This window comes from Alistipes onderdonkii (assembly GCF_025145285.1).
Lineage (GTDB): Bacteria > Bacteroidota > Bacteroidia > Bacteroidales > Rikenellaceae > Alistipes > Alistipes onderdonkii.
Genome location: NZ_CP102251.1, coordinates 3,337,274 through 3,567,959, shown reverse-complemented (window position 1 = coordinate 3,567,959; position 230,686 = coordinate 3,337,274). Strand labels below are relative to the sequence as shown.

188 protein-coding genes, 4 tRNA genes, 1 other RNA gene and 3 pseudogenes (2 of these 196 cut by a window edge) are annotated in these 230,686 nt (G+C 55.2%); 101 read left to right on the top strand and 95 right to left on the bottom strand.

Annotated features, from left to right (window positions below):
• Window positions 1-738, top strand: the 3' portion of a protein-coding gene (locus NQ559_RS14765; RefSeq protein WP_018696038.1) for a phosphoethanolamine transferase family protein. It extends 975 nt beyond the left edge of the window; only the last 738 of its 1,713 coding nucleotides appear in the window; its start codon lies beyond the left edge, outside the window; its stop codon occupies window positions 736-738.
• Between the two features lie 108 nt (window positions 739-846).
• Here NQ559_RS14765 and NQ559_RS14760 read toward each other — a convergent pair whose 3' ends face one another.
• The gene (locus tag NQ559_RS14760) at window positions 847-1,020 is read right to left on the bottom strand and encodes a BF3379 family histone-like protein (RefSeq protein ID WP_018696039.1); all 174 of its coding nucleotides are present in this window, start codon (window positions 1,018-1,020) and stop codon (window positions 847-849) included.
• Between the two features lie 174 nt (window positions 1,021-1,194).
• On the opposite strand from NQ559_RS14760, the gene NQ559_RS14755 reads away from it, so the two are divergent.
• The 9 genes from NQ559_RS14755 to NQ559_RS14715 all read left to right on the top strand — a co-directional run bounded on the left by NQ559_RS14755 (window position 1,195) and on the right by NQ559_RS14715 (window position 15,392).
• Window positions 1,195-2,304 carry an efflux RND transporter periplasmic adaptor subunit gene (locus NQ559_RS14755; RefSeq protein WP_018696040.1) on the top strand — a complete coding sequence of 370 codons (1,110 nt, stop codon included), beginning with the start codon at window positions 1,195-1,197 and terminating at the stop codon, window positions 2,302-2,304.
• A gap of 4 nt (window positions 2,305-2,308) precedes the next feature.
• Window positions 2,309-5,446 carry an efflux RND transporter permease subunit gene (locus NQ559_RS14750; protein WP_018696041.1) on the top strand — a complete coding sequence of 1,046 codons (3,138 nt, stop codon included), beginning with the start codon at window positions 2,309-2,311 and terminating at the stop codon, window positions 5,444-5,446.
• Window positions 5,443-6,807: an efflux transporter outer membrane subunit gene (locus tag NQ559_RS14745; RefSeq protein WP_018696042.1), complete on the top strand. Its 1,365-nt coding sequence runs from the start codon at window positions 5,443-5,445 to the stop codon at window positions 6,805-6,807. The genes NQ559_RS14750 and NQ559_RS14745 overlap by 4 nt, the downstream gene beginning before the upstream one ends.
• A gap of 170 nt (window positions 6,808-6,977) precedes the next feature.
• On the top strand, window positions 6,978-9,611 hold the full coding sequence (gene feoB, locus NQ559_RS14740; protein ID WP_018696043.1) for a ferrous iron transport protein B: 2,634 nt from the start codon (window positions 6,978-6,980) through the stop codon (window positions 9,609-9,611).
• Window positions 9,612-10,096: 485 nt separating this feature from the next.
• Window positions 10,097-10,489, top strand: a complete 393-nt coding sequence (locus tag NQ559_RS14735) for a CidA/LrgA family protein (protein ID WP_018696044.1) — start codon at window positions 10,097-10,099, stop codon at window positions 10,487-10,489.
• A complete protein-coding gene (locus tag NQ559_RS14730; RefSeq protein ID WP_018696045.1) occupies window positions 10,482-11,180 on the top strand; it encodes an LrgB family protein in 699 nt (232 codons plus the stop codon). The genes NQ559_RS14735 and NQ559_RS14730 overlap by 8 nt, the downstream gene beginning before the upstream one ends.
• A 127-nt stretch (window positions 11,181-11,307) precedes the next feature.
• Window positions 11,308-12,972 carry a putative transporter gene (locus NQ559_RS14725; RefSeq protein ID WP_022333169.1) on the top strand — a complete coding sequence of 555 codons (1,665 nt, stop codon included), beginning with the start codon at window positions 11,308-11,310 and terminating at the stop codon, window positions 12,970-12,972.
• A 184-nt stretch (window positions 12,973-13,156) separates the two neighbouring features.
• Window positions 13,157-14,344, top strand: coding sequence for a pyridoxal phosphate-dependent aminotransferase (locus NQ559_RS14720; RefSeq protein WP_018696047.1), 1,188 nt, complete (start codon window positions 13,157-13,159; stop codon window positions 14,342-14,344).
• Between the two features lie 196 nt (window positions 14,345-14,540).
• A complete protein-coding gene (locus NQ559_RS14715; protein WP_018696048.1) occupies window positions 14,541-15,392 on the top strand; it encodes a GNAT family N-acetyltransferase in 852 nt (283 codons plus the stop codon).
• 67 nt (window positions 15,393-15,459) lie between these two features.
• On the opposite strand, the gene NQ559_RS14710 is transcribed toward NQ559_RS14715, so the two are convergent.
• Window positions 15,460-15,900, bottom strand: a complete 441-nt coding sequence (locus tag NQ559_RS14710; RefSeq protein ID WP_018696049.1) for a peptidylprolyl isomerase — start codon at window positions 15,898-15,900, stop codon at window positions 15,460-15,462.
• A 14-nt stretch (window positions 15,901-15,914) separates the two neighbouring features.
• Complete coding sequence (gene purT / locus NQ559_RS14705; RefSeq protein WP_018696050.1) at window positions 15,915-17,093, bottom strand: formate-dependent phosphoribosylglycinamide formyltransferase; 1,179 nt, start codon at window positions 17,091-17,093, stop codon at window positions 15,915-15,917.
• Window positions 17,094-17,177: 84 nt separating this feature from the next.
• On the opposite strand from purT, the gene NQ559_RS14700 reads away from it, so the two are divergent.
• On the top strand, window positions 17,178-19,097 hold the full coding sequence (locus tag NQ559_RS14700) for a BamB-related PQQ repeat family beta-propellar protein (RefSeq protein WP_018696051.1): 1,920 nt from the start codon (window positions 17,178-17,180) through the stop codon (window positions 19,095-19,097).
• 215 nt (window positions 19,098-19,312) lie between these two features.
• On the opposite strand, the gene ssrA is transcribed toward NQ559_RS14700, so the two are convergent.
• Window positions 19,313-19,715: a transfer-messenger RNA gene (gene ssrA / locus NQ559_RS14695) on the bottom strand.
• Window positions 19,716-20,206: 491 nt separating this feature from the next.
• Window positions 20,207-23,392, bottom strand: coding sequence for an ATP-binding protein (locus NQ559_RS14690; RefSeq protein WP_018696052.1), 3,186 nt, complete (start codon window positions 23,390-23,392; stop codon window positions 20,207-20,209).
• A 251-nt stretch (window positions 23,393-23,643) separates the two neighbouring features.
• On the opposite strand from NQ559_RS14690, the gene NQ559_RS14685 reads away from it, so the two are divergent.
• The 3 genes from NQ559_RS14685 (at window position 23,644) to udk (ending at window position 27,221) form a co-directional block, all read left to right on the top strand.
• Window positions 23,644-24,381: a cell division ATP-binding protein FtsE gene (locus tag NQ559_RS14685; protein ID WP_018696053.1), complete on the top strand. Its 738-nt coding sequence runs from the start codon at window positions 23,644-23,646 to the stop codon at window positions 24,379-24,381.
• Window positions 24,382-24,564: 183 nt separating this feature from the next.
• Entirely contained in the window at window positions 24,565-26,523 is a 1,959-nt protein-coding gene (gyrB, locus tag NQ559_RS14680; protein WP_018696054.1) for a DNA topoisomerase (ATP-hydrolyzing) subunit B, read from the top strand.
• A gap of 74 nt (window positions 26,524-26,597) precedes the next feature.
• Window positions 26,598-27,221, top strand: a complete 624-nt coding sequence (gene udk, locus NQ559_RS14675; protein ID WP_018696055.1) for a uridine kinase — start codon at window positions 26,598-26,600, stop codon at window positions 27,219-27,221.
• Window positions 27,222-27,360: 139 nt separating this feature from the next.
• On the opposite strand, the gene NQ559_RS14670 is transcribed toward udk, so the two are convergent.
• The 4 genes from NQ559_RS14670 to NQ559_RS14655 form a co-directional block, all read right to left on the bottom strand.
• The gene (locus tag NQ559_RS14670; protein WP_259803031.1) at window positions 27,361-28,542 is read right to left on the bottom strand and encodes a C13 family peptidase; all 1,182 of its coding nucleotides are present in this window, start codon (window positions 28,540-28,542) and stop codon (window positions 27,361-27,363) included.
• A 39-nt stretch (window positions 28,543-28,581) separates the two neighbouring features.
• Window positions 28,582-31,212 (bottom strand): DNA mismatch repair protein MutS, encoded by a 2,631-nt coding sequence (gene mutS, locus NQ559_RS14665; protein ID WP_193759084.1) that lies wholly within the window; start codon window positions 31,210-31,212, stop codon window positions 28,582-28,584.
• A 158-nt stretch (window positions 31,213-31,370) separates the two neighbouring features.
• Complete coding sequence (locus tag NQ559_RS14660; protein WP_018696058.1) at window positions 31,371-31,946, bottom strand: uracil-DNA glycosylase family protein; 576 nt, start codon at window positions 31,944-31,946, stop codon at window positions 31,371-31,373.
• Window positions 31,939-33,354, bottom strand: coding sequence for an ATP-dependent DNA helicase (locus NQ559_RS14655; RefSeq protein WP_026318397.1), 1,416 nt, complete (start codon window positions 33,352-33,354; stop codon window positions 31,939-31,941). Before NQ559_RS14655 ends, NQ559_RS14660 begins: the two co-directional genes overlap by 8 nt.
• A 54-nt stretch (window positions 33,355-33,408) precedes the next feature.
• Here NQ559_RS14655 and NQ559_RS14650 point away from each other — a divergent pair, with 54 nt between their 5' ends.
• The 7 genes from NQ559_RS14650 to NQ559_RS14620 all read left to right on the top strand — a co-directional run bounded on the left by NQ559_RS14650 (window position 33,409) and on the right by NQ559_RS14620 (window position 37,702).
• Entirely contained in the window at window positions 33,409-34,044 is a 636-nt protein-coding gene (locus NQ559_RS14650; protein ID WP_022333157.1) for a hypothetical protein, read from the top strand.
• 22 nt (window positions 34,045-34,066) lie between these two features.
• On the top strand, window positions 34,067-34,633 hold the full coding sequence (locus NQ559_RS14645; protein ID WP_244062042.1) for a hypothetical protein: 567 nt from the start codon (window positions 34,067-34,069) through the stop codon (window positions 34,631-34,633).
• Complete coding sequence (locus NQ559_RS14640; protein ID WP_018696062.1) at window positions 34,624-35,160, top strand: RsmD family RNA methyltransferase; 537 nt, start codon at window positions 34,624-34,626, stop codon at window positions 35,158-35,160. The genes NQ559_RS14645 and NQ559_RS14640 overlap by 10 nt, the downstream gene beginning before the upstream one ends.
• 55 nt (window positions 35,161-35,215) lie before the next feature.
• Window positions 35,216-35,292, top strand: a tRNA-Asp gene (locus NQ559_RS14635).
• A gap of 494 nt (window positions 35,293-35,786) precedes the next feature.
• A tRNA-Asp gene (locus tag NQ559_RS14630) sits at window positions 35,787-35,863 on the top strand.
• A gap of 260 nt (window positions 35,864-36,123) precedes the next feature.
• Window positions 36,124-37,284, top strand: coding sequence for a MalY/PatB family protein (locus NQ559_RS14625; RefSeq protein ID WP_018696063.1), 1,161 nt, complete (start codon window positions 36,124-36,126; stop codon window positions 37,282-37,284).
• A 103-nt stretch (window positions 37,285-37,387) separates the two neighbouring features.
• A complete protein-coding gene (locus tag NQ559_RS14620; RefSeq protein WP_018696064.1) occupies window positions 37,388-37,702 on the top strand; it encodes a hypothetical protein in 315 nt (104 codons plus the stop codon).
• Here NQ559_RS14620 and NQ559_RS14615 read toward each other — a convergent pair.
• Window positions 37,699-38,634 (bottom strand): DUF1848 domain-containing protein, encoded by a 936-nt coding sequence (locus tag NQ559_RS14615; RefSeq protein ID WP_018696065.1) that lies wholly within the window; start codon window positions 38,632-38,634, stop codon window positions 37,699-37,701. The two genes, NQ559_RS14620 and NQ559_RS14615, sit on opposite strands and share 4 nt — an antisense overlap.
• Before the next feature lie 146 nt (window positions 38,635-38,780).
• Entirely contained in the window at window positions 38,781-39,665 is an 885-nt protein-coding gene (locus NQ559_RS14610; RefSeq protein ID WP_018696066.1) for a DMT family transporter, read from the bottom strand.
• Between the two features lie 76 nt (window positions 39,666-39,741).
• Between NQ559_RS14610 and NQ559_RS14605 the strand changes: the two genes are divergently transcribed.
• From NQ559_RS14605 to NQ559_RS14595, 3 genes are all read left to right on the top strand, one after another.
• The gene (locus NQ559_RS14605) at window positions 39,742-40,194 is read left to right on the top strand and encodes a LexA family protein (RefSeq protein WP_018696067.1); all 453 of its coding nucleotides are present in this window, start codon (window positions 39,742-39,744) and stop codon (window positions 40,192-40,194) included.
• Between the two features lie 105 nt (window positions 40,195-40,299).
• Entirely contained in the window at window positions 40,300-41,562 is a 1,263-nt protein-coding gene (locus NQ559_RS14600) for a Y-family DNA polymerase (RefSeq protein ID WP_018696068.1), read from the top strand.
• An 11-nt stretch (window positions 41,563-41,573) separates the two neighbouring features.
• A complete protein-coding gene (locus NQ559_RS14595) occupies window positions 41,574-42,200 on the top strand; it encodes a CatB-related O-acetyltransferase (RefSeq protein WP_018696069.1) in 627 nt (208 codons plus the stop codon).
• A 390-nt stretch (window positions 42,201-42,590) separates the two neighbouring features.
• On the opposite strand, the gene NQ559_RS14590 is transcribed toward NQ559_RS14595, so the two are convergent.
• The 10 genes from NQ559_RS14590 to NQ559_RS14545 form a co-directional block, all read right to left on the bottom strand.
• Window positions 42,591-43,634, bottom strand: a complete 1,044-nt coding sequence (locus tag NQ559_RS14590; RefSeq protein WP_018696070.1) for a bifunctional methionine sulfoxide reductase B/A protein — start codon at window positions 43,632-43,634, stop codon at window positions 42,591-42,593.
• An 80-nt stretch (window positions 43,635-43,714) separates the two neighbouring features.
• On the bottom strand, window positions 43,715-44,956 hold the full coding sequence (hutI, locus tag NQ559_RS14585) for an imidazolonepropionase (protein ID WP_018696071.1): 1,242 nt from the start codon (window positions 44,954-44,956) through the stop codon (window positions 43,715-43,717).
• Entirely contained in the window at window positions 44,953-46,434 is a 1,482-nt protein-coding gene (gene hutH / locus NQ559_RS14580) for a histidine ammonia-lyase (protein ID WP_018696072.1), read from the bottom strand. Before hutH ends, hutI begins: the two co-directional genes overlap by 4 nt.
• A gap of 16 nt (window positions 46,435-46,450) precedes the next feature.
• On the bottom strand, window positions 46,451-48,472 hold the full coding sequence (hutU, locus tag NQ559_RS14575; RefSeq protein WP_018696073.1) for a urocanate hydratase: 2,022 nt from the start codon (window positions 48,470-48,472) through the stop codon (window positions 46,451-46,453).
• 5 nt (window positions 48,473-48,477) lie between these two features.
• On the bottom strand, window positions 48,478-50,175 hold the full coding sequence (gene ftcD / locus NQ559_RS14570; RefSeq protein ID WP_018696074.1) for a glutamate formimidoyltransferase: 1,698 nt from the start codon (window positions 50,173-50,175) through the stop codon (window positions 48,478-48,480).
• A gap of 705 nt (window positions 50,176-50,880) precedes the next feature.
• Window positions 50,881-52,863, bottom strand: coding sequence for a TonB-dependent receptor (locus tag NQ559_RS14565; protein ID WP_018696076.1), 1,983 nt, complete (start codon window positions 52,861-52,863; stop codon window positions 50,881-50,883).
• Window positions 52,864-53,330: 467 nt separating this feature from the next.
• Window positions 53,331-54,623, bottom strand: a complete 1,293-nt coding sequence (locus NQ559_RS14560; RefSeq protein ID WP_018696077.1) for a cysteate synthase — start codon at window positions 54,621-54,623, stop codon at window positions 53,331-53,333.
• A gap of 19 nt (window positions 54,624-54,642) precedes the next feature.
• Window positions 54,643-55,773, bottom strand: a complete 1,131-nt coding sequence (nspC, locus tag NQ559_RS14555; protein WP_018696078.1) for a carboxynorspermidine decarboxylase — start codon at window positions 55,771-55,773, stop codon at window positions 54,643-54,645.
• 630 nt (window positions 55,774-56,403) lie between these two features.
• On the bottom strand, window positions 56,404-57,522 hold the full coding sequence (locus NQ559_RS14550; protein ID WP_026318398.1) for an OmpA family protein: 1,119 nt from the start codon (window positions 57,520-57,522) through the stop codon (window positions 56,404-56,406).
• 168 nt (window positions 57,523-57,690) lie between these two features.
• Window positions 57,691-58,881, bottom strand: coding sequence for a saccharopine dehydrogenase family protein (locus tag NQ559_RS14545; RefSeq protein ID WP_022333137.1), 1,191 nt, complete (start codon window positions 58,879-58,881; stop codon window positions 57,691-57,693).
• A 131-nt stretch (window positions 58,882-59,012) separates the two neighbouring features.
• Between NQ559_RS14545 and NQ559_RS14540 the strand changes: the two genes are divergently transcribed.
• The 22 genes and pseudogenes from NQ559_RS14540 (at window position 59,013) to NQ559_RS14430 (ending at window position 81,966) form a co-directional block, all read left to right on the top strand.
• Window positions 59,013-59,085: transfer RNA gene (locus NQ559_RS14540), tRNA-Lys, on the top strand.
• Between the two features lie 124 nt (window positions 59,086-59,209).
• Window positions 59,210-60,283 (top strand): nucleotidyltransferase domain-containing protein, encoded by a 1,074-nt coding sequence (locus NQ559_RS14535; RefSeq protein WP_026318399.1) that lies wholly within the window; start codon window positions 59,210-59,212, stop codon window positions 60,281-60,283.
• A 448-nt stretch (window positions 60,284-60,731) separates the two neighbouring features.
• Window positions 60,732-61,310, top strand: coding sequence for a UpxY family transcription antiterminator (locus tag NQ559_RS14530; RefSeq protein ID WP_033395228.1), 579 nt, complete (start codon window positions 60,732-60,734; stop codon window positions 61,308-61,310).
• Between the two features lie 31 nt (window positions 61,311-61,341).
• Window positions 61,342-62,736 carry an undecaprenyl-phosphate glucose phosphotransferase gene (locus NQ559_RS14525; protein WP_018696083.1) on the top strand — a complete coding sequence of 465 codons (1,395 nt, stop codon included), beginning with the start codon at window positions 61,342-61,344 and terminating at the stop codon, window positions 62,734-62,736.
• Window positions 62,737-62,748: 12 nt separating this feature from the next.
• Window positions 62,749-63,633, top strand: a complete 885-nt coding sequence (gene rfbA / locus NQ559_RS14520) for a glucose-1-phosphate thymidylyltransferase RfbA (RefSeq protein ID WP_018696084.1) — start codon at window positions 62,749-62,751, stop codon at window positions 63,631-63,633.
• Between the two features lie 4 nt (window positions 63,634-63,637).
• Window positions 63,638-64,210: a dTDP-4-dehydrorhamnose 3,5-epimerase gene (gene rfbC, locus NQ559_RS14515; protein WP_018695456.1), complete on the top strand. Its 573-nt coding sequence runs from the start codon at window positions 63,638-63,640 to the stop codon at window positions 64,208-64,210.
• Window positions 64,203-65,075, top strand: a complete 873-nt coding sequence (gene rfbD / locus NQ559_RS14510) for a dTDP-4-dehydrorhamnose reductase (RefSeq protein WP_018695455.1) — start codon at window positions 64,203-64,205, stop codon at window positions 65,073-65,075. Before rfbC ends, rfbD begins: the two co-directional genes overlap by 8 nt.
• Window positions 65,072-66,181 carry a dTDP-glucose 4,6-dehydratase gene (gene rfbB / locus NQ559_RS14505; protein ID WP_018697450.1) on the top strand — a complete coding sequence of 370 codons (1,110 nt, stop codon included), beginning with the start codon at window positions 65,072-65,074 and terminating at the stop codon, window positions 66,179-66,181. The genes rfbD and rfbB overlap by 4 nt, the downstream gene beginning before the upstream one ends.
• Before the next feature lie 34 nt (window positions 66,182-66,215).
• Window positions 66,216-67,754, top strand: coding sequence for an MATE family efflux transporter (locus NQ559_RS14500; protein ID WP_018697449.1), 1,539 nt, complete (start codon window positions 66,216-66,218; stop codon window positions 67,752-67,754).
• Window positions 67,751-68,948 (top strand): annotated as a pseudogene (locus NQ559_RS14495) (Coenzyme F420 hydrogenase/dehydrogenase, beta subunit C-terminal domain). The gene NQ559_RS14500 and the pseudogene NQ559_RS14495 overlap by 4 nt, the downstream one beginning before the upstream one ends.
• Complete coding sequence (locus NQ559_RS14485) at window positions 68,902-70,044, top strand: polysaccharide pyruvyl transferase family protein (RefSeq protein ID WP_026318667.1); 1,143 nt, start codon at window positions 68,902-68,904, stop codon at window positions 70,042-70,044. Before NQ559_RS14495 ends, NQ559_RS14485 begins: the two are co-directional and overlap by 47 nt.
• Before the next feature lie 10 nt (window positions 70,045-70,054).
• Window positions 70,055-71,236: a glycosyltransferase gene (locus NQ559_RS14480; RefSeq protein WP_018697445.1), complete on the top strand. Its 1,182-nt coding sequence runs from the start codon at window positions 70,055-70,057 to the stop codon at window positions 71,234-71,236.
• 107 nt (window positions 71,237-71,343) lie between these two features.
• Entirely contained in the window at window positions 71,344-72,444 is a 1,101-nt protein-coding gene (locus tag NQ559_RS14475; protein ID WP_211210448.1) for a hypothetical protein, read from the top strand.
• Window positions 72,383-72,949 carry an acyltransferase gene (locus NQ559_RS14470; RefSeq protein WP_033395448.1) on the top strand — a complete coding sequence of 189 codons (567 nt, stop codon included), beginning with the start codon at window positions 72,383-72,385 and terminating at the stop codon, window positions 72,947-72,949. The genes NQ559_RS14475 and NQ559_RS14470 overlap by 62 nt, the downstream gene beginning before the upstream one ends.
• Window positions 72,946-73,926: a DUF6625 family protein gene (locus tag NQ559_RS14465; protein WP_018697442.1), complete on the top strand. Its 981-nt coding sequence runs from the start codon at window positions 72,946-72,948 to the stop codon at window positions 73,924-73,926. The genes NQ559_RS14470 and NQ559_RS14465 overlap by 4 nt, the downstream gene beginning before the upstream one ends.
• Window positions 73,927-73,951: 25 nt before the next feature.
• Complete coding sequence (locus NQ559_RS14460; protein WP_018697441.1) at window positions 73,952-75,061, top strand: glycosyltransferase family 4 protein; 1,110 nt, start codon at window positions 73,952-73,954, stop codon at window positions 75,059-75,061.
• 4 nt (window positions 75,062-75,065) lie between these two features.
• Window positions 75,066-76,175 (top strand): glycosyltransferase family 4 protein, encoded by a 1,110-nt coding sequence (locus NQ559_RS14455; RefSeq protein ID WP_018697440.1) that lies wholly within the window; start codon window positions 75,066-75,068, stop codon window positions 76,173-76,175.
• Window positions 76,176-76,447: 272 nt separating this feature from the next.
• Window positions 76,448-77,626 carry an MBOAT family O-acyltransferase gene (locus NQ559_RS14450; protein WP_229065198.1) on the top strand — a complete coding sequence of 393 codons (1,179 nt, stop codon included), beginning with the start codon at window positions 76,448-76,450 and terminating at the stop codon, window positions 77,624-77,626.
• A gap of 3 nt (window positions 77,627-77,629) precedes the next feature.
• Window positions 77,630-78,568: a hypothetical protein gene (locus tag NQ559_RS14445; protein WP_018697438.1), complete on the top strand. Its 939-nt coding sequence runs from the start codon at window positions 77,630-77,632 to the stop codon at window positions 78,566-78,568.
• Window positions 78,546-79,721 carry a glycosyltransferase gene (locus tag NQ559_RS14440; protein WP_018697437.1) on the top strand — a complete coding sequence of 392 codons (1,176 nt, stop codon included), beginning with the start codon at window positions 78,546-78,548 and terminating at the stop codon, window positions 79,719-79,721. The genes NQ559_RS14445 and NQ559_RS14440 overlap by 23 nt, the downstream gene beginning before the upstream one ends.
• Window positions 79,722-79,760: 39 nt before the next feature.
• The gene (locus NQ559_RS14435; RefSeq protein WP_018697436.1) at window positions 79,761-80,831 is read left to right on the top strand and encodes a radical SAM protein; all 1,071 of its coding nucleotides are present in this window, start codon (window positions 79,761-79,763) and stop codon (window positions 80,829-80,831) included.
• Between the two features lie 40 nt (window positions 80,832-80,871).
• Complete coding sequence (locus NQ559_RS14430; protein WP_026318666.1) at window positions 80,872-81,966, top strand: glycosyltransferase family 4 protein; 1,095 nt, start codon at window positions 80,872-80,874, stop codon at window positions 81,964-81,966.
• A gap of 8 nt (window positions 81,967-81,974) precedes the next feature.
• Here NQ559_RS14430 and ybaK read toward each other — a convergent pair whose 3' ends face one another.
• Complete coding sequence (gene ybaK / locus NQ559_RS14425) at window positions 81,975-82,466, bottom strand: Cys-tRNA(Pro) deacylase (RefSeq protein ID WP_018697434.1); 492 nt, start codon at window positions 82,464-82,466, stop codon at window positions 81,975-81,977.
• Between the two features lie 89 nt (window positions 82,467-82,555).
• On the opposite strand from ybaK, the gene NQ559_RS14420 reads away from it, so the two are divergent.
• The 3 genes from NQ559_RS14420 to NQ559_RS14410 all read left to right on the top strand — a co-directional run bounded on the left by NQ559_RS14420 (window position 82,556) and on the right by NQ559_RS14410 (window position 86,462).
• Window positions 82,556-85,069, top strand: a complete 2,514-nt coding sequence (locus NQ559_RS14420) for a DUF5686 and carboxypeptidase-like regulatory domain-containing protein (RefSeq protein ID WP_026318665.1) — start codon at window positions 82,556-82,558, stop codon at window positions 85,067-85,069.
• Window positions 85,070-85,131: 62 nt separating this feature from the next.
• Window positions 85,132-85,788, top strand: a complete 657-nt coding sequence (locus tag NQ559_RS14415) for an HAD family hydrolase (RefSeq protein ID WP_018697432.1) — start codon at window positions 85,132-85,134, stop codon at window positions 85,786-85,788.
• A 308-nt stretch (window positions 85,789-86,096) separates the two neighbouring features.
• Entirely contained in the window at window positions 86,097-86,462 is a 366-nt protein-coding gene (locus NQ559_RS14410; RefSeq protein ID WP_026318664.1) for a DMT family protein, read from the top strand.
• A gap of 259 nt (window positions 86,463-86,721) precedes the next feature.
• On the opposite strand, the gene NQ559_RS14405 is transcribed toward NQ559_RS14410, so the two are convergent.
• The 10 genes from NQ559_RS14405 to NQ559_RS14360 all read right to left on the bottom strand — a co-directional run bounded on the left by NQ559_RS14405 (window position 86,722) and on the right by NQ559_RS14360 (window position 100,405).
• Window positions 86,722-87,768 (bottom strand): STAS-like domain-containing protein, encoded by a 1,047-nt coding sequence (locus tag NQ559_RS14405; RefSeq protein ID WP_083923903.1) that lies wholly within the window; start codon window positions 87,766-87,768, stop codon window positions 86,722-86,724.
• A gap of 235 nt (window positions 87,769-88,003) precedes the next feature.
• Window positions 88,004-89,044, bottom strand: coding sequence for an ATP-dependent nuclease (locus NQ559_RS14400; RefSeq protein WP_259805249.1), 1,041 nt, complete (start codon window positions 89,042-89,044; stop codon window positions 88,004-88,006).
• Between the two features lie 264 nt (window positions 89,045-89,308).
• Complete coding sequence (locus NQ559_RS14395; RefSeq protein ID WP_117678478.1) at window positions 89,309-90,118, bottom strand: hypothetical protein; 810 nt, start codon at window positions 90,116-90,118, stop codon at window positions 89,309-89,311.
• A gap of 1 nt (window position 90,119) precedes the next feature.
• On the bottom strand, window positions 90,120-91,280 hold the full coding sequence (locus NQ559_RS14390) for a hypothetical protein (protein ID WP_018697426.1): 1,161 nt from the start codon (window positions 91,278-91,280) through the stop codon (window positions 90,120-90,122).
• Window positions 91,281-91,302: 22 nt separating this feature from the next.
• Window positions 91,303-94,188: a putative endonuclease domain-containing protein gene (locus NQ559_RS14385; protein WP_117678479.1), complete on the bottom strand. Its 2,886-nt coding sequence runs from the start codon at window positions 94,186-94,188 to the stop codon at window positions 91,303-91,305.
• 284 nt (window positions 94,189-94,472) lie between these two features.
• Window positions 94,473-95,780 carry a MobV family relaxase gene (gene mobV, locus NQ559_RS14380; protein WP_018697421.1) on the bottom strand — a complete coding sequence of 436 codons (1,308 nt, stop codon included), beginning with the start codon at window positions 95,778-95,780 and terminating at the stop codon, window positions 94,473-94,475.
• 266 nt (window positions 95,781-96,046) lie between these two features.
• Window positions 96,047-97,018 carry a DUF8464 domain-containing protein gene (locus NQ559_RS14375; RefSeq protein ID WP_018697420.1) on the bottom strand — a complete coding sequence of 324 codons (972 nt, stop codon included), beginning with the start codon at window positions 97,016-97,018 and terminating at the stop codon, window positions 96,047-96,049.
• 251 nt (window positions 97,019-97,269) lie between these two features.
• Window positions 97,270-98,511 (bottom strand): primase-helicase family protein, encoded by a 1,242-nt coding sequence (locus tag NQ559_RS14370; protein WP_026318661.1) that lies wholly within the window; start codon window positions 98,509-98,511, stop codon window positions 97,270-97,272.
• A 277-nt stretch (window positions 98,512-98,788) separates the two neighbouring features.
• Window positions 98,789-99,172 (bottom strand): hypothetical protein, encoded by a 384-nt coding sequence (locus NQ559_RS14365; protein WP_018697418.1) that lies wholly within the window; start codon window positions 99,170-99,172, stop codon window positions 98,789-98,791.
• A 12-nt stretch (window positions 99,173-99,184) separates the two neighbouring features.
• Window positions 99,185-100,405, bottom strand: a complete 1,221-nt coding sequence (locus NQ559_RS14360; RefSeq protein ID WP_018697417.1) for a site-specific integrase — start codon at window positions 100,403-100,405, stop codon at window positions 99,185-99,187.
• A gap of 634 nt (window positions 100,406-101,039) precedes the next feature.
• Here NQ559_RS14360 and NQ559_RS14355 point away from each other — a divergent pair.
• The 5 genes from NQ559_RS14355 to NQ559_RS14335 all read left to right on the top strand — a co-directional run bounded on the left by NQ559_RS14355 (window position 101,040) and on the right by NQ559_RS14335 (window position 111,708).
• Window positions 101,040-102,263, top strand: a complete 1,224-nt coding sequence (locus tag NQ559_RS14355; protein ID WP_026318660.1) for a site-specific integrase — start codon at window positions 101,040-101,042, stop codon at window positions 102,261-102,263.
• A 379-nt stretch (window positions 102,264-102,642) separates the two neighbouring features.
• Window positions 102,643-104,082 (top strand): MobV family relaxase, encoded by a 1,440-nt coding sequence (mobV, locus tag NQ559_RS14350; RefSeq protein WP_018697416.1) that lies wholly within the window; start codon window positions 102,643-102,645, stop codon window positions 104,080-104,082.
• Between the two features lie 1,625 nt (window positions 104,083-105,707).
• Window positions 105,708-106,448 (top strand): hypothetical protein, encoded by a 741-nt coding sequence (locus NQ559_RS14345; RefSeq protein ID WP_009599008.1) that lies wholly within the window; start codon window positions 105,708-105,710, stop codon window positions 106,446-106,448.
• Between the two features lie 459 nt (window positions 106,449-106,907).
• Window positions 106,908-109,940, top strand: a complete 3,033-nt coding sequence (locus NQ559_RS14340) for a SusC/RagA family TonB-linked outer membrane protein (RefSeq protein WP_018697414.1) — start codon at window positions 106,908-106,910, stop codon at window positions 109,938-109,940.
• 19 nt (window positions 109,941-109,959) lie between these two features.
• Window positions 109,960-111,708: a SusD/RagB family nutrient-binding outer membrane lipoprotein gene (locus NQ559_RS14335; protein ID WP_026318659.1), complete on the top strand. Its 1,749-nt coding sequence runs from the start codon at window positions 109,960-109,962 to the stop codon at window positions 111,706-111,708.
• 485 nt (window positions 111,709-112,193) lie between these two features.
• Here NQ559_RS14335 and NQ559_RS14330 read toward each other — a convergent pair whose 3' ends face one another.
• The gene (locus NQ559_RS14330; RefSeq protein WP_051087709.1) at window positions 112,194-113,018 is read right to left on the bottom strand and encodes an AAA family ATPase; all 825 of its coding nucleotides are present in this window, start codon (window positions 113,016-113,018) and stop codon (window positions 112,194-112,196) included.
• 486 nt (window positions 113,019-113,504) lie between these two features.
• Between NQ559_RS14330 and NQ559_RS14325 the strand changes: the two genes are divergently transcribed.
• A complete protein-coding gene (locus tag NQ559_RS14325) occupies window positions 113,505-114,479 on the top strand; it encodes a hypothetical protein (RefSeq protein ID WP_018697412.1) in 975 nt (324 codons plus the stop codon).
• Window positions 114,480-114,543: 64 nt separating this feature from the next.
• Here NQ559_RS14325 and mobV (NQ559_RS14320) read toward each other — a convergent pair whose 3' ends face one another.
• The 12 genes from mobV (NQ559_RS14320) to NQ559_RS14265 form a co-directional block, all read right to left on the bottom strand.
• A complete protein-coding gene (mobV, locus tag NQ559_RS14320; protein WP_018697411.1) occupies window positions 114,544-115,941 on the bottom strand; it encodes a MobV family relaxase in 1,398 nt (465 codons plus the stop codon).
• Window positions 115,942-116,191: 250 nt separating this feature from the next.
• Entirely contained in the window at window positions 116,192-116,947 is a 756-nt protein-coding gene (locus tag NQ559_RS14315) for a DUF8464 domain-containing protein (RefSeq protein ID WP_244062033.1), read from the bottom strand.
• Window positions 116,948-117,191: 244 nt separating this feature from the next.
• On the bottom strand, window positions 117,192-118,238 hold the full coding sequence (locus NQ559_RS14310) for an AAA family ATPase (protein WP_018697409.1): 1,047 nt from the start codon (window positions 118,236-118,238) through the stop codon (window positions 117,192-117,194).
• A 2-nt stretch (window positions 118,239-118,240) separates the two neighbouring features.
• Window positions 118,241-118,528 (bottom strand): helix-turn-helix domain-containing protein, encoded by a 288-nt coding sequence (locus NQ559_RS14305; RefSeq protein ID WP_026318657.1) that lies wholly within the window; start codon window positions 118,526-118,528, stop codon window positions 118,241-118,243.
• Window positions 118,529-118,656: 128 nt separating this feature from the next.
• Window positions 118,657-119,553 (bottom strand): hypothetical protein, encoded by an 897-nt coding sequence (locus tag NQ559_RS14300; RefSeq protein ID WP_018697407.1) that lies wholly within the window; start codon window positions 119,551-119,553, stop codon window positions 118,657-118,659.
• 73 nt (window positions 119,554-119,626) lie between these two features.
• On the bottom strand, window positions 119,627-121,225 hold the full coding sequence (locus NQ559_RS14295) for a DUF4435 domain-containing protein (protein ID WP_051087708.1): 1,599 nt from the start codon (window positions 121,223-121,225) through the stop codon (window positions 119,627-119,629).
• A 152-nt stretch (window positions 121,226-121,377) separates the two neighbouring features.
• Window positions 121,378-122,490 (bottom strand): site-specific integrase, encoded by a 1,113-nt coding sequence (locus NQ559_RS14290; protein WP_309295499.1) that lies wholly within the window; start codon window positions 122,488-122,490, stop codon window positions 121,378-121,380.
• A 259-nt stretch (window positions 122,491-122,749) separates the two neighbouring features.
• Window positions 122,750-123,667, bottom strand: coding sequence for a bile acid:sodium symporter family protein (locus NQ559_RS14285; RefSeq protein ID WP_018697403.1), 918 nt, complete (start codon window positions 123,665-123,667; stop codon window positions 122,750-122,752).
• Window positions 123,667-124,821, bottom strand: coding sequence for a retropepsin-like aspartic protease (locus NQ559_RS14280; protein WP_018697402.1), 1,155 nt, complete (start codon window positions 124,819-124,821; stop codon window positions 123,667-123,669). The genes NQ559_RS14285 and NQ559_RS14280 overlap by 1 nt, the downstream gene beginning before the upstream one ends.
• 13 nt (window positions 124,822-124,834) lie before the next feature.
• On the bottom strand, window positions 124,835-125,284 hold the full coding sequence (locus tag NQ559_RS14275; protein ID WP_018697401.1) for a GatB/YqeY domain-containing protein: 450 nt from the start codon (window positions 125,282-125,284) through the stop codon (window positions 124,835-124,837).
• A 139-nt stretch (window positions 125,285-125,423) separates the two neighbouring features.
• Window positions 125,424-128,417, bottom strand: a complete 2,994-nt coding sequence (locus NQ559_RS14270) for a golvesin C-terminal-like domain-containing protein (RefSeq protein ID WP_018697400.1) — start codon at window positions 128,415-128,417, stop codon at window positions 125,424-125,426.
• On the bottom strand, window positions 128,407-129,858 hold the full coding sequence (locus tag NQ559_RS14265) for a sodium:solute symporter (RefSeq protein WP_018697399.1): 1,452 nt from the start codon (window positions 129,856-129,858) through the stop codon (window positions 128,407-128,409). Before NQ559_RS14265 ends, NQ559_RS14270 begins: the two co-directional genes overlap by 11 nt.
• A 421-nt stretch (window positions 129,859-130,279) precedes the next feature.
• Here NQ559_RS14265 and NQ559_RS14260 point away from each other — a divergent pair, with 421 nt between their 5' ends.
• From NQ559_RS14260 to NQ559_RS14250, 3 genes are read left to right on the top strand one after another with little or no spacing between them, the layout of a single operon-like run.
• On the top strand, window positions 130,280-131,503 hold the full coding sequence (locus NQ559_RS14260) for a site-specific integrase (RefSeq protein ID WP_004303751.1): 1,224 nt from the start codon (window positions 130,280-130,282) through the stop codon (window positions 131,501-131,503).
• A gap of 31 nt (window positions 131,504-131,534) precedes the next feature.
• Entirely contained in the window at window positions 131,535-132,824 is a 1,290-nt protein-coding gene (locus tag NQ559_RS14255) for a site-specific integrase (RefSeq protein WP_004295428.1), read from the top strand.
• 28 nt (window positions 132,825-132,852) lie between these two features.
• On the top strand, window positions 132,853-133,218 hold the full coding sequence (locus NQ559_RS14250) for a virulence RhuM family protein (RefSeq protein ID WP_004289443.1): 366 nt from the start codon (window positions 132,853-132,855) through the stop codon (window positions 133,216-133,218).
• Window positions 133,219-133,254: 36 nt separating this feature from the next.
• On the opposite strand, the gene NQ559_RS14245 is transcribed toward NQ559_RS14250, so the two are convergent.
• A complete protein-coding gene (locus NQ559_RS14245) occupies window positions 133,255-133,566 on the bottom strand; it encodes a helix-turn-helix domain-containing protein (protein WP_004295430.1) in 312 nt (103 codons plus the stop codon).
• Entirely contained in the window at window positions 133,563-133,856 is a 294-nt protein-coding gene (locus tag NQ559_RS14240) for a helix-turn-helix domain-containing protein (RefSeq protein ID WP_004319131.1), read from the bottom strand. The genes NQ559_RS14245 and NQ559_RS14240 overlap by 4 nt, the downstream gene beginning before the upstream one ends.
• 543 nt (window positions 133,857-134,399) lie before the next feature.
• Between NQ559_RS14240 and NQ559_RS14235 the strand changes: the two genes are divergently transcribed.
• Genes NQ559_RS14235 through NQ559_RS14195 form a run of 9 tightly spaced genes read left to right on the top strand, consistent with a single transcriptional unit; the run spans window position 134,400 to window position 138,808 of the window.
• On the top strand, window positions 134,400-134,651 hold the full coding sequence (locus NQ559_RS14235; protein ID WP_004303766.1) for a hypothetical protein: 252 nt from the start codon (window positions 134,400-134,402) through the stop codon (window positions 134,649-134,651).
• Between the two features lie 12 nt (window positions 134,652-134,663).
• A complete protein-coding gene (locus NQ559_RS14230) occupies window positions 134,664-135,656 on the top strand; it encodes a hypothetical protein (protein WP_004295433.1) in 993 nt (330 codons plus the stop codon).
• A 45-nt stretch (window positions 135,657-135,701) separates the two neighbouring features.
• Window positions 135,702-136,112: a PcfK-like family protein gene (locus NQ559_RS14225; protein ID WP_009132163.1), complete on the top strand. Its 411-nt coding sequence runs from the start codon at window positions 135,702-135,704 to the stop codon at window positions 136,110-136,112.
• A 2-nt stretch (window positions 136,113-136,114) separates the two neighbouring features.
• Window positions 136,115-137,398 (top strand): PcfJ domain-containing protein, encoded by a 1,284-nt coding sequence (locus tag NQ559_RS14220; RefSeq protein ID WP_004303775.1) that lies wholly within the window; start codon window positions 136,115-136,117, stop codon window positions 137,396-137,398.
• Window positions 137,399-137,438: 40 nt separating this feature from the next.
• Window positions 137,439-137,765 carry a hypothetical protein gene (locus NQ559_RS14215; RefSeq protein WP_004295437.1) on the top strand — a complete coding sequence of 109 codons (327 nt, stop codon included), beginning with the start codon at window positions 137,439-137,441 and terminating at the stop codon, window positions 137,763-137,765.
• Window positions 137,766-137,806: 41 nt separating this feature from the next.
• Window positions 137,807-138,124, top strand: coding sequence for a hypothetical protein (locus NQ559_RS14210; RefSeq protein ID WP_018697395.1), 318 nt, complete (start codon window positions 137,807-137,809; stop codon window positions 138,122-138,124).
• A 46-nt stretch (window positions 138,125-138,170) separates the two neighbouring features.
• Window positions 138,171-138,437 (top strand): DUF6956 domain-containing protein, encoded by a 267-nt coding sequence (locus NQ559_RS14205; protein ID WP_018697394.1) that lies wholly within the window; start codon window positions 138,171-138,173, stop codon window positions 138,435-138,437.
• A gap of 4 nt (window positions 138,438-138,441) precedes the next feature.
• Complete coding sequence (locus tag NQ559_RS14200) at window positions 138,442-138,621, top strand: hypothetical protein (protein ID WP_004295439.1); 180 nt, start codon at window positions 138,442-138,444, stop codon at window positions 138,619-138,621.
• Window positions 138,605-138,808 carry a hypothetical protein gene (locus NQ559_RS14195; RefSeq protein WP_004295440.1) on the top strand — a complete coding sequence of 68 codons (204 nt, stop codon included), beginning with the start codon at window positions 138,605-138,607 and terminating at the stop codon, window positions 138,806-138,808. Before NQ559_RS14200 ends, NQ559_RS14195 begins: the two co-directional genes overlap by 17 nt.
• Window positions 138,809-138,864: 56 nt before the next feature.
• On the opposite strand, the gene NQ559_RS14190 is transcribed toward NQ559_RS14195, so the two are convergent.
• From NQ559_RS14190 to NQ559_RS14090, 21 genes and pseudogenes are all read right to left on the bottom strand, one after another.
• Entirely contained in the window at window positions 138,865-139,251 is a 387-nt protein-coding gene (locus tag NQ559_RS14190) for a hypothetical protein (protein ID WP_018697393.1), read from the bottom strand.
• Between the two features lie 361 nt (window positions 139,252-139,612).
• A complete protein-coding gene (locus NQ559_RS14185; protein ID WP_004303786.1) occupies window positions 139,613-141,565 on the bottom strand; it encodes a DUF4116 domain-containing protein in 1,953 nt (650 codons plus the stop codon).
• Between the two features lie 63 nt (window positions 141,566-141,628).
• Window positions 141,629-142,072 (bottom strand): DUF3872 domain-containing protein, encoded by a 444-nt coding sequence (locus NQ559_RS14180; protein WP_004295445.1) that lies wholly within the window; start codon window positions 142,070-142,072, stop codon window positions 141,629-141,631.
• A 13-nt stretch (window positions 142,073-142,085) separates the two neighbouring features.
• Window positions 142,086-142,670 carry a conjugal transfer protein TraO gene (locus tag NQ559_RS14175; protein WP_004295446.1) on the bottom strand — a complete coding sequence of 195 codons (585 nt, stop codon included), beginning with the start codon at window positions 142,668-142,670 and terminating at the stop codon, window positions 142,086-142,088.
• Between the two features lies 1 nt (window position 142,671).
• On the bottom strand, window positions 142,672-143,592 hold the full coding sequence (gene traN / locus NQ559_RS14170) for a conjugative transposon protein TraN (protein ID WP_004303795.1): 921 nt from the start codon (window positions 143,590-143,592) through the stop codon (window positions 142,672-142,674).
• 72 nt (window positions 143,593-143,664) lie between these two features.
• Window positions 143,665-144,945 (bottom strand): conjugative transposon protein TraM, encoded by a 1,281-nt coding sequence (traM, locus tag NQ559_RS14165; protein ID WP_004295448.1) that lies wholly within the window; start codon window positions 144,943-144,945, stop codon window positions 143,665-143,667.
• Window positions 144,920-145,219 (bottom strand): TraL conjugative transposon family protein, encoded by a 300-nt coding sequence (locus NQ559_RS14160; protein WP_004295449.1) that lies wholly within the window; start codon window positions 145,217-145,219, stop codon window positions 144,920-144,922. Before NQ559_RS14160 ends, traM begins: the two co-directional genes overlap by 26 nt.
• Before the next feature lie 4 nt (window positions 145,220-145,223).
• Window positions 145,224-145,847, bottom strand: coding sequence for a conjugative transposon protein TraK (gene traK, locus NQ559_RS14155; RefSeq protein WP_004295450.1), 624 nt, complete (start codon window positions 145,845-145,847; stop codon window positions 145,224-145,226).
• Window positions 145,848-145,858: 11 nt separating this feature from the next.
• Window positions 145,859-146,938 carry a conjugative transposon protein TraJ gene (gene traJ / locus NQ559_RS14150; RefSeq protein WP_007851775.1) on the bottom strand — a complete coding sequence of 360 codons (1,080 nt, stop codon included), beginning with the start codon at window positions 146,936-146,938 and terminating at the stop codon, window positions 145,859-145,861.
• Between the two features lie 19 nt (window positions 146,939-146,957).
• Window positions 146,958-147,578: a DUF4141 domain-containing protein gene (locus NQ559_RS14145; RefSeq protein ID WP_004295452.1), complete on the bottom strand. Its 621-nt coding sequence runs from the start codon at window positions 147,576-147,578 to the stop codon at window positions 146,958-146,960.
• Window positions 147,579-147,613: 35 nt separating this feature from the next.
• A complete protein-coding gene (locus NQ559_RS14140) occupies window positions 147,614-147,928 on the bottom strand; it encodes a DUF3876 domain-containing protein (RefSeq protein ID WP_018697391.1) in 315 nt (104 codons plus the stop codon).
• Window positions 147,929-147,942: 14 nt separating this feature from the next.
• Window positions 147,943-149,520 (bottom strand): annotated as a pseudogene (locus NQ559_RS14135) (TraG family conjugative transposon ATPase); the annotation flags it as partial.
• A gap of 113 nt (window positions 149,521-149,633) precedes the next feature.
• Entirely contained in the window at window positions 149,634-151,295 is a 1,662-nt protein-coding gene (ltrA, locus tag NQ559_RS14130) for a group II intron reverse transcriptase/maturase (protein ID WP_004319152.1), read from the bottom strand.
• 601 nt (window positions 151,296-151,896) lie between these two features.
• Window positions 151,897-152,817, bottom strand: a pseudogene (locus NQ559_RS14125) (TraG family conjugative transposon ATPase); the annotation flags it as partial.
• Complete coding sequence (locus NQ559_RS14120; RefSeq protein ID WP_231864134.1) at window positions 152,814-153,194, bottom strand: DUF4133 domain-containing protein; 381 nt, start codon at window positions 153,192-153,194, stop codon at window positions 152,814-152,816. The pseudogene NQ559_RS14125 and the gene NQ559_RS14120, both read right to left, overlap by 4 nt.
• 2 nt (window positions 153,195-153,196) lie before the next feature.
• Complete coding sequence (ltrA, locus tag NQ559_RS14115) at window positions 153,197-155,014, bottom strand: group II intron reverse transcriptase/maturase (RefSeq protein WP_014774764.1); 1,818 nt, start codon at window positions 155,012-155,014, stop codon at window positions 153,197-153,199.
• A gap of 634 nt (window positions 155,015-155,648) precedes the next feature.
• Entirely contained in the window at window positions 155,649-155,951 is a 303-nt protein-coding gene (locus tag NQ559_RS14110) for a DUF4134 domain-containing protein (protein ID WP_004303800.1), read from the bottom strand.
• Between the two features lie 145 nt (window positions 155,952-156,096).
• On the bottom strand, window positions 156,097-156,837 hold the full coding sequence (locus tag NQ559_RS14105; RefSeq protein WP_004303801.1) for a hypothetical protein: 741 nt from the start codon (window positions 156,835-156,837) through the stop codon (window positions 156,097-156,099).
• The gene (locus tag NQ559_RS14100) at window positions 156,834-157,253 is read right to left on the bottom strand and encodes a DUF3408 domain-containing protein (RefSeq protein WP_004295458.1); all 420 of its coding nucleotides are present in this window, start codon (window positions 157,251-157,253) and stop codon (window positions 156,834-156,836) included. Before NQ559_RS14100 ends, NQ559_RS14105 begins: the two co-directional genes overlap by 4 nt.
• A gap of 41 nt (window positions 157,254-157,294) precedes the next feature.
• Window positions 157,295-157,717 (bottom strand): DUF3408 domain-containing protein, encoded by a 423-nt coding sequence (locus NQ559_RS14095; RefSeq protein WP_004319163.1) that lies wholly within the window; start codon window positions 157,715-157,717, stop codon window positions 157,295-157,297.
• Between the two features lie 6 nt (window positions 157,718-157,723).
• Window positions 157,724-158,476, bottom strand: coding sequence for a ParA family protein (locus NQ559_RS14090; protein ID WP_004295460.1), 753 nt, complete (start codon window positions 158,474-158,476; stop codon window positions 157,724-157,726).
• A 703-nt stretch (window positions 158,477-159,179) separates the two neighbouring features.
• On the opposite strand from NQ559_RS14090, the gene mobA reads away from it, so the two are divergent.
• The 6 genes from mobA to NQ559_RS14060 all read left to right on the top strand — a co-directional run bounded on the left by mobA (window position 159,180) and on the right by NQ559_RS14060 (window position 164,007).
• Complete coding sequence (gene mobA, locus NQ559_RS14085; protein WP_018697070.1) at window positions 159,180-159,602, top strand: conjugal transfer protein MobA; 423 nt, start codon at window positions 159,180-159,182, stop codon at window positions 159,600-159,602.
• The gene (mobB, locus tag NQ559_RS14080; RefSeq protein ID WP_004295463.1) at window positions 159,596-160,741 is read left to right on the top strand and encodes a conjugal transfer protein MobB; all 1,146 of its coding nucleotides are present in this window, start codon (window positions 159,596-159,598) and stop codon (window positions 160,739-160,741) included. Before mobA ends, mobB begins: the two co-directional genes overlap by 7 nt.
• A 37-nt stretch (window positions 160,742-160,778) precedes the next feature.
• Window positions 160,779-162,788, top strand: a complete 2,010-nt coding sequence (gene mobC / locus NQ559_RS14075) for a conjugal transfer protein MobC (RefSeq protein WP_005681351.1) — start codon at window positions 160,779-160,781, stop codon at window positions 162,786-162,788.
• A 154-nt stretch (window positions 162,789-162,942) separates the two neighbouring features.
• A complete protein-coding gene (locus NQ559_RS14070; protein ID WP_004295465.1) occupies window positions 162,943-163,224 on the top strand; it encodes an Imm17 family immunity protein in 282 nt (93 codons plus the stop codon).
• 4 nt (window positions 163,225-163,228) lie between these two features.
• Entirely contained in the window at window positions 163,229-163,624 is a 396-nt protein-coding gene (locus NQ559_RS14065; RefSeq protein WP_004295466.1) for a hypothetical protein, read from the top strand.
• A complete protein-coding gene (locus NQ559_RS14060) occupies window positions 163,621-164,007 on the top strand; it encodes a hypothetical protein (RefSeq protein WP_004295467.1) in 387 nt (128 codons plus the stop codon). Before NQ559_RS14065 ends, NQ559_RS14060 begins: the two co-directional genes overlap by 4 nt.
• A gap of 28 nt (window positions 164,008-164,035) precedes the next feature.
• Here the strand turns inward: NQ559_RS14060 and NQ559_RS14055 are convergent, their stop codons facing one another.
• The 10 genes from NQ559_RS14055 to NQ559_RS14010 form a co-directional block, all read right to left on the bottom strand.
• Window positions 164,036-164,626 (bottom strand): DUF4948 family protein, encoded by a 591-nt coding sequence (locus NQ559_RS14055; protein ID WP_004319175.1) that lies wholly within the window; start codon window positions 164,624-164,626, stop codon window positions 164,036-164,038.
• A 92-nt stretch (window positions 164,627-164,718) separates the two neighbouring features.
• Entirely contained in the window at window positions 164,719-165,264 is a 546-nt protein-coding gene (locus NQ559_RS14050; protein ID WP_004295469.1) for an imm11 family protein, read from the bottom strand.
• A 75-nt stretch (window positions 165,265-165,339) separates the two neighbouring features.
• Entirely contained in the window at window positions 165,340-165,945 is a 606-nt protein-coding gene (locus tag NQ559_RS14045; RefSeq protein ID WP_004295470.1) for a hypothetical protein, read from the bottom strand.
• 65 nt (window positions 165,946-166,010) lie between these two features.
• Entirely contained in the window at window positions 166,011-166,631 is a 621-nt protein-coding gene (locus NQ559_RS14040; RefSeq protein WP_004295471.1) for a hypothetical protein, read from the bottom strand.
• A 58-nt stretch (window positions 166,632-166,689) separates the two neighbouring features.
• Window positions 166,690-167,445 carry a DUF6630 family protein gene (locus NQ559_RS14035; protein ID WP_004295472.1) on the bottom strand — a complete coding sequence of 252 codons (756 nt, stop codon included), beginning with the start codon at window positions 167,443-167,445 and terminating at the stop codon, window positions 166,690-166,692.
• Window positions 167,446-167,515: 70 nt separating this feature from the next.
• Window positions 167,516-167,767 (bottom strand): hypothetical protein, encoded by a 252-nt coding sequence (locus tag NQ559_RS14030; protein ID WP_004319180.1) that lies wholly within the window; start codon window positions 167,765-167,767, stop codon window positions 167,516-167,518.
• Window positions 167,768-167,867: 100 nt separating this feature from the next.
• The gene (locus NQ559_RS14025; RefSeq protein ID WP_004319182.1) at window positions 167,868-168,323 is read right to left on the bottom strand and encodes a macro domain-containing protein; all 456 of its coding nucleotides are present in this window, start codon (window positions 168,321-168,323) and stop codon (window positions 167,868-167,870) included.
• 418 nt (window positions 168,324-168,741) lie between these two features.
• Complete coding sequence (locus NQ559_RS14020) at window positions 168,742-169,635, bottom strand: immunity 22 family protein (RefSeq protein WP_018697075.1); 894 nt, start codon at window positions 169,633-169,635, stop codon at window positions 168,742-168,744.
• A gap of 81 nt (window positions 169,636-169,716) precedes the next feature.
• Complete coding sequence (locus NQ559_RS14015; protein WP_154654068.1) at window positions 169,717-170,019, bottom strand: hypothetical protein; 303 nt, start codon at window positions 170,017-170,019, stop codon at window positions 169,717-169,719.
• Between the two features lie 67 nt (window positions 170,020-170,086).
• Window positions 170,087-171,205, bottom strand: coding sequence for a tyrosine-type recombinase/integrase (locus tag NQ559_RS14010; protein ID WP_004319196.1), 1,119 nt, complete (start codon window positions 171,203-171,205; stop codon window positions 170,087-170,089).
• 313 nt (window positions 171,206-171,518) lie between these two features.
• Between NQ559_RS14010 and NQ559_RS14005 the strand changes: the two genes are divergently transcribed.
• The 5 genes from NQ559_RS14005 to NQ559_RS13985 all read left to right on the top strand — a co-directional run bounded on the left by NQ559_RS14005 (window position 171,519) and on the right by NQ559_RS13985 (window position 182,012).
• Window positions 171,519-172,976 (top strand): DUF3945 domain-containing protein, encoded by a 1,458-nt coding sequence (locus tag NQ559_RS14005; protein WP_005681362.1) that lies wholly within the window; start codon window positions 171,519-171,521, stop codon window positions 172,974-172,976.
• A 3-nt stretch (window positions 172,977-172,979) separates the two neighbouring features.
• The gene (locus NQ559_RS14000; protein ID WP_005681363.1) at window positions 172,980-173,195 is read left to right on the top strand and encodes a hypothetical protein; all 216 of its coding nucleotides are present in this window, start codon (window positions 172,980-172,982) and stop codon (window positions 173,193-173,195) included.
• Between the two features lie 15 nt (window positions 173,196-173,210).
• Window positions 173,211-175,310: a type IA DNA topoisomerase gene (locus NQ559_RS13995; RefSeq protein WP_018697076.1), complete on the top strand. Its 2,100-nt coding sequence runs from the start codon at window positions 173,211-173,213 to the stop codon at window positions 175,308-175,310.
• A gap of 143 nt (window positions 175,311-175,453) precedes the next feature.
• Window positions 175,454-175,903, top strand: a complete 450-nt coding sequence (locus NQ559_RS13990; RefSeq protein ID WP_004295482.1) for a DUF1896 family protein — start codon at window positions 175,454-175,456, stop codon at window positions 175,901-175,903.
• Window positions 175,890-182,012 (top strand): helicase-like domain-containing protein, encoded by a 6,123-nt coding sequence (locus NQ559_RS13985; RefSeq protein ID WP_018697078.1) that lies wholly within the window; start codon window positions 175,890-175,892, stop codon window positions 182,010-182,012. Before NQ559_RS13990 ends, NQ559_RS13985 begins: the two co-directional genes overlap by 14 nt.
• A gap of 63 nt (window positions 182,013-182,075) precedes the next feature.
• On the opposite strand, the gene NQ559_RS13980 is transcribed toward NQ559_RS13985, so the two are convergent.
• From NQ559_RS13980 to NQ559_RS13960, 5 genes are all read right to left on the bottom strand, one after another.
• Window positions 182,076-183,089 carry a PDDEXK nuclease domain-containing protein gene (locus NQ559_RS13980; RefSeq protein WP_004295486.1) on the bottom strand — a complete coding sequence of 338 codons (1,014 nt, stop codon included), beginning with the start codon at window positions 183,087-183,089 and terminating at the stop codon, window positions 182,076-182,078.
• A gap of 136 nt (window positions 183,090-183,225) precedes the next feature.
• On the bottom strand, window positions 183,226-183,552 hold the full coding sequence (locus tag NQ559_RS13975) for a helix-turn-helix domain-containing protein (protein ID WP_004295487.1): 327 nt from the start codon (window positions 183,550-183,552) through the stop codon (window positions 183,226-183,228).
• Between the two features lie 3 nt (window positions 183,553-183,555).
• A complete protein-coding gene (locus NQ559_RS13970; RefSeq protein ID WP_004295488.1) occupies window positions 183,556-183,867 on the bottom strand; it encodes a helix-turn-helix domain-containing protein in 312 nt (103 codons plus the stop codon).
• 398 nt (window positions 183,868-184,265) lie between these two features.
• Window positions 184,266-185,126 (bottom strand): RteC domain-containing protein, encoded by an 861-nt coding sequence (locus tag NQ559_RS13965; protein WP_004303821.1) that lies wholly within the window; start codon window positions 185,124-185,126, stop codon window positions 184,266-184,268.
• Window positions 185,127-185,231: 105 nt separating this feature from the next.
• Complete coding sequence (locus NQ559_RS13960; RefSeq protein WP_005681366.1) at window positions 185,232-186,089, bottom strand: helix-turn-helix transcriptional regulator; 858 nt, start codon at window positions 186,087-186,089, stop codon at window positions 185,232-185,234.
• Between the two features lie 692 nt (window positions 186,090-186,781).
• Between NQ559_RS13960 and NQ559_RS13955 the strand changes: the two genes are divergently transcribed.
• Entirely contained in the window at window positions 186,782-187,345 is a 564-nt protein-coding gene (locus NQ559_RS13955) for a cupin domain-containing protein (RefSeq protein WP_018697080.1), read from the top strand.
• A gap of 266 nt (window positions 187,346-187,611) precedes the next feature.
• Here the strand turns inward: NQ559_RS13955 and NQ559_RS13950 are convergent, their stop codons facing one another.
• Window positions 187,612-187,833 carry a (4Fe-4S)-binding protein gene (locus tag NQ559_RS13950; RefSeq protein ID WP_026318608.1) on the bottom strand — a complete coding sequence of 74 codons (222 nt, stop codon included), beginning with the start codon at window positions 187,831-187,833 and terminating at the stop codon, window positions 187,612-187,614.
• Between the two features lie 57 nt (window positions 187,834-187,890).
• Between NQ559_RS13950 and NQ559_RS13945 the strand changes: the two genes are divergently transcribed.
• The 9 genes from NQ559_RS13945 (at window position 187,891) to hisIE (ending at window position 195,877) form a co-directional block, all read left to right on the top strand.
• Window positions 187,891-188,451: a hypothetical protein gene (locus NQ559_RS13945; protein WP_018697082.1), complete on the top strand. Its 561-nt coding sequence runs from the start codon at window positions 187,891-187,893 to the stop codon at window positions 188,449-188,451.
• A 121-nt stretch (window positions 188,452-188,572) separates the two neighbouring features.
• Window positions 188,573-189,424 (top strand): ATP phosphoribosyltransferase, encoded by an 852-nt coding sequence (gene hisG / locus NQ559_RS13940; RefSeq protein ID WP_018697083.1) that lies wholly within the window; start codon window positions 188,573-188,575, stop codon window positions 189,422-189,424.
• Window positions 189,425-189,443: 19 nt separating this feature from the next.
• Window positions 189,444-190,739, top strand: a complete 1,296-nt coding sequence (gene hisD / locus NQ559_RS13935) for a histidinol dehydrogenase (protein WP_018697084.1) — start codon at window positions 189,444-189,446, stop codon at window positions 190,737-190,739.
• Window positions 190,736-191,770, top strand: coding sequence for a histidinol-phosphate transaminase (gene hisC / locus NQ559_RS13930; RefSeq protein WP_018697085.1), 1,035 nt, complete (start codon window positions 190,736-190,738; stop codon window positions 191,768-191,770). The genes hisD and hisC overlap by 4 nt, the downstream gene beginning before the upstream one ends.
• A complete protein-coding gene (hisB, locus tag NQ559_RS13925) occupies window positions 191,767-193,197 on the top strand; it encodes a histidinol-phosphatase (RefSeq protein WP_018697086.1) in 1,431 nt (476 codons plus the stop codon). The genes hisC and hisB overlap by 4 nt, the downstream gene beginning before the upstream one ends.
• Complete coding sequence (hisH, locus tag NQ559_RS13920; protein WP_018697087.1) at window positions 193,194-193,781, top strand: imidazole glycerol phosphate synthase subunit HisH; 588 nt, start codon at window positions 193,194-193,196, stop codon at window positions 193,779-193,781. The genes hisB and hisH overlap by 4 nt, the downstream gene beginning before the upstream one ends.
• Window positions 193,782-193,785: 4 nt before the next feature.
• Complete coding sequence (hisA, locus tag NQ559_RS13915; RefSeq protein ID WP_018697088.1) at window positions 193,786-194,517, top strand: 1-(5-phosphoribosyl)-5-[(5-phosphoribosylamino)methylideneamino]imidazole-4-carboxamide isomerase; 732 nt, start codon at window positions 193,786-193,788, stop codon at window positions 194,515-194,517.
• Window positions 194,499-195,251 (top strand): imidazole glycerol phosphate synthase subunit HisF, encoded by a 753-nt coding sequence (gene hisF / locus NQ559_RS13910; RefSeq protein WP_018697089.1) that lies wholly within the window; start codon window positions 194,499-194,501, stop codon window positions 195,249-195,251. Before hisA ends, hisF begins: the two co-directional genes overlap by 19 nt.
• 5 nt (window positions 195,252-195,256) lie before the next feature.
• Window positions 195,257-195,877: a bifunctional phosphoribosyl-AMP cyclohydrolase/phosphoribosyl-ATP diphosphatase HisIE gene (gene hisIE, locus NQ559_RS13905; protein ID WP_018697090.1), complete on the top strand. Its 621-nt coding sequence runs from the start codon at window positions 195,257-195,259 to the stop codon at window positions 195,875-195,877.
• A 133-nt stretch (window positions 195,878-196,010) separates the two neighbouring features.
• On the opposite strand, the gene NQ559_RS13900 is transcribed toward hisIE, so the two are convergent.
• Together NQ559_RS13900 and NQ559_RS13895 are read right to left on the bottom strand one after the other, a co-directional pair.
• Window positions 196,011-197,465 (bottom strand): phosphodiester glycosidase family protein, encoded by a 1,455-nt coding sequence (locus NQ559_RS13900; protein ID WP_083923891.1) that lies wholly within the window; start codon window positions 197,463-197,465, stop codon window positions 196,011-196,013.
• Between the two features lie 515 nt (window positions 197,466-197,980).
• Window positions 197,981-198,820: an AraC family transcriptional regulator gene (locus NQ559_RS13895; RefSeq protein ID WP_018697093.1), complete on the bottom strand. Its 840-nt coding sequence runs from the start codon at window positions 198,818-198,820 to the stop codon at window positions 197,981-197,983.
• Between the two features lie 348 nt (window positions 198,821-199,168).
• On the opposite strand from NQ559_RS13895, the gene NQ559_RS13890 reads away from it, so the two are divergent.
• From NQ559_RS13890 to NQ559_RS13850, 9 genes are read left to right on the top strand one after another with little or no spacing between them, the layout of a single operon-like run.
• Window positions 199,169-200,062, top strand: a complete 894-nt coding sequence (locus tag NQ559_RS13890; RefSeq protein WP_018697094.1) for a glycyl-radical enzyme activating protein — start codon at window positions 199,169-199,171, stop codon at window positions 200,060-200,062.
• A gap of 12 nt (window positions 200,063-200,074) precedes the next feature.
• Window positions 200,075-202,216, top strand: coding sequence for a pyruvate formate lyase family protein (locus NQ559_RS13885; RefSeq protein WP_018697095.1), 2,142 nt, complete (start codon window positions 200,075-200,077; stop codon window positions 202,214-202,216).
• 42 nt (window positions 202,217-202,258) lie between these two features.
• On the top strand, window positions 202,259-202,687 hold the full coding sequence (locus tag NQ559_RS13880) for a hypothetical protein (protein WP_033395367.1): 429 nt from the start codon (window positions 202,259-202,261) through the stop codon (window positions 202,685-202,687).
• Between the two features lie 4 nt (window positions 202,688-202,691).
• Window positions 202,692-203,705: an L-rhamnose/proton symporter RhaT gene (locus NQ559_RS13875; RefSeq protein WP_018697097.1), complete on the top strand. Its 1,014-nt coding sequence runs from the start codon at window positions 202,692-202,694 to the stop codon at window positions 203,703-203,705.
• A gap of 24 nt (window positions 203,706-203,729) precedes the next feature.
• The gene (locus tag NQ559_RS13870) at window positions 203,730-206,690 is read left to right on the top strand and encodes a SusC/RagA family TonB-linked outer membrane protein (protein WP_018697098.1); all 2,961 of its coding nucleotides are present in this window, start codon (window positions 203,730-203,732) and stop codon (window positions 206,688-206,690) included.
• Between the two features lie 7 nt (window positions 206,691-206,697).
• The gene (locus NQ559_RS13865) at window positions 206,698-208,239 is read left to right on the top strand and encodes a RagB/SusD family nutrient uptake outer membrane protein (RefSeq protein WP_026318610.1); all 1,542 of its coding nucleotides are present in this window, start codon (window positions 206,698-206,700) and stop codon (window positions 208,237-208,239) included.
• Window positions 208,240-208,260: 21 nt separating this feature from the next.
• Window positions 208,261-209,208: a LamG domain-containing protein gene (locus NQ559_RS13860; RefSeq protein ID WP_018697100.1), complete on the top strand. Its 948-nt coding sequence runs from the start codon at window positions 208,261-208,263 to the stop codon at window positions 209,206-209,208.
• A 16-nt stretch (window positions 209,209-209,224) separates the two neighbouring features.
• On the top strand, window positions 209,225-210,403 hold the full coding sequence (locus NQ559_RS13855; RefSeq protein ID WP_026318612.1) for a glycoside hydrolase family 76 protein: 1,179 nt from the start codon (window positions 209,225-209,227) through the stop codon (window positions 210,401-210,403).
• Window positions 210,404-210,411: 8 nt separating this feature from the next.
• Window positions 210,412-213,093, top strand: coding sequence for a GH92 family glycosyl hydrolase (locus NQ559_RS13850; RefSeq protein ID WP_018697102.1), 2,682 nt, complete (start codon window positions 210,412-210,414; stop codon window positions 213,091-213,093).
• 220 nt (window positions 213,094-213,313) lie between these two features.
• Here NQ559_RS13850 and NQ559_RS13845 read toward each other — a convergent pair.
• Window positions 213,314-213,387: transfer RNA gene (locus tag NQ559_RS13845), tRNA-Met, on the bottom strand.
• Window positions 213,388-213,520: 133 nt separating this feature from the next.
• On the opposite strand from NQ559_RS13845, the gene NQ559_RS13840 reads away from it, so the two are divergent.
• A complete protein-coding gene (locus NQ559_RS13840; protein ID WP_018697103.1) occupies window positions 213,521-214,201 on the top strand; it encodes a potassium channel family protein in 681 nt (226 codons plus the stop codon).
• 105 nt (window positions 214,202-214,306) lie between these two features.
• Here NQ559_RS13840 and mscL read toward each other — a convergent pair whose 3' ends face one another.
• The 3 genes from mscL to NQ559_RS13825 form a co-directional block, all read right to left on the bottom strand.
• Window positions 214,307-214,795 (bottom strand): large conductance mechanosensitive channel protein MscL, encoded by a 489-nt coding sequence (gene mscL, locus NQ559_RS13835; protein ID WP_018697104.1) that lies wholly within the window; start codon window positions 214,793-214,795, stop codon window positions 214,307-214,309.
• A gap of 120 nt (window positions 214,796-214,915) precedes the next feature.
• Window positions 214,916-216,769 (bottom strand): biotin/lipoyl-containing protein, encoded by a 1,854-nt coding sequence (locus tag NQ559_RS13830; RefSeq protein ID WP_026318613.1) that lies wholly within the window; start codon window positions 216,767-216,769, stop codon window positions 214,916-214,918.
• 165 nt (window positions 216,770-216,934) lie between these two features.
• Window positions 216,935-217,987 carry an AI-2E family transporter gene (locus tag NQ559_RS13825; RefSeq protein WP_022331703.1) on the bottom strand — a complete coding sequence of 351 codons (1,053 nt, stop codon included), beginning with the start codon at window positions 217,985-217,987 and terminating at the stop codon, window positions 216,935-216,937.
• Between the two features lie 488 nt (window positions 217,988-218,475).
• Between NQ559_RS13825 and NQ559_RS13820 the strand changes: the two genes are divergently transcribed.
• The gene (locus tag NQ559_RS13820) at window positions 218,476-221,187 is read left to right on the top strand and encodes a TonB-dependent receptor (RefSeq protein ID WP_022331702.1); all 2,712 of its coding nucleotides are present in this window, start codon (window positions 218,476-218,478) and stop codon (window positions 221,185-221,187) included.
• A 14-nt stretch (window positions 221,188-221,201) separates the two neighbouring features.
• Window positions 221,202-223,889, top strand: a complete 2,688-nt coding sequence (locus NQ559_RS13815; RefSeq protein ID WP_018697108.1) for a single stranded DNA-binding domain-containing protein — start codon at window positions 221,202-221,204, stop codon at window positions 223,887-223,889.
• A gap of 188 nt (window positions 223,890-224,077) precedes the next feature.
• On the opposite strand, the gene NQ559_RS13810 is transcribed toward NQ559_RS13815, so the two are convergent.
• Window positions 224,078-224,680 (bottom strand): HAD family hydrolase, encoded by a 603-nt coding sequence (locus NQ559_RS13810; RefSeq protein ID WP_018697109.1) that lies wholly within the window; start codon window positions 224,678-224,680, stop codon window positions 224,078-224,080.
• Between the two features lie 69 nt (window positions 224,681-224,749).
• Between NQ559_RS13810 and NQ559_RS13805 the strand changes: the two genes are divergently transcribed.
• A complete protein-coding gene (locus NQ559_RS13805; protein WP_018697110.1) occupies window positions 224,750-225,793 on the top strand; it encodes a DUF2776 family protein in 1,044 nt (347 codons plus the stop codon).
• Between the two features lie 72 nt (window positions 225,794-225,865).
• On the opposite strand, the gene NQ559_RS13800 is transcribed toward NQ559_RS13805, so the two are convergent.
• The 4 genes from NQ559_RS13800 to NQ559_RS13785 all read right to left on the bottom strand — a co-directional run.
• Complete coding sequence (locus NQ559_RS13800) at window positions 225,866-228,082, bottom strand: sodium-translocating pyrophosphatase (RefSeq protein WP_018697111.1); 2,217 nt, start codon at window positions 228,080-228,082, stop codon at window positions 225,866-225,868.
• A gap of 240 nt (window positions 228,083-228,322) precedes the next feature.
• The gene (nqrF, locus tag NQ559_RS13795; RefSeq protein WP_018697112.1) at window positions 228,323-229,585 is read right to left on the bottom strand and encodes an NADH:ubiquinone reductase (Na(+)-transporting) subunit F; all 1,263 of its coding nucleotides are present in this window, start codon (window positions 229,583-229,585) and stop codon (window positions 228,323-228,325) included.
• Window positions 229,586-229,607: 22 nt separating this feature from the next.
• Window positions 229,608-230,228: an NADH:ubiquinone reductase (Na(+)-transporting) subunit E gene (gene nqrE, locus NQ559_RS13790; RefSeq protein WP_018697113.1), complete on the bottom strand. Its 621-nt coding sequence runs from the start codon at window positions 230,226-230,228 to the stop codon at window positions 229,608-229,610.
• Window positions 230,229-230,239: 11 nt separating this feature from the next.
• A protein-coding gene (locus NQ559_RS13785; protein WP_033395366.1) for an NADH:ubiquinone reductase (Na(+)-transporting) subunit D crosses the window boundary here: on the bottom strand, window positions 230,240-230,686 show its 3' portion. The gene runs 210 nt beyond the window's last position; only the last 447 of its 657 coding nucleotides appear in the window; its start codon lies off the right edge, out of view — the gene reads right to left on this strand; the stop codon is at window positions 230,240-230,242.

Below are 230,686 nucleotides of genomic sequence, written 5' to 3'. Positions count from 1 at the left end.
CAGGGCGCCATGATCGACAAACTCGCCCGCGACGCCGACCACCTGATCTATATCCGCTCGCCGCGCCACGACATGCAGCTGCTGGACGAGGTGCGCCGCGCCGTGGAAAGCAACAAGGCGCAGAAGATGCTCTTCATACTCCACTGCTACGGCTCGCACTTCAGCTACCACCAGCGTTACCCGCGCGAGTTCGCGCATTTCCGCCCCGACGACGACGTGGCGATCTCGCGGGAACACGTGCAGACGCTCCGCAACGCCTACGACAATTCGATCCTCTACACGGATTTCTTCCTCTCGGAAACGATCCAGTACCTGCGCGGACTGCGCGGGACTTCGTCGGCGCTGCTCTACTGCGCCGACCACGGCGAGGACATCCTCGACGACAGGCGCGAACGCTTCCTGCACGCTTCGCCCACGACGACGGCCTACCAGCTCTACGTCGCTTCGCTGGCGTGGTTCTCCGACGCTTACCGGCAGAATTTCCCCGACAAGGCCGCTGCCGCCGAGGCAAACGCCACGGTACCCGCCACGACCCACGCGCTGTTCCACACCATGGCCGACATGGCTTCGATCCGGGGGAATTACATCGACACGGGCGTGTCGCTGGTCAACGCGGGCTACGACCGCACCCGGCCGCGCCGTTATCTGAACGACCACAACGAGGCCGTACCCTTCCGCAAGACGGGTCTCGCCGGGGAGGACATGGAGGTATTCCGCAAATTCGGCATCGAGCCCTGACCTGCACCCGTGCCCGCCCGGCTTGCCGCGGGAGCACCCCGCATGCGGCACGAAAACAACAAAGGCTGCCCGCAAGGACAGCCTTTGTTGCGTCTTTGTAGTCGGCGATTATTTCGCAGCCTCTACGGAAACCTTGCGGAATTCCTTCATCAGCTTCGAAATCTCCAGTGCTGATTTGCGGGCACGCGTACCGGCGGCCTTGTTGCCTTTCTCTACCTGTGCTGCTGCATTTGCTGCGAATACCTCGTACTCGGCATTGATCTTTGCTACTAATTCTTTCATAACTTTTATATTAATTTGGGTTTGTTATCAACGCAAAGATATAAAAATTATCTAAACATCATCATTTGCAGTTAAAAAAATCAGCTTTTTTTAGCATATAATCCCCTTTTTAACTAGCTGTCACCCTGTTCACGGTACGTTTTTTGCCCCTGCAAGGGTGTAAAACATCCCGGTATGAACAGACTTTTCCTTATCACGGGGCTGCTCGCCGTACTCCTCGCGGGGTGCCGCAGGCACAAGCCCGAAACCGCCATGCCCCCGCTCAGGGTCGGCGTGGCCGAAGCCGTCACGGACAGCGTTCCCAACCGCATGGAGTTCATCGGTTACCTGGCGAGCAATTTCGATGCGGTGATCCAGCCGCGCGTGAACGGCTACCTGCTTACGAAGCAGTTTGCCAACGGTATGCCCGTGAAGCGCGGGCAGCTGTTGTTCACAATCGACCCCGACCAGCTTTCGACCTCGATGCTCGCAGCCGAGGCCGCCCTGCAATCGGCCCGGGCGCAGGCGATCGAAGCCCGCAACAACTACGACCGCGCCGTGCCGCTGGCCAGGATCAACGCCATCAGCCAGTCGCAGTTGGACCAGTATACGGCCCAGTACAAAGCCGCCGAAGCCACCGTCCGCTCGGCCGAGCAGACCCTCAGCAGCGCCCGCATGAACGTCGGCTATACGGAGCTTCGCTCGCCCATCGACGGTATCATCTCCAACACCTCGGCACACGTGGGCGACTACGTGGGCCCGGGCACGCAGTTCGGGGTGCTGACGACCATTTCGAACATCGACACGCTGACCGTCGACGTGGCGATCCCGATGGCGCAATACCTGCGCTCGGCGGGGCCGCGCACCTCGATCTTCGACAATGCGGGACTGCTCACCGACATTCGCCTGATGCTGGCCGACGGCACGGAATACCCCTATGAGGGGCTTTACGACTATACGCGCAAGGACGTGTCGAGCACGACCGGGACGCTCGTGCTGGTAGTGATGTTCCCCAACCCCGACCGTTCGCTCAAACCCGGGCAGTTCGCCCGTGTGGAGGCCAGCGTCGGCCCCGTACGGCCGCGCGTGGTCGTGCCGCAGGCGTGCGTGAGCCAGGCGCAGGGCGTCAATTCGGTCTGGGTGGTACGCCCCGACAGCACGGCCATGTACCGCCGGGTGATCCCGGGCGACACGTACGGGTCGATGTGGTGCATCGACGAAGGGCTCATCGACGGGGAACTGGTGGTAACGGCCGGGCAGCAGAAACTGCACAACGGCATGAAGGTCATCCCCGAAAAAAAGTGACGCCATGGAGAAATTTTTCGTTTCGCGCCCGATCTTCGCCCTGTCGCTGGCCATCGTCATCGTCATCGTGGGGCTGATTTCGATCCTGAACCTGCCGATCGAACAATACCCCGACATCACGCCGCCCGTGGTCGAGGTCTCGGCCACGTACGACGGCGCCGATGCCGAGACGGTCAACAACGCCGTGGCGACGCCCGTGGCGCAGAGCGTCATGGGCGTGAGCGACATGCTCTACTTGCAGACCACCAGCGCCAACGACGGTTCGATGGTCATGCAGGTGACCTTCGACATAGGCTCCGACCCCGACCTGGACGCCATCTTCACGCAGAACAACGTCTCTTCGGCCACCGCACAGCTCCCGGCGACGGTCACCAAGCAGGGCGTCACCACGCGCAAGACCATGACCGGCTTCCTGCTGGTCTTCTCGCTGCACAGCGATGGACGCTATGACGCCGAGTTCCTCTCCAACTACGCTTACATCAACCTCCAGAACGAGCTGCTCAAGATCGACGGCGTAGGCAAAGTGTCGATCATGGGCGCCGGCGAGTACGCCATGCGCGTATGGCTCAAGCCCGACGTGCTGAAATACTACGGCATCCCGGTTTCGGCCGTCACCGCGGCCATCGAGAACCAGGGAGGCATCTACCCCGCCGGGCAGTTCGGGGCCGAACCCGCGCCCGACGGCACCACCTATACTTATACGGTGACCATGCCGCCGCAGATCACCACCCCCGCGCAGTTCGGCGACATCGTGGTCGTCACGACTTCGGAAGGCCAGCAGATCCGGCTGTGCGATGTGGCCGAGGTTTCGCTCGGCAGCCAGAGCTACGGCGTGAGCTCGCTCTTCGAGGGCAAGCCCACGGCCATGATCGTCGTCTACCAGCAGCCCGGCAGCAACGCCGTGGAGGTGGGCAAGAAGGTCAGGGCGGCGATGGCACGGCTCGAAAAACGCATGCCCGACGGCATTGCGGCCACCACGATCGTCGACACCACGACCAGCATCGACGCCGGTATCCGGGACATATTCCACACGCTGGTGATCGCCCTCATCCTGGTGATCTTCATCATCTACCTCTTCATCCAGGACTGGCGGGCGACCGTCATCCCGCTCGTGGCTATCCCCGTCTCGCTCATCGGGGCCTTCGCGCTCTTCCCGCTGCTGGGCTTCTCGGTCAACATCATCTCGCTGCTGGGGCTGGTGCTGGCCATCGGCCTGGTGGTCGACGACGCCATCGTGGTCGTCGAGGCCGCGCAGGTCAATATCGCCGCCGGCATGCGGCCCCGCGCCGCGGCGCTCGAAGCCATGAAAAACGTCGCCTCGCCCATCGTCGCCACGACGGTCGTGCTGCTGGCCGTATTCGTCCCCGTGTCGTTCACGGGCGGCATCACGGGGCGGCTGTTCCAGCAGTTCTCCATCACGATCGCCGTCTCGGTGGTGATCTCGGCATTCAACGCCCTGACGCTCTCCCCGGCGCTTTGCGCCCTGCTGCTGCGCCGCCGCGAACCGCCGCAGAAAGGCTTTTTCGCCGCCTTCAACCGCTCCTTCTCCCGCAACATGGATCGCTATACGGCCTTTACGCCGACGCTTATCCGCCACGTGACGCGCACGGGCGTATTCATCGCCGTGGTACTCGCGGTCATCTTCGTCGTATGGCGCAAGCTGCCCGCGGGGTTCCTCCCCGAGGAAGACCAGGGCTACGTCATGGTGATGGTCTCCACGCCCGAAGCCTCGGCGCTTCCCGTCACACAGGCCGCCATGGAAGAGGCCGACGCCGTGATCCGCATCCTGCCCGAAGTGGCCTCGACCTCGTTCGCCGCGGGTTTCAACATGATGGCGGGCATCGCCTCGACCGACAGCGGCATCATCTTCGTCTCGCTGGTCGACTTCGCCGACCGCAAACTCTCGGCCATGGAAATCGCACAGAAACTCACCGACGAGTTGTACGTCGCCGTGCCGGGAGCCGAGTGCTATGCCTTCATCCCGCCCTCGATCCCCGGGCTGGGCATCACCTCGGGCGTATCGGTCGAGGTGCAGGATCTCGAAGGGCGCGGCACGGCCTACCTGCTCGCCCAGGCCGGACGGCTGATGGATTCGTTGCGCAAACAGCCCTCGATCGCCTCGGTGACCACGCAGTTCAACGCCGGGGTGCCCCAGCGCCGCCTGCGCATCGACAAGGAGCAGGCGCTCGCCGCAGGCGTCGACCTGGGCGTGCTGTACGGCGACCTGACGACCCTGCTGGGAGGCGCCTACATCAACAACTTCTCGCGTTTCGGCAAGCTCTACCAGACCTATATTCAGGCGGCTCCCGAATACCGGATCGACAAACGTTCGCTCGACAATTACTACGTCGCCTCGTCCTCGGGTGAGAGCGTGCCCGTATCGTCGTTCGTGGAGGTCGTCGACACGGTGGGCGTGGAATACGTCTCGCAGTTCAACCTCTACCGCTCGATCTCCCTCACGGTGACGCCCGCGGCGCGCGCCTCGACCACGACCGTCATGCAGCAGATCACCCGTACGGCCGGCGAGGTGCTGCCCGACGACATCGGCACGGCGTGGAGCGGCACCTCCTATCAGGAAGCCAATGCCTCGAAGACGGGTGGGCTGGTCTACCTGCTGGCGCTGGTGTTCGTCTTCCTGGCCCTCGCGGCGCTCTACGAATCGTGGGGACTGCCGCTGGCGATCCTGATGAGCGTCCCCGTCGCAGTGCTGGGCGCCGTGCTCTTCATCGGGGTATCGCACCTTTTGGACGCCTTCTTCGTCAACGATGTCTACATGCAGATTTCGCTGGTCATGCTCATCGGCCTGGCGGCCAAGAACGCCATCCTGGTCGTGGAATACGCCGACCGGCTGTTCAACGAAAAGGGCCTGTCGCTGATGGACGCCGCGATCGGCGCCGCCAAACTGCGCGTGCGGCCGATCATCATGACCGCCTTCGCGTTCATCCTCGGCGTCATGCCGCTGGTATTCGCCAGCGGGGTCTACGCCACGGCACGCAACATCATGGGCGTGGCACTGGTGGGCGGTATGCTGTTCGCCACGCTGCTGGGCATCTTCGTCTACCCGGCACTCTACTATTTCGTAGGGCGCATCGGGAATTTCGAACGCCGCCGCGAACGCAAAAAACAGGAGGAAAAACTATGAAAACCGGATACCTTACCGTAATCTTCGCGCTCGCCTGCGCGGCCTGCACACCCCGTTTCTACCCGCCCAAGGTCGACGTGCCCGACGGCTACCTCTACGGCGAAGGCTTCCCGCGGGACACCGCGGCGCTCGCCTCCGACTGGTGGCGGCTGTTCGGGGACACGGTGCTCGACAACCTCGTGCAGCGGGCGCTGGAGAACAACCGCGACGTGGCCGTAGCGGCTTCGCGCGTGGAAGAGGCGCGGCAGAACCTCGGCGTCGTGCGGGCGCAGTTCCTGCCCCAGGTGGGCATAGGCGTCACGGCCGAGGGGGAATACACGCCGCAGACCAAGATCGTACAGACCTACGCCGTCGAACCGTCGCTCTCGTGGGAAATCGCCCTGTTCGGGCAGCTGCGCAACGCCAAACGGGCGGCCAGGGCGCAAATCGCCTCTTCGGAATGGGCGCTGCGGGGCGTGCGGCTGTCGCTGGCCGCGGAGGTTGCCACGACCTACTTCACGCTGCTCGAATACGAACGCGACCTGGCGATCGCCCGGCGCAGCTGCACCCTGCGGCGCGAATCGGCCGCACTGATCGACTCGATGTTCCGCTACGGCATGTCGGACGGCGTGGCGCTGGAGCAGGCACGCAGCCTGGTCTACACGGCCGAGGCGGACATCCCGCAATACGAACGTGCCGTGAAGCAGACGCGGCTGTCGCTCGACATCCTGCTGGGCGAAACGCCGCAGGCGGCGGACAGCACGGGCTCGGGGCTGCGCCTGCTCGTAGACCGCCATCCCGCCGACATCCCCGTAGGGCTTCCGTCGGAACTGCTCAAGCGGCGTCCGGACATCATGGAAGCGCGTTACGACATGCTTCGGGCGGCTGCCGAAGCCGGGGTCGCACGCGGGGCAAGGTTCCCGTCCATCGCACTGACGGCCAAAGGCGGAATAGCATCCAACTCGATCAAAGGTTTAACTGCGGCAAACCCCTGGGCGTGGGATGCGCTGGGCTCGCTCACGCAACCCCTGTTCGCCTTCGGCAAGCTGCGCCGCTCGGAGCTGGCAGCCATGGAACGTTATACGCAGGCGGCAAAGACTTACGAGCAAACCGTGCTGACGGCATTCGCAGATGTCGAGAAGGCGCTGGTCGCCATCGCCACCTACCGCGGGCAGGCGGAGCGCTACTGCGAACTGGTCGTCTCGAACGACCGTATCGCCACCATGACGCAGGCGCTCTACCGCAGCGGGCTGTCGGACTACCTCGACGTGATCGACGCCCAACGAAGCCTCTACCAGTCGCAGATGGGGCTGGTGAACCTCGTGGCGCAGCAGTACATCAACTACGTGAACCTCTGCAAGGCGCTGGGCGGCGGGTGGTAGCGCCGCCCGACGCAGGCGTTTGACACAGGCGAAAAACGGCGCGCCGACGGACCGGCCCCGCCCTGCCGCACAGAAGCGGCAGGCCGGATACGCGCCCCAATATACCCACAAATGGGGATTGCATATCCGGCCGCAAAGTCGTATCTTTGGCGCCAAAACAAAGAGCGACAATGCGTTTATCCGAACTTAAAACCGGCGAGTCGGCCACGATCCTCAAGGTAACGGGTCACGGAGGCTTCCGCCGACGTATCATGGAGATGGGGTTCATCCGCGGGCAGCGGGTCGAAGTGATACTCAACGCCCCCCTGAAAGACCCGATCGAATATAAAATCATGGGCTACGACATCTCGCTGCGCCGTACCGAGGCCGACATGGTCGTCGTACTCTCCGACAGCGAAGTGAACGAATACCTTGCCGGAGGACATCACCGTCACCGCCCTCATCACGGGCACCACCACGGGCATTGCGGCTGCGGAACGCCGGAACAAATCCCCGAATGCCCTGCCGCAGGGACACCGGGCGCGGACGACGACTGCGCCACGGCCGACGAGGTCATCTCGCGCCACAGCCGCACGATCAGCGTGGCGCTCGTGGGCAACCCCAACAGCGGCAAGACCTCGCTTTTCAACGCCATATCGGGCGGCCATGAACACGTGGGCAACTACGGCGGCGTGACCGTCGGCGCCAAGAGCGGCCACCGCTACTACCGCGGCTACCGCTTCGAGGTGACCGACCTGCCGGGCACCTATGCCCTTTCGGCCTATACCCCCGAGGAGCGTTACGTCCGCAGCCATATCGCCGAAAAGACGCCCGACGTCATCATCAACTCGGTCGTGGCGTCGAACCTCGAACGCAACCTTTACCTGACGACCGAGCTGATCGACATAAACCCGCGCATGGTGGTGGCTCTCAATATGTATGACGAGCTCAATTCACGCGGTTCGGAGCTCGATTACGACAACCTGGGACGGATGCTCGGCGTACCGATGGTACCCGTCGAGGCTCGCAACGGCAAAGGTATCGAGGCGCTGTTGGACACCGTGATCGCCGTGTACGAAAATCAGGACGAGCGCGTACGCCACATCCATATAAACATGGGCCCCGTCATCGAGGAGGGGCTCCGGCGGCTCAAGGACGACATGAGCGACTACCGCGGCGAACTGCCCAAGGCCTTCCCGCCACGCTACTATGCCATGAAGATGCTCGAAGGCGACAGGCAGGTCGAGGAACAACTGCGCGGCAGCAGCCGCTATCCCGAGTGGGTGGAGATCCGCGACCGCGAGGCGAAGCGCATCGCCGAGGCCCTGGGCGAGGATGTCGAGACGGCTTTCGCCAACCAGAAATACGGGTTCATTCAGGGGGCGCTCAAGGAGACCTACACCCCGGGAAAACGCGAAGAGGCCTCGGCCACGAAGCTGATCGACACCTTCGTGACGCACAAGCTGTGGGGCTTCCCGATCTTCTTTTTCCTGATGTGGCTGATGTTCTGGTGCACGTTCAGCCTCGGCGCCTACCCGCAGGAGTGGATCGACACGCTCGTGGGATGGATCGGCAGCGGCGTGGACGCGCTCCTTCCCGCGGGGCCGCTGCGCGACCTGCTGGTCGACGGCATCATCGGCGGCGTGGGGGCGGTCATCGTCTTCCTGCCCAACATCATGATCCTCTACCTGTTCATCTCGTTCATGGAGGATTCGGGCTATCTGGCGCGCGCCGCGTTCATCATGGACCGCGTGATGCACCGCATCGGCCTGCACGGCAAATCGTTCATCCCGCTGATCATGGGCTTCGGCTGCAATGTCCCGGCCATCATGGCCTGCCGGACGATCGAGAGCCGAAGCAGCAGGCTGATAACCATACTCATAACCCCCTTCATGTCATGCAGTGCCCGAATACCGATCTACCTCCTGCTCGCCGGGACGTTCTTCGCCGCCGACGCCAGTCTGGTGATGATCGGGCTCTATGTGCTGGGAGTCGTGCTGGCCGTCGTCACGGCACGCCTGATGCGGCGCTTCATGTTCCCGGTGGACGAAACGCCCTTCGTCATGGAACTGCCGCCCTACCGCCTGCCGACATGGAAGACGACGCTCACCCACATGTGGGACAAATGCGCGCAATACCTGCGCAAGATGGGAGGCATGATCCTGATCGCTTCGATGGTCGTATGGTTCCTGAGCTATTACCCCCGCAGCGAAGAGGGCGGCACGACGGCCCACTACGAGAACTCCTACCTCGGGCGTCTGGGGCAAAGCTGTGCGCCGATTTTCAGTCCGCTGGGGCTGAACTGGAAGGCGGGCGTGGCACTGCTGTCGGGTGTCCCGGCCAAGGAGATCGTCGTCAGCACGCTCGGCGTGCTCTATCCCGACGGCGGGGAGGCGGCAAGCGCCCCCGGTGCCGGCACGACGGAGATCGTCACGGGATCGGGCGAAAAGATCGAGATCGGGAACCTGCCGGAAGGCAGCATCGCCATTATCGGCGGGGCGGACGGACAGACGGCGATCCGCATTGCGGAAAACACTGACGCACAGGTCGGCACGGACACGCAGGCGGGCAAGGTCGCAGAGCTGGCCGGCGAAGACGAGGAAACCGTGAACCTCTCCCGCAAGCTGCTGGCAAGCGGCGACTTCACGCAGGCATCGGCACTGGCTTTCCTGGTATTCATCCTCCTCTACTTCCCCTGCATTGCGACCATCGCCGCCATCGGCGCCGAGGCCGGGTGGAAATGGGCTACGGCTGCCGTGGCCTACAACACGGTGCTGGCGTGGGTCGTAGCATGGGCGGTCTACCGCCTTTTCATGTGGCTCTGACATGGGGTGGCAGGACTTTGCGGTCTGGGGTATCGGCATCGTGGTCGCAGCCGTCGTACTGCGGCGGATGTGGTGCTTCTTCAGGGGCAGGGGGCGCGGCGGATGCGCGTCGTGCGCCAGTACGCATTGCGCGCTTAAGACGGCACGCCGCAGGGGGCGTGGCGGCAACGGCAGACCATAGCCCGAAAAATACCGGGCTGAAAAGGCCCGCTCGCCGGAAAGGGGTGCGGATCGGACGGATCCTCCCTTTCCGCCATTTTTCCACCGGCATGCCGGGTTACCTCCCCAAAAAAGAGGTTTCCGGCGGCCACACCCCGCAGGATGGCGCCCGTCCACGGACAACGGCAAGGCCGGCATCTCCCGCAAGCCCGATCCGGAATGCGCCTCCGAAGCCGGAGGCGGCACGCCGCGCATAAAATCGCAGGCGGGAGGAACAATTTCCGCCGGGAAACATTATCTTTGCCCCGGAATCAAGCGCACACGCAATGTCCGGACTTTTTTACATCCTTCTTTTCTGGCTGATCGGCAATGCATTGAGCATCCTTACCGGAGGTTATGTTTCAGGTAACATCATCGGCATGATCCTGCTCTTCGCAGCCTTGTGCCTGCATTGGGTCAAAGCCGAAACGGTACGTCCCGCAGCCCGGTTCCTGCTGGGGGCCATGGCACTCTTCTTCGTCCCCTACGGCGTAGGGCTGATGGACTCCTACCGCGTGATCCTCGACAACCTGTGGGCGATCGTAATCTCGGGCATCGCCTCGACGATCATCGTCCTGCTGGTGACGGGGCAGACGTTCCAGAGCCTGAACCGCCGCTCGCGCCTGCGCCGCATCCGGCACCTTCGTGAAACCGCCGTAAACACCCCGGACAATGATTGACAAGGCGTTCCTCTCCACCGACCTCTTCCTGCTGACGCTCACCGTGGGGCTTTACTGCCTCGGGACGGCGGTCTACCGCCGCATCCGGATGCCGCTGCTGCATCCCGTGCTGCTCACGTTCGTCGCCGTCATCGTATTCCTCCGTGCGGCGGACATCGGCTATGCCCGCTACCAGGAAGCCACGGGCATCCTCGACTTTGCCCTGGGCATGTCGGTCGTCGCACTCGGCTACCTGCTCTACGAACAGGTCGAACAACTGCGCGGAAGCCTGCTCCCGGTCGGCATCGCCACCCTTGCGGGTTGCGTGGCGGGCGTGCTGAGCGTCGTATATATCGCCATGGCGTTCGGCGCCGGACGCGAGATACTCAACTCGATAGCCCCCAAGTCGGTCACCGTGCCCATCGCCGTGTCGGTTTCGGGGCCGCTGGGCGGCATCGTCCCCGTCACGTCGGTCGTGGTGTTCTGCGTGGGGATCTTCGGCAGTATCTTCGGCGAGTGGATCCTGCGCCGCTGCGGCGTGCGGGATGCCGAAGCAAGGGGGTTTGCGCTGGGAGCCGCGGCGCACGGCATCGGTACGGCGCGCGCCATCGAGATGGGAGCCGTCGAAGGAGCCCTGAGCGGGCTGGCGATGGCCCTGATGGGATTGGCTACGGCGCTGCTGATGCCGCTGATGGAGCGGTATCTGTATTAGCAGTAAGCCCTGCGGCAGGCGGACGGGCATATATCGGGCTCATAAAAGTCGCATCAAAGTTTTTTAAATTCTATAATAAATACTACTTTTGCACAATTGCTGGCAATTCGCACAAAAGTAGGTTAATATGGAGTGGTTACACACCTTGTTCTTCGGCAGCGGCATCGCCCATGCCGTGCTGACCTTCGCATTGGTCATCACCATCGGCATTTTGCTCGGAAAAGTCAAAATCGGCGGCATCTCGCTCGGAATCACATGGATTCTGTTCGTAGGTATCGTCCTGAGTCATTTCGGAATGACGGTGGACGGCGAGGTCAGGCACTTCGTGCAGGAATTCGGGCTGATTCTGTTCGTCTTCTCGATCGGTCTGCAAGTCGGACCGGGATTTTTCGCATCGTTCAAACACGGCGGCATGACGCTGGTCATGTGTGCCGTAGCGATCGTACTGCTGGGCGTGGCGACGGCCTATGTAGTTCATCTGGCGACGGGCACGCCGATTCCGACGATGGTCGGCATCCTTTCGGGCGCAGTGACCAACACCCCCGGACTGGGTGCCGCGCAGCAGGCTTACACCGATGCGTTGGGAATCGAAGACCCCACGATCGCGCTGGGATACGCCGTGGCTTATCCGCTCGGCGTCGTGGGCATCATATTCACGATGATCTTCATCCGCTACGCCCTGCGCGTGAAGTTCGAAAAGGAGGACGAGGGGCTGGCGGCGCTGAGCCGCGAACACAAACTCGCCGACAAGGTTTCGGTCGAATTCACCAACAAGACGCTCGACGGCCGCACGGTGGCCTATGTCCGCGACCTGATCAACCGTCAGTTCGTCATATCGCGCATCCTGCGTCCCGACGGAACGATCTCGATGGCCGATGCGGAGAGCGTGATACATATCGGCGACCGGCTGTGGCTGATCTCGCAGGCCGAGGACATCGAGGCGATCGTGGCCTTCTTCGGCCGCCGCGTGGAGATGACCGACGAGCAGTGGGGCAACAATACGCCCAATGCCGAGCTGGTGTCGCGCCGCATCCTGATTACGAAATCGTCGCTCAACGGCAAGAAATTCTCCGACCTGCGCCTGCGCACGAAATACGGCATCACCATCACGCGCGTAAACCGCGCGGGCGTCGATCTGATCCCCTATCAGGGCTTGGAACTGCAGGTCGGCGACCGCGTGATGGTCGTAGGGCCCGCGAAAGCCGTGGCGCAGGTGGCCGACGTATTGGGCAACTCGCTCAAGAAGCTGAACCAGCCTAATTTGGTGACGATCTTCGTAGGTATCGCTTTAGGTGTGCTGCTGGGGTCGATTCCGCTGCTCAACGTACCCCAGCCCGTGAAGCTCGGACTGGCAGGAGGCCCGCTGATCGTGGCCATCCTGATCGGACGCTTCGGCACGCATTTCCACCTGGTCACCTACACTACGATGAGCGCCAACCTGATGCTGCGCGAAATCGGCATCGCGCTGTTCCTCGCGGCGGTGGGCATCGGCGCGGGCGACGGATTCATCGACGCCATCGTCGACGGCGGTTACCGCTGGATCGGATACGGTGTCGCCATCACCGTCCTGCCGCTGATAATCGTCGCGCTGGTAGCGCGGCTGTGGCTCAAGATGAACTACTACACGCTGATGGGACTTATCGCCGGATCGACGACCGATCCCCCGGCGCTGGCCTACGCCAATGCGACGGCAGGCAACGACATGCCGGCCGTGGGGTATTCGACGGTCTATCCCGTAGTGATGTTCCTGCGCGTGCTGACGGCGCAGATATTCATCCTCTTCTCGCTGTAAGCGGGACGGTTCGTAAAAAATGTTACGAACTGTTACCCGTCCCGCATGTCGCTCAAAAGCAGTTTGGGGCGAGAAATGAAGCGGCGGAGAGAGTCGGATGGCAGATAAAATTCAACGATGGCTTTTAAATTTTAATCGGAATACCTATCTTTGCTGCTGGCAAAAATCCAAACACCCTTATACTATGGCAAAAGCAGTCAACATCGCCCGTTCCCATCGGTTGGACGGCATCGGAGAGTACTATTTTTCGCGCCGTCTGCGCGAGATCGCCGAAATCGAAGCGGCAACGGGCCGTCAGATCGTGAAACTCGCTATGGGCAGCCCCGACCTGCCCCCGCACCAGTCGGTCATCGACCGCCTCGCAAAGGAGGCACAGCGCCCCGACGTACACAAATACATGTCTTACAAGGGAGAACCCATCCTGCGCAAGGCTTTTGCGGACTGGTATAAGAAATGGTACCGCACGGAACTGGACTACAACAACGAAGTACTGCCCCTGATCGGCTCGAAGGAGGGCATCATGCACATATGCATGACGTTCCTCAATAAGGGAGACAAGGTGCTCGTGCCCAACCCCGGCTACCCCACCTACTCGGCTGCCGTGCGCCTCTCGGGCGGCGAGATGGTTCCCTATGCGCTGAACAAGCAGACCGGCTTCTATCCCGACTTCGAGGCGATCGAGAAGGCCGGGTTGGACGGCGTGAAGATGATGCTGGTCAACTACCCCAACATGCCGACGGGCCAGACCCCGACGATGGAGCTGTTCCAGAAAATCGTGGATTTCGGCGCCCGGCACAACATCCTGATCGTGCACGACAACCCGTACAGTTTCATCCGCAATGCCGCCGCCCCGATCTCGATCATGGAGGCCGAGGGCGCACGCGACGTCGCACTGGAGATGAACTCGCTGTCGAAAGGTCACTCGATGGCCGGCTGGCGCGTGGGCGTCGTCGTGGGCAAGAAGGAGTGGATCGACTCGATCCTGACGTTCAAGTCGAACATGGACTCGGGCATGTTCTACCCGATCCAGGCGGCGGCCGACACGGCGCTGGCTTTGGGCGAAGAGTGGTTCAAGGAGCTGAACGACATCTATTACGGCCGCGAGAAGCAGGCCTATGCGCTGCTCGACGCGCTGGGATGCAAATACCGCGAGCACCAGGCCGGCCTGTTCGTATGGGCCGAGCTGCCCGAGTCGTATGAGGGCGACAGCTTTGCGTTCTCGGACGAGGTGATGGACAAATGCGACGTGTTCCTGACCCCGGGCGGCATCTTCGGCTCGGAGGGCAACCGTTACATCCGCATCACCCTCTGCTGCCCCGAGGAATTGCTGAAAAAAGCTACGGACAATATCATCGCCAAGTTCGGGAAGTAACTCCCGGGCAATACGGAATAAGGCGCTCCCCTCGCGGACATCGGTTCCCGAGGGGAGTTTTTTTCAGGCAGCTTTCCGGCGAAGAGGGGGCGGTGCCCGGCGTAAAGCGCGATCCCGCAGCGGGAAGAAGCTGCAACCGACGACTCTTGAAAAGAGGGGACGGAGCCCTGTCCCCCGAAACCCGAAACAGACGCATATGGAGATAAAATCACTGGAAAATACATGTTTCGGCACGCTGTTCGAGGCATTCGGCCAGGCATTCGCCGATTACGAAGTCCAACTGGACGAAACGCAGCTCCGGCGCATGCTGCGAAGGCGCGGTTTCGATCCCCGCCTGTCGTTCGCCGCGTTCGACGGGGAGCGGATCGCCGCGTTCACCCTGAACGGGACAGGGAATTTCAACGGCCTGCCGACAGCCTACGACACCGGCACGGGAACCCTCGAAGCCTATCGCGGGCAGGGGCTCGCCGCAAAGGTCTTCGAACACTCCATTCCCTATTTGCGGGAGGCCGGAATCCGGCAATACCTGCTGGAAGTCCTGCAACACAACACAAAGGCGGTATCGGTCTACCGGAAGCTCGGGTTCGAAACGGCGCGTGAATTCAATTATTCCATACAACAGGACGCGCAGGTGCACCTCGGCGCGAAAATCCCGGACATTGCCTGTACGGTAACGCCCGTCGATGTGGGACGGTTCGCCCCCGATCCGCAGTTCTGGGATTTCATGCCCTCCTGGCAGAACAGCCCCGAGGCCATAAGGCGGGCTGCGGGGGACTTCGCCGGGCTGAGCGCCCGCGCAGAGGGGACACAAGTGGGATACTGCATCTTCGAACCCGCCTCGGGCGACATTGCCCTGATCGCTGTCGACAAGCGGTACAGGCGGCGGGGGATCGCCACCTCGCTGCTGCGGGAAGCGCTCCGGCTCAACAAGGCGGATTCGGTCAAGGCCATAAACACCGAGGCCGGCTGCGAATCGTTAACGGCGTTCCTGGAGGCGGCGAACATCGCCGTGACGGGGCGGCAGTTCGAAATGGTGAAAAAAATATAAGGGGGGGGGCAAGGACAAAGCCCTCCGCACAGGGAGGGCTTTGTTCATGTACACGCGGGCGGTATGCCTACTCCTCCGCGATGCGGATCGAGAGGATCAGGTCGCCGGGACGGATGTCGTCGATGACGTCCAGCCCCTCGACCACCCGGCCGAAGCAGGTGTGGCGGCCGTCGAGGTGCTGCGTCGACTCGCGGGCGCAGCAGATAAAAAATTGCGAGCCGCCCGTGTCCTTTCCGGCATGGGCCATCGAGAGCACGCCCCGGTCGTGGTACTGGCGCGGCGCCGAGGTCTCGCATTTGATCTTGTACCCGGGGCCGCCCGTGCCGTCGCCCCGCGGGCAGCCGCCCTGGATGACGAAGCCCGGGATTACCCGGTGGAAGGTCAGCCCGTCGTAGAAATTGTGGTTGGCCAGCTCGATGAAGTTCGCCACCGTACCGGGGGTCTCCTCCGTATAGAGCTCGGCCTTCATGTCGCCTTTCTCGGTCGAAATAATTGCATATTGTGCCATATCGAAACAGGTTTTTAAGGTTCGAGGACTTTGATTTCGGCGGCCGCGGCCTTCACCCGTCCGCGCAGAACATCGAGGTCGTCGCCCAGCGGCGCATAGCCCACGACGATGCCCATACGGCGGTTGACGCGCGCCGAAGGTTTGCCGAAGATCCGCACGTCGGTACGGGGATCGGAGGCCAGCGCCCGGTCGATCCCCTCGTAACGCGGCGCCACGGGGCTTGCCAGAGGCGAGAGCACCACGGCCGTGGCGCCCAGGCGTTCGAAAGTCACCGCGGGGATCGGCAGCCCCAGCACGGCGCGCAGGTGCAGTTCGAACTCATTGAGGTTCTGCGTCCCGGCCAGCGTCACCATGCCCGTGTCGTGCGGGCGCGGCGAAAGTTCGGAGAAATAGACCCCGTTTTCGTGGCTCAGGAAGAATTCCACGCCCCACAGCCCGGCACCGGTTAGGGCTTCGGTGACGGCGGCCGCCATGCGCTGCGCCTGGGCAAGGTGTTCCGGTGCCACGTAGGGCGACTGGAAACTCTCGCGGTAGTCGCCGCCCTTCTGCACATGGCCGATCGGCGGGCAAAAGAGCGTCGGGCCATCCTTCTGCGTGACGGTCAGCAGCGTGATTTCGCTGTCGAAGCGGATGAATTCCTCGATGATCAGCTCGCGGATATCGCCGCGCGACCCTTCGCAGCCGTAGTGCCAGGCCCTCTCCAGTTCGCCGGCATTCCTGACGAGCGACTGCCCCTTGCCCGAGGAGGACATCAGCGGCTTGACCACGCACGGGAACCCGATCCGGGCGGCAGCTTCCTCCAGTTCGGCGAGCGACGTGGCGTAGAAATAACGGGCGGTCTTCAGCCCCAGCTCCCGGGCGGCAAGGTCGCGGATGGCCTTGCGGTTCATCGTGAAATTGACGGCGCGGGCGCTCGGCACGACCTGGATGCCCTCGCGTTCGAAGTCGTAGAGGCGTTCGGTGCGGATCGCCTCGATCTCGGGGACGATGACGTCGGGGCGGTGCCGGGCCACGGCAGCGGCGAGCGCATCGCCGTCGAGCATCGGGAACACCTCGCAGGCGTCGGCCACCTGCATGGCAGGGGCGCCTGCATAGGAATCGCACGCCACGACGGTCTGTCCCAGCCGCTGCGCCGCGATTACGAACTCCTTGCCCAGTTCGCCCGAACCGAGCAGCATGATCTTTTTAGCCATATGTCTGTATTTTTCAGTGGCACAAAGATATGTTTTTTGCCCTGAATTTCGTACCTTACCGCATTAAAACTTACCTCGACGGCCATGAAAAAACAGATCCTCCGGCTGAGCCTCGGCATGGCGTGGTGCCTGTCGGCACTCGCCCCCGTGCATGCGCCTGCGGCGGGAGCCTCCGCTACGGCGGATCACGCAGCGCGGCGGGACACCCGAACCGCCGCGGCGCAAACACGCCCCACCCCGGCCGATACGCTGCACGTCGTCTTTTTCACCGACATACATGTCTCGCCGGGCAATGCACAGGACTCGCTCTTCCGCGTGGCCGTCGCCGAAGCCAACGCGTCGGATGCCGAACTGGTCATCTTCGGCGGGGATCTCACCAACACGGGCAGCGACGAGGAACTGGAGCACGTGTACGGGCTGATGTCGCAGCTCGAAAAACCGTGGTTCACCGTCATGGGCAACCACGAAACGACCTGGTCGGAGAGCGGATGCACGACGTTCCGCCGCATATTCGGCCATGACGGGCGCGTCGCGCACCGTGCGGGAGGCTACCTTTTCCTGGGCTACAACTGCGGGCCCTACATGAAAATGGCCGACGGCGTCGTGCGCACCGAAGACCTCGCATGGCTCGGAGCGCAGGCCGCCGGGGCCCGTCCCGGCGAACGTATCGTAAGCCTCTGCCACTACCCGCTCAACAAAGACCTCACCAACAGGCAGGAGGTGGTCGCAACGCTCAAACGGCTGGGCATCACCGCCTCGCTCTACGGGCACTATCACCGGCTCGACCTGCGCAATTTCGACGGCATCGCGGGCATACCCGGCCGGGCACTGGCCGGCAGGCCGGGCGAGGCGCCGGGATATACCCTGCTCGATTTCTTCGCCGACTCGGTGCGCATCCGCGAAAAGCCGCTCGGACATGCCGCACGCACCCGCCATACGGTATGCCTGGAGGGGGATCCGCAGATACTCGCCCTGCCCTGCGACCCGCCGCCCGCCGCACCCGACTACGAAGGCCGCATGGAATACGTCCTGCAGGACAGCGCCATGGTACTGACGGGTGCGGGATGCTGCGGCGACATGCTTTACTACGGCAATTCACAGGGCGTATTGCGGGCGTACGACACACGCCGGGGGCGCGAAGTGTGGCGGCACAGGTTTCCCGACGCGCTCTACACCACCCCGCTCTGCACGGACGGGCTCGTGATCGTCGGCGCCGCCTCGGGCGGGATATGGGCCTTCGACGCCCGGACAGGCCGCCGAAGGTGGCATCTGCCGACCGCCACGGCCGTCGTCGGCGACGGGCTCGTCGACCGCAGCTCGCTCTACATCGGGCTGGGCGTCGGCTCCGTCGGCCGCATAGACCTGCGCAGCGGCAAACTGCTCTGGCGTTACGACTACGGACAGGGACAGGCGCAGGGGCGCCCGACGCTCGCGGACGGAAAACTGGTATTCGGGGCGTGGGACAGGCACCTTTATTGCCTCGACGCCGCGACGGGCAGATGCCTCTGGAAATGGAACAACGGCCACCCCGGCGTGTTCCTCTCCCCGGGGCATGTCGTGCCCCGCATCGCCGGCGGCAAGGTCTTCATCGTAGCACCCGACCGGGCCGTGACCTGCCTCGACCTGGCTACCGGACGGCAGCTATGGCGCGACAACAGCCGCAAAGCGCGCGAAACGACGGGCCTCGGCGGCGACGGACGGCAATTCTATTACAAGACGATGGACGGCGAGCTGGCGGCCGTAGACACGTCGGCGGACGCCTACCGCGAAACATGGTGCACCGATCTGGGATGGGGATACGAATACAACTCCTGCCCGGCCTGTGTGCGCGACGGTGTGGTCTATGTCGCCGGGAGACTCGGGCAGGTTGCCGCCGTGCGCGAAGACGGCACGCTGCTGTGGAGTGTGAAATGCTGCAATTCGGCGGGAAACGATTTCCGGCAGGCACCCGACGGGTCGCTGTGGGTTACCTTCGCCGAAGGCAAGCTCTTCCGGATTCCCTGACGGCTCTTGGCGACGAACGCCTGCCAGACCGGATTCCGGCCATCGCCACCACAAGGCCGCAGGGCATACGACCGAAACCACGTTTTGAGTCGCATAAAAGTGTCCGCCACGGGTTGCGAAGGGCCGCTGCGCCGACATCCGTTCTGCAAGCAATAAAGGATATAATACAACAAGAAAACGCATCTGGTTAATAATAAACCAGATGCGTTTTACATTCGTGGAGGTGGCGGGAGTCGAACCCGCGTCCAAACAGGGAACCCGAAAGCTTTCTACACGCTTAGCCGCCGTTTGATCCTTCTACCCGGGCCTGGCAGGCGGCAACCGAACCCGAGTCCCAGTCCCTGAATTTCGCACACCGGCCGGGACGCTCCGGTGCACTATCCCTGAATCGATGATACCCCATATGGAAAGCGGTTAAAGGGCGGAACCACTCCCCGGGATACTCGTCGCCAAGCCGCCTTGGGCCCGGCGATTAAGCTAATTTTCCTTGAAAATTATGCAGCGAGTGCATAGCTGTTATTGCCATTTGAATCTTGAGTGTCGGGATTTACGAGCCGCCACACAGCGCTCGGCGTGCTTACAATCAAACTCTGCCTGCTGTCAAAACCGGGCACCCCCAGAATTTCGCGGGGCAAAGCCTCATGGAAACAGTGCAAAAATAATACTTTTTTTTCAAATATCGACCCTCCGGCAGGAAATAGCGTCGGGAAGGTGCAGATTTTCCGGAAACAGGGCAGGAACGGACGCGGCCATACCGGCTGCAGCCGTCGGAGAGCCGCAACGATCACCCGAAGGGCGGGCAGCAGCGGGAACCTTACCATATCGGCGCGACCGTCGAGGGCACCAGAATGATTACCGTGAGGAGTGCTGCAACAGGATATTACCCTATCGGATACAAGCCGTCGAAAATCACCGCGACGTCTCCCGGAAGGGGTGCGGCAACGAGGCACGCCCCATCGGCAGGCGGCTGCGGGTGAGGCACTGGGCAATCCCGCCCGCAGAAGTTTCCCTGCGGGGAGGGCTATGCCGCGCCATTGTTTCCCGGCGGGCGAACTCCCCGAAAACGGCGGATACTTCCCGGCCGGCGAAGCCCGTAACGCGCGGCGCGGTTACACCCCTGCCAGCAATGTCCCCAATACGCGGCGAATATGCTCCCCGCTCAGCGGCTTGGCGACGTATTCGTTGGCTCCGGCGGCGAGGGCTTTCTGCCGGTCGCGGTCGTAGGCGAATGCCGTGACCGCGACGATCGGCACGGCGGGATCGAACCTGCGGATCTGCCGCGTAGCCTCGAACCCGTCCATCACGGGCATCTTGATGTCCATCAGGATGGCCGCAGGGTTCATTTCCCGGCATATCCGCACCGCTTCTTCGCCATTGACGGCCCGCACGATGTCGAATTCCTTGCGGAACATCAGCGACACCAGCAGGAAATTGCTGTCGGTATCCTCGGCCACGAGCAGCAACGGGAGTTTCCCGTCCTGACGGGACACGGGATGCGGAGCCTCAGCCACAACGGACGGTTCGTCGTCCGGCCCGACATTGCATGCCACGGCAGGTATGGTGAACCAGAAGCGGGAGCCCCGGCCTTCCTCCGACTCGACGCCGATATGCCCGCCCATCTGCTCGACGATGCTCTTCGAGATCGAAAGCCCCAGCCCGGTGCCCTGCGCAAAGCTGTTGAGTTTGACGAAACGGTCGAAAACAGTGCGCAGATGCTCTTCGGAGATGCCTTTTCCCGTATCCTCGACGTAGAACAGCAAGTCCCCGGCCTCCCGGCGGTAGCCCAGCGTGATGGAGCCTTGCTCGGTGAATTTCACCGCATTGTTGATAAAATTGGTGATGACCTGCATCAGCCGGTTCTTGTCCCCGACGATGCGGCATTGCTCCTCATGGTCGCCGAAAAGCAATTCGACGGGCCTGTCCTGCACCTTGAGGCGCAGCGAACGCACCGCCTCCTCGCACATGCGGTTGACGTCGACCATGCCGTAATTGAATTCGAACGTCCCGGCCTCGATCTTCGAAAGGTCGAGGATGTCGGATATCAATTTGAGCAGCAGGTCGTTGTTTTCCTCGACGACCTGCATGTACTCGCGGCGCTCGCCGATTTCGTCGGTTTCGGCCAGCAGGTTCGAGAACCCCACGATGGCATTGAGCGGCGTACGTATCTCGTGGCTCATATTGGCCAGGAAGGCCGATTTCAGGCGGTCGCTGACCTCGGCCTTGTTCTTGGCTTCGATCAGGCTCTTCTCCGTCTGCTTGAGTTCCGTGACATCGAAATTGACGCATACCATCTCGATCTTCGAGGGGTCGGTATTCAGCGGGTTGCGCACCACGTTGACGCGCGTCCACCCGTTCTTGCCGTCGCGGAGCCCGACCCGCAGGTCGAGCGTGAAGCCGTTCGACTCGTTGGCCTTGACCCGCCCGATCTCCCGGAATACAGCCTCGCGGTCTTCGGGGTTGACGTGGTTGTAGATGCCGATCACCTGCGTCATGGGGGTGTCGCTCTCCTCGCCCAGGTTGTGGTACCATTGCGGCACGGCATACCCGTCGCGGGTCACCAGGTCGAAGCGGGCATACCCCACCTTGCCGAAGCGGCTCACCAGCGAGAAGGAGCTTTCGAACTCCTCCAGCCGGTTGTGGGCTTCGTTGATCTCGGTATTGTCGATATTGAGCACCAGGAAATTGACCAGTTCGCCGGACATGCCGTACAGCATGGTCACCTTCGTATATATCTGCACGCTGCCCTTTTTGCGGGAGGGATAGTAGCCGCCCAGCCGGTCGAAGGGGTAATCGAGCCTGAAACTCTGCTCCAGCCCGTTGCGCACGTTGCGGGCGATCTCCCCGGGCACGATCGGGTTCTCGAAGAAATTGACCCCCAGCACATCCTCCTTCGCCTCGATGCCGAAGATGTCGAGGTCTTTGGTGTTGATGTCGACCAGATAGCCCTCTTTGTCATAAAGTTCCACTCCGACCTGAACGTTGTCGAAAATATTGCGCAGCATTTTTTCGCTGTTGAACAGCGCCTCGTGGGCATTGCGCATTTCGGTAGTATCGGAAAAGAGGCTGATCACCTCGTCGGGCCGGGTCGTATAGAGGATGGAGTGTATCCAGCGTTTCGAGATCTCGTAAAAGGAGTCGCGCTCGATAAAGCCGTTGCTGCGAAGCACCTCCGCAAAGGTTTCCAGATATTGCTCCATATCCAGCCCCAGTTCGGAAATACGCCTGCCGATATAGGTTTCGCGCTTGGCACCCATGATCTTGTCGGCGGTGTAGTTGGTATCCAGCACCAGCAGGTCGACGGGTTTCCCCTGCCTGTCCCGGATGACCCGCAGCTGGGCATACCCCAGGGGCATGTGGTGGTAGAGGCTCTGGAGGTATTTGCGTTCGGACTGCGCCTCGCGCTCGGAGCGCTGCAATTCGATGCAGAGGCTGATGATGTTGATCAGCGACGAAAACCACTGGTAATCTTCACCCGTCCATATCCGGGGCCTGTTCACGATGTCGATGCCGGCATACCCCCAGACCTTGTCCCGCGAGAGGAGCGGCACGGCGATCAGCGACTTGATGTCCTGCATGGCCAGCACTTCGCGCTCGCGGAAAGCCTCGTCGGGCAATTCGTCGAGCGAAGAGATGATTACGGGCTGGCCGTTGGCGATGCGCTGCGTCCACCAGGGCACCTCGTCCATCGAAATGCCGCTTACCAGCTCCTGCTCCCCGGTGACGTTCTCGGCCGTGACTTCGTAGGTGCAATTATATAAGCGGTGTTCGGGGTCGGATTCGATGATATAGGCCCTGCCGCCATCGAACATGGTCAGCACGTCGGCCAGGATTTTGTTCACCACGGCATCCAGGTCGTCGACCTTGAGCAGCGAAAGCAGCGTCTGCGAAATGCTGTTCAGCCGGAACAGCAGGTCATTGATGCGTTGCTTTTCCTGCGAATTCACCACTTCGGACGGCGGGTCGACCACCCGGAAATAGCCCGTCAGCAGCATTCCCCCGTCGTCGGCGACCTCTTCGCGCAACAGTTTCCAGTAGCACCATATCTCTCCCTCCGCCCCTTGCAGCGGATAGAGGCGTTCGGCGCCGCCCCGCACCCCGATCGAGGCGAGGGCGTATTCCCGGTAGGCCGGAGTTATCATCTTCCCGAACTCTTCGTAGGTCACTTCGCACGAGCAAACTCCCAGCAGGTCGCGGAGCCCTTCCGAAATATGGAACACGCGGCGGTTACGGTCGGCTTGCCACCAACCGATTTTGGCATCCCGCATAATCTCCCGCAGGATCTCGTTTTCTTTCATTCAAAGATTTTTTGCTTACTGTCAGGCCGAGGCGTCACGGCCCGTTGTGCAAATTTAATCACCCTCGGGCGGAAATGCAAATTATACGGTTGTTTTCATTCAGCCGAAAGGGCTTTTTTGTTATATACTTCCGGCCGGAAAGCATCGGAACCGTCGTCCCGGGACGGTTTACGGCGTTTTTTTCTCCCGGACGGCATCCCCGTACGGATATTTTGACTATCTTTGGAAAATAATTCCAGCGACCAGAACCTATGAGCGAAAAATATGTCGTAAGGCTGAAAAACGCAGCCATCTACCATGCGGACAACCCGTTCGGCAGCACCTCGGCCGAGAAGCTGATGCGCCGGGGCGAGATGGTGCTGTCGGATGTGAACCTGTGCGTGGCTCCGGGCGAATTCGTTTACCTGATCGGGCGCGTCGGCAGCGGCAAGAGCACCCTGCTCAAAACCCTGTACGCCGAGGTGCAGCTGCTCACCGGCGAAGGGCGGGTGGCAGGCTATGACCTGCGCAGGCTCAGGCGCCGCGACATCCCCCACCTCCGCCGCCGGATCGGCATCGTATTCCAGGACTACCAGCTGCTCACCGACCGCAACGTCTTCATGAACCTCTATTACGTGATGAAAGCCACGGGATGGAAGCGCGAAGACGAGATCCGGGAGCGGATCGACCAGGTGCTCAAGCTCGTAGACCTCGGGGCCAAAAGCTACAAAATGCCGTTCGAACTCTCGGGGGGCGAGCAGCAGCGGCTGGTCATCGCCCGCGCGATCCTGAACAACCCGCAGGTGCTGCTGGCCGACGAACCGACAGGCAACCTCGACCCCGTGACGGCCGAAGGCATCATGCAGCTTTTCCAGGAGATCGCCGGCCGCGGCTGTGCCGTGGTCATGTCCACGCACAACACCGCCCTGATCGAGAACTACCCTGCGCGCGCCATCCTCTTTGCGCAGGGCCATATCCGCGAGGTCGACCTCAAGGCGGAACTCGGGTAGCAGACCGCGAATCCCGCACGCCCCAGCCCCATCCGGGGGATGTTGCGGCACGTCCTGCCCGATGCGGGCGCAACGCCCTCCGAAACGTCCTGCAAATGCAAAAAATCGTCTGGCGGAAGCCATGCGGCTATTGTTTATTCGGGATATATTTCGTATATTTGTACGATATTTTAAAGACGACAGATGAGTACCGAATTAGAAAACGTAAAAAAGCAAGAAGAAGAATATTCCGCTTCGAATATCCAGGTTCTCGAAGGGCTTGAGGCGGTGCGCAAGCGCCCCGCCATGTATATCGGCGACATAGGTGAGAAGGGTCTGCACCATCTGGTCTACGAGGTGGTCGACAACTCGATCGACGAGGCGCTGGCGGGCTATTGCACCGACATCGACGTGACGATCAACGAGGACAACTCCATCACCGTACGCGACAACGGCCGCGGCATCCCGACCGACTACCACGAAAAGGAGGGCAAATCGGCACTCGAAGTCGTGCTTACGGTGCTCCATGCGGGCGGTAAGTTCGACAAAGGCAGCTACAAGGTTTCGGGCGGCCTGCACGGCGTGGGCGTATCGTGCGTGAACGCGCTTTCGACACTGCTGATCGCCGAGATCCGCAGCCGCGACGGCAAGGTATACCGCCAGACGTACAGCAAGGGCGCCCCCACGTCGCAGGTCGAGGTCATCGGCGAATGCTCCGACCGCGGCACCACCATCACGTTCAAACCCGACGAGAGCATCTTCACGCTCACGACGGAATACAAATACGACATCCTGGCCAACCGCCTGCGCGAACTGGCATTCCTGAACAAGGGCATCCGCCTGAACCTCTACGACAAGCGCAAGGACGACGAAGGCAAGACCCGCGAAGACCACTTCTATTCGGAAGAGGGCCTCAAGGAGTTCGTCCAGTACCTCGACGCCACGCGCGGCACGCCGATCATCGACCAGATCATCTACCTCGACACCGAAAGGAACGGCGTCCCGGTCGAGGTGGCCATGCAGTACAACGACTCGTTCTCGGAGAACGTGCACTCCTATGTTAATAACATCAACACCATCGAGGGCGGTACGCACCTGACGGGCTTCCGCCGCGCGCTGACCCGCACGCTCAAGAAATACGCCGAGGATTCGGGCATGCTCGCCAAGCTGAAGTTCGACATCAACGGCGACGACTTCCGCGAGGGCCTCACGGCCGTGGTTTCGGTGAAGGTGCAGGAACCGCAGTTCGAGGGCCAGACCAAGACCAAGCTGGGCAACGACGAGGTCTCGGCTGCCGTAGATCAGGCGATGTCCGCCGCCCTGGGGCACTATCTGGAGGAGAACCCCAAGGATGCCAAGGCCATCGTTTCGAAAGTCATCCTGGCCGCAACGGCACGCCATGCGGCACGCCACGCCCGTGAGATGGTGCAGCGAAAGACCGTGCTTTCGGGAGCCGGGCTCCCCGGCAAACTGGCCGACTGTTCGAGCCGCGACCGTTCGATCGCCGAAATCTTCTTCGTCGAGGGTGACTCGGCAGGCGGCACGGCCAAATCGGGCCGCGACCGTAATTTCCAGGCCATCATGCCGCTGCGCGGTAAGATCCTGAACATCGAAAAGGCGCAGGAGCACCGCATGTGGGAGAACGAGGAGATCAAGAACATGTTCACGGCGCTGGGCGTGACGATCGGCACCGAGGAGGACAGCAAGGCGCTCAACCTGGAGAAACTCCGCTACGACAAGATCATCATCATGACCGATGCCGACGTCGACGGCAGCCACATCGCGACGCTGATGCTGACGTTCTTCTTCCGCAAGATGAAGGAGCTGATCGAGAACGGCCACGTCTACATCGCCACCCCGCCCCTCTACCTCGTGAAGAAAGGCAAGCAGGAGCGCTATTGCTGGACGGAGAAGGAACGCGACACCATCACCGCCGAATTCGGCAAGGGGGCGCACGTGCAGCGTTACAAAGGTCTCGGTGAGATGAACGCCCACCAGTTGTGGGAAACGACGATGAACCCCGACACGCGCATCCTGCGCCAGGTGAACATCGAAAACGCCGCCGAGGCAGACCGCATCTTCTCGATGCTGATGGGCGACGAAGTGCCGCCCCGACGCGAATTCATCGAGAAAAACGCGCATTACGCAAATATCGACGCATAATGGAAAGGAAAAGGATTGCCCTTGCGAAAGGAGCGATCCTTTTCTTTATATAACCGATATTACCAACTGAAACTATGAATGTTACCGTAATCGGAGTCGCCGGGGGAACCGGCTCGGGAAAGTCCACGCTCGTCAAACGCCTGCAAGAGGCCTTCGTAGGCGACGACGTCGTGACGCTCTGCCACGACTACTATTACAAGGCGCACCCCGAGCTGACCTACGAGGAACGCACGAAACTCAATTACGACCATCCGCAGGCGTTCGACACGCAGATGCTGGTCGACCACATCAAGGCGCTGAAGGACAACGTCCCCATCGAGCACCCGGTCTACTCGTTCGTCGACCACGACCGTACGGCGGAAACCGTGTGCGTGAAGCCTTCGAAGGTAATCATCGTCGACGGCATCCTGATCTTCGAAAACAAGGAGCTGCGCGACATGATGGACATCAAGGTCTATGTGGACACGGACGCCGACATACGCCTGGCGCGCCGTATCCTGCGCGACGTCTGCGAGCGCGGGCGTACGATGCAGTCGGTCATCACGCAATACACCTCGACCGTGAAGCCGATGCACGACGAGTTCGTCGAACCCTCGAAGCGTTATGCCGATGTCATCATCCCCGAGGGCGGTTTCAACTCGGTGGCCGTAGCGATGCTGATCCAGAACATCAGTTCGCTGATCCAGAGCAACAAATAGGAGGCGCAACCCGTCCGAATGAGCGAGTCCCGGATCTCTTTTCGAGAGATCCGGGACTCGTTTTATCTGCCCGACGGTCTGTTCGCAGACCACATGCCGGAACGGAGCGGCCGGCCGCAGGTCATAACCACGGCCCCCGTCAGGGATTCAAAAATTCAGAGATGGCTCCAGTATACAAATTGCCGAAATTATTGGCATTGTAGACGCCGACATTCGTATAGTAAGGCATGGTACGGCAAATATCACGATACAGTTCATATATTGAAATTGACGCCGGCGAGGAAACCAGTTCATAAAATGTGTCCGTAAAACTGTTGGAGAGAGGTATTTTCCCGCCTGCATCGGTTCGGATGCCGCCTTTGGAGGTCTCGCCGTCGGCAGCCGCAAAGCAGAGCATTCCCGGAATCTTCGTCTCCTCGCAGGCCCTGCCCACAACCCCGCCGTAATCGGTTTCCAGTACGAGCAGGAGCTTCCGGAAAGTTTGTCGCGCACTCAATGCCTTGAAAAAGTCAGCCACTTCGAAAGCGTGAAGCGTCTCGTCGAGCCACTTCGGCCCTTCCGGAGTACCCCTGCCCGCCCAATAGACGAACAGGTTGTCGTACACACCCGGCCGAAATGAAGTTCCCGTGGTCAGGGTTTCCAACAACCCGGAGAGTCCGACTTCCGAGAGTTTATAATCCACTATCACGTTTTCATACAGATTCCCCTCCCCCTCCGGCGGCAGGATGCGCCCCGGTGTCGGGTTCATCGAATGACGGGCGATGTCGTCCTCGGAAACGAGCAGGATATGGTCGTCGTCCAGGCCGTTGCTTTTCAGCATCTGATACATGAGATACGCCCCGGCCTGATGGCGGTAGTTCTCCCAGCCCGACGAGGCGGCGACAATCAGCGCATAAGACTCTTCTCTGGGCGGATACGAACGCTGGCTATTTTTGTCGAAATCCTGCAAGCTGGCGAAGTCTATCGTCACCGGAGCTGCCGCTCCGGCCTGAACCGTCACGGCGGCGTGCGCAGGGGCTGGGGCTCCGCTCAATTCGACGGAAAAACTGCCGCCGGCATAATCCGGCGTCACGGCACACCACTCCTGGTCGCTCCGCACCTCCCAGGATTTCTGATTGGTCTCCACCTCGAAAGAATAGGTTCCGGAGGTGGGAAAAAACCTCGTCTCAGCAGGATTCAATGAAAGCAAGGGGGGGGGCGTTTCGGATTTCTTTTTCGAACATCCTGCCAAAAGCAGGCCTGTCAATGCCGCAAGAACGAAAGGTCGGAACAGTCGCATAAAAATCAATTTTAATAATAGGTTAACACTCGGTTTTTTCACCGGACGGCTCTTCCAGACACTACTTCAAGCGCCACTTTATCATATACCGGTTATCTTTTTGATTTCATTGAGTTTGTTGAGTGCTTCGATAGGTGTCAGCGAATTGATGTCCAGCCCCTTGATCTGGTCGCGGATCTGCACCAGCACCGGATCGTCCAGCTGGAACATCGACAACTGCATGTTCTGCGGGGCACCGGCCTCGGCAGCCTCCCTGACCGACGGCGACGGTTTCTTGCCGCGGCTTTTGAGGCTGCGGCTCGGTACGATCTCGTTGTTGCCGTAGACGAGTTCGAGGTTGCGCAGGATCTCGTCGGCACGCGACACCACCGACATCGGCATGCCGGCCATGCGAGCCACGTGGATACCGAACGAGTGCTCCGTACCGCCGCGTTCGAGCTTGCGCAGGAAGACGATCTGGTTGCCCAGCTCCTTGACGCTCACATGGTAGTTCTTCACGCGGGGGCACATCTGCTCCATTTCGTTCAGCTCGTGGTAGTGTGTGGCGAAGAGCGTCTTGGCGTGCGCCGTCGGGTGGTTGTGCAGGTACTCGACCATCGCCCAGGCAATGGAAATACCGTCGTAGGTGCTCGTGCCGCGACCGATTTCGTCCAGCAGGACGATGCTGCGGTCGGAGATGTTATTGAGGATGCTGGCCGATTCGAGCATCTCGACCATGAAGGTCGATTCGCCCTGCGAGATGTTGTCCGACGCCCCGACGCGCGTGAATATCTTGTCCACCACACCGATATGCGCCGATTTGGCGGGGACGAAGGATCCCATCTGCGCCATCAGGATGATGAGCGCCGTCTGCCGCAGCAGGGCCGACTTACCCGACATGTTGGGGCCGGTGATCATCATGATCTGCTGTTCCTTGTCGTCGAGCAACACGTCGTTGGGGATATACTCCTCCCCTACGGGCATGAGCGTCTCGATGACGGGATGGCGTCCCTGGCGGATGTCGATGCGCTTGCCGTCGTCGAGCACGGGGCGGACATAGCGGCGTTCGCAGGCGATGCGGGCGAAGGATTGCAGGCAATCGACACGCGCCACGACAGCGGCGTCGCGCAGCAGCACGGCGAGCGAACGGCTGATGCAGGCGATGATGTCGGCATAGATGCGCTGTTCGATCACCAGCATCTTCTCCTCGGCGCCGAGGATCTTCTCCTCGTATTCCTTCAGCTCCTCGGTGATGTAGCGTTCGGCATTGGCGAGGGTCTGCTTGCGGATCCAGGTCTGGGGCACCTTGTCCTTATGGGCGTTGCGCACTTCGATATAGTAGCCGAAGACGTTGTTGTAGCTGATCTTGAGCGACGGGATGCCCGTCGTCTCGCTCTCGCGCTGCTGGATGCGTGCCAGGTAATCCTTGCCATGGAGCGCGATGCGGCGCAGGTCGTCCAGCTCGGGATCCACGCCGTCGGCGATAACGCCGCCCTTCTGGATCTGGTTGTTGAGCGGATCGGGGTATATCTCCCGTGCGATGCGGTCGCGCACGCCGGTCATCAGGTCGATCTGCGCCGCCAGCGCATGCAGACGGTCATCGTCCGTGGATTCGAGCGCCGCCTTGAGCAATTCGACCGCAAAGAGCGAATTCTTGAGCTGCACCAGTTCCCGGGGCGTCACCCGCGCCGCGGCGATACGCGACGCAATACGCTCCATGTCGCCCACCAGCGCCACCTGCTCGCGCACGGTGTCGGCCAGGTCGGCATCCTCGATGAAATGCCCGACTACGTCCAGCCGTTCGTTGATCTGCACGGTATCCTTGACAGGCATGGCGATCCACCGTTTGAGCAGGCGGCCGCCCATGGGGGTGAGCGTGCGGTCGATGACATCGGCGAAGCTGCACTTCTCGCGCCCCCCGTTCGACGAGAACAGCTCGAGGTTGCGGATCGTGAATTTGTCGACCCACACGTAGTCGTCCTGGTCGATACGCGAAATCGAACGGATATGGGCGATGTCGCGGTGCTCGGTGAATTCGAGGTAGTAGAGGATGGCGCCGGCGGCGGATATGCCGCTGGTGAAATGGTCGACGCCGAAACCCTTGAGCGACGTGGTCGTGAACTGCTTGCAGAGTTTTTCACGGTTGACCTCCTCCGAGAAGACCCATTCGTCGAGCCGGTAGGTGTAATGCTTCGACCCGAAAGCGGTGGAGAAGCGGTCTTCGTAACCGCGCTGGTAGATGATCTCCTTGGGTGCGAGGTTCGAAATGAGCTTGTCGACGTAGTTGTCGGAGCCTTCAGCCACGTAGAACTCGCCCGTCGAAATGTCGAGGAACGCCACACCGGTCGTCTGCCGGCCGAAGTAGACCGAAGCGAGGAAAGCGTTTTCCTTGTTGGCCAGGATATTGTCGCCCAGCACGATGCCCGGGGTGACCAGTTCGATGACGCCGCGCTTGACCAGCCCCCGCACCTGCTTGGGGTCTTCCAGCTGCTCGCAGATGGCTACGCGCTCGCCCGCCCGCACCAGCTTGGGCAGGTAGGTGTCGATGGCATGGTAGGGGAACCCCGCCAGTTCGACGTAGGTTGCCGAACCGTTGGCCCGCCGCGTGAGCGTAATGCCGAGTATGCCGCTGGCCTTGATCGCGTCCTCGCCGAAGGTTTCGTAAAAATCCCCTACCCGGAAGAGCAGGATGGCATCGGGATGCACCGCCTTGATCGAATAATATTGCTTCATCAGCGGTGTCTCGACATATTTTTTGTCTATTTTTTTCTCTGCGTTCACAATAAAAAATTGTATGTAATTTCCATACAAAGATAACAGAATTTGGTTCTCAAACCAAGCCGGGAATGGAAATTATTTTTGTTTTTTTTGCTACGCAAAGATACTCTATTTTACAGAATTTCATTTATTTCGAATACTTTTCGGTAAAATTCGGCCTTCCACTCCACAGGCCGCGGATAGGCCCGCGACGAGGAGGGCATGCGCCACAGCCGCATGTCCCGCCCGGCATATTCGAACCCGACGCACTGGCCTACGGCCGGTTCGTCGCACCCCGTGATCGCACGCAGCGTATCGGTGGCTTTCTGGCCGGTGGTGACGAGGGTGCGGCAGGCAGGGATACGCGCCAGCAGGGAGGCGAGATCCACCTCGCGCACGACTTGAAGAAAATTATCCGACGCATTGTCTTTCAGCCGGATGACTTCGACCGCCGTGTCGTAGAGTGCGATCCCGCGGCAGCAGCAGAAGGCCTCGATGCGCTCCTTGTCGAATTTCCGGCCGCCGGGCATCAGGAAATGCGACTTGTCGCCAGTGGCAAGGTAGCCCACGATCCGCCACATGTCGTTTTGCAGGTTCGGGTAGAAGAAATCCATCGACCAGCGGATGCGCTTGGGCGGGAAGCTGCCCAGCATCAGCACCCGGGCATTGGCCGGCAGGAAAGGTTCGAGGGGATGCAGTTCGCTATTCATAGAACTTATTGTCGAAATTTACGAGGTACAGTTTATCGGTGGCGCGCGTCAGCGCCGTGTAGAGCCAGCGGAGCATGTCGCGCGTCATGGGCTCGTCGCCGAACAGGCAGCGGTCGACGAAAACGGCCTTCCACTGCCCGCCCTGGGCCTTATGGCACGTCACGGCATAGGAGAATTTCACCTGGAGCGCGTTGAAATGCGGGTTCTCGCGGATCTCCTTGAAGCGCTTGATTTTACTTTTGACGTCGAGGTAGTCCTTCTCGACCTCGTAGAAAAGGCGCGAGGACTCCTCGCGGGTCAGCGCCGGGGATTCCGAGGCGATCGTGTCGAGCAGTATCCTGCATTCGATCTCCGTATCCTCGTAGTCGGGGAATTCGAGCACGACGTCGGCGAAACGGAAGCCGTAGAAATCCTCGTAGCGCCGCAGCCGTTTGAGCCGCGCGATGTCGCCGTTGGCGATAAAGTGCATCGGGCAGTTTTCGGTGTGCCCGGTATAATAATAGTTGTTCTTCACGACCATCAGCATGTCGTTGCTCTCGATCTCCTCCTCGGCATAGAGCACGTTGCGGCGGATGCCCTCGTTGTAACGGTTGGCACGCTTGTTCGAACGGGTGATGACGATGGTTTCGTCGCGGCCGTACCTGGCGTAACAATCCTGCAGCTTATCGAGGAACTCCCCGCCTTCGACCGCCTCGATGTCGGGGAAGCCCATTTCGAAATGGGGGATTTCGTGGATGCCGTTCTCGAGCATGCACCGCACGAGCGTGGCATTGAAAAGGATCCCCGACTCGGCCTCCTGGCGCACCACGTCGTCCATCGTGGCGTACTCGACATCGCCGAAACGGGCGAGCGACGCGGCGTCGAGCGCCGGGCTGCAATCGGCCCCGACGGGCGGCAGCTGGGCGCTGTCGCCGACGAGCACCAGGCGGCAGTCACGGCCGCTGCGGACGTATTGCACGAGGTCTTCGAGCAGCGACCCGGAGCCGAAAAGCGCCCCGCCGCCCGGGCTGTCGGAGAGCATCGAGGCCTCGTCGACGATGAATACCGCCCCCTTCTCGGCATTGAAGTTGAGCGAATATTTCGATTCGTAATCGGCATTGGTGCGCTGTCGGTATATCCGCTTGTGGATAGTAAAAGCCTTTTCCTGAGCGTATTGGGCGAGGACTTTGGCCGCACGGCCCGTCGGGGCGAGCAGGATGGGTTTGATATTCAAATCCTTAAGCGCCCCCACGAGTGCCGCTATCAGCGTCGTTTTGCCCGTGCCGGCATACCCGTTCAGCACGAAAATCCGCGAAAAATCGTCACCTGCAAGGTATTCGGACAATTTTTCTATGATTTTTTTTTGCCCAAGAGTTGTTTCAAAACAAATTTTAGCGTAAATTTGGGTCGCAATACGTGTGCTGAACATGCGTGTGTTATATTTTGTACAAAATTACAAACAAATATTAGATTAGCTTAAAAAATGAAAAAAATCGCTCAAATCATTCTTGCTGTAGCTATCGTGGCGCTGGTCTACGTTATCTACGACCAGATCTCGACCCCGATCAAGTTCGATGACGAGTTGAAGGCCAAGAAAGCCCAGGTCATCGACCGCATCAAGGACATCCGTACGGCACAGCGCGCATTCAAGTCGAAGTACCAGCGTTTCACGGGCAGTTTCGACACGCTGACGAATTTCATCCTGCAGGATACGCTCGAACTCGAGCGCAAGATCGTCGACGAGGATGACTCCGTAGCCATGGCACAGCTGAAGAAGATGGGCAAAAAGAACGTCGAGAAGTTCAAGATCGCCGTGATCGACACGATCTTCTCGCCCAAGCGCCTTTCGAAACAGGACGTAGAGCAGTTGCGTTACATCCCCGGCACCGATGACAAGGCCCAGTACATCATGGAGGCAGGCATCATCACCACCGAGTCGAAGGTCGTGATCCCGATCGTGGAGTGCCGCGCACCCTACAAGATGTTCCTCGACACGGTGGCTTACCGCCAGGAGATCATCAACCTGATCGACGACGAGGTGAACAACTTCAACCGCTACCCCGGCGTCAAGTTCGGTTCAATGGAAGCTGGTAACAATGAAGCAGGTAACTGGGAGTAACACTCCGCAAGCTACAAATAAGGTGTCCATTCAGCTTACGTTGGATGGACACTCTTTTTCGGCGCACGGCCTCGACGGGGAATTCCCGGGGGAGGAGCCCGTGGAGGCGGAGCTGCTGACGGCACGGACGATGCTCGTCCCGGAGGAGGTGCTCGGCACCGGGGACGCCGGGACGCTGCTCGCGGCAAACGGCATGGCTCCCGCCGCGGAAGAGCGCGCCGTATGCAGCCTCCCCGTGCAGGGGATCGTCGCCGTAATGGCTGCGCACCGGGAGGCGTTGCGGCAGGCGGAGGAGAAGCTGGGAGACCGCATCCGCTACACCACCCCACTGCTCCGGGAGGTGCAGGCCGGAACACCGACCGTATGGGCATACCGCACGGCGGGGCTCCTATATATTAAGGTGTACGACGGCAGCCTCCGCTTCGCGGGGGTGATCCCCGCACCGGACACGGCGGACGTATGCTACTTCACGGAACGGCTCGAAAAGGAGTTCGCACTCAAAAGCTGCGAACTCAGGATTTCCGGCGACGACGCCAAGGCGTGCGGCAAGTTGCTGAAAGGTTATTTCAAACGGATCGTATGCGAATAGTCAGCGGAAAATACAAGGGGCGGGCCATCAACCCGCCGCGCAACCTGCGGGCACGCCCGACGACCGATTTCGCCAAGGAAAACCTGTTCAACGTACTGGGCAACCTGGTGGATTTCGAGCAGTGCGACGTGCTCGACCTCTTTGCCGGGACGGGGTCGATAAGCTACGAGTTCGCCTCGCGCGGAGCACGGAGCGTCACATCGGTGGAGATCAACCCGGTGCATTACAACTTTATCCGGCAGACGGCGGCACAGCTCGGCATCGGCAACCTCTATCCCGTGAAGGCCAATGCGTTCCTCTACCTGAAGAGCTGCACCAAGCAGTTCGACGTGATTTTTTCGGACGCCCCCTACGACCTGGAGGGCAGCGAACAGGTGGTGAAACTGGTGCTGGAGGGCAACCTGCTGCGCCCGGAGGGGATTTTCATCTTCGAACACTCGAAAAAAATGGATTTCTCGGCCTGCGAGGAGTTCTGGCAATTAAGGAGTTACGGAAGCGTGCAATTTTCTTTCTTCAAAAAGCCGTAAAAGCGTTTGCCGTTTTGAAAAATTACACTATCTTTGCACTCGCAATAAACCAAACGGTGCGTTAGTTCAGCTGGTTAGAATACGTGCCTGTCACGCACGGGGTCAGGGGTTCGAGTCCCCTACGCACCGCCAGCAAACCGAAGGGGAAATCCCCGGAGGCAAGGAACAGGAAACGAGGCAGTTTACGACTGCCTCGTTTTTCGTTTCCCCGCATCGCATGGCGGTGCGGACGGGGAAAGGCAAGGCAGATAAGGGTACGTCGACGAGCATAAGGGAGGGGGTACGCCTGCCGGAACAAGGGGGAGGGCTCACGCCGGAAAGAAAGTCCCCAAGGACACCTACCCTACGGTTCCGGGAAAGGAAAACAATAGGATGCTCCGGAGAATCCGCCCGGCGACCCCGGAAAGGAAAAACATCCGCCGGCCCCGGAGAATCCATCCACATCCCCGGCGGGAGGCGGGGAAGCAGCGGACAGGCCGGAGGGGGCAGGGAACAGCACACCTGCCGGGAGGCACGTATCCGGCGGCGGCACAGCCGGACACGGCAGGCAAACGGCAAAAAAAATATCACGGAATTATTTGCAGGTTTTAGAAAATATAGTATCTTTGCACTCGCAATACCAAAATGGTGCGTTAGTTCAGCTGGTTAGAATACGTGCCTGTCACGCACGGGGTCAGGGGTTCGAGTCCCCTACGCACCGCCAGCAAACCGAAGGGAAAATCCCCGGAGGCAAGAAACGAAAAACGAGGCAGTTTACGACTGCCTCGTTTTTCGTTTCCCCGCATCGCATGGCGGTACGGATGGGGAAAGGAGAAGCAGATAAGGGTACCTCGGCGAGCATAAGGGTACGCTGCCGGAACGCGAGGGCAAGCCGGCAGCCTGCCTGCCGTGCAAAACCGGAACCCGGAATGAAACTTTCGGGGAGGCTCCGACGTATTTATAAACGAGCAAATACAATTCCGCATGAAATACGATTTCGATGAAATAGTCCCGCGCCGCGGGACGAACGCGATCAAATGGGATATGGATACCGATCCCGAGGTGCTGCCCATGTGGGTGGCCGACATGGACTTCCACACGGCACCCGCTGTCGCAGCCGCCTTGCAGCGGCGGGTGCAACACGACATTTTCGGGTATGCGACGGCTCCGAAAGCCTACTACGATGCGATTACGGGGTGGTTCCGCCGCCGCCACGGCTGGCAGATACGGCCGGAATGGGTGCTCCATACGACAGGCGTCATCCCCGCCCTGTCGGCCGTCATCAAGGCCCTGACGCAACCGGGCGACAAAGTCCTGATCCAGACGCCGGTCTACAACCATTTCTTCACCTCGATCCACAACAGCGGATGCCAGGCGGCCGAAAGCCCGCTGGTATACCGCGACAACACCTACACGATCGACTTCGACGACCTGGAGCGTAAAGCCGCCGACCCTGCCGTGAAGCTGATGCTGCTATGCAACCCGCACAACCCTGCCGGACGGGTCTGGACGCCCGCGGAGCTGCGCCGCATCGGGGAGCTGTGCCTGCGCCACGACGTCGTGGTCGTGGCTGACGAGATACACTGCGAGCTGGTGATGCCGGGATTTAGCTATACGCCGTTCGCCTCGCTCTGCGAGGAGTTCGAACGCAGCTCGGTGACCTGCACTTCGCCGAGCAAGGCATTCAACCTCGCGGGGTTGCAGGTCGCCAACATCTTCGCGGCGGATGCGGCCCTGAGGGCAAGGATCGGGCACTCGCTCCAGATCAACGAAACCGGGGAGATCGGCCCCCTGGCCATCGAAGCGCTGATCGCAGCCTACGACGAAGGCGCCGAATGGCTCGATACGCTCAACGAATACCTGCACGACAACTACCGCTTCCTGCGGGAGTATTTCGACCGCAACCTGCCGCAGTACCCGGTGCTGCCGCTGGAGGGAACATATCTGGTGTGGGTCGACTGTCGGGCATCGGGGCTTACGTCCGACGAGCTGGAGACGAAGCTGCTCGAAGAGGCGAAACTGCGCATAAACCCCGGGTCGATATACGGCGAGGCCGGCCGGGATTTCATCCGCCTGAACATCGCCTGCCCGCGGAAATTGCTGGCCGAGGGGCTCGACAGGTTGCGAAAGGTGCTAAAACGATAGTTTGAGAACTTCATTCCGGCATCGTGCATTCAAAAAAATACGCAACGGTGTCAAAACTTGTCATTACACCTTCCGACCTTTGCACCGACTAAACACAACTGTTATGGGACGGGCAAGAGAAAATTTCAACAGCGTCTATTTTAAGGACGAAACGGGCGCACAAATGTCGTTTGCAAACGGAAGCTATGCCAACAAGCTGCGCTTCATTTTCTGGAACCTGATGGACTCGCACGTGCTGAAATTGGAAGGGCCGGCATGCGATTTCACGATCGAGGCGTGGGCAAAACGCGCCTATCTGGTGCAGGAAGACCGCAGGACGCATGAAGTAAAACGCTATGAAATAATGAACTGCACATACCGAGAGCTATCCGGGAAAATATCGAAGAAACACTCCCCCGAAGAGACGCCGTCCTGTTAAAACAGCGTATGCTGCGTGCTGCGGAGGCTTTTTACCGGCCGCTCTTTCACCACATCGTCGTCGCAAAGATGCCCGATCATCAGCGGCGAGCGGGGATCGTGCCTGCGGCGGTTATACTCCGCCGTATCGTAATTGCCCCGGATGGCATAGCAATAGACACAGCCGTTCAGACAGCTTTCATAGGTGCCGATGTCGATGCTCTCGACGCAATTGCAGATATGGCGCTGGTTCGCATCCTTCTTCGCCGCGATCGGATAGCCCGCAATGCGTTCGACCAGCCCGCGGTCGATGCACATGCCGGCCGGGATGCCCAGGTGCCGAAGGTCGACCTTTGCGGTGCAGGTCTTCAATGCGATGGGCGTCGAGGCCGCCGTCCGGCGGAACGACACGGCCATCCGCCGGATTTCGTCCCGCTGCAGGGGCCCGATACCGAGCGCCCCGAGGACGCCGCGGATATGGCGGTAATGGTCGATGAAGCCCAGCATGCAGGTCGTCGTATGATCCCGCAGGGCATGGGCGATCCGGGCGAAGGCCTCGCAGTGGAAATCCACGTCGCAGGTCGCATTGGTGAGAATCGGGTCATAGCGCCACACCACCCTGTCGCGCCCTACCTGATCCGAGAGGCGTTTGAAGGTCTCGATCCGCCTTTCGAGCGGCGGCAGGTGCTTTTCCAGGTCGGCGCCGTAGGGATTGAGCGTATACTGGAAATAATAGTTGTAGCCCGACAACTCCCCGAGCCGCGGCAGCATCGGCGCCGGGTTCTTCGTCCAGAATACGATGCAGTCCACGACGTCGCGCCCGAGGCTGATGCGGCTGAGCGTCCTCGGGTCGAAGGGATTGGGCACAAGGAGGTAACCCTCCTGCAGGCGGTTGAAGAACCACGGCGCATAGAAAGCCGGAATATCCGTCCGGCGGCTGGCACTGATGATCATATCGGTAAAACGGGTTTTCCGTCGGTTCTATTTTGTCCGGGAGTAGGTTATCCGTATCCGGGAAGCCGTCCCCCGCGGCCGGAAGCGCGCCGCCTTTATCCGGAAGCCGCGATCCCCGGGCGGCAGCACGTCGCAGTGCGGCCTGGTCAGGCTTTCCGGCGGCCGCTGTGCAGGATGACGATCGTGACGGCTGCGACGATCAGCAGAATGCCCGCAGCGCCCTGCACCGTAAAGGGTTCGCCGAAGACCGCGACGCCGATGACCACGGCCGTAAGCGGTTCCAAGGCCCCGAAGACCGAGGTCAGCGTCGGCCCGATGCGTTTGATGGCCTGCACCAGCGTCATGTTCGACACGGCCGTGGCCGGAAGCGCCACCCCGAGGATGCAGAGCCACGCCGTGCCGTCCGTCTCGATGCGAATACCGCCCGTAACGAGGCCGCCGGCAATGAAATACAAAGCCCCCAGCCCCATCACGTAACAGGTCAGCACCGTGGAGTCGATCCCCACGGCACGGCTCTTGCGCACGCCAACGATATAACCGCCGTAAGAAACGACCGAAACGGCGGCCGAGACCATGCCCAGCGTGGTATTCCCCCGGGTGAAATCGACGTTGCCCAGCGAGAGGAGCACGGCGCCGACGATGGACATGCCGATGGCCGCAAAGACCCATACGGAGCCTTTTTCGCGGAAGAAGCACATCATGGCCAGGGCGACGGCCAGCGGATACATGAAATGGATGGTCGACGCGACACCGCTGGCGATATGCTGGTAGGCGATGACCAGGCTCAGCGACGTGGCGGCGCGGAAAAGGCTCAGGAAGAATACCGTCCGCAATTCCGGCCACGAGAGGCGGAAACTGCGCCCGGCGAACAGCGCCAGGGCACCGAGAAACAGCGACGCGACACCCCAACGGTAGGACAGCACCTCGAACGAAGAGTAGCCCAGGCCGAGCAGCAGCAGTGTGAAGAGCGGCGCCAGCCCGAAAGTCGACGACGACAGGGCCGCGTAGAGAATACCTTTGGCACGTTCCATAAAACCGGGATTTCAGGAGGCAAATGTAGGAAATATTGCCGGTTTACACGAAATTTTTTGCAATTTTGCAGCGACTATGGATAACAAGATGGACAACCAGGAAGAAATACGGCTCCGGCTCGTCCGCCCCGACACCTCGACCCGCACGGAACTTCCCGTGGCGACGAGCGGCGTCTCGGCGGGTTTTCCCTCGCCGGCCGACGACCACCTCGACCCGCCCCTCGACCTGAACCGGGAGCTGGTTCGCAATCCGGGTGCGACATTCTTCGCTCGGGTCGCGGGCGACAGCATGCAGGACGACGGCATCGCCGACGGCGACCTGCTGGTCGTGGACAAGTCGCTGGAGGCCTACGACGGCTGTGTCGCCGTATGTTTCCTCGACGGGGAATTCACCCTCAAACGCCTGCGGATGGGACAGGGCAAGATCGTCCTCATGCCCGCGAACAAGCGCTACAAACCGATCGAGATCGGCCAGGAAAGCGATTTTTCGGTATGGGGCGTGGTGACGTACGCCATCAAAAAGGTCTGAAGCGGCCGCGGGGAGGCCCAGTCTCTTCACGCCGAGCAATATCCCCGCGAGGGAACCACAACGCCCGAGGGGGGGGGCACGGACAACATGCAACACGAAAAAACGATGTACGGACTTTGCGACTGCAATAATTTCTTCGCCTCGTGCGAGCGGGTCTTCCGCCCCGAACTGGAGGGGCGGCCCGTCGTCGTGCTGTCGAACAACGACGGCTGCGTGATCGCGCGCTCGAACGAGGCCAAGGCGCTCGGCATCCGCATGGGACACCCCTATTTCCAGATCCGCGACCTCGAAAAAAGGCATAATGTAGCCGTCTTTTCGAGTAATTTCAACCTCTACGGCGACATGTCGCGGCGCGTGATCTGGACGCTCCGCCGCATGGTTCCCGCCGCCGAGGTGTACTCCATCGACGAGGCGTTCCTCGACTTGCGGGGCATCGAAACCGGACGACTGGAGGAGTTGGGACGGCACATCAGCCGCACGGTACGCCGCAATACGGGCATCCCCGTGAGCATCGGCATCGCCCCGACCAAAACGCTGGCCAAGATCGCGTCGAAACTCTGCAAGGAGTACCCCAAGTTGCAGGGCGCCTGCCTGATGTACCGTCCGCAGGACATCGAAAAGGTACTGCGCAAATTCCCGATAGAGGATGTCTGGGGCATCGGGCGCAAGCACCGGCGCATGTTGCAGGCCGCCAACGTACGTACGGCATGGAACTTCGTGCAGCGTCCCGAGGCATGGATACGCGGCCGCATGGGGGTCACGGGGCTGCGCACATGGAAAGAGCTTCAGGGCGAGGCGTGCATCGACTTCGAGAGCGCCCCGCCGGCCAAACAGCAGATCACCGTCTCGCGCAGCTTCGCGCACGAGCTGACCCAATACGAGGAGATACACACCTCGGTGGCGGCGTTCGCCTCGATGGCCGCCGAGAAACTGCGCCGCCAGCAAAGCCTCTGCGGCGAGGTGACGGTCTACATCCTCACCAACCGCCACCGCGAGGAGCTGCCCCAGTATTTCGAAAGCCAGACCGTGCGCCCCGTGGTGCCGACCGACGACACGCTGGAGCTGGTGCCGCTGGCGGCAAAGGCCCTGCAACGCATATTCCGCAAAGGCTACGGCTACAAGAAAGCCGGGATTACGCTTTCGGACATTTCGTCGCGCACGGGGTTGCAAACCGACCTGTTCGACCCCGTGGATCGTGCCAGGCACGCCCGGCTGATGGACGCCATGGATGCGACCAACCGCACCTACGGCCGCAACAGGGTCGTGGTGGCGGCACAGGGGTTCGCCCCGCTGAAAATGAACCGCCAGCACCTCTCGCAGGAATATACGACCGACTGGAAACAAATCATCACCGTAAAAGCAGACTGAAACGACCAGCCATGAATAGCAAGACCTATCCCCGCACGAACGACCGGCAGACGGTCTACCTGAACACGGTCATCGGCAATCCGATGATCGAGGTCGGGGACTACACGATCTACAACGATTTCGTGAACGACCCGACGCAATTCGAAAAGAACAACGTCCTGTACCACTACCCCGTCAACGGCGACCGGCTGGTGATCGGCAGGTTCTGTTCGATAGCGTGCGGCGCACGGTTCCTGTTCAACAGTGCCAACCACACGCTGGGTTCGCTGGCCAACTATACGTTTCCGCTCTTTTTCGAGGAGTGGGGACTGGACAGGAAGGATGTCGCCGCGGCGTGGGACAACAAAGGCGACATCGTAATCGGGAACGACGTATGGATCGGGTACGAAGCGGTTATCATGGCCGGTGTGAGGATCGGCGACGGCGCGGTGATCGCGGCACGGGCGGTCGTCACCAGGGATGTCCCGCCCTACACCATCGTCGGCGGCGTGCCGGCCAGGGTGATCCGCAGGCGTTTCGACGCGGACACCGTAGCCAGGTTGCAGGAGATGCGATGGTGGGACTGGCCCATCGGGAAAATCCGCGAAAATCTGCCCCACATCATGCGGGGCGAGATCGGGAAACTCACCGAAGAATAGGCTTTGCACGCGGCAACGGCCTAAAAAACAGCGACCTGTCCACAGCCGGAAGGCAGCCTGTCCACGGACGGAAGGCAACCAATCCACGGCCAAAAGGCAATCTGCCCACGGACGGAAGGCAATCTGTCCTCGGCCGGGAGTGTTTCGCCGCAGCGGTTTTTCAAAACCATTCGGCGCCGAGGCCCCGTATCGCCCCAGGCCGGGATTGCGCCCGGACGGCAAGACACCCCGCTGCAAGGCGGGGTGTCTTACAATCGTATCGGAATCGAAAATGCCCCGGCGGCGGGCGCTATGCGGCGGCAAGTCCGGGACAGGACAGAGGTGGAAACGGCAACAGGATGTCCGGGCATGAAAGGCCGGGCACAACGCGGCGGCGACACCCACCCCTACTCAAAACCGCTTGGTATAGGCGTGGCAGTAGGGCTGCGTACCCTTGCGCTCGTAGTATCGCTGGTGGTAATCCTCGGCGGGCCAGAAACGGCCCGCAGGGGTGACTTGCGTCACGACGTCGTAGCCTTTGCGCCGCAACTCGGCGATGAGCCTCTCGGCCGTCGCCTGCTGGGCGGGCGAGGTGTAGAATATCTCGGAACGGTACTGGTCGCCGAGGTCGGGGCCCTGCCCGTTTTCCTGGGTCGGGTCGTGGATTTCGAAGAACAGGCGTGCCAGCGTCTCGTAGGACACCTTTGCAGGATCGAATACCACACGTACGGCTTCGGCATGTCCCGTACGGTGGCTGCATACCTCTTCATAGGTGGGATTTTCGGTCGTGCCGCCGATGTAGCCCGACTCGACCTTCAGGACTCCGGGCACTTTCGAAAGCATATATTCCACGCCCCAGAAACAACCTCCGGCAAAGATCGCCGTCGCGCCACGCTCCGCGGCCTGCCCTGCGGGCGGCATCCCGTCCCCCGGCCGGGCGGCGGCCGACGTCGAGTCAGCCCCGGACGCCTGAGCGCCGGGACTCCCGAATTGGGTTCCGGGCTGCTGCGTCTGCTTTTCGGGCTGCGAGACAGCCCGGCCTTCGGATTCCGGGGAGGAAGCCGCGGGTTTTACAGCCGTTTCGGCCCCGGCGGAAGCTTCCCCTTCGGGTTCGAACACGAGCGAGACGGAGTTGACGCAGTGGCGCGTATTTTTGGGCGTAAAGCCTTCGCCCGTAAAGACATGCCCCAGGTGTCCGCCGCAGCGGGCACAGGTGATTTCGGTACGCCGGCCGTCGGCATCCGTCGTGCGCCTCACGGCACCGGGGATTTCGTCGTCGAAACTCGGCCAGCCGCACCCGGCGTCGAACTTGTCCTGCGAACGGTACAACGGCGCACCGCACTGGCGGCAACGGTAAACCCCCTCTCCGCGATGCTTGTAATAACGGCCCGAAAAAGGCGCTTCGGTACCCTTGTCGACGATCACACGTCTTTCTTCCGGTGTCAACGGCTTCATATCCTGTGCTTTTACGGCCCCGGCAAGCGCCAGGCCAATGATCAGAACCAACAATCTCATACGGCCCACCCCGTCAAATATTACGCCACGACCTCCTCGCCGCGCAGGAATATGCGGCTGATAAGCGGCGTGGTATAGGCATAGGGCAAGAACGCCACCGAAGGCATCGGCACCGTGAGGAAAAAATTGGCGACCTTGCCGACCGTGACGGAGCCGTAGTCGCGGCTAAGCCCCATGGCGTAGGCCCCGTTGAGCGTCGCGGCATTGATGGCCTCGGCAGGGGTCATCCGCATACGGATGCATGCCAGCGAGACGACCATGCGCATGTTGCCCGAGGGCGACGAACCGGGATTGTAGTCCGAAGCCAGCGCCACGCCCAGCCCGGCATTTATCATTTCACGGGCTGGCGGATAGCTCATCCCGAGGAAGAATGCCGCGCCGGGCAGCATCGTCGGCGAGGTCACCGTGCCGTGCAGGGCGCCGATCTCGGGCCCGCCCATGCGTTCGAGGTGGTCGACCGACAGGGCGTCGTACTCCACGCCCACCTGCACGCCGCCCGAGACGGCGAGTTCGTTGGCGTGGATCTTGGCGCGCATGCCCAGCTTGCGCCCGGCCTTCATGATGCGTGCCGTCTGCTCCACGGTGAAGAACCCTTCGTCGCAGAACACGTCGACGAAATCGGCCAGTCCTTCGGCCGCCACCGCAGGCAGCATTTCGTTGCAGACCAGGTCGACATACTCCTCCTGCCGTCCGACGTAGGCGCGCGGCACGGCATGCGCCCCGAGGAACGTGGCGCGCACGGCCAGCGGCGCCGTCTCGCGGATGCGCCGGATGACGCGCAGCATCTTCAGCTCGTCGGCCGTAGTCAGCCCGTAGCCGCTCTTGATCTCCACGGCACCCGTCCCCATGGCGGCGATCTCGCGGATACGCCCCATCGCCTGGCGGTAGAGTTCCTCTTCGGAAGTGCGGTGCAGCAGGTCGGCGGAATTGAGGATGCCCCCGCCGCGGCGTGCGATCTGCTCGTAAGTCAGGCCGTTGATCTTGTCGAGGAACTCCTGTTCGCGGCTCCCGGCATAGACCAGGTGCGTATGCGAATCGCAGAACGACGGGAAAAGCATCCCGCCCCCGGCGTCGACCACCTCGTCCGCGGCCATTTCGCCCAGCGAATCCATGCTCCCGAAGGCTGCGATACGCCCGTCGTCGGCCAGCAGCCAGGCATCGTCGAATGTCTCCAGCCGATCCATCTCCCCGCCGCACAGGCGGAGGCGGCCGGCGGTCTCGATCCCGACGATCGTACCGATGTTCTTTACCAGCAGTCTCATAGTGCCCGGAGGAATTGGATGGAGGATTCGATATGGGGGTACATCACCGAGTCGTTGTCGATGAACGGCACCCGCTTGCGGTACTCGGCGACCATCTGTTCGATCGTCGCGGAGGAACGCGCCGGGCGGCGGAAATCGAGCGCCTGCGCGGCATTGAACAGCTCGATGGCCAGCACGCGCTCGGTGTTGAGCACCACGCGGTAAAGTTTGGTGGCGGCGTTGGAACCCATGCTCACATGGTCTTCCTGCCCCTGCGACGAGGGGATCGAGTCGACCGAGGCGGGCATGCACAGCCCTTTGGACTGGCTGACGATCGACGCCGCGGTGTATTGCGGGATCATGAAGCCGCTGTTCAGCCCCGGGTTGGCAACCAGGAACTTCGGAAGTTCCCGGGCGCCCGAAATCAGTTTATAGGTGCGCCGCTCGGAGATGTTGCCCAGCTCGGCGAGGGCTATGGCGAGGAAATCCATCGCCAGCGCGATGGGCTGGCCGTGGAAATTCCCCGCCGAGACGACCATGTCCTCGTCGGGGAAGACCGTCGGGTTGTCGGTGGTGCTGTTGATCTCGGTCGTCAGCACGCTTTCAACATAGTCGATGGTGTCCTTCGAAGCCCCGTGCACCTGGGGGATGCAGCGGAACGAATAGGGATCCTGTACGTGTTTCTTGGGACGTGCGGCCAGCTGGCTGCCTTCCAACAGGCGCCGGATGTTGCGTGCCGTGGCGAGCTGTCCCCGGTGGGCGCGGATCAGGTGCACCTCGTCGCAGAAAGGCTCGATGCGCCCGTCGAAAGCGTCGAGCGACAGCGCCCCGATACGGTCGGCCCACTCGTTCAGGCGGCGGGACTGGATCAAAGCCCAGACGCCGTAGGCGCTCATGAACTGCGTGCCGTTGAGCAGCGCCAGCCCCTCCTTGGACTGGAGCTCGATCGGCTGCCATCCCCGCTCGGAGAGCACGCCGGCAGCCGGGCGCACAGCCCCCTTGTATTCCACTTCGCCCAGCCCCAGCAGCGGCAGGCTCATGTGCGCCAGCGGCGCCAGGTCGCCCGATGCGCCCAGCGAACCCTGCTGGTAGACCACGGGCAGGACGTCGTTGTTGAAAAAGTCGATCAGCCGCTCCACGGTCGCAAGCTGCACGCCCGAATGGCCGTAGGATAGCGACTGGATCTTGAGCAGCAGGATCAGCTTCACGACCTCGGAAGGCACCCGCTCGCCGGTACCGCAGGCATGCGACATCACGAGGTTCTTCTGCAACTGCGCCAGCTCGTCGTAGCCCACCGAAATGTCGCACAGCGAACCGAATCCGGTGGTGATGCCGTAGACCGGCCGCTCGGGGTTTTCCATCTTGCGGTCGAGGTATTCGCGGCAGCGGACGATGCGAGTCCGGGCATCGTCGCTCAGTGCCAGGGGAAGGTGCCGTTCGAGGATTTCACGGATGCGGGCAAGGGAAAGGTGCTCCGCGGAGATATGGTGATGTTCCATGTGAAGTGATAGGGATTTATTCGTTTTCTTTCAATATATTACGTATCAATTCCTCATCGGCGACATTGGGCAGCGTGACCTGCAGGCCGGGGGTGCGTTCCATCTCGCGGCGGATGGCCGACATGGCACCCTCGTTGCGCGCCCAGCTGCGGCGGGCGATGCCGTTGTTGACATCCCACAGCAGCATCTCCCGGATGTGGCGGTCGGCATCTTCCGAGCCGTCGACCACCATGCCGAAGCCGCCGTTGATGACCTCGCCCCAGCCTACGCCGCCGCCATTGTGGATCGACACCCACGTGGCGCCGCGGAACGAGTCGCCGATGACGTTCTGCACGGCCATGTCGGCCGTGAGGTTCGAGCCGTCGTAGATGTTCGACGTCTCGCGGTAGGGCGAGTCGGTGCCCGACACGTCGTGGTGGTCGCGGCCCAGCACGACGGGGGCCGAGAGACGCCCGTCGGCCACAGCCCGGTTGAAGGCCTGTGCGATCCGTGTGCGCCCCTCGCTGTCGGCATAGAGGATACGCGCCTGCGAACCGACGACCAGCCGGTTACGGCCGGCCTCGCGGATCCAGTGGATGTTGTCGTCGAGCTGCCCGGCGATCTCGGCAGGCGCCGTGGCGCGAATCTCCTCCAATACTTCGGCGGCGAGGCGGTCGGTGAGCTCGAGGTCTTCGGGGCGGCCCGAGGTGCAGACCCAGCGGAACGGGCCGAAGCCGTAGTCGAAGAACATCGGCCCCATGATGTCCTGCACATAGGAGGGATAACGGAAACGGCCGCCCTCGCCCATCACGGCAGCCCCGGCGCGCGAGGCTTCCAGCAGGAAGGCGTTGCCATAGTCGAAGAAATACATCCCCCGCGCGGTGAGTTTGTTGATGGCGTCGACCTGGCGGCGCAGCGACTCCTGCACGCACTCGCGGAAGCGGGCGGGCTCCTCGGCCATCATCTTGTTCGAAGCCTCGTAGCTTACGTCCACGGGGTAGTAGCCGCCCGCCCAGGGGTTGTGGAGCGAGGTCTGGTCGGAACCCAGGTCTACGGCAATCTCCTCGGCCGCCAGCCTTTCCCAAAGGTCGACGACGTTGCCCACATAGGCCATCGAGACCACCTCGCGGGCACGGCAGGCCTCGCGGATGCGGGGAACCAGGGCGTCGAGCGAATCGTACATCTCGTCGACCCATCCCTGCTCGTAGCGTTTCTGCGCCGCCTTGGGGTTAATTTCGGCGATGACGCTCACCACGCCCGAGATATTGCCCGCCTTGGGCTGCGCCCCGGACATGCCGCCCAGCCCCGAGGAGACGAAAAGCATTCCCCGGGCATCCTTGCGGCCGCCGGAGAAACGCTTGCGCGCGGCGTTCATCACCGTGATGGTGGTGCCGTGGACGATCCCCTGCGGGCCGATATACATATAGGAGCCGGCCGTCATCTGGCCGTACTGCGACACCCCGAGGGCGTTCATGCGCTCCCAGTCGTCGGGCTTCGAATAGTTGGGGATCACCATGCCGTTGGTCACCACGACGCGCGGGGCATCGGGATGCGACGGAAACAACCCCAGCGGGTGCCCCGAGTACATCACCAGCGTCTGGCGGTCGGTCATCTCCGACAGGTACTTCATCGTCAGGCGGTACTGCGCCCAGTTCTGGAACACGGCGCCGTTGCCGCCGTAGGTGATCAGCTCGTGGGGATGCTGCGCCACGGCCTTGTCCAGGTTGTTCTGGATCATCAGCATCACAGCCGCGGCCTGGCGGCAGCGGCAGGGATATTCGTCGATCGGCCGCGCATACATCTCGTAGTCGGGACGCAGGCGGTACATGTAGATGCGCCCGTATTTGCGCAGCTCCTCGGCAAACTCCCTGGCCAGCGTGGCGTGGTGCTTCGCGGGGAAATAACGCAGTGCGTTCCGGATCGCCAGCACCTCCTCCTCGGGCGTGAGTATCCCCTTGCGCTTGGGCGCGTGGTTGATCTGTTTGTCATAGGGTTTAGCGGCGGGCAGCCGGTCGGGAATGCCCGCGCGGATGTCATTCTGGAACTCTTGCAGTGTCATATCGCTCAGATTTTACTTGCTACTATCTCCAACACCTCGCGCTCGGCCCGTTCGGCCTCGGCCGCAAGGCGGTCGGCTTCGGCCACGAGCGCATCGGCCGCGGCACGGTCTTTCAGCCCGGCGGCATTGATCCGGACATTGAGGCCTGCGCCCAGCACGGCGCTGCGGGCGGCCAGCGCCCCGACGCCCGCGTCGGACACCGAGTTGGGGTTGCCGACGGCTGCCATGGCACGCACGATTTCGAAAACCCCGAAGGCCGTCTTCATCGTCCGCAGGGGCACCTGCGTCGCATAGAGCGTCGCCTCCTGCAGGGCCGCGCTGCGGGCGGCCTTCTCCTCGTCCGTCGACTTGGGCATGGCGAAGACGGCCATGATGCGGTTGAACGCCGCCGTATCCTCGTCCACGAGGTGCAGCAACTCCCCGAGCAACGCCTGTCCCCGGTCGGCCCAATCGGAAAACTCCTCCCAGCGGTCGTCCCACCCCGCCTTATGCGACGAGAGGTTGGCGACCATCGTGCCGAGGGCTGCGCCCAGCGCTCCCATGTAGGCCGCGATCGAACCGCCGCCCGGTGCCGGAGATTCGCTCGCAGTCTCTTCGGCAAACCCCTTGCAGGTCATGTCGATAAGCCGTTTTTGCTTATCCTCCGCTTCAAGCAGATATTCGATTACTTTCTCGGCGGGGTCGAAAGGTTTGAGGTCATCCAACCCCATCGACCTGACGGCGATACGAACGATCTCCTGCTCGGCGATACCCGTCGAACGGCGTTGTTTGCGCAGGAAATATTTCCCGGCCTCGATGAGCGCACGTTTGGGGACGAGCCCGACGATTTCGGTGCCCGTGACGCGCACGCCGCGGGCGTCGGCCTTGCGGCACACCTCGTCGAAGGCCACGTGGAGCGGCGTGGTGGCGATGTCGGTGATGTTCATCGACACCTGTGCGATGCCGTATTCCTCGATGAACCAACCGATAGCCTTCGTGGCCGGAAGTGTGCCGGGCTGCATGACGGGATTGCCGGCGGCATCCTTTACGACCTTGCCCGTGACGGGGTTGCCCTCGCGCACGGGGCGCCCCTTCTCGCGCACGTCGAACGCAATGGCGTTGGCGCGGCGCGTGGAGGTGGTATTGAGGTTGAAATTCACGGCGATCAGGAAATCGCGCGCACCGACGGTCGTGGCACCCGTGCGGGCTACCCCGTCGTCGAACGGCCGCGCCCCGAAATCGGGGGCCGTCTCCTTGTGCGCCAGTTTCTCGGGCAACGCCTCGTACTCCCCGGCACGGCAGACCGCAAGGTTACGCCGCTCGGGGGTGAAGGCCGCGGCCTCGTAGCAATAGGTCGGGACATGCAGTTCAGCGGCGATGCGTTCGGCCAGTTTGCGGGCCAGCTCGGCGCACTCGGCGAGTGTGATGCCGCAAATCGGGATCAGCGGCAGCACGTCGGTAGCCCCCATGCGCGGGTGCGCCCCCTTGTGACGGCGCATGTCGATCAGCTCGGCAGCCCTCTTCACCCCCGCAAAGGCGGCTTCGACGACCGCTTCGGGCGAGCCGACGAACGTGACGACAGTCCGGTTGGTCGCCTCGCCGGGATCCACGTCCAGCAGCTTGACGCCCCCGGAGGATTCGATGGCCGATGTGATCTGGCGGATTATTGCCTTGTCGCGCCCCTCGCTGAAATTAGGGACGCACTCCACGATACGCTTTTCCATAGGTAATGAGGTTAGATTTATACTTTCAAAGATAAAGAAAATCCGGGAGAAATACGAAAAAATCGTAACGAAAAAAGCCACTCCGGATTCTGAAACAGCAGTTTCCGGGGTTTTTCGCAGGAGAGGCGGGCACGGAGCCGGAAATTCCCGCAGGGAGAAAAAGCGAGCGGCGGGTCACGCGGTGCAGGAAAACGGGGGGGGGAAAGGAGGGGAAGATTTCGGAAAGAACAGGGAAATCGGAAAGATTGGGGAAATCGGGAGGTACGGGAAGCCCCCCTCGAAGATGGTGCGCTATCCTGCACCCCATTTCCCCGGCTGTCCACCCTGCAGGGAGAAGAGAAAGCCCCGCCCCGAAAAACCCGCTGGCGCAGGGAGCGGGCCGGAATAACCTCCCCAAAACCGCTGCCCGTCCGGCGAGAAGCCCGAAGAAACGCTGCGCACGACCGGCAGCCAAACGACAAAAAAGCCCGCCGCGCAAGCAGGCAGCGGGATAAGGCAACGGATATTGCCCGTCATTCGGGACGAGCGGCAGCCCCGCCGCAGAAAAGCCCATAGCCGCAGGGAGCGGGCCGGAATACCCTCCCCGAAACCGCTGCCCGTCCGGCGAAAGCCCCGAAGAAACGCTGCGCACGGCTGGCGGCCAACCGGCAAAAAAAAGCCCGCCGCGCGAGGCGACGGGCCGGAATGCAGCCGGAAGGGAGCGTATCAGTGGCCGATGGTCAGCGCCACGCCCGCCGTGACCCACGCCCCGGGCAGCGGGATGCCGCCCAGGTCGCAGTAGCGGGAATCGGTGATGTTCGTCGCATCGACATAAAGCCGGCAGATGCCTTTCTCCCACTGGAGGCGGCCGTCGAGCAGAAAATAAGGCTCGTAATCGCGCACCTCGGAGAGGGACGGGTCGCCCGGCACGGGATAGTGCGTGTAGCTGCCGTTGCGGTCGTAGACCGACGCCGTGAGTGCCAGCGACATGCGGCGCAGGAAATGCACCTCGACGGCCAGCGCCGCCTTGTGGCGCATGTAATCCATCGCCCCCCTGGCGATGATGTCGCTGTTGCGGTCGGTGGTAATATAACCGTAGGAAAGCGTCACGCGGCGCAGAAAGCCGTCGGCGACCGTATAACCGCCCGAAAGCTCAATGCCGTAGGTGTCGAGGCGGCTGGTCTGCTCGGAGTGCCACTTGTCGCCCATATCCTCACGCCACACCCAGTCGATGATGTCGCGGCCGGCACGGTAGTAGGTCTGCAGCGACAACCTCCAGCTGTTCTTCACATAACCGGCATCAAACAGATAAGTGACAGCCCTTTCCGGCGTCAGGTCAAGGTTGTTGATCTGTGCCGGGGAAGTATAGTAAAGGTCGGTGAAGGTCGGCAGGCGCATCGACTGGAACGCCCCGATGCCGAGGTGCAGCCCCGCGGCGGGCGTATAGCCGCCCGAGAGGCTCCACAACGCCGAAGTGCCGTAGGGCGTGAGGCTGATGCCCGCAGAAGCCGCGAGGTCGAACCGCCGCCACTGTTTGGCATGGCGCAGCCAGAGGTTGCCCGTACTGCGCGCCTTGGCGTGCGTATAGCGGCCGTGCGGCCGGGAGAGCGCCTCGCCGAGATTGGTGCTGTAAATGTGGTTGAAGGCATAATCGCCGCCGAGCGAGGTCGTACCCGCCCGCCAGTCGTAATCCGCCCACAGCCGGGCACCGACGTTGTCGGTATTGTGGCGGTTCATCGCCGTGCCGCGCGTCCAGTCGTAACGGTCGAAATTCTTGCGGTAGCTCGCCGAAGCGCCGAACGAGAAGCGCCCGGCCTGTTTCAACCAGCGCAGCGACGCCAATGCCGTGGAGGTCGCCTCCCACTGGTCGGGGTTATAGGCCGCATAGAAGCCGTTGGAACCGAACGTGCGGTTCTGGTAACCGGCCTGCAGGTCGAAGAACCCGGCGCGTGAAGCCTCGTAGGTCGCACGCACGAAAGCGTTGTAATTGGCGAAATCGGTATTGTGGCGGTAGCCGTCGCTGCGACGGTATGAACCGGCGGCGAGCAGCGAGAAACGGCCCGAAGTCACGGCGCCCGAAAGGTTCGCATAGGCGTAGCCGTGCTGGCCGCCGGCGCCCTCGAAACGCAGGTAGGTGGGTTTCAGGGGCGCCGTGCGGATATTCACCGCCCCGGCAAAGGCCCCGACGCCCGGCACGCCGTCCAACAGGTCGACGGCCGAAATGCAGTCGATGTCGACGGGCAGCGAATGGGACTGGTGCCCGGTGCGGGCATCGGTGAAGTCGATGCCGTTGAGAAGTACCATGGTCTGGTCGAAAGAGCCCCCACGGATGAAGATGTCGGCCTGCATGCCCTTGCCCCCGCGTTCGCGGATATCGACCGAAGGTGCGAGGCGCAGGGCGGACTCCAGGGTCTGGACGGGCGCTGCGGCCTGTGCTTTCCGGTCGAAAAGCGGGGTTTGCGACTGTACGCTGCGCGTCGGGGCAGACTGGCTGCCCGAAATGCCGACCTCGTCGATCCTCAGCGTTTTGAGGACGGCGGCCGTATCGGCATCGTGCGCAGACGCATGTTGCGTCGCGAGCAAGAGGATCGACATCGTCACGGCGAGGACTCCGATGGTTACATGGCGGTGCAGGCTCGCAAAGGCTGCCCAGCCCTTGCGGCTCCAACGCCTGAAGCAGGGAGTCTGCTTGGTTCGGATGTTTTTCATCTTGAATTTGTTGGGTTAATAATAAAAAAATCGGAGCTCCCGGTGAGAGGCCCGGCTGCGCGCCGCCCTCCGGAAACCGCTGCAAAGATAATAGTTTCCGGCAGTATTCCGGCCTTTGCGGCCGTTTTCTTTCCCGGCACCGGAAAATGCACCGGCACATGCGGCAGGCAGCGGACAGGGACAGTGTCCCGCCCGGAATACAGGGTCGGGGCAGGGAAACGTACAGGAACACGCGCAAGCGTCGTGAAACGGGCAGGAAAGCGGATTGGAGGCGGGCAAGACGGGGCACTCGGAATACAGGACTATACCGGGGCAGACCAGGACTCGCGCCGGCGCCGTGAAACGGGCGAGGCAGCGGACGGGAAACGGGGCCAAAGTACGGAGCTGCCGCCCCCTTGCCGCGGGGCGGCATCCGGGACGCGACGGCCCGAAAAAAAGATCCGGCCGGAGCCGGATCGTATCGGGGATCAGTTGAAGAGCGCCTCGACTTTGGCGACCACGTCGTCCGTGTCGGGTTCGAGCGGGAATACATGGCTGGGCCTGAGGTACCAGAGCTCCTTGCCCTCCTTGAAATGCTCCTCGCCGCCGCCCGTGACGTTAAGCATGACGGTGGCATCCTTTTCGACCTTGCCCGCGGCGACGGCGTTGATGAGCGAAGCCAGTGCTACGCCCGCCGCAGAGTAGATGTCCACGCCCTCCAGTTCGTGGAAAAGCTTGCGCGCCTTGCGCGCCATGGCGTTCGTCGAGACGAAGAACTCTCCGCCCGTGGCTTTCAGCGCATCGTAAAGCCCGCCGGTGATGCCGTAGGGCGGGCGGCGGTTGGAGAGCACCTTGGCGTCGATGATCTCCGCATCGCGGCGCGCCTTGTCGTCCTCGTAGGGCAGCATCTTGCGCGAATCGGCCTGCCATGCGTCGTACATCGGCACGAACGGCGCATTCTGCGACACCATGAGTTTCATGGTATTCGTCCCGAAGCGGCCGTCCCCGATCAGGCGCATGTTGGCCTCCCAGGCGGCAATGGCGCCCGTACCGCTGCCCACGGCCTGGAAATAGTAGTCGGGGATGCGGCCGATGGTCGTCACGGCCGAAAGTACCGTCGTGGCCATGCCGTCGCGGCGGGCGATGTTCTTCGCGCCGCCTTCGGCATAGAACCCGGGGCCCTTGAGGGCGAGGTCGCTCAGGTGGATGGCGTCGAAATAGTCGCCGCCCGCCGCACACGAGATGAGTTTCACGCAGGGGTCGAGCGGATGCTCGAACCACAGCGCCCCGATATTGTCGTAGGGCACCGACAGGAGCAGCTTGATATTGTTGTCGGAACACACCTTGGCGAAGGCGCGGGCCGTATTGCCCGCCGAGGCGACCACAAGGACGCGATCCTCGTGTTCGGCGGCACGCCCGCAGACCGAATAAGCCTCGGTCTCCTTGAACGAACAGGTAGACATCGTGGCGCCGATGGCCGGATAGTAACCGTTGAACGTGATCCAGAGGTTTTCCAGCCCGAGGTGGGCGGCAAGCCCCTTGCTTTTGTAGGTGACGGGCGCCGAGGAGCCCTTGAGGATACGCCGCACGGGCATCCAGTCGCAGAACCGGTAAAGACCGTATTCGGCGGGTTTCACTTCGAGCTGCCTGCGGGCATATTTCGCGCGGATGAGCGAGGGCGTCTTGCACTGCGGATCGGAGAGCATCCAGCCCGTGTCCTCGAACTCACGCCCCGTAGCGACACATTCGAGCGTGTAGGAGGTAGGTGTAAAATCTTTCATTTATATGCGTTTGTGTAATTTACGACATGCGGTTGCGGAAATCCTCGTAGCCGAATTCGCGGATGACGTCCGTGCGCCCGTCGCGGCGGGCGATGACGATCGAGGGGTGCGCCACGCCGTTGAACATCGTGGTCTTGACCATCGTATAGTGGATCATATCTTCGAAGACGATGCGCTCGCCGACTTTCAGTTCGTGGTCGAAGGCCCAGTCGCCGCAGTAGTCGCCGGCAAGGCAGCTCGTGCCGCCCATGCGCCAGCGTTTCTCCCCTTCGGCGGGTTCGTGCGCCCCGACGATGGCCGGTTTATAGGGCATTTCGAGACAGTCGGGCATATGGCAGGCGAACGACACGTCGAGCATCGCCGTATGCACGCCGGCATTTTCGACGATGTCCTCGACCGTCGAGACGAGGCAGCCCGTCCTCCAGGTGAAGGCGCTGCCCGGTTCGAGGATCAGCCGCAGGCGGGGATGGCGGGACTTGAAATCGCGCAGCAGGGCGATCAGCTCGTCGCAGTCGTATTCGGCGTGGGTCATCAGGTGCCCGCCGCCCATGTTGAGCCACCCGATCCGGTCGAGGTATTGCCCGAAATGCTTTTCGACGGCTTCCAGCGCCAGCTTCAGGTGGTGCGGGCGCGACTCGCACAACACGTGGAAGTGCAGCCCGTCGATCCCGGCGGGAAGATCGTTCAGTTCATCGGCCGTAACGCCGAGGCGCGAGCCGGGGACACAAGGGTTATAAAGGTCGGTCTCCACGGGCGAATACTGCGGGTTGATGCGCAGGCCGCACGAAATGCCGCGCAACAGCGCCATCGGCCCGAAGCGCTCGAACTGCGCGACCGAGTTGAAGGTGATATGGTCGCTGCAACGGAGTATCTCATCGATATTGCGGTCGGTATAGACGGGAGCGTAGGTGTGCGCAGGCTTGCCGTACTCCTCGAATACAAGCCTCGCTTCGGCGGCGGAACTCGCCGTGGCACCGTCGGAATGGCGTGCCAGCTCGGGGAAAATGCTCCACATGGCGCAGGCCTTCAGGGCTACGATAATTTCGGCGCCCGACTCGCGGCGCACGCGGTCGATCACGGCCAGATTGCGATCCAGCAACGTCTCGTCGAGGACGTAGCACGGAGAAGGCAGCTTCAAGAAGTCAATCATCGAAATGTTTTCAATTGGATTCGATCCCTCGTCCCCTCCGCCCGGAAACGGTGCTGCCCGGCACGGCGGAGACGCTCAAAACGATGCAAAAATAGCAAATTACCGGCTAAACCATGACGCCCCGAGGGGGAATTTCGGCGAAATAGGTATTTATACTTACCGTCTTGCGGCCTGCGGCTGAAAGACACGGCAGAAGTACAGGCGGGAAATGCGGCGGACGGGGTCAAGAAACGGCCTGCGCGATGGCGGCAGGAAGGCACAGAAACGATGTTCTGTCTTGCCGGAACCGGGAAGCGGCGGCAGCGAGATGACAAGCGCGGCGGACGGGGTCAAGAAACGGCCTGCGCGATGGCGACCGGAAGGCACAGAAACGATGTTCTGTCTTGCCGGAACCGGGAGGCGGCGACAGCGAGATGACAAACGCGGCGGACGACAAGACACTGGCGTCGAACGTGAAAAGAGGCGGCGGAAGCGGCAGGCAAGTAAAACGAGGCGGCGGAAGCGGCAGGCAAGTAAAACGAGGCGGCAGCCGGTAAATCAGGGCGGCCAACGGGGCGGAGGCGGAAATGCAGGGCAAAAAAAGGCGGCGGCAGGGAATCTGCCGCCGCAAGGGACACTGCCCCGCCCTGTTTATTGGGCGATGCAGATGCTCACACGGTTCTGTTCGACCCCGGGGAAAGGCTGGACGGTGTCGCCCCTACCCTCGGCAGCGATGCGATCGGCAGCGATGCCGGCCTGTTCCAATGCCGCTGCGACGCCCGCGGCACGCTGCCGCGAGAGTTTCAGGTTGAGGGCGTGCGAACCCGTAGCGGCATCGGCATAGCCGACAATCTCGATCCGGGCGGAAGGATTGGCCTTCAGGTACTCGGCAAGCGCCGCGACCTTCGCCTGTTCGGAGGTGCGGATCTGCGCCGAACCGATACGGAAGAAGATATTTTCACGCAGTGCTGCCGGCTTCTCGGCGGCCTTCGTCACCGGAACCTGCACGGGAGCGGGCTCCTGCACGGCAGGTTCCTCCTTTTGGGCGGGCTCGGTAGTCCGGGCGGGGGTTACGGGCGCAGCGGCGACTGCCGGACGCGATTTCTTATAGTTCTTGCCGAAGCGGAAGGTGAACCCGACCAGCGCATTGAACTGCCAGTCGAGGTTCCCGGCCTTCTTCGAGTTGTATTTGTCGGAAAGCATGTTGGTATTCAGTTCCACGCCGAACGACACGCAGTCCGAAAAGCGGAAATCGACGCCCAGCCCCAGGCGTCCGGCCACGAAGACCTTGCTACCCGACCACACGTTCTGGAGCGTATAGCCCTGGTCGTCGAGGGCGTTGGCTTCGTCGTTGCCGAACGCCCCGTTCACGCCCACACCCGCGAACAGGTAAGGATTGACCGTGCGGCGGTAGTTGAACTTGCCGAACAGGTTGGCCAGGTCGAGCGTCACATCGACGTTGCCCTGCAAATATTTATACTGGTAGACCGACTCGGGCGAGACCCAGGCGCCTTTGCTCTGCCAGCCGCTCAGGCCGAAGCGCAGGCCCCACGCGGGCGAGAACCGGTGCCCGGCGTAAAGCGCCACCGCCGGGGATACCAGCTTGCCGAAATCCACTTCGCCGAGCGTATAGGCGGCACCCGCCTGTACCTGCATGAACCAATGGCGTTTGAACTCCACTTTCTCTTTTTCCTCCGCAGGAGCAGCGGACAGGGATGTCGAGCACATCGCAAGTGCGGCGACGGCACATAGGATACATTTCATTTTCATACTATTCAAATGGGTTAATTGACGCCCAAATATAATAAAAATGTATCATATATAATACAACAAAGGGTACAAGTTTCACGTTGCGACCGAAAATACGGCATAATAAGACCGGAAAAAGGGGATCGGCCATGAACCGATCCCCTTTTTGGGAATTTACCGCCCTGCGCGTCAGAGCTCGATGTCCACGTCGAACAGTTCGTGCCACGGAAGCCCCTGCTGGCCGAGCTCGGCCAGGAACGGATCGGGATCGAACTCCTCGACATTGAACACGCCGGCACCGCGCCAGAGCCCCTTGGCCCACATCGACGCGCCCAGCGCCGCCGGTACGCCCGTGGTGAAGCTGACGGCCTGCGTCCCGGTCTCCCGGTAGGCCTGTTCGTGGTCGCAATTGTTATAAATATAATAGGTGCGCTCCTTGCCGTCCTTGATGCCGCGGATACGGCAGCCGATCGAGGTCTGGCCGTGGTAATTGGCGCCCAGCGACTTGGGATCGGGCAGCACCGCCTTGAGGAACTGGATCGGGACGATCTCGACGCCGTTATAGATGATCGGGTCGATACGCGCCATGCCGATGTTCTGGATGACGCGCAGGTGCGTAAGGTATTCCTGGCCGAAGGTCATCCAGAAACGTGCACGCCTAATGGTCGGATAGTTCTTGACCAGCGACTCGAGCTCCTCGTGGTAGATCACATACGACTCGCGCTCGCCGATACCCGGGTAATTGAGCGTACGGTGTATCTCATGCGGCTCGGTGGTAACCCACTCGCCGTTCTCGAAATAACGCCCTTTCTGCGTCACCTCGCGGATGTTGATCTCGGGGTTGAAGTTCGTGGCGAAAGCCATGCCGTGGTTGCCCGCGTTGCAATCCACGATGTCGAGGTAGTGAATCTCGTCGAAATGGTGCTTGGCGGCATAGGCCGTGAAGATGGCTGTCACGCCGGGGTCGAAACCGCAGCCGAGGATCGCCGTGAGCCCGGCGGCCTTGAAACGATCCTGATAGGCCCACTGCCACGAATATTCGAAATGGGCCTCGTCCTTGGGTTCGTAGTTGGCCGTGTCGAGGTAATTGCAGCCGCATTCGAGGCAGGCGTCCATGATGGTCAGATCCTGGTAAGGAAGCGCCACGTTGACGACGATGTCGGGTTTGAAGGCGCGGAACAGCTCGCAGAGCTCCGGCACATTGTCGGCGTCGACCTGGGCGGTCTTCACGCGGTTGCCGCCGATGGCCGCCGCAACGGCATCGCATTTGGATTTGGTTCGGCTGGCCAGCATCACGTCCGAAAAGACGGGATTGGCTGCGATTTTCTGGGTGACGACCGTCCCGACACCTCCGGCACCGATAATTAGCGCTCTACACATAGGTATTGTGGATTTAAAGTTTATTTTTTCGTATTAACGAGTACAAAAATATCGTTTTATTTTGGTAAAACAAAAATATTCTATACATTTGCACCACCAAAACGGAAAGTAATTTCCGATTGGCACACGGAGATTCCGTAGCTCAGCTGGTAGAGCACAACACTTTTAATGTTGGGGTCCTGGGTTCGAGCCCCAGCGGGATCACGGAGAACGGCCGCCTTGAACAAGGCGGCCGTTTTTTCGTGGCTGCAAGCCGCAATTTCCTGCATAATTGATTATTCGCAAGATTGTCGTATCTTTGCGGCACTATCGGACGACAAACCTTTCAATGCCATTGGACAAGGATACCCTTTATTTCATCCGGCTGGTAAGCAGCGGAGCGGGCCTCGGGGCCGCCCCCGTGAGCGATACCGCCGGCACCGCCGTCACGCCGGGATCGTGGGAGCGGATTTACCGCATGGCCGCCGACCACGGGCTGAGCGCCGTCGTGTGGGACGGCATATGCCGGCTGCCCGCAGCACAGCAACCGCCGCGCGAAACCCGCATACGCTGGGCGCTGTCGGCCGAGAAACTGGAGGAAAGGTACCGCCACCAGCAGCAAACGGCCTCAAAACTCGCAGCGCGGTTCTCCGAAGAGGGGCTCCGCATGTTGCTGCTCAAAGGGCTCGGGCTGAGCCGCGACTACCCTATCCCGGAGCACCGGGAATGCGGCGACATCGACATTTACCTCTACGGCCAATCGGACAAGGGCGACCGCATCCTGCATGAGATCGGGGCACACCTCTATTTCGACGTCCCCAAGCATTCGGAATACGTCTGGGACGGGGTGCTGATAGAAAACCACAGGACAATACTCAACGTGCGCCGCAACAGGACGGAGCGGGAGCTGAACGCCCTGTTGGTGCGGTTACTGGAGAAGGACGGCACGCACGGCCTGGCGCCGGGCATACAGACGCCCCCGGCGACGTTCAACGCCATATTCCTGATACGCCACGCCGCCGTGCATTTCCAGAAGGAAGGGATCGTACTGCGGCACCTCTGCGACTGGGCATGTTTCCTGACACGGCATTGGGACGAGATCGACCATGCACTGTTCCGCACGGCGATGGAGGACTACCGCATGGACAGGTTCGCCGACCTGATGACGGCCGCCGCCGTGGAATACCTCGGGGCGGAGGTTCCGGGCCCGGAATGCGAAGCGGGGATGCTCGGACGGTTCATGGAGGAGGTACTCACCCTGTCGCCGATGCCGGACAAGCCCCTGCCGCGCTTGTTCCGCAAACTCTCCGGCCCGTACCGGAACCGCTGGCGGCTGCGCGAAGTGCTCCGGACACCCGTATGGAGATATTATTACGATACGGTGCGCGGCCAGTGGAACGAGAAATTCACGGTATTCAGGTAGCCGCAGGCCGCAGGCGCCGGAATTCCCGGCCGAATCCGTCCCCGGAGAAAGCTGGCCGCGAAAGGACAAAAACAGCTATGATCCGGGAAAATCTTTTGCCGGATATTTTGGATTTAAAAATAAAGAGCTATATTTGCATCGTAAAACGACGCAAGGTATACGCTTTTTAGTGCATATCGGCAAGAAATAAGGACATAAAGAGGCGCAAAACTGGAATATCCAGCCCTTTTTGTGTCCTTTATTGTTTGTTACGCGGGCCGAATGGCCTATTCCCGGCATGGCAGCAGAGTTGTTGGCGGAGCGGGAAAAATTCGTATCTTTGCGTTCGACAGGAAAAAATGCGCAGGCCCTATCGTAGGGATGTACATGAGACAAGAGTCGTATTCCTACACAATTATTTCATCGCTTGACAACCGCACCCATGCGGAGGTGTCCCTAGGGTATGCCCATGGCTGAAAATCCGGAAAACAAACAACGCTGGTACGCATTGCGCGTCACCTACGGTCGCGAGATGCTCGTAAAGGGCTATCTGGACGGCATCGGCGTGGAGAGCTATATCCCGATGCACTTCGCCCGGCGGACATACGGGGAGCGGACGCGCAAGGTCTGGGAGCCGCTCATCCACAACCTGCTGTTCATCTGCACCTCGGCCGTGCGCCTGAAGGAGATCAAGGCCTGCACCACCCTGCCGATCCGCTACATCATGGATCGGGAGACAAAGGCACCGACGGTGATACCGGACAACCAGATGCGGGATTTCATGGCGGTCGTGGCGACACGGAACGAACATGTCGAGATCGTGGCACCGCAGGACGTCGACCTGGCCAGCGGCGATGCCGTCCGCGTGACCGGCGGGGTGTTCGCCGGGATCGAGGGCCGCTACATCCGGCACAAGGGGCACAGCAAGGTCGCCGTGGCGATCAAGGACATAGCCACCGCACTGACGGCTTACGTGCCGCTGAGGTATATCGAAAAAATAAATCAGCAGATCCTTCTTCCCACACATACGCAATCTGCGCAACGTTAATTCGAAAATTAACGCCTCTAAATTTTCGGTTATGAAACAAGTCATGCGGGAGTCTTTGCTCATAAAGCTTCCCGTCATCATCGGAGACCTATTCTTACTGAACCTGTCCTGGATACTGGCGCTCACGCTGTATCCGCAACCGGCCTGTATCACCCGCTCGCTGGAGATATTCGCCTGTCTCAACATCTGCTTCATCCCGGGCCTCTCGTGGTTCGGCGTGATCCTCTCCTCACGGATCGTCCCCTACGAAGAGATCATCCGCCGCGTATTCTACGTCGTACTCTGCCACCTGGGGTTCTTCGTGCTCATCCAGACCGTATGGAGCTACGGGCTGCTGCCGGTGCACCTGATGGGGACGTTCTACATCGTGCTCACCGTACTGCTGATGCTGTGGCGCTACACCTGCCGCATCGTGGTCAAGGTCACGCGCGGACACGGGCGCAACGCCCGCCGCGTGATCATCGTCGGGAGCAAGGACAATGCACAGGAGGTATACCACGAAATGGTCGACAACACCAGCACGGGCTACCGCGTACTCGGTTATTTCAGCAACCACGACGACCACACCCTGCCGGACAACACCCCCTGCCTGGGAAGCGTGGACGAGGCGCTGCCGTGGCTGGAGGCACACCCGGTAAACGAAGTGTACTGCTGCCTCTCGACGGATCGTTACGCGGAAGAGATATTCCCGATCATGGATTTCTGCGAAAACAATTTCGTCCGCTTCTTCTACGTGCCCAACCTGCGCAACTACATGAAGCGCACGATGAACCTCGAACTGCTGGGCAACGTACCGATCCTCTACATCCGCGAGGAGCCGTTGCGGCAGGCGTCGAACCGGTTTATCAAACGGGCATTCGACGTCAGCGTCTCAAGCCTGTTCCTCTGCACGCTGTTCCCCTTCATCTATATTTTCGTGGCCATAGGCACCAAACTGACCTCGCGCGGCCCGGTGCTCTTCCTGCAGGAGCGCAGCGGGGAGAACGGCCAGACGTTCAGGTGCATCAAATTCCGTTCGATGCGCGTCAACGCCGACGCCGACAGGGTGCAGGCGACCCGGGACGACCCGCGCAAGACCCGGTTCGGGGATTTCCTGCGCCGGTCGAGCATCGACGAGCTGCCCCAGTTCATCAACGTGCTCAGGGGCGACATGTCCATCGTGGGGCCGCGGCCGCACATGCTCCAGCACACCGAGCAATACTCGAAACTCATCAACAAATATATGGTTCGCCACCTGATCAAACCCGGCATCACGGGATGGGCCCAGGTGACGGGATACCGCGGCGAGACCCACTCCCTGAGCCAGATGGAAGGCCGCGTACGCCGCGACATCTGGTACCTGGAAAACTGGTCGCTGCTGCTCGACATCCGCATCATCTTCATGACGGTATGGAATGCCCTGCGGCAGGATGAGAACGCATATTAATTTCAGAAACCTATGAAAGGCATCATCTTGGCGGGTGGCAGCGGAACGCGTTTGTACCCGATCACGAAGGGCGTCAGCAAGCAGTTGTTGCCTGTTTACGACAAGCCGATGGTCTACTACCCTTTATCGGCGTTGTTTCTGGCTGGTATCCGCGACATCCTCCTGATCTCTACGCCAGAGGATTTGGGCGGTTTCCGTCGTCTGCTGGGCGACGGCTCCGACTACGGGGTTCGCATCAGCTATGCCGAGCAGCCGTCCCCGGACGGTCTTGCGCAGGCATTCCTTATCGGCGCGGATTTCATCGGCAATGACTCCGTGTGTCTGGTTCTGGGGGACAATATCTTCCACGGCTCGGGTTTCACGGGCCTTCTTCGCGAGGCAGTCCGCACGGCCGAGGAGGATGGCAAGGCTACGGTCTTCGGCTACCGTGTCGAGGATCCCCAGCGCTACGGCGTGGCGGAGTTCGATGCGGCGGGCAACTGCCTGTCGATCGAGGAGAAACCGGCGCACCCGAAATCGAACTACGCAGTGGTGGGCCTGTACTTCTACCCGAACAAGGTCGTGGATGTGGCCAAGGGTATCCGGCCCTCGGCGCGCGGGGAGCTTGAGATCACGAGCGTCAACCAGTCGTTCCTGCAACGCGGCGAGCTGAAGGTGCAGACGCTTCAGCGCGGCTTCGCGTGGCTGGACACGGGCACGCACGACTCGCTGGCCGAGGCCTCGATCTTCGTGGAGGTCATCGAGAAACGTCAGGGCCTCAAGATCGCCTGCCTGGAGGGCATCGCCTACCATAACGGCTGGATCACGGCCGCGAAGCTCCGTGAGCTTGCGCAGCCGATGCTCAGGAACCAGTACGGGCAGTACCTTTTGAAACTCCTCGACGAAACCCGACACTGATACCATGAAAGTCATCCCTACCGAAATAGAAGGTGTTGTTCTCCTCGAACCCGATGTCTTCGGAGACGAGCGGGGCTATTTTTTCGAGAGCTATTCTGAGCAGTCCTTCGACAGGCTCGTACGCCCCGTGCGGTTCGTGCAGGACAACGAGTCGATGTCGAAGTACGGCGTTCTTCGCGGTCTTCACTTCCAGCGGGGAGCGCATGCACAGTCGAAGCTGGTGCGCGTTGTCCGGGGCTGCGTGCTGGACGTCGCGGTGGACATCCGCCGGGGCTCGCCCACGTTCGGGCGACACGTCTCTGTGGAGCTCTCGGGGGATAACAAACGGCAGTTCTTCGTGCCGCGGGGCTTTGCGCACGGCTTCTCGGTGCTGAGCGACGAGGCTGTATTCCAATACAAGTGCGACAACCTCTATGCCCCCGAATCGGAGGGCGCCATTGCATGGAACGACCCGTCGCTGGGCATCGACTGGCGCCTGGCGCCGGGGGATGTCGTCCTCTCGCCCAAGGACAGCGGCCACCCGCGGCTGGCGGAGGCCGCGGAACTGTTCGACTACAATACGGACTACTATGCTTAATATCCTGATTACGGGCGCCCGGGGGCAGCTGGGGAGCTCCTTGCGGCAGCTTGGGAGCGTATCGCCCAACAACTACCTGGCCACCGACGTCGCGGAGCTGGACATCACCGACGCCGGGGCGGTGCTTCAAACGGTCAAGGAACAGCGTATCGACGTGATCGTCAACTGCGCGGCCTACACGAACGTGGAGCGTGCCGAGGAGGACGAGGCAAGGGCCGACCTGCTCAACCACAAGGCCGCGGCATACCTCGCAGCTGCGGCCAAAGAAACGGGTGCGACGCTGATCCACGTCTCGACGGACTACGTCTTCGACGGCACGGCCCATACGCCCTACAGGGAGGATATGGCGACCTCGCCGCTGGGGGCCTACGGGCGTACGAAGCTGGCGGGCGAAGAGGCCGTGAAGGCCTCGGGATGCCGTTACCTGATCCTGCGCACGGCGTGGCTCTATTCGGAGTACGGGAACAACTTTCTGAAGACGATGCTGCGTCTGACCTCGGAGCGCGAGACGCTGCGCGTGGTCTTCGACCAGGTGGGCACTCCGACCTACGCCGGAGACTTGGCGCTTGCGATCTTCTCCCTGATCGAGACGGGGCGCTACGCGGGCAACGAGGGGGTGTACCACTTCACCGACGAGGGCGTGTGCTCGTGGTACGACTTCGCGGTGGAGATCGCCGCGGCCGCGGGTCACGGCACGTGCCGCATCATCCCCTGCCACACGTCGGAATACCCCACGAAGGCCCAGCGCCCGGCCTACTCGGTGCTGGACAAGACCAAATTCAAAGAGACCTTCCAAATGGACATCCCCCACTGGAGGGAGGCTTTGATCTACTGCATGAAACGACTCACAGAAAATAACCCATGAAACGCACTATCCTGATTACGGGCGGAGCGGGCTTTATCGGCTCGCACGTAGTACGCCTGTTCGTGACGAAATACCCGGATTACCGGATCGTGAACCTGGACAAACTGACCTATGCGGGGAACCTCGCCAACCTGCGGGACATCGAGGATTCCCCGAACTACGTGTTCGAGAAGGGGGACATCTGCGACCTGGATATGCTGCGGGCGCTGTTTGGTCAGTATGACATCGACGGGGTCATCCACCTCGCGGCCGAAAGCCATGTCGACCGCTCGATCAGGGATCCGTTCACCTTCGCGCGTACGAACGTCCTGGGCACGCTCTCGCTGCTCGAGGCGGCACGGGAATACTGGAACGGTGATTGGGCAGGCAAGCTGTTCTACCACATCTCCACCGACGAGGTGTACGGGGCGCTGGAGCTGACCCGTCCCGAGGGAGATGCTGCGGGCGGGGAGAGCGGCGGCGGGCCCTTCGGCGAGGAGTTCTTCACCGAAGAGACGAAGTACGCCCCGCACAGCCCCTACTCGGCCTCGAAAGCCTCGTCCGACCACTTCGTGCGGGCCTACCACGACACGTACGGGATGCCGACGCTGGTGACTAACTGCTCGAACAACTACGGGCCCTACCAGTTTCCGGAGAAGCTCATCCCGCTGTTCATCAACAACATCCGCCACCAAAAGCCGCTGCCCGTGTACGGCCGCGGGCAGAACGTGCGCGACTGGCTGTACGTCGAGGATCATGCACGGGCCATCGACGTGATCTTCCACAGGGGCAAGGTCGCCGACACGTACAACATCGGGGGCTTCAACGAATGGAAGAACATCGACCTGATACGGGTGATCGTACGGACGGTGGACAGGCTGCTGGGCAACCCCGAGGGGTCGTCGGAGAAGCTCATCACGTATGTCACCGACCGCGCAGGCCACGATCTGAGGTACGCCATCGACTCGCGCAAACTCAAGCGCGAACTGGGCTGGCAGCCCAGCCTGCAGTTCGAGGAAGGAATCGAAAAAACTGTCCGCTGGTACCTCCAAAACCAATCGTGGATGGACGACATAACCTCAGGCGAATACCAGCAATACTATCAGAGCATGTATAAGGACAGGTAAAAGTGGCTTTTACGGATGTAACGTTCGGCCCGAAATGCAGGAAATCTCCCCAAATAATAAACGAATAGCCAAGAATACGCTTCTGCTCTACTTCCGGATGCTTTTCACCATGGCGGTAAGTCTCTACACTAGCCGAGTGGTATTGAATATTCTGGGAGTCGAAGATTTCGGCATCTACAATGTCGTGGGCGGAATAGTTGCTATGTTCGGATTTATTAACGGCTCCATGGCATCGGCGACACAACGATACCTGACATTCGAATTAGGCCAAGACAACAGAAATCAATTAGCAAAAGTTTTCGCCACCAGTCTTTCAATACATGCCATTATATCTTTTTTCATTGTATTATTAGCAGAAACGATCGGACTTTGGTTTTTATGGAATAAAATGCAAATACCGGCCGACCGCATGAATGCCGCATTCTGGGTATTCCAGTGCTCGGTAGCGGCATCGGTTATTATGATTATGAGTGTACCCTATAATGCGGCTATCATCGCCCATGAAAAAATGAGTGCATTCGCCTATATTTCAATCATAGAGGTCTCTTTGAAATTACTGGTCGTTTATTTTCTTCAATATTTTCATGTCGATAAGCTGATATTGTATGCCGTATTAATCGTTATTGTCCAGTTCATTATCCGTCTATGTTACAGTTGGTATTGCAACAGGCATTTCAAAGAGACAAAATATCGTTGGATATGGGATAAAACGCTGTTCTGCGAAATGACAGGATTTGCCGGTTGGAATCTTTTCGGCAACCTCGCAGCTATCACATTTACACAAGGACTCAATCTTCTGTTAAATATGTTTTTCGGTCCGGTTGTCAATGCGGCCAGAGGTATCGCCGTGCAGGCCCAAACCGCCATCGGTCAATTCAGCAACAACTTCCAAACAGCCCTCAACCCACAAATAACCAAATCATATGCAACCGGAGACCGGGAATATATGCACAGCCTGATTTTCCGGAGTGCCAAATTTTCATTTTTTCTCCTGCTGTTCCTGTCATTGCCGATCCTCATTGAAACCAAGGCGATATTGACGCTCTGGCTGAAAATCGTCCCTGACCACACAGTCGTATTCCTAAGAATCATGCTATGCACAACATGGGTGTATGCGATCTCCAATCCGTTGATTACAGCAGCTTCGGCCACAGGTAAGATCAAACTCTACCAAAGTGTCGTCGGAGGTTTATTATTACTGATCCTGCCGATCTCTTATCTTTGTTTACGGTTGGGACTTCCCGCATACAGTGTCCTTATCGTGCATCTAGGCATGGAGATCACAGCGCAATTCGCCCGGCTGTGGATGCTGCGGCGAATGATTCGGTTGTCGTTGCGGGAATATTTCACCAAAGTGATCTGGCGTATATCCAAAGTTACGATAATTGCGCTTGCAGCGCCTCTGGCCGTTGCATACTGGCTGCCGGGAGAAGGAATATGGAACCTTCTGACGATCTGCCTGATTTGCGCCATATCGACAAGTATGTCCGTTTACTGGTTCGGACTTACATCCGGAGAGAAAATATATATATCCTCGAGAATCTCATCTATCGTATCAAAATTCAGAAAATGATTTCCATTACTTCAAAGGAAATGTGCTGCGGCTGTGCAGCATGCGAACAGCGGTGTCCCAAGTCCTGTATTGTGATGCGCGAAGATGAGGAAGGGTTTCTTTATCCGCAAACAGACATGTCAAAATGTATAGATTGCGGCTTGTGCGAAAAAGTCTGTCCGGTACTCAATCAGGGCGAAAAGAGAAAGCCGCTCTATGTATATGCCGCAAAAAATAAAAATCCTCAAATTCAGCTATACAGTTCTTCAGGAGGTGTTTTTACCCATATTGCAGAACAGATTATTCAGAATAACGGTGTGGTTTTCGGAGCTCGTTTCGACGAGAATTGGGCTGTTAAACACGACTACACCGAAACACTCGAGGGACTCGCAGCCATGCGAGGCAGTAAATATGTACAAAGCCGAATAGGCAGTACTTACCAGCAGGCAAAAGATTTTTTGGAAGCCGGACGTTTAGTGCTCTTTTCGGGCACTCCCTGTCAAATAAGAGGTTTAAAGCTTTTTTTGGCAAAAGAATATGAAAATCTATTGACCGTAGATTTAGTTTGCCACGGTGTTCCCAGCCCCGAAATCTGGCGACAATATTTACATGAAATAATAGCGACGGGGGGGGGGCCGACATACAAATTCCGAGTTGCGGACCACATCCCAAATTACGGGTATCAATTTCAGGGACAAGACGACCGGATGGCAAAGCTACAGTTTGCGGTTCACACTCCGCAGAGAGACCGGGTTCGGTCTTCCGGAGACGGCAGACATATCCAGAATACACTATAAGGATCCATTCTTTTACTGCTTCCTGTCGCATGTGATGGAAAGATATTCATGCTACGCCTGTCCGGCAAAAGAACTGAAAAGCGGCAGTGACATCACCCTCGGCGATTTTTGGGGATTTCGCGGCACCAAAGACTTTCCGGATGACAACAACGGTATAAGTCTGTTGCTGATTAATACTGATCAAGGCAACAAATATATTACCGGCACATTACGTTCGGAGCAATCCTATGAAAAAGTCATCAAACAAAATCCGATGATCACCGCCAGTCTTATCAAGGATCCGAGAAGAGATACTTTTTATAAGGCGGTTGCAAAGTCTTCGCTGCACCGGCAGAGCAAAAAACTGAGGCTAATAAACAAAATCAAAAGATATGCGAATCGGCTTGCTGACATTACCCTTGGAAACGGGATACGGTAGCATATTGCAGGCATATGCGCTGAAAACGGTACTGACGCGGCAAGGGCACGAAGTCATACTCATTCGCCGTCTCGTTAAAAAAAAGCGGTTCGACGGCTGGAACATCTTGAAACGAAGCGTCAAGAAATACATATTCAGGAAACCGGCCTGTGTTTTCTACGATAAGAAAGTCTACGACGAATACCCCGTAATTACCCAGCACACGCAACCATTCATCGACAAATGGCTGCAACCCTTTTCACCGGTCTATTATAACAGCAGAGCATACGAGGACATCCGCGATTTAAAATGCGACGCCTACATCGTAGGTTCCGATCAGGTATGGCGCAAAGGGTGTATGGAGGAGATCAAAGATTATTACTTCTCCCCGATCGACGGCCGTACAGCGAAACTAATTGCTTACGCGGCGTCATTCGGTATCGACGAATGGACATATTCGAAGAAAGAGACCCGATTCTGCACCCGGAAGCTAAAGGAGTTCACCGCAGTCAGCGTACGGGAAGATTCCGGTGTGGAATTATGCAAAAGGCATCTCAACCATACCGCTGAACATGTTTTAGATCCGACAATACTTCTGTCACCTGCGGACTATCGAAAACTCATCGGCGAAGAAGGGGCCGAAAAGTACACAAACAAAATAACGGCTTTCATATTAGACCGTTCCGAGGACAAACTGGCGGCACTGGAAAAAGTTTCGAAGGTCTTAGCCATGGACTACAACTTTGCAGCGACGGAAACCGAAGACAGACTGGCCCCTCTCGAAAAAAGAATAGCGCCATCCGTAGCGGACTGGCTGAAGGCGATGTATTATGCCGATTTTATTTTCACGGACTCCTTTCACGGCTGCGTTTTCTCCATTCTGTTCAACAAACCGTTCGTATTATATGTCAACAGAAACAGAGGCGTCGCACGATTCGATTCGCTGTTGAAGCTGTTCAAAATAGAGAACAGAACCCTATCCGATTCAAACGAGTTGGAGAGTTGCCGCATAAGACAATCCATAGACTGGAAGCCTATAAATGCGAAACTGGAAGAAATGCGTTCGAAATCCATGCGTTTCCTCGAAAATGCGCTTACCGCAAAAGACGAACAATAAAATCCGACTGATGAATATAACCTTCCTGCTACGTTTGTGGCCCGTATACGGCGGCGGAGAAACCGTAACGATCTGCCTTGCCAACGAAATGATAAAACGAGGGTGGAATGTATCTGTTCTCTATTTCAAAAATAACACACGCCCCGACTTGCCTTTCATCGATCCCGCCGTAAAGGCCGTTCAAATACCCGATATCCGCTGCGACGAGTTTACGACTCGCTTTCCCGATGCCGACAAAGTAACCAGCTATCTGAAAGAATATATTCAGGAAAACGACATCCATTATCTTATCAATCAATGGTGGCCGGTCGAATATATCCGTGGAATAAGGGGACGGTATAAGACAAAGATCGTCACATGTCTCCATCAGGCGCTTTATACCCCAATGATCGAGGGAACGGGGATAAACGGATTTCTGAAAAAAAGATGCACTTCGCTGTATAAATTCTGGAAAAAGAGACATAGTTGCAGGCAGGTGACAAGATTCCTTCCGCATACGGATAAATATATTTTCCTGTCTCCGGCCTTTCAACATCAGTACGAGCAATTTGCCAACCATAAAAATACGAATCGACAATTGGGTGCCATCCCCAATCCGCTGGTTTACCCGAACGAAATACGGCCGGAAGATTTGCAGTCGAAAGAGAAGACCGTTCTTCTCGTAGGCCGGATGGTGGAAATCCAGAAACGCATAACGCGGGCGATCAAAATATGGAGCGCCATCGAAAACGATCCCCGCTTGGACGAGTGGAATTTCCGAATTGTCGGTGAAGGACCGGATTTGGCCATGTATAAACAACTGGCGCAGACATTAGGATTAAAGAGAATTTCGTTCGAAGGCTTCCGAAATCCGCAGCCCTATTACAAGCAGGCCGCCATTTTCATGATGACCTCCGCCTTCGAAGGGTTTCCTATGACATTGGTCGAAGCACAACAATGCGGTGTTGTTCCGGTTGTAATGGATTCCTACCTGTCGCTGCACGACATCGTCGAAACCGGATACAACGGCATCATCGTTTCCAATGAAGACCTTACGGGTTATGTAAACAAAATAAAAGAGCTGATGACAGACACCTCCCTTCGGGAAAAACTGGCAATGAACGGCCTGCACTCCTGCCGCAGGTTCTGCGTAGAAGAGATTGTCAACAATTGGGAAGAACTGTTCAACGACCTAAGTGCAAACCGCCGATGATTTCGAATGTCAACAAACTTATAATCTGGATATTGCTTTTTTCATGCTGCTGGGGATTACTCACTCCTCAGTTTGTTTTGCTTCCGGTGATTCTGGCGCTGTTCTATATGATGAAAACCATTCTGGAAAGACAATCCGGAATGTTTAAGAAACACCTGATCGCATACTTCATCTTTTTCATAATCAGCGGATTCTCAAGCTTATATTACGAGCAGCAAAGCCTATTCAAAACATTCAGCTCGATTGCCTGCCTGCAATTTTTCACAATTCTGTCTTATTTTGTTTTCCTATCCGGCAAATACTCTATAAAAGACATAGAAAAGGCAATGGTGATCGCCTACGTTATTTTCTTATGTTGTTTTACAATCCAACTGATATCTCCCGATGAAATATTCAATCTGGCAACGGACTATATGGATATCGGACGATTTACCATGTACGGACAACTGATCGCCTATATCTGTCTATTCTATTTTTACGGGAAATATTTATTTTCAGGCAAGACCAAATACCTGCTATACATACTGCCTGCGTTCTTCGTCCTTTTTATAGCAGGATTCAGGACCCAGATAGCTGCCATATTATTGGCATTGGGCCTGTTTACCTACTCGGTAAAGAAAATCGCGAGTATAAAATATATGCTTCTGTTCCTTATTGTCATAGGTGTTCTCTACCAAACTTCGGTCGTTCAGAACTCCATAAACAACATGATGAAACGGCAGGAAGCTGGTGACACATTTGCCAACGAAGATTATATACGGGTCATCCAATTCAACTATTTTACAAAAGAGCATTTCAAATCCCCCGTCGAATATATATTGGGAAGCGGAATCCCCAATCCCAGAACGAAATACGGTCAGCCGTTCTATACTGTCGATCTTACATTAGGTCCTTATAACGGCTGGCAGGACTGGGGTATCGTCGGACTGAGCTGGATGATCGGAATTCCAGCCGTATTGGCCCTTCTCTTCCCCGTCTTTCGAATCATCAGAAGAAAATGCGACGACAAAATTCTCTTTTTGAAATTCTTCTATATTTTTCTGCTGCTGTCAAGTTTCACTACCATAGAATTCTACAGAGTCGGTTCCTTCTTTTTCCACGGGTTGTTATTTTATCTGTACGAACTATACCATAGACACTCTAAACATGATAACATCGGACACACTCAAAAGGTATTGGGTCAAACTCGCCGTGTTGTTAATAGCTGACGGAGAGAAAAAAGCACAATGGCTGAAAAAGCACCGCATATTCCATCATATCGGAGAAAACTGCAGCTTCAAAACGAATATTCTTCCGGCGGAACCGTTTCTTGTCTGCCTGCACGATAACGTACGCATCGCCGCCGGCTGCAGACTAATCACCCACAGCATGACATGCAGCGTATTCAACAGAGCCACCGGCTCCAATCGCTTTTATTGTCAATACGGCAAAATAGAAATCCATAGTAATGTTTTCGTGGGGGGGGGAAGTACCATCATGTACGGTGTGACCATCGGTGAAAATTCGATCGTCGCGGCCGGCTCCGTCGTTACAAAGGACGTACCCGCCGGCAGTGTAGTGGGAGGCGTCCCGGCTAAGATCATAGGCACATTCGAAGAATCCATGAAAAAAGCGGAATCGTTCAGCAGCAATTTCAGAGGCAAAACTACGGATTATTCCGTTGCTGCTCTTTTGAAAATAAAACCCGTTCAGTTCGATATCGACAAACAATGAAAACAATTTGCTATATAATCCCCTATTTCGGGAAATTACCGAAAAATTTTGCACTTTATCTATTAGGCTGTGCACAAAATCCGACTATAGATTGGAAAATACTGACCGACGACAGAACGCCTTATGAATTTCCAACGAACGTACACGTCAAATACTGTAACTACGAAGAGGTCAAACAACGGATAAAGGCTTGGTTCGATTTTGAAACCGTGATTGACAGGCCGTGGCGATTATCGCTTTTCAAGCCGGCATATGGAGAAATCTTCGCAGAAGAACTTTCCGGATATGATTTCTGGGGACATTGCGACATTGATCTGATGTGGGGAAATATACGGACATTTTATTCGGAAAACAACCTGAATAAATATGAGCGGCTCGGCTTTTTGGGGCATTCCACACTGTATAAGAACACGCCGGAAGTAAACGCCCGTTACAAGCGGATCGTCCCCGGAGAAATCAATTACAAAGACGTATTCAGCGGCAGAAGCAGCTATAGCTTCGATGAAAACGGGATGGATGCGATTTACCGGTATCTGAACATTCCGTATTTCGACGAAGTAGTCTTCGCAGATCTGGAAAAATATGAACCGGGATTCGTTCTAGGCCATTTCCCCGCTTCGGAAAAGGATAAAAACAAATATCAAATATTCACATGGGAAAACGGCAGGTTATATAGAAACTATCTGCAAAAAGACGGAATTCACCGCGATGAATTTCTGTATATCCATTTTTTCTGCCGTCCCATGAAATACGTCGCCGACCGTTTGTCCGCAAACACGACATATTACATGTATCCCGATGTCATGACAGACAAGCCGATCGGAGTAAGTGCGGAAAGTTTGAAAAAATACGGCACCCGCAACAGCATCGCCTTCTTAGCAAACAGCATATGGGCAAATCGACACAAAATAACATGGCAGCGAATCCGGAACAATTTCCGCACCTTTTTGAATTATAAACGTCACAGCAACGAATAACAGCACGGAAGCGCACATCCATCAAATGAAGCGAATCCTATTTATCGCCACAGAGTCTGCACCGGGGATGATTCCATACACATCCTCTGTCATAAATGCATTATCGAAAAGCAATGAATTCGAGATATACGCAGTGGTTGTCAATTCCGGAAAACGATCTTACCGCAACTACCTGAAGGGAGTCGAGCATATCGAATATATAGAATATCCCCGCTCCAAACTTCTCAAGTTAATATACAAAATATATCCGGCAAGAATCATACACACGATAAAAAGAACTGCGAAAACACACAAAATAGATGCAATTCATCTACTAACAGGAGACTTCAGTCTGTTTTTTTATATTCTATGCCAACGCCCTAAAGAGCGGTTGTACTATACGGTTCATGACCTGAATCAGCACGAATCGGATACAATGACTTTTCTAGGCAGGCTCTTGCACAAATACGTCGTATGGTGTACACATACCTACCTGAAAATCATTCCGAATCTAACGACATCATCGCAACATCAGTACGAAACTTTAAAAAAAAGCTACCCGAATAAACACGTTGTATTCAATCATTTCCCCTCGTTAGTAACCCAAGCGATAAAAAATGGAAGAAAACAAATAGAGGAGCTGAAAAACACATCCGGTTACATTCTGTTTTTCGGTACTGTCGATCACTACAAAGGTGTCGATCTGCTGATGGAGGCATACGATCAAAAAGTTTTCCACGACAAACACAAGCTGGTAATAGCAGGAAAAGGCAGGCAGTACGTAACCGACAATAAAAACATTATCAGACTGAACCGGTTCATCGAAGATGCCGAAATCAGAGATCTGTTCACCAAAGCCGCAATCATAGTTTATCCGTATCGTTCGGCCACCATGTCGGGCGTGCTTTCCCTTGCGTTCTATTTCAGGAAGAAAGTCGTGATGTCGGATGTGCCTTTTTTCAAAGAATACGCCAACCGGGACTCGCTGTTCTTCAGAACCGGAGATGTCGAAGATCTGGCCGACAAGCTGCAACAGGCATTGGATTCCGGCAACGCCAGCACAAATGCGAATCTGTATGCGGAATTCTATTCGGAGAATATATTGGAACAGGACTATATAAATTTGTACTCAGCCCCGGCGGACAAACAGATGTGATGCTATGAAGGTATTGATATTGAATCCGATCCTTTTTACGGCGGACAATAATGTAATTCCCAAAGTCAAATCGATAAAAGACACGATGATTTACAACATGTGTCTCGGATTCAAACAACTGGGGCACGATGTAACATTAGCCGCCGCCGAGGAGTATGCTCCTGCAGAAAAAGAAGCGTATGATTTCGAAATTCTTTTTTTCAAATCGGACTTTAAACGAATTTTCCCGCCGGCTATGTTGCCATTATCATCAAATCTATGGAAATACCTCAAACGGGAAAACACGCGCTATGACCTGATAATTTCAAGCGAATTATTTTCGTTCCAAAGTTTATTCACGGCCTGTCTATGCCCCCGAAAAACCATAATATGGCATGAATTGGCCTTACATCCTAGAAAACTGCATAAGTTGCCGTCGAAGATATGGTACAATTTCATAGCGCCGCTATTCATGCGAAAAATGCTTGTAGTCCCCCGTTCCGAAGCTGCTTATGATTTTATAAAAAGATATCACAAAAAAACGACACCCGAATGTGTCGAACATGGAGTCAACAGCGAAAAATTCAAAATGTCGGCAGAAAAAAGTGATTTTTTCATCGTCATTTCCCAGCTGCTCGAGAGAAAAAACATAGCGTCCATCATTACCAAGTTCGCCGAACTGCTGAAAACAGAACGATACAAAGATTTCGCTCTATATATCATAGGCCAAGGGCCTATGGAGGAAAAACTCAAAATGCAGACAGCCGGCCTAAATTTGCAAAACAAGATAATATTCACAGGTTTCCTCCCACACTCCACGATGCGTGAATACACCGCTCATGCAAAAGCACTGCTAATCGACACGCTCCAAGACAACAACATGGTTTCCATTCCCGAAACGCTGGTCTGCGGGACTCCGGTGATTACAAACTCGATTCCTACGAATTCCCATATTATAAACCGGCACCGATTAGGTATAGTAAAAAATAACTGGAACGAAAATGATTTGATGGAAATCATCGACAACAATTCCTTTTATGTCAAAAACTGCATCGGCTACCGGGACAACCTGACAAACGTCCATTCTGCACAATTATTGACGGACATCTATAAAAAATCAATTCAAAAACAGTAAAATACCATTTCCGACATATCAGACGCAACGCCTAACTAGAGAGCCTCAGTATGCTGTTCAATTCATTTGTATTTCTACTTGCATTTCCGATAATCTTCGCCGCATATTATCTCTGTCCGATAAAATGGCGCAGCTGGCTTCTATTACTGATAAGTTATGCAGTCTATATGAACTGGGTGCCCGTATACGCATTGATCCTCTTGTGGGTAACTCTGACGACCTATACCGGCGCTCGTTATATATCCCGCAACAGCCCCAAGAACAAGCTAAAAATGACCGTCGCAGGAATTTTGACCTTGCTGCCGCTGCTTTTCTTCAAATACTACAATTTTATAAATAATATCGTATACGATATATTGACGCCCCTCCACCTGCGCATCGAAATAAATACAATGCATTGGGCCGTTCCCATCGGCATATCCTTCTTTTCATTTCAGGCATACGGATATCTGGCGGACGTATATTACAGACGGATCGACTGCGAACGCAACCTCCGGGACTATGCACTGTTCATTTCATTTTTTCCGCAAATAGCTTCGGGTCCTATCAGCAAGGCGAAGGATCTGCTGCCGCAAATCAAAAGTCTCAAAACTTTCGATGCCGACAAAGCGACACAGGGGTTGCAACTGTTGTTATGGGGCTTGTTTCTAAAAGTCGTGTTAGCAGACCGATTAGGTCTGTACGTAGACAGCATTTATGACAATTACACCTACCAGACGGGGTTCTCCCTGTTCGTCGCCAGTTTGTGTTATTCGCTGCAAATATACGGAGACTTTGCAGGTTATTCGTTAATGGCTATCGGAGTCGCCAAAGTCTTGGGATTCGATCTGATCAATAACTTCAACCGCCCCTATTTCGCAACCAGCATAACCGACTTCTGGCACCGATGGCACATTTCGCTGTCCATCTGGCTCCGTGATTACGTATACATTCCGCTGGGCGGCAGCAGATGCAGCAAATTACGCACCTATTGGAATATTTTCGCGACTTTTCTAGTCTCCGGAATCTGGCACGGCGCGAATTGGACATTCATCATATGGGGAATTATTCACGGAGTCGCGCAAATAGCCGAAAAGGCATTGCGTCTTCAGAAGTATGAAGGGGGGGGGAATCGCCGGCTTCGTATTATCATCACATTCCTTATCGTCAACTTCGCATGGATATTTTTCCGGATGCCCTCGATAACGGACGCATGCAAGGTCATCGGCAAAATATTCACGGATTTCGGAACTACCCTGTTTTTATCAAACAGCAGCAATATGATCTACATGCTCGTCGCCGTCTGCATATTGTTCTTTAAAGACATGCGCGACGAATTCTTCCCACGCCGGTTTCTCTTCTTCGAAAACAGAAACATAGCAATCAGGTGGAGTTCCTATCTGTTTCTAATGTTTCTAATCCTTCTGACGGGCGTATTGGATTCCGGACAATTCATTTATGTAAACTTCTAACGCATGCGGAATTTTCTGATCAAATCGGCCATATTTCTTACGTTATGCGGTCTGCTTGACTTCGGTTTGGGCAAAATCTTCGGTTATCTGACAGTCCATGCAACCGGCGGATATACAAAACGGGATAATTTCATATCCGACGAAGTCGATGCAAACATCCTGATTTTCGGCTCGTCGCGGGCCGCTCATCACTACGTCCCTTCGATATTGTCCGATTCATTGGACATGAGTTGCTATAACTGCGGATTGGACGGCAACGGCATCATATACGGGTATGGAAAGCTAAAAACGATTACGGCCCGGTACTATCCCAAAATCGTCATACTGGACATCCAGCCTACATTCGATCTGTTTACAAACGACAATTGCAAATACTTGGCTCCCTTGCGGCCGTATTATCAATATCCGGGAGTCGATTCATTATTCTGGGACATAAATCCGTCCGAACGTTGGAAAATGATGTCGAATTCCTACCGGTTCAATTCGAAATTCTTGAGCATTCTAATGGATAATTTATCGGATCGAGCCGTATCTTCCGATAACGGCTACATGCCTTTATACGATACGATGACTTACGAGCCGTCAAAATCCACCGCAAAGAAAAACGAAACAGATCCTGTCAAAATCCGTTATTTTGAGCAATTCATTTGTGAAGTAAAAAGACATTCCGCCCTGTTTGTATTCATATCGCCCGAATACGGGAGCAATGCCGACTGGCCTGACATCGTGGAAGGCATATGTGCAAAATACAGCATTCCCTACTACAATTACCTAAGCGACAAACGCTTTGCAAACAACAAAACGTATTTTGTCGATTCATCGCACCTGAACGACAACGGCGCAAGAGCCTATACGGAAATAGTTGCAACCGATATAAAATCCAAATTGAAAACTCGCTGTCTTACCTCCGATCGCTTTTATGAAAGTTCTGCTTGCCAATAAATTCTACTACCGCCGCGGCGGAGACTGCGTATGCACGCTGAATCTGGAACAGCTGCTCAAAGACCACAATCACGATACTGCGGTATTCGCCATGCAGCATCCGGAAAACCTCCCGACTCCGTGGAGCAAATATTTTCCGAGCGAAATACGCTTCTCGCCGGGATCGAACATATTCGAAACCTTCCGGCGGCCATTCGGTTCGAAAGAGGTAAAACGGAAATTCAGCGCATTACTGGATGACTTCCAGCCGGACGTCGTTCACCTGAATAATATCCACACGCAATTATCCCCTCTGATCGCCGAACTCGCCCATCGGAGAGGTATCAAAGTCGTATGGACGCTGCACGACCTGAAACTGCTGTGTCCCCGGTACGACTGCCTGCGCAACGGAGAAACGATCTGCGAAGCATGTTTCACGGACAAACATAAGGTATTGGAGAACAAATGCATGAAAAACTCGTGGCTGGCAAGTATACTGGCGTATAAAGAAGCCCGGAAATGGAACAGGGAAAGGCTTGAGGCATGCACCGATTCGTTTATCTGCCCCAGTCAGTTCATAGCCGACAAAATGATACAGGGCGGTTTCGATAAAAGCAAAATGCATACATTATGCAATTTTATCGACGTTGAAAAATGTGAAGAAGCAGACTATCTAAAAAAAGATTATTACTGCTATATCGGCCGCATATCGCATGAAAAGGGAATAAAGACTCTGATCGCCGCCGCCAACCGGCTGCCCCACAAACTGGTCATCATCGGCAAGGGTCCGCTGGATGCCGAGATGAAGAAACTCGCGGGGCCAAATGTCGAATTCGCAGGATTCAAGCAGTGGAACGAAATAAAACGAATTGTCGGTCAGGCCCGCTTTTGCGTAATTCCGTCGGAATGCTATGAAAACAACCCGCTTTCGGTCATCGAATCCCAATGCTTGGGCACGCCGGTACTGGGCGCTCAGATCGGCGGCATTCCCGAATTGATTCAGGAGGGATGCAACGGTTTGCATTTCAGAAGCAGGGATACGGACGATATGACCGCCAAGATTCAGGCAATGTATGACGCTCCATTCGACTATCCCTCCATTGCCCTCGAAGCGAAAAAACGCTACAACTCGGAAACATACTATAAACAACTCATACAGCTATACAATCTATAATTCAACCCTTCGGTTTATACAAATCATTCTGTCAAAATCATGTCTGTTAAGAATATCCCGCACCCCACCGACGCCAGCATTATCCTGACCTATCGCTGTCCGATGAAATGCAAAATGTGCAACATCTGGTTCAACCCGACGAAAAAGGAGGAAGAGATCAAGGCGTCGGATCTCCGTACACTGCCGCGCCTGAAATTCATCAATCTGACCGGCGGAGAACCCTTCGTCCGCGAGGATCTGGCGGAAATCGTGGAAGAGTGTTATAAACATACGGAACGCATCGTCATCTCCACCTCTGGATGGTTCGAAGACAAAGTCGTAGCCTTGGCGAAACGATTCCCCAACATCGGCATCCGCATCTCGATCGAAGGACTGAGCTGCAAGAACGACGAACTGCGCGGACATGCCGGCGGATTCGACAAGGGGCTGAGGACACTGCTCACGCTGAAACAAATGGGACTGAAAGACATCGGATTCGGCTGCACCGTGTCGAACAATAATTCCAAGGATATGCTTTCGCTCTATCAGTTGTCGCTGTCCTTGGGCATGGAATTCGCCACGGCAGCTTTCCACAACTCCTATTATTTCCACAAGGACGACAACGTAATCACCAACAAGGACGAGGTGTGCAAAAACTTCGAACGGCTGATCGAATGGCAGTTACAGGAGAACCATCCGAAAAGCTGGTTCCGCGCATGGTTCAATATGGGGCTGATCAACTACATCGAAGGCGGCCGCCGCATGCTGCCGTGCGAAGCGGGTTCGGCAAACTTCTTCATCGATCCTTTCGGCGAGGTATATCCGTGCAACGGTCTCGAAGAGAAATACTGGCAGAAATCGATGGGCAACATCCACGAAACACCCGACTTCATGGATATCTGGGAGAGCGACCGGGCGCAGGAAGTCCGCGCTATGGTCCGGAAATGCCCGAAAAACTGCTGGATGGTCGGCACGGCCAGCCCGATTATGCACAAATACATGAAATACCCGCTGAAATGGGCGATCAAAAACAAGCTCCGCAGCCTGCGGGGAAAACCGGCCTGTCTGAACAAGAAGTGGTGCGATGTCGGCCAAGACCCGATGCAGGGCGATTTGCGGGAAAAATTCTAACCAAGTCGTGGATGCCAAAAAGAATGACCGTTTTCCGGCCATGAAAATAGTCGTCACCGGAACCCGCGGCATACCGAATATCATGGGAGGCGTGGAAACGCACTGCGAAGAGTTGTTTCCGCGTATTGCTCGAAAAGGCTTCGAGGTAACCGTTATACGGCGGAAAAGTTACGTACGCGACACGCTGTCCAGCTACAAGGGCATCACGCTATCGGACATCGAAACGCCGCGGAAAAAATCGCTCGAAGCAATCGTCCACACGTTCAGGGCCATCGTGCGGGCCAAACGCCTGAAAGCCGACATCGTCCACATCCATGCGGTGGGCCCGGCACTGCTGACACCGCTGGCCCGTTTGCTGGGAATGAAAGTCGTATTCACCCACCACGGGCCGGACTACGACCGGGACAAATGGGGCATGGCGGCCAAAACGGCACTCCGCCTGGGCGAGGCCGCAGGCACGCTCTTCGCCAACGAAGTCATCGTGATCTCGCATGTGATCGACGACATGCTGATCCGGAAATACGGACGTAAAGACTGCCATGTGATCTACAACGGCGTCCCCTCGCCGGATGTCACCGACTATCCGGAATATTTCGGGGAGCTGGGGATCGAACAAGGAAAGTATATCTTCGCAATGTGCCGGTTCGTACCGGAAAAGAACCTGCACCACCTGATCGAAGCGTTTTCACGTACCGAGCACAGGGAATGCAAGTTGGTCATTGCCGGGGACAGCGATTTCGAGGACGACTATTCCGCAAGCCTGAAGAAATACGCCCGCGAACAGGGAGTCGTGCTGCCCGGATTTATCAAGGGCAGGAAATTGCACGCATTGCTGTCGCATGCCCGGTGTTTCGTACTACCCTCCTCACACGAAGGGCTCCCGATCGCACTGCTCGAAGCAATGAGTTACAGGCTGCCTGTGATCGTGAGCGACATCCCCGCAAACCTGGAAGTCGGGCTCGGGCAGGAATTCTATTTCCCGTTGGGCGACAGAAGGGCTCTGGCACGCAAACTCCAGGAAAATATGGACGCCCCTTACCGGCAAATAGAGTATCCCATGGAAAAATACGATTGGAATGCGATCGCCGAACGGACGGCCTCGGTCTACACCAAATACGCGAAACCGGGGAAATAGCCACAGCCCTATTCCCGGCGGCTGATTTCCGCCACGGTCGCCCCGACGAAAGCTATGAGCTCCGCCGGGGCGATTTTCAGTTGGAGGCCGCGGACGCCGGCGCTGATGTAGATGGCCGGAAGCGACGCGGCCGAGGAGTGGATGTAGGTCGGAAACTGTTTTTTCATGCCGATCGGCGAGCAGCCGCCACGGATGTAACCCGTCACGGGCAGCAGCTCCTTCATCGGAATCAGGTCGGCCTTCTTGTTGCCCGATACGCGTGCGGCGGCCTTGAGGTCGACCTCGTGGTCGGCGGGCACCACGCATACGAAATGCCCCGTGCGGTCGCCCCGCAGCACGAGGGTCTTGAAGACGCTTCCGACATCTTCTCCCAGCTCTTCGGCCACGTGTGTCGCCGCAAGGTGTTCTTCGTCGACCCGGTAAGGGACGAGTTCATAGGTTATCTTAGCGCGGTCGAGCAAGCGGGCCGCATTGGTCTTTTCGACTTTTCCGTGTGCCATTTCTGCTTTTGGTGTTCGATTTTTCGACTTAAATTATGCAAAAGTAATTTATTTTGACCAAACAGGTTCTTTTTAATTATTTTTGCAAAATGCTCCGTGGCAAAATTACATACAGGCTGCTCGCCTCGCTGATCGCAGCTTTGTCCGTGTGCACGACCCTGTCGGCACAGAGCACCCGTGTCCGCGGCCGTGTGACGGATGCCGCCAGCGGTGCCCCGATGCAGTTCGTGAGCGTCGTGTTCCCCGGCACCACGACCGGCATCACGACCGATGAGGAGGGTATCTATACGCTCGAGACCCGCGATACGGTGGGACGCGTACAGGCCTCGATGGTCGGCTACGCCACGCAGACCAAGCCGCTCACGCGGGGCGGCTTCAACCAGGTAGACTTCGCCCTGGAAGCGGTCGAATTCGGCATCGGCAGCGTCGTCATCACCCCGGGCGAGAACCCCGCACACCCGATCCTGAAAGGGGTCGTGCGCCGCAAGCCGCAGAACAACCCCGACGAGTACGAACGCTACCACTGCGCCACGTACACCAAGATGGAGCTCGACCTGACGAACGTCAAGCCGCGCTTCCGCAATAAGCGGCTGCAACGCAACTTCGGCTTCATCTTCGAATACATCGACACGTCGGCGCTCACCGGGCAGGCCTACCTGCCGGCCATGATCTCCGAGACCACGGCCGACTTTTACCACAGCAAGCGCAACCCCTCCCTGTCGCGCGAGATCATCCGCGCCAACCGCGTATCGGGAGTGGAGGACAGCTTCGCCATCGCCCAGTTCACGGGGCAGATGCACGGCAACGTCAACTTCTACGCCAACTTCATCGACATTTTCAACGTCCGTTTTGCCAGCCCGCTCTCCGACGGGGGACTCTTCTATTACGACTATTTCCTGGTGGACAGCATGCAGGTCGACGGCCGCAAGACCTACAAAATCCGGTTCCACCCCAAACGGCTCACCTCCCCGGTGCTCGACGGCGAGGTGAACATCGACTCGGCGTCGTATGCCCTGCAATCGGCCTCGGCGCGCATGCCCAAGGGCGTCAACGTAAACTGGATCAAACACCTGCGGCTCGAAAACGAGAACCGCATCGTGCGCGACAGCACGTGGTTCCGAAGCCGCGACCGCGTATCGGCCGAATTCTCGGTCACCACGGCCGACTCATCGAAACTGACCTCGTTCATCGGGACGCGCGAGGTGGTCTACACCGACGTGCGGATCGGCGAACCGATCCCCGCCGAGGTCATACGCATGGACAACAACGTCGTGATCGGCGACCAGGGGCAGGAGAGCAGCAAGGACGAAGCCTTCTGGGAGAGCGTCCGCCCCTACCGGCTGAGCGACAAGGAGAAAGGCATCTATTCGATGGTCGACTCGGTGCAGAACGTCCCGCTGTACCGCAATATCTACACCCTGATCAACACGGTCATCGTCGGTTACTGGAACACCAAATACATCGGCATCGGCCCCTACTATAAACTGGCGAGCTTCAACAAGCTCGAAGGGTTCCGCATGCAGCCGGGATTCCGCACCACCACGGCCGTCAGCCGCCGCATACGCCTCTCGGGGTATGCGGCATACGGCACGCGCGACGGGATGTTCAAGGGCGGCGGCAGCGTCGAGCTGGCTTTCAACCGCCGGCTGACGCGCAAGCTGACCGTCTCGGGCCGCCACGACGTGATGCAGCTGGGCGCGGGGCAGAACGCCCTCACGGAGAGCAACATCCTCAGCTCGCTCCTCTCGCGCGGCGACTCGCGGCTCTCGATGGTCAACCGCGGCGAGGCCGCCTACGAGCACGAATGGCGGCACGGGATCAGCAACTTCCTCGGCGCCCGCATCCAGAAGATCTACGGCAACCGGTACGTCCCGCTGGTGCGCCCCGACGGCACGGTCATGAACTCGGTATCGGACGCCGCCGTACACGTCGGGATGCGCATCTCGAAGAACGAAAGCATCTACCGCATGCCGTTCGACAAGCAGTACATGGGGACGAAATACCCCGTCCTGACCCTTGGGTTCACGGCCGGGATACCCCGGGTGCTGAGCGGCAGCTATGAATACTACCGCCTCGAGGGCGGCATCCACTACAAGCCCGAGCTGCCGCCGCTGGGCTACTCGGACATCACCGTGCAGGGCGGCAAGATCTTCGGCAAGGTACCCTACCCGCTGCTGAAGCTCCACGAGGGAAACGGCACCTATTTCTACGACCCGATGGCGTTCTCGTGCATGAACTTCTACGAGTTCGCTTCGGACACCTGGGTGGCGCTGTTCTTCGAGCACCACTTCAACGGCATCCTGCTGGGGCGCATCCCGCTCATCAAAAAGCTCAAATGGCGCGAGGTGCTGGTATGCAAGGGCGTGTGGGGCACGCTGTCGAAGGAGAACGACGGCAGCCTCGCCGCAACGCAGGCGCCGCTGCTCTTCCCGCCCGGCATGACATCGGTGTCCGATCCTTATGTCGAAGTGGGATTCGGCGTCGAAAACATCTTCCGGCTGCTGCGCGTGGACTTCATCTGGCGCGTCACGCACCGCAACCCAAAACCCGGGCAGGAGATCCAGAATTTCGCCGTCAACCTGGGCATAAAACTCAAATTCTGATGCACGGAGGCCGGGAACCCGGGGATTTTGACTACCTTTGGACTGGAAAAAAGGGGACAACTATGATAAAAGGTGCAATATTCGACATGGACGGGACACTCGTGGACAACACGCCCGTTCACATCCGGGCGTTCGAAATCTTCTGCGAACGATACGGCATCCGCGACTGGAAGGAGAAACTCGGCCAGGCATACGGCATGGGCAACGACGATATCATGAGGCTCATCATGCCCGCGGAGGTGATCCGCGAAAAGGGGCTCGCGGCACTCGCCGAAGAGAAGGAATCCATCTACCGGGAGATCTACGCCCCCGAGATCGTGCCGATGCCCGGGCTCACCGACCTTTTGCAAAGGCTCCGCGACACAGGCATACGCTGCGCCGTAGGTTCGTCGGGCTACAAGCCCAATGTGGATTTCGTGCTGGAAAAATGCCGTATCGAGCCTTATTTCGACGCCAGGATCAGCGGCGACATGGTCTCGCGCTGCAAACCCGACCCGGAGATTTACCTTACGGCCGCCGCGGCCCTGGGGCTGACTGCGGCGGAATGCGTCGTCTTCGAAGACGCCCCGGCGGGGATCGAAGCAGCACGCAGGGCCGGGGCCGGACATATCGTGGCGCTGGCCACGACGCTCGACCGCGCAGCGCTGGCGCAGACCGATGCGGACAGGGTCATCGACGATTTCCGCGACATCACCGACCTTGCCGCTTTGCTGAAATAACCCGGGCACAGAGGCCGGACAGGCCGTCCGCAATTTCCGCGGCTCCTCCGCCCCGGCGCCCGGCAGTCGTCATCGACGGGTTCCGCGCCACCCCAGCCCGGCAACGATCGGGCCGCGACGAATCGGCAGCATCGCCGATCGCAAGGCATACGGATGCTACCTGCCGCAGGCCGTACCCAAACGCACCGTACACCCGATACCCTATCGCCATCCCGATGAAAAACGTCGCGGATGGCATTTTTTTGCAGGACGTGCATATCATACGGAAAAAATTGATACTTTTGCGCGGTTTTAATCCCGTACGGCATATGTTCAAAGGAATCGCCACCGTCGCCCTGCTCGTCCTGTCGAACGCTTTCATGACGCTCGCCTGGTACGGCCACATCGCATTCAAATCCAAGCTCGAACGCTTCGGCATACTGGCCATCGTACTGCTCAGCTGGGGCATCGCCCTGTTCGAATACTGCTTCCAGGTTCCGGCCAACCGCATCGGGTCGTCGCAATTCGGCGGGCCGTTCTCGATCTGGGAGCTGAAAGTCATCCAGGAGGTGGTCTCGCTCTCGGTCTTCACGCTATTCGCGCTGGTTTTCATGAAGTCGGACTCCCTGCGCTGGAACCACCTCGCAGGTTTCCTCTGCCTGATACTGGCGGTCTACTTCATCTTCCGAAAATAGCCGCGCCCTCAGCCGGGCGTACGGCAGTACCCGACAGGCGATGCCTGCCGATAAAATCCATACGTATCCTCCCGGGCCCGAGTTCCCGGTTAGGCCTGCTCTTCCCGCCGGTCATGGCGGTAAATCTGATACGAGTTCACGAAGTTCTGCCACAAATTATATATTGGAAAATATACAATATTGATTATCAATATATTATACTATTATCACACAGCATTGAGTAACAAAATAGTAACAAAAGCTACGATGAAATAGAATATTATTTTTCTGAATCATCCCCAATATTTTTCGTAAAACTAATATCTTGGACTCGTTGATATATTGCTCGTTGAATAATTACTTGTTTTGAATAATCGAGATTTTTTAAGGCTATCAGATGCATAAATTGAAATAAACCAAGCGTAACAAAGAGACGGGCAATCAATTCATCTGCATATGATGACGAAATTATATTTGTTCGCTCAAAATCAATTACAATCTTTTGTGGCTTCGTTTCCAAAATGTTCATAATATCATTAAACACCTTCCTTGCTGCTGGTCGGGTTCCTGTTCCCTCTGATTCTTCATCTATTTTATAAATATAAACATCATTATCGTCAGACATCTCTTCCAATCTGAGATTTACCAAATCCACTTTTACTCCATTAAAAACAAGAGCATCTCCAAGATTATGTTCAAGAGTATAGTCTAATTGAAAATCTATTATTGTAGATTTATGTTCAGATGAAAGATATTGTTTATTTTGCAAACACAATTCATCACCATTAAGATATTGATAGCTTGCCTGTCCAGATGTTACATTCATTATTCCGTTTGCCAATTTCACGACAGAATGTAATCCAAATAAGCCATTGCCCTTTCCTGCGCCACTCGTAATACCCTCTCTTAATGCTAACGTAATAGCATCCAATTCACTATTAGGCCGATGAGACGATCCCTTAAACGAATTATATATACCCTGCCCTGAATCAAATATTGTAAAAGCAATATAATGTCGTGACCTATGAACTTGCCCCATGAAATAACCAAATTCATTGTTTGAGTGGATAAGAACATTATCCATCACTTCTCCTAATACATAATCGAGAGTTTCTATTACATCTTTTCCAAAGTGCTCTTCTTTACTTAGTTCGGTAATAATCTTCCTTTGCAATTTATATAAATGCTCTGAACTAAATTTCCACACATAATTAAAAACGGGATAATTTGATAGGTTAGCCTCAGTTATTTCTAATGGATTTAAGATATTTTGAGCAATATTTCTTGGATATAAACCCTTAACTTTAAATTCATAACCTTGCTCCATTAAAGTATCAATAATCCCAGTAATAAGGGGCTACTACATTAGGGAAACGTGCTTTACAGTTTTTAAACTGTAAGATAATTGAATTATATCCACGATTATAGCATCCATCTCGTATGACATAAATAAATTCATCCACAGTTGACGGATTTTCCAAGCTTTTAATTGTGACAATATCGTTATCTCGACGCACTAACATAAGCTATGCTTTTTAAGATATAACACACAGAAAAATAATTTAACTATTGCACATATCACAGATTTTCTGGTATATTTCAAGGAATTCATCATGCTCTCCATCCGGACAAAATGTTTTTCTTAAATCTTCATATGTTAAGTTGCGAAAATGTTTTGCACAGACCTTTAGTCCTCCTAAAGGAATATGAAACCTATGGTTTTTACAAATATTTTTCACATCATCCCATTCTCCGAATTCTATTTCTATTGGTGTAGTTAGTCTCCTAAAATAGTCAGGATGTATGTAACACTCTATTTCACGTCTTGCTGTTACCCCACTATTACTCTCATCATATCCCAATTCTCTCAATTTCCTTAAATTGGGCGAATCCATTTCTGCACTTTCTTTATCAGAATCCAACAAAATATAATATGGTTTATTAAGTTTTCGGATAATCTGCAAATCAGCCCAATGCTTAATAGCCCCACAACCTCCAATAGGTATCAAAAGAACCCCTAATTCCTCAAACGTTGAATTAATCGCGTTATGAGCCTTATATTCACGAGCAATGGTATTGAATGCGATAACATCATCTATACCTTCAAGTAGAAATAGCCCTTTGGCTCCTTCAAATACTTTTAAAAGAGCACTATTGTGTTTAATGCCTAACTCATTTATGATTTGGGCAATGTCTATATGAGGAATTTGTCTAACAACATAATTATCTTCTACTCGCTGAATGAAAATAATTTCCTCAATATTACTTTCAGCTACAATATTAGGGGAATGTGTCGTTACCAATATTTGGTAGCCGTTATCTTTCATCCCAATCAATTTGAAATATAGTTGGTGCTGTGTTTCGGGATGTAAAAAAGTTTCAGGTTCTTCAAACCCAAATATCATATCCCGCTCAGAGTGTTTTTCTTCGGCTAACATCTCAAAATAAGACATCATTGTAATCCGTCTAAAACCATCCCCTCTGGATGTTAAGGGAATATTGGCCCCATCTTTTTTACAGCGGAATGATGTAGATATTAATTTCGACCAATCAAAATCCACTTGAGCTTCAACCTGTTCATTCTCTGGAACTACTTGATTGATTTTTTCCGTAATTCTGGAAAACTTTCGTTAGTGCCTTATACAAAGGACTTTGGGAGAATTACCCATTTTTGAGGTAATGACTTGGCAACTGTGCAATCTGCTGCGTTCTACCTTGAATTGCTTACAAGGAACTCTTATTTTGTTGCAAAGATACGAATTTTACTTATATATAAAAAGCACTGTACTATTTATTATGTCCCTTAGATAGTACAGCACTTGAATATTTGTCTAATTTCTTTTGATATAGAAAAAATGTTTTAAAGGCTATTCTTTGTGATAAGAAACCATATCTCCCTTATCATTTCGATACATCTCTATATAATCCAAACAACTTGGCTTTAATGCGCCATTAAAGTGGAAAACAAATGTTCTTCTTCCATCATTTGATTCACAACGTAGAGTTGATTCATCTTGTTTTGTTACACGTCCTACAACAAGAGGATTGTATGGTGGTATCATAAATTCAAACGTGCCCTTGCTAAATTTGTAGTAGATGTCTCGTTGGGTTGGACTATCTATAGTTTTTTCTCCATTTCTCCATAAACAGTTTCTTGGTGAACTAAAGTGATTATAATCTTGCCCTGAACCGATTTTATGTGCTCTTATAAAATAGCTCTTCACATAACTACCATAATCAGAACACATTTGAATATTCATTTTATAACCATTAATACCATAATCCCGTTCTTCTACTCCATAGTGTCCTTCTCCATATTTTACCATGTATGAAAACACCTTATCAGCAACATTGAAGTTTCTTGATGGGATCTTATCAATAAGACCTTCCGAGAAGTAATCTAATTCAAAGTCAATCTGATAAGAACCTTTCAGATAAAGATATGCTGCAAGATAAATAGCTTCTGCTTCAAGGTCTTTTGTATTAAGAGGCATGTGTTTTTTCAGGTCTGTTACACTTTCCTTTACATATTGTTCTATAGGGTCCATAGATGGAGCTTCTGATTGCAGAACTGACTTTATCGTAGATTCAGACTTACAATTGTTTACACTTGAAGATGATTGTGAACTCACATTTTTATCTTCCTTTTTACCGAATAAAAATTCAAAAAAATCCATGTTATTTGTATGATTTAAAGTTTAACACTCTTTTTCTTGTTTCTTTGTAATTGTACCTACATTCATATTGTAATATCTTAAATAAAGATTCAATATTACGACTTGTTAATTTGCCATCCTCCGCACAGATTCCTGTATAAAACAACAAAGCTATTGATTTTGCCTGCTCGTGTTTTGCTGATACAATTTCATTATATGTTTTTTCTTCAATATCAACATATCCTCCCGTATCATTAGGTTTAATAGATGCGTGTTGATAATAGGTAAGTGATTTCATATTATACTTCCATCCCGAAGATATTGATATTTGGGTTGCTAATTCATTACAATAATGCGCATAGTACATATCAGAAATGTACAACAAGTCAGGATTGATATTTATTGGAATTATATACCTTGCCATAGAATCCATAGCAATAGATGCCCTATTTACATAAGCTTCCTGTTGAAAGATTTCATCATTTGTTGTACAGGCTAATTTTGTCAAATATAGATAATCATATGAATAAATCTTTCTATATAGTTCCATATGGTTTTTAGGGCACATCAATAGTAATAATCTAAAAGTATTTGCTGCCCCAGCTAATCCATAATCACTATTCCAATATCGATTCGGGAACATTGCAAGTTGATTTATACTTCGATAAAGATAATTTAGCCCTTCTTCGAACTTTTGCCCATACATATACATACCTGCTATATCAGCAAGTATATATGGATGCTCTGTATCTTTAAATTCAAATATGATAGAATTTAATACAAAAGTAGGAATTTCATATAATGCTAATGAAATTCCCCTTGTACGCCAAGGAGAATTTAAATCTTTGAATTTAGGCTTGTCATTTTGTGCATTTTGAACTTTGAGGACATAATTATCCACAAACGAATCATCTATGCACAAACTTCTATCAATCATAGTAATTTCAGACATTTCATAATTCTTACATTTATTGTGTAGATACAGTCCCAACTCTTTAAGTAAAGATATGATATACTCATTGTGTATTTTATTCACATAAAAATCAAACATCATAGGAAAGAGCCAATTGCCCTTTTTCTCTTGAAAACAAATGGGATGTTCATGTGCAAATTGACTGAACGATTTTGGGTCAGCAGACTCAATTTTCTCAAGGAGAGTTTTGATGTAATAATTATCTTCCATACAAAAAACTTAATTATCAATGTTATGATAGATTTTCTCCCTGTAATGTTATCAACCGCTTCTTAACAGTCCCGTTCTTACAGGATTTTACTATAGAAATTATGACTTCATCCATACGTGGCACTTCCAATTTTCTGTATTCATTTGTATCATCACAGAAAACCACAAGATACATCTTTTCGATAATTATGTCATAATTTCTTTCGAGAATATAGCGATATAGGTTCTGTTGAATACAATAATGCCAATATGGCGTATCCTCAATTTGATTGAGTTCACCTAACCCTTTCTCGCCATAGTTGTTTACCGCAATCGGTTTACCCCAAAAATCGACAATGCGATGACTACGTTTCCAATCATATATGTCAAAAACATCTCCACGTTTATGTATCATATCTATTGTACCAGCAATTTTTAGTTCGTCATCATATATAGCCCATTCTGTTCTAAACGGTTTAAATTTGTGGTTTTCGAGAAACTCTATGAATTGCATATATTCAAGTTCAAGAGAAATTTGTTCTTCTATGTGAACATATTTTCCGTCATATTTGAAAGAGAATTCTTGTTGATATGGAAGTCCCTTATAATAGTTTTCTATTTGTTGGTGCATAAAAGTTCCGACATCACGTGAACACGCACCTTTTGAATCCCATTCTTCAAGAATCTGTCCTTGTGATATATTTCGTTGATTAGCTTTATATTCTGACCAATAGTATGAATCAAATGGCTTAAAGAAACAAGATATCACACTGCTGACAGGAATAAATTGTTCCTGTCCATCATATAGATAAATATGTTCTTGTGGATAGAATTGAATATGAACGTCTTTTTCGCAAAAAACAGGTTCTCCTATTTTATAGTTTACTTTTCTATTTGAAGAAAACACCAATGGTTTCATTCTCTTGGCACAAACCCTTTCTTTTTCCGTTTGTGTTATGTCTGCAATTTCAAGTTTCTCATTGTCAACAATACCAAATTCATGGTTCAAGTATTTCTCGCGAGTATTTTCACTTGCCATAACTTTGGCTTCGATTTCTGTCCATCGTTCAATTTCCTTTGGAGTAGAACATGAGAGAAAATCGATTGGTAAAACCATAGAGGGTTGTATATAATGAAGAACTTGTGCTATAAAAGCCGCACATCCCTTAGGATTGGAAAAAACTTGATATTCAGTAAAACGAATAACAATCCATCCGATATTATTCAGAAGTGCATCACGAAAATCATCTCCACATCCTATATAATGTATAGGTTTTCGTGTAAATGCAGCATATGGTTCGTCTATTTCAATGTCTATTCTTATAGATGGGTGCTTTTTGCATATAATCGCTATATCTGGTTCAAAAGGCCTGTTATCTTCTACAGGAAGTATATTGCAATCACCGAGTATAAGTAAATCACATCCCCTGAAAGTATCTTGTAGATAATTTTGGAATTTAGCTTCACTGAACCCTCTTCTTGCTATAGCTTTTCTTCTGTATGGAAAAACAATACAGCCATCTTCAGGATATTTAGTTACTGGATATTTCCAGTTACTCTTATCTTGGACAACTGATGGCATCAAATAATCAACATATTGAACATCAAAATCATCAACCACTCCAACAGCATAATCACTTTCTATTTTTTTCTCTGTTTTGCAAATGACATCTATCAATTCTTTATCTACGCTTTTAGACAAAGCAAAATCTTTAACCTTCTTGACTTTTTCTTTTGCCGTCTCAATATCAGCAGACTTTAATGCATTAGAAATAGAATTGATTTCATCTTTTATTTGTTTTTGTTGCTGCACTTCTATGTTCTTTTTATCAATGAGTTTTTGCATCTCTTCCCGAGAAAACTCTTTCATTAAAGAAATATAAACAATACAGGGCTTTTGATGCTTAAATTTCTGTATTACAGATTCGCATCTTTTTACAAACAAGTCTTGTGTTGTTACTCCATCAATAATAACAACATAGTTTGAAGATAATTCATCTATATGATGGAGAGCACATGATTGAAATCCAAGTACAGCCAAATCAAGAGTTAAAAACTGAACTTGAAGATTTTCATCGAATTCAGCCCCATATGCGATTACTTGCACAGGGACACCCAATGATTTTATAAAGTTACTAATCTCTATGTTGATATAAGAAGGGGTATTTATTTTTCCCTCCTTATATTTATCTATATTAATGTTATTCTCTTGCGTCTGTTTAAAATGAGTGTAATCTAAATCGGTTGCAGTGCAAAAACTTGAAAAAAAGAATTGCCATATGCGATATTCTCCTTGTATGATATTTCCTTTATAGTCGGTTTTTTGAAAATTCATGTTATAAAAATAGCAACCAGAATGTGGCGTTGTAGATTTTTTGCTACGACATAACTTACTAAAAGCTATTTGTGCCTTTTCCCATTCTTCGGTACTTAAAAACTCTTTTTGCCGCCTATCGAAATCTATTATTTCCGTAATATTACTTATTATTATTGATTTGTTTGCAGAAGGATGTTCTTTTTGCCAACAAGTAAGTCCATCTGAATAGTTGGCTTTAATCATATTATATTCAGTTGATACCTGCTTTTCTCGTTGTATTCTTTCCAATTCGAGCTTTTCTCTCTTTTCCCATTCAACTTTAGGAAATGAGAGGAATTTATTTATATCTTGTTTTGTAAGATTGTTTTCAGACTGGAATATTCGTAATTCTTTTCGAAAGAAAGAGTATGCATTAGGATATATATCTTTTTGATGCTTAAATTTCTTTATTAAACGCTTGGTTGATAAATTTGATATAAATATAAAAGCTATAAGAATGGCTATTAAAATTCCTATAATTATGCATACGACTTTAAAACCTTGAGTAAGTCCCCAAGTTATAAGTGCTAGTAGGGCATATCCAATACAACCCCATTTTTTTTCTGAATCCATAATTCTTACTTATAAATATATAAAGCGTGAACTGCACAGCCACGTCTTTATTTGGAGGTCGTAGGAAACCTTGCATACAGATGTAGTAATAGCAGCCCACGCTATAGCGTGAGAACCACTATGCCATCTGAGTATGCAATTTGAAAATTTCCTACGTTTCCAAATACTTGATGCGCATAACGCTTCTTTCTTATCTAATATGTTTTGGAAAGAGTTACCTCAATCCGATACAAAGGTAAGAAAAATCCGTGATCTGCCATTCAAACATCACGGATTTTTTTGATTTACAGTTTCATACTCCTATTCTGTCTTGGTTTCGGTATTCCGATAGCTTCTCTAAACTCATTCATTTTCTTTCTGAACCAGTTCACGTGTGAAACCCCGTCTATCTTGAAATCGAATCTACCGTTTTCGTCCTGTCTGATGGAACAGACGGAGTGTCGGGTATCAAAACTTCGGTTAAATTCGGAAGAATAGAGTTCGCCTTTTATCCCGACCTCCTTGAACTCGCACAGTCTTCTGATTATTCCGTCATTGAACCCCAATCGGTCACGCAGGAAGTTTATTACAGGCATCAGCTTCTCCACATACGGGAAATAGCGTCTGACAAAATCCGTAAACTCCGACAGTTTGCGGTGCTGTTGCTCGTAAGCGTTTCTTATCTCCTGTATCTGTTCGGCTTGTTGCCGTTCCCGTTGTCGGGCTTCGTCTTCAAGTTCAAGGATGCGGTCTTGCAAGTCCTCGTTCCTGCGTTCCAACGATTTCATTCTTCCACTTCCGAAAAGAGAACCCACACTGCTTGCAAGGGCGGTTGCCGTATCGGTGGCTGCGCTTTTGAGCTTGTCGGTGCGGATTTCCGCTTTTACCTGTTTCAGTTCCTCCTGCGCCTCGGCTTTCTTCTCCTGTAACAGTCTGGTTTCGGTTTCAAGGGTTTCATTTTTCTTTTTCAAGTCCCGATAATACTGCATGGTGGTAGTGTGCCGTGCTTCCGAGCCCCGTACCCCACGTTGCAATCCGTATTTCGTCATCACCCTTGCGTAATTGTCGTGGTAGGCAATCAGGGTCTGGCGGTTGAACAGGTCATCGGCACACAAACGGACGGAATTTGTTTTCTTGCGGTACTTGCGCTTACCGTCCGTCTGTTCTTTCTTGGCTTTGCGCCTTTCACCCGTCACGATAGGAACAACGGCTGCGTGGATGTGCGGAGTCTTCTCGTCCATGTGCAGATGGGCGGCAACCACATTGTCTTTGCCGAATGTGGCTTGCAGCCATTGGATGCTGTCGTTGCACCATTCGTCGAGCTTTCCTTTTTCCTGTATGTTCATCATGTCCTCGTGCGTACCCGACAAAACCACCCGGACAACGCGGACTTGGTCGTGCGTGATTTTCCGTCTGATGCCTGCCGTGTTCAGCCTGTGGGCAATCGCTTCATCCCTGCCGTGAACGCCATCAGGGTATTCGACAAGCACCCTGTTCAGATGTGTTCTTGTCGGGTCTGCGTTTTTAGGTATTATCTTTCTCTCTATATGGTCGGACTGCGTGGTGTCCGATGTACCCTTTGCCTTCTTAATGTCCAATGAAAAATATCCCATATCATTACTGTTTTTGCGGTTATCGTTATGTTTCTTCTCTCTGCCTGTGGCATCGGCTCACAGGGTTTATTATGCAAATGAACCATTGCAGCACTCGGCATAATCCAAACGAGTTTGGCTTCTGCTCTCGTTTGCACAGGGTTTCCAAAGGGATTTCCCTTTGGCTCGATAGGGTGTTTTTAGCGTTACGGAGTAATGCGTGAAGAAAACGCCCTATTGAGCTATGGTATTTCTGTCTAAATACCTTGGGAGAGCGGACGTGCATATTACAGATGAAATCCCCCTTTCTTTTTCGGTGGCTGCATCATCCGCCTTGCGGATTGGACTTGCTTCTTCTCCTTTATCGGCTCTGCCGATTGGGACAAGGGCTTACCGCACAGGTAGTCGTTCAAGTCCTTATAATCACGATAGTACATTGACTTGTCAAGCATCCGTTCCCCGAACTTCTCTTTCAGCTTCTTGCAGGTGCTCCGTCCAGCCGTGTCGTTGTCAAGGAAACAGCCGATTTGGGTGTAGGTTTCCAATAAGCTTTCCGCTTTCGCAAGATTGGAAACGGAGTTCAGTATGACATAGTCCTGTGTGTCCAATCGCGGGTGTTGCGGATTGTTTCTTACTCGGATGGTAAGGAATGAGAGGTAATCCATGAACCCCTCGAACAGGTAACACATACATCGTTGTCCGTCCTGCTGTCGGATATGAGTGATGTCTTTCGGGGCGACACATCCCTTGAAGTATCTGTTGCGCACTTCATATCCTCCTGCCATGTTCGGAAAGCCGATGGCAAAATAGGGTTTGTCGGCATTCATAAACCGAAGCTCCCTGCATTCTCTTTTGGCAAGTCCGATGTTTATTCCCCTTTCTTGCAGATAGGCTATAAGAGCAGGAGAGGACAACTCACCAACCCTTAATCCCTGATAAGGCTGATTGTCGGAATGCTGTCTGCCAAAAGAGAACGATGCAGGGCGGATGTATGCTGTCTGCTCCTCTATGCGTTTCAGCAGATAGGCTACATCTTCCGAACGGTAGAGTTCCGCTGCCAATGCAATGATATTACCGCCTTTGCCGATGCCGAAGTCGTACCATTTTTCAAGCTCGGTGTTTACCTTGAACGATGCGTCCGTTTCTTCCCGTAACGGTGATTTGTACCACAGGTTCCTGCCTTGTTGCTTTACAGGCGTATAGCCCAGACTTTGCAGATAGTCTGCCAGTTTGATTTGCTTTACATCTTGGATTGTCATATTACATATGGTTTTGAAGTTGATGAAAATTTGTTGATTTGATGAATTGTCAATGTAATATATTTATATACAGCCTCGTAACCTCTCAACATCTTCTCAACAAACCACTCGCCAAAAGAAAAATCAACAAACGGGTGTCTGTGGTCTCTCAACTTCTCTTTTGGCTTGTTGAGATTTTGTTGAGAATGTATATCGTTTATTGTCAGTGTATTTATACCCATATTCAACAATTCAACAGAAAAATGATAATATTACAGGGATTCAAGTTGCTCCCTTGTGACGGTGTAGAAGCGTCCCACTCTCCTTATCGGCTCATACCGACACTCCCGATTGCAGTTGAACTGGTAGGTGGTATAAGTCAGTCCGTTTGGCGCAGGGGTCAGTTTCCAACATTCCTGCAACACTTTTCGGACTTGGTGTTTCTCCACCTTTACCTGTGAGTGTACCAGCAAAAGAAGAATGTCGCTGTAACAGAAAGAGAATGTATCCGTGCCGACACTGTCCATGATGTCAAGGACAAGTTCGTGCATCTCTATCTCCAATCGGTTGCGGTTGCTGCGGATAATCTTCTGCAAGGCTTCTGTATGCAGCAATGTGGGGTTGAACCACATCCGGCTTTCCTTATCGGTGGATAGCTGTCTGTATTGCAGGAAATGGAGAAAGGCGGGTATCTCCGCTTTCAGTTTTTGCAGGAAGTCGGTGTCATCGGACTGCAAGCGGTCTATCTTGCGCACCCAATAGCGTGTTTCCCCTGCATCTATGATTACGGGCAGATACTCGTTGTTGGAGCACAGCACGAATTTGGCGAAGAATGCAATCTCGTCACGGTCTTTGCCTTTGGCTTCCACCTTGTAGGATAAGGTAGTGCTGAGGTTTTTCAACCGTTCGCTGTCCTCCCTGCGGTTGAGCAACACCTCATCCACCACGATAAGGAGCTTACCCGCCCAATCGGAATTGAACTGGCTGCGGAAATCCTCGTTGGTGTTGAAAGTCACATTGTTCTGAAAAAGGGCTTTCAGAAAGTTCAGGAAGGTGCTTTTGCCCGTGTTGCGTTCTTCCGACACCAACAGCAGGATAGGCAACTTCTGAATCGGTTGCAGGTAGAGCAGTTGCAGATAGTCCATCCCCAACTCGTATTGTTCCCCGAAGATGTGATGCAGCAATGAACGGATAGAGGGGAAATCCCCTTGTCGGGGTACATGGTCTATCGGTTCGTAGAGGTTAAGGAATTTGCCGACCACGGAACGGTAGCCGATGTGTTCGGGTACTGTGCAGAAGCCGTCATACTTGGGAACGCTGCCGATGTAATCCTTGCCGTAATCCTGTCGCAGGGTCTCGTTGTTCCATGCGATGCGTTTCTTCACATACCCTCCGTTCAGTCTCGGTTGCTCCACAATCTTGTAGAGCATTGTCCCGACACGGATAAATTCTTCCTTTGCCATGCCGCCATCCGATGGCGGTCTGTGGCTGTCCTGTTGTTCGATAGCTGACATAATCAAATGGTTTTAAGTTTGAAAATTACCAGCTGTAAAAATATAATCAATTATCGGATAGGTTGTTATGCAAAACACAGCAGAATGGTGACAAATAGCCCCCGAAACAAAAACTTTCAATGGTTTGAGGCAGGAAACGGGTTGTGCAAACGGAAAAACTCCCGAAAAGCGAATGTCGGATTACGCTTTTCGGGAGAAAAAGTCAGAGCGTCTGTCGTTCTGTCGTACTGACTTAATGAATTACTGACTTACCGAGTGAATAATGTCAGGCATGCAGCTACGAGAAGTATTCGGATTTGGATATACCGTTGGTATTCAGCGAGAAGAAGATGCTTGTTTTCTCTTTTCGCAGGTACAGTCTTTCAAGAACGGCATTACGTACCTGTTCCGCTCTGAATGTGCCGATATGGAAAGCGAGGGCGACTATCGCTTCAAGGTTGTAAACCTCCATACTGCAATTATCGGATACCCGTATGCTTCGCCTTATCCCATATTCCCTTAAAACTCCGCTCTTGCAAAGAGCCTTCAGTCCTGCACGGAATGTCGGGGCGGTTACTCCGAACAGGTCGCAAAGTTCCCATTCGCTCATGGCGGTTGCGCCTATATCGGTCGGCAAGGTGATGTTACCATTGCCGTCCGTTGTGATGATGCTTCGCTTCATGGCTATGCTTGGTTATGGGGTTACACTTCCGAACGATGCGTTCAGTTTGTTGCCGAACATCGACAGGTCATTGTCAAGTTTCTGTGTGGTTATCTTCGCATAGATTTGAGTCGTGACAATGTTCGTGTGTCCCAGAACACGGCTCACGCTTTCAATGGGCATCCCCTTGCTAAGAGCCAGTGTTCCAAATGTATGACGTCCGCAGTGGTAGGAGATTTGCTTCTCTATTCCGCATTCCGCCATTACCTTTTTCAGTTGTTTGCACATCGTCCAATAGTTGATTTTCCCGAAAACCAGCCTGTCTTCCGACAGATACTTGTACCGTTCGATTATCTGCAAGGGAATATCCAGCAGCTTCACTTGGAACGGGACATTTGTCTTGTGCCGTTTCGACAATATCCATTTCTCACCGTTCACCTCCACTATTTCGTCCGTTGTGAGTTCTTTCATATCCACGAAAGACAAGGCGGTGAAGCAGGCGAAAATGAACAGGTCTCGCACCAATGCGAGGGTGGGGTTGTCAAACTCGTGCGCCATGATTCTTTTGATTTCGTCCTCTGTCAGATATTCCCGTTCCTTAACATTCGGGCTGATATGGAACTGCGCAAACGGATTTCTCGGTATCAGTCCGTTATAGTGCGCACGCATGACCACGCCTTTCAGCCACATGCAGTTCAGCCAGATGGTGGCGTTTTTCAGTCCCCGTTCAGCCGTAAGATAAGCCGCAAACTCCTTGATGAAGTCGGGCGTAAGTTCCAGCATGGACATGTCCGTCCGTCTGTAGAATGACTTGATAAAGGCTGCGACATAGTTCCTTGCCCTTACCATGACCTTATATGTGCCGATGCTGCGGTCTTTGCCGACACGTTTCAGGAAGTTGGCGCAATCCTTGTCAAAAGCCTTTATCAGTGTCTCATACTCGCTTCCGACCCCTTGGTAGGCATTGCGCACCATTTCAGCCGTTACGTATGCCTCTCGGTCGGATATGCGCTGATAGTGCTTGATGATTTGCGCCTTGATGTTGTCCAATGCCAGATTGACGTTCCGTGCTTCGGCACTCTTGCCTTTGGCTCGGTTGCCTTTCGCATCCCAAAGGGTTTTCGGGATGGTCTGCTTGCAACTGAACTGCGCCACAGTACCGTTGATTGTCACTCGTCCCATGATGGGGACAATACCGTCTTTCTCCTTGCTGCCGTTCACGTAGAACAGCACTTTGAATGTACTTCTTGCCATACTCGTTTTTTTTGTTTGCAAAGTTAAATATCAACGAGTTAGACCTTGATACGCAAATCGGTGACAAACGGTGCAATAGCATCTCTCATATGTTAAATCTTACTCTTTTACGGGTAATGATTTGCAAACCATTCTTCTTCTTAAATCCGCTTTTCTTTGCGTTTTCCGATTTTTCGGCTTGTCATCATTTGACATCGTAACAACTCTGATATTAAGTCGTTTAGCGTCATTTCTCCCGTTTTTCGAGGTTATTCCAGAGATTTTCAGTAATTTTGCTTAATGCCGTTTCAATATGATCTTTAATTGAATCTTCCACTTGATCCGTCTGGATTTCGGATTTCAATAAGTTATAAGCCAATTCCTTAAAATAAACTTTCAAGAGATTAGCAGGACAACGCAACGAATGGCTTAAGGTGCTGGTTTATAATCAATAGCGCATTGATTTGCGTTATACAGAAATTCGTTCGAAGCGGTTTTACGGCCTATTGCTGAATAAGAATCGTTACCAGATCATTACGCGGTACTTGCTTTGAATTTTGTTTGTAACGCATTCTTTTACTGCTACTTGCGTTATTCTTCATCTTGACAAACGGCCCGACAGACATTAATTTTGTAACCAAAAATCGGGTTTATTATGCGAAGCACGTTTCGGGTCTTATTTTACGTGAAGAAAGGCAGCGCCCGCCCCAACGGCGATCTGCCTTTGATGTGCCGTCTTACAGTAGATGGCGAGGTCAAACAATTCAGTTGCAAAATGGACGTTCCTCCGCGTTTATGGGATGTCAAGAACGGCCGGGCGACGGGCAAGAGCGTCGAGGCCATGCAAATCAATCTTGCCGTCGATAAAATCCGCGTCGAGGTGAACCGCCGCTATCAGGAGTTGATGCAGTCGGACGGCTATGTCACGGCCGCCAAACTGCGGGATGCCTACCTCGGTATCGGAGTAAAGCAGGAAACGCTGTTGAAACTCTTCGAACAGCACAATGTCGAATACCGGAAAAAGGTAGGTTTCAGTCGTGAGATCGCCACGTGGAAAAAGTACTGCTGCGTGTGTAAGCGCGTGCGGGAGTTCCTCGCCCATACCTACCACCGGGAGGACATCCCGCTGAAAGAACTGAACCTTACCTTTATCAACGATTTCGAGTATTTCCTGCGCACGGAGAAGAAATGCCGCACAAATACCGTGTGGGGCTACATGATCGTCTTGAAACATATCGTCGCCATTGCCCGCAACGACGGGCGCCTGCCGTTCAACCCGTTTTCGGGCTATATCAACTCTCCCGAAAGCGTGGACAGGGGTTATCTCTCGCAAGAGGAGATCAAGGCCGTGATGAACTATAAAACGGCCAACAAGGCGCATGCCCGCATCCGCGATCTGTTCGTCTTCTCCATCTTCACGGGGCTGGCTTATGCCGACGTGAAAGGGCTGACCACGGACAACCTTCAAACTATGTTCGACGGTAACCTGTGGATCATCACGCGACGTAAGAAAACCAATACCGAAAGCCGTATCCGCCTGCTGGATATTCCCAAACGCATCATCGAGAAATACGCGGATCAGCGGCTCGACAACCATGTCTTTTATATGCCGTGCAACTGCCATTGCAACGACATCCTGCGCGAGATCGGCAAGCAATGCGGCATTAAAAACAAACTGACCTTCCACCTCGCGCGGCATACCTTCGCCACAACCATCACGCTCTCGCAGGGTATGCCTATCGAAACCGTCAGCCGCCTGTTGGGGCATACGAACATCAAGACCACCCAAATCTACGCGAAGATCACCAATGAAAAGATAAGCCGCGACATGTCGGCGCTCACCGAACGCCTCGGCGACAAATACCGTCTGGCGGAGTAACAGCCCTTCCGCCCTTGTGCGCCCTTCGGGATTTACGGAGGATCCCTCCGGGCGCACAGGGGCACGGGCTTCCGGGCCGTCGGTTCGCTTTCATCGGCTTCCCCTGCTGACGGACATGACGGCGGCACCGTCGCCCACCCATCGGCCGCTTCGCGCCCGCGCCTTTTTACAAAAGGCATAGCCTATTAGGGCATTTTCTTTCCGCATTGCTCCGCAACGCTGAAAATGCCCCAATAGGCCAAAGGGGCGGCGCCCCTCTGGACACCCCTTGCGGCGGCAACTCCGCAAGCCGGACGGCCGGGACAACTCCGAATCCTTATCCGCTTCGCTCCGATGCCGCCGAGAACAGATTATCCAAACCACCTGAAACTATACCGCTATGGGCTATGTCGTATTGCATATCGAGAAGGCAGCCGGAACGGACGTCGCCATGTCGGGACACGTCGAGCGGAGAATAACACCCGCCAACGTCATAACGACACTTACCTACCTGAACGAAGAATTAGTAGAGTTCCCCAAAGGAGTTACCAACCGTACCGAAGCGATCCAGCACCGGCTGGACAATGCAGGACTGGAACGCAAGATCGGAAAGAACCAAGTAAGGGCGTTGCGTGTCATGCTCTCCGGAAGCCCCGAAGATATGAAGCGTATCCGGCAGGCCGGACAGTTGGATGCTTGGGCCAAGGATTCCTGCGGCTGGCTGCAAAAGACCTTCGGAAAGGAAAACGTTGTGTCGGCAGTCCTGCATCTGGACGAGAAAACACCACATATACACGCGACCGTCGTGCCGATCACACGGGGCGAACGCAGAAAGGCCAAGCTGGAGCGGGAGAAGAACGCCCAAAGCGGAAAGAGAACCTATCGCACTAAGAAAGACCGCCCGCGTCTATGTGCCGACGATGTGATGGCACGGGACAAACTCAAAGCCTACCAGACCACCTATGCCGAAGCGATGGCCAAATACGGACTGCAACGCGGCGTCGAGGGATCGGAAGCAAAACATATTTCCACGCAGCAGTATTACCGCGAGGTGTTCGTCCGGAAAAATGAAATGGCCGAACAGATCGAGAATCTGAAAGAACAGCAAAAGACGCTCACGGTAGATATTGCCGCACTCCAAGCACAGCAACGAGCCGCGCAGACAGACTGCAACATTATCGACGAACAGCGGAGGAAGAAGAAAGAAGAATTGGAGAAAGCCGAAACGGAGTTGGCACAGACGCGGCGGGAGATCAAGACCGACAAACTCAAAGGCGTGGCCGTGGATGCCACGACGAAAGCCGTAGAAAGGATCGGAGCGTTGTTCCACGACCCCAAGCCCGCGAGGTATGAAAAACAGATTGCAGATTTGCAAGGGGTAATTGCCGACAAGGATAAGTGCATCGGGCAACTGCAACAAGAGATCAAGACCATGCAGGCCGGACACGATAAAGAGGTGGCCAACCTTAAACAGGAAGCACAACAAGTCATAAAAGCCTTGATGCGTGTCGATGAGTTGTGTCCCTATGTAAAGGGGCTGTTGAAATGGGAAAATTACTGCAAGGATGTCGGGTTGGACAAGGAGCGGACCAAAGCGTTGTTTACGATGCAACCTTACAGATATACGGGCGAGCTGCATTCGATAAGGTATAATCATACGTTTCGGGCGAACGATGTCATTCTCCAATTCAAACCCGACAAGGACGGGCCGAGCGGGTTCCAGTTCACCATAAACGGAAAGGACTGCGACGAGTGGTTCAGACAGCAACGAAAGGAGTTTTACGAGCGGATAGGAATTGACATCGAACAAACGGAGCAAAGGCGCGGGATGAAGATGTAACCACGAGCGGGACGGAACCAAAAGGCCGTCCCGTTGTTGTTTTAGGACGGCGTATTCCGTTAAAGCCAGAACATGGGCTATTCGGGCGGCATAAACCCTACGGCACAAAAAGTGCCCGCAACATATTGCGGATTCGAATTTTTTGTGCTACCTTTGGGACAAGCGATCCGCTGTAAAGGCGTGAATCGCGTTGCTGTTTGCGTAAACGTAGGAAATTTACAGTCTGCGGCAACAAGAGAGTCCTTGTCGGGTCGTACCACGCCTTGACGGGGCAGTACATTTAAGGCAACTACACCTGACGGGCGTGGGCCTCTTGTGTTACGAGGTCAGACGGGTTTCCTACGACCTACGCAGCGTAAGTAACGCAAGCCGCATACCTTTCTTGTAAAGGACAGCGGGGTTCTTCAGAGCCGGGTTCACGTTTCGTCATTCTTTTATGGCATCAGTCGGGTCGCATAACTAAAATTGAAAAAGATATGTTACCTTTGCGGATGAAAACGGCGCCATAGCCGTAACATATTCATAAGGTTAGGACAACCTTTATACCAGCGGTAAACTTGCGACTATTATAGCGATATAATAGGTTTTAGGATTGGTGTAAAATTTGTCTGAAACCCTTGTCATGCCTGCGGCTTTGTGCCGTGGGCGGGCACGGGCGTAAGGGCAGTTACCAATCCAAGGCTCGCAAGGCCGACCGTTGGGGCTGTACCTGCGTTCCGTGCTTTTTTATGTGTTTAGGCCGGAACGAGGATTTTAATAACGAACCCTTAATAATACGATGTTACGGCCATATACTCCCAATCGGAAAGAATCACGTTCCGCCGACCCTCGGTCGGTGCGGGGTGGGGCGCCGTCATTCGCTGTAACGAGAACGCTCGCCGTCGATAATAATCCCGCTTTAAAGGCACCTAAATCTGGTAACGGCGGGCCGTTCTCCGAACTGGGTGCGGGACATTGGAATTCTTCATGTCGAAGTTGCGTCACTATTTTTTTCATCGACAGTCCCGCACCCGTTTTTCATCATGCAGGAACCGCTAAAAAAGAGAGTGACAAGGGAAGTGATGTAGCTATCATGTCAAGTAAGTCCGTTGCGGTTCCTGCTTTTTCTGTAACAATGCTTCCGAAATCTCCTGCCTCCATAGGCTCGCGTTTCGGAAGCCGAGGGGGCGGACGGAAACGATAAGCCGAAGGATGCTCTTTTTCGTTTATCGTGGTGTGAGGCGTACCAGTCCGTTACCGCCCCTCTTTTTCGATACTTCAATTTTACGATAACGGGTGCGGGATACTCGAATCTTAGCTTCATATTTTCCCACTACTGACTTTACTGTTTCCGCACCTGTTTTTTTACGATATATTTTGTATTCTCACAATAATTTAAGATTTTTGTTAAATGCAATGCCGAAACTCGATACGGACTTACATCATCACTGTCACACAACCATCGCCTAACGTATTTGGCATTGTCTTTTTAATAGAAAAAGGGATGACCAACCACGATTAGTTAACAGACAATCGTTATTTTATTGCAATTACAATTCGGTCGTCCCTTTATTTTGTATTCTCGAAGTGCCTATAACCTTTGCGTACGTTTAAGAATTGTTCTATAAACCCATAACTACTGAACCATGCCACAAAAATCCTATACGCTGGGGAATCTGCTTCAAGACTGTTTGGATTGCGACATCCGCAAAAGCGACATCCGGCAATTTTTCGATGATCTGAAAAAGAAGGCGCATTTTGTCTATGCAATCTTGTGCGGTGCTCCGAAATCGGTATTTTGGATTACGCTGGACGATGAAGAAAGCCATCCCGACGAAAAGACATTTTCAGTTGCGGAGTTTAACGACAATTACGAAAACTTCGACAGCCGCATCGATTCTTTCCGGGTTAATTTCAATGCCTATTTTTTTCGCGAGCAATGGGCCACGAAGTTTCCCGAATGGGAATTGATGGAGAACCCTTTCAACGGGGAGGAGCGTTTCTGCGCTACGAGCCGCAAGGAGCTGACGGTAGAAATTTTCGTAACGGAATATCCGCATTTGTTGGCTTACCTGTGCCGTCGGGCGGTTCTGGAAAACGCGCCCTTCGAACTGACGCGCGAAACGATTAAACATTACGGATTCAGCCGCGAAGATGTAAAACTCCTGCGCGATTGTATTGCAAGCAACAACCGACGGATCATCGACGAGTTGCGCGAGGAATACGAGCGGCTGAAAGCCATAGACTGCCTGCAGGTAGTGCCTCCAAAAAGGCGGGGGCGGAAGCCTAAAGCCGAAGTGTCTGCCGAAATCCAGCCCATAGCCAAAAAACCGAGGACGAGGATCAGTCGAAAGAAATTCGTGCCGACACGAAGCGTAAAAAGTTAGGCGTAAACCATCGGAAAACGCAGAGTACTCCTCACCAATTAGCGGAGATGGTTTTCAATATAACAACGAGAATAATTTGCAAATATGATTATCCGTATAACGTCCGTTAATATTTTTAACATAACACGAATAAATCATGCGTAAAATTTATACAAAGACATTTGTGTATTTTGCTGAAATTCAATATATTTATAATGAAATAAACAATCGAAATATCATTATGGACATACTGAACTTCACGTATTATTTTTTAATATATAATTTGATATTTAATTAAAATATATTTATCTTTGATTTCATAACACTACTTTTTAACATTAAAATATGCCGCTATAACACTGCTTTTTCTATCAAACCAAAGATACGGCGTCACTCCGGAATCTTTACTCTTGTTCAACTAAAACCCACTTATTTATGAGGAAATTAACCAACCGAGCACTTTTCATCTGCTTTGCTCTGATGACGTCCTTTTGCCTCATTGCGCCGGCTACCGCTCTGCGTTCCTACGCGCAGGAGGGGGGGGGCAGCACCCTTGAAGGCCTGATCAAAGACGACTCCGGGCCGCTTCTCGGAGCAACGGTGATTGTGAAGAACACGACGCGCGGAACGACAACCGACATGGACGGCAAATTCCGTCTGGAAGGGTTGCAGCCCGGCGACGTACTGCAAGTAACCTACGTAGGATACGACCCCTACGAGGTGACCTACACAGGTCAGACGACACTGGACATCCTGATGACGACGACCGCCAACCAGCTGAACGCAGTCGTAGTGACTGCCATGGGTATCGAACGTCAGTCGAAAACACTCTCCTATGCTGCCGAAACGGTCGGCGGCGATGACGTGGCCGACATCAAGTCGGTCAATATGATCAACGCGCTGCAGGGCAAGGCCGCCGGTCTGCAGATTACCCCGAACTCGACGGGCGCGGGCGGATCGTCGAAAATACTCTTCCGCGGTAACAAGTCGATCAACGGCTCGAACCAGCCGCTGGTCGTCGTCGACGGCGTCCCCCTGATGATGAACATCACGTCCGATCAGGTCGACAGCAACTGGGGCGCCCAGCGCGACGGCGGCGACGCCATGTCTACGATCAACCCCGACGACATCGCCTCGATCTCCCTGCTGAAAGGCGCGTCGGCCGCCGCCCTCTACGGTGCGGTAGCCGCCAACGGCGCCATCATGATCACGACCAAATCGGCCATGGCAGGGCGTCTGGCGGTGAACGTATCGAGCAACACGACCATTGACACCCCGCTCTCGCTGCCCGAATTCCAGAACACATACGGGGCGAACGGCCAATACAGTTGGGGCGACAAACTCGCGTCGAAGGCTCCCGATTACGCCGAGAAGTTCTTCCGTACGGGCTGGACGACCAACAACTCGATCTCGATCAACGGCGGCGCCGAAGACCTGCGAGCCTACTTCTCCTACGGCAACGTAACATCCGGCGGCATCACCCCTGAAAACGACTACTCGCAACACACGCTCAACGCCAAAGTCGGTTTCGACCTTTTCAACGACCACATCAAGGTCGATTTCAACGCCAAATACGTGAACCAGCACATCTCGAACCAGCCGGCCGGCGGTTTCGTCTTTAACCCGCTCGTCGGCACCTACACCTTCCCGCGCGGCGGCGACTGGAACGGCTACAAAAGCAACTTCGAGACCTACAACGGCGAGCTCAACGCCAACGTCCAGAACTGGGTGACTACCACCGACGAGACCAACAGCAACCCCTACTGGCTGCTCAACCGCGAACGCCCCGTCGTCGAACGCAACCGCTACGAATTCGGCGGATCGATCAAATACCAGATCATCGACGGACTTTCGCTCACGGGCCGCATGCGCTACGAGCGCGCCGACGAACACTACGTACGCAACCACTACGCGTCGTCCTACGGCAATAAATACACCTACGGCAAAATGGACGACAACCGCTACTTCAGCGAACAGCTCTATGCGGACCTGCTCGCCCAGTACAACCATACGTGGGACGATTTCTCGCTCAACGCCACCCTCGGCACCAGCATGATGCAGACACGTTCGAACAACGTGAGCCTGCTCTACGAGCAGAGCAAGTTCGTCGCTCCGGGCAACGGCGGCGCCTACTATCCCAACATCTTCAACCCGTCGAATTTCTACAAGAACGGCACGACCATGGGACTGGAGCGCAAACGGCTCAACTCGGTCTTCGGAGCTGTCACGTTCGGCTTCAAAGAGGCGCTCTTCCTCGACGTGACGGCCCGTAACGACTGGTCGTCGGCCCTCGCTTACACCGACGGCTACTCGTTCTTCTATCCTTCGGTGGGCGCCAGCCTTCTGCTCAACCGTTTCGTGGACATGGGCCGGAATATCGACCTGTTCAAATTCCGCGGTTCGTACTCCATCGTCGGCAACGACGTCCCCGTCTACAAGACCAATCCGCGCTATACCTACGGCGACCAAGGCGCCATCAACCCGCCCAAATCGGTGCCGTTCCGCACGCTGAAACCCGAAAAGACCCACTCGTTCGAGGTCGGTTTCGACGGAGAGTTCTTCCAGCACCGTCTGCACGTAAACGCCACCTATTACAAGACCAACACCAAGAACCAGTACTTCGAGGTGACGCTGCCGTGGGAGAGCGGTTACAAATCGCAGTTCGTCAATGCGGGCAACGTCCAGAACCAAGGCTTCGAACTGACGGCCGGCTGGTTCCAAGACTTCGGCAATGAATTCACATGGTCCACCGATCTGAATCTCTCGTACAACGACAACAAGATCATCGAGCTTTTCGACGGTATCCAAGACGGCGTAACGGTCTCCAACTTGGGCGGCGCCAAAGTGATCCTCTATGAAGGCGGCCAGTATGGCGACCTCTACGTCCGCACGCTCAAACGCGACGAGAGCGGCAAACTGGTGACGGAAACCCCCGAAGGCGCCGACTACCAGATCCCCGTAAACGGCGGCGAGCAGAATTCCGACCTGAAATACATGGGCAACATGAACTCGAAGTGGAACATGGGCTGGAACAACACGTTCCGCTACAAGGACCTGACACTGAGCATGCTCATCGACTTCCGCATCGGCGGCAAGGTCGTTTCGATGACCGAGGCCACACTCGACGGATACGGCGTATCGGAACGCACGGGCCGGGCGCGCGACCGCGGCTACGTGATGCGCGAGGGCATCAAATTCTCGAACGTCAAGGCTTACTACGACGTGGTGGGCGCGACAAGCTTCAACTCGGTCTACAACGTCGAGGATTACGTATACGACGCGACCAACGTCCGTATGCGCGAGATTTCGCTGGGCTACACTTTCCGTAACCTGTTCGGCCAGTCGAAAAACCTGACCCTTGCGTTCATCGCCCGCAACCTTTTCTTCTTCTACAAAGACGCCCCGATGGATCCCGACGTGTCGATGGGTACGGGCAACGGCCTGCAAGGCTTCGATGTCTTCAACCTGCCGACCACGCGCAGCTTCGGTCTGAACGTGAAACTGAATTTCTAATCAAAAGCGTTTACACATTATGAAACTCAAGAATATTCTTAGAAACGTTACCGCAATGGCGCTTCCCCTCGCACTGTTGGGAAGTTGTACGGGAGATTTCGAAGAGCTGAACACCAATCCCTACGAGATCGACCCCGAAGAACTGCCGTTCGAAGCGCAGTTCTCCACTCCCCTCTCGTTCAGTTACCCCACCAACCAGAACCTGTTCCAGTACTGGACCTCGTTGTCGATCGACAACTACGGCGGTTATTTCGAGGTGCCGCACAGCAACTGGACGATGGCGCGTTACGACCTCGCCCGCGGGTTCTGCGGCGGCATGCACGAGAACTTCATGCAGAAAATATTCAACAACACCCGCCGGCTGATCAAACAGTGCGACGCCGCCGGACAGCATGACTTCGCAGCCGTAGCCCGCATCGTCGAAGCGTATAACCTGCTCCAGTATACCGACACCTACGGCCCGGTTCCCTATTCGTCGGTCCTCGCAGCGGACGAACTGGCCGAACGCCCCAGCAGCTACGCCTACGACAAACAGGAAGATATCTACAAGGCGATATTCGCACAGCTGGACAAAGCGCTCGAAGGACTGGATACGGAGACCGCAGGTCTCGCATCGTTCGACTGCTGGTGCAACGGCGACCGCACGCTCTGGAAGAAGATCGCCAACCAGCTCAAGCTGCGCATGGCGCTGCGCATCGTCAAGGTAAACCCCGTCGATGCTGAAAAATACGCCAAGGAAGCCATTCAGGCCGGAGTCCTCGAAGACAAGGACATCCTTATCAACAAGTCCTACTCGAACGAACTGCGCCGCATGATGGACTGGCTGGATTCGGGCATCGGTTCGTCGATCGTAGCGTTCATGAACGGCTACAACGACCCGCGCCGCCCGCTCTATTTCACCACCAACGTCCGCCATCTGGTCAAGAAGACCGCCGAACCGACAGGCGAGAAAGACCAGAACAACGAGGACATATACAACGAAAGCGACATCCTGATCCGCAAGGGAGCGCAATACATCGGAGTTCCCGTAGGCTGCGAATTGGGCAATAAGAACGGCGGCAACGACAACCAGCGCGTCTACTACTCGTTTCTGGCCGGCGGATATGCGACGCCGCAGCCCATCATGTTCGCCGCCGAAGGCTGGTTCCTGCGCGCCGAAGCCAAACTTCGCTGGACCGACGCCGGGCAGCAGAGCGTAAAGGAACTCTATGAAAAGGGTATCGAGGTTTCCATCCGCAACCAGAAGAGCTACCGACAGTCCGACGCCGCGGCAGCATGGACCGAGAAGAAACTGACGGCCCCCGACTGGGCGGCTATCGACGATGCGGCTATCAGCAGCTACATCAACGACGATACCTCCTCACCTGAGGGTTATACGGACCCGTGGAAGCCGGAATACAACTCCGATCCGACCACCAGTATCACGGTGAAGTGGGACGAAGGCGCTTCGAATGAAGAAAAGCTCGAACGCATCATCACCCAGAAATGGATCGCCAACTTCCCGCTCTCGACCGAAGCGTGGGCCGATTACCGCCGCACGGGCTACCCCAAACTCTTCCGTCCGAAGCAAAATCTGGCCCCCTCGATCATCGACACGCAGCTCGGCCCGCGCCGCCTGCTGTACAACGAAACGGAACTGAGCTCCAACACCGTCGAGGTGAACAATGCCATCCAGCTGCTGAAGGCTGAATCTTCCGAAGTGAAAGGCGACGGCGACACCGGTGGCACCCGTCTGTGGTGGGACCGCAAGGACAAAGGCAATTTCTAACCCCGCCGATCCGTTTCACTCATAAACCGGGACTCCGTCGTTATACGACGGAGTCCTTTTTTCCATCCGACACATCCGAATCGGGCTCCGGCGCATTTCCGACCACTATCATGCGGCATACCATTTTTTCATGCCCCCGAATGGCTCGTACCGGAAACGGACAGATGATTTGCAAATATCAACTATTTTGTATTCATTTGTAATGAAGATAAAAATTAAGGTTAAAAACTTGTTTTAGTTGTAGCGGTAGCGACAGAGTTGTGAAACACCGTCGCTACATTTTTATTACCGGAAAATAGGCTATATATCAATTATTTTTCGTAATTTGCAGAAAACCATTTTAATCTTATTGCCCATTCGTCATCAAAGCCATCTAACACGGTAACAAGAAATAAAAGGGAAGAAGGTACGAGGCTCATAACCTCGTGCCTTCGTTTTGTATTTAGCACTTAAATCGAATATTTTTGCAAGTTCAAAGAAAATTCCTACCTTTGTTTTTGACAAGGGTTATTTGACAAGATGATTACGCAAAGTAGCGAATTTCGCACATTCTCCAAATCGTTACTAAAACCCCTGTAAAATCTTCTTAAAAGTCTGTTTGTCAGATTGATATATTTATCAACTGATTTATTAAAATATTTTTGGACAGAAGCATCACTATCCGAAAGCGATCTATCTGCTCTAAAATATTCAAAGGTCGGTAATATGCTCTTTAATGCTTCAATTATTTTTTTAGGTCGAGTTGTACCCGTAACGGGTATTTCTTCAAAATCATAACGGAAAGACGTGCCTGCTTCATGATGATATGCACGCAATTTCTCCCGCTTTTCTTTGTTGTTATATTCTTCTCCGTTCGCTTTTGCCGTATCTATATGGAACTTAGCACAAAGAGTGCGTAATTCCTTCTCATTCAGCATAACAAAATCATCTGCATCATATATCTTGCGACATAAAAAGATTTTAGGTTTAATCGTTTTTTGGGAAACATCCCAGACCTTTTTAACTGAGATTAATCCATTTTCATCAACTAATTCTTCATCAAAAAGTGATACCGGAATAGTATCATCCAAAATAATTGGACTTGACGCAGAATCAAAAATCAAGTTTATTTCGATAAAATTGGAATCACTATATACGTTTTTATCCTCTATATTAGGATTATTTTCATTAAGAAATACGTCTATTGCTTTTAATATAGTGGATTTACCCACATCATTTTTGCCTACAATACAACTAAAATCCTGAAATGAAATGGAGGTTTCATCTTTAATTCCCCTATAATTTTTTATACGAGCATATTTAAGTTTCATATTCTAAAGTTTTAGGTTACTTCAAATATACATATTTTATATTGCAAACACGAATGATTAAAGGGAAAGAATGCTACTTTAGAAATTATTACTATCTTTGCTCCTGCGAATTACATATTAATTTTTACACCCCTTTTATTATGTTTGGTGTTCAACAAGTCAACCACACATTGGAAAATTGTGCGCAGAGCCCTTGGGGAGCAATCCCGCGAGGGGCACTTGTTGAACCTGTAAAAGGGGGATATGTAGTTCGCAGCTGCGCACTCTTTTCCTTTTTATGCGAACTACATATCCCGTCTGCGTTCTGACGCAGACACGCCGTAAGGCCAACCGCAGGCGGTTTCCGCCGTGCAACCTCTCGATTCGTTTCCATTTTCATCCGCCGGATTAGCAAGTAATTGCTAATCAACTCGCTATTCTCTTTGTTGTGCCCTTGCGTACGATAAGGATAGCCCTCACTATGTCAAATTTCAAACAATCAACAACATGGAAACGAATCAAAACCCCGCGCAGGAACAGCCTGCGCAAACCATAGTTCACGAAACTACCGTAACCACACAGCCCGAACCGCAACCCGTTCCCAATTCGGAACCCACCGAATCGGCGTCGCAGCAACAACCCGATCAGCCTGCCGAACTCCTTTACGACCCTGCCGAGGCCGCGCAGATCGTCCACCACCTGACCGACGGTTATTTCGACCCGGAATACATCCTGCTGTTCGGAAAGTTGGTCGGCGGGACACGCCACAGCGATGCTACGGCCTATGACTTATTGATGGTCGTGCGCGAAACACCCGAATACGATTGGATGCGGGCAAAACGCATCCTGCGGTACAGAATGCCGTATTGCCTCCGGAAGATTACCTACATCAATCTCTATATCATGCCGTTGAACTATGTCGAATCGAATTGGACGCCGTTCCTTTATTTCGCCCGCGCCGAGGGCAAACTACTCTACTGCAACGACCACTACCATTTCCGTCGTCCGAAACATCCGGCCAATTTCGCCAAAGCCTATGCCGACGCCAAATTTCATTTCGACACATTCCGCATGCTCGGTTATGACCTTTTGGAACAGGCGCAGGATGCCTTTATCGAGGGGCGCAACGTGCGGCTGGCGGCGCAGTTCACGGCACAGGCCGTGGTCTATTTCTACCACACACTCTACTATGTCTACCACGGTATGGAGTTCGACATCCACGATCCGGTGGTGATGCACGACCGGATGCGGACGCTTTCCACGAAATTGATGCTGGTATTCGACGACAATCACATCGAAAACATATTCACCCTGCCTCGGTTGAAGGAGGTATTGATGAAAACACCTTATTGCGCCGAGTTCTACATGTCACCGCAGGAGTTGGAACTGCACATGGATCGCGTTCAGAAAGCGGCCGGAATTATCGAAAATTATGCCGGATTAAGGCTCGAACTCTATAAGGAGTTAAGCGAACAGCAATAATCCGCCTACCGAAAGAAAGAGGGCTTCGGGAACGTCACAATTCCTGATGCCCTCTTTTTCCCGTTTAACGTTTTATCCCTCTGCGGATAGGTTGTCGCAGTGGTTCTTTGACCTGCGGACGGGGGTATTGTTCCTCGTATTTTCGTTTGAGCCAACCGAACACGTCAATCCCGTCCACTGTCAGGCGCATACGCGCTTTATCCTGCGGGGCGTTTTCAGTCTTAGCCGTCGAATGATCGGTATGCAGCCACTTTTTATGTTCCGGCGAATAAAGCGAGCCTTTGAACCCAACGGATTCCCCGCGCACAATCCGCGTTGTCATTTCCGCGCCGAATCCCACCGCTTGGCATATCTTCTCTACCTGTATCAATCCTTTTAACTCCGGCATCAGTTCGTGCAAGTGGGCGATCTCGCTGCGCAAGCCTTGCATAACTTTCTCTGATTCATCCTTTATCCGTTCAAGCGTGGATTTTTGGGTTTCGATCTCTTTTTGTAGAGCAATGTTTTCTCGTTTCAGTTCTCCGATCTGCCCGTGAAGTTCGGCAATTTGTTGCTCTTGCCGCTCGACTTTCGACATGCCTATCATTGCTCCGATACCGTCGATAATGGTCGTACCAACCTCAGCGGCGGAATTCTTCAGTCGCTCGGTTTTTAACTCACCTTTTACCGCTTTTAACTCGGCTTCGGTTTTGGTCAGTTCATCGCGGGTTACCTGCTCTTGTTTGGAAGCACGTTCAATGGCTTCCCGTTTCTCCGCCTCGATACGGAGCAATTCACCGATATTGTCCAGCAACCCCTGTTGTTGGGCGATGGCGTTGCGGTAAAACTCTTGGGTGGTGACATGCCGGGCTTCCGAACCGTCAATGCCACGTTGCAATCCGTATTTCGCCATCGCTTCGGCATAACTGTCCTGATACCCCTTGAGCTTGACGCGTGTCATCACGTCGTCGGCACACAACCGAGGTCGCGCGACCGATTTCTTGCGGTATTTGCGTTTGCCCGGCTCATCGGTTTTCTTCTCACGGACTTTGCGTCGCTCACCCGTCACAATCGGCACGACTGCCGCATGAATATGTGGGGTCGATTCGTCCAGATGCAATACGGCTGACACGACATTATCTTCGCCGTAGGTTTTTCGGAGCCAATCGAGATTATCGGCGCACCACTCCTTGATCCGTCCTTCGGCGGCGATACGTTTCATATCGTCGTGCGATCCGGTCAGCATAATGCGGATGGCGCGAACTTGGTTCGTTCCGATCTTGCGGGTCAAACCCGCATGGTCGAGGCGGTAGTTGATCGCTTCCGTGCGGTCGGCCACGCCCTCTGGAAATTCAACCAGTTCTTCATTCAGGTAAGTCAGCTCCGGCACGGCGTTCGGCGGCATGTGCGTTCGGGCAATGTGGGCGGTCATCGCAGCCTCGTTGCCCGGAGCTTTATCTATATGCAATACGACATATCCCATATTTAGCGGTAGTTTTAGCGGTTGATAATGTGGTCGTCGGATCTTCGACCGCTTGTGCGGTCGGCGGCCGGAACGGTCGCAAGGGGTTTCCAAAGGGGCGTCCCCTTTGGCCTATTGGGACTTTTTCAGCAGCACGAAGTGATGCGGCTCGGAAAAAGCCCTAATAGGTTATGGCTTTTTCGTGAGGAAAAGCCGCGGGCGCGGAGCGGCCGATCGGTGGGCGACTGTGCCGGCGACAATCCGGGCGACGTTATAACTTGCGACCGCGCGACCGTTTGTATTCTTTCACGGGCCAGCGGCTTCGCAGGTAATCGTTCAAATCGTTGAGCGGACGATAATGGACGGACTGATCGGACAGATTCCGGCAAACCGGTTTCAGTTCGGCGGTCGCCTTACGCCCAGCATCGTCGTTGTCAAGGTAGGCATAGACCTGCTCGTGCGAGGCGATGAACGGCGCGGCTTTCGAGAGGTTCGTCACGGAGTTCAGCACGACAATATTGTGCGGAGGATTCGGGGCGCGTTTGAGCGTCAGGTACGACAAGAAGTCTACAAAACCCTCGAATACGAGGCATGTCGGATAACCGCCGTTTCGGGTCGACGGAGCCTTCGACGTACAGCCCTTGAAATAGCGGTTGCGCAGTTCCCATCCTCCAGTATCGTTGCGGAATCCGACAGCGAAATAGGGCTTATCCGCCACACGATAATGCACCTCCGAGCAATGTGCCCGCGCCGTATCGAGGTCGATGCCTCGTTCCATGAGATAAGAGAGCAACGCTGGAATTTCCAGCGGCAGCACGTCTTCGACAATAATCGAGGGTATACGTTCCGGTAATGCCGGACAATCCCCTTGAAAAGAGAAAGTAGTTGCGCCTCCGATCTGTTGCTCCAACAGCCGCATGGCCGTCCCTGCATCGCACCGTTCCATGCGCATCACGAGGTCGATCAGCGTCCCACCCTCGCCTGCACCATAGTCGATCCACAGATTTTTGTCATAATCAACTTTCATACTCGGATTGCGATCCTCCCGCAACGGAGAGTGATACAACCCGTAATAGCCTCTGTCTTTTGCCGGATGGATGCCCCGTCCGGCAAGGTATTTCCTTATCGAAAACTTATTGATTGTTTTTGCGTCCATGATCTTTTTCTTTTCACTCGGTTTAATCGGTACGGTTCGGGGTTTAACCCGCCGTACCGGTTTAGAATGGTTTAATAATATATACACCCGTCTTGGACTAAACTGTCCGAAAGGGTCAATAGTGGAAATCGGGATTGTAACGGTAAAATTTCTCCTCTTTGACGATCATCCGCTTATTCTCCAAAAAAACCTTCAATTGCTTGGCTTTGTTGATGCCGAACGAATGGCCGATGGCGGCATAGCTGTTTTGGAGCTTCCCAATAAGCGATGAATAAGAAACCCGGTCAGCTTCGGAAAACAGAAGTTGCAACGCCTCACGGTGTTTGGCCTTGCAGACCTCGGCATAGTCGAAACTTTTGGCCGCGCCCGACTGCCGAGGTTGGTAGTTCTCGACCAACTCCGGCAACGCATCGTCGTTGATGCGAAAAGCAAACGGCTCGAAATCCCTATCCCGGATGTGCATGGCCGCAACCGAGCTTATATCGCGGTCGAAATCGTCTTTGGTGATTTGCAGCACCGTTTCAGCCTTATTGTTCAACTCCGTTCCCAGATGCCCGCGCGTATTGTCATCGCCTTTGTTCAGGTGCAGGACGGTATGGATATGGATTTTGCGCTCGTCCGTCCATTGCATCAGCTTCGTAATAAGGTCGGTCGATTCGCAGGGGCTGTTGATGTCGTGCGCCAGGTCGCGGATGCCGTCGATCACGACCAGTCCGAGACCATCGATTTCATAGATAGCCTCCTCGATCTTCTTCAGCCGGTCTTTGGTCGCAAAACCCCGCAGGCATAGAAACTCCAAGCCCGCCGGATGTACGTCGGCAGAAAGCCCCACAAGCCGCAAAATCCGGTTTAATACCCGCTTGCAATGAAACTTACTCTGTTCGGTATCGACATAAAGGATTCCGCGCTTCTCCGGCGGCAAAGAGGCCGAATAGTCCAACACCGTGCCGCCCGTCATGGCTGCCGCCACAATCGCGCAGACGTTGAACGTCTTTTTGCTCTTTGCCTTGCCGGTCGATGCGCTGAAATTACCCAGCGTCCCCACAATCGAATCGCCCACACGCAGGATCACGGGCGGAGCCTCGAACACGTCCGTCACAAGCAACCGGGCATCGCGCCATGAAGCGGTCGTTTCCGCCGAAACTTTGTGCTGCGCTTCCATCGTTACTTCCTCGCGGGACGTGCAAGAACATATTTCTGCGCTTCCGCCTCCGTCTGCGCCTGTGTCCTTATGGGATTCTGACGCAACCATGCCTCCAATTCCGTTTTCTCGAAATAGAGCATCTTCCCCTGCGGCTTATAGTGAGGGATCAGGTTGCCCGATGTCAGTTTATACAGGTAGCTTTTGGAAAGATTCAGAAAACGGCTCGCCTCCTCGAAGCTGAGTACGTTTTTGGAATGTAAAACCAGATTTTCGAGTTCCGCAACCCGCATTTCAATACTTTTCTCCATATATTCAGAAGATTAAAATTAAACAAATGGAGTGTCGACCCTCCGTATGGTTGTAACAGTTACGGGGGCAAATGTATGGCTGCGAAACTTGATAGCGGATTGACTATCTTTGAGGTATCAACCTATTCTCAAAGTTTTTTCACTTGCTTGAGATACCTGTCGATGGTTGCATATTTCCCCACTATACCTATATCGCGGATGTAGTTTGTCGCCGAGGATAAGTCGCTTTGATTGATGTATTTATCGCGGCTTCGGTCTTTGGAAAGAAAGAGTTTGCAGTTAGCGATTACAGATTGCCAATTCGGTGTTATCAATCCGCGACTGCTCAATCCGGCAAAAAAGAAAGCGACGAGGCGGTTGTTGTTCGATCGCACGATTGCATGGGGCTTGCCCGCAAGGATCGCTGTCAGATCATCGGCCGTTAACGGCACGTTGAACATCTTAACGTCGTTGATGCCTTCGGCCAGAAAAGCGATCTGCTCATCGGTCAGCATCGAATCGAACGGATTATCCGTTTCCGCGATAGGCGGCACGGCTTTCGGGGTCATTACAACCTCTTTCGGCTCCTTTTGCGCGGCTACTTTCGATTTCCGGTCTTGCAGATAAGCGGCATAACGCTCCAGAACGACAGCTTTCACGACAGCAGAGAAATAAGGCAACTCGGCATCATAAGTCGTATTATCTTGCTCGTATCGGGAGTGGTCGAACGCAACGACGGAGAACGCAAGATACTTTTTCTTTTCACCGGGATTCAATGCCTCGAAGAAACTGCTTTCCCAAAGAAAGGCAGGATCTGAGTAGTAATTCCGGATGTCGGACAGTACGGAATAACGCAGATACAACTGCGCCAGCTCGTCGGCAGTACGGATGTATTCCAGCCTTTCCAACTCCCGCATCTGCTCGCAGTCGAGGTAGGCGGATTTCACAGCGATACGATCTGCCAACACTTGATAAGTACGACCAATGCAACGGTTGAAAATACGTTGTATTCTGTCGAATTGTGGTTTTAACCCCAGACCGTCCATAATTCATCCTTGTTTTTATACAAGGTTATTAAAATATCATCCATCAACGAACCCATTCCATTAAATGTATATTTTATGCGATATTGATATCCGGAGTGTAATTCTTTAAAGCACGTACAATTGCATTCTTTTTATCCGTTTTTAATAAACGTAAAATTAGATTAGGATATTCTTTGGCAGATAATTTTAGTATCGGAGAAACACGTTCGTGCAAACTCTTCCGATTGTATATCCTTAGCAAACCAGCATAGTCCTTACTTTCAATGATTTGATCTATTTCATGTTTCCGATTTTGATATATCAACTCAACATTAATAGAATTTTTGAGCAATTCCATTTGGTGTTTCAAAGCCTCTAACGAATTTTCTTGGGGTTTGGTATAGCATTGTAATTTATGCCTAATTTCTTTTGCACACATTGCAGCCAATTGCAAATCATACTCAGCCTGAAATGCATCAAATAAGAAATCCTTAACCTTTATAAATGCTTCATCTGGATTCAGAGCTTGGTTTATAGCAACTATTTTGACGATATCTTCGCTCAAATATAAGTTCTCAACTTCCGCTACAGCTAAAGTATATATCTTTGACTCCTTATAACTTTCAACTTCTTCTTCAGTCATATAATCATGATCTATTAGTCCTTTAATGTCAAAGTTATGTAGAGTTCTAATGCGCGGGTTATTAAAAGCTTTTGTCATCTCTATAACTTTAGAACAATCATGGCAAGGAATTATACTATAATCCTCATAAATATATGGATATAATTGATTATCATAACTTCCTCTTTCCCCCTCCACAAACAGTATAGGTTTTCGATTACCCAGCACTTCAAAGATTAGGCTATCCGGTATCTCCTCATCAGGAAAAATAATGTTTAACTCCCAAGCATCCTTACCATCATAAGATTTTATCCATATCTTGGTTGCCTCTTTTCTTGATGCGGCAAAATCTAAATCATGTGTAATATATATGAAAGTTTTAGTAGGACAAAATTCTTCAATTTTATCCCACAATTTATACATTATAGATTTATGAAGATGAATTTCAGGCTCATCAATTACAATTACTGTATTTTCTGGCGAAATAAGACACTGACCGATCAAATAAATAGCAACACGCTCTCCATCTGACATATTTTTTGCATGATATTCAATCTTATCTACCAAACGAGCTCTAACCTTTGCATCTTCAAATATTATCTTTCTTTGTGGGAAAATAGAGTCCCATATGAGAGTTATCTTATCTGTAATCATCATGGGTACCTTTGCCTTAGCATCCCCAGAAATCTCTTTCGCCTTACAATCTTTTACGTACAAATCGTTTTCCTTATTTTTCCGGGCAAATATGGCGGAAAGAACACTATCGTAATCATTTATCAGTTTTGTTGTAGATTCCTGTCCCCAGTTCCATTTATACCCCTTATCTTGATGTTCTTCTGTACCATAATACATTTTGTTCCATGCGCTTTCTTCACTCTTAATGGTAATATTTTCGGGTATAGATAATGCTCTTTGAGCTGATATTCGAAGAACACTCCCATTTGTCTCTTGTCGTTCTATCCATGCCCCCAAATGACTTTTACCACTTCCATTTGCTCCAACTATGACAAAATTTTGCTCGCTACTTATTGTCTTGGATTCTCCATTTATTGGAATAACAATTTCCCTCATTTTTTGTATATTATTTTAATATAATTCAAATTCATTACAAATATAATATATTGTATAAATACTCGGTTTATCTCCTTGATAAATAAAACACGAAAGATGGGCAAAAAAGAGCGGGCGAATTTCATGTATAATTCACCCGCTCTTTTTTCGGTTTAGTCGGTCAGATTCGGAATCAGCCCGATCGCCTCCTCTTTCTTCTTATCGACGATTTTGGCGTAAATTTGAGTGGTCGCAATATTCTTATGCCCAAGTAATTTACTGACCGTATATAAATCTGCGCCTAAAGTCAGCAGCATCGTCGCATGAGTGTGTCGCGCCACATGGAACGAGATATGTTTGGTGATTCCGGCGACATTTGCCCAATGTTGCAGGGTGTCGTTTACCGTCCCTTCGTGCGTTAACGGAAAGATTATATCGCCGTCTTTCGTTTCGCCGCGTTCCGGCAGCCATTTTAACGCCTCATCGGAGATAGGCAGGTAAAGCGGTTCCTTCGTTTTCTGCATCTTGATTTCGATGCGTACACGCCCGCCGCTCTGTTGCAAATCGCTCCATGTCAGTTTCCGGATGTCGCTCACACGGAGTCCGCACATGCAACTGAACAGAAAGGCTTGCTTCACGATCCCATGCCGACACGGGGTATTTATCAACAGCTTTAATTCTTCGATAGTCAGGTATTCCCGGCGGCTCGGCTCTTGCCGCACTTTATCTGCAAAATCAAACTCCTTAGTAGGGTTGATCGTAATGATACCCTCTTTATAGGCTCGGTTGATCGCCGTGCGCAACGTGCCGTAATAGGAAACGACCGAATTATTTCCCAGCACGCCTCCGGTTTTCCGCACCCCGTATTTGCTGGCCTTGGGCATCTGCCGCAGGAAATCGGTAAACTCCGAAAGAAACTGCTTATCGACATCGCGAAACGCGATATAATCACCCCGAAACAACTTCAACGCACGGACGGTATTCAGCACCGTTCGCGCATAGTTCCCGCTCCCCCGCTCGGCTGACTGTTTCCCGATGCCCTCCAGATAGTCGAGCAGATTTACTTTGGACTTGTTCGTGTTCTGAAACCCGTGCGCGTCGTTCTGTATCTCCACTATGCGCTTACTCTGGATCGCTTTGGCGAGGGCAAGCGTCGCTTCGTTCTTCGCCTTATCCTCGCGTGTCCGCTCCGGAATCAGGTAGAGTTTCAGAAACTCGTACTGCCGCTTACCACCGACATAGTTCTCCTTGCGGATGACATCACCCGTATAATAATCCAAGTAGATGGATTAGTTGCCGTTGGCAAGCTGCTTGAACCGGATTTGCACCGGAGCTTTGAACTTGATCTCCTGTTTCTTCTTAGCCATACCCTAATTCCGTTTTCGTTACAACAGCATATATAGCGATTTATTTTGTTACTTCGCGCCTTTTGAGTAACAAAATAGTAACAAAACAAAGGCATTTATCGGCTAAAACAGGAAAACCGCGGAAACAAGAGAAAAGAAATTAAATAAATATAAATTTATATTTATCAGATACTTATATCTACTTTATTCGTTCTTCTTTGTCCTTTTTCCACAACTGATAGCTGTTCACAAAGTTCTGCCAGACAATATATGCCGTCGGGGCGATCGAGGAGATTGGGTCGAGGAACGACTGCGACATCCATACGGCCAGCACCGTGTTTTTCTGCCCGAGCGACTGCCCGCCCGCCGGGGCGTCGCCGTAGCGGCGTCCCAGCGTGCGCCCCACCTTGAACTGCACCAGGCAGATCACCAGCGCCGCGAATGCCAGCCACAGTTCGGTCGCGGGCGAAGCATCGTGCAAATCGAGGATAAAGGCCGTCGTACGGCCGATGATCACCACCAGCGACACGAGCCACATGTAGAACGAAATCTGACTGTGGTTCCCGATCCATTTCGCCGCCCCGGGCAGCACGAAACGGCAGAACTGCGCAGCCGCGAAGGGCATGATCAGCAGCGGCGCGATACGTGCCAGTATCTGCGTGAAGGAGCACGCCCCCGTCCCGGCAAACGACAGGACGACGGGTGCCACGAGCGCGATCACCATGTTACACACGAGGCTGTAGGTGGCCATCGTCGGGACATTGGCCCCGAGCATCCCGGCGATCACCACCGCGGCCATCGCCACGGGCGCCAGCACACAGATCATCGCCCCCTGCGCCACGACGGGATTCAGCGGCAGCAGCAGGAAGTAGACCGCCACGCTCACCACGACCTGAAACAGCAGCAGCCAGAAATGCAGCATCGAAGGCTTCATCTGCCGGGGCTTGACGCGGCAGAATGTGACGAAGAGCATCAGGAAGATCAGCGAGGGTGTAATCATCTGGTGCGTCCACCCCTCGAGGGCGGTCACGGGGCGGCAAAGCAACGCCCCGACCACCATGGCCGTCAGCATGGCGACGGTCTTGACATTGCGGTGCAGGTATTCCAGTACGTGCATTATTTCATGGTTTCAATCGTTAGGATAACATGCTGCCCGGAGGCCGTCCCGATCCCGCACACCGTACCGTCCAGCGGGTCGGGGTCGAGCAGGAATCGGCAGACGTCGCCGTCCCAGGGGTGCCCGTCGAGCGAGAGGATGCGGTCGCCGGGGGCGATGACGTCCGCGAGCGCCTCGTCCCACACCTGCCCGACGACGAGCTGCCCGGCAGAAAGGGCCAGCGTGAAATTACAGGCGGGCTGCGGCGGGGCTTTCGCCTCGCCCCCGCGGGGTATGAACAGGAAGCGCTTGCGGCGGAAATCGAGCACGACCTGCCCCCAGTCGAACAACTTGCAGCCGAGGATCCGGTTGTGGCCGAAGGTGCGCTTGACCGGCATGTCGGCAATGGCCGTCCCCTGAATTTCGAACCGGGGGATCGTACCCCGGAAATGGCTGTTCACCCTGTTGCGGTTCGTCCAGCCGACAGCCGTCGCATATCCGTCGGCCCAGCGCAGGCTGTCGATGAACCACAGGGGCGGGGGCGCATCGCCGGAATCGGCATAGGAGAAATGGAAATAGCCCGCCGAGCCGGTGTCGAATTTGACGTACATCCGGGCCTGCCTGTCGCCGTTGCGGCATGTCACCGGCAGAAACGGGCATCCGCCGCCCAGCTCCATGCGCGACATGCGACGGCCGCGGGGCAGCCCCAGCCTGCGGACATCGTCCGTGACGGTGATCGTCGAGTCGGCATTGGGCATGCGGACGGCGCACCAGCGCAGCAGGTCGCACCCCGCGATGCCGTCGACCCGCAGGCAGGCGAAGACCAGCGAAGTGTCGGGCATGACCAGCACCGGATGGTCGCGGAAAAGCGCGTCGCCCATCCGCAGGCTGTCGAGCCGAACCAGGTCGATGGGGACGACATGGCCCTCGAAATCGCGGACTTTCTCGGTTTTCACGGCCTCGGCCCCCAGTTCGTCGCGCAGCGATTCGCTGATGCAGGTGCCCGACGCCCCGGTGTCGAAGATAAAACGGCGGGGGCCCGCAGGCGTGCCGAGCACCACGACATATTTGCCGTGCTCGACCGTATAGGGCAGGTCGAACCGCACGGCAGGACGCCGTGCGCAGACCTCCTGCACCGCGACCAGACTGCACAGGACAAACAGCAGGCGCTTCATCGGCACACCGGCCTTACGAAAGCAGTTCCCTGACCTTGGCCGAAATATCCTTGCCGTCGGCACGTCCGGCGAGTTTCTTCGTGACCACGCCCATCACCTTGCCCATCTCCTTCACCGACGTGGCGCCGACCTGGGCGATCACGGCCCTGACCTCGGCCTCCAGCTCTTCGGGCGTAAGCTGCCGGGGCAGGAACTCCTGGAAGACGGCGACCTGCGCCAACTCCTCGGCCGCGAGGTCGGGGCGGTTCTGCTCTGTGAAGATCGCGGCGGAATCGGCACCCTGCTTGGCCAGTTTGGAGATGATTTTCAGTACGTCGGCATCGGGCAGTTCGGCGATTTCCGGGCCCGCGGTCTTAGCCTCGATGATATACTTCTTGGCATTGCGCAATGCGCCCAGGCGCACGGTATCCTTGGCCTTCATGGCCTCCATGATACCTTTCGAAATCTGTTGTTCGAGTGACATAATTTATCTATTTTACAAAAAACAATCGTTTGTCCGTCCTCTTTCGGGGCGCCCCGCCGGGCGGCACACAGTGCTTGGGGCGCCACAGCCGGAGCGTAACCGCCGCAAAACCGGCACCGGAGGCCGACCGCACGGCCGGCTAATCGTCCCCTCCGCTCTTCCCGCCGAGCAGGAAACCCAGTATGTCGGCCATCAGCCGGTCGCGCTGCACATCGCTCTCGAGGGCTTCGAACGGAAAGCCCATGACGAACGTGCGGCTGTCCGCGCAGGCCACGCCCGCGCAGCGGTTGTTGTCCACATAGCGCATCACGGGGAAAGCCCCGCCACCCGCGGGTCTCAGGGCATCGACCCGTTCGACCCGGTATCGGTCGGGGCGGAAATCGTTGACATAGCGGTACTCGTCGCGCGAAAAACCCGCATGCGAAGTCACGACCCGCACCCGGTTGCGGTCGGCGGCCTGGTCGCCGTCGTAGGTGTAGTGCAACACCTCCTCGGCAAAAGCGCGGTCTTCGCCGGTGGCCTCCCCGCCCGTCCAAAGGTCGGTCGCCACGTAGCTGCCCGACACGAAAAGGGCTCCGTCACCGGCCATATAGCGTCTCAGGACATCCTGCAATTCAGGCGAAAACGTTTTGAACGCATACCCCGCCACACCGCGCCCGATAGTCACGGAGCGCTGTTTTCCCAGAATCAGGTCGACTGCGGAATACTCCTCCAATGACACGCCGCGATCCTCCACCGCCCGCACCGAGGCCGAGCAGAACGAATAGCCCGCCCGGGCTATGGAACGGCCGTGCACATAGGGATAGTCGAACGTATTGCCGCCGATTACCTCCGTCTCGTAGTCACAGTTGCAGGCGCCGAGGGCGATGCTGTCGACCTCGCACCTGGCCATCGCCAGGTCGAACACCTGCTGCCCGCCGATGAACGAAATGTCCTGTTTGTCGGGCACCCCGCCGTCGAGCTCGGTATAGAACCCGGCCAGCGAATCGCGGCGCATGCTCAGCGGAGCGCTGATGCGCTCGAATCCGTTTACGACCAACACGTTCCCTTTCCCGCCGGGGATACGGCAGGCGGCGACGACCTCGCTGGGAAAACTCTCCCCGCCTTCGTTCACGGCGGTCACCTTATAGCTGTAAATGCGCCCCGGTTCCTGCTCGGAAAGCAAACAGGGCTTGTCGGTATAGCGGCCGTTGTCGAAGCCGCCGTCGTCGATGCGCGTATAGACCACATAACCGGTCGGGGCGGCAGTCGTTTCGAGCGAATCCATCATGGGCGACCACGAAACGGCCACCTTGCCGTCAGCGGCGAACTCCGCGGCGAGGGACTCCACAGGCAGCGGCTGCACTACATAAGGTAATTCGTACTGCGAACTGATATACTGCAAGATACCCTTATAGATGGCGTGGCTCACGAGGAACTTGAAGCGCGGGTCGCTGCCATAGCGCATGTCGGCGAAATTCTGGTGCGAGAGCAGTTCGAGCAGCATGGTCGGGGCACCCGGCACACGCGCTTCGTAATAGGCGCGGTTCCAGAGCCCGCGGCGGTTCCATTCGGGTTCGCAGGTACGGCGGATGTCGGAGACGATCTGCGTCATGACGATGTCCGTCAGGTCGCGCGAACGGTAGCGGTCGGCACCGCCCTCGAAACGCCCCTTGTTCTCGCGGGTATAGAAGATGCCCAGCGTGCCGATGGTCTCGTCGTTGAGCCGCACGCCCGCATCGGAATGGAAGGCCAGCGCCATGTCGACAGGAATCCGCAGCCCCGTGCTGTCGGGCATCCGCTCCGAACCGCCCATCAGGGCATTGACCCAGTGGGCGCGCGACATGTAGTCGTCCTTATAATCGTCGGCGTTCTCCTTCGGGGTGTATACCTTCGGGTCGAACCCCGCCCACTGGAGCCAGTAGCGGGCGCCCTCGCAGAAACGGGGATAGCCGCTCGTCTCCTCGGCATATTCGACGCCGGGACGGCGCAGCGAATCGCTGACCGAGCGGGCGACATTACCGTAGCCGCCGCCGACCTTCACGGCGTCGGCCGTGACGATACGTCCTGCCTGCCGCGAGCGGTTGGTGAGCGTCACGACCGGCTGCTCACCCGGCCCGAAGAGGAAATGCCCGAGGTAAATCCATGTCCCGCCGCCCATCGTCTGGTTCACGGCGAACGTACTCTCGCCCCCGAGGTGATGCACCGTATACTGCGCGTCGTCGGTGCTTCCGGGCACCGTTTCATAGCTTACATAGACGGCGTATTCACCCCGCTCGGGGATGGAGGCACGCCACGCGGCGCGGCTCTCGGCACCCCCGGCGACCGTCCGCACACGGCGGGTCGTACCGTCACGGAACGGGTTTTCGCCGGTGCGGTATACCTGCCGCGTATGCGCGAATCCGACACCGCCCGGCTGCCATTTCTCGGGGCCGTCCGTCTCGGCGTATTGCCCGGCGGCATCGTTGTCGGCCAACACCTCGTATTTCTGCACATCGCGCTCGCGGGGCAACATCACGCAGGCTCCCGCATTTTCGAGCATCGGCACCAGGTAAGGCAGCACATAGCTCTGGGTATAGAGGTCTTCGCAGGTCATCCACAGCCGCGAACGCTGCCATTTCCAGCGGTTCGCAGGCTGGTCGAAATAGCGTCCGTGGCTCTGCCACAGCGCGATATGGCGCCCGGAGAGCCCCTGCGTGGGAGCTGCGGGCGAGGACTGGCGGACGACGAGCGGCCGCTGCGAACGGTTGACGAAGGGCACGACCTTCTTCTTGCGCAGCAGTTTCCTGAACTCGGCATCGGTGCGGTAGGCCATCGGGATCAGCCCCCGCACTTCGCGCTTGTCGGAATAAAGCTCGATGGAGGCTTTACGGTACTCCGGCGGCAGGACGGCACGCACCGAGTCGTACATGGCCCGCAGGTTCTGCTCGCGGAACGGGTAATAGGAGAGCCCCACCGAGGTGTAGATGCGCACCCGCTTGCGCGAGGCGTCCACGCCCTCGATGCGGACAAAGCCGCCCGAAACCTCACGGGCGACGATACGCGACAATGTACGGCCGATCTCGCGGCGGGTCGCGGCGTCGACCCCGGCGGCCGGGGCTTGCTGCCAGCCGAAGCAGAGCAGCAGGAAAAACGACAGGAATTTAGTTTTCATTCTTCTTGGCAAGCAACAACATGCCGGCCATGGTGAAGGCGGCATTGTAAATCAAAAGTTCGAACCCGATCCGGTAGTCCCACGCCTCGCGCGCCCAGTATTGCACGAGGGCGCTCAGCACGGGGGCGGCGACGGCGACCACGGGCATCCAGCCGTCGCGGATTCTCAGGCGCGTGAACATCCCGAAGGCGAACATACCCAGGATCGGCCCGTAGGTATAGCTGGCAACCTTGTAGACGAGGTTGATGACGCTGTCGTCGGCCAGGTATTCGAAGCCGAGGATCACCAGCGCCATGCCGACGGCCATGCCGACGTGCACGCCCTTCCGGATGCGGGTCAGGCGTTCGTCACCGTAGCGCCTGGTGCCTTGCAGGATGTCGACCGTGAACGAAGTCGTAAGGGCCGTAAGGGCCGAACCGGCAGCTGAATAAGTACTCGAAATAAGCCCTATAACAAACAGTATGCCAACAAATACCGGTAATCCGCCCTCGACAGCCACCAGCGAGAATACCTGGTCGCCCTTTACGGGCATCGCAAGGCCGGTGCGGCCGATGTAAATGTAGAGCAGCACACCCAGCACGAGGAACAGGAAGATGACGAATATCTGGCTGACGGCCGTCAGGACGATGTTTTTCTGCGAATCGCGCGGCGTGGCGCAGCTCAGGTTCCGCTGCATCATGTCCTGGTCGAGTCCCGTCATGGAGATCAGCAGCACGACGCCCGCGAGAAACATCTTCCAGAAATAGCGGTCGGAGGAGGGGTCGTCGAAGAAAAACACCCGCGAATAGGGCGACGCGGCGACCTCGCGGGTCATTTCGCCGAACGACATGCCGAGCGCCTGCATGATGAAGACGATCGACAGCACGAGGCTGCCCACCAGGCAGAAAGTCTTGAGCGTATCCGTCCAGATGAGCGACTTGACACCCCCCTGCTGCGTATAGAGCCAGACGAAGAGCATCGTCACCAGCGCATTGAGCCAGAAGGGCAGCCCGTAGTGGCTGAAAACCAGCAGTTGCATGACGGCGCAGACCACGTAGACACGCAGCGCGGCACCCAGCATCTTCGACACGAAGAAGAACCATGCCCCGGTATGGTGCGAGAGGATGCCGAAGCGCCCGTCGAGGTATTCGTAGAGCGACACCACCCGGAGGCGGTAGAAGGTCGGGATGAGCAGGAACGCGACGACCAGCTGCCCCACGGTGAAACCGGCGACCATCTGCATGTAGGAGAAGGAATCGACGGCGACCGAGCCCGGCACCGAGATGAAAGTCACGCCCGAGATTGCAGCCCCGATCATGGCGAAGGCTGCCATATACCACGGCGTGCTCCGGTTGCCGGTGAAGAACCCGGCATTGTCGGCACGCCGGCCCGAGAGCCAGGCGACGACAAAAAGTACGGCTATATAGCCCAATACGGTGGTGATAACGGCGAAAGGTGTCATAAGCGGAGTCAGCGTTCGGATTTAAGTTACAAATATAGCAAGAACTCGCAAAAAAACGGCAAAATTTGGATAAATAAAGTAAGTGTTTGGTATTGAGGAGAGTTAAGCCAAATTCTTCTATACCTTTCCAAATCGCTAAAATGCAGGATAATGAAAGGTTAAGAGAAAGATTTGCTACTTATCCGTTGCCTTTTTTAGCCCCGGATAATCCGGCAAAATAACGCTTAACCACCTGCGGTTTTACCGTTCACCATGCAAAGAACCCTATATTTTGCCCGTAAAGATAACCGTTTTTTTCCGTTTTTCATGGAAATACAGGTTATGTTACCGGCATCCGGGGTTTTATTCTTTGTTCCGCTATAATTTTCATAACTGTAAATAACTCTATATCAAGTAATTTTGCAACATAAAAAATAGAGTTATGAAACAGACGGATGTAACGGTTACGTTCTACCTCAAAAAGAGCGAAATGAATGACGAGGGACATTGCCCGGTCATGGCGAAACTTGTTGTCGGCAAATTTTCAGAAGCGGCTTTTAGTGCGAAAATGTCCGTACCCGCTGCACTGTGGGCATCCGGACGTGCCACGGGTAAAAGTAACGCCGCGCGGGAAATCAACCGGCAACTGGACGATTTGCGAGCTTCAGCCATTTCCATTTATGACGAACTGTCAGCCACCCGTGAGAATGTAACGGCTGAAGAAATAAGGAATCTGTTGTTGGGGACGGCTTTCGGGCAGGAAACCCTGTTGGGTTATTTCCGGACGTTCATCGAACATTTCGAAAAACGTGTCGGCGTGAACCGGGAAAAGGGAACAGCGCAATCTTACCGCTATGCTTGTAACTGTGTGGCCGCTTTCATCCAGGAGAAATACAAGTTGTCGGATGTTCCTTTCACGGCCCTGAACCGTTCATTCATCGACAACTATGACCTCTACCTACGCACGGAGCGCCGCTTTGCCCTGGGAACTATCGTGTTGCTTGTCACACGGTTGAACACGATTGTCGGGGAAGCCATCGCGGAAGGGATTATCACTGCCGACCCGTTCGCGGGTTATGAAGCCGAACATCCCGAGCGGGAACAGAAATACCTTACCGCAGCGGAGTTACAACGGCTGATGACCACACCCCTGCACGACCCGAAACTCTACCATATCCGCGACCTGTTCCTCTTCTCCTGCTACACGGGTATCCCTTACGGGGACATGTGCCGCCTGACGACGGAGGATCTGGAAGTGGCCGAGGACGGTGAGGTATGGATCAAGACCGCCCGCAAGAAGACGAAAATCGACTATGAAGTGCCATTGCTCGACATACCGTTGCTCATCCTCGACAAGTACCGGGATATGGCCCCGGAAGGAAAACTGCTGCCGATGTACAGCAACAACGAACTCAACCGGACACTGAAACGTATTGCCGCCATTTGCGGAATTGAACGGAAGCTCGTCTTTCACTGCGGACGCCATACCTACGCCACCGAGATCACGCTTTCGCATGGTGTCCCGCTTGAAACCGTCAGTAAAATGCTGGGGCATAGCCGCATTTCCACGACGCAGATTTACGCCAAAGTGACCGATGACAAGATCGACATGGATACCCGGTCTTTAGAGGAAAAGATTGCCGGCCGCTTCTCCGTAGCTATTTAATCTATCATTGACAATCAAATTCACAACGATTATGGAAACGAATAATAAAGAGATAAAACGTCGCAGCACGTTCTCCCTGCTGTTCTACATCAACCGCACGAAAGTCCGCAAGGACGGAACATGTAAATTGTTATGCAAGGTAAGCATCGACGCCAAGTCGGCCCCGATCAATATCAACGCGTTTGTCGATCCATCGCTTTGGAATCCGGAAACCAAAAGGGCGAACGGACGAAGCGAGAACGCCCGAACGGTAAACCTGGCAATAGAGAAACTGACCGAAAAAATCACCGGGCATTACCGTCATATTCGTAAAAGCCTCGGTTTCGTGACGGCCGAGCTGGTCAAAAACGCCGTGGAAGGAATCGGGCAGAAACCGTTCACCCTCCTTGCCTTGTTCCGCGAGCATAACGAGGAGTTCCGCAAGCGTGTCGGCGTGGATCGCAAGGAAGAAACCTATGAAAGTTACGAGAACTCCTATAATATTTTAGCCTCCTTCGTGAAAAAAAGGAAGGAAAAGGAGGATGTAGCGTTGCGGAGCCTTGACCGGGAGTTCTACGATGATTTTGAAATATTCCTACGTACAGATCGTGAAATGAAACCCAAGACAGTACACGAGCATCTTTACCGGTTGAAGAAAATGACCAAGCGGGCTGTCAGTCAGGGTACACTCCGGCGCGACCCTTACGGGAAGCTGCACCCGGAACTGCCCCGGCGCAAGAGCCGCCATTTGAAACTCGAAGACCTCAAAAAGCTGATGGAAACTCCCGTCGATAAACCCAACCTCCAGCGGGTGCGGGACTGGTTTCTCTTCGCTACCTTCACGGGGTTGTCCTACGCCGACCTGAAACGCTTGTCCGAAAAAGACATCACGCAGTCGGACGACGGAACGTACTGGATACACATCCGGCGCCAGAAGACCGAAACGCCCTCGGCCATCCGCCTGCTGAACGTGCCGTTGCAGATCATCGAGAAATACCGCCACGAGCGTAAAAGCGACAGGATTTTCAACCTCTATTGCCGGGGGTATCTCATCAAGCTCACCAGAGAACTGGGACGGACATACGGCTTCGACATGACCTTTCACAAGGCGAGGCACAATTTCGGGACACATATCACGCTCTCGTTGGGTGTGCCTATCGAAACTGTCAGCCGCATGATGGGACACAAGAGCATTTCCACCACGCAGATTTACGCCAAAGTGACCGACCGCAAGGTGGACGAGGACATGAAACGGCTGAAAGAACAGACCAAAGGCCGGAAAATAAATCTCTACGAGGAGGACGAACCGGAAACGGCAGATATTATAACGGTAAACGGTTGAACAGTATAACAAAAATTGATAAATTTGTATGACTATGACGACAAGAGAACCTATCAGCATTGAAAACGGGCGGGTGGAAATCCACGCGCCGGAGAACCGTGTATGGCTCACGCGCCACCAGATTGCCGACCTGTTCGGAGTCTTCGTTCCTGCCGTGGGGAGCAACATCCGCTCCATACTCAAAAGCGGCATACTCTGTGAGGAGAGGGTTTACCGCCGGGAGCGCAACCGTGACGGCGGTATTGTCGAGCTGTATTCGCTCGAAATGATCGCCGCGCTGGCTTTCCGCTTAAAATCCGGGAATGCCGAAGCCTTCCGACGGTGGCTTGTCCGAAGGGCCACGACGACCGCTGTCGTCTGGCAGCTCCCCGGCATGAACACGATATTGAACTGAAAAAGAAGAACGGCCAACGTTTTGGCCGTTCTTCTTTTATACCCATTCCTGTCCCCCGATACATTTCTTCCGGGAATCTTCCAGGAATTTCTGTATCTCGGATTCCATGTATAGTACCTTGCCCTGAATCAAATAATAGGGAATGATCCGCGCCGTGCGGTATTCCTGCAATGTACGCCTGCTGATTTTCAGCAGCCGGGACAATTCCTCGTCGGTGACGAACCGCTCTCCCTTGAGTGTCCGGCCTCCGGAGGATTCCAGTTTATCCAGTGCCTTGCCGGCCTTTTCCAAGCGCCGGAAGAGATCCGCCACACGCGGATCGTGCTTGTCGATGAAATAATGGCTCATAACGCGGCGGTATTAGGATAGTGCGACGATTGCAGCAGTTTCCCGACATCTTCCGGTTTGTAGAAGATTTTGTGACGGATGCGGCTGAAAGGCAGCAACCCTTTCTCCCGGTAGGTTTGCAGGGTACGTTTCGATATACCCAGCACGTCACAGACATCCTGGTTGTCCAGCCATTTTTTCAAACTCACGTCCTCTTGCCTGCGGCATAACGCCTCGGCTTTTCTTTCAATGGCTTCCACGTGCCCTGCCAGCGCGTCGAAAGCCTTCACGTCCATACTTATTATTTCCATGTTCTGTTTCATTTTTTGTTTCCCGGATGCCCAAAAGTACACAAATGAACAGTATCTTGTTATCAGCCAGTGGTATATGGACGTATCCGTCTTAAAAGTGGCAGCGAGTGGCGCCACGTCCGGCGGAAACGATCCTCCGCCGATACGGGATCGGCACGTTCCGATACGCCAATCGCCCGTGAAAGGAAATGTTCGCGGGCGATTTATCATTCCATGCAGGGTGAGCCGTGAACCGACTTTCGCGAGCGTTCACGGCATATCGTTTTCTCCCCGTTTCTCTCCCATAACCTTTTCCTCTCTTTTTTTTCATGCCGCGGAGCGCGGTATGGAAATCTGTTGTCAGTAGCAAAGGTAGTTACGGGGCTCACGCTGCTGCAAGATCGGGCCGCGGGGCGGTTTGCCGCAAAATCTTCCTCTTTCCCTGCGGGCGAGCGTATTTTCCGACAAAATCTTGCAGCAGCTATCCCCGACACCTTTTGATGCTACCGAAACAGATTCCATCCATACCGGCTCCGCTACGGCATAAAAAAAAAGTCAAAGGTTATGAGAAACGAAGAGAAAAATAAATGGAAACAGAAATCCTCCAACCTTCCACTTGGCATAAAGGCAAAGGTCGGGTTGGCGGTAAAGGTCGGGGCGGTGGCTTTGGGCTTCCACGTGTGGGGTATCGACTTTATTTGGGTCGTTTTGGGCTTCACGTTCTGTTATGACATCCTGCGGGGCATTTTCTCCTGCCTTGTTTCTCTCGTGGCTCTAACCGGCTTTTTCTATTTCCTATTCACTCACATCTTCTAAATTTTTACAGGTATGACAAAGTACATTTCATTATTCGGAGCGACTACCACGGACACGCAGGTGCAGGTAGTCAAGGAAAACCAGGTAATCATCGGTATCGGTGCGGGTGCGAGCAGAAAGCGTTACGTCGTTTACAAGGTGGAACACACCGCCCGTGGCTACGTGTACCACATGGTCGATACCGAAACAAAGGAAATCAGCCAAACGGACATTTTGCGACCCCTCTCGCAAACATTCGGTATCGGCAGGTACTACGACGACGTGAACCCCGAGTTCATGGACGCTTTCGAGGTGGCTTTGCTCGTGAGGCAGGCGGAAGAGCAAGCCACGGCGCAGGCCATCGCCGCCGCCAAAGAGAAAGCCGAGCATGACCGCATAGCGGAAATAGGAGCGCAGAGGTTACGCCGCATCATGCCCGAAGGGGTGCAGGGCGTAATCATCGCCGAACTCAACGAAACGGAATACACTGACCCCTCTTACGAGTGTTCGACCACCCGAAGCGTGCGTACCGTCATTCTCGGCTTTTCGGCCACCTCCCGCAACGGCTTCGGGGAGTTGAGAAAGGCGGCGGCCAATTTCCCGCAAACGGCGCACCTCTCCGAATACGACCCCAAGAACGAACACCGCTATCCCGTTTTCACGCTCGGCAAAAGTCCGAAATACGGGTGGAGTGTCTGCAAACTGACCCACTACACCCGTGAAGGGTACATCGACAGGCTGGCATATATCGCAGGAAACGAGGAGAATATATGTCTGCCCGAGCCGAAAGACGAAAAACGGGCGGAACGCACTGAAACGAGCGTGCAAGGCGGGTTTATCATCGTGGACTATTCCGAGAAGGCGATAGCCGTATTCGGGGACACCAAGCCCGTCAAGGACGCCCTTCACGCACTCGGGGGACGCTTCAACGCACGGCTGACGCATGACGGGCAGAAGAAAGCGGGATGGATTTTCCAAAAGACCAAAGAGGACGAGGTGCGACGGCTTCTCGGAAAGGACGAATAAATGTTGAACACGGGGTGGCTCGCCGCCCCACAATACCAAAAAATCATGGCACAAGGAACAGATTATTTCAAACTGACGATACAGAACTATCTCGACGCACGGGCACGGGAGGACGAACTTTTCGCACCCCGATACGCCAACCCGAAAAAGAACATTGACGATTGCTGCACTTTCATCATCAACCAAGTACGGCAGAGCGGTTGCAACGGGTTTGCCGACGAGGAAATATACTCTATGGCACTCCACTATTACGACGAGGAGGACATCGACATCGGCAAACCCGTCAGTTGCAAGGTAGTGGTCAATCACACCGTCGAACTGACCGAGGAGGAAAAAGCCGAGGCACGGCGGAACGCCATACGGAAGGCCGAGAGCGAAGCCTACGCCAAGTTGGCGAAAGCCAAGTCCAAACCCAAGAAAATCGAAGATAACAAACTAATGCCCAGTCTATTTTAGTTATGAAACCGAGAACAAAATTCCAACAGAACGTCGTGGCGGCAAGCAAACACCTGCCGCCGCTTACCCCCGCACAAATCGAATGGGGGTACAAGAACTGCATCGAGCATATCGGACGCCGCACGCCGAAAGGACTTATCACCTGCACCGAGTGCGGCCACACGTGGCAGAGCGAAAACGGAGAACTCACGGACAATCTGTTAGGGTGCGAGTGTCCGCACTGCCACACCACGCTGAAAGTGGAAACCACCCTGCGCCGCAAGTTCAACGATTACGAGTATTTGTGCATCGTAACCCGCTGCAAGGGTTTTCAAGTCCTGCGCTTCGTCTATATCGAGTGTTGGGCGAAAGTGGGACAGACGCCCGTTTACACCCATATCGAAGCCGTACAGCGGTGGATTGCCCCCGACGGACGCTCCGCAACCTTCGCACGGCTGCGCCCGATGGGCTTCTTCGTTCACGGGTGGAGTTGGTCGAGCGCATTGGAACTGCGGGCGGAGAACGACGGGAAATACAACATCACGCCCACACGCATCTATCCCCGGCAACGGCTTATCCCCGAACTGCGCCGAAGCGGTTACGGCAAACAACTCCCCGATGTAACCCCTTTCGACCTTATCCACCTGCTGCTCTCGGAGAACAAGGCCGAAACGCTGCTTAAAGCGGGACAAACGGCACTCGTGCGATTTTTCGCCCGTTCCTCCCGCAATATCGCAGACTATTGGCCGGCCATCCGTATCGCCATCCGTAACGGGTACGCTATCGGGAAACCGACGGAATGGTGCGACTACATCGACCTGCTGCGATTTTTCGGGAAAGACCTGCATAACGCCCATTTCGTGTGTCCCGCAGACCTGCCCGCAGCGCATGACCTCTACATGGCTAAAAAACGGCGGCACATGCAAATGGAACGGCGGCAGGAGGAACGGCGCAAGGCGTTGGAACAGGAAGCCTCGTTTGTCAAAGCCAAAGGACGGTTTTTCGGAGTGGAGTTTTCCGACGGGGAAATCCGCATCAAGGTATTGGACAGCGTTGAAGCCATACGGCAGGAGGGCGAGGCCATGCACCACTGCGTGTTTACCAACGAATACTATCTGAAAGCCGACTCGCTCATACTCTCGGCCACAATCGACGGCAAACGTATCGAAACGATAGAGGTGTCCCTAAAACGCATGGAGGTCGTGCAGAGCCGTGGCGTGTGTAACAAGAATACCCCATACCACGGGCAAATACTGAAACTGATGAAGGGGAACATGTCCCTTATACGGAAACGAATGACAGCATAAAAATCGGGGCGGCGAAAGCCGCCCGCAAAAACAAAATAGAATGAACCAAATAGCATATAAATTCGTGTCGTGGGACGTTCCCGCACTCGAAAGCCTTGCAGGCTCAAAAGCGTACATATTACGCAAACGGCTCAATGACGGGGGAACGCTCACCCGTGAGGAGAAAGACTGGATTACCCGTGAGGTAAACCATAACACCTATTTCAAGGACTCCATTCCGCTTTTAGGGTATCGTTTCAACTTTGTCGATGTACTGAAAACATTCGTGGTAAAGCAGTACGGGCATTACACGGAATACAAGGGCGTGGACAAGACGAGCATACGCTCCATGTTGTACGGCAGAGTGGAAAGGATTGTCGAATTATAAAATCGGGGCGGCGAAAGCCGCCCTACAAAAAAAATATAACAATGAAAATCATCTATAAAAGCTACATGGCACGCCCGCTCAAACCCTTCGGGGAGTGGGATTGGGAAGTTCGGGAAGCAGTCAAGACGGCCCTTGCGCTCGTCGAGGGGAAAAACGGGTTCAGAACCCATTCCGAGATATGGCGAAGGTGCAACCTCGTCATTACCGTGGGACACAACATCTACACCACGAGTATCGAGATACGACCACCCGAGCAGGACGTGATACGCCGCAGGAGCAACTGGCATAACGGCTACGCCTACTACTGCAACGGCGTGTTCTGGGCGAACATGAGCAGGGTTAAAGTGGAACTTATCTGATTAAAAAATTTCGGGGCGGCAAAAGCCGCCCGTAAAAAGCGAGAATATGAAAACGAATGAAGTAAACAAGGAAATCTCCTATGAAACGCTGCTCGTAACCTTCGGCGAGGGTATCGGGCGGCTCGACACCATGTTCGACGACCCGCAGGTGTGGGGCGTTGCCACGCTGAAGCAGTGGATCGACGGGTATAAAACTACGCGCTTCACCGAAATCGACGACCGAACGGCGGTTATCACATCCGAATACAACATGGACAGCGTGAAGGAATGGCTGCAAAAGAACACACCGATTATCAACCTGGAAAAACGATAAAATCATGCGCAAGTACAAATTATTCATCGGCTACCGGCTGCTGGGAGAGTTTTCCGGTATATGGGAAGCCAAAAATTTCGCCGCTGAAAGCGGCATGAGCGGAATTTTCTCGCTCGTGGGAGAAAATTACCGGGACAGTTGGTACGAACCAAAAAAACAGGACAAGAATGGAAACAAAGATTAAAGACATCACGGGAGCGGAAATAACCGTTACCGACTTAAAAGAGGCGGTACGCCAATGCCGGGAGTGCCTCGCAAGTCCTTACCTGATGCCCTCGGGGCATACCGTGGGGGAAAACCATGCCTACATGTTGCGGCAACTGCTCGCCCTGCAAAGGCGGAAACGGGAACACGGCAGGCAACGGCCGTGAAAATACGACGCGAAAAAAATCGGACGATAACAACCGTCCGATTTTTTTGTTTCCCGTCAATCGACCGCCGTATGGTCGCCCAGCTTCCCGTGCAGTTCACGCCCGATATGTCCGGCAATGCCACGGGGAGAAATTTCAGAGATTGAACCCCACCCGCCATGCGTGTATATGCACGTCTTGAGCGGTTCGGTACGGGAAAGGTAGAACAGATAGCCGTTGCGGAGCAGGATGCCCACGAACACCGAGCCGACCTCGATGTCGGCGATCTCGTCAAAACGTATCTTCCCGTCATTGTATAATACTGCCGTGCCATCCGCATCGGGAATGACGAACAGATCGTCTTCCATGACAATCCCGTGCAACTCGATTAGCGACCCCAGGCATTCACTCGCCGATACCCGGTCGTAATCACTCTTTACCTCATTTGTCGATTTCGTTTCCATATCGCTTTTCTTTAGGTTCAGACAAATACCATACGAAAAAGGCGTGAGAATACGTTAAATACCGGCATTGAGGTACAGCCAAGCACCCATCCACTCGATAGATAATTTCTCCCCACGCCGCTATCGCATACGCTTGACGCATATAGACACGACGATGAAGAAGAGAACTACCCATTATTTTGCGAGCGGATTAAAATTTGGCTGTTTTCAATGCCCCACCATAATGTGTTCCTTCCGTATGTAAATCGCCCGGCGGCACGCCGCCGGAGGATTCGATTGCAAATATAACGATTTCATCCGGGTATCGGCGACAACACGTGCGATTTTTAACAACCTTCCTGCCAAAGAACTACCCGCCGTCCTACAATTTCGGCCCCCGGGCGGGTTTGCGGGGCGCGACCTTCGGCTGCGCCTTCTTCTCCCTGGGCGGTTCGACGATCCGCAGTTTGAGTTTCTCCGTCTTACGGTCGTAACGCACCTCGCAGCAGTCAATCTCACCCGCAACCGACGTCCACACGTTGTTCACACGCACCGCGCCGCCCGAGTAGAGGGTCTTGTATTGTTCGTATTCGAGCGGCTGCCGCAATTTCGCGTCCACCTGACGGTGGAACGAGTAGATATTACGTCCCTTTGCTATCTCGTCGGGAACGTAAACCCGCAACTCGGGATGGGCGGCCTCGGCATAGAGGCACAGATCCGCCGTGCGAAGCTCCCTCGGAACCCACTGGATCATCCTCGGGTCGCCCCGCACGGCCGTATCGGCCACGAGCGGCGTGATGGCCGTCTGGGGAATGTCGTACAGCACCCCCGCATCCTTGCGAACGGCCTCCAACGCCACCTCCTCCGTTACAAGCCGGCGGTTCAGGTGCAGGACACTCATCAACCGGTGTATCTGCTGCGGGTCGTCCTGCTCGCGGAACACCTGCAAGACCAGGGCGGGGTCGCTCAACGCGCTGATAACCGAGAAATCGGTTTTGTCCTTCCCGTAGGTACGCTCGAAAGCCTCCCGGCTCATCTCCGGCGTCCGGGCTTCGCGGGGGACGCCTTTCAGGTTTTGCGGGTTCTCCCGCACCAGGCTCATGTATAGATCCGGGCTTTTCATGCTCTCGGGCAGGTGGGCGATGGCATAGGGACTGCGCCGTATGGCCTCCATGCACAACTCCGGCGTTTTCCACTTCTCGGGGACATATTGCAGGTAGCTCCCGTCGTGCCCGACGGCCCGGCGGCACATCTCCTCGTTCTTGGCGTGGTCGGGAAGGTTGTAGAACAGCTCCGGCTCCAGGGCGAAAATTTCCCGGGCCACCCTCGGCGTGAGGAACCAGGGGTTCATGTTCTCCAAAAAATCGAAGGTCTTATCGTAATTCGTGCAATAGAACCCCAACACTTTCAGGTGTATCTCCTCGAAGGGGATATAGCGGAGGACACGCAGGTCGTCGGTACGGGCCAACGCCCGGTTGCAGACCTCCGGCGTGAGCTGTTCGGGGTTGAAAAAGCGGATGGCCAGGGGATCGCGCTCCAGCGCCATCCCGCACAGACGGTCGGTTTTCAGATGCTTCGGAACGTACTCCAGCGCCAGGTAGTTCGAGGACACGGCGGCCTCGCAGACCCGTTCCGTGCGTAACTCCTCCGGCACTTCATGGAGCAGGATGCCGTCCCCGCTGACGGCACGGAGGCAGACTGCCTCCGTGCGCAGTTCCACCGGCACGAGCGAAAGGCAGGACGCGTCCATCCCCACGCCGTGAAGGGCCAGTTCCCCGGTCATGACCTCCGGGGCAATGGAGGCGAAAATCTCGAACTTGTCCACGAACGACATCCCGAATTTTTTCAGCCCTTCCAGGCATATATCGGGATACGGAATGTAAGGGAGTATCTTGTAATCGGCACTGTCCACCGCTTTCAACGCCGCACGGCATATTTGCGGCGTCCTCAATTCCCCGGGAACGGCCTCCAGCACCAGGCCGTTGCGCTTCACGGCCGCCATGCACAGTTCGGGGGTCTTCAGCCCCTCCGGAACGTAATACAGCGCGTAGCTGTTGCTATCGACGGCGGCACGGCACATTTTCGGTGTCTTCAGACGGTCAGGGACGAATTTCAGTGTTTCGCCCCGGTGGCCGGCCGCGGCAAGACAAAGTTCCGGCGTTTTCATCGCTTCGGGAACGAACTCGATGTTGAAAGCCGATTTCTTGATGGCGAAACGGCAGACCTCCGCCGTTTTCCGATCCTCGGGCAGCGTCTCGAAAAGGTTCTCACGCCACGGGTTCTCGTACACCCCCGTGTCGAGATAGGCTATATCTATTCTCTCTTGCTCTGTCATGGTTTTCAGTATTTATGGAAAGCGCCCGGGTGACGGGCGCTTCTCTTGGTTAGACATATTACGTTATCGTTCCGTTTCCTCCGTCCCGTTCTCGCTCTGGAACGTGAAGGAGGTCTTCACGACCTGACCCGTGTTGTCCTCGACATAGACGTCGATGGTCTGCTGGTCATCGCTGCGCGATGTGTAATAGAGGCGGAACACCTCACGGTCGAGCGGATAGCGGTCGTTGGGCAGGAACACCGTACCGTCGTCCATCCTCAATTCACCGCGCCCGTCGGGCTGGAAATAGCGGATCGTGTAACGCGCGCCGTCATATCTCCCCTCCCGCACGAGCGTGCAGCGGATTTCAGCGGTTTCACCAACGGAGATTCGCTTCTGAACGGGCATCGTTTCCAGAGAGAACGTGTACGCCTGCTGTATATCCAGCCCGTTGTCGCAGGATGCGCATAAAAGACCCAGGGCGGCGATCCAGACCGCCAGGGCCAATATCTTTTTCATCTTTTTCATGTCGCTTGCAAGTTTAATGGATTATGAATTTCACGCCCAGGCCGAACTGCGCGTGGAAATGTCCCGTTGTAGTGCCCCATAGGATACGCTCACGCCCCGTCAGCGAGAGGATAATCCTGTCGGTCAGATACGCATCGACCTCCAGCGTGACGGCCCCGCCATAGAGGAAACGGTCGCGGTGGCGGAGCGTAGAGCCGTCATAGAGCCGCCTCTCGCCCCGGTTCACACTCTCGTAACCGGCCAGCGCCGAGCCGCCGAGGTAGAAGAAAAAAGTCCTGGACGGGTCGGCGAGGAACTTGTAATAGTAACCGCCCTCGGCCGTGAACTGCGCCACAGGGATACGTTCCGACTTGTAGGGGTAATAACGGTTCAGGAACTCCGCGCCGAACACCCACTTGTCGGCATTCTTCGCGTAGCGGCTCATGGCCAGCCCGAACCAGTAGCCCGTTTCGCTGCGGCTGTCCCGGGTATAGAAGCCGTCGGTCATGCCTCCCCGTATTTCCAGCCCGCGCATGGCGGGCAGGGCACGCTGGGCGTGCGCCCCGTCCGAAAGGAGGAGGCATAACCCCAGCGTGAGAATGAATATCGCCCGTTTCATATCACTTTACCTTTAACTCGTTGATAACACGTGCGCGCACCAGGTCGGCATTCTCCACCGTGAAAGTCTGGTGTCGCCCGCCCTGCTGCTCGTGCAGTTCCACGACCAGCTGCTTGTCGTCGGCCAGCGTGAACTTCGGGAGCGTGAAGACCATGCGCTCGGTACGCTTGCCGCCGATGACCTGCACGTTGTTGTACGCACGCACGGGCCATACGACCTGCTCCTGGATGGCCGTGCGTTTGGCCACCTTCTTGTCCGTAATCTTGAACGTCAGGTAGTCCACGTTGAAAGGCACGTTGGAGGAGTTTTTCAGTTGGAGGTGGAAATAAAGCAGGTCGTTATGCACGTAGATACCTTTGAGGAGGTATTGTACCCCGAAACGCTTGCAACCGATATGCTTGATCTCGCGGCGGTCATTCTTGTAAATGGACTGCATGATCAGTTTGACCAGCAGCGGAGATTCGCATCCCAACTCCTGCAAATAGATGTCCAGCGCGTTATTGGGGCGGTTTACCGCCTCCCCGTCATGCAGGAAGTCCGCCATCTCGACCGACAGTTTCACCGGCTCGTCGGCATACTTGACATTGAAGCTGTAATAGGCCCCGTCCTCGGTAATGACCGAAAGGTTGCTCTCGCGCGAGAAATCACGCAGGGCCGCCTTTACACGCAGCACGTTTTCCGTGCCGTCGGCTTTCGCCGCCAGAAGATCCGAAGACCCCAGATCGACGTAACGGATGGCCGAGGGGAAAATCACATGCACGGTCTTGCTGAACGTCACCTCCAGCGCGTAGGGCGGGATAACCCGGTTGAAAGTCAGCGGACGGGTAAGACCGTCGTACAAATCGCCCGTGGAGGGCTTTTCCTGCGCGTGGGCAGCGAACATGCACCCGATAAAAGCGAGTGCCAGAAGAATCTTTTTCATACTCGATAAATTTTTGATTGTTGATAAAAATGGATTTTTTCAGTGGTGTACGGAAGTACGTCGTTTGTACCCTTATTGAAGGGGCGGGAGCAGCAGGACGCTGTAACCGGCCTTGAGCGTGACCTTGACCGAGCGCATCTTCTTGCTCACGTATTGCGACACGCCCTGGATGGCGCTGCGCCCCAGGTCGGAGAGCAGTTGCGAACCGGCATCGTCCGTGATCGTGATACTGCTGCCCATGCCCGCGCCCATATTGGCGGCGATCTCCTTCACGGCATTGAGTTCTTCCGACCCCGGCACGGGAATACCCTCGTTGCCGTTCGTGTCATAGACCGACAGATCGACCGGAACGACCGCCCCGCCGTGCTGGACAGCGCTGACCTTGACCGTCAGCCGTTCGCCGTTGATCCTCGCCGCCCCCGTTACGGGCGTACCCGAGGGGATGAGCAGATCTCCCGCCATCATCGGTTCCAACAGACGGAAAGTAACCTCCCCGCCATCGGTGAGCGTCACGGTTTGCTGCACGGCGGCACGGATACTGTTGCGCTCGGGCTCGCGAAGGTCGCTCCCCACCGTGTTGAAACCCCAGTTCCGGGGCTTGACGAACTCACGGGCGAAGACCGAATCGGGCAGCGGGGCGGCGAGCAGCGACACGATGTTACGGCGCACCTGGCGCACGGGCTGCACGGAAGCCTTGCCGGAAACGGAGGCTTTCTGACGCGGGGCTTCAGGGGCCTGACCGCCGTTCATGTAGCGGGCGGCGATCTCGTAGGACTTCTCCAGCAGCGCCACCTGCTCCTCCTGGGCCGTTTTCTGCGCCTGCTGTTCTTCCAGGCGGCGTTCCAGTTCCTCGATGCGGGCCTGCATCTCGCGCTCTTCCCCCGTTTCACCGGCGGTGTCCTCGTAGAAACTGCCTAACTGGCGGTTGATGTCGGCATAGGCGGCACGGGAAGTCCGGAAAGCTCCCGACGAACCGCCGGCAGGGCCGGAAGACTTATCCGGCACGGCAGCGGGCATGACGGGCTCTTCCTCCTCGTCCTCCATCCCGAACGCGAAATCCTGCAAGGAGCGCATCTTTTCCCGCTCCCTGCGCCGCATCTCCTCCTGCACGTAGGCATCACGCTTGTCCGAGAGGATACCCTCCGATTCCGGGGTCGGCAGCTCCGTGTTGAAACCCGCCGAAGGCTCCTCCCGTTCTTTTTCGCCGGGGGAGAAGATCAGCCACATGCACCCGGCAAAGGCCAGGAAAAAGAGCGGGAAGACCACCATCTTCTTCCGCATCTGTATCTGCCGGGGCGTGAGTTCCTTTTTCCCCGCCTCCGGCTGTTTATTCTGTTTTTCGTTCGTCGTCATAATTGAAATCTTTTAGATGTTTTACACTGTCGGCCTCCTGCCGTTGTCTTAATTCCAGTTCCAGCCGCTCGATATGCCGTATCTGCATCCGTTCCCCGGCTCCCTTGCCGAAGCGGTAGATGGAAGACACGGTAAAGTAGAGCGACAAGACGGAAAAGAACAAGAGCAGCGTGAGGATCACGATAATCCGCTTATCGGGCGAGAGTGCCCCGCAAGCGCGGCGCAGGTGGTCTTCGACCCACTCCCCGAAAGCCTTTATTCTCTTCTTTGCCATAGCCTTATCTTTTTAATGTACGTAAATCGCGGTTCTCCAGAATCTCGAATTTCTCCATGATGAAACCCTGCGGGTTATTGTCCGAACGCCCCGAGTTGATCAGCTCGCAGCGCGTGACCAGCGAACGCTCGGTGATGTTGCTCTCGCGGACAATCATTTGCCGGGCATAGGTCATGGCCCGGTAGGGATAGGCGTTGAAGTCGCACACCACGGAGTCCACCTCGATACGCTGGCTGATGTTCCCCGACACCACACGGTTGTAGTAACCTTTCTCCTGCATGTCCTGGTAATAGGCGAAGGCGCTCTTATCGACCAGGAACAGCGCGCGGTTGATGTTGCTCTCGATGGCCGCACGGTCGGGCGAGAGGGTGAAGAACAACTCGTGAAAACGCCGGATATGTTCGCGCGCCTCCACGGGGCGGTTCTGGCTCAAATCCTGCGAGAGCGCCAGCATCAGCGACTTGCCCCCGTCCAGGACGTAGATCTTCTCGCGCTGCTTTTCGGCGAAACGGAAGCTCGCGACCACGCTGAACACGGATACCAGCGCGCACAGGCAGAGGAACACGATACCGAAAAGCCGAATCTGCCTGAAACTTGTTTCGATGTTTTTTAATGACTTGAATTCCATTGTCCAAATTGTTATGAATGATTATTGTTACCTTGTGTTGCCAGGTTGCGCCCGTTGGGGGCACTGCCCGAAGCCGGGCCACCGCCGCCGTTACCGGAGGAGGAACCGCCACCGCCGCGACGCCCGAACGTGCGGCCGATCATGTTGCCGGCGATACCGCCCGCGACACCCGTGGCGAATGCCCCGGCCTTGTTGATACCGCCCATAGCCCCGCCGGCTCCGCCCGACTGGATCACCCACTCGGCAACGGTGGGGATCGTGAAATAGCCTATGATACCTATAATCAAAAAGATAATATAGACACCGCTGCCGCTGTCGGGAATGTAGTTGGGGTCTTGCAGGGCCAGGACGTCCGCCTGGAGCATCAACGTCTGGATCTTGGCCAGCACCGCGGAGAACAGGTCGGCGATGGGAAGCCAAAGGTACACGCTGATATAGCGGGAAATCCAGCTCGCGAGCGTCGAGTGGAAGCCGTCGTAAATGGAGAGGGCGAACGACAAGGGCCCCAGAATCGACAGCACGACTAAAAAGAATGTCCGCAGCGTGTCGATGGTAAGCCCCGCGGCGTTGAACAACAACTCGAAGAAGTCCCGGACAAGCTGCCGGAAACCGGCCTTGATGTCGTACCACGTGCGTTCGGCCCACATGCTGATAATCTCGCCCAAATCCGTGATACCCATATCCGCAAGCCGTTGTTCATACACCTCGTCGTCCACTAACCAAGCCTTGCCCTCGCGCCTGCGGGCCTCGGCTTCCAAATCGTCCTTCTGTTGCTGGTATGCCTGCAAATCCAATGTCTGCCCCTCCAGTATGGCGTGCGTGCCCTGCACCACGGGCGACATCACGGCGTTGATCGTCCCCAGAACCACGGTGGGAAAGAACATCACGCACAAGCCGATGGCGAAAGGCCGCAGGAGCGGGAACACGTCGATAGGCTCCGCGCTGGCCAGTGCCTTCCATACCCGGTAAGCCACGTAAAAGAGCGCACCCAGGCCGGCGATACCTTTCGCCACCCCGATCATGTCGCCGCATAGCGGCATCATCTCCTGATACAGGTTCCGGAGAACCTGGTGTAAATTGTCGAAATCCATGACTGCCTCCGTTTTCAGGTTACCAATATCTGTCGTTCGGGTTCCCGTAAAGTGCCAGCACCCGGTGCGCGTCGCCCTTTTCGCGGCTGCGGATGAAGGACACGGAGATGGTCTTGCGCGTGTAATAGCGCGTGAGGTTGCGGTACTCCAGCATCTTCGTGTAAACCTGATCCACCACGTCCATCCGCTCCTTGTCCGAGAGCGAGAGGCCGTTGCCGCCGGTTATGACCGTCTTGAGTTCCGCCACCAGCGCGCCGCCCTCCTCCAGCAACCGGGCGTAACCCGCCGAGATCGCCGCCAGCTCGTCCACCGTGAAGTTCGGGTCTGAAACCATACGGTTGAATCCCGAGGTGTAGATTTCCGTGATCTCGCTGACCATTTCGAGCGTCAGCTTCACCTTCCGGGCATCCTTGATGATGTTATGCACCGATTTGAGGGCGTCGTAGTAAGCCTTGCTCTGGTTATAAATCTTGATACTCTCTTGCAGCGACTTGACCATGTTGGTCGCCGTGGTCGAGCTTTGAACCGCGCTCTTGATGTTCTGAACGAGGTTCGACGGGTCGATGACCGTCCACTGCGCTTTTGCCTGGTACGTGAAGCAAAGAAGCCCCACGAACAGCGTTAAAATCAATCGTTTCATCCTTTTCATTATTTAATTCGTGAATACTTGGGCGGTCATTCCGACGCCCGGTAATAATCCCCGTAGGCGGAGAGCTGGAGCACCTCGCGCCCCGCATCGTAGGCCAGGGCGACATACCCGTAAAGGTCGAAGTAACGGATACCTCCACAATACTTCCTCACGGGACGGGAGAAGCGTGTCCCGTCCTTGTAGGACACCTCCACGTAAAAACCGCCGCCCCGGCGTCCCGGGTTGCGGTAGATGCGAACCCGGGGAGAACCCGAGCGGCTTTCCCACTCGCCCGCCACCTCGTACAGCGCGAAGTCCAAACGCGCCGCCGTGGGGTCTGATCCGATACACTTGCGATACATGGCCTGCCCTCCCTTTAACGTTTGCCCTCGGCGAGCTGCCTGATCGCCAGTTCCATATCACCGCCCAGCTCGCCGGCAAGCCGCTGTACCTCCACTTTCTCCGTTTCCTCGGTCGTGTAGGCCAGGTACTCCGGGACGCTGACCTCCGTGGCATAGACCGCCGACTGAACGCCGCCCAGACCGATCCAGACCTCCTTGTATTTACGGGAAGGGTCGTTGGACTGGTTGATCGAGAGAATCTGCGCCTTCTCCTTGTCGGTCAGCCCCAACAAGGACTGAATCGCGTCGAAACGGTTCATGAACTTGCGCTGGTCGAGCAGGATCTTGCAGTCCGAGTTGTTGATGATCGCCTCCTTGACCACCGGGCTGGAAATGATGTCCTCGACCTCCTGCGTCACAACGATGGCCTCACCGTAGTATTTGCGGACAGTTTTATACATATAACGCAGATATTCAGCCATATTAGCCGTAGAGAGCGCCTTCCAGGCCTCCTCGACGATGAGCTGTTTGCGTACCCCCTTGAGCCGTCTCATCTTGTTTATGAAAGCCTCCATGATGATAATGGTGACCACGGGAAAAAGCTCCTTGTTTTCCTTGATGGAATCCACCTCGAAGACCACGAAGCGCTTCGAGAGCAGGTCGATGTTGGCCCGGGAATTCAGAAGGAAGTCGTAGCGTCCGCCCTTGTAATACTGCCGCAGGGTGATGAGCATGTTGTCGATGTTGAAATCCTCGCGGCTGACCCGGATCTCCCGCTCCTCCAGCTCGCGGCGGTAGTCGTCTCGCAGGTACTCGTAGAAACTGTCGAAACACGGCACGATATTCCGGTCGGCGCGGATACGCTCGATATAGGCGTTCACGGCACTGCCCAGCTCGCCGCTCTCGGTCTTCGTGATCTTGTCGTCCTCGGTTTTCCAGAGTGTCAGCAGCAGCGTCTTGATGCTGTCCTTCTTCTCCACGTCGAAATAGTAGTCGTCGGTGTAGAACGGGTTGAAACTGATGGGATGTTCCTCGGTATAGGTAAAATACACGCCGTCCTCACCTTTGGTCTTACGCCGGATCAGCTCGCAAAGACCCTGGTAGCTGTTACCGGTATCCACCAGCACGACATGCGTGCCCTGCTCCCAGTATTGGCGGACTAAATGATTCATAAAGAATGACTTGCCTGACCCCGAGCCGCCTAACACGAATTTATTCCTGTTTGTAATGATCCCTTTTTTCATCGGTTCGTCCGAGATGTCCAGGTGCAGGGGCCTGCCGCTTACGCGGTCGCACAGCTTGATGCCGAAAGGGCTGGACGAGGATTTATAGTTGGTTTCCTCCGTGAAGAAACAGACTGCGGGCTCGATGAACGTGTAGAACGATTCCTCGGCGGGGAAATCCCCCGCGTTGCCCGGCATACCCGCCCAGTAGAGCGTGGCGGCGTCCACGGTGTTGTGGCGCGGGCGGCACTCCATCAGAGCGAGCTGGCTGCCCACATCATTGCGGATATGCCGGAGCTCCTGCACGTCGTCCGACCAGGCCAGCACGTTGAAATGGGCCCGGACGGATTGAAGACCGAACGAGTGCGCCTCATTGAGATACTGGTCGATGTCGAGTAGGTCAGCCCCCTTACGGGAGCTTTCCCCTCTAAGAACCGTACGTGAGAGTTTCCCCTCATACGGCTCAAGCAATTCAAAACTTTTATTTGTAACTAAAAGCCGGCTCATAGTAACTTCCATTTATTTCTGTTAGTAATTCGGCTGCAATGGTCATGTATTAGGACTTTCGCCTTTCTACTGCTCCCTGTCATTTCAGTAATTTTCCAGGGAGTTTCCCGTGTGATGTGCTTGCCACACACAGGGCAACATTGCATTTGCTGATTCCACAGGCGATAGATATATTGCTTGCCGTCTAAGTGTGCAAGCATTCTTCGGGTCTTGTATTGATCGAAGAAATCTTTCCAATCGGCATCATATGGGTTGGCCTCACTGCGGATTTTGATATGTCGCTTTATTTTCGTATCCGACAATCTCACAAGAGTGTGGTATTTATCCACTTTCCTGTTTTCAAGCGGTACGGCAAAAGTCCAGCTTCTACCTCTTACAGTGTGATAATACTTGTTGGCAATCCATCGTTTACCTTTTTTGGGATGTCTTCTGCGAGACCATCGCCATAGTTTGTTGAAAATTTGTGCATCTGTTTTACGGAAAGTTTCCGATGCAGAACACCCCTTGTAGTAGTTCGCCCATCCTCTAATGACTGGGTTTAGCAATCGTATCAAAGATTGTTGCTTAGAAGACTTGTTCTTGTCCACTATTTCACGAACCTTATCTAAAAATCTCTTTCGACTCTTCTTGGATGGTTTTGTGATAAACTTGCCTTTATATTTTCTGATATTGAACCCAAGAAAATCAAACCCTTCTTCTATATGAGTTATCTTAGTCTTTTCTTCTGATAAGGTAAGCCCTCTTGCTTGAAGAAACTCAATGACTAATGGTTTAACATGGTTCTCCAACAACTCCTTACTCTCTCCTGTGATAATAAAATCATCCGCGTAGCGAACAAGATTTATCATAGGAGTATAGTAATTTTTCTTCGAGCGGTTTATCGGAAAGCTATCGGCAAGCAGTTTTTCCAGTCCGTCCAAAGTCATATTTGCAAGAGTTGGGGAGATGATGCCGCCTTGAGGAGTTCCCTCCTCTGTCGGAAAAAGTTGCTTGTTGAAAATAAATCCACTTTTCAACCATTTACGGAGCAAAACTTTATCCATAGGGATATTGTCAAGCAACCATTCATGACTGATATGGTCGAAACAACCTTTGATATCACCTTCTAAGATCCATTGTGGGGATGTCGTCCTTGCCAGGTCATTGAAGCATTGTTGAACGGCATCTGCCGTGCTCCTTTCTTTTCTGAAACCATAAGAATTGGCATCAGCCGTTGTTTCAGCTACGGGAGCCAGTGCCATCAGATACAATGCCTGCATAGCCCGGTCTTTCATAGTTGGTATACCCAATGGTCTTAATTTCCCGTTACTCTTTCTGATATGTACTCGTCTCAGAGGTTGGGGTGTATAACCTCTCCTTTTCAGTTCGGTTATTGCACACACTTTAGCATCTGGCGTTTTCCATGTTACCATATCGACGCCAGCCGTTTTACTCCCATTATTGGAAGTTACACGTCTTACCGCTAATGCTTTAGCGTAAAACGAGTGGGTCAGTGTCCACTGCAAGGCTTTGACCTTGTTGTGGCGACCCTCTTTTTGAGCCTTTACAATACGCGCTTGTAGCTTTTGAACCGCAGCTTCGCATTTGAGCCAATTTATACTGTCCCATTTGCTCTGCGTTTGGTCAGTCGATGCACACGATTTTTTAATTTCGTTCATTTGCTTTTCTCCTTTTAAAAGTTCTAAAAGTTTCTTGTAAAGAATCACCTACCGCAGAAGTCAGCCTGCTTTCGCAGCGGGATGATGTTTCAATCCCTATTCACCCCATTACAGGGTGGCATTCGCTTTTTCTGCAATCCTATACCCGCACTCCATTCGGCATTCCTTACGGTCTGCTTACCTGTCATTGGCAGGAGAAATACGGGCTTACTACGTTCCGTGCAAGTAACTTATAAGTGGGTTAGGTTCTGTCTATTACACCGGCAGTACTCTGTTCGTGTATTCCCAGAATGGAGAGGAATAACCGACTGCTTCCCTTTTGGGCTGAAGCCTATCAGTATCTTTGGCTTCTTCAACCTTACGACGTTTAGACGACAGTTCGCTTACGCTAACCATACCACCCAAGCCAAGCTCCCTGACTGTATGATACTAACAGCCATTGTCTTTCCCTCACGGTTCTGACTGCTCCTTTCGGAAGGGCTACCTTGTCTGGACAGCTTTGATACAGTATATTACTATTGGTGCATCTGTCCATAGGCTACCGTTGACGAAACAACGGGTTAAATCTAAGTTTAACAATTACTTACACAGCGACGTATCGCACCCACTCCTTGTTTATCTGGTTTCCGCGGGAGTAGCGGGAAAGGGACTGCATGTTACGCGCACGTTTCTCGAACATACGCAGGTTTTCGTCGCTGTCTTCCAGGAACACGTACTGGTTGTAAAGGTGGTCGCAGGAAAGCAGAAGCCCCACGGGGGCCGCGAACGAGAGCAGGCAGTCCGAACGGTCGGTGGAAAGACGCTCGTAACGGGTATCCGTACCCACGCGCCCCGGCAGGTCTTCCGTGTCCGAGAGCGTGTGCAGGCACACCCGTTTGTTGCCCACGCGCAGAACCTCGGCCCCCAGCTCGATGTCCTGAAGAGAAGTCGTCTCCGAGAGCGAGAGGGAAAAGTACCGCTCCAGCAGGCCCGGACAATCCGCCGTACCCGTGATCTCGTCCCCCGTGAGGCGGACAAGGGTCAGGAAACCCGAATCGTTCAGAATACGCTCGAACTGTTCCGCCGCCTCCAGGAATTTTGTCGCCGATTCCCGATTTACCTCTTTGGGAATGATGTTGCCCCGGCAGAGGGTCGAGAAGTCTGAACGCATGTGCATACGCTCCCTCGTCGTTTTCGTCAGGTAGAGGAAGCAGGCGTGGGTCAGGAACGGACGCTCGTTGAAATGCCGCTCGTAACTGCGGGAGAGGAAACTCATGTCCCCCTCGCCCGTGGCCGGGCGGTAACGCTCGCGGATGAACCAGTCCTGCTTGTGTACCACGCTGTATTCGGGCAAGACCTTCAGGGCCTTGCACCAGGCGGCGTGGATCGCCTCGTACTCGGCGGACGTGACGGTGAACAGCTCCGGGAGTTCGACCCGATAGGCGACCGTTATGTCCGCGTCCTTGCTGATGATACAACCGCCTTCCACGGCCAGGAGCGGGAACTTGCTTTCCAGCGTGGTGGCTTTCAAGATGTTTCTCATACGCGGCCCCCCTTTCTTTTCAGCAACCGGCGCAGGGACTTGCGGTTGAGCAGGTAGCGGGGATGCCGGCGCGCGGCGAGCAGCTTCATCAGCCCGTGTTCCCCGTAACGGGCGTTCAGGCGGAAGGTAAGCCAGACCAGCACCGAAGCCGCCGCAACGCCGAAAGCGATACATACCCACTGATCGACCCCTGCCATGTAGAGGATGACGAACACCACGAAGACGGCCAGCAGGCCGCCCGCGAAGATGAAGAGGTACTGCGCCTTCAGGCGTAGGCTAAGAACCCGGTGCCTTGCCGTATTTCTACGGTAGGTTTCCAAGAACTCGCCTCCGAACCGTGCTTGCACCTCTCGGCGCACACGGCTCTCCACTAACATATTCAGTCTATTATCCCGTGATGTATCTTGTTGTGACAGGGAATACATACAGCTAACGTCTTTCTCTGACGTCCAATCATTTGGATTTTCCATGGCTCTTTGCCTTTTAAGTCTTTGAGTCTTTTGACGTGGTGTATTTCAATGTTTTCCGTTGCGCCACACAATTCACACTTACCCGCTTTTAACCTTTGTATAAGGCTTGATACAGTGGTATTGAAAATCGTGTTGGCTACATAATCACAACTCGCGTCCATCGCGGTTGTTTTACGCTTAAAGCTCCCGTTGAAGAATACCCGCATCTTCTTTCCTCCTTTCTTGTCCTCATAGAAAACCGCAAAATCTTTGTGATGTCGATACTTTGCGATAATCTTTCGGGCTGTCGTACTGTACTTTCGTGCAAAAGTCTTATACAGACTGTATTGCATGATGTACTTGAAAGAATTCAGGTGTGAACTGTTATTTGCGATAGAAAAATAGTTTGCAAAACCTCGGATTTCTCTGTTATAGGCATCCAGTATTTCGAGGTCGTCCAGATGTAGCAACTTTGTCCGGCTTGTGGGTTTCCATTTCGCTTTACCCTCGAATTGATGAATTTCCATCGCCTCGTAGTAGAGAAGTTTATCCCGCATTGTGGACATTGGCACTTCCAACACTACCTTTTTGCCGTAAGCCTTAATAAGTACTCCCGATTTCTCGCCTCTTAACGTCTTATCCGTGAATGGTCGGACATAGATTTCATAGCCGAGGAATTTTGCCTTTCTATTGCCGTGCGTGATTAAGGTCTTTTCTTCGGAGAGCGTCAATTTCAGTTTCTCGCCGAGGAAATTCTTAATATCCTCTTTGATGGCCTCACAGTCCGATTTACTGCCAATCACTCCGATAATAAAATCATCGGCATACCTCACATACTTAATCCGTCTATATCCCTCGTCCATTTCATCGACAGAGGGTAAGTGCATCCTGTTTTTCTGATGTTGCTTAATCGCGTCAATCAGTTCCTTCCGAGTATCTTTATCCTTGGTTTGCTTCAGCTTTGTGCCGAGCCACCAAATTTTCCTGGAATACCGTTTGTACTCAAGGTTCATTGCCCGTCTGTCGCCTCTATCGAATTGACAGGCATACTCTTTCATGTACTTATCCAGCTTGTCGAGATAGATATTAGCCAGTATCGGGCTAATGATGCCACCTTGCGGTGTTCCGCTGTATGTTCTATGAAATGTCCAATCTTCGATGTAGCCAGCTTTCAAAAATTTCCACATTAGCCGGATAAAGCGGTCGTCTGCGATACGTTCTTTCAAGATTCCGATAAGTACATCATGGTTGATGTTATCGAAGAATCCTTCAATGTCGCCCTCGATAAACCACTTGGCCGCAGTAAAATTCTTCTGCACCTGTATCAGTGCGGTGTGGCAGCTGCGTTTGGGTCGGAAGCCGTGCGAGGTGTTCTCAAAACTACCTTCATAAATTGCTTCCAACAGCATTCGCAATACCTCCTGCACTAATTTGTCGTCGATAGACGGTATGCCGAGAGGTCGCATGTTCCCGTTTTTCTTCGGGATGTACGTCCTTCTTGCCGGTTTTGGTTGGTACGACTCATCTTTGAGCGCATCAATCAAATTTTCAATCCGTTTCAGGCTCATTCCGTCGATAGTTTTACCGTCGGAACCTTCCGTCATATTTCCCTGCCTACCTTGTATATTATGGTAGGCGAGGAGAAACATCTCCGAATTGAATAGAACCCTGTAGAGCCGTTCAAACTTGTAGCTCGAAACTTTGCTGTGCTCTGACAGACTGTTTAATACTCTCTCTGGATTTCTCATAATGTCTCACACATTATCCGTTAATTTGTATTAAAAATGTTAGCTGCCACCCTTCGCCATGTACGAGGCTTTCCCTCGCTCGGACTACTACGGTGGCTCCGTTGCCATACCGGATTTTCATAGGTCTGAAACCTAATAGCCTTTCGGCATTCCGGGTTAGGCAATCCACGTTTAATTCTTCGGCAACATAGCTTTGATAGATTGTCGGATACGACTTTCATCCGTTTCTGCTTATCGCAGTTGTGCTGTAACCTGTTCTGCACCCAACCCTCCAAGGTCGAATCGAGTGTGTTACAGTATGGCGTCTGTAGTTACCTTCCGCCACAGTTTCGAGTTGTGCCACTTGGACTATCGTTCAATCAATCCAGACTTTATCCTCGTATCTATCTTTCATCTCCTGATTCAGTCGCATACTTGGTAACTGTATGACTTATCAGTTTATCGGCAGGCTATACTCCCCGTCCGGTTTCCCTTTCGGATAAGCCGATCGATGATAGGCTATCGAACACTTGCCTAACGTCTTGCTATCGACGCATTTGCCAAAGAACCATTACGTGCGCGCCCCGGAACTCCACGCTCTTGCCGATTCCCTTGTTGATTCCATATTCCATAATTATTTGCATGACAGGTTGGACTACAAGAAGAAAGAGCGTAGGATCGTCGCGGCGACAATCAGGAAAATACACGCGCCGAACCAGCTCGCGGCGGTCTTCGACGTGTCGGGGTCGCCGCTCGAAAACTTGTTATAGACCTTGATCCCGCCGATAAGGCCGACCACAGCCCCAATCGCGTAGATGAGCTTCGTTCCGGGATCGAAGTAGCTGGTTACCATGTTGGTAGCCTCCGTAATGCCGGCGATGCCGTTGCCCTGCGCGAAAGCGGAGGAGATGGCGGCAAAGAGAAATGCCGCCGGAAGAAGAATCTTGTTCTTTCTCATAACTCGATAATGTTTGAATTGTGGCGCGGGGATGGATAGGCCCCGCACCGGGTTAAACTTCTTGATTCGGATTTTTTCAGTGGTTCGAGGATAGCCTCACGTGCTACCCGTAGTCTTTTTCTTTCATCGTGATGTCATTATGGGGTTAAACAAACTCACGGACGTCGAAACCCGTGGGAACCGAACCCTGCGGAGATGGGCTTTCCGCAGACCTCTCGGACATACGCCGGTGAAAGGCCGAGAGGTAGGTGTCGATCAGGGATTTTACCCTGTCGTTCCCGTCGGGGCGGCCCGAAACGATGACCTCGAACATGTCGGTCTGTTTCAGGCCCAGGAGGACACGTCCCGTTTCCTCCCTTTGCTCGTCTGTTGAAGGTGGATCATGTACCACGTGGCGGTAGGCTTCGCCCATCTGTTCAAAACTAACCCCCTGGGCAAGCGAGCGGCCCAAAAGGGGCAGCTCTTCGGTGTCGTCTTCATCCTCGTCATAATCCGGCTCCTCCGCGTCCGCATCCGGGAAAGATTCATCGTACAGCGGAAAGTCGATTTCCAGAGGTTCGTTAGGCTCCCCCTCGGGAGCGACACCGAACACTTCATCCAGGTCTTCCGGCGGAATCTGCCGGGGGTGTTCGGGTACATTCGTGGGCACAAATATATCGGCTTTTTCCGTAACTTTTTCAGTTTCAGATTCTACGGCAGCTTGTGGCCGGGAGTGGCGCGGGTCGAGGACAAAGCGGCTCCTGCCGATGATCTCCTGCCGGCAGGGCGTGTCTTCGGCAACGATCCCGTCTGCCGGTTCGTTACGTTCCATCCGCCGCAGGCGGAAAAACGCCCACAAGGCATACCCCACGGCAAAGAGGGGCAGCAGCCACAACGCCCCGTTCATCGCTCCTCCGCTTTGGGTTGCCGGGAGGCCACGGCCTCGCGTTCCTCGAAAAGCCGCTCGATGGTTTCCCGGTTATCGTCCAGGTGCGCCTTGAGAACCTTGTCCACGTAGGCCGTGATCGTCACGTCGCCACGACCGATGACACGGGTGATCTCGCGGATACGCTCGTGATACGACGGACGTATCTTCACGTGCTTGTTACCGGCGAAAGGCAGCCGCAGCAGGCAGATGTAACGGGCCAGGTACTCGGCCTCGGGGGTGGGGACAGTCCCCACGGCGACCTCCCCCGAAGGGCCGTCGGGGACGATAAGGGTTTTCATCCTGCGCCGGTAGCGGCACACGCGGAAGATGAAGGGCACGGCGACGCAAAGGACGGCCGCCAGGATAACAGATAAAATAATTGCTTTGTCTGACATGATGGATTGTTTTTAATAGGTTGTAAATATTGGGTTCATAACTAAAAAATATCGGAGTTCCGTTTCTTGTAGAGTTCCGAAATTTCCTCCTGATAGGTCGCGAAATGCTGCTCCAGCACATTGTCCAGGTAGCTATACAGCGAGAGTTCGTTCTTACCGATAACCTGCACTATCCGGGTTATACGCTCGTGAAACTCCTTGCGGATATACACCGTTTTGCCGCTTCGGGTATTGGAGGGGGCGTTCCGGATAAAAAGACGCTCGTAATCCTGGCCTTTCCCTCTTCGGCGGCGTCCCTCCTCTTTCGTAGCCGGCGAGGCGGCGGCCTCGCCGGACGGTTCCGATAGAGCCGATGCCTCCTCCTCTTTTTCCGGCGTGTAAGGATGTAATGGCCGGTTTCGGCTTTTGGCCTGGCTGATGATGAAGGAAGCGTCCAAACCGTCGTCATGTTCTTTTCCGCTCATAAGATCCTACTTTAACAGTTCGATCAATTCATCCACGAGTTTATCCAGGTTGCTGCCCCGGATCAAAGAACGGTCTGCCGGGAAGAGCGTGGAGCGGAAGACAGAGCGACGGCTGGCGTTCTGCTCACGACGAAAACGCTTGGTGTCAGGCAGGAAGGTCTTCAGAACAGGAAGACCCAGCTCTTTCATTACCGCCTCGTAAACCTGATATAACTCTGTCTTTTCACGTCCGTCCACCATGTTCCATAGCATATACAGCCCTTTCATCCGGGACTTCTCGCGGCCCATGATATGCTCCTTTACCACAACCGCGTAATTCAGGGTGCTTTCCATGACAACCCGGTCGGCACTGATCGGGGCGACGAGATAATCCATTCCGGCCAGGGAATGAATCAGATCCTCGTTATTGATCGTACCGGGAAGGTCGAAGAACACATAATCGAAATCACCTTGCGGCAGGAGGTAGTCGGCATCGGCCAACGCCTCTTTCGTGTTGCTTTCCACGACAGGATAGGCTTTCTTTTGAAGCCGGGTGAATTGTTCGTAAGCTAACCTCTTGTAATGTTCGTCTTCGAGGGCAAGCTTCAGGTCACGTTCCCGCATCTCCACGATGGAGTGTTGGGGATAATCGCAGTCGATGACCGCGACATTGAAACCCTTTACATAGTGCAGGTAAGAGGCTGCCAGCACCGTGAGGGTGGTTTTGCCCGCTCCGCCTTTCTGGGTGGAGAAGGCCACGAATTTCGTTTTCTCTTTCATTGTTCCATGCGTTTTTAGTTATACAATCGGGTAATCGTTCATCTCTTCACGTATCCGGACAAGTGACGGCATGAGATTTTATGCTGGTATGCCGGCACGCATATATGCTGGTGCGCTGGCAGGCTGTTACGCCGGTATGCCGGTGCATGGGCGCGTGTCCGATTTTATACTCATGCGCAACCGCATTTGCTTATCCGGACAAAGACCCGCTTTTTCCTCTGCACACGATGTTTTCTGCATCCGTCCACACGTGTGCGGACAGGGGGATGTGTCATTGCCCGTATCCGTTCTCACGTGCAAAGTAAACCCTTAAAAACACGGGTTGTATGCTCTTTTTCCGCTATGGCCGCGTGTGGCGTCAAAGTGGACGCAAGTGGCGTAATCGCTTATGGCACAAGTGATTGAATAGGTCGGTATCTTTGCCTCGTGAACGATCCCGACGCTAATGAAGCCGTCCTTGCCCCGTTTTACGGCGGCTCTTTCAATGTTCTGTCCGCGAGCGGGCAGAAGGTATTTGCAAAGGGCAAATAGCAAGCTGTGTTTTCTGCTGCACGATTCTCGTTTTGCAGCAGAAAACAGCTTGCCCGCAAGGGGGAGAAAGCACCTCCGGAGTCGGTGCTTTTCAGAAGGGCGGCAGGCCGCGAAGGGATCGGAATTTTCAGGAACCGGTGGGGCCCTGGCCTCTCCTTAAAATTTCGATGCGATGGAAAAGAACAGAAAGCCCCGAGGGGGCAAAGGGGGACGACCCGCGAAAAACGACCCGGCCGTTTACCGCTTTTCGGTAAACTTTTCAGCCGTGGAACATGCCCGTTTCCTCGACCTTTACGAGCAGTCCGGGCTATTGTCCAAAGCCGCTTTTATCAAAGCGAGAGTGTTCAACGAGGCGTTCCGGGTGGTAAAGACCGACCGGGGAACGCTCGAATACGTGGCGAAGCTGACCGCTTTCCACGCCCAATTCCGTGCCGTGGGAACGAATTACAACCAGGTGGTGAAGGAGCTGCACGCGCATTTTTCCGAGAAGAAAACACTCGCGCTGCTCTATAAACTGGAGAGAGCGACACGTGAACTGGCGGCCGTCGGGCAGCAGGTCGTGTCGCTCTCCGAAGAGTTCAGACAGCGATGGTAGCCAATATCACCACCGGAAAAGACGTGTACGGCGCGCTGGCGTACAACCAGGAGAAAGTCGATCGGGGCGACGGGAAAGTACTGCTGACCCACATCGTGAGGGAGCCGGCGGATGGGCGCTTCAACGTGGCCGCGACGGCAGAAGACCTCCTGCGCTGGATGCCCTCGCACTACCGGACGGAAAAACCCGTCGTGCACGTATCGCTCAACCCGGCTCCCGAAGACCGCCTTGACGACGGGCAGCTCGCGGAGATAGCCGGGGCCTACATGGAGCGCATGGGCTGGGGAGGACAACCTTATATCGTATTCAAGCATACCGACATCGGACGGGAGCATATCCATATCGTGTCGGTGCAGGTGGCCCAGGACGGGCGCAAGATAAACGACAGCAGGCGCAACGAACGCAGCGTGGCCGTTACCGAGGAACTGGAACGGGAGTACGGACTGCATCCCGCCAAAGGGAGAAGGCGGGAGAAAGGGCAAGGGATCGTCCCCGCCGATTACACGCGGGGCGACCTGAAACGCCAGGTGGCAGCGGTAATAAAACCGGCCGTGGCGACATACCGCTTCCAGACCCTCGGCGAGTTCCGGGCATTGCTGTCCCTATATAATATAGGTATAGAGGAAGTCCGGGGAGAGCGGAACGGAACCCCCTACCGGGGATTGCTCTACACGCTGCTGGACGAGAACGGGGACAAGGCAGTGGCCGCGCCGCTCAAATCCTCACTGTTCGGTAAAGAGGTCGGGTATGACGGGCTGGAACGGCACATGGAGCGTAGCGCCGAACGGTTCGGGAAGGACGACACGAGGAGGCAAATCCGTGGCCGGGTCGATAAAGCGCTTCGGGGAGAACCCACGGAGGAAGAACTGCGCGAACGCCTGCGGGGAGCCCGGGTGGATCTCTACATACGACGCAACGAAAACGGCCGCATCGTGGGTGTGACGTTCATTGACCACGAAACACGGACGGTCGTGAACGGATCACGGCTGGGAAAGGCATACTCGGCCAACGCCTTCGAGCTGCGCTTCGGCGGAAAACGGAATCCCGGGGAAAACACGAGGGGCTTGTCCCCGAAACAAGCGCCTGCCGGACGGGACGGGCAACGGAAGCGGAATACCTCACGACGGAGGAAAGTATAACATCTCAATTATCATTCATTTATTAAATCTTACGGTTATGCAACAGGAAGACGACCTTCGGGGTCTTGCTAAAACAATGGATTTCATGCGGGCATTGAGTATCTTGTTCGTGGTTATCAACATCTACTGGTTCTGCTACGGGCAGATACGGGAATGGGGAATCAATATCGGCGTGGTCGATAGGATTCTGCTGAACTTCGACCGCACCGCGGGGCTGTTCCGGAATATACTATGGACGAAACTTTTCGCCGTAGTGTTCCTCGCCCTTTCATGCCTCGGGACAAAAGGAGTAAAAGAGGAGAAAATTACCTGGCGGAAAATCACGGCATCGCTGGCCACGGGAGGCGTGCTGTTCTTCTTCAACTGGTGGCTGCTGGACTTGCCGCTGACGGCAGCGGCGAACGCGGCTTTCTACATACTGACCCTATCGGCCGGGTATATCTGCCTCTTGATGGGCGGCGTGTGGATGTCCCGCCTGCTGAAGAACAATCTCATGGATGACCCTTTCAATAACGAGAACGAATCATTCCAGCAGGAAACACGCCTGATCGAGAACGAGTACTCCATAAATCTGCCGACGAAATTTTACTATAACAAACAGTGGAACAACGGGTTCGCCAACGTTGTAAACCCGCAAAGGGCTTGCATCTGCATGGGAAGCCCGGGCAGCGGGAAGAGTTATTGTGTTGTAAACCAGTTTATTAAACAGCAAATCGAAAAGGGCTATACCCAATACATCTATGACTACAAGTTTCCCGATCTTTCGGAAATCGCTTACAACCACCTGCTGAATCACCAGAAAGGTTACAAGAAAATCCCGACTTTCTACGTCATAAATTTCGACGACCCGCGCCGCTCGCACCGCTGTAACCCCATTCACCCGGACTTCATGACCGATATTTCGGACGCCTACGAGAGCGCCTATACCATCATGCTCAACCTGAACCGAAGCTGGGTGCAGAAGCAGGGCGATTTTTTTGTGGAAAGCCCCATTATCCTTTTCGCGGCCGTGATCTGGTTCCTGCGCATCTACGACAACGGGCGGTATTGTACCTTCCCGCACGCCATCGAGTTCCTGAACAAGCGGTACGAGGATATTTTCCCGATTCTGACATCCTACCCGGAACTCGAAAACTACCTCAGCCCCTTTATGGATGCCTGGCTCGGAGGCGCTCAAGACCAGCTCCAGGGCCAGATAGCATCGGCCAAAATTCCGCTTTCCCGCATGATTTCGCCCCAGCTATATTGGGTCATGTCGGGCGATGACTTCACGCTCGACATCAATAACCCGAACGATCCCAAGATACTCTGCGTGGGGAACAATCCCGACAGGCAAAACATTTACGGAGCGGCTTTGGGATTGTATAATTCCCGGATTGTCAAGCTCATAAATAAGAAAGGCCAGCTCAAATCGGGCATCATCATCGACGAGCTGCCGACAATCTACTTCAAGGGACTCGACAACCTGATCGCCACGGCCAGAAGCAACAAGGTCGCCGTGCTGCTGTGCTTCCAGGATTTTTCACAGTTGAAGAGGGACTACGGGGACAAGGAGGCCGCCGTCGTGATGAACACGGTGGGCAACATCTTCTCCGGGCAGGTCGTAGGTGAAACGGCCAAGACACTCTCGGAACGGTTCGGTAAGGTATTGCAGAAGCGGCAGAGCATGACGTTGAGCCGCAGCGACAAATCGACATCCATATCCACGCAGCTGGACAGCCTGATCCCGGCCTCGAAGATCTCGACGCTCACGCAGGGAATGTTCGTCGGGGCTGTGGCGGACAATTTCGACGAACGTATCGAGCAGAAGATTTTCCACTGCGAGATTGTCGTGGACAACGAAAAAGTGAAAGCGGAAACGGCCCGGTACAAGAAGATACCACAAATTACCGATTTCACGGACGAGAACGGGACGGATCACATGAAACAGGTCGTGCAGGAAAACTACGAACGTATCAAGGCAGAGGCCGGCCGCATCGTCGCCGAGGAACTGGAACGTATCAAGAACGACCCGGTGCTTTGCAAGCTCCTGCCGGAACAGAACTAAATGAACACAAACACCCCCGCAAACACCCTCCGTTACCTTAACGGGGGCTGTTTCTTGGTTTTATAACCGCACAGCCGGTGTTTTGGAGCATAAAGTAGTGATTATGTGAACAGAAAACATTATTTTTGTGTTCGGAATCCTTTTAATTATAAGTATGACAGTTACCGATATATACGAAGCAATGAACAGCAAGGCGGAAGCGTTTTTCGAGTGGTTGCAGGCTCACCCGAAATACGGGTTGCTGTTTGGTGTCGGGTTGCTTGCCCTATGGCTTGCAGGGTTGCTGTTCCGTTGGAAATGGGCGTGTCATTGGCAGTTTAACAGCAAACTGTGGTTATTTGACGATTGCAAGCCTGAAACACGCCGCAGGGTTCAGATTGTGTTGGTCAGCGTTCTGATTATACTTATATTGGTTGGTTTCTTTGTATGGAGATAACGGTATGGAAAAGGACAATCGCAAATACCGGATCTGCTTCATCGACTATATGTGGTATGTAGCCGAGATATGGCACGAAAGGGAGCGTACCAATCTCAACGGACGTATGCTACTGTTTTGGTGCTGGCTCTTCGTCCTACTCATACCGCTTGGGGTTCCGCCGATATTGCGCCTTTTCGGCTGGATGATTGGTTTGGCCATAGTGATTCCTCTCTGCTTTCTTCCCGATTTATTCTGCAAGCTACGCTATACAGCCGGACGGCGTGAAGCGCTCCGTGAACATTACGGGAAGATGAAACATCCCGGCAGGAAGCTCGCCAAAATAGTTCTTATCGCTATCGCCCTGATCGTGGCAAATGTAGCGCTGATGTTCCACCTCGGATTTATACATTGGGCATGATGAAACGGCAGGAGAATAAGCAACGGTTCTATCTCTGGGACTACCTCTGGTGGATGGGGGAGAAATTGGAACAAGCAAGACGAACAGGCAGGGTCGATGGCGAAATGATGCTCTCGATTTATATCTTCGCTCTTTTGATATTCCCTATGATGACTGTTACTATCCGGCTTTTTCCAGGTGTGTCGGCATTGTTGCCATGTGTCGTTTTTAGCATTGTCACATTTGCCGTTATGTCGCTCGTCAGCAGGATTTACAAATGGCGGGGCAAAGCAGTGATGTCTCACTATGCCAAGTGCAGGTTTAACGAACTCCTTGCGGTTCTGTTATTTTTCCTTGCGATAGCCATTATCTGCTTTATGATGTATCTTCTTGACAAAAAGTGAAACAAGCTTTGATACGAACTCCGGGCCGTTATATCGAATGGTCTAACTCGATGTACCAGTTTCCCTTGATGGGTTTGTAAAGCGTGGTGTCGTTGTACGTCCTGCGGTAGATCTCGTTCAGGTCGCCATATTCGGTGATACGGATATTCCGACGGCTTCTCAATCCGGGATCGTAAACGAAACTCTTGGACGTTCCCGCATCCACGATGCCGTGGGAGTAGTACGGCATAACAAGGCTCACATATACCGAATCTGCCGTTCCCCATTCCCTGCGATCAACAAGGATAAAACCGCATCCAATCTCTGATAACAAGGAGTCGAGTAGGATTCGCTCCGGCTTCAACAGTCCATATACCGGAATGTCTTGTTCGTCATTCGTTTCATGGAATGTATCGCTTTGTTCTGTTGAATCAAGTATAATGACCTCTTCCGGAGAAAGCGGCGGGTAGTGAAAACTACCTTCTGAACTCTCTGCCATGATTTCGTACACCTTACGGAACGCCACCTCGTGCGTGGTGAAATGGCGTATCATTTCCTCGTCCGACGGCGGCATGGGAGGCTCTCCGCAGCTTGCGGCAAGCAGGATTACAAATAACAGGATTATGATTGGTGTTCTCATTTTCTAATGTTTAATAGGATGCAGATAATCACTGTTTAAGTGATTGATGTGCGTGTTATCAATACTTTAACTACAAACTTTAAAACAATCATTCATTTTATAATAATAGTTTCGTATCTATCAAAATGTATTCCTTGAAGATGATGTTTCAATACAAGGTTCTTAAATTCCTCCCCATAAAAAGTATAGCGACAATTTACATTCGGAAGTCTGAAAATAGTTTGCTCTTGGATTTTATTTTTATCCAACACAAATTTATTTATACAACTCACCCATCCTCTTTCTTTATCTAACCACACTATATCTGATTCTTTTTCAATCAAAGCATCTATTATATTGGTACAATGAAAAAAATAAAAACCTTTTGGCGACTTTATATCAAGAATTTCTCCATTTTTGATAAGAATATTTTCTAAAATACTTAATGCTTTGTCGCTAATAGTTAATAGAGGATTACAAAATTGTGATAAATCAAAATGTTTATGTCTATTACTTTTTTTCCATATATATTCCATCTCAGGAGGATTCCACTGCTTTAGTAAACCTTCAGCATGTCCCATACAATTTTGCCAATCTTCCACATTTGGAAAACGTAAATCGTTAAATCCTTCTAAACTACCTATTAAGTAAAAGTTCATATTGTCGTACTGTAATTGATAATGGTTTGACGGGGAACGGCGTTAGTCCGTTATCCCGGCTTGTTAATATTAAATTTATGTTTCCTGATAGATTGTTTCAGAATATAATTCTGTCGAAAGAATAATAGATTTTAATTCTCCATTAGACTTATAATCAAATGAATGTTGTAACGTATCCTGTTCAATATCATTTCTATCAAATTGTCTTATAACTATTTTTTGTAGGCGGTCATTTTCATAAAAATATGTTTCTTCTCTACTTCCACGAGAACCCTTTGAATACATTTTCTCTATTTTACCATTACTTCCATATAGATAATATCGGACATTCACAATACGTTTGCTATTATCATATGCAATAGTTTTCATGAGTTCCTTTTCATAAATGAAAAAGGTGTAATAGAATTGATTTTTAAGTTCCAAGCCCTCTCGGATTTCTATAATTTGATTTTTTACATCGAAATAATAAGTAAATAGGTTATTAGTTGTTTTGAGAGAAGTTACATTTCCAACTATTTTCCCTTGCTTAAACCTGTTTCTTTGATAAGAATAAGGGGATATTTCGTAGAACTCACCTTTGTAATTCTCTTCCCTTACAACATTCTTATCAATTTCTCTTTTCAATTCATCAAACATATTTCTCAATGAATTAAAATCATCTTTCAATTTATCAGGTATCATAGTGTTTCCTTTTAATATTAATGTTTGGTGGCTAACCGACCTTTCAGGGGTAGTTAAGCCGCTTGTTAGCAACCTCTTTTCGTTTTATAGATTATTTCAGAATATCCATTTGGAAATGATTTGGTAATACTTTCTAAAGCCCCATCGTCTTGATATTGGAATATATGAATTAAATCATTACCACTATTACCCTCAATATCATATTGTTTGACTTCAATATGTGTCAAAGCATTTTCTTTATAGATATAATTCTCTTCACGGCAACCATACCTACCACATAACTGTGACCGTTTCAGCTTTCCGCCCTCAAAAAAGTAATGGCATACATTCATCAAATGTTTTCCATTATCGTATAGAATACTTTTCACAAGATTGTCTGTATAATACAGGAAAGTGTGATAAAACTGATTTTCAATAGAACAACCAACCTTAACTTCTACGATTTGATTTTGGTTATTAAATCCGTAGATACAAAGATTTTTGGTGCTTTTTATTGTATCAGGACGCTTTACAGGTTTTCCTTGTTTGCAACCATTACGCTGATAGGAATATGGAGTAAGTTCATAAAACTCGCCCTTATACAACTCAGTCCTGACAACATCGTCTTCTATTTGTTGCCTTATGGTTTCAAAGTCATTTTTCAATGCTTCAAATTCAGTTCTTATAGTTTCTCCAATCATTTTCATCTTTTTGGGGTTGCTAATGTTCGGCAGCGTTCCGCTTATTCAATCGGTTTGCTGTTTGTTATCGGTCTATTTCTTCTGTTTCAATCTTGCCTCCAAGTTGTTCAATTTCTTTTCGATATTCATCCACAATTATAGAGTTCCCTATTCCAAGTAAAATTTTATCTCTTGAACAAAATTCCTTGATTTCACTTAGTGGAACAGAAAATTTCTTTTTTAAGTACAGCATAATTTTAGGCAATTCATTTCCCTTGTCTGCAAGATATATATTGTAAATCTTAGGACTAATGATTGTCAGATAATCATCTAATTCCGTATTCTCAAATTGCACAAACTCGGCAGTTGGTAATATTGCATAACGAAAACAATCCGATTTTGTATCACAAAACACAATGGAATAACCGCCTCTGTTAAGTTGCTTGTTCATAGCTTGGAACAACAAAGGCAAATAGTCACCTCGGCGAATTTTGTCCCAATCCAAAGAATCCTCAAACTTTTTAGTGTTCCATAAGAAACGTTCTATCCCATAATTCTTTAACATCATCGTAATGGAACGCTTAACCTGCCCTGAATATTCTTCACCACTCCAATCAATAACTGCCATTCTGTGAGAAACTATAGCAAAACAAAGCATAATATCTACTTCACTAAATTCATTGTCTTCAGAGCTTGTATCGTACCATCCCTTTTCAAACATTTTCCTATGTTGAAGGACAAAGGTTCTCTTATCTATATTGAACAACTGAATCATTTCTAAAAATTCATCATAGTGTTCTTTTAATAACACTTTAGCGAATAATTGAAGTTTACTATCCATATTTTAATTTTTAGACCGATAATGTTTGTTGGATAATCGACCTTTGGAAGATTAATCCGTATGCTATCGTTTATTTCAACTTAATTAGTTTTTCATATTGACAAGAAACATCAAGAAGTTTATCTACTAATTCATCTCCAAGCCAACAATCTATTAGATATTTGCCATAACTTGGTGTAAACGAGTAAATATCTTTATCAATCGCATTAATCATATTTTCCAATTCTTTTTGTACATTATGTAATGCACCATCAGGAAGAGAAGTCTTCCTACATTCAAAAGGTTGCGCTAATATTCTTTTTACATCATCAAGTATATTCACACAACAACTTTTTACTGTTTCTTTTCTACTTACCATATTAAACGATAATGTTCGGCGAATAATCGTCCTTTAGGGAGATTGATACGCTTGTTATCTGCCTTTATTCGCTTTGATAAGTTTCAACTACATACAAATCAACATTAGGATAATCATTTGAAACTGTCTCTATAATTGCTTTTACATCATCCCATTTTAATCCTCCTAATCCAGCACCGATTGCAGGTAAGGCTATTGCCGTTACATTATCACCACTGGCTAACTCAAGCATCTGTATCAGTGCCTTTTCGATATACTCTATTTTAGCTCGTGTTCGCCACGTTGCTTGAGTACCAAGGTTATATATATGTCCATTGCCATAATCATAATCAAAAACATCACCGGGGCAAAACTTATTTTCTTTGCACAACTGCTTATATTCAAGATACATATCTGGATATTTGCTTTTGAACTGTACGGCAATGCCTTTACCCATTGCACCGGCACAATTACAACCATGCGCATAACTGCTCACTCCATCAATACGGAATATGTCGCCTTTTTCAATATACCTAATCATTGTTTTTTTCTTTTTTATTGTTAATTATTCTGGGCAGATAATGTTTGGTGGCTAACCGACCTTTCAGGGGAGGTTAAGCCGCTTGTTACTAACATTTTATTGTGTCAATTCATTATTAGTTTTACAACAGACCAATGACATTTGCAACAATATATATTGTCGCTATGTTGTTCTATACCTTCTATATCTATCATTGGAAGTTGTAATTTCTTTCCTTTCATCACAATCTCAAACTCATTGAAATGCCAATCTTTAAGTTCTTGTTTTTCTATTGTGAAGCCACAACTCTGTAAAAGTGTTGTAAGCTCTATTATAGGATTGCATATTGATTTGTATTGACACATATTATTTTTTCCTTGTTAGTAATGTCCAGTGGATAATCGACCTTTAAGGGAAATTTATCCGTTTGTTAGTCGCTTTATTCTGCAATATAAGTTTCCAAATATTGAATACCGTTGTAACTGTCTAATTCATCCACAAATTTTTTAGGTGTTTCATATGAATCATAATTTTTCTTCTTAATAAAGATTTTTTGATTCCTTTTGTTGTCCTTGAAACCATTGGGTATATAGCACACAATACAATTTGATGGCTTTATGTGGTATTCATCAATATCGGACTCAATATACCAGTCAAGGACAAGTTTGTTATCAATCATCATTCTAACAAGATTAAAAGGATTTTCGGGTTCATCCTTAATTTCCACAGTTAGAAATTCTGGATAGTAATACTTTATATTAATGTCTTTACAGAACTGACAGCGATGTTCCGGATTTGGGCGTTTCTTTGTACGACTTTCTTCGTAATCTCGTATTTCTTTCATGTATTCATCTTGATTGAAATACTCCATAAATTCTTCCCGACTTTTATCGGTTGTGCCAATCCAAATCATATATTCTAATCCTGCATTAGACCCTTGTACACCTTCAGGCGACAGTTCAAACTCAAACGTACCAAGATAAGTCATGGTTGTGGTATTCTCTGCCTTCTTAGGAGATATACCCTCACGACAATTATAGCAGATAACAGCATTTGCCATTGTAATATTTTTATCAGCTATCGACAGACTTATCTTTTGGGTATCAGCAGGAATAAGGTTAAGTAATCCTGCCAAGCCGTCAGATGTGAATTTCATAATAAGAAAATCCTCATCATAGCTCATTACACCAAGCTCCTTACAGAACTGGCAACGAAGTTCCTTATTGTCTTCATCGTAATCTTTCCACCATTGACGGAAAGCCGATTGATCCATATATTTCTCAAAATCAGCTTCGGAATCGAATTGACCGACCCATATCATTATCTTACTCATTTTCTTTTTTTTATTTTTCAAGCGACTAATGGTTTAGCGGGGAACGCTGTTAGGCGTTATCACGCTTCGTTAGTAACTTATTTAATCTCCAGTAATTCTTATCTTAGATATATTTTGCTGATTTATACAATTCACTATTCGCTCAATCTCCTTACTATAAGGAGATTTTTTTCTAATTTCTTTTAGTTCCTCAATGAAAGAGGATATTTCTATACCTGAAAGTTGTATGTTCGTTTTATAGTAATCTTGTACACGGAATATACTCCGAAATCGTCCTTTATCTAAATTTGCAAGATTGAACAACCAATAATGTAAGCCTTCACTAATTTCAGACTTATTCGTACATATTCCGTCATTGTTATAAATCAAAATATCTAAGCCCATATGAGAATTGCTAAATTGTTACTAATGTTATACTATCAGCCGATTTGGCTGTTATTTTCTTTAAGTATCAGACCTCGTCTTCCTCCATCAACAGATCGTCCAACGGGCTTTTGATATTGCTTTTGAAAGTGTCGGCTATGTGGACATACCTTTCTGTCGTCTTGATATTGTTATGTCCCATAAGCTCTTTCACTATCTTGATGTCGGTTCCCTGCTCCAGCAGGTGAGTGGCGAACGAATGGCGCAGCAGGTGCGGATAAATCCGTTTCGTGATTCCCGCTTCCCGGGCCGCTGCCTTCAGCCGTTTCGACACGATACTCTCGGTGAAAGGTTCTCCCGGTCTGTGTTCAAAAAGCCACACTTTCGGTTTGTATAGTCTGTTATATTCCGTCAGCTTTTTCATCAACGGTCTTGACAGCAGGGTGTAGCGGTCTTTTTTCCCTTTACCCTGCCGCACCCGTATCAGGGAGCGGGATTCGTTGATGTCGCCGGGTTTCAGTTCCAGCAGTTCGCTGATGCGCAACCCTGCGGAATAGAGTATGGAGAACATACAGAAGAAACGCAGGTCTGTCACCGTCACGTCGAGTATTTTCTTTATTTCCTCCTTGCTCAACACGTCGGGCAGCGTCTTCTCCCGTTTGGCACGGTTCACCTTGTAACACCGCCGTTCCTGACCGAGAACTTTCTCGTAATAGAACTTGATGGCGTTGATACGCTGGTTTTGCTGGCAGGAGGATATGTTTTTCTCGTGGATGAGATACAGCAGGTAGTCGTTTATCTCGCCGGGAGTAACCGTTTCAATCTTACGCCCCTCGAAATGCTGTTGGAAATCGCGGAAATAGGAGGTATATACCCTTACGGTATGGTCACTGTAACGCACTTGCTGAAGTTTTTCCAGATAGCCTTCCGGCAGTGGCGGCCGTTTGTCTTCCTCTTTACGGGGTGCGGTTTCCTTGATGGCAGAATAGTCTATAAACGCCATTTTTACATAGCGGTCGAAGAACTCGGCAAGCACGAAATCTTCTGCCGGCAGATAAGCCCTGCCGCCGACAAGCAGTACGTTTTCTTCCTTCGACAGCGACAAGCGGATGTCATTGTCATTACCGAAAGTCACTTCGACAAATTCTCTCCCGTTTCTTATCACCGGAGAAAGTTTGATCTTGGTTTTTGGGGTATATATTTCCATGCCTCACGTTTTGTCGGATATTGAAACCCGTTTTCGCAAATTTATAAAAAAACACGGGTTATCCATGCGCTTTATTGACATTTAACAATAGATCCCGACTACCTGACAAATAAGGTGAGGAGCCACGAAAATACCCTCTGCCAAATCCGTCCTTCCCGGCACTCCGTTTCTCCGATTTCCTCTGCCCTGCGCCACAAGCGGCCACTTCTGTGCCCGATGCTTCCATAGCCTTTCCAACTCTTTTACGTTCAGCCGGTTCCCCTTACTTTCGTTCCCGCATCGCTATTGGTGCTAACTAAAAACACTCGTAATTATGGACGAAAACGTAAAGAACGACGCTAAACAAGTCATGCTCGTTCAGAATGCCGACGACGGACGACTACAAGCCGTTACCGGCGTGGATCAGGACGGCAATATCCAGACCGCCGACCCCACGGATCAGAACGTGGCGAGCCTGCTGAACGTGAACACGCAGGATTCAGCCCTCGAAGCCTTCTTCAAAAAGTTCATGGAACAGGCCCAGAACCCCGTCCACACGGGTATCTTCGTCATGACGGAGAATGCCCTGAACAAACTTATCCGCATCGACTTCGACCCGGAGATTCTGGAAAATTACCGTATCGACCCCTCCGAACGGCTCCAGACGCAGGAGCAGCGGCAGTTCGAGCCGCTGGACGTCACGAAGATAGACCTGGCGGATATGGAGAAGAAAGGTATCCGCATGGAGGACATCGAGCCGCACCTGAAAGCCATGTCTTACGGACATAAATCCAACGGGCTGGTGGAGATGAACCCCGAACTGGAGAACGGGATGCGTGTTTCCACCAAAGGGCGCGTGTCGCTCGAAGAGCAGGCGGACGGCTCGCTGCGCGTCGTGCCGCATTACTGGCAGGAACGACCCGACCTCGACGCCCCCTTCCACGGGGTGCTGCTCGATGAGGAGGCGAAAACGAACCTGATGAACACCCGTCATGCCGGGAAAGTGATCGACCTGGAGCTGGAGCCGGGCAAGCTCACGCCCTGCTACGTGTCGATAGACAAATGGACGAACACGCTGGAACCCATGCCCGTTTCGTTACTCGAAAAACGTGCCCGCATCAAGGAGGCCGACCTCTCGGAAGGCAAGCAGATGGATTTCTACGGCGGCGGCAAGGTGTTGCTCGAAGGATATACCACCCGCGCGGGTTATAAGCGGGATGCCTATATCCAAATCGACGCGGCCGAACGTAACTATTCCTTTACCTACGACGGTTTGGATCGCAACCGCTACGCCCAGGAGAACAAGGAGATTTACCGCCAGAAGGCCGCCGAGAAAAACGGACGGCAGGAAACTACGGCCTCCGAACGACAGCCCACGCTCACGATTCACCGGACAATCCTCAAAGCCTCCGTGCCCAAAGAGGCTTATGACCAGTGGACGGAAGCGGTGAATGATCCCTCCAAGCGGGCGGATGTCAAGGCTTTCTACATCAAGGGCATGGTCAAGGACGGGCAGGGTGAGCCGTTCAACGCCTGGGTCAAGCCCAACTTCGAGCGTAACAAGATGGACTTCTTCCGCTGGAATCCCGACCGTGCGAAACGGCAGGGGGCGGAGGTCAAACCCGCCGTTGAAAGCCGTACCCAGGTCGCCGTCAATTCCGAGGGCAAGACCGTCGAAGCGGTCAAAGGTGTGAAAGAGCCGCTCAAGCAGGGACAGCAGGAGGCCACCCCGGCGCAGAAGAAAAATTACCGCAGCAGCAAAAAGAGCAACTCCAAAGGTGCCAAGGTATAACGTATGAAATGGTTCTACATGCAGGCCGGAGCCATGCCGCTCCTGATCGCGGCGCTGGCTGCCTTGTACCTCCGGCCGGGTAAACGCAGCCCCCCGGAGAAGGCGGACGACGGACGGCTGTATTACGACGGGAACGGCAACCATGTCTATTACGACCGCCGGCTGATCGCCCGTCCGGAAAAAGAGAAAGAAGAAGAACAACAAGAAAACAACCACTGAAAAATCCGAATCATCATGCAAGTAATTATCGCAGAAAAGCCCTCGGTGGCGCGTGAGATCGCCGCCATCGTGGGAGCCACGAACCGTAAAGACGGTTTTATCGAGGGAAACGGCTACGCCGTAACCTGGGCCTTCGGCCACCTGGTCGGGCTGGCAATGCCCCAACAGTACGGCATCGCGGGTTTCCGCCGGGAAAACCTGCCTATCCTGCCATCATCGTTCATCCTCCTGCCCCGGCAGGTTCGGGAGGGTAAAGAGTATAAGGCCGACCCGGGTGTCGTGAAGCAGCTCGGTATTCTCCGGGAATTGTTCGGCATGGCCGAGCGCATCATCGTCGCGACCGACGCGGGGCGTGAAGGGGAGCTGATCTTCCGCTACATCTACTCTTACCTGGAATGCCGCACCCCTTTCGTGCGGTTATGGATCAGCAGCCTGACCGACCGGGCCATTCGCGAGGGGTTACAACACCTCCGCCCCGGCAACGAATACGACAACCTCTACCTCTCGGCCAAAGCCCGCAGCGAAGCCGACTGGATCGTCGGTATCAACGCCTCGCAAGCGCTTGCCGTGGCTGCCGGGCGGGGTGTCTGGTCGCTCGGACGGGTGCAGACCCCCACGCTGGCGATCATCTGCTCCCGTTACCTGGAGAACAAGGCGTTCAAGCCCGCCGCCTATTTCCGGCTGAAGCTCTCCACGGCAAAGGAGGGCACGGAGTTCACCGTCCTCTCCACGGAGAAATTCGACGGCAGGGAGAAGGCGGAAGCAGCCCGCGCCGAGGTTATCGGCGCCCGAACGGTACGCGTCGTGAACGTGGAGCGCAAGGAGGCCAGGGAACAGCCGCCTCTCTTGTACGACCTGACGACACTCCAGAAAGAGGCCAACAGTCGGTATGGTTTTTCGGCAGAAAAAACGCTCGACATCGCCCAGTCGCTTTACGAGAAGAAGTTCATCACTTATCCCCGTACCGGCTCACGCTATATATCGGAAGATGTGGCCGAGGAGATTCCGGCACTCATCGGGAACATGACACGCTATCCCCGTTTCGCGGAATACGCGGGCAGGATGGATACCGCATCTCTCTCCCGCCGAAGCGTGGACAACGAAAAGATCGCCGACCACCACGCGCTGCTTCCCACCGAGAACCTCCCTTCCGAACTGGATGCCGACCACCGCATCGTCTATGAGATGGTCGCGGGGCGGATGCTCGAAACCTTTTCCGGGGCCTGCGTGAAAGAAAACACTTCCCTTACCCTGCAAAGCGCGGGACATGATTTCACGGCCCGCGGCAGTATCATGGTCGAGACGGGCTGGCGGGCCGTCCTGAATGAACCTGTCGAGGAGAAAGAGGAGGACATGACCCTCCTTCCCGACATCGTGCAAGGCGACGAGCTGCCCGTCAAGGGATGCGTCACGGAACAGAAACAGACCCGGCCGCGCCCCCTTCACACGGAATCGAGCCTGCTGGCGGCGATGGAAACCGCCGGACGCGAACTGTCCGACGAGGCCGAACGCGAGGCGATGAAGGATGCCGGCATCGGCACGCCCGCCACCCGTGCCGCCATCATCGAAACGCTCTTTGCCCGCGAGTATGTCAGGCGAGAGAAAAAGTCGCTTGTACCCACGGACAAGGGACTGGCCGTGTATGCCGTGGTCAGGGACAAGAAGATCGCCGATGTCGCCATGACGGGCGGCTGGGAACTGGCCCTCTCGAAGATCGCCACCGGGGAGATGGACGCCCCGACGTTCCATCGCGGTATCGAGGTCTTCGCCTCGCAAATCGCCAAAGAACTGCTGGAAGCAAGAATCGACGGCGCGGAGAGTGACACAGCCTGCCCGCGTTGCGGCAGGCCCGTGGTGTTCTATCCCAAACTCGCCAAGTGTCAGAATCCCGATTGCGGCCTGACCGTATGGAGAACCGTGGCCCGCAAGGAGCTGACCGACAAGCAGCTTGCGGAACTGCTGACCAAAGGCAAAACCGGCACGATCCGGGGATTCGTCAAAAACGGCGGCGGGACGTTCGACGCGGCCCTCACGCTCGATGACCAGTTCAAGACCTCGTTCGTTTCCGAACCGCGCGATACTCCCAGGCAGGGAAAGAGGAACAAACGGAAATAATCGTTACCTTTGCCACTGGAAAAGACCTGTCATAACGAGATACGCTTGTTTGATAAGGATTTTTTCAGTGGTCGGCGCTTCGGGTGGGAACCCGGGGCGCCTTTCTCTTCCCCGATTATCAACGACCACTAAAAATTCTTATCATGCCAGACAAGCAACACCATACCCCCACGGGGGAATTGTCCTATTACGGACTTTCGTTACTATCCTACCTCAAGGACAGCCACCCGGAACTCATCGCCGAAAGTGAGTTCATCGCCGAGCGGGCCGACAGCGCCGCCCAAGCGTACAGCGAGGCGATCCGTTCGGGCTGCAACCACATCGAGGCCGAAGAAATTGCCCGCGAGGAACTCTGCCGCGGACTGCACTTTTCACCCTACAACACGCTGGTAAACATCCTCTGGAGGGAATTCGAGGCGGAGATTCCCGAGGATACCGCCCGGCAGGCGGCTCTACGCCTGCTGCCCCTCTGCCGCGGGGTGCTGGAGAAGTACGACCTCACGGACGACTTCGCCGACACGCCCGACTATGAACTGTTCTATACCGAACTGACGGGAACCGTCCAAATACTTCTCGAAGATGGCATTCAATAAGAAAACCCACCTCCGCCAGAATATCGACGCGCTGAAGACGGCCTTCACGCTCGACAGGGAACGGCGGGCGCCGACTCCCGAAGAAGAAAGGACACTCGGCGCATACAGCGGCTTCGGCGCCATCAAGGAAGTGCTGGAAAACCCCACCGGGAAACCGGACAAGGACGGCATGGCAACGCTCGTGGCCGAGTTGCAAGAGGTCATCAGGGCGAACACCCCCGACGAACGGGAATACAAGCGCTACATGGACGGGATCAAGAACTCCGTCCTGACGGCTTTTTACACGCCCCCGAAAGTGGCAGACGCCATCGTGGAGGCGATATGGGATACGCGGATCGCCCCCCAACGTATTCTTGACCCCAGCGCGGGAACGGGGGTTTTCGTCAATGCCGTGGATTTCCACGACCCCTACGCGGAGATCACCTGCTTCGAGAAAGACCCCGCCACGGGGTTGATCCTGAAGCACCTGCACCCCGAAAAACGGGTGCGGGTACAGGGATTCGAACGTATCGAACCCAAATACGCCGGTTACTACGACGTGGCCGTGAGCAACATCCCTTTCGGGGACGTGGCGCTCTTCGACCCGTTCTTCTCCACCCATACCGACCCCGTGCGGCGGCAAGGCACACGGGCGCTGCACAACTATTTTTTCATGAAGTCCGTCGATATGGTACGCGAGGGCGGCCTGGTGGCATTCATCACCTCGCAGGGAGTATTGAACGCCGAGCAGGGACGCCCCGTGCGCGAGTGGCTGATGAACCGCTGCGAGCCCGTATCGGCCATCCGGCTGCCGAACAACCTCTTTACAGAACACGCGGGGACGGAGGTCGGCAGCGACCTGGTTATCCTGCAAAAGAAAGCCGCCACGGGGGAACTGTCCGAACGGCAGCGGGATTTCATCGAATCCCGCAAGCTGTCGAACGGCATCCGGATAAACAACCTTTTCCAGTCGTTCGACAGGGTGATCCATACCGAGGCCAAAGTAGGCAAAGACCCCTACGGCAAACCGGCGATGGAGTTCACCCACGCGGAGGGCGTGGACGGCATCGACCGGGAGATGCGGCGTATGCTCTCAGAGGATTTCAACCGGCATTTCAACGAGAGTTATTGCCTGGAACATGCTCCGGAACAGACACCCGGTACACCGGAGCGGGAATTGTCCCGTCCCCGTCAGGCGGAACGCCAGCGTGCCGAAAGACACGAGCCCCGCCTTGCCGGAGAAATCGTCAAGGAGATTATAGCCGACGCCCGTAACCTTCAGCAGCAGCGGGAAGAGGAGGAAAAACGCCGCGTCGTCGCCGAAATGGCGGCGCAGGGCTACCATGTCGATACCGAAACCGGGGAGATTACCCGAATCGAAAACAAACCCGGACAAGCGTTACCGGATTCTGCCGCCACTCCCGCCGGAGAACCGACCGGAGAGGATCTGGCCGACTTCGGGGCCTGGTCGAAAGAGCGGGAGAATCGCTTGTGGGAGCAGCACCCGCCGAAACCCGAAGATTTCGGCATGGCGGATACTCCCGTGCAGCACGTGGGCGGAACAACGGAACCGAAACCGCGGGAGGGCTTCGCCGGGTCGCTTTTCGACATGGTGGAAACGGCGGCTCCCGTACCTGCCACCCAAGCTGCCGAACCGGTAAACGTGCAGCAGGAACCGTTGCTGACGCTCTACGATCTGTTCGGCTTCAGCGCCGAGGAGCGGCGGCAGGCAGAACTCGGTATATCCAAGAAAAGGAACAGCCGCCGGGGAGCAAAGCGGAAGACGCCCCGGCAACCCTCGTTATTCGCCCCGGCCTCCTCTCCGGAGGAACAGAAGAGCGAAATGCCGAAAACGACGCCACCGGAGCGTGATCCCGAAGACTTGTATGCCTCCCTGAACTGGGAGGACAACCCGCCGATCAACGGCTTTTACGAGATGATGATGTCGCTTACCCCGGAACGGAGGGCGGAATTGCGCCGGCAAAACGCCCGGCAGCAGGAAACCCCGGAACAGCGGGAACGGCAGGCGGTACGCCCCCCGACGGAAGCCCCGAAAGACAGACGGAAACAAGCCGCCGGTACGCCGAGAACGGGCAGCCTGTTCGACACGCCGGACAATCCGGAGGAGGAAGAACCCGGTAAAGAAATGCCGCAGATACGGGAGGCGGATATGAAACCCCGCCCGTTCGAGGGTGAGGTCGCCCCCTATTTCCGCGAAGGGACACTCGTCACGGACGGACAAAACCGGGTCGGCTACCTGCGGGGGATTGAATCCCTGCAACCCATGTTCCACCCGCTGGAACTCACGCCTGCACAACGGACGAAAGCCTCCATGTATATCGAGATACGCGATGCCTATTACCACCTTTATAACAACGAGGCGGAAACGCTGACGGCGAACCCCGCCCTGCGGGAGATGCTCAACCGGCTTTACGACAATTTCACCGAACGCTTCGGACGGCTCAATGACAAACGCAACCTCGACCTGATCAAGATGGACGCGCGGGGGACGGAGATTCTATCGCTGGAGCGTTACATCGACGGCAAGGCACGCAAAGCCGACATCTTCGAGCGTCCCGTGGCCTTCAATCCCGATGAGATCACGCACGCCGACGACGCTTCGGAGGCCCTTGTGGCCAGCCTGAACAAGTACGGCCGGGTGGAACCGCACTACATGGCCTCGCTCACGGGAACTACCGTGGAGGGAATACTCGGGGAACTGAAAGGACGTATCTATTACAACCCGGAAACGGACGGCTACGAGGTTGCCGACAAGTTCATCGCCGGCAATGTCATCGGGAAAGCCGAACGGATCGAGGCGTTCCTGCGGGAGAATCCCGACCACGCCCCGGCCCGGGAATCGCTGGAGGCTCTGCGCGAGGCGACGCCCAAACCCATCGCTTTCGACGACCTGGACTTCAACCTGGGCGAACGGTGGATTCCAAAAGGTGTTTACGAGCGTTTCGCCTCCTCGCTCTTCGATACGGAGGTGAAGATCACCTTCGCCTCCAACCTGGACGAGTACGGCGTGAAGGCGGAAGCGACGAACGTGAAGATCACGGAGCAGTATGCCGTCAGCGCGCAGACCCGTAAGTACAACGGCCTGCACCTTTTGAAACACGCCCTGCAAAACACTTCGCCCGACATCACCAAGACCGTCCTCAAATGGGTGGACGGCGAACGGCGGGAGGTCAAAGTGCGTGACGGGGAGGCCATACAGCTCGCCAACAGCAAGATAGACGAGATCCGGGGTGCTTTCCCCGAATGGCTGCGCGAGCAGTCGTCCGACTTCAAAGACCGCCTGACAGACCTCTATAACCGTACTTTCAACTGTTACGTGCGCCCGAAGTACGACGGGACGCACCAGGAATTCCCCGACCTCGACCTCAAGGGGCTGGGAATAGACAATCTGTATGACAGCCAGAAGGACGCGATATGGATGGACAAACTGCTCGGCGGCGGGATAATCGACCACGAGGTGGGCGGCGGAAAGACCCTCATCATGTGCTGCGGGGCCTACGAGAAGAAACGCCTCGGGCTGGCCAATAAACCCATGATTATCGGGCTGAAAGCCAACATCCATGAAATAGCCCGGACGTTCTGTACCGCTTACCCGATGGCCAAAGTCCTCTACCCGGGCAAGGAGGATTTCACGCCCCGGAAGCGTGAGCGCATCTTCCGGGAGATACGCAACAACGACTGGGACGCCGTGATCCTCTCGCACGAACAGTTCGGCATGATACCCCAGTCTCCGGAGATACAGCAGGAGATATTGCAGGCCGAGCTGGACTGTGTGGAGGAGAACCTCGAAGTGCTCAAAGCACAAGGCAGGGACGTTTCCCGCGCCATGATGAAAGGGTGTCAGAAACGCAAGGCCAACCTGGAAGCCAAGTTGCAGAAGGTGGCGCACGCGCTGGAAACACGCAAGGACGACGCCGTGGACTTCCGCCTCATGGGTATCGACCACCTCTACGTGGACGAGAGCCATAAATTCAAGAACCTGACTTTCACGACCCGGCATGACCGGGTGGCGGGCCTCGGAAATCCCGAGGGGTCGCAGCGGGCGCTCAACATGCTTTTCGCGCTGCGTACCATACAGCAGCGCACGGGCCGCGACCTGGGGGCGACGTTCCTCTCGGGAACGACCATCTCCAACTCGCTCACGGAACTGTACCTGCTTTTCAAGTACCTGCGCCCGAAGGAGCTGGAGCGTCAGAATATCCGCACCTTCGATGCCTGGGCGGCCATATTTGCCAAGAAAACCATCGACTACGAGTTTTCCGTGACCAACGAGGTCGTGCAGAAAGAACGGTTCCGATATTTCATCAAGGTTCCCGAACTGGCCATGTTCTACTCCGAGATTACAGATTACCGCTCGGCGGAGGATATAGGGATCGACCGACCGCAAAAGAACGAGATATTGCACAATATCCCGCCGACACCCCAGCAGACGGAGTTCATAGAACGACTGGTGCAGTTCGCCAAATCGGGCGATGCCACGCTCCTGGGCCGCCTGCCGCTCTCGGAGCGGGAGGAAAAGGCGAAAATGCTCATTGCCACAGACTACGCCCGCAAGATGTCGCTCGATATGCGTATGATAGACCCCGAACTATACAGCGACCACGTGGACAACAAGGCGAGCCACTGCGCCCGTATGATTGCCGGTTACTACCGCCGTTTCGAGGCGTACAAAGGTACGCAGTTCGTATTCTCCGACCTGGGAACCTACAAACCCGGAGCGGGGTGGAACGTCTATTCCGAGATACGGCGTAAACTCGCGGAGGATTACGGCATACCCCAAAGCGAGGTGCGGTTCATCCAGGAGGCGACCTCGGAAAAAGCGCGCAAGGAGATGATCGCCGGTATGAACACCGGAAAAATCCGCGTACTCTTCGGATCGACCGAGATGCTCGGGACGGGAGTGAACGCGCAGAAACGCTGCGTGGCGATACACCACCTGGACTGCCCCTGGCGTCCCAGCGACCTGGAGCAGCGCGACGGGCGGGGAATACGCACCGGGAACGAGATCGCCAAACTCCATGCCGACAACAAGGTGGACGTGATATTATACGCCGTCGAGAAGTCGCTCGACGCCTACAAGTTCGGGCTGTTGCACAACAAGCAACTGTTCATCCGCCAGCTCAAGACCAACAACATGGGAAGCCGTACCATCGACGAGGGGGCCATCGACGAAAAGAGCGGCATGAATTTTTCCGAGTATGTCGCCGTCCTCTCGGGAAATACAGACCTGCTGGACAAAGCCCGCCTGGAGAAGAAGATTGCCACGCTCGAAAGCGAACGCCAGGCATTCGTGCGCGGCAAATCATCGAGCCGCTACAAGCTGGAGCAGATCACGGAGAAGATAGAGAAGAACAACGACCTGATACGGCGTATCGGCAAGGATCTGGAACACTTCAAGGCCCGCGTCGAGTTCAACGAGGACGGCTCGTACCGCAATCCCGTGAAACTGAACGGGCTGGAAACCTCCGACCCCAAGCTCATCGGGAAACAGCTCAACCATATCGCCGAAACGGCACGCACGCTCGACAGGCTCGAACCCATCGGGAGCCTCTACGGGTTCGAGCTGCTCGTCCAGAGCGAAACGACCGGGAAAGACGGGCTCGACCTGGTGCAGAACCGTTTTTATGTCCGGGGTGAAGGGGATTATCTATACCAGTATAACTACGGGAATATCGCCTCCGACCCGCGACTGGCGGCGATGAACTTCATCCACGCGCTCGCGACCATCGAGCCGACACTGGAGAAATTCCGGAAAAAGAATGAGGAACTGGAGAAAGATATTCCCGTCCTGCGGGAAGTGGTGGAAAGTTCCTGGCGCAAGGAGCCCGAACTGACGGCCCTGAAAGCTGACCTGACGGAAATAGACCGCAGGATACAGCAAAGCCTCAAACCGATAGAAGAGAGCGAGGGAAAGGAGGCGGAGGAGGATAACGACGTGTGCCGGGAACGGCATGACACGGCGGAAGAGCTCCCGAAGGAAGACAACACGGCGGCCCGTATTCCTTCCCGGCTGCGGCAGATTGCCGACGCCTCCGGGGGGCGCATCGTGATCGCGGGCGTGGGCAGCCCGCCGGAGAACGGCCCTGCGAAGAAAGGGATCAAGATGTAAACGAAAAGCCGACGGAAGTACAGATTTCCATCGGCTTTTTTCATATGTCCGTGAGCGTTGTCGTCACACTTCCTGCAAGAGTGTTTGCAGCTCCTCCTGCGTGGGAAGATAGGTCATGTACTGGGCGGCGAAGACCTGCTTTTCATCTTCGGGCAGCGTATAACGGACGACCGCGTCGTTTTTCTCCGCGCAGAGGACGATACCCACCGGAGGGTTATCCCCGGGATTCATCAACTCACGGGTGTAGTAATTGACATACATCTGCATCTGCCCCAAATCCTGATGGGTCAGCTCCCCGGATTTAAGGTCTATTAAAACGAAACAACGGGCCAGGTAATTGTAAAAGACCAGGTCGATGTAGAAATGCTTGTCATCGAAGGAGATACGCTTCTGTCGCGCGACGAAGGCGAAGCCTTTCCCGAGTTCGAGCATCAAGCGCTGCAAGCGGCTGATGAGCAGTTGCTCCAGATCGGTTTCCAGAAAATGCTCTCCCTGCGGGATACCGAGAAACTCCAGGATATACGGGTCGCGGATGATCTCTTTGGGTTCGACACGTCCGGGTTCGGTACGGGAAATCTCCTCTTTCACAGCTTTCTTGTCTCGGCTGGCCAGCAGGCGGTCATAGAAAAGCGTGTTGATTTGGCGGTCGAGCTGCCGGACACTCCAGTTTTCCTTGACGCACTCGTGCAGGTAAAAATCACGGGCGGCATCGCCCGACACCTTGAGAAGCGTGCGGCAATGCGACCAGCTCAATTTATCACACAGCGTGTGATATTTCGGGTAGCACTGGTAAAACTGCCTCATGTACCGCAGGTTGGTGGCCGTGAACCCGTTTCCGAACTCCGCCACGAGCCGCCTGGAAAGGGTGTTGATGACAGCCTTGCCATATCCGGCACGGTCGGTTCCCTGCTGCTCGTACTCCACTATGTATTTCCCTACCTGCCAGTAAGCCCTCACGAGGGTCGAATTGACATGATGTATCACCTTCGCGCGCGCTTCCTGCAAGATATGGCGCACATTATGCAGCAGCTCTTCCTCCCCTTTGTCGGCAGGATATATTTTATCAGTTTCTTTCATTGCTTCATTATTATATAGGCTTCATTCAGCAAACATACTGATTTTACGGCAAATATCGAGCGGTTGTACCGCCTTGTCGTGCCTTATTCCATGTATCTCCGCGTTTTTCCATGACGCCGGACTCTCGGGACAGGGCCTAACCGGAACCGGCAGGACGATCCTTTTTCAGCTTGCGGAAATTACTGAAGTTACGCTCGATGAACCGCAGGACGTCCGATTCCCGGTAGAAGGTCTTGTGATAGATCATCTCGTAAGGCAGCTCTCCCGAGGTGCGGTAACGCTGGAGTGTGCGCTTGCTGATATTGAGCATACGGCACAGGTCGTAATTGTCCAGAAGACGCTCCCCGTCAGGCAGGATGGAAAGCGGTTGCTCCACGTCCCCCGCGCACAGCTTCTCGATACGTTCCAGCCGTTCCGAGAGCCGCTGCATCCATCCGTCGAAATATTCCTTGTCCAGAAACATGGCCTACTCCTTTGGTTGGTTCTTGCGCCGCACGGAACGCTCCTTCAGCACACGGCGGATTTCCGTGAGGGAATAATACAGCTTCCGGTTGATGGCCGAATAGGTGATCACGTGATCCGAGCGGAGGCGTTGAAGGGTACGCCCGCTGATACCCAGGTAACGGCAGACCTGCTCGCCGTCCATCCATTCGTCGTTTATATACTCCTTATTCCATGCACGCCCCTTTTCAGGGAGAGAGGCGATTGCAGCCTCTATTTTCTCTATACGCCCGACAAGCTCGTTATAGGCTCGCGAACCGATCACTATGATTTTCATACTCCTTTGTTTTTTAGTCTGTTACAAAGGTCGGGCTTATATGGACAGCTTAAAACGAGGTCGGTACGACTTTTTTTTGATAATTTGCAGTGAACTGATTCTCAACGGTTCATGCGGTGAAGAAGGCAGTGTTTTTTACCGAAATCCGCGGCCCGTACTCGGTATTTTTATGGGCAGAAATGCGATAGAATACTGTGATTCAACGCTTAACGGTGTTCTAATCCGGACGGGGCTACAACGGAACACCCGTATCGGCTCCTTATACGGGTGCAAATACGGGCGTTCGGGAAAGTTCCTTTCGAGAGTTACGGGGGAAAACCGACCTCGGTTCTTTTGTTATATACAACGCTGATTATCAGTGTTTCTATAAGGAATAGAGTGCTTTACCGGTTCATATTCTACTCGGAATTGCCGTTTTTCTTGTTTCGCTTCCACGTCTGCATACGTTTAAGCAGGGCCTCTTTCGCCTTGTCAAGCCACGGTGTCGGGTTGTTTCGGATTTTCATATCGCAGAATGTCCTCGAAAGGTTCATGTCGAGGTGTACGTTGAAAGCGTTGGAAATGTAGCTGGCAAGTTGCGTGAGTGGCACATTGCCGAAACAGCCTTTACTGTCGAGCAGGTAAATAAGTTCCGTCAGATCCGTCTTCGAGTCCTGCCATGTCGGACGCACGTCAGACAATGGCAGAACCATGTTCCGGAGGTTCGTGCTCTCCAGTGATTCCAATTCGCCCATAAGATAAACCGACAACATATCGTTGGCCAGGATTTTCGCCACCTTGAAATCCGCGTTTGTCGAAAACTGCGGGTCGAGTTCATAGTAGAAGGTTTCCAGGTATTGCTCCGTGTCGGTCTGCCCGCGCAGGAAATAGAGGCTGTCCAGGTGTGTAGCGCCGCTGCGGAAATAGCGGATAAAGTCAAGGCGTTTCTGCGTGTACGCGTTGATGGCCCGAACATGGGCGTCCAGGTACTCCCGTTGTGCCTCGATACTTCCTACCGGACGGTTCATCTCGATATTGTAGAGCTTGCGGTAATAGATCAGACGGCAAAAAAGACGGGGTTTGATTTCTTTGAAGAACTTTATTTCCTCGTCATCGTTTTGAAAACGGTAGCCGATGATATATTGTTTCAAACGGTCGAACGCTTCTCCCAGGACACGTGACGCTTCAAGCGACTTTTTCAACACGTCGGTATCCCGCGATTCGATACGTTCGATACTCCGCAGGACTTCGCTGTTTAATTTTTCTATAAATGCAATCATAATCCGTCTTGTTACTTTCGCGTATAAAGTTAGCGAATCGAAAAACCGGCGGATTACGATTTTTATCTTTCTCTTCGTTTTTTTATCACGAGGCCGATTTTAATGTCAGATCCGGCCTTCCTGGCGGATGGAAGTGGGATTGCTCCCCATATTCCGCTTGCAAAAGTCCGTAAAGTGGGATTGGGCGGAGAAACCGCACATGTAGGCTATTTCCTGCAACGTGTAGTGTGTCGTCCGCAGCAACTCCCCGATACGTTCGATACGGCGCTGACGTAACCACGAGGAGGCCGAGCAGCCGAAAACCCGCTGGAAACGCCGGCGGAAGGTAATCGTGCTGGAATACCCGCAAACCCCGGCGAGTTCCGTGACGTTATCCGAGGCAAGATAATTCGATTTGACACGGGAGATGAACTCGTAATCGTCCCCCAGGTGCAACAGCTCCTCGAACTCCCCGACATCGGCGGGAGTGAGATGTTCATAAGAGGCGTCGAGCATTTTCAGCATGACAGCAGCGTTACATTCAACGGGCATACCCAATGTCTTACGGGCTTCACGCAGGTAATTCTTAAACCGCAGCCGCAGCGTGTCGTGATGCGGGTAGGAACACTGGAACAGAATGGTGCAGACCGTCCGCAGTTCATCGACACAACAGTAGCCGAAATACCACGTTACAAGACGCTCGACGTAATGGACGGCATGAAACTCCTCCGAAAGCATCAGAAGAAGCAGGAACGGGGTGAAATCCTGGTATTCCCCCGTTATGGGACGGGGTGCTTCGTCAAGCAAGGAGGCAATGTCCCGCATCAGAAGAGAATCTCCCGAGTACGCTTTTATTTGTTCGGAACTGCGGGCATAATCCCGGTAACGCGATATGACCGCCGACAAAGCATTGAACTTCACGGCGTGAACGCCTTCTATAAAGGAAGGGCGAAGACTGTTGTAAATGGATAAGTCGGTTTGCATAAGTCATTTCTATAAAACGGAGCCGCATCCCCTTGTTGCCAAAGCTCCGCAAGTCGTTACTTATGAACCGCTTGGAACACGGTACGAATCCTAATTACAAATATATCGCATCCGACAATCCGGAACAAATATCAGCAGGCAAAAATGAAAATAAACCTCGTTATTTTTGATTTTTACCTGCAATAATATTATATTTGCAAACAAATAAGAGTTGTTTGACAGCATGAGAAATATAGTGTATCAAAGCACTTTACCAATTTCTTATCCGTTGCCTATTCTCATGCGAGTTTCTTTTAATCTATTTGTAGTCAATTAAATACCTTCAGACTACATCAAATATACGAAAAAAGGCTGTACGGCGGCAACCGCAGGGCATTTTTCCGTAAAAAACGACATCGGGGAACGGCTTGCGCCCGCCCGGGGGCCGTGCCGGAAAAAACGGCCAGGGTAAACGGGAGAACGAACGGCAAAGCGACCGGAAAGGCCGCCCGGGCAAAGGCAAGGCAGCAACAATCCGATGGCGCGACGGCTGGCGGGCGGCAACGTTGTCAGGATCCGGAAGCAGGGCGCCCGGCAGAGACGCCGCGCAGCGCCCGCACACCCAGGAAACCGACACGCAGCGCAGGAATAAGTATTTTTACTGAAGGTTTGCACGGGGCGGCCAGCTATCTTTGCACCAAAAAGACAACACCATGAAACAGGAACGACATGCGACGACACTCGCGGAGGATTTGCAGGAGGCTTCGGCCAACACGGCCGAATACGGGGAGTTTTTCACCGGGTTGACGGGGATCACCGACAGGAAACCCGTCGACGACGCATTGGGCGAGCGAATACAGGGCTATGTGCTCGGCTGGCTCGAGGGGCATCCGCTGACGGCATTCGACGACTATTCCGCGACCGCCTACCGCCGCACCTATCTGGGCCGATCGCCGGAAACGGGATGGGAGGCGATCGTGATGAGCTGGCAGGAGGGCAACCGCACGAGCATCCATGCCCACCCGCAGTTCGCAGGCTACCACTTCGCCGACGGCAGGTTCCGGCTCGAAATCTTCGAGCCCGCAGGCGACGGCACGGCACGTCCGGTGCACAGCGCCGAGGTCGAAGCCCCGTGTGCATTCTTCGCAATCGGGAAGCCGGGATGTTTCGACAACCACATACACCGCATCACCTGCCTGAGCCCCACGGGGCACAGCCTGCACGTCTATTCGGACGACGCACTCCGCGGCGAGGTATACGGCGAAGCGGATGAATAAGCCCCGGACTCCCCTCCCGCTCCCCTACTCCGGAGCGCCGCAACTGCCCCCCCCGGGAATCACGGCAGCAGGGACAACGGGTAAAACCGGAACACCGTGACTGTCCTCCCCCGAAACCACAGATGCAGGGGCATGGGTAAAACCGGAGCAGCCGCCCCCGAACAACAGGTAAAAACAAGCCCCGGAGCCACACTTCCCGCCCGGGGAAAACAAACCCCGGAACAGGCGTTCCGGGGTTTTCCATGCAGCGGGGGTACCGCGCTGCTTCATGCCTTGCGGTAAGACAGCGCCCCCGAGGGGCACTTCTCCACCTGCGCAATGATCTTGTCGGTCGTGGAATTCTCCAGTTTCACCCACGGACGCTCCGAGGGACGGTAAACTTCCGGCAGCATCTTGACACATACGCCCGCATGGATGCAGAGATGCGGCTGCCATACCACGACGATCTCGCCGTTGGTATATTCGATACGTTTCTTTTCCTGTTCCATATAAATAATGTTCATGTGTGTCCGTCAGCAAGCAAAAATAGCAAAAAAACGGACACGATGAAGGCAAAGGGCGGCGGATATGTCAACAAAACCAGTTTTAAAGTATACATTTCTGGCGCACCTGCCGGACACGGCACCGCCGCGCCGGGTATCGGGCGGGGCCGGCAGCCAAAGCACGAGATCCCGGAGAGCGGCCTAAGCAGGATTGCCGGGCGACGGGCGGCGCCAGTGATCGTGAGACCCGACACGGCGGCGGCCGGGAGCCCGGACAGCAGGCATTGCCTGCGACAGAAAGCAGGAACCAGCCATTGCGGACGTCCCGAGCCCGGATACCGGATCCGGCTGCAGGGCCCGGATGCCGGCATTGCAGACACCCGGATACCGGGAGTGCAATTTTTGCAAACTCCCCACACCGATTGCCCGCCCCCGGAAACAGGCCGCAAGGGACAGGCGAAGATCACGCCTAAGGTGTTCAGGGTTGATTTTGGAAATATATTAAAAAAATTTACTTGGAATTTTGTTTTTTCGGACAAAATACATACATTTGTCCCAACGACAGTATACATGGCAATATTTCACCATATCCATCATCACCATCACCACTTTCCGAAGGGGTAAGACGGATATGCACATGTAAACGAAACCATAAAGTTTAACAAAAGTATATACGAAGCTCACCCCTGCGGGTGGGCTTTTTCGATGCTTATGCCGCGGGCGGTGTGCCAAAAACGAGACAAAAATGCTGAGAATCGCAATCCAGGCCAAGGGCCGACTCAATGAACAGAGCATCGAACTGCTCTCCGAGGCGGGCATCCGCGTCGCCGAAAGCAAACGCAAACTCATCTCGCGCGCCGGGGGCTTCCCGCTGGAAGTGCTCTACCTGCGCGACGACGACATCCCGCAGGCCGTGGCGATGGGCGTCGCCGACCTGGGCATCGTGGGGCTGAACGAAGTGGCGGAGAAAGGATTCCGCGTAGAGCAGGCGATGGATCTCGGGTTCGGGAACTGCCGCATCTCGCTGGCCGTGGAACGCACGGTGGCATACGAAGGGCTGGATTATTTCCGCGGCAAGCGCGTCGCCACCTCCTACCCCAACATCCTCACGCGGTTCTTCGCCGAAAAGGGCATCGATGCCGAAATACACACCATCGAGGGTTCCGTGGAGATCGCCCCGGCGGTCGGGATGTCCGATGCGATCTTCGACATCGTATCGTCGGGCGGCACGCTCATCTCGAACGGGCTGGTCGAAGTCGAGAAGGTCTTTTATTCCGAGGCGGTGCTGATCGCCAACCCGGAAATGGACGAGGCGAAGCGCCGTGAAACGGCACAGCTCACCTTCCGCTTCAACTCCATCCTCGAAAGCCGGGGCATGAAATACGTGCTGATGAACCTCCCGGCGGAGAAACTCCAGGAAGCGATCGTCATCCTGCCCGGCATGCGCAGCCCCACGATCCTGCCGCTGGCGCAGGAGGGATGGTGTTCGATACACGCCGTGATCAGCGAATCCCAGCTCTGGGAACGCATCGAACGGCTCAAGGAGATCGGCGCGGAGGACATCCTGGTGCTGACGCTCGAAAACATGATCCGCTGACCCCGAAAAACACCCGGATATGGAAATGCTGAAAATCCACAACAACCCGCCGCGCCGTGAATGGCCGGCCCTCACGGCCCGCTGCACGCGGCAGGAGGGCGAAATCACGGAACGGGTCGCCGCCATCCTCTCACAGGTGCGCACGGGCGGCGACAAGGCGCTGCGCGACCTCGTGGCCCGCATCGAAGGTTACGTCCCCGAGAGGTTCGAGGTTTCCCGCAGGCAGCGCACCGAAGCGGCCAAAGCCGTGCCGCAACGGCTCAAGACGGCGCTTGCGATCGCCAAGTCCAATATCGAAGCCTTCCACAGGGCCCAGCTCCCGCCGCAGGTCGACATCGAAGTGATGCCCGGCGTGCGGTGCGTGCAGCGTGCCGTAGCCATCGGCCGCGTGGGGCTCTACATCCCGGGCGGCAACGCCCCGCTCTTCTCGACGGTGCTGATGCTCGCCCTGCCCGCCCGGATCGCCGGGTGCGGCGAGGTCGTGCTCTGCACCCCGGCCGGACGCGGCGGGAAGATCGCCCCCGAGGTGCTTTTCGCCGCCGACCTGTGCGGCGTCGACCGCATCTTCGCCGTCGGCGGGGCGCAGGCCGTGGCCGCCATGGCCTACGGCACGGAAAGCATCCCGCACGTCGAAAAAATCTTCGGCCCGGGAAACCGGTACGTCACCCGCGCCAAGCAGCTGGTAAGCGCCCAGGCCGTGGCCGTAGACCTGCCGGCAGGCCCTTCGGAAGTGATGGTGCTGGCCGACAACAGCGCCCGGGCGGAATTCGTCGCCGCCGACCTGCTGTCGCAGGCCGAGCACGGGGACGACAGCCAGGCCATCCTGGTCTGCCGTACGGAGCGTTTCGCACGGCAGGTAACCCGGGCCGTCGAGGAGCAGATCCGGTACCTCAGCCGCGGCGAGGCGATCCGCAATTCGCTGGCCAACAGCCGGATCGTATTGTTCGACGAGGAATACAAGCAGATTGCGTTCGCCAACGCCTATGCCCCGGAGCACCTGATCGTCTCGATGCGCGACGCATGGGGCATCGCCGCCAAGATCACGGCCGCGGGCAGCGTCTTCATCGGCAATTACTCGCCCGAAAGCGCCGGGGACTACGCCTCGGGCACCAACCACACGCTGCCCACGGGCGGCTGGGCCCGTGCCTGCAGCGGGGTGAACGTCGACAGTTTCATGCGCAAGATCACATTCCAGGAGCTGACGCGCGACGGGCTCGACGCGCTGGCGCCCGCAATCACGGCCATGGCCGAGGCCGAAGGGCTCGACGCACACGCCAACGCCGTGCGCGTCCGGATGAAAGGAGGGATACTATGAAACCGCTGTCGCAGTTGGTGCGCCCCAACATCCAGGCGCTGCAACCCTACTCCACGGCCCGCGACGAATATGCGGGCGGCGGGATCGACGTATGGCTCGACGCCAACGAAAGCCCCTACGACAACGGCGTTAACCGTTACCCCGACCCGCACCAGCGGGCGCTGAAAGCCCTGATCGCGGAACTGAAAGGCGTGGACGCCGGACGGATCTTCATCGGCAACGGCAGCGACGAGGCCATCGACCTCGCATTCCGGATCTTCTGCCGGCCGGGGCTGGACAACGCCGTGTCGATCGCCCCGACCTACGGGATGTACCGCGTAGCGGCAGCGACGAACGACGTGCAGATGCGCGAAGTGCCGCTGGGAGCCGGCTACTCGCTCCCGGTCGGGGCGCTGCTGGCGGCAGCCGACGAGCGCACGAAGCTGATGTGGCTCTGCTCGCCCAACAACCCCACGGGCAATGCGTTCCCGGCGCAGGAGATCGAAAGCCTGCTCCGCCGCTTCGACGGCATCGTCGTGCTGGACGAAGCCTACATCGACTTCGCCGACGGCGGCGGGTTCCTGCCGCGGCTGGGCGAGTTCCCGAACCTGATCGTCCTCCAGACGCTCTCCAAGGCGTGGGGCATGGCCGGGCTGAGGCTCGGACTGGCTTTCGCCTCGGAGCAGATCGCCGGCCTATTCGGCCGGGTGAAATACCCTTACAACATCAACACGCTCACGCAGCGGGCCGTCGCGGAATCGCTCCGCAGGGACATCTCGGCCGAGGTGGCGGCGATCCGCGCCGAACGCTCGCGCCTGGCGGCGGCACTCGCGGCATGCTCCTGCATCGGGCAGGTCTACCCGTCGGAAGGCAACTTCCTGCTGGTAAGAACCGCGGCACCCGACCTGTTGTACCGGGAGCTGGTCGCAGCGGGGGTCATCGTCCGCAACCGTTCGCGGATCGCAGGTTGCGAAGGCTGCCTGCGCATCACGGTCGGGCGCCCGGAGGAGAACGACCGCATGTTGGAAACCGTCAAAAATTTCCGCCCATGAAAAAAGCGCTCTTCATAGACCGCGACGGCACCGTGATCGCGGAGCCGCCCGCAGATTACCAGGTCGACAGCCTCGAAAAGCTGGAATTCATACCCGGTGCGATCTCGGCGCTCCGGACGCTCCGGGGGCTGGATTTCGAACTGGTGATGGCGACGAACCAGGACGGGCTGGGCACGGAGGCCTTCCCGGAGGAGGATTTCCGGCCGCCGCACGAAAAAATGCTGCGCACGCTCGCAGGCGAAGGCGTCGCGTTCGACGACATGCTCATCGACCGCACGTTCGAAAGCGACGATGCCCCGACGCGCAAACCCCGTACGGGCATGTTCGGCCGCTACACGGACGGGTCGTACGACCTCGGGGCGAGCTACGTCGTCGGCGACCGGGCGACCGACATCCTGCTGGCGCGCAACCTCGGGGCGAAGGGCATCCTCCTGGCGCCTGCCGCCGAGGGGCGCAGGATGCTGCGGGAAGCAGGCGCGGAAGAGGCATGCGTGCTCATCACGGACTCGTGGGCCGAGATCGCGGAATACATCCGCCGCGGGGAACGGCGGGTCGTCGTGACGCGCGAAACGCGCGAAACGCGAATCACCGTACGGCTCGACCTCGACGGCCGGGGCTTCGGCACCTGCGGGACAGCGGAGAACGAAATGGCGGAGAACGGAACGACGGAAAACGGGACGGAAGGCAGACCGGAAAATACGGCTGGCAGTAAGAACGGCACATCTGACGATGCGGCGTACGGCACCTGTGGCGCTGTACGGAACGGCGGAAAGGAAACCGGAGCGGGCACCCTGCCGGAAACCTCGGAAAACGGCCTGTCAAGCAGCCCCGGGAACGGCACACCGGGAAATCGGGCGGACAGCCCCGGCACACCGGGCACGGACATCCCGCCGTATTCCCCGGCGGGATGCGGCGGCGCCCCGGGCGACGGGATTTCCACCGGGCTGCGGTTCCTGGATCACATGCTGGCCCAGATCGCCCACCACGGCGGGGTGTCGCTCACGGTGGAGGCGCACGGCGACCTGGACATCGACGAACACCACACGATGGAAGACGTGGCGATCGTGCTGGGCGAGGCCATCGACCGCGCCCTGGGGTCGAAGGCGGGCATCGGCCGCTACGGCTTCGCACTGCCGATGGACGACTGCCGGGCGCTGGTACTGCTCGACTTCGGGGGGCGCATCGACTTCGAATGGGACGCCGAATTCCGCCGCGAGCGGGTCGGGGACGTCCCGACGGAGATGTTCCGCCACTTTTTCCACTCGCTCTGCTGCGCGGCACGCTGCAACCTGCAGATTTCGGCGCGCGGCGGGAACGACCACCACAAGGCCGAGGCGATCTTCAAGGCTTTCGCGCGTGCGCTGCGCATGGCCGTGGCACGCACCGGCTTCGGATACGACATACCCAGCAGCAAAGGCATACTATGATAGCGATCACGGATTACGATACGGGCAACCTGCGTTCGGTAGCCAATGCCCTGCGGCGCATCGGCGCCGAATTTACGGTCACGTCCGACGCCGCGGTGCTGCGGCAGGCGGACAGGGTGCTCCTCCCGGGCGTGGGCGAAGCCTCGTCGGCAATGGCCAAACTCCGCGAACGGGGACTGGATGCGCTCATCCCCACCCTGACGCAACCCGTACTGGGCATCTGCATCGGCATGCAGCTGATGTGCCTGGACAGCGAGGAGGGAGACACCCGCTGCCTGGGCATCTTCCCGGCGCACGTCGTGCGGCTGAGAGGCGGGGAAAATCCGCTGAAGATTCCCCACGTAGGCTGGGACACCGTCGGCAGGCTCCGCAGCCCGCTTTTCGACGGCCTCGGCGAAGGCACCTACCTCTACTATGTCCACTCCTACGCGGCACAGGCGTGCGACGCCACGATCGCCCAAACCGACTACGGAGGGATATTCAGCGCCGCCCTGGGGCGCGGCAATTTCTTCGGCACGCAGTTCCACCCCGAAAAGAGCGGGCGGGCGGGCGAGCGGATACTGCGCAATTTCCTAAAACTCTGATGACATGAAAATCGAAATCATACCCGCAACGGACATCATCGGCGGCGCCTGCGTGCGCCTGACGCAGGGCGACTACGGCCGCCGGACGACCTACTACCGCGACCCGCTGGAAGCGGCGCAACGCTTCGAAGAGGCGGGCATCCGCCGGCTGCACATGGTCGACCTCGACGGCGCCAAGGCGTCGGAGCCCCGCAACCTCGCCGTGCTGGAACGCGTGGCGACGAAAACCACGCTCGAAGTACAGTACGGCGGCGGAATCAAAAGCCGCGGGGCACTGCGCAGCGTATTCGACGCAGGCGCCAGCCGCGCCATCTGCGGCAGCATCGCCGTGCGCGAACCGGAATCGTTCGCCGAATGGCTCGCCGAATTCGGCGGCGGGAAGCTGATCCTGGGCGCCGACATCCGCGACGGCGCGGTGGCCGTACAGGGATGGGCGGAGCGATCCGAGATGACGGCGCAGGAGCTTATCGCCCGCTTCGCACCGCAGGGGCTCGCGCAGGTCATCTGCACCGACATCGCCCGCGACGGGATGCTGTGCGGCACCTCGGCGGAATTCTACGCTGGGTTGCAGGGACAGTTCCCCGGGGTGGAAATCACCGTGAGCGGCGGCATCGCCTCGATGACCGACATCGAGGCGCTCGACGGCGCGGGGCTGCGCAGCGTAATCGTCGGCAAAGCCCTCTACGAAGGACGTATCACCCTCGAAGAACTGAAAAGATGCTTGCCAAACGCATAATCCCCTGCCTCGACATCCGCGAGGGACAGACCGTCAAGGGCATCAACTTCGTCGGGCTGCGCAACGTCGGCGACCCGGTGGAACTGGGGGCGAAATACGCCGCCGAAGGGGCCGACGAACTGGTATACCTCGACATCAGCGCCACGGAAGAGGGACGACAGACCTTCACGGAGCTGGTCGCCCGAATCGCCGAACGCATCGACATCCCGTTCACCGTGGGCGGAGGCATCGCATCGGTCGCCGACGCCGGGCGGCTGCTCGATGCCGGGGCGGACAAGGTCACCGTCAACAGCGCCGCCGTACGCGACCCTGCGCTGATCGACGCCATCGCGTCGAAATACGGGTCGCAGTTCGTCGTCGCGGCCATCGACGCGCGGATGACCGACGGCGTATGGCGCGTCACGACCCACGGCGGCAAACGCATGACCGACCGCGAGCTTTTCGCATGGGCGCACGAAGTCTGCCAGCGGGGCGCGGGCGAGCTGCTCTTCACCTCGATGGACCACGACGGCACGCGCGACGGCTACCCGTGCGAGACCTTCGCACGGCTGGCCGAGCTGCCCATCCCCATCATCGCCTCGGGCGGCGCAGGGTCGGTGCGGCACATTGCCGACGTGCTGACGCTCGGCCGTGCCGACGCGGCGCTCGCGGCAAGCATCTTCCACTACAACGAAATCCCGATCCCCGTGCTCAAACGGGAATTGCGCCGGCTGAATATCAACGTAAGACAATAGACACCATGGAAATCACAGCAAAACCCTTCGAGGCGCTCGACGCCGCGAAGCAGGCCGACGGACTGATCCCCGCCATCATACAGGACGCGCGCACCCTGCGGGTGCTGATGCTCGGCTACATGAACCGGGAGGCTTACGAAAAGAGCCTTGCCGAAGGCCGCGTCACCTTTTACAGCCGCACGCGCCGCCGCCTCTGGACAAAAGGCGAAACGAGCGGCAACTACCTCGACATCGTATCGGTCACCGCCGACTGCGACAACGACACGCTCCTCATACGCGCCATCCCCCACGGCCCGACCTGCCACACGGGGGCGGCGAGCTGTTTCGACGGGGCCGCCGCCGGGACGGAAGGTTTCATCCGCTACCTCCAGGGCGTCATCCAAAGGCGCCATGCCGAGATGCCCGAGGGCTCCTACACGAGCAAACTCTTCGACCGCGGCGTGAACAAGATCGCACAGAAAGTGGGTGAAGAGGCCGTGGAAACCGTGATCGAAGCCGTGGCGGGCAACCGTGAGGCGATGGTCTACGAAGCCTCCGACCTGATATACCACCTGCTGGTGCTGCTCGAAGCCACCGGATGCTCGATCGCCGACCTCGAAGCGGAGCTGGCGCGTCGCCACAGCTGAAAAAACGGCACACCGCCCGGGAGCAGAATGAACATGAGCCCCACGGCGCAGCGCATGGAAAAGGCCGGCATGTCTTCCGACATGCCGGCCCGTTTATTCACCATGCCGCCGTCCAACGGACGGCAGCACGCCGTTACTTAAAGACCAATGCACACTGCATGCCCTTCTCGGCCTTGCCCTCGGCGGCCTTGGAGTTGAGTACGGTTTCATGTTTGTTGACACGCATGTTGGGCGAACTGGAGCCTTCGAACGACATGGCGGAGACGCAGCCCAGCTCCTTCATGACCTTGGCCAGGTCGAGCATCGAAACGCCGACGCTGCCCTCGACCTGCTGGCCGCAGAATGCGAAGACCTTACCCTGGGCCGTGACACCGACCGCAGCACGTGCATACGCGGGATTGTTGGCATACCAACCGCTGTTACTACCGTCGTTGCAGATCGTCTGCGCTTCGGTCAGGACATTCCCGTTCCACAAAACCATCGGGATTCCGGAAACGGCCGTCTTTGCATCCCACACGGTACCGTCACTCTGAACCCGAGCCGTGAAACTGCTGCCGTCCCTGAACGGGAATGCATAGAGTTTACCATCGAACTTCTGCGACCAGGCCATCTTGTAAGCACCGTTGTTATCCTGTCCGATCGTAGCGAACGAATTGATGGCATGAGGATCCTGAACGAACTGTCCGTCACGGATGATGGTCTGAACTGCGGTACCGGCAGAAGATACACCGACCAGGTATACGTTCCAGCTGCCGTCCAAACTTTCGAGCTCCTGAATCGTCTTAAGATCGGAGCCGTTGCCGACAACGCCCATCGTCGACTGCGGGCCCATGATGGCGATGTAAGCGATATTATTGTCGACGCCGTTCAGCTTCGTGGTCTTATAGACCTTGATATATTTGGGCAGCGTGCCGAAACTTCCCGTCTCGTCCGTCCAGCCCTGGCTCAACAGGGGGTCGGTATAGCCGGTCTGTTTGACGACATAGGTGTAGTCCGTCCCGCCGTAGGTGACCACCAGCGTCCCGTCGGCGAATTCGAGGTCGAACGTCCGGTCGGCGGGGGACTTCAGGGAAGCGCCCGGCACCAGCTCGATGTCGAATACCATGGCATTGACATTCATGCCCGTCTTATAAGCGATCGTGATGGTGTTGCCGGCGATGACAGCCTCTTCGTCCCCGACCTTCGCCGAAAGGATCGGGTTGGGGATATCCTTGGGCTTGGCCGACATCAGGTAGGTTTCTTCGTGGAGGTAGCCCACGTTCACGACGACGCTGTAAGGAGACGTGAGGTTGACCTCGGCGGTCGCCGTGCCCGGCGTTTTGAGGATCGCACCCCAGGTCATGTCGAACGTAACCTTCACTTTGGAAAGGTCGGTCATGTTCTGGAACTCCCCGAAGGTAATGGTCTTGTCGGCATCCGAAATAACAGCGGAAATCGTCGAGTCGCCGTCGGCAGCCGTCACGGAAACGAAAGGCTGGGAAACTTCCGAGGGCCATTTTTTATCGTCGTCCGAACACGATGCAATAAAAAACGCACCCATGCAGCACAACAGCGCAGTCAACAGGGGGGGGGTAAAAAGTTTTTTCATAATCAGGTATTTTAGATTGAATAATTATGGGTTAGTTCTCCTTCGGGTACTTTAAGAAATTTATTCGGGGAAAATCTCGATACAAGTAATTAATTTTACAATAGGAATGTCAGACCACAAGCATCACACTTATATAATATAACAATCCATTTTAAAAATATAAATGCAACATTATTTCCACACGAATGTAGTAATAATATTTATTATGACAATGTTTTTTGAGCAAAAAAAGTTAATAAATGAACCCTTCAAAGTAATATTTTTTGGATAACAAAATACAACTAACTGATTTTATGCGACATAAGAATATATAAAGCAACCCGTCAGGACAAGGCAAGGCGGACGGGATCGGCGACCGCGGAGAAATAAAACCGGGCGGATCGGCGGTCGGAAGGGGCGGGAGTGTCGGGAAGGGAAAGGCTGACAGACCGGAAGGGCAGTCGGAGGGCTGTCAGAGGGCTGTCGGGCTGGAGGCTGGAGGGTTCCGTGGAGGAGGGAGCCGGAACGGATGAGGGCTATACGATCATCTGGTTAAGTTTACGGTATTCACGCGGAGTTTGATGGTAAACGGCCCGGAATGTCTTGTAAAAATGGCCCAGGTTGCGGAATCCGCAGTTGCTGCAAATTTGTTTGATCGGCATGTTGGTGATGGCCAGCTGCGTGATGGCATAGCGCATACGGAATTCATTGACCAGTTCGGTGAGCGTCTTGTAGAAATGGATGCGCACGATTCGGTTCACATGGTCGATATTCCGATCGCACAAATCGACAAAGCCCGCCACGCCCCGGGCAAAATGCTCGGGGCTGTTGTATTTCTGAATGGCATTGAAGAGCCACAAGGGGATCTCGGAATTATCCTCGACCTCCTGATTGGCCGTAATAGTCCGGAAAATAAAGAGCAGCAAACTATCCAGCTGCAGCCGGGAGCGCCGGTATTTCATCGCCTCTTCGGCTCGCGAAGAGAGTCTTTTGACGATATCCTGCGAAAGTTTGATATGGAAAGGCAGCAGCGTGGAGCACCAGAAATAGAGGTTGCTGTCCCCGAAATAGCGGCTGCGCAGAAAATCAATCGTTTCGGTCGGGAATGCGATGTTGACCAGGGTGATCCCGCGCCCCGTCGCCGAAAAAGTATGGCAGTCCCGCGGGCGGATCATCACCATGTCGCCGGCCGAAAGCCTGACCTGCCTCCCGTTGACATGATGGTACCCGGTGCCTTTTTCGATCCACAGGATCTCGGCATAATCATGCGTATGCAGCGATAAATCCTGGCTCGACGTAATATTTACCCGGGCAATATGAAAAACTTCATTGGCGCTCAGGAAATAGGATAATTTAAATTGGGAATCCCGCTTCATTGGATGGCATTTTGGGCAAAAATAGCATTTCGAAACGATATTAGCAACCCTGCCCGCCCATTCCCGCACGCCGAAAAACCCCGGTTCACCGCAATTCGGGCGAACCCTGCTATATACTAAGGTAATATAGGCCCCCGCGCAAATCCGGCAGCGAAAAAAATATTCCTCCGCCTTCGGGGTCGCCACGCAGGAAGGCTGGGAATAAACACACTGGCAAGCAGGAACCCTCCGGACGAGAAACAGCGAAATATCGGAATAACGTAAAAAAGCTTCGAAATGCAGGAAACTTTGTCGGTGCTACATGTATTTTCATCCGATATATTTGCAATAGTAAAATAAGTCCCGGAAATGAAAGGAATCATCACGACCATACAACGCATGTCGATCCACGACGGCCCCGGCATCCGCTCGACGCTCTTTCTCAAGGGCTGCGACCTGAGGTGCGCATGGTGCCACAATCCGGAAACATGGAGCAAACACCGTCAGTTGCAGTATATCGCAAGTAAATGCATCCGCTGCGGAACCTGTATTGCGGCCTGCGACCAAAAAGCCCTCCGGGCCGGGGAACGGCTTGTCATCGACCGTGCCGGCTGCAACCGCTGCGGCAAATGCACCGAGGTGTGCCCGACGGGTGCCATGTCCTGGATAGGACGCGAAGTGAGCGCAGACGAGGTAGTCCGCGAATTATCGGCGGACAAAATCTTCTTCCGGACTTCGGGCGGAGGCGTCACGCTGTCGGGCGGGGAGCCGTTGCTGCAAGCCGGTTTTGCACGCGAAGTACTCGGCGGCTGCCTCGCGCAGGGAATCCATACGGCCGTCGAGTCGAACCTTACGGAAAACTGGGATGTCGTCGAAACGTTTCTCCCGCTGGTGAAACTCTGGATGTGCGACCTGAAACTGGCCGACCCGGAACTCCACCGCCGCTGGACGGGACAGGGCAATGGACGGATAATCTCCAATCTGAGGCAACTCGCCGACAAGGGGGTGCCGATAATCGTACGCACCCCGGTCGTCCCCGGCGTTAACGACACGGCGGAAGCCATCGACGCATTGTGCCGCATCATATCCGGTTTGGGCGGGAACGTCGCTTACGAACTGCTGGGCTTCCACCCCCTCGGATTCGGCAAGTTCGATGACCTCGGAATGACGAACCCCATGGCGGGCACCGGGGCCCTCGACGGCAGCATACTGGAGGAATTAAAAAAAATACCCCGGCGTTACGGAATAAAAAGCAAACTGTAAAATACCGATTATATGAAAGATTACAACGAAAGGATCGCCCGGCTGCGGCTGCGCAAGCTGGCGCAAACGCAGGAAAAAATACGTGTCGAAGGCGCCCTCGACGAGGATGATTACGGGCGTATCGTACCGCCCCCGGGGGTGTGGCATATCCTGCCGAACAACCCCGACGGATCGTTTTACGGGTACGACGCATGGGCGGACAACTTTTGCGACCTGATGTCCGTACACCCCGTATATATCGACCCCGACGATGCATTCGCAGGGCGGTGGATGTATTTCATGTCCAAGATGCGACCCAACAAATGGAATCCGGATTATCCGTACGACCATCTGAAAGAGAACATTTCCCGATACGACATCATCTGCGGCATCGGCGACGACGCACACTTCGCCCCCGATTATGAAATGGGAGTACGGCTTGGATGGGGCGGGCTGGTCGAACGCATCGAACATTGGAAAAAGGTCAACACGACCCCGGAGCAACAACATTTCTATGCACTGCACCTGCGGGTGATCCGGGCCGTGCAGGGCTGGATCCAACGCCATGTGGACGAGGCGCGTCGTCTGGCCGCAACATGCGGCGACCCCGAAAAAAAGGCGCTGTTGACCGAACTCGCAGACATGAACGAACGAATCATCTCCGACGCCCCGGCGACCCTGCGCGAAGCCTGCCAATGGATCATCTGGTTCCATCTGGCGTCCCGCACCTACAACCGCGACGGCGCCGGGGGACAGATCGACTCGCTGCTGCGCCCTTTCTACGAACAGGACAAGGCAAACGGGATCCTCGACGATGAAACGGCCGTATATTACCTGGCCTGCCTGCTCATCAACGACCCGATATACTGGCAGCTGGGAGGGCCCGATGCATCGGGCCGCGACCAGACCTCGCACATCTCGTTCCTCGTCCTCGAAGCGGCGGACAAGATCAATACCTCGCTCAACCTCACCGTACGCGTCCACGACGGGCTCGATCCGCAGCTGTTCCGAAAATCGGTGGAATACCTGGTGAAAAACAAAAACGGATGGCCGCGATTTTCCGGGGACAAGGCCCTCGTGGAAAACTTCATGCGGAACGGATACAGCGCAGAACTGGCACGCAGGCGCATCGCCGTGGGCTGCAACTGGATGTCGCTTCCCGGATTGGAATATACGATGAACGACCTTGTGAAGGTCAATATGGCGCGGGTATTCGAAATTGCCTATTACGACACGGTGAAGGATCCCGCCCCGACGACGGAGCGCCTTTGGGAGAAGTTCGCACACCACCTCGCCCTGGCCGTGCATACGGCCGCCGAAGGAATCCGGCATCATCTGAAATACCAGAAATACAACGAACCCGAACTGCTCCTCAACCTGCTGAGCCACGGCCCGATGGAAAAAGGGGTGGATGTATCGGACGGCGGAGCGGAATACTACAACCTTTCGATCGACGGCGCCGGGCTGGCAATCGTCGCCGATTCCTTTTCGGCGCTCGAACAGCATGTCGAACGGCAGAAACACCTGACATGGGAACAGGTTACCGGAGCCCTGCTCGACGATTTTGCCGGTACGGAAGGTGAAAAGATCCGGCTGCAGCTCCGCAACAGCGGACGCTACGGAGCGGAAGGATCGGCCGGGGAACGCTGGGCGCTGCGAATCAAAGACGAGTTCACGGCCCTGGTACGCCGCGAATCCGAACCGGAACTCCGCCGCTGCTTCATCCCCGGATTCTTCTCCTGGGCCAATACGATAGGGTTCGGCCGAAGCGTTGGGGCGACACCCGACGGCCGGCGGGCCGGGACGCCTATTTCGCACGGGGCGAATCCCACGCCGGGGTTCGTTGCCGACGGGGCTTCGCTTTCGCTGGCAACCGTCATCGCACGCATCCAGCCCCGCTACGGCAACACGGCGCCGATGCAATGGGAACTCGACCCCTCGTTCGCGCACGAGGAAAATGCGGAACTGATCGGCTCGATTATCAAAGCCCACTTCGAAATGGGAGGCACGCTCATCAACGTCAACATCATGGATAAGCAAAAGGTGCTCGACGCGCACAAGGATCCGTCGAAATATCCCGACCTGGTCGTCCGCGTCACAGGGTTCACCGCCTATTTCTCGATGCTCTCGCCCCAATTCCGCCAATTGGTCGTAGACCGTATTCTCGTAAGCTGACACGACTCATACCCGAACAAACCTGCTAAAATGAACCTGAACATGAAAATTATCGATTGTTATGCCCCGCGTGAAGCGGGCTACCACCCTTTCCTCATCGGGCCGGTGTGGCAAACGGCCGTTCTCAATTATGCCCCGGCGGAGTCGCTCGAACAGATCGACAAGCTGGACGTACACCACCAGACCGACGAGTTGTTCGTATTGCTCGAAGGGAATGCGGTACTCATCGCCGCGGCGTTGGACGACAGCGGCATCGCAGGGTACGACCTGCAGGACATGCAGCCCGGCATAGCCTACAACATCCGCCGCAACGTATGGCACAAAATAGCCATGAGCGAAGGCAGCCGCGTGCTGATCGTCGAGAATGCCGACACTCACAGGGGCGACTTCGAATTCCGCGGGCTTTCCGCACAGGAACGGGAAGAACTGTGCCGCCGGGTGAGGGATTGCAGAAACGCCTCAAAACATTGATATCATGGAAACGAACGTCTTATCCGGATTGTTACTGATCCTGCTGGCCGGCAGTTGCTCGGGCGTTTTCTCCGTCCCGTTCAAATTCAACCGGGGCTGGGCCTGGGAGAACAACTGGTTCATATGGAGTTTTGCCGCGCTGCTGGTCATGCCGTGGCTCATGGCATGGCTGACCGTACCCCGGTTGGGAACACTCTACGGCGCAGACCCGCACAGCACATCGTTGGTGGCGCTCTTCGGCCTCACCTGGGGTGTCGGAGCGATCCTGTTCGGCAAGGGGATAGATTATCTGGGCATCTCGCTCAGCCTGCCGATCATGCAGGGGCTCATCAACTCCATCGGCACGCTCATGCCGATCGTACTGCGCGATCCGTCGGAACTGGCTACTCCCGCCGGGCTGAGAATACTTGCGGGAGTGGCGGTTATCCTGGCCGGCATCATACTCTTCGCGCTGGCAGGAAGCCGGAAGGAGCAGTCGGAAGGCTCCCGCCAGACGGGTGCGCAGTCCCGCTCCCGGTTTCGCAAAGGATTGGTCATCTGCCTGCTGGCCGGTATATTCGGCCCGATGATAAATTTCGCATTCGTTTACGGGGCCCCGCTGCAACAGCAGGCCGTAGCCCTGGGGGCCGACCCGGTTTATGCGGGCAATGCTGTCTGGAGCGTCGCCCTGACCGCCGGATTCCTGATCAACGCCGCCGAATGCATCCGGCTGTTCCGTCGCAACCGCACGTGGAAGCACTATGCATCGCGTCGCGTACCTGGCATCACGCTGGCCGCCGTCGCCGGAATAGTATGGTACATGAGCATTATGCTCTACGGGATGGGCGGCAACCGGATGGGTGAAGCCGGTGCCTCCGTGGGCTGGGCGGTCATGCAGTCCGTAGCGATCATTGCGGGGAATGCCGCAGGAATCTGCTCGGGCGAATGGCGCGCAACGACGCGGCACGCCCAATGGCCGATGGCAGCCGGACTCTGTTGTTTAGTCCTCGGGGTCGTGATATTATCGCGGGGATTATAGTCTCGAACCTAAAACCTTAAAAATATGGATCTGATGAAAATTTTTGGCAAAACGAAACTCGCCGGTTCCCTTCGGAACCTGGCCTTGGCCTTAAGCTGCGCCGCAGGAGTGTTATTCGCCTGCCCGGCAGCTGCGGAAGAGCCCGCAGACCGGGTTCAGGGCGTGGTGACCCTCGAATCGGGCGAACCCCTGGCGGGTGTCACCGTCATGGTCGAAGGCAGCCATACGGGCGTGACTACCGATGCCGACGGGCGCTTCGAACTCAAAGGCGTAAAAAACGGAACCGTATTGGCCTTCTCATTCATCGGCATGGAGCCGGCAAAGGCCACCGTCACGGGCCCGACGCTGCACATCAGCATGAAAGAGAGCGCAATTGCAGTCGAAGAGGTTGTAGCCATCGGTTACAGCACCGTCCGCAAGGAAGAACTTACGAGTTCCGTCACCCGGGTCGACGCTTCCGATTTCAACGGTGGCGTTACGACCAGCCCCATCAACCTGATCAGCGGCAAAGTCCCCGGCCTGACGATCCGCAATACGGCGGGTACGGATCCCAATGCGGCTCCCGAAATACAGCTCCGCGGCGTAGGGTCGATCCGCGCCGGAAGCACGCCCCTTATCATCATCGACGGGGTTTACAGCACGATGAACGACCTGCAGGCGATCAACGCACAGGATATCGCCTCGTTCAACGTACTGAAAGACGCATCGTCCGCGGCGATCTACGGCACGCGGGGCAGCAACGGCGTCATCATCGTCGAAACGAAAAATGCGGAACAGGGACGCGCACATATCGACTACACGAGTTATTACTACACGGAACGCGCCGCCCGCAAACTCGATATGATGTCGGCAAACCAGTATCTCGACTACCTGACGCGCCACGGGCAATCGGCGGCGAACAACGATTACGGGTTCTCGACCGACTGGACGGACGAGCTGTTACGCAACAACTTCAGCTATTACCAGGGCGTCTCCTTTTCGACGAGCGGCAAAAATTCCTCGCTGCGCGCCTCGGTCGGTTATCGCAATTCCGAAGGAATGGTGCTCCGCACAGGGAACGAACAGCTGATGGGACGCATCAACTTCAGGCAGGATTTCTTCAACCGGGTGCTGAGCATCGAGGGAACGGCGAGCGGCACGGACACCAAAATGCAATATACCGATTACAGCGCATTCATGCAGGCAATGGTATACCACCCCACGGCTCCCGTCTACGGCGCTGACGGCAAATTTTTCGAATACGAGGGCGTGGGGCCCTACAACCCCGTGGCCATGCTCTCGCAGGTGGATAACCGCGGCGAACGGTTCAACTATGCGGGCAACATCACCGCCACGCTCCGTCCGGTAACGGGGCTGAAGGTCGTGGCATCGCTCTCGTCGAACAACGAGAACTACGAAGCGAGCAAATACGTGAGCCGGGAATCGAGATACAGCATCCTGGGCAATTACGACGGCTCGGCCGAGATGAGCAATTACTTTTACAAGACCAATACGCTCGAAGCCTATGCCGATTACAACTGGACGGACAACGTCCACAATTTCGGCGTGATGGCCGGTTACTCGTACAGCCAGACCAAGCGTACATGGTCGAACGCATCGAATGCCGGGTTCCTGACCGACGCACTCGGGCCGAACAACATAGGGAACGGCACATGGCTCGAAGAGGGGCTCGCATCCATGGGACGGGGCGAAGACGAATCCAAGCTCATTGCATTTTTCGGCCGGGTGAACTATTCCTACAAAGGGCGCTACCTTTTCAACGCCAGCATCCGCCGCGAGGGTTCGACCCGCTTCGGCGAAAACAACAAATGGGGCTGGTTCCCCGCCCTGTCGGGCGCCTGGCGCATATCGGAAGAACCTTTCATGGCCGGGGCGAAAGCCGTCAGCAACCTCAAGCTGCGCGCCGGGTTCGGCATCACGGGCAACCAGGACATCCCGCTCTACGCCTCTATTTCCAAATACAACGACCTGGGATACGCCTACATAAACGGAAGCTGGCAGAAGGTCTACGGCCCGACGACCAATCCTAACCCGGATCTGCGCTGGGAGAAGAACACCGAGTACAATGTCGGCGTCGATGCCGGGTTGTGGGACAACCGCCTGACCGCATCGGTCGATTACTATTACCGCAAGACCACCGACCTACTCGACTGGTACGACGCGCAGGTTCCGTCCAGCATCTACAATACGATATTCACGAACGTCGGGACGCTGACCAACCAGGGTGTAGAGGTCGCCCTGGGTTGGGATGCCGTGCGCAGGGAAAACCTGACATGGCATATCGACGGGAACTTCTCGTACAACGCCAACGAACTGGTTTCGCTTTCGAACGACACCTACAAAGCCAACCACATTCCCTACAACACGCTCAGTTCGCCGGCCAACGGGCAAACGACCTACATTTTCGAGGCGGGACATCCGATCGGCACCTTTTACGGACTGAAATACCGGGGCTTCAACACGGCCGGCAAATGGGTTTTCGAAGACTACGACCACAACGGCTCCTATACCGAAGACGACTTCACCTATCTGGGCAGCGGCCTTCCCAAGTGGAATTTCAGCCTTTCGAGCTCGCTGACCTGGAAAAACCTCGATTTCTCGTTCCTGTTCCGCGGTGCAGCCGATTTCATGGTGCTAAACACGAAGCGCATCTATTATGAAAACTCGGTGTCGCTGCCGTTCAACCTGCTCGCATCGGCCATAGATTCGCCGCTGAACGACTCCGCCGTATTCTCGGACTATTACCTGGAAAAAGGCAACTACCTCAAACTGGACAACCTGACGCTGGGCTATACGTTCCGCTTCCCGAAACTCTCATGGCTGGATCACATCCGCATCTATGCCACGGCCACCAACCTCTGGACGATCACCGGCTATACGGGAGTCGATCCCGAAGTCGGTTCGGGGCTTACGCCGGGATTCGACGACTCGGGCTATTATCCACGTGCTACGACCTATCTTTTCGGTTTAAACATCAAATTCTGAGACAACAATGAAAAAACTGATATGTATCCTGTCGCTGTCAGGGGTCATGGGATGTACGGACTTGACGGAAAACATGTACAATGACCTGAACAAAACTAATTTTTACACATCCGCCGCCGAATACGATGCCGCATTCATGAACCAATACACTTTCCTGCGCAGCATGTCCTGCTGGAACGTCTACTACCTCCAGGAACTGACCACCGACGAAGCCTGCCTTCCGCAGAAAGGCCGCGACGGATACGACGGAGGCATCTACCAGCGCCTGCACTGGCATACGTGGACGACACGCGAAGAGATCATCGAAGGGGCATGGCTCGAACTCTACAAAGCCGTCGGATTCTCCAACCAGATTCTCGCGGACATGAAGGCGGCCGACAATAAGATTCTGCCCGCGCCGACACAACGGTTGTTCATCGCCGAAACCCGTGCGCTGCGGGCGTATTTCTACTGGATGCTGTGCGACCTCTTCGGCAACGTCCCCATCGTGGAAAGCGTTTCGGAAGAGAATCCCGCCACGCGCAGCCGCAAGGAGGTTTTCAGCTTCGTCGAACAGGAAATCAATGCCGTAAAGGAGCTGCTGCTCAGCCACTCCGATGCCAACAGCTACGGAAGGTTCACCCGCGAAGCCGCCCTTGCCTTGCTGTCGCGCCTTTACCTCAATGCCGAGGTCTATACGGGCGAGTCGCGTCTGGACGACTGCATTACGGTTTCCCGAGAGTTGCTTCAGTGCAACTTTTCGCTCGACAACACCTGGGACGCGCCCTTCGCCTGGGAAAACGAGAACAGCAAGGAAAATATCTTCGTCATTCCCAACGACGAGGTAATGGCCAACGAAATGAGCGCGCTGTTCTATCGCAATATCCACTGGTCGCAGGGCTCGCAATGGGAGTGGAAGAACCCCAATGGCGGGTGGAACGCAATCTGTACCGAACGCAGCTTCATCGAAAAATACGACATCGTCAACGACCGCCGCTGCAAATACGACCCCCGGAACGGCTATTACGGCCAGTTCATGTGGGGCCCGCAGTTCGACCAGGGCGGGAACCCGATCCTCGGCACGAACGAGTTTGCGGGGCAGCAACTCGACCTGACGTTGGATCTTCCCGACATGGTGAACAACAAGGAGAACGCCGGAGCGCGCAACATCAAGTATAAAGTGAAAATCGGGGCAAAGGGGCTGGCGAACGACTTTGTGATATTCCGGCTCGCGGAAACCTATTTCAACCTTGCCGAAGCGACCCTCCGGCAGTCGGGAACTCCCGACACGGAAGCCCTTGCGGGCATCAACGCACTACGCTCCCGAGCCGGAGTCCCGGCCTATACGGCGCAAACGCTGACACTCGACGAACTGTACGACGAAAAGGGACGCGAGATGTGCTACGAAACGGCACGCAGAACCGACATGATCCGTTTCGGGCGCTTCACCCTGCCCATGTGGGACAAAAACTATACGGACAACCCGAGGGTGACGATTTTCCCGATCCCGTATACTGCCGTCTCGATGAACCCCAACCTCAAGCAGCACCCCGAATATGAAAACATGTAAAACCAGAAACAACCGACCGTTATGAATATCCGACATTATCTTTGCGCATTGCTCTGCCTGCTGTCGGCAGCAGGGTGTTCCGACGAGAAAACCCCGTCGCTCGACTATACCGCAATAGACGAACTCATTGCCGAATGCACCCAGCTCCACGATTCGGCCGAAGAGGGCGAGGGACTCGGCGAATATGTAAAAGGCTCGAAAGATATTTTCCAAAAAAGCATCGACGAAGCCTCCTACGTCCGCAACAATACCGACCGGCAGTCCGCACTGGACAATTATTGCGAAAAGCTGGCTACGGCACGCGACGTATTCGCCGGCAGCAAGGTGTCGCCCGCATGTCCGCTTTTCGACGGCACGGGATACATAGATTGCGGTGCGGCGGCACAGTTCCTCTCGGCCAATATGACCGTCGAGGCATGGGTTTACATCAATGAAAAAACCGGGGGCAGCATCATCGGAGCCGAAGGTTCCGATGCCAACGGCGGATTGGGCGGCCTGCTGATCCGCCTGGCCGAGGGAGTGGATTACGCGATCGACTTCTGCATGGTGAACAATACCTGGTCGAGCTGCCTGTCCGGGGCCGGCTCCGCACCGCACAAACAATGGATACACATCGCAGCGACTTTCGACTCGGAGAACATATGCCTCTACCTGAACGGGGAATTCGCTTCGGCGATCAAAATCGCCCCATACGTCCCCGACTCCGACGGCAAATTCATCATCGGCGACCTGGCGCTTTTCAGCGGCCGGCAATTCCGTGGCAAAATCTACGACGTACGTGTCTGGAACACGACCCGCACCCCGGAACAGATTGCCTCGGCCTACGACCGGCTGCTTACGGGCGACGAGGAGGGGCTGGTCGCAAACTGGCAGCTCGCAGTCAAAAGCGGCGACAATATCGTCGACGTTACGGGCCGCTACCCCGCTACGCTCGTAAACATCAAATGGTCAGACCTCGACAACCTTTAACCAACAGACAACCGACATGAAAAAAGCACTTAATTCCCTGGTTCACATATTGCCGATGCTGGTATTCGCATTTTCGGCAACGGGTTGCAATGCCGTAATGCCCGACCGAATCATCGGCAGCAATCCCGAACAAGAATACGGCGACAACAACTACATGCAATGGGCTCGTGAAACCCTGGCCGCCATCGACCGGGATCTGCGCATCGACGGGACGGATTCCTACTACGAAAACCAGGATCGCACACAGGAGTCCTTTATCTGGGGGAACATTTTTCTGCAATACACCTACGCCGAAGGCGCCGGATTGCGTGCCGACGAATGGAAAGGCGCGCTCATGTCCTGCTACCAGAACCTGGAACGCCACTGGTCGCCCGACTACAAAGGCATTGCAGGCTACTGCACGCTGCCCGTAACGGCGGGCACCCCCGACCGTTACTACGACGAGAACGGCTGGATGGCCATCGGGCTGGCAAGGGCATACGAGCAGACCGGAGACCGGACATACCTCGAAAAAGCCCGGCAGGCACTGAATTTCACCATGTCGGGCGAAGATGACGTGCTCGGCGGAGGCATCTATTTCCAGGAAACCTTCGCCCAATACGAACCCCAGAAAAATACGATTTGTTCGGCCGTGGCTATCCTGGCATCCATGAAACTTTATGAACTGACCAATGAACAAGGGTTCCTCGAAGACGCCCGGCGCATCGAAGAATGGACGCGGGAAAACCTGCTCGACGGCTCGGACGATTTATTCTGGGACGCCAAGATGGTCGATGACGGGGCGGTCAACACCCAGAAATGGTCGTACAACGCGGGATTCATGATCCGCGGGTGGCTGTATCTATACAAAGCCACAGGGGAAGAGAGTTACCTGCGACAGGCCAAAGCGACTTTGGCATCGGCCGAAGCACGCTGGTTCAACCCGGTCAACGGTTCCCTCAACGACCCCGGTTATTTCGCATTCGCGCTGGTGGATGCGTGGTTCGACCTTTACGACCTGGAAAAGGATCCATCCGTGTTGTCCAAGGCATTGCAGGCAATCGGATTTATCCACGAATCGCTGCGCGACGCAAACGGCCGTTACCCCGAATACTGGAATGCGCCGCTCACACAACCCCTCGCTGAATACGACCTGCGTATGCAGAGCTGCGTGGCTTATCTCTATATGCGTGCGGCCGGATATATCCGTAAATAACGACTGCGATGAAAAGAGTCTTCATTCCTTTCGCATCCCTGCTGGCCGTATGCTGCACAAGCACGCCGGAATCACATGTCAATCCGCTGATAGGCACCGAAGTCTGGCAGGGCGGAATAGCCATCGCCGGACACGAAGAGGCTTCGGGATACACGTTCCCCGGCGTAACGGAACCTTTCGGCATGACCGAATGGACGGCCCACACCCTGCCCGACAAAAAACCGGGGACACTCCACCACCGCGTCCCCTATTGGTATGCACACGAATACATCTCGGGATTCCTGGGGACGCATTATCCCAGCGGAGCCGTAATGTTCGACTACGGGGCCCTGGAGCTCATGCCCCTGACCGGCACGCTGAAGGTCCGTCCCGAGGAACGCAGTTCGTCGTTCCGGCACGAGGCCGAACGGGCCCGGCCGTCGCTCTACGAGGTACATCTCGACGACTATGACATACAGGTTCGGATGGCGGCGACGAAAGCGTCGGCGGTCTTCGATTTCGTTTACCCGGCCTGCGACAGCGCCTACGTCGTAGTGGATGCCATGCCCTCGCTCTTTACGGCCGGGGCACCGGCCGAAATCAGCATTTTACCCGAACGGCGGGAGATCTCCGGCAAGAGCGCCATGACTGCACGGGCCTATCGCGAGACGGGATTTTTCGTTGTCCGCTTCGACAAGGAGTTCGAAGACTTCGGGACTTTCAACCAAAACATGGATTACCCCGAAGTCATCGAAAACCGGTATCTCTTCACAGAAAAGGATGGCAAACTCGTAAACGGCCTGCGGGGTGTCTATACCCACCAGTCCGACTGGCTGGGGGCCGTGCGCTCGGAGCGCATCGACCCTGTCGTGGATTTCGACTGGGACTGGTACCGTCCCGCCGACGATATCGACGTAAAGGATTACCAGGTAACATGGACAGGGAAACTCAAAGCGCCCGAAACGGGCAGCTACCTGCTCGGGCTGCAATCCGATGACGGGGCACGGCTCTGGCTCGACGGGGAGTTGGTAATCGACGACTGGGGCCCGCATGGTTACAGCATGACGCCCACACAGAAAAACGTAATGCTGGAAGCCGGTCGAATGTATGATATCCGTGTCGACTACTACCAGCATGAATGGAATTCGCGGGTCAAGCTGAGCTGGATCCGGCCCGGAGATGCAGCGCGGAAATTACTGCTTCCCGGAAATAAACGGTTGGCATGTTCCACCAAATGCGGAGCCTATGTCCGGTTCGAGGCCGCCACCGGAGAAACCGTAAGGGCATGGGTCGGGACATCGTTTATCAGCGAAGAGGACGCCCGTGCCAACCTCGAACGCGAAATCGCCGGAGCCGGGGTGGATAAAATCGCCCGCGCAACGGCTGCAAAATGGAACGAGGCCCTCGCCTGCATCGAATTGCCGGGAGCCACCGAACAACAGAAGCAGGTCTTCTATACGGCGCTTTACCACGCATTCCTGCTGCCGCGCAGCATTTCGGAAAACGGCCGATACAGGAGCCCGTACAACGGACAAGTCTGCGAAGGCGAAAGTTTCACGGATTATTCCACATGGGATACGTTCCGGGCACTTCATCCGCTGCTGGTGCTTCTGAAACCCGACCTGGCGTCGCACATGGTCACCGGACTGCTCAATGGATACGACGAAGGCGGTTGGATGCCCAAATGGCCGAACCCGGGCTACACGAACTGCATGATGGGGACGCACTCGGATGCGATCATCGCCGACGCCTATGTCAAGGGAGTCCGCGGATTCGACGAGAAGAAGGCGGCCGAGGCCATGCTCAAGAATGCCAATGTGAAAGGGAACCATATTGCCTGGGGACGCCTCGGAATCGAGGATTACAACAGCCTGGGCTATGTTCCGGTCGACCACTACCGGGAATCCGTAGCCCGGACGATGGAATTCGCCTACGACGACTGGTGCCTGGCACGTTTCTTCGAGGCGAAAGGGGATACGGAAAAGGCCCGCGAATACGATCTGCGAAGCCAGCGTTTCAAAAACGTACTCGACGCCGAGACAAAGTTGGTGCGCGCCCGTCGCAGTGACGGCACATGGGCAGCGCCTTCGGATTACAATATCAGCGTCTGGAGCGGGTTCAACGAAACGGGAGCCCTGAACTACCGCAAGAACTACACGTTGTTCGCACCGCACGATGTCCCTGCCCTGATCGAATTCATGGGCGGGAACGATGCCATGGCCGCTTTCCTCGACGACATTTTCGACAACGGGATATATTATGTCGGCGACGAATTTTCGATGCACGCCCCCTACATGTATAACCTGTGCGGGATGCCGTGGAAGACGCAGCTGCGCGTTTACGACATCGTAAACACCTACTATCTGCCGCAGCCGAGCGGATTGCCGGGGAACGACGACTGCGGACAGCTCAGCGCATGGTATTTATTCAGTGCCATGGGATTCTATCCCATGTGCCCGGGTTCCACCGAATACCAGCTGGGAATTCCCTGCCTGCCGGAAATCATACTGCATCTACCCAATGGCAGGGATTTCCGCATCGTCTGTGAAAATTTCGGATCCGGCAACTGCTACGTACAATCGGTCACCCTCAACGGGAAAGCGCTCGAACGGCCGGCAATAGAGCATGCGGATATTCTCCGCGGCGGGGAATTGAGGTTTTCGGTCGCCGATACCCCGTCGGAAACCTGTTTCACCAGTAAATCCCGGTAATTGCCGCCGAAGGATCGTTTGAAACGGATATACTTCGCGGCGACTTGCCCCTGCCGGTTGTCCGCCCCGGAGGCTCGACGGCCCGACACCCATCGAATAACGCTGTAAACGAACAATTTACAGCGTTATTTCTTTATCATAGAGAGACATCGGGCATAAAAGGGGGGGGGCAGGGAACAAAAAAGGGACACCTTTTACAAGGATGTCCCTTTTTATTTCGTAGCGGGTCCGAGACTTGAACTCGGGACCTCATGATTATGAATCATGCGCTCTAACCAGCTGAGCTAACCCGCCATTGCATTAAAGCGAGTGCAAAGGTAATAGAATTTTTCATTCGTGCAAAATCTTTCGGCAAAAAATCACCGGAAAATTCGCAGTCCGGGGCTTTGGCACCGATTTTGCCCCGCCTGTGGGCAAACAGAACGACATGTCGCTGACAGATACCTCACGCAACGAAATTACCAATTCCCTGAGCATACTCAAGGTAATCGCCGGCGTAGTCCTGCTCGTCGCGGTCTCGTGGGAAATCATCGGCGGAGACCACACCCGCTTTTCGCATACCTACCTGACCGTGCAGCTGGCGGTCTGCATCCTTTTCCTGTGCGATTTCTTCGTACGCTGGGCGGCAGCCATGCATAAAGGGCGCTTCTTCGGGCGGAACATCCTGTTCTTCCTGATCTCGATCCCCTACCTGAACATCCTCGACTGGAGCGGCGCAGACCTACCCCGCTACTGGGCCATGCTGATCGGGGTGATGCCGCTCATGCGGGCGTTCCTGGCGCTCTACGTGGTCGTGCGATGGCTCGTGGACAACAAGATCCGCCAGCTATTCACGGCCTACATCTTCACGGTCGTAGTCTTCACCTACATCTCGGCACTCGTCTTCTACGACTACGAAATACTCGTCAACGACAAGCTCCACGGCTTCGGGAACGCCCTGTGGTGGGCCTGGATGAACGTCACGACCGTCGGTGCCGAAATATTCGCCGTCACGGCCATCGGCAAGGTCATCACCATCCTGCTGCCCACGCTGGGGATGATGATGTTCCCGATCTTCACCACTTATATATTACAGGAATACACGCACAAAAAGGAATCCGACCAATAAGACCGCCCGGCCCGGGCGGCGGATACCCCTATCCTGCGGGAACCGCACGAATGCATAAAAGGCTGTCTGCGCCGTGCAGACAGCCTTTTACACCTGTTTGCGGAACTATTTTTTCTGCTCCCTGAGCAGGTCTCGGATCTCCGCCAGCAGCAACTCCTCCTTCGTGGGTGCGGGTTCGGGCGCAGGCGCCGGAGCGGCGGCCTCCTCCTTTTTCCGCATCAGCCGGTTCATCAGCTTGACCATCAGGAAGACGCAGAATGCCAGGATCGTAAAGTCGATGCACTGCTGGATGAAGGCGCCGTAATTCCAGTAAACGGGCTCGGCAGCCGCCTTCACGGCAGCTTCGCCGCCGCCCGTCACGACGTCGCCGACGGCATGCACGGCACTCGAAGTCATGTCCCGGAACTTCGAAATGTCGAGCCGCAGCTGCGAGAAATCGGTATTGCCGATCAGCGCCCCGATCGGCGGCATCAGGATGTCGTTCACCAGCGACGACACGATCTTGCCGAACGCGCCGCCGATGATTACACCGACGGCCATGTCCATCACGTTCCCCTTGAGGGCGAACTCCTTGAATTCTTTTAGAAAAGCCATAAGTCTGAGGTTTAATTATTTGATGGTGCAAATATACTATTTTTCCGGAAAATCGCACGAAGCAAGGGCAGCCGGCTGTATACCGGCTGCCCTTTTTCCGGACGAATGTGCCGGACGGGATTACCCGATCTCGGCCAGTACGGCGTCGGTAGCCACGTTCTCGCCGGGCTGTACCAGCACCTGCTTTACCGTGCCGGCGTAATCGGTCGTCACGGAATTCTCCATTTTCATGGCCTCCAGGACTGCGATCTCGTCGCCGGCCTTGACCGTATCGCCCACTTTGACCTTGAGTTCGATGATGCGGCCGGGCAGCGGCGCCGTCACGGCATTGCCCGTGATGACGATCTTCTTCACCTCCTCGGCTTTCTTCTCCTCGGCCTTGGGCTCGGCGGGTTTGGCCGCGGCGTAGGCCTTGACCTTCATGTCCGTGAGGAAAGTCTTGGCTACCATCGGGAACAACTCGAGCAGCAACACCTCCTTCTCGTTGGCGGCGAGCTTCACGCCTCCGGCTTCGGGAAGTTCGGGGTTGGGCTGCATCTGGTATTTCGACGTATCGTAGGGGGTTTCCTCACGCACGCCGCAGATCTTAAAGCGGAATTCGGGGTCGATTTTCACGGGCGTGTGTCCGTACTCGCCCTTGACCAGGCCGACGAACTGCGAGCTCTTGTTGGTGTACATCGGACGCCCGGCCTTCTCGTCGAGGGCGCAGTTGACGGCCTGCGCACCGACGATCTGCGAGGTCGGGGTCACCAGCGGCGGCAGGCCTGCGGCCAGGCGCACCGAGGGGATCAGCTCCATGGCGCGCGGCAGGATGTCCTCGGCCTTGAGCTGCTTGAGCTGGGCGACCATGTTCGAGTACATGCCGCCGGGTATCTCGGCCTTTTGCACCAGTTCGTTGGGAGCCGGGAAACCGAAATAGGCCTCGATCTTGCGGCAGGCGTCGATCGTGCCGTCCTCATCGTCGGCCTTGGCGGCCGCGATGGCTTTGTCGAACAGGGCGTCGATCTCGGCGGGCAGCTTGTCAGTCAGCGGGTTGAATGCCTTGGGTTCGGGTTTGTCCGCGCCGAATACCGACTGGTTGAGCTCCTTGCGGATCTCTCGCAGCTGGGTGTTGATCTTGGCCACGGCCTCCATGTTCACGCCGGTGTCGACACCCAGTTTGCCGCAGAACACGTGGATCAGCTCGATGGCCGGGGCACCCGTGCCTTCGGCGAAATACCAGCAGTTGGTATCGACGATGTCGACGCCGGCCACGATGGCCGCGAGCACCGAAGCCAGGCCGTAGCCGGGGGTACAGTGGGTATGGAAATCGACCGGAATCGAGATGTTCTTCTTGAACAGCTTGACCAGCGTGGCGACACGGCGCGGCGGGATCAGGCCCGACATGTCCTTGATGGTAATCATGTCGGCGCCCAGTGCGGCCATCTGTTTGGCCTTGTCGAGGAAATAGGCATCCGTGAAGACGGGCTGCGGCTGTTTCTTGCCCATCAGGCGCTGCATGAAGGAGGGTTCGGGATATTTCGGGTCGACCGTATAACATACGGCGCAGTCGGCGATGCCGCCGTACTGCTTGACGTATTTGATCGTCGATTTCACGTTGTCCACGTCGTTCAGGGCATCGAAGATACGCATGATGCCCAGCCCGCTTTCGATCGCGTTGCGGCAGAAGCCGTCGATCACGTCGTCGGGGTAAGGCGCGTAGCCGAACAGGTTACGGCCGCGCGAAAGCGCCGTGAGCTTCGACACCTTGCCCACAGCCTTGTAGATCGTCTCCAGGCGCGTCCACGGGTTCTCGTTGAGATAACGCATCACCGAGTCGGGTACGGCACCGCCCCAGACCTCCATCGCATAGAAATTTGCATCCTTGTAGAAGGGCAGACAACGGTCTACCTGTGCCTGCGACATGCGCGTCGCGAACGAGGACTGCTGTCCGTCGCGCAACGTAAGGTCTCTGATTTTGAGATTTCTCGCCATTGTGATATTTTTGATTAAGGGTTCTTGTTGCCGCTTTTACTGTTATTCCAATAACAAAGATAATAAACAATTTGAAATTCCAACCATTTTACAGGGATTTTTCACAAAAAACACCGGAAACGGTTACTTTTCGTAAAAGCGCCCCGCCCGGAAGCGCCCGGCGGGCTACGCCTGAATATCCTGCTCGGGGACGAACAACTGCTTGTACGACGTCCCGTCGAGGTACTTCTTCTTGAAGATATTGACGCAGAAGACGAACATCTCCAGCATCAGCGGCCCGAAAATCACGCCCATGAACCCGAAGAGCGACAGCCCGATGAAAACGCCGAAGATCGTCACCAGCGGATGCGTATCGGCCATCTTCTTCTGCATGATGAACCGCACGACGTTGTCCACGTGCGTCACGACCAGCCCGCCGTAGAGGAGCAGCCCGATGGCCGGCCCCCAGTCGCCCGTCAGCGCCATGTAACCCGCAAGCGGCAGCCATATGAGCGCCGTCCCGAAGATGGGGATGATCGTTGCGAAACAGGTCAGCACGCCCCAGAACAGCGGGCTCGGGGCGTTGAAGACCAGGTAGCCCACGAACGCCACGACGCCCTGCACGACGGCCAGCAGGGGGATGCCGATGGCGTTCGAACGGACGATCATGTGCACCTCGCGCATGACGCTGCTGCCCACGTCCCGGTTGAAAGGCAGTATCTCGCGGCAGTAGCCTTCCATGCGCAGGCCGCCGATGAGCATGAAATAGAGCACGAACAGCAGCACGATGATGTTGATGCCGAAATCCATGATGCTGCCCAGCACCCACTGCCCCAGCCGGGGGATCACGCCCACGAGCGACGTGATGTTCTTCTCCTGCCAGAGGTTGTATCCCGTCTTGTCGTGGATCAGCGCAGCGATGTGCTTGAGCGGCTCGACGACCGACTCGGGCGCGAGGGCGATGTCCTGCACCTGGTTGACGACCATCCAGACGATCAGGCTGATCGGCACCAGGAAACACAGCACCGCCTCGCCCAGCAGCAGCGACGCGGCCAGGCTGCGCCGCCATTTGCGGCAGGCCGTGAGGTAATGCATCTGCCGCCGGAGCAGCACGTAGATCGTCATGGCACCCAGCACCCCGCCCAGAAACGGGGTCAGCTCGATGAAGATCGTGACCCCCAGTCCGAGGATCAACACGAAAAGCGAATAACGCCAGTATAGTTCCTTGAAAGCCTGCATGCGAGTCAGCTGCACAAGGAACGTGCCGCACGTGCAAGACAATGCCCGTCAACAGGTTGAAAAATATTTGAACAAAATTTGCGGTGTTCTGTTGCGGCTGTGAAATATTTGGTTTAAATTTGTATAAGCAAATTATGGACGGCTTTATGGAAATAACGGTTTCCACCGGCACCCTGCATCACCGATACGGTGCGGGAGAAGGTATGCAAACCGGACATCGGCTATCGCCGGGCACGGCCTGCGATACGCAACAACGAGGGGTATCTCACACGCGGAGTATCCCTCGCAACTTTATACAAACCCCAGCATACCATGGATCTCAGAGCCTTCCCGAAAGGCTGCCGGGGGTTAAAATCCTGTGAAACTTCCGCCACCCCACCGGCGGGAGCGGAAAAATCCCCGATCTTAGTGCCGCGAACCACGACACCACGCTATGAAGAAACCGAAATATCCATTACACTCTTTTATTTACTAATCCATTAAAAAGTATGAGAAAACATTTACAACATTTCCTCATGACGGCCGCCCTGATCCTGTTCGGAGTGTCCGCCGCTGTCGCGCAATCGGCAGTTACGGGTAAAATCGTAGATGAGACCGGCGCACCGCTGATCGGTGCCTCTGTGACCGTACCCGGCACATCGCAGGGTGTCAGCACCGACGTCGACGGCAACTTCACGCTGAAGACCGATGCCAAGGAGATCGAGATCAGCTACGTGGGCTACGTCCCGACCAAAAAACCCGTCACGGGCCCGAACGCACGCCTGGGCATCATCCAGATGGAGCCCGACGCCGTGGCATTGCAGGATGTCATCGTCATGCAGTCGGTGGCCGTGCAGCGCAAAACCCCGGTAGCCGTATCGACGGTCAACGCCGAGGAGATCAGCTACAAACTCGGCGGGCAGGAGTTCCCCGAAATCCTGAAATCGACCCCGGGCGTCTACGTGACCAAGGACGGCGGCGGCTTCGGCGACTCGAAGATCAACATGCGCGGTTTCCAGGCGGCCAACGTGGCCGTAATGGTCAACGGCGTCCCCGTGAACGACATGGAGTGGGGGGGGGTATACTGGTCGAACTGGGCCGGCCTCTCGGACGTGACGCGCAGCATGCAGACCCAGCGCGGCCTGGGCGCCTCGAAAATCTCGTCGCCCTCGGTCGGCGGTTCGGTCAACATCGTGACCAACGGCATCGAGGCCAAGCAGGGCGGCACGTTCTCGTTCGGCGTAGGTAACGACGGCCTTTACAGCCTTTCGTTCAGCCTCTCGACGGGCCTCACGAAGAGCGGCTGGGCACTGTCGGTACTCGGCGCGAAGCGCTGGGGCGACGGTTACATCCAGGGAACCAACTTCGAAGGCTACAACTGGTTCGTCAACATCTCGAAGCGCATCAACGACCGCCACCAGTTGTCGCTGACCGCCTTCGGCGCCCCGCAGAAGCACGCGCAGCGCCATGCCCTCGACGACGGACTGAAGATCGAGGAGTGGCAGAAGGCCAAGAACTTCATGGGCGAAAAGGACATGTACCGCTACAACGCCGAGTACGGTTTCGACAAGAACGGCAGGCAGCGCTACTCGCACTTCAACGAATACCACAAGCCCCAGATCTCGCTGAACCACCAGTGGCAGATCGACTACAAGTCGTCGCTCTCGACGGCGCTCTACATGTCGATCGGACGCGGCAGCGGCTACTCGGGCCAGGGCCGCACCTCGGCAGACCGCAACATGTGGAAGGGTACCAACTACGGCGTGCTGAACACCACCTTCCGTAACCCCGACGGCACGTTCGCCTACGACAAGATCCAGGAGATGAACGCCGCCAGTCCCGACGGTTCGCGCATGATCATGTCGAAGAGCAACAACAACCACATGTGGTACGGGCTGCTCTCGACCTATACCAACCAAATCTCCAAGTCGCTCGAACTGTCGGCCGGTATCGACGTGCGCTACTACATCGGCGAGCACAACAACGAGATCATCGACCTCTACGACGGTAAGTACTACATCGACGACGACAGCCGCAAGAACGTCAAGGCCGAGCAGAACGCCGCCGCAGCCGATCCCAACTGGAAATACCAGAAATTACAGGTCGGCGACAAGGTTTACCGCGACTACGACGGCCACGTACACCAGGAAGGCGTATTCGCCCAGCTGGAGTGGACGAAGAAAAACCTCAACGCCTTCGTATCGGGTTCGGTTTCCAACACCGGCTACTGGCGCTACGACCGCTTCTACTACGACGCCGCACACGCCGAGTCCGAGCACGTGAACTTCATCGGTTACACGGTCAAGGGAGGCGCCAACTACAACATCAACGAGAAACACAACGTGTTCGCCAACCTGGGCTACATCAGCCGCGCCCCGTTCTTCTCGGGCGGCGCGTTCCTGCAGAGCACCACGAGCAACGCCAAGAACCCCGACCCGCTGAACGAAAAGGTCTTCTCGGCCGAGGTAGGCTACGGGTTCCGCTCGGGCATCCTTTCGGTCAACCTGAACGGTTACTACACGCTCTGGATGGACAAGTCGGTCGTACGTTCCAGCTCGATGGCCAACGGCGACTACGCCCGCGTGAACCTCTCGGGTGTGGACGCACGCCACATGGGCCTCGAACTGGACTTCGTCCTGCGCCCCAACCGCTGGCTGGACGTGACTGGTATGCTTTCGCTGGGCGACTGGCAGTGGGACAGCGACTCGAAGGGCTACATCTACGACACGCAGGGGCAGCCCCTGACCAAGGCTTTGGACGGCACGGTCGCCTCGGGCATCATGGCTGAAGACCACGCATGGCTGAACCTGAAGCAGAAAGGCATCAAGGTCGGCGGTTCGGCACAGACCACCGGAGCCCTCGGCGTCACGGTACGCCCGATGAAGGGCCTGCGCGTCAGCGCCGACTGGAACGCCTACGGCAACAACTACGCCGACTTCTACATCGGTTCGCAGACCAGCCTGAGCGGTAACTCGACCGTCGACGTGAAAGACCCGTGGAAAATTCCGTGGGGACACCAGCTCGACCTCTCGGCCAGCTACGCCTTCAAGATCGGCAACGTACGCGCCACGATCTACGGCAACGTGAACAACGTCTACGACTACAACTACATCATGGACGCGCAGTGCGCCGCAGCCGACGAAGGTATCTGGCAGAACGTATATGCCGTAATGTACTCGTTCGGTCGTACCTATACCGTAAGACTGAAAATTAACTTCTAATTACAGCGAACCATATGAACAAGCATATTGTAAAATACCTTCTGGCCCTTGCGACGATAGCATTCGTGGGGGGGGGTTGTAATGTCGACGATTACAACGAGGAGTATCTGGACGGGTTCAACCCCGACAAGGAGATCACCGACGTCCAGGTGCTGAAATACACGATGACCGACGCCGACTACGCCAGCGTCGCGTCGAACGCCGCCAACAAGGCGATCGCCGAAGCCGCAGGGCCCGATGCAGTGGCAGCCCTGGCCGCCGTAGGCACTGCAAAATGTTTCTCCGAAGCCGCTTCCGCCACGACGTACCTGCCCGCATTCCTGGCTGCAGGTTACGACAGCTACCTCTCGAACGGCTCGACTGTCACCGTCACCTATAAAAACCAGCGCGGCGAGATATCCGAGGCCATCACCGGCATCGCTTCCGCCTCGACCTACGAGCTCAAGGCCGCCGACTACGAGGTAGCCTGGGGCGAGGAGATCACGGCCGACTACTTTACACCTGGTAAGCCGGCAGCCAACTACCTGCCGCGCATCCTCAAGGAGGCCGTCAAGAACGCCGAGGCCGGCGACTACGTCATCGCCGAATACGCCTACTCCGAACAGGAGCCTTCGACCGGAGGCGGCGAAATCCCCGAGACCATCAACAAGATCAGCGAAATCATTGCCCCCGGCGACTATACCGTGCAGGGCACCGTTTCGGCTGCCTATGCCCGCGGCTTTATCGTCGACGACACCACGGGGGCTATTCTGGTATATCTGAACGCCCCGTCGAACTACTCGCTGGGCGATGTAGTGAAGGTCAAGGGTGCCGTTACGGAATACAACAGCGGCATGCAATTCGGCAACACGGCCGAGATCACGCTCGTGGAGAAAACCAAGAATTTCGCCTTCCCCACGGCACAGGCCATGTCGGGCAGCGAGCTCGACGCCTACCTGACCGCAGCGTCGATCAAATTCGTCAGCCTGACGGGTACGCTCTCGATCAGCGGCAACTATTACAACCTCAATGTGGACGGTGCCGCGACGGCCACCGGCAGCCTCTCCTTCCCCAACAAGGGGCAGATCGACGGGAGCCTGGACGGTAAGAAGGTCACCGCGACCGGTTACCTCTTCTCCGTCAGCAAGAGCGGCGGCGCACCCAAATTCGCCAACATGATCGTCGCCACGATCGCCGAGGAGGGTTCGCAGCCCGAATTCACGCCCGTAGGTATCGTCGCATCGGCCGATCCCGGCACGTTCAGCGTAAAGGGGCAGGTCGCTGCGACCTACAAGCGCGGCTTCCTCATCAACGACGGCACGGGGTCGATCCTCATCTATACCAATGTCGACCCGACCGGAACCTATGCCATCGGCGATCTGGTCAGCGTGGAAGGTACCACTTCGGCTTATGCCGGGCTGAACCAGTACCCCGCGGCATCGACCGTCACCAAACTCAATACCGAGGCCGATACGTTCACCTACCCCGCGATCCGCGAGATGGACGGTACCGACATGGACGGCTACCTGACGCTGACCACGGCGCAGTACGTGCGTTACACGGGTACGCTGAAAATCGACGGCAACTACTACAACGTCATCAACGACGAAGCACTGACGGCACAGGGCAGCCTCTCGTATGTCCTGGACGGCGCCGTAGACGCAGCACTCGACGGACAGGAAGTCGTCGTGGAAGGCTATGCGATCGGCGTATCGAGCGGCAAGTTCCTCAATACGATGGTCACTTCTGTCAAGTCGGCAGCCAATGCTTCGGCAGCTTCCTTCGGCATGACCCGCGCCGCGGTGACCAAGAACCGCTATGCGATTTACACCTTCGACGGCACGTCGTGGGCAGCCGCAGAAAACACCACGATGGTCAACCCCGAGGACTACACGCAGATGGGCGCCACCAATCCCAACTTCAGTTCGTCGTTCTCGCAGGACACCTACCTGCCCCTCTACCTGAAGTACAAATATCCCTACGCCCTGGCCGAGGAGAAGATGAACGTGGCATACCACTTCTACGACTCGACGGACAAGGTAACCCTGCTCTTCGCCGACGAGTACACTTACGACGGTGCGGACTGGATCAAGACCGAGGACACAGAGACGCTCGACGGCCCGTTCAAGAAGGTCAGCGGCAAATGGAACTTCGACCCCAGCATGACGCTCGTCGTGGCCCCCGACCGCAGCGCTTACAGCAAGAGCTTCTACCAGGCTTGCGTGGACTGGGTGCTCCAGAACAAGGACGCCGCCTATACGACGGACAACCGCAGCGGCAGCGGCAGCCGCCTCACGGATGCGGAGTATTACAGCGGTTGCGCAGCAAGCTACACCAACCTGAACTGGCGTATCAACACGCTCCCGAAATACTATTGGAGCGAAGCCGGCGACGACGTATCGGCCTACGACAACTGGGGGTCGGACGACAAGGAAGCAGCACGCGCTTCGTACCAGGCGTTCTACGACGAAGTCGAAAAGCGTTTCGGCGAGGTAATGTCGGCCGCCCTGGGTACGCTCTACCCCGATGTCAAGATGATCTCCGGCATCGACGTGATCTACACCGTACAGATGATGCTCTACACGCAGCACATCGGCTCGGGCACGGGCAAGGTGACGCACGCATTCGAGTTCAAGCTCGTCGACACCGGCAAGTTCGAATACGTACGCATGTACGCACTCTCGCCGGAGTATGAACTGATGAAGGATGCCAACTTCGAATAACGGAATCCGATCCAAAGCAAAGGGCCGCTCTGACGAGCGGCCCTTTTTATTTTTCAATCATCGGACGGATCGGATCAAGGGACAGGGAAAACCGCTGCAAAAGGGGAAGCCGACGATTCGTGCGGGCGGAGCGAACGGCCTGCGGGTACGGCTATACGGACGGAGTACCCGGATATGGTCTCGGGCTGCTACCCTACTATTTCGGGCAGCAGCCTGCGGCGCAGCAGGTCGCAGGTTGCGGCCGGCGCCGCATGGTCGAACAACTGCCCGCGGATACCCAGCGCCGCTGCGGCGGCGATATTGGCCGGGCGGTCATCGATAAAGAGCGTCTGCGCAGGATCGAGTCCGTAGCGGCCGAGCAGTCGCCGGTAGATTTCCGGCTCGGGTTTCACCACGCCCTCCTCGCAGGAGACCACCTCACCGTCGAAAAGCCCGTAGACGGGGAAACGGCGCAGGAAGTCGATGAACTCGCGCGACATGTTCGAAAGCACATACAACTTGTAGCCGGCGGCCTTCAGGTCGCGGACAAGCTGTTCGGTAGGCTTCACGGGTTCCTGCATGTCGATCGACAGGCGCAGGTACTCCTCGCATTTCGCACGCGGGCAGGCGTTGACCCCGGAAAGGATGCCGGTCACCTCGTCGAGCGTCAGCACGCCCCGGTCGTAATCCTCCCAGAAAGCCGGCATGGGCTCCGAACGGATGAAACTGAAAAAGTCGTGGAATTCTTGCGTACACTTACTTCTGTCGCGGGCAAAAAGTACTCCGCCCAGGTCGAAAACGATATTTTCCATGGGGCAAAGATAGCCATTTTTTCGTTTGGTTCATGATTTGCAGGCTGGCGCATAACAAAAACTCCGATTATGAACTATGGCATAAGCATCCTCTTCCGCGCCATTCCGCTTGCGATGGCAGCCTTCTGTTTCGCCTACGGCGCCTACGTTTTCGCCGCCGGCGACGACCCCTCGCGGCTCACGGCAGGCCCCGTACTCTTTTTCCTGGGCTCGATCTGCATCGCGCTCTATTGCACCGCCGCCACCATCATCCGCCAGATCATCGGCACCTATACCGCCGCCGCGAAATACCTTTTCCCGGCCATCGGCTATGCGGTCGCCGCCATGACGGTCATCTGCGGGCTTTTCATCATCCAGTCGCACATGACCGGGGCGTTCGTCACGGGGCATGTAATCTGCGGGCTGGGGTTCATCACGGCGTGCGTCTCGACGGCGGCCACCTCCTCGACGCGGTTCAGCCTGATCCCCAAGAACTCGGGCGACAGCACCTTCTCGGTCAACCCCGCAGGCTTCACCCGCGGGCAGAGTTCGCTGCTGATCTTCATCGTGTCGGCCATAGCCGCCGGGGCATGGGTGTGGTGCATCCTGCTCTTCGCGCTGGGAACGCTCCCGGCGCATATCGTGGCGGGAAGCGTCATGTTCGGCATCGCCTGCGTCTGTACGTCGCTCATCGCGCTGGTGGCCAGCATCGCACGCCAGGCACGGGGCAGCTATACGATGGAAGAACGCCGCCGGTGGATGGGGCTGGTGCTCGCGATGGGCGGCCTGGCCTTCGTGCTGGGGCTGATCCTCCTCTTCACGCTCCGGGGCGAGGCGATCAGCTTCGTGGGCTTCGTGCTCATAGGGCTGGCACTGATCTGCTGGAGCATATCGAGCAAGGTCATCCTGCTGGCAAAGATCTGGCACGCCGATTTCCCGCTGGCCAACCGCATCCCGATCATCCCGGTGCTTACGGCGCTGGCCTGCCTCTTCCTCGCGGCATTCCTCTACGAGGCGGCGCTCTCCGAACCCAAATATTTCGTCCCCGCACGCGTCCTGACGGGTTTCGGAGCCATCTGCTTCACGCTCTACTCCATCGTCTCGATCCTCGAAAGCGGCGCGAGCAAGAAATAGCCCCGCTGCAAGGCCATAAAAAAAGCCACCTTCCCCGGGTGGCTTTTCTTATTGCCTTTATCGTCACATGGGTCAGAACAGGTGGCAAGCCACCGTCAGCCCGGCCATGACGATGGAAACCATCGACATCAGCTTGATAAGGATGTTAAGCGACGGGCCCGAAGTGTCCTTGAACGGGTCGCCGACGGTATCGCCCACCACGGTGGCCTTGTGGCATTCGGAGCCTTTGCCGCCGAAATGCCCCTCCTCGACCATCTTCTTGGCATTGTCCCACGCGCCGCCCGCATTGGCCATGAACACGGCCAGCACGAAACCCGAGCTGAGGCCGCCGACCAGCAGGCCCATCACGCCGGCCACGCCAAACACGAGACCGACGGCTACCGGCACGACGATGGCCAGCAGGCTGGGGAACATCATCTCGCGCTGTGCGCCGCGGGTCGAAATCTCCACGCAGCGGGCATAGTCCGGCGTGCCTTCGCCCGTGAGGATGCCCTTGATCTCGCGGAACTGGCGGCGCACCTCGTTCACCATGCTCTCGGCGGCACGTCCCACGGCGTTCATCGTCAGGCCGCAGAACAGGAACGACATCATGGCGCCGATGAAGATGCCGATCAGCACCGTCGGGTTCATCAGCGTGACCTGGTAATACTCCATGAAATCGAGGATCGAAGCCTTCTCGACCAGCTGCGAGGTGCCGTTGGGCAGGTCAAGCATCGTGATGCCGTTGTGCAGCAACCCGATACGGATCTCCTCGATGTAGGATGCCAGCAGTGCCAGTGCGGTCAGCGCCGCGGATCCGATGGCGAAGCCCTTGCCCGTGGCAGCGGTCGTATTGCCCAGCGCGTCCAGCGCATCGGTGCGCTTGCGCACCTCGGGGCCGAGGCCGCTCATTTCGGCATTGCCGCCCGCATTGTCAGCGATCGGGCCGTAGGCGTCCGTGGCGAGCGTGATGCCCAGCGTCGAGAGCATACCGACGGCGGCGATGCCGATGCCGTAGAGCCCCAGCGACATATTCATCGGAGCCATCATATTCTCCATGTCGAAGCCGATGGCGCACAGATAGGCGAGGATAATCGCGGCACCGATCGTCAGGACGGGGATGGCCGTCGAGATCATGCCCGACCCGACCCCGGCGATGATGACCGTGGCCGGCCCGGTCTGGGCGCTTCCGGCGATCTTCTGCGTCGGTTTATAGGAGTGCGAAGTGTAATATTCGGTAGCCTGCCCGATGATGATACCGGCGACGAGCCCCGTGATGACCGAGCACGACAGCCCGAGCCAGTTCTGGATACCCAGCAGGTAGAGGATGCCGAACGTCGCGCCGGCAATCAGCAGCGAACTGAAATTGACACCCACGCCCAGCGAGCGGAGCAGCTCGCGCATCGAGGCGCCCTCACGGGTTCGCACGAGGAAGATGCCGATGATCGAGAGCACGATCCCCACGGCCGCGATCAGCATCGGCGCCAGCACGGCCTTGAGCTGCATCGCCATGCCGTCGGCCGTGGCGAACGCCGCCGCGCCCAGCGCCGCCGTGGCGAGCACCGAACCGCAATAGCTCTCGTAGAGGTCGGCGCCCATACCGGCCACGTCGCCTACGTTGTCGCCCACGTTGTCGGCGATGGTCGCGGGGTTGCGCGGATCGTCCTCCGGGATCCCCGCCTCGACCTTACCCACCAGGTCGGCACCCACGTCGGCCGCCTTGGTATAGATACCGCCGCCGACACGTGCGAAGAGGGCCTGCGTCGAGGCGCCCATGCCGAAGGTCAGCATCGTCGTGGTGATGACCACGAGTTTCTGCGGCCCCGACACCTCCACGAAGCGTTCGAGGATAATATACCAGAACGAGATGTCCAGCAGCCCGAGCCCCACGACCACGAGCCCCATCACGGCGCCGCTGCGGAAGGCGACCTTCAGGCCGCGGTCGAGCGACTGGCGTGCGGCGTTGGCCGTACGCGCCGAGGCGTAGGTCGCCGTCTTCATGCCGAAATAGCCGGCAAGCCCCGAGAAGAAACCGCCCGTCAGGAAGGCGAAGGGCACCCAGGGGTTCTGCACCCCGGCGCCGTAGGCCAGGTAGGCGAAGAACAGCGCCAGGATGATGAATACGATCAGCACGACCTTGTACTGCTGGCGCAGGTAGGCCATGGCGCCCTTGCGCACGTGCTCGGCGATCTCGCGCATGCGCGGGGTACCTTCGTCCTCGCGCTTCATGCTGCGGTAAAATGCCCAGGCTACGGCCAGGGCAATGACAGCGGCGGCAGGGACGATCCAGAAAATCAAAGGAATGTTCATTTCGATAGAATTAAGGTTTTTAGAGTTTGTCGAATCGGTTATTAATACAAATATAATAATTTATCCCGATACTGTACTTTTCCGGACGGGCCGATATACAGCACAAAAAATCCCGGCAGCTCCGCACTCCCCCCCGCCCTGAGGCAACGAAAAACGGGAAGGAGCGAAGCCTTCGAAACACTTCGAATCTTCGCCCCTTCCCGTTTATGCGCCTGCGGCGTTCAGCGGATCACCGCACCGCTACGAGCCGAAGTTGTCGTAGAGGATATTCTCCGACGGCACTCCGAGGTCGTCCAGCATCTTGACCACCGACGCGATCATCATCGGGGGGCCGCACATGAGGTAGATGCAGTCCTCGGGCGCCTGGTGGTTCTTGAGGTAATTCTCATAGAGCACGTTATGCACGAAGCCCGGGGTGTATTTCACGCCCGCGGCATCCGCCTCGGGATCGGGACGGTCGAGCGCCAGGTTGAACTTGAAATTGGGGAACTCCTTTTCGATGGCATGGAACTCGTCCACATAGGGAGCCTCCTTCAGCGCACGGGCACCGTACCAGAACGACACGGGGCGCTTGGTCTTTTCGGTCTTGAACAGATGCATCAGGTGGCTGCGCATCGGGGCCATACCGGCACCGCCGCCGATGAAGATCAGCTCCTGCGTGTCGGGCAGGTTGTCCGGCAGGAAGAACTCGCCGTAGGGGCCCGAGATCGTCACCTTGTCGCCCGGCTTGCGGGAGAAGATGTACGACGAGCAGATACCCGGGTTCACCTTCATGAACCCGCCCGTAGCCTTGTCGAACGGCGGCGTGGCGATACGGATGTTGAGCATGATGATATTGCCCTCGGCCGGGTGGTTGGCCATCGAGTAGGCACGGAACGTAGCTTCGGGGTTGGTCGTGACCAGATCCCACATCTTGAACTTGTCCCAGTCGGCACGGTACGCCTCGTCGATGTCCATGTCCGAGAACTTGATGGCGTCGTATTTCGGGATGTCGATCTGGATGTAGCCGCCGCTGCGGAACTTGAGGTTCTCGCCTTCGGGCAGCTTGACGACGAACTCCTTGAGGAAGGTCGAGATATTGCGGTTCGAGACCACGGTGCACTCCCACTTCTTGACGCCGAGCACGGCTTCGGGAACCTGTATCTTGAGGTTCTCCTTCACCTTGACCTGGCATCCCAGGCGCCAGTGCTCCTTGGCCATCTTGCGCGTGATGAAACCGGTCTCGGTGGGCAGGATGTCGCCGCCACCCTCGATCACCTGGCATTTGCACATGCCGCACGAACCGCCGCCGCCGCAGGCCGAAGGCAGGAAGACCTTGTTGTTGGCCAGCGTTGCGAGCAGCGTCGAGCCGCTTTCGGTCGTGATGACCTTCTCGCCGCCGTTGATGTCGATCGTAACTTCGCCCGACGAGGTCAGTTTGGCCTTTGCAAAGAGAAGCAGCCCCACCAACAGAAGGGTCACCACCAGAAAGGCAATGATTGCAACTATAATAGTCAATTCCATTTTTTCCGAATCTCTTTTAAGGTTAGAACTGAATACCCGAGAAGATCATGAAGGCGATACCCATCAGGCCGGTGATGATAAACGCGATACCGGGGCCCTTGAGCGCCGCGGGAATCTGCGAGTAGGTCGTCTTCTCGCGGATGGCGGCCATCATGACGATGGCGAGCCACCAGCCCAGGCCGGAACCCAGGCCGTAGACGATCGACTGCCAGAGCGACGTCAGCTCCAGCGCATCGACCTTCTGCTGCATGAAAAGCGAGCCGCCCATGATGGCGCAGTTCACGGCGATCAGCGGCAGGAAGATACCCAGCTGGCTGTAAAGCGTCGGCGAGAACTTCTCGACGGCCATCTCCACCAGCTGCACGAAAGCGGCGATGGTGGCGATAAAGACGATAAACGTCAGGAAGTCCAGGTTCACATCGGGCAGCCCGGCCCACGAAAGGGCACCGGCCTTGAGTACGAATTCATACAGGAGGTAGTTCAGCGGCACGGTCATCACCATCACGAACGTAACGGCGGCGCCGAGGCCGAGGGCCGTTTTTACGCTCTTCGAAACGGCGATGTAGGAACACATGCCGAAGAAGAACGCGAAGACCATGTTGTCGATAAAGATCGACCGGATAAAGATATTCAATGATTCCATACGTTACCCTCCTATTTTTCCTGTAAATCCTTATTGCGCGAACGGTGCACCCAGATGATGCAGCCCACGATGATCAGCGCCATCGGCGGGAAGAGCATCAGCCCGTTGTTGTAGTACCAGCCGCCCTCGGCCGCATACCAGCTCTCGGGAACGATACGGAAACCCATCAGGGTGCCCGAGCCGAAAAGCTCGCGGAAGAAAGCCACGATCACCAGGATCAGGCCGTACCCCAGGCCGTTGCCGATACCGTCGAGCAGCGACGCCCACGGTTTGTTGGCCAGTGCAAAAGCCTCGATACGTCCCATGACGATACAGTTGGTGATGATAAGGCCGACATAGACCGACAACTGCTTCGACACCTCGTAGACATAGGCTTTGAGCACCTGGTCGACCAGGATTACCAGCGCGGCGATGACCACCAGCTGCACGATGATGCGGATGCGCGAAGGCACGCCGTT

Bases quoted from the DNA above. Each gene is read 5' to 3' on its own strand.
- hutU (WP_018696073.1), bottom strand. From the start codon at position 48,472: ATGACACTGCAAGAGTTCCAGAATGACATCCGCGCGGGCATTCCCGAC.
- NQ559_RS14760 (WP_018696039.1), bottom strand. From the start codon at position 1,020: ATGAAAGAATTAGTAGCAAAGATCAATGCCGAGTACGAGGTATTCGCA.
- NQ559_RS13990 (WP_004295482.1), top strand. From the start codon at position 175,454: ATGCCAGACAAGCAACACCATACCCCCACGGGGGAATTGTCCTATTAC.
- NQ559_RS14005 (WP_005681362.1), top strand. From the start codon at position 171,519: ATGGACGAAAACGTAAAGAACGACGCTAAACAAGTCATGCTCGTTCAG.
- NQ559_RS13975 (WP_004295487.1), bottom strand. From the start codon at position 183,552: ATGTTTCTGGACAAGGAATATTTCGACGGATGGATGCAGCGGCTCTCG.
- NQ559_RS14565 (WP_018696076.1), bottom strand. From the start codon at position 52,863: ATGAAAAACATCCGAACCAAGCAGACTCCCTGCTTCAGGCGTTGGAGC.
- NQ559_RS14330 (WP_051087709.1), bottom strand. From the start codon at position 113,018: ATGAAACTTAAATATGCTCGTATAAAAAATTATAGGGGAATTAAAGAT.
- NQ559_RS13955 (WP_018697080.1), top strand. From the start codon at position 186,782: ATGAAACAGGAACGACATGCGACGACACTCGCGGAGGATTTGCAGGAG.
- NQ559_RS14010 (WP_004319196.1), bottom strand. From the start codon at position 171,205: ATGGAAATATATACCCCAAAAACCAAGATCAAACTTTCTCCGGTGATA.
- NQ559_RS14485 (WP_026318667.1), top strand. From the start codon at position 68,902: ATGCGAATCGGCTTGCTGACATTACCCTTGGAAACGGGATACGGTAGC.
- NQ559_RS14310 (WP_018697409.1), bottom strand. From the start codon at position 118,238: ATGGAAGCGCAGCACAAAGTTTCGGCGGAAACGACCGCTTCATGGCGC.
- NQ559_RS14190 (WP_018697393.1), bottom strand. From the start codon at position 139,251: ATGGAAACGAAATCGACAAATGAGGTAAAGAGTGATTACGACCGGGTA.
- hisD (WP_018697084.1), top strand. From the start codon at position 189,444: ATGGAAATGCTGAAAATCCACAACAACCCGCCGCGCCGTGAATGGCCG.
- NQ559_RS14060 (WP_004295467.1), top strand. From the start codon at position 163,621: ATGATGAAACGGCAGGAGAATAAGCAACGGTTCTATCTCTGGGACTAC.
- NQ559_RS13820 (WP_022331702.1), top strand. From the start codon at position 218,476: ATGAGAAAACATTTACAACATTTCCTCATGACGGCCGCCCTGATCCTG.
- NQ559_RS14650 (WP_022333157.1), top strand. From the start codon at position 33,409: ATGAAAAAAATCGCTCAAATCATTCTTGCTGTAGCTATCGTGGCGCTG.
- NQ559_RS14340 (WP_018697414.1), top strand. From the start codon at position 106,908: ATGACGTCCTTTTGCCTCATTGCGCCGGCTACCGCTCTGCGTTCCTAC.
- hutH (WP_018696072.1), bottom strand. From the start codon at position 46,434: ATGGAACATCACCATATCTCCGCGGAGCACCTTTCCCTTGCCCGCATC.
- NQ559_RS14470 (WP_033395448.1), top strand. From the start codon at position 72,383: ATGATAACATCGGACACACTCAAAAGGTATTGGGTCAAACTCGCCGTG.
- NQ559_RS14120 (WP_231864134.1), bottom strand. From the start codon at position 153,194: ATGTTAGTGGAGAGCCGTGTGCGCCGAGAGGTGCAAGCACGGTTCGGA.
- NQ559_RS14230 (WP_004295433.1), top strand. From the start codon at position 134,664: ATGACAAAGTACATTTCATTATTCGGAGCGACTACCACGGACACGCAG.
- NQ559_RS14755 (WP_018696040.1), top strand. From the start codon at position 1,195: ATGAACAGACTTTTCCTTATCACGGGGCTGCTCGCCGTACTCCTCGCG.
- mscL (WP_018697104.1), bottom strand. From the start codon at position 214,795: ATGGCTTTTCTAAAAGAATTCAAGGAGTTCGCCCTCAAGGGGAACGTG.
- NQ559_RS13825 (WP_022331703.1), bottom strand. From the start codon at position 217,987: ATGCAGGCTTTCAAGGAACTATACTGGCGTTATTCGCTTTTCGTGTTG.
- NQ559_RS14305 (WP_026318657.1), bottom strand. From the start codon at position 118,528: ATGGAGAAAAGTATTGAAATGCGGGTTGCGGAACTCGAAAATCTGGTT.
- NQ559_RS14355 (WP_026318660.1), top strand. From the start codon at position 101,040: ATGCGAAGCACGTTTCGGGTCTTATTTTACGTGAAGAAAGGCAGCGCC.
- NQ559_RS14460 (WP_018697441.1), top strand. From the start codon at position 73,952: ATGAAGCGAATCCTATTTATCGCCACAGAGTCTGCACCGGGGATGATT.
- NQ559_RS13885 (WP_018697095.1), top strand. From the start codon at position 200,075: ATGAAAGATTACAACGAAAGGATCGCCCGGCTGCGGCTGCGCAAGCTG.
- NQ559_RS14045 (WP_004295470.1), bottom strand. From the start codon at position 165,945: ATGATACCTGATAAATTGAAAGATGATTTTAATTCATTGAGAAATATG.
- hisA (WP_018697088.1), top strand. From the start codon at position 193,786: ATGAAAATCGAAATCATACCCGCAACGGACATCATCGGCGGCGCCTGC.
- NQ559_RS13900 (WP_083923891.1), bottom strand. From the start codon at position 197,465: ATGAAAAAACTTTTTACCCCCCCCCTGTTGACTGCGCTGTTGTGCTGC.
- NQ559_RS14600 (WP_018696068.1), top strand. From the start codon at position 40,300: ATGTACGGACTTTGCGACTGCAATAATTTCTTCGCCTCGTGCGAGCGG.
- NQ559_RS14220 (WP_004303775.1), top strand. From the start codon at position 136,115: ATGAAACCGAGAACAAAATTCCAACAGAACGTCGTGGCGGCAAGCAAA.
- ftcD (WP_018696074.1), bottom strand. From the start codon at position 50,175: ATGGAAAAGCGTATCGTGGAGTGCGTCCCTAATTTCAGCGAGGGGCGC.
- NQ559_RS14500 (WP_018697449.1), top strand. From the start codon at position 66,216: ATGCAGGAAATCTCCCCAAATAATAAACGAATAGCCAAGAATACGCTT.
- mobV (WP_018697416.1), top strand. From the start codon at position 102,643: ATGGGCTATGTCGTATTGCATATCGAGAAGGCAGCCGGAACGGACGTC.
- NQ559_RS14725 (WP_022333169.1), top strand. From the start codon at position 11,308: ATGGAGTGGTTACACACCTTGTTCTTCGGCAGCGGCATCGCCCATGCC.
- NQ559_RS14410 (WP_026318664.1), top strand. From the start codon at position 86,097: ATGTTCAAAGGAATCGCCACCGTCGCCCTGCTCGTCCTGTCGAACGCT.
- nqrE (WP_018697113.1), bottom strand. From the start codon at position 230,228: ATGGAATCATTGAATATCTTTATCCGGTCGATCTTTATCGACAACATG.
- NQ559_RS14160 (WP_004295449.1), bottom strand. From the start codon at position 145,219: ATGGCAAAGAAGAGAATAAAGGCTTTCGGGGAGTGGGTCGAAGACCAC.
- NQ559_RS14070 (WP_004295465.1), top strand. From the start codon at position 162,943: ATGACAGTTACCGATATATACGAAGCAATGAACAGCAAGGCGGAAGCG.
- NQ559_RS14100 (WP_004295458.1), bottom strand. From the start codon at position 157,253: ATGTCAGACAAAGCAATTATTTTATCTGTTATCCTGGCGGCCGTCCTT.
- NQ559_RS14530 (WP_033395228.1), top strand. From the start codon at position 60,732: ATGGCTGAAAATCCGGAAAACAAACAACGCTGGTACGCATTGCGCGTC.
- NQ559_RS14255 (WP_004295428.1), top strand. From the start codon at position 131,535: ATGGAAACGAATAATAAAGAGATAAAACGTCGCAGCACGTTCTCCCTG.
- NQ559_RS13855 (WP_026318612.1), top strand. From the start codon at position 209,225: ATGAAAAAAGCACTTAATTCCCTGGTTCACATATTGCCGATGCTGGTA.
- NQ559_RS13805 (WP_018697110.1), top strand. From the start codon at position 224,750: ATGAACTATGGCATAAGCATCCTCTTCCGCGCCATTCCGCTTGCGATG.
- NQ559_RS14215 (WP_004295437.1), top strand. From the start codon at position 137,439: ATGAACCAAATAGCATATAAATTCGTGTCGTGGGACGTTCCCGCACTC.
- NQ559_RS14605 (WP_018696067.1), top strand. From the start codon at position 39,742: ATGGATAACAAGATGGACAACCAGGAAGAAATACGGCTCCGGCTCGTC.
- NQ559_RS14235 (WP_004303766.1), top strand. From the start codon at position 134,400: ATGAGAAACGAAGAGAAAAATAAATGGAAACAGAAATCCTCCAACCTT.
- NQ559_RS14055 (WP_004319175.1), bottom strand. From the start codon at position 164,626: ATGAGAACACCAATCATAATCCTGTTATTTGTAATCCTGCTTGCCGCA.
- NQ559_RS13870 (WP_018697098.1), top strand. From the start codon at position 203,730: ATGGATCTGATGAAAATTTTTGGCAAAACGAAACTCGCCGGTTCCCTT.
- NQ559_RS14405 (WP_083923903.1), bottom strand. From the start codon at position 87,768: ATGGAGCAAGGTTATGAATTTAAAGTTAAGGGTTTATATCCAAGAAAT.
- NQ559_RS14395 (WP_117678478.1), bottom strand. From the start codon at position 90,118: ATGGATTTTTTTGAATTTTTATTCGGTAAAAAGGAAGATAAAAATGTG.
- NQ559_RS14225 (WP_009132163.1), top strand. From the start codon at position 135,702: ATGGCACAAGGAACAGATTATTTCAAACTGACGATACAGAACTATCTC.
- NQ559_RS14145 (WP_004295452.1), bottom strand. From the start codon at position 147,578: ATGAAACGATTGATTTTAACGCTGTTCGTGGGGCTTCTTTGCTTCACG.
- NQ559_RS14745 (WP_018696042.1), top strand. From the start codon at position 5,443: ATGAAAACCGGATACCTTACCGTAATCTTCGCGCTCGCCTGCGCGGCC.
- ltrA (WP_004319152.1), bottom strand. From the start codon at position 151,295: ATGAACGAAATTAAAAAATCGTGTGCATCGACTGACCAAACGCAGAGC.
- NQ559_RS14430 (WP_026318666.1), top strand. From the start codon at position 80,872: ATGAAAATAGTCGTCACCGGAACCCGCGGCATACCGAATATCATGGGA.
- hisG (WP_018697083.1), top strand. From the start codon at position 188,573: ATGCTGAGAATCGCAATCCAGGCCAAGGGCCGACTCAATGAACAGAGC.
- NQ559_RS14420 (WP_026318665.1), top strand. From the start codon at position 82,556: ATGCTCCGTGGCAAAATTACATACAGGCTGCTCGCCTCGCTGATCGCA.
- NQ559_RS14710 (WP_018696049.1), bottom strand. From the start codon at position 15,900: ATGGCACAATATGCAATTATTTCGACCGAGAAAGGCGACATGAAGGCC.
- feoB (WP_018696043.1), top strand. From the start codon at position 6,978: ATGCGTTTATCCGAACTTAAAACCGGCGAGTCGGCCACGATCCTCAAG.
- NQ559_RS13895 (WP_018697093.1), bottom strand. From the start codon at position 198,820: ATGAAGCGGGATTCCCAATTTAAATTATCCTATTTCCTGAGCGCCAAT.
- hisH (WP_018697087.1), top strand. From the start codon at position 193,194: ATGATAGCGATCACGGATTACGATACGGGCAACCTGCGTTCGGTAGCC.
- gyrB (WP_018696054.1), top strand. From the start codon at position 24,565: ATGAGTACCGAATTAGAAAACGTAAAAAAGCAAGAAGAAGAATATTCC.
- NQ559_RS14275 (WP_018697401.1), bottom strand. From the start codon at position 125,284: ATGTCACTCGAACAACAGATTTCGAAAGGTATCATGGAGGCCATGAAG.
- NQ559_RS14040 (WP_004295471.1), bottom strand. From the start codon at position 166,631: ATGAAAATGATTGGAGAAACTATAAGAACTGAATTTGAAGCATTGAAA.
- NQ559_RS13875 (WP_018697097.1), top strand. From the start codon at position 202,692: ATGGAAACGAACGTCTTATCCGGATTGTTACTGATCCTGCTGGCCGGC.
- NQ559_RS14175 (WP_004295446.1), bottom strand. From the start codon at position 142,670: ATGAAACGGGCGATATTCATTCTCACGCTGGGGTTATGCCTCCTCCTT.
- NQ559_RS14325 (WP_018697412.1), top strand. From the start codon at position 113,505: ATGGAAACGAATCAAAACCCCGCGCAGGAACAGCCTGCGCAAACCATA.
- hisIE (WP_018697090.1), top strand. From the start codon at position 195,257: ATGGAAATCACAGCAAAACCCTTCGAGGCGCTCGACGCCGCGAAGCAG.
- NQ559_RS14715 (WP_018696048.1), top strand. From the start codon at position 14,541: ATGGAGATAAAATCACTGGAAAATACATGTTTCGGCACGCTGTTCGAG.
- NQ559_RS14195 (WP_004295440.1), top strand. From the start codon at position 138,605: ATGGAAACAAAGATTAAAGACATCACGGGAGCGGAAATAACCGTTACC.
- NQ559_RS14655 (WP_026318397.1), bottom strand. From the start codon at position 33,354: ATGTTCAGCACACGTATTGCGACCCAAATTTACGCTAAAATTTGTTTT.
- NQ559_RS14360 (WP_018697417.1), bottom strand. From the start codon at position 100,405: ATGGCAAGAAGTACATTCAAAGTGCTGTTCTACGTGAACGGCAGCAAG.
- rfbB (WP_018697450.1), top strand. From the start codon at position 65,072: ATGAAACGCACTATCCTGATTACGGGCGGAGCGGGCTTTATCGGCTCG.
- NQ559_RS14050 (WP_004295469.1), bottom strand. From the start codon at position 165,264: ATGAACTTTTACTTAATAGGTAGTTTAGAAGGATTTAACGATTTACGT.
- NQ559_RS13815 (WP_018697108.1), top strand. From the start codon at position 221,202: ATGAACAAGCATATTGTAAAATACCTTCTGGCCCTTGCGACGATAGCA.
- NQ559_RS14615 (WP_018696065.1), bottom strand. From the start codon at position 38,634: ATGATCATCAGTGCCAGCCGCCGGACGGATATTCCGGCTTTCTATGCG.
- NQ559_RS14690 (WP_018696052.1), bottom strand. From the start codon at position 23,392: ATGAAAGAAAACGAGATCCTGCGGGAGATTATGCGGGATGCCAAAATC.
- NQ559_RS13880 (WP_033395367.1), top strand. From the start codon at position 202,259: ATGAAAATTATCGATTGTTATGCCCCGCGTGAAGCGGGCTACCACCCT.
- NQ559_RS14465 (WP_018697442.1), top strand. From the start codon at position 72,946: ATGAAAACAATTTGCTATATAATCCCCTATTTCGGGAAATTACCGAAA.
- NQ559_RS14185 (WP_004303786.1), bottom strand. From the start codon at position 141,565: ATGACAGAGCAAGAGAGAATAGATATAGCCTATCTCGACACGGGGGTG.
- NQ559_RS14550 (WP_026318398.1), bottom strand. From the start codon at position 57,522: ATGAAAATGAAATGTATCCTATGTGCCGTCGCCGCACTTGCGATGTGC.
- traM (WP_004295448.1), bottom strand. From the start codon at position 144,945: ATGACGACGAACGAAAAACAGAATAAACAGCCGGAGGCGGGGAAAAAG.
- NQ559_RS14720 (WP_018696047.1), top strand. From the start codon at position 13,157: ATGGCAAAAGCAGTCAACATCGCCCGTTCCCATCGGTTGGACGGCATC.
- NQ559_RS14025 (WP_004319182.1), bottom strand. From the start codon at position 168,323: ATGATTAGGTATATTGAAAAAGGCGACATATTCCGTATTGATGGAGTG.
- NQ559_RS14435 (WP_018697436.1), top strand. From the start codon at position 79,761: ATGTCTGTTAAGAATATCCCGCACCCCACCGACGCCAGCATTATCCTG.
- NQ559_RS14105 (WP_004303801.1), bottom strand. From the start codon at position 156,837: ATGAACGGGGCGTTGTGGCTGCTGCCCCTCTTTGCCGTGGGGTATGCC.
- NQ559_RS13985 (WP_018697078.1), top strand. From the start codon at position 175,890: ATGGCATTCAATAAGAAAACCCACCTCCGCCAGAATATCGACGCGCTG.
- traK (WP_004295450.1), bottom strand. From the start codon at position 145,847: ATGGAATTCAAGTCATTAAAAAACATCGAAACAAGTTTCAGGCAGATT.
- NQ559_RS14020 (WP_018697075.1), bottom strand. From the start codon at position 169,635: ATGAGTAAGATAATGATATGGGTCGGTCAATTCGATTCCGAAGCTGAT.
- traN (WP_004303795.1), bottom strand. From the start codon at position 143,592: ATGAAAAAGATTCTTCTGGCACTCGCTTTTATCGGGTGCATGTTCGCT.
- NQ559_RS14595 (WP_018696069.1), top strand. From the start codon at position 41,574: ATGAATAGCAAGACCTATCCCCGCACGAACGACCGGCAGACGGTCTAC.
- NQ559_RS14200 (WP_004295439.1), top strand. From the start codon at position 138,442: ATGCGCAAGTACAAATTATTCATCGGCTACCGGCTGCTGGGAGAGTTT.
- mobV (WP_018697411.1), bottom strand. From the start codon at position 115,941: ATGGGATATGTCGTATTGCATATAGATAAAGCTCCGGGCAACGAGGCT.
- NQ559_RS14590 (WP_018696070.1), bottom strand. From the start codon at position 43,634: ATGAAGCCGTTGACACCGGAAGAAAGACGTGTGATCGTCGACAAGGGT.
- NQ559_RS14345 (WP_009599008.1), top strand. From the start codon at position 105,708: ATGCCACAAAAATCCTATACGCTGGGGAATCTGCTTCAAGACTGTTTG.
- NQ559_RS14065 (WP_004295466.1), top strand. From the start codon at position 163,229: ATGGAAAAGGACAATCGCAAATACCGGATCTGCTTCATCGACTATATG.
- NQ559_RS13800 (WP_018697111.1), bottom strand. From the start codon at position 228,082: ATGAACATTCCTTTGATTTTCTGGATCGTCCCTGCCGCCGCTGTCATT.
- NQ559_RS14315 (WP_244062033.1), bottom strand. From the start codon at position 116,947: ATGAAAGTTGATTATGACAAAAATCTGTGGATCGACTATGGTGCAGGC.
- NQ559_RS13830 (WP_026318613.1), bottom strand. From the start codon at position 216,769: ATGGCGAGAAATCTCAAAATCAGAGACCTTACGTTGCGCGACGGACAG.
- NQ559_RS13995 (WP_018697076.1), top strand. From the start codon at position 173,211: ATGCAAGTAATTATCGCAGAAAAGCCCTCGGTGGCGCGTGAGATCGCC.
- NQ559_RS14660 (WP_018696058.1), bottom strand. From the start codon at position 31,946: ATGAATAGCGAACTGCATCCCCTCGAACCTTTCCTGCCGGCCAATGCC.
- rfbD (WP_018695455.1), top strand. From the start codon at position 64,203: ATGCTTAATATCCTGATTACGGGCGCCCGGGGGCAGCTGGGGAGCTCC.
- traJ (WP_007851775.1), bottom strand. From the start codon at position 146,938: ATGGATTTCGACAATTTACACCAGGTTCTCCGGAACCTGTATCAGGAG.
- mutS (WP_193759084.1), bottom strand. From the start codon at position 31,212: ATGAAGCAATATTATTCGATCAAGGCGGTGCATCCCGATGCCATCCTG.
- NQ559_RS14095 (WP_004319163.1), bottom strand. From the start codon at position 157,717: ATGAGCGGAAAAGAACATGACGACGGTTTGGACGCTTCCTTCATCATC.
- NQ559_RS14260 (WP_004303751.1), top strand. From the start codon at position 130,280: ATGAAACAGACGGATGTAACGGTTACGTTCTACCTCAAAAAGAGCGAA.
- hisB (WP_018697086.1), top strand. From the start codon at position 191,767: ATGAAAAAAGCGCTCTTCATAGACCGCGACGGCACCGTGATCGCGGAG.
- NQ559_RS14750 (WP_018696041.1), top strand. From the start codon at position 2,309: ATGGAGAAATTTTTCGTTTCGCGCCCGATCTTCGCCCTGTCGCTGGCC.
- udk (WP_018696055.1), top strand. From the start codon at position 26,598: ATGAATGTTACCGTAATCGGAGTCGCCGGGGGAACCGGCTCGGGAAAG.
- NQ559_RS14250 (WP_004289443.1), top strand. From the start codon at position 132,853: ATGACTATGACGACAAGAGAACCTATCAGCATTGAAAACGGGCGGGTG.
- NQ559_RS13960 (WP_005681366.1), bottom strand. From the start codon at position 186,089: ATGCAAACCGACTTATCCATTTACAACAGTCTTCGCCCTTCCTTTATA.
- NQ559_RS14535 (WP_026318399.1), top strand. From the start codon at position 59,210: ATGCCATTGGACAAGGATACCCTTTATTTCATCCGGCTGGTAAGCAGC.
- ltrA (WP_014774764.1), bottom strand. From the start codon at position 155,014: ATGAGAAATCCAGAGAGAGTATTAAACAGTCTGTCAGAGCACAGCAAA.
- NQ559_RS14035 (WP_004295472.1), bottom strand. From the start codon at position 167,445: ATGGATAGTAAACTTCAATTATTCGCTAAAGTGTTATTAAAAGAACAC.
- NQ559_RS14090 (WP_004295460.1), bottom strand. From the start codon at position 158,476: ATGAAAGAGAAAACGAAATTCGTGGCCTTCTCCACCCAGAAAGGCGGA.
- NQ559_RS14415 (WP_018697432.1), top strand. From the start codon at position 85,132: ATGATAAAAGGTGCAATATTCGACATGGACGGGACACTCGTGGACAAC.
- NQ559_RS14620 (WP_018696064.1), top strand. From the start codon at position 37,388: ATGGGACGGGCAAGAGAAAATTTCAACAGCGTCTATTTTAAGGACGAA.
- NQ559_RS14440 (WP_018697437.1), top strand. From the start codon at position 78,546: ATGAAAGTTCTGCTTGCCAATAAATTCTACTACCGCCGCGGCGGAGAC.
- NQ559_RS14385 (WP_117678479.1), bottom strand. From the start codon at position 94,188: ATGGATTCAGAAAAAAAATGGGGTTGTATTGGATATGCCCTACTAGCA.
- NQ559_RS14210 (WP_018697395.1), top strand. From the start codon at position 137,807: ATGAAAATCATCTATAAAAGCTACATGGCACGCCCGCTCAAACCCTTC.
- NQ559_RS14625 (WP_018696063.1), top strand. From the start codon at position 36,124: ATGAAATACGATTTCGATGAAATAGTCCCGCGCCGCGGGACGAACGCG.
- NQ559_RS14610 (WP_018696066.1), bottom strand. From the start codon at position 39,665: ATGGAACGTGCCAAAGGTATTCTCTACGCGGCCCTGTCGTCGTCGACT.
- nspC (WP_018696078.1), bottom strand. From the start codon at position 55,773: ATGATTGACTTCTTGAAGCTGCCTTCTCCGTGCTACGTCCTCGACGAG.
- NQ559_RS14640 (WP_018696062.1), top strand. From the start codon at position 34,624: ATGCGAATAGTCAGCGGAAAATACAAGGGGCGGGCCATCAACCCGCCG.
- NQ559_RS13850 (WP_018697102.1), top strand. From the start codon at position 210,412: ATGAAAAGAGTCTTCATTCCTTTCGCATCCCTGCTGGCCGTATGCTGC.
- NQ559_RS13950 (WP_026318608.1), bottom strand. From the start codon at position 187,833: ATGGAACAGGAAAAGAAACGTATCGAATATACCAACGGCGAGATCGTC.
- hisC (WP_018697085.1), top strand. From the start codon at position 190,736: ATGAAACCGCTGTCGCAGTTGGTGCGCCCCAACATCCAGGCGCTGCAA.
- NQ559_RS14370 (WP_026318661.1), bottom strand. From the start codon at position 98,511: ATGTCAGCTATCGAACAACAGGACAGCCACAGACCGCCATCGGATGGC.
- NQ559_RS13945 (WP_018697082.1), top strand. From the start codon at position 187,891: ATGAAGGCAAAGGGCGGCGGATATGTCAACAAAACCAGTTTTAAAGTA.
- mobB (WP_004295463.1), top strand. From the start codon at position 159,596: ATGGTAGCCAATATCACCACCGGAAAAGACGTGTACGGCGCGCTGGCG.
- NQ559_RS14730 (WP_018696045.1), top strand. From the start codon at position 10,482: ATGATTGACAAGGCGTTCCTCTCCACCGACCTCTTCCTGCTGACGCTC.
- NQ559_RS14180 (WP_004295445.1), bottom strand. From the start codon at position 142,072: ATGAAAAAGATGAAAAAGATATTGGCCCTGGCGGTCTGGATCGCCGCC.
- ybaK (WP_018697434.1), bottom strand. From the start codon at position 82,466: ATGGCACACGGAAAAGTCGAAAAGACCAATGCGGCCCGCTTGCTCGAC.
- NQ559_RS13970 (WP_004295488.1), bottom strand. From the start codon at position 183,867: ATGAAAATCATAGTGATCGGTTCGCGAGCCTATAACGAGCTTGTCGGG.
- NQ559_RS14700 (WP_018696051.1), top strand. From the start codon at position 17,178: ATGAAAAAACAGATCCTCCGGCTGAGCCTCGGCATGGCGTGGTGCCTG.
- NQ559_RS14375 (WP_018697420.1), bottom strand. From the start codon at position 97,018: ATGACAATCCAAGATGTAAAGCAAATCAAACTGGCAGACTATCTGCAA.
- NQ559_RS13890 (WP_018697094.1), top strand. From the start codon at position 199,169: ATGAAAGGAATCATCACGACCATACAACGCATGTCGATCCACGACGGC.
- NQ559_RS13840 (WP_018697103.1), top strand. From the start codon at position 213,521: ATGTCGCTGACAGATACCTCACGCAACGAAATTACCAATTCCCTGAGC.
- hutI (WP_018696071.1), bottom strand. From the start codon at position 44,956: ATGAGACTGCTGGTAAAGAACATCGGTACGATCGTCGGGATCGAGACC.
- NQ559_RS14110 (WP_004303800.1), bottom strand. From the start codon at position 155,951: ATGAGAAAGAACAAGATTCTTCTTCCGGCGGCATTTCTCTTTGCCGCC.
- NQ559_RS14245 (WP_004295430.1), bottom strand. From the start codon at position 133,566: ATGAGCCATTATTTCATCGACAAGCACGATCCGCGTGTGGCGGATCTC.
- NQ559_RS14735 (WP_018696044.1), top strand. From the start codon at position 10,097: ATGTCCGGACTTTTTTACATCCTTCTTTTCTGGCTGATCGGCAATGCA.
- NQ559_RS14455 (WP_018697440.1), top strand. From the start codon at position 75,066: ATGAAGGTATTGATATTGAATCCGATCCTTTTTACGGCGGACAATAAT.
- hisF (WP_018697089.1), top strand. From the start codon at position 194,499: ATGCTTGCCAAACGCATAATCCCCTGCCTCGACATCCGCGAGGGACAG.
- NQ559_RS14270 (WP_018697400.1), bottom strand. From the start codon at position 128,417: ATGAAAACTAAATTCCTGTCGTTTTTCCTGCTGCTCTGCTTCGGCTGG.
- NQ559_RS14265 (WP_018697399.1), bottom strand. From the start codon at position 129,858: ATGACACCTTTCGCCGTTATCACCACCGTATTGGGCTATATAGCCGTA.
- rfbC (WP_018695456.1), top strand. From the start codon at position 63,638: ATGAAAGTCATCCCTACCGAAATAGAAGGTGTTGTTCTCCTCGAACCC.
- NQ559_RS14205 (WP_018697394.1), top strand. From the start codon at position 138,171: ATGAAAACGAATGAAGTAAACAAGGAAATCTCCTATGAAACGCTGCTC.
- NQ559_RS14240 (WP_004319131.1), bottom strand. From the start codon at position 133,856: ATGGAAATAATAAGTATGGACGTGAAGGCTTTCGACGCGCTGGCAGGG.
- NQ559_RS13965 (WP_004303821.1), bottom strand. From the start codon at position 185,126: ATGATTGCATTTATAGAAAAATTAAACAGCGAAGTCCTGCGGAGTATC.
- NQ559_RS14475 (WP_211210448.1), top strand. From the start codon at position 71,344: ATGATGAAAACCATTCTGGAAAGACAATCCGGAATGTTTAAGAAACAC.
- NQ559_RS13810 (WP_018697109.1), bottom strand. From the start codon at position 224,680: ATGGAAAATATCGTTTTCGACCTGGGCGGAGTACTTTTTGCCCGCGAC.
- NQ559_RS14685 (WP_018696053.1), top strand. From the start codon at position 23,644: ATGAGCGAAAAATATGTCGTAAGGCTGAAAAACGCAGCCATCTACCAT.
- NQ559_RS14450 (WP_229065198.1), top strand. From the start codon at position 76,448: ATGACCGTCGCAGGAATTTTGACCTTGCTGCCGCTGCTTTTCTTCAAA.
- NQ559_RS14295 (WP_051087708.1), bottom strand. From the start codon at position 121,225: ATGAGGGAAATTGTTATTCCAATAAATGGAGAATCCAAGACAATAAGT.
- NQ559_RS14140 (WP_018697391.1), bottom strand. From the start codon at position 147,928: ATGTATCGCAAGTGTATCGGATCAGACCCCACGGCGGCGCGTTTGGAC.
- NQ559_RS14545 (WP_022333137.1), bottom strand. From the start codon at position 58,881: ATGTGTAGAGCGCTAATTATCGGTGCCGGAGGTGTCGGGACGGTCGTC.
- NQ559_RS13865 (WP_026318610.1), top strand. From the start codon at position 206,698: ATGAAAAAACTGATATGTATCCTGTCGCTGTCAGGGGTCATGGGATGT.
- NQ559_RS14300 (WP_018697407.1), bottom strand. From the start codon at position 119,553: ATGGACGGTCTGGGGTTAAAACCACAATTCGACAGAATACAACGTATT.
- NQ559_RS14335 (WP_026318659.1), top strand. From the start codon at position 109,960: ATGAAACTCAAGAATATTCTTAGAAACGTTACCGCAATGGCGCTTCCC.
- NQ559_RS14560 (WP_018696077.1), bottom strand. From the start codon at position 54,623: ATGAAAGATTTTACACCTACCTCCTACACGCTCGAATGTGTCGCTACG.
- NQ559_RS14015 (WP_154654068.1), bottom strand. From the start codon at position 170,019: ATGGGCTTAGATATTTTGATTTATAACAATGACGGAATATGTACGAAT.
- purT (WP_018696050.1), bottom strand. From the start codon at position 17,093: ATGGCTAAAAAGATCATGCTGCTCGGTTCGGGCGAACTGGGCAAGGAG.
- nqrF (WP_018697112.1), bottom strand. From the start codon at position 229,585: ATGGAATTGACTATTATAGTTGCAATCATTGCCTTTCTGGTGGTGACC.
- NQ559_RS14000 (WP_005681363.1), top strand. From the start codon at position 172,980: ATGAAATGGTTCTACATGCAGGCCGGAGCCATGCCGCTCCTGATCGCG.
- mobV (WP_018697421.1), bottom strand. From the start codon at position 95,780: ATGGGATATTTTTCATTGGACATTAAGAAGGCAAAGGGTACATCGGAC.
- mobA (WP_018697070.1), top strand. From the start codon at position 159,180: ATGGAAAAGAACAGAAAGCCCCGAGGGGGCAAAGGGGGACGACCCGCG.
- NQ559_RS13860 (WP_018697100.1), top strand. From the start codon at position 208,261: ATGAATATCCGACATTATCTTTGCGCATTGCTCTGCCTGCTGTCGGCA.
- NQ559_RS14280 (WP_018697402.1), bottom strand. From the start codon at position 124,821: ATGAAGCGCCTGCTGTTTGTCCTGTGCAGTCTGGTCGCGGTGCAGGAG.
- NQ559_RS14390 (WP_018697426.1), bottom strand. From the start codon at position 91,280: ATGGAAGATAATTATTACATCAAAACTCTCCTTGAGAAAATTGAGTCT.
- NQ559_RS14365 (WP_018697418.1), bottom strand. From the start codon at position 99,172: ATGAAGCGAAGCATCATCACAACGGACGGCAATGGTAACATCACCTTG.
- NQ559_RS14480 (WP_018697445.1), top strand. From the start codon at position 70,055: ATGAATATAACCTTCCTGCTACGTTTGTGGCCCGTATACGGCGGCGGA.
- rfbA (WP_018696084.1), top strand. From the start codon at position 62,749: ATGAAAGGCATCATCTTGGCGGGTGGCAGCGGAACGCGTTTGTACCCG.
- NQ559_RS14285 (WP_018697403.1), bottom strand. From the start codon at position 123,667: ATGCACGTACTGGAATACCTGCACCGCAATGTCAAGACCGTCGCCATG.
- NQ559_RS13980 (WP_004295486.1), bottom strand. From the start codon at position 183,089: ATGAAAGAAACTGATAAAATATATCCTGCCGACAAAGGGGAGGAAGAG.
- mobC (WP_005681351.1), top strand. From the start codon at position 160,779: ATGCAACAGGAAGACGACCTTCGGGGTCTTGCTAAAACAATGGATTTC.
- NQ559_RS14445 (WP_018697438.1), top strand. From the start codon at position 77,630: ATGCGGAATTTTCTGATCAAATCGGCCATATTTCTTACGTTATGCGGT.
- NQ559_RS14525 (WP_018696083.1), top strand. From the start codon at position 61,342: ATGAAACAAGTCATGCGGGAGTCTTTGCTCATAAAGCTTCCCGTCATC.